Origin of the sequence: Macrococcoides bohemicum, assembly GCF_016865215.1 — a bacterium.
In the GTDB taxonomy this organism is placed as follows: Bacteria; Bacillota; Bacilli; order Staphylococcales; family Staphylococcaceae; genus Macrococcoides; species Macrococcoides bohemicum.
This window is the reverse complement of the sequence record NZ_CP054482.1, coordinates 1,672,476-1,903,161: the sequence shown is the minus strand read 5'-3', so window position 1 is coordinate 1,903,161 and position 230,686 is coordinate 1,672,476. Positions and strand designations below refer to the sequence as shown.

Annotated in this window: 229 protein-coding genes, 34 tRNA genes, 3 rRNA genes, 2 pseudogenes and 3 riboswitches (2 of these 271 only partly in view); of the genes and pseudogenes, 199 read left to right on the top strand and 69 right to left on the bottom strand. The window is 35.1% G+C overall.

Translation table 11 applies throughout. The features are described 5' to 3' along the window. A protein-coding gene (locus HT586_RS09990; RefSeq protein ID WP_203545712.1) for a hypothetical protein crosses the window boundary here: on the top strand, window positions 1-857 show its 3' portion. 7 nt of this gene lie to the left of the window's left edge; the window shows 857 of its 864 coding nt (coding positions 8-864); its start codon lies off the left edge, out of view; the stop codon is at window positions 855-857. A 26-nt stretch (window positions 858-883) separates the two neighbouring features. Here the strand turns inward: HT586_RS09990 and HT586_RS09985 are convergent, their stop codons facing one another. Beyond that, a complete protein-coding gene (locus tag HT586_RS09985; RefSeq protein WP_203545711.1) occupies window positions 884-1,876 on the bottom strand; it encodes a metal-dependent hydrolase in 993 nt (330 codons plus the stop codon). 96 nt (window positions 1,877-1,972) lie between these two features. Here HT586_RS09985 and mutY point away from each other — a divergent pair, with 96 nt between their 5' ends. The 5 genes and pseudogenes from mutY (at window position 1,973) to HT586_RS09960 (ending at window position 6,568) form a co-directional block, all read left to right on the top strand. Then, entirely contained in the window at window positions 1,973-3,016 is a 1,044-nt protein-coding gene (gene mutY, locus HT586_RS09980; RefSeq protein WP_203545710.1) for an A/G-specific adenine glycosylase, read from the top strand. Between the two features lie 72 nt (window positions 3,017-3,088). Next, window positions 3,089-3,637 (top strand): nucleoside tri-diphosphate phosphatase, encoded by a 549-nt coding sequence (gene ntdP, locus HT586_RS09975; RefSeq protein WP_096075953.1) that lies wholly within the window; start codon window positions 3,089-3,091, stop codon window positions 3,635-3,637. Window positions 3,638-3,684: 47 nt separating this feature from the next. Further along, on the top strand, window positions 3,685-5,430 hold the full coding sequence (locus HT586_RS09970; RefSeq protein ID WP_203545709.1) for an ABC transporter ATP-binding protein: 1,746 nt from the start codon (window positions 3,685-3,687) through the stop codon (window positions 5,428-5,430). 122 nt (window positions 5,431-5,552) lie between these two features. Beyond that, a pseudogene (locus HT586_RS09965) lies at window positions 5,553-5,825 on the top strand (glutamate synthase-related protein); the annotation flags it as partial. 137 nt (window positions 5,826-5,962) lie between these two features. Continuing rightward, window positions 5,963-6,568, top strand: a complete 606-nt coding sequence (locus tag HT586_RS09960; protein ID WP_133354939.1) for a DNA-3-methyladenine glycosylase — start codon at window positions 5,963-5,965, stop codon at window positions 6,566-6,568. Window positions 6,569-6,593: 25 nt separating this feature from the next. Here the strand turns inward: HT586_RS09960 and HT586_RS09955 are convergent, their stop codons facing one another. Then, window positions 6,594-7,679 (bottom strand): FUSC family protein, encoded by a 1,086-nt coding sequence (locus HT586_RS09955; RefSeq protein ID WP_111746438.1) that lies wholly within the window; start codon window positions 7,677-7,679, stop codon window positions 6,594-6,596. Between the two features lie 54 nt (window positions 7,680-7,733). Beyond that, window positions 7,734-9,032 (bottom strand): glutamate-1-semialdehyde 2,1-aminomutase, encoded by a 1,299-nt coding sequence (locus HT586_RS09950; protein WP_203545708.1) that lies wholly within the window; start codon window positions 9,030-9,032, stop codon window positions 7,734-7,736. Between the two features lie 80 nt (window positions 9,033-9,112). Between HT586_RS09950 and HT586_RS09945 the strand changes: the two genes are divergently transcribed. The 3 genes from HT586_RS09945 (at window position 9,113) to perR (ending at window position 11,120) form a co-directional block, all read left to right on the top strand. Further along, complete coding sequence (locus HT586_RS09945) at window positions 9,113-9,568, top strand: peroxiredoxin (RefSeq protein WP_203545707.1); 456 nt, start codon at window positions 9,113-9,115, stop codon at window positions 9,566-9,568. 12 nt (window positions 9,569-9,580) lie between these two features. After that, a complete protein-coding gene (locus HT586_RS09940) occupies window positions 9,581-10,531 on the top strand; it encodes an NAD(P)-dependent oxidoreductase (RefSeq protein ID WP_203545706.1) in 951 nt (316 codons plus the stop codon). Window positions 10,532-10,661: 130 nt separating this feature from the next. After that, complete coding sequence (gene perR / locus HT586_RS09935) at window positions 10,662-11,120, top strand: peroxide-responsive transcriptional repressor PerR (protein ID WP_096075961.1); 459 nt, start codon at window positions 10,662-10,664, stop codon at window positions 11,118-11,120. Window positions 11,121-11,148: 28 nt separating this feature from the next. Here the strand turns inward: perR and HT586_RS09930 are convergent, their stop codons facing one another. Beyond that, a complete protein-coding gene (locus tag HT586_RS09930; protein WP_096075962.1) occupies window positions 11,149-11,571 on the bottom strand; it encodes a YgzB family protein in 423 nt (140 codons plus the stop codon). Between the two features lie 568 nt (window positions 11,572-12,139). Between HT586_RS09930 and HT586_RS09925 the strand changes: the two genes are divergently transcribed. The 29 genes from HT586_RS09925 (at window position 12,140) to HT586_RS09785 (ending at window position 20,938) form a co-directional block, all read left to right on the top strand. Continuing rightward, window positions 12,140-13,693, top strand: a 16S ribosomal RNA gene (locus tag HT586_RS09925). A gap of 90 nt (window positions 13,694-13,783) precedes the next feature. Then, window positions 13,784-13,860 (top strand) — tRNA-Ile (locus HT586_RS09920). Window positions 13,861-13,892: 32 nt separating this feature from the next. Beyond that, window positions 13,893-13,968, top strand: a tRNA-Ala gene (locus HT586_RS09915). Between the two features lie 146 nt (window positions 13,969-14,114). Next, window positions 14,115-17,039 (top strand): 23S ribosomal RNA (locus HT586_RS09910). A 93-nt stretch (window positions 17,040-17,132) separates the two neighbouring features. Then, window positions 17,133-17,247, top strand: a 5S ribosomal RNA gene (gene rrf, locus HT586_RS09905). The 16S, 23S and 5S rRNA genes sit together here with 24 tRNA genes alongside, the layout of an rRNA operon. A 12-nt stretch (window positions 17,248-17,259) precedes the next feature. After that, window positions 17,260-17,335: transfer RNA gene (locus tag HT586_RS09900), tRNA-Val, on the top strand. A gap of 12 nt (window positions 17,336-17,347) precedes the next feature. Then, a tRNA-Thr gene (locus tag HT586_RS09895) sits at window positions 17,348-17,423 on the top strand. Between the two features lie 7 nt (window positions 17,424-17,430). Further along, window positions 17,431-17,503, top strand: a tRNA-Lys gene (locus HT586_RS09890). Window positions 17,504-17,528: 25 nt separating this feature from the next. Then, a tRNA-Leu gene (locus tag HT586_RS09885) sits at window positions 17,529-17,612 on the top strand. A gap of 4 nt (window positions 17,613-17,616) precedes the next feature. Beyond that, window positions 17,617-17,691 (top strand) — tRNA-Gly (locus HT586_RS09880). 41 nt (window positions 17,692-17,732) lie between these two features. Continuing rightward, window positions 17,733-17,821, top strand: a tRNA-Leu gene (locus HT586_RS09875). Between the two features lie 3 nt (window positions 17,822-17,824). Then, window positions 17,825-17,901: transfer RNA gene (locus HT586_RS09870), tRNA-Arg, on the top strand. A 19-nt stretch (window positions 17,902-17,920) separates the two neighbouring features. Then, window positions 17,921-17,994 (top strand) — tRNA-Pro (locus HT586_RS09865). 22 nt (window positions 17,995-18,016) lie between these two features. Beyond that, window positions 18,017-18,092, top strand: a tRNA-Ala gene (locus HT586_RS09860). A gap of 20 nt (window positions 18,093-18,112) precedes the next feature. Further along, window positions 18,113-18,186 (top strand) — tRNA-Met (locus HT586_RS09855). Window positions 18,187-18,225: 39 nt separating this feature from the next. Then, window positions 18,226-18,299, top strand: a tRNA-Ile gene (locus tag HT586_RS09850). 20 nt (window positions 18,300-18,319) lie between these two features. Continuing rightward, window positions 18,320-18,412: transfer RNA gene (locus tag HT586_RS09845), tRNA-Ser, on the top strand. 56 nt (window positions 18,413-18,468) lie between these two features. Then, window positions 18,469-18,542, top strand: a tRNA-Met gene (locus HT586_RS09840). An 8-nt stretch (window positions 18,543-18,550) separates the two neighbouring features. After that, window positions 18,551-18,626, top strand: a tRNA-Asp gene (locus HT586_RS09835). A 7-nt stretch (window positions 18,627-18,633) separates the two neighbouring features. Next, window positions 18,634-18,706, top strand: a tRNA-Phe gene (locus HT586_RS09830). Window positions 18,707-18,722: 16 nt separating this feature from the next. Next, window positions 18,723-18,798: transfer RNA gene (locus HT586_RS09825), tRNA-Thr, on the top strand. Window positions 18,799-18,802: 4 nt separating this feature from the next. Then, window positions 18,803-18,886 (top strand) — tRNA-Tyr (locus HT586_RS09820). 20 nt (window positions 18,887-18,906) lie between these two features. Next, window positions 18,907-18,980, top strand: a tRNA-Trp gene (locus HT586_RS09815). A 2-nt stretch (window positions 18,981-18,982) separates the two neighbouring features. Next, window positions 18,983-19,055 (top strand) — tRNA-His (locus HT586_RS09810). A gap of 17 nt (window positions 19,056-19,072) precedes the next feature. After that, window positions 19,073-19,144, top strand: a tRNA-Gln gene (locus HT586_RS09805). Between the two features lie 5 nt (window positions 19,145-19,149). Beyond that, a tRNA-Cys gene (locus tag HT586_RS09800) sits at window positions 19,150-19,223 on the top strand. A gap of 356 nt (window positions 19,224-19,579) precedes the next feature. Further along, window positions 19,580-19,661 (top strand) — tRNA-Leu (locus HT586_RS09795). 130 nt (window positions 19,662-19,791) lie between these two features. Further along, window positions 19,792-20,484: a GNAT family N-acetyltransferase gene (locus HT586_RS09790; protein WP_203545705.1), complete on the top strand. Its 693-nt coding sequence runs from the start codon at window positions 19,792-19,794 to the stop codon at window positions 20,482-20,484. Window positions 20,485-20,560: 76 nt separating this feature from the next. Further along, a complete protein-coding gene (locus tag HT586_RS09785) occupies window positions 20,561-20,938 on the top strand; it encodes a PH domain-containing protein (RefSeq protein ID WP_111716250.1) in 378 nt (125 codons plus the stop codon). A gap of 293 nt (window positions 20,939-21,231) precedes the next feature. Here the strand turns inward: HT586_RS09785 and HT586_RS09780 are convergent, their stop codons facing one another. Further along, complete coding sequence (locus HT586_RS09780; protein ID WP_203545704.1) at window positions 21,232-22,143, bottom strand: DMT family transporter; 912 nt, start codon at window positions 22,141-22,143, stop codon at window positions 21,232-21,234. A 179-nt stretch (window positions 22,144-22,322) separates the two neighbouring features. Here HT586_RS09780 and HT586_RS09775 point away from each other — a divergent pair, with 179 nt between their 5' ends. Together HT586_RS09775 and HT586_RS09770 are read left to right on the top strand one after the other, a co-directional pair. Further along, window positions 22,323-23,138 (top strand): coiled-coil domain-containing protein, encoded by an 816-nt coding sequence (locus tag HT586_RS09775; RefSeq protein ID WP_203545703.1) that lies wholly within the window; start codon window positions 22,323-22,325, stop codon window positions 23,136-23,138. A gap of 1 nt (window position 23,139) precedes the next feature. Then, the gene (locus HT586_RS09770) at window positions 23,140-23,532 is read left to right on the top strand and encodes an HIRAN domain-containing protein (RefSeq protein ID WP_133354641.1); all 393 of its coding nucleotides are present in this window, start codon (window positions 23,140-23,142) and stop codon (window positions 23,530-23,532) included. Between the two features lie 18 nt (window positions 23,533-23,550). Here HT586_RS09770 and HT586_RS09765 read toward each other — a convergent pair whose 3' ends face one another. After that, the gene (locus HT586_RS09765) at window positions 23,551-23,823 is read right to left on the bottom strand and encodes a YkvA family protein (protein WP_203545702.1); all 273 of its coding nucleotides are present in this window, start codon (window positions 23,821-23,823) and stop codon (window positions 23,551-23,553) included. A 135-nt stretch (window positions 23,824-23,958) separates the two neighbouring features. On the opposite strand from HT586_RS09765, the gene HT586_RS09760 reads away from it, so the two are divergent. After that, window positions 23,959-24,564 (top strand): hypothetical protein, encoded by a 606-nt coding sequence (locus HT586_RS09760; protein WP_203545701.1) that lies wholly within the window; start codon window positions 23,959-23,961, stop codon window positions 24,562-24,564. Window positions 24,565-24,582: 18 nt separating this feature from the next. Next, window positions 24,583-25,080 (top strand): P-loop NTPase family protein, encoded by a 498-nt coding sequence (locus HT586_RS09755; protein WP_203545700.1) that lies wholly within the window; start codon window positions 24,583-24,585, stop codon window positions 25,078-25,080. Window positions 25,081-25,169: 89 nt separating this feature from the next. Here the strand turns inward: HT586_RS09755 and HT586_RS09750 are convergent, their stop codons facing one another. Further along, window positions 25,170-25,724, bottom strand: coding sequence for an ATP-dependent Clp protease proteolytic subunit (locus HT586_RS09750; protein ID WP_096075971.1), 555 nt, complete (start codon window positions 25,722-25,724; stop codon window positions 25,170-25,172). 265 nt (window positions 25,725-25,989) lie between these two features. Between HT586_RS09750 and HT586_RS09745 the strand changes: the two genes are divergently transcribed. Continuing rightward, on the top strand, window positions 25,990-27,036 hold the full coding sequence (locus HT586_RS09745) for a PTS sugar transporter subunit IIC (RefSeq protein ID WP_188018710.1): 1,047 nt from the start codon (window positions 25,990-25,992) through the stop codon (window positions 27,034-27,036). A 51-nt stretch (window positions 27,037-27,087) separates the two neighbouring features. Here the strand turns inward: HT586_RS09745 and HT586_RS09740 are convergent, their stop codons facing one another. Further along, window positions 27,088-28,242: an aminotransferase class I/II-fold pyridoxal phosphate-dependent enzyme gene (locus HT586_RS09740; protein WP_203545699.1), complete on the bottom strand. Its 1,155-nt coding sequence runs from the start codon at window positions 28,240-28,242 to the stop codon at window positions 27,088-27,090. A gap of 203 nt (window positions 28,243-28,445) precedes the next feature. On the opposite strand from HT586_RS09740, the gene HT586_RS09735 reads away from it, so the two are divergent. The 10 genes from HT586_RS09735 to HT586_RS09690 all read left to right on the top strand — a co-directional run bounded on the left by HT586_RS09735 (window position 28,446) and on the right by HT586_RS09690 (window position 39,432). Beyond that, a complete protein-coding gene (locus HT586_RS09735) occupies window positions 28,446-29,852 on the top strand; it encodes an ABC transporter substrate-binding protein/permease (protein ID WP_096078059.1) in 1,407 nt (468 codons plus the stop codon). Then, the gene (locus tag HT586_RS09730) at window positions 29,845-30,567 is read left to right on the top strand and encodes an amino acid ABC transporter ATP-binding protein (RefSeq protein WP_203545698.1); all 723 of its coding nucleotides are present in this window, start codon (window positions 29,845-29,847) and stop codon (window positions 30,565-30,567) included. Before HT586_RS09735 ends, HT586_RS09730 begins: the two co-directional genes overlap by 8 nt. A gap of 150 nt (window positions 30,568-30,717) precedes the next feature. Then, window positions 30,718-31,842, top strand: a complete 1,125-nt coding sequence (gene queG / locus HT586_RS09725; protein ID WP_203545697.1) for a tRNA epoxyqueuosine(34) reductase QueG — start codon at window positions 30,718-30,720, stop codon at window positions 31,840-31,842. Next, window positions 31,843-32,316 (top strand): tRNA (uridine(34)/cytosine(34)/5-carboxymethylaminomethyluridine(34)-2'-O)-methyltransferase TrmL, encoded by a 474-nt coding sequence (trmL, locus tag HT586_RS09720; RefSeq protein ID WP_096075976.1) that lies wholly within the window; start codon window positions 31,843-31,845, stop codon window positions 32,314-32,316. 12 nt (window positions 32,317-32,328) lie between these two features. Then, window positions 32,329-33,066 (top strand): oxygen-insensitive NADPH nitroreductase, encoded by a 738-nt coding sequence (gene nfsA / locus HT586_RS09715; RefSeq protein WP_188018706.1) that lies wholly within the window; start codon window positions 32,329-32,331, stop codon window positions 33,064-33,066. Between the two features lie 330 nt (window positions 33,067-33,396). Continuing rightward, window positions 33,397-34,008 (top strand): sugar phosphate isomerase family, encoded by a 612-nt coding sequence (locus HT586_RS09710; protein ID WP_111744515.1) that lies wholly within the window; start codon window positions 33,397-33,399, stop codon window positions 34,006-34,008. 12 nt (window positions 34,009-34,020) lie between these two features. Further along, entirely contained in the window at window positions 34,021-34,164 is a 144-nt protein-coding gene (locus HT586_RS09705; protein ID WP_165958672.1) for an SAS053 family DNA gyrase inhibitor, read from the top strand. 110 nt (window positions 34,165-34,274) lie between these two features. Then, window positions 34,275-35,660 carry a class II fumarate hydratase gene (gene fumC, locus HT586_RS09700; RefSeq protein ID WP_096075979.1) on the top strand — a complete coding sequence of 462 codons (1,386 nt, stop codon included), beginning with the start codon at window positions 34,275-34,277 and terminating at the stop codon, window positions 35,658-35,660. A gap of 30 nt (window positions 35,661-35,690) precedes the next feature. Further along, complete coding sequence (gene ppx, locus HT586_RS09695; protein ID WP_096075980.1) at window positions 35,691-37,223, top strand: exopolyphosphatase; 1,533 nt, start codon at window positions 35,691-35,693, stop codon at window positions 37,221-37,223. Window positions 37,224-37,281: 58 nt separating this feature from the next. Beyond that, the gene (locus HT586_RS09690) at window positions 37,282-39,432 is read left to right on the top strand and encodes an RNA degradosome polyphosphate kinase (protein ID WP_096075981.1); all 2,151 of its coding nucleotides are present in this window, start codon (window positions 37,282-37,284) and stop codon (window positions 39,430-39,432) included. A gap of 76 nt (window positions 39,433-39,508) precedes the next feature. Here the strand turns inward: HT586_RS09690 and HT586_RS09685 are convergent, their stop codons facing one another. Next, window positions 39,509-40,120 (bottom strand): nitroreductase family protein, encoded by a 612-nt coding sequence (locus tag HT586_RS09685; RefSeq protein ID WP_096075982.1) that lies wholly within the window; start codon window positions 40,118-40,120, stop codon window positions 39,509-39,511. Between the two features lie 79 nt (window positions 40,121-40,199). Further along, a complete protein-coding gene (locus HT586_RS09680) occupies window positions 40,200-41,018 on the bottom strand; it encodes an RluA family pseudouridine synthase (RefSeq protein ID WP_203545696.1) in 819 nt (272 codons plus the stop codon). A gap of 123 nt (window positions 41,019-41,141) precedes the next feature. On the opposite strand from HT586_RS09680, the gene HT586_RS09675 reads away from it, so the two are divergent. The 3 genes from HT586_RS09675 to HT586_RS09665 are packed head-to-tail and all read left to right on the top strand — an operon-like array spanning window position 41,142 to window position 44,438. Beyond that, window positions 41,142-42,683 carry a bifunctional GNAT family N-acetyltransferase/carbon-nitrogen hydrolase family protein gene (locus HT586_RS09675; RefSeq protein WP_096075984.1) on the top strand — a complete coding sequence of 514 codons (1,542 nt, stop codon included), beginning with the start codon at window positions 41,142-41,144 and terminating at the stop codon, window positions 42,681-42,683. A 20-nt stretch (window positions 42,684-42,703) separates the two neighbouring features. Next, window positions 42,704-43,837: a GAF domain-containing sensor histidine kinase gene (locus tag HT586_RS09670; RefSeq protein ID WP_203545695.1), complete on the top strand. Its 1,134-nt coding sequence runs from the start codon at window positions 42,704-42,706 to the stop codon at window positions 43,835-43,837. After that, window positions 43,815-44,438, top strand: a complete 624-nt coding sequence (locus HT586_RS09665; RefSeq protein WP_096075986.1) for a response regulator transcription factor — start codon at window positions 43,815-43,817, stop codon at window positions 44,436-44,438. Before HT586_RS09670 ends, HT586_RS09665 begins: the two co-directional genes overlap by 23 nt. A gap of 126 nt (window positions 44,439-44,564) precedes the next feature. Here the strand turns inward: HT586_RS09665 and HT586_RS09660 are convergent, their stop codons facing one another. After that, a complete protein-coding gene (locus HT586_RS09660; RefSeq protein ID WP_188018703.1) occupies window positions 44,565-44,834 on the bottom strand; it encodes a GNAT family N-acetyltransferase in 270 nt (89 codons plus the stop codon). 140 nt (window positions 44,835-44,974) lie between these two features. Between HT586_RS09660 and HT586_RS09655 the strand changes: the two genes are divergently transcribed. Further along, entirely contained in the window at window positions 44,975-45,400 is a 426-nt protein-coding gene (locus tag HT586_RS09655; protein WP_203545694.1) for a hypothetical protein, read from the top strand. After that, on the top strand, window positions 45,387-45,827 hold the full coding sequence (locus HT586_RS09650) for a hypothetical protein (protein ID WP_203545693.1): 441 nt from the start codon (window positions 45,387-45,389) through the stop codon (window positions 45,825-45,827). The genes HT586_RS09655 and HT586_RS09650 overlap by 14 nt, the downstream gene beginning before the upstream one ends. Window positions 45,828-45,868: 41 nt before the next feature. On the opposite strand, the gene HT586_RS09645 is transcribed toward HT586_RS09650, so the two are convergent. Further along, window positions 45,869-46,744: a cation diffusion facilitator family transporter gene (locus HT586_RS09645; protein WP_203545692.1), complete on the bottom strand. Its 876-nt coding sequence runs from the start codon at window positions 46,742-46,744 to the stop codon at window positions 45,869-45,871. Window positions 46,745-46,962: 218 nt separating this feature from the next. On the opposite strand from HT586_RS09645, the gene HT586_RS09640 reads away from it, so the two are divergent. The 8 genes from HT586_RS09640 (at window position 46,963) to yhaM (ending at window position 57,261) form a co-directional block, all read left to right on the top strand. After that, window positions 46,963-48,267 (top strand): dicarboxylate/amino acid:cation symporter, encoded by a 1,305-nt coding sequence (locus HT586_RS09640; protein ID WP_096075991.1) that lies wholly within the window; start codon window positions 46,963-46,965, stop codon window positions 48,265-48,267. Between the two features lie 182 nt (window positions 48,268-48,449). Next, window positions 48,450-48,914 (top strand): XRE family transcriptional regulator XdrA, encoded by a 465-nt coding sequence (gene xdrA / locus HT586_RS09635; RefSeq protein WP_096075992.1) that lies wholly within the window; start codon window positions 48,450-48,452, stop codon window positions 48,912-48,914. A gap of 86 nt (window positions 48,915-49,000) precedes the next feature. After that, window positions 49,001-50,131 (top strand): DUF445 domain-containing protein, encoded by a 1,131-nt coding sequence (locus HT586_RS09630; RefSeq protein ID WP_096075993.1) that lies wholly within the window; start codon window positions 49,001-49,003, stop codon window positions 50,129-50,131. A gap of 67 nt (window positions 50,132-50,198) precedes the next feature. After that, window positions 50,199-50,567, top strand: a complete 369-nt coding sequence (locus tag HT586_RS09625; protein WP_165958670.1) for a YlbF/YmcA family competence regulator — start codon at window positions 50,199-50,201, stop codon at window positions 50,565-50,567. A gap of 96 nt (window positions 50,568-50,663) precedes the next feature. Beyond that, window positions 50,664-52,127 carry a coproporphyrinogen III oxidase gene (locus HT586_RS09620; RefSeq protein WP_203545691.1) on the top strand — a complete coding sequence of 488 codons (1,464 nt, stop codon included), beginning with the start codon at window positions 50,664-50,666 and terminating at the stop codon, window positions 52,125-52,127. Window positions 52,128-52,223: 96 nt separating this feature from the next. Then, window positions 52,224-53,402, top strand: coding sequence for a metallophosphoesterase family protein (locus tag HT586_RS09615; RefSeq protein WP_096075996.1), 1,179 nt, complete (start codon window positions 52,224-52,226; stop codon window positions 53,400-53,402). Then, on the top strand, window positions 53,399-56,323 hold the full coding sequence (locus HT586_RS09610; protein WP_203545690.1) for an ATP-binding protein: 2,925 nt from the start codon (window positions 53,399-53,401) through the stop codon (window positions 56,321-56,323). The genes HT586_RS09615 and HT586_RS09610 overlap by 4 nt, the downstream gene beginning before the upstream one ends. Continuing rightward, window positions 56,320-57,261: a 3'-5' exoribonuclease YhaM gene (gene yhaM / locus HT586_RS09605; protein ID WP_188018697.1), complete on the top strand. Its 942-nt coding sequence runs from the start codon at window positions 56,320-56,322 to the stop codon at window positions 57,259-57,261. The genes HT586_RS09610 and yhaM overlap by 4 nt, the downstream gene beginning before the upstream one ends. 68 nt (window positions 57,262-57,329) lie before the next feature. Here yhaM and HT586_RS09600 read toward each other — a convergent pair whose 3' ends face one another. The 5 genes from HT586_RS09600 to HT586_RS09580 all read right to left on the bottom strand — a co-directional run bounded on the left by HT586_RS09600 (window position 57,330) and on the right by HT586_RS09580 (window position 60,509). Continuing rightward, entirely contained in the window at window positions 57,330-58,256 is a 927-nt protein-coding gene (locus HT586_RS09600) for a peptidylprolyl isomerase (RefSeq protein ID WP_096075999.1), read from the bottom strand. A gap of 65 nt (window positions 58,257-58,321) precedes the next feature. Next, window positions 58,322-58,897 carry a DUF3267 domain-containing protein gene (locus HT586_RS09595; RefSeq protein WP_096076000.1) on the bottom strand — a complete coding sequence of 192 codons (576 nt, stop codon included), beginning with the start codon at window positions 58,895-58,897 and terminating at the stop codon, window positions 58,322-58,324. A gap of 33 nt (window positions 58,898-58,930) precedes the next feature. Continuing rightward, the gene (locus HT586_RS09590; protein WP_096076001.1) at window positions 58,931-59,476 is read right to left on the bottom strand and encodes an HTH-type transcriptional regulator Hpr; all 546 of its coding nucleotides are present in this window, start codon (window positions 59,474-59,476) and stop codon (window positions 58,931-58,933) included. Window positions 59,477-59,667: 191 nt separating this feature from the next. After that, window positions 59,668-60,024, bottom strand: a complete 357-nt coding sequence (locus HT586_RS09585) for a YtxH domain-containing protein (protein ID WP_096076002.1) — start codon at window positions 60,022-60,024, stop codon at window positions 59,668-59,670. Window positions 60,025-60,083: 59 nt separating this feature from the next. Further along, on the bottom strand, window positions 60,084-60,509 hold the full coding sequence (locus HT586_RS09580) for an HIT family protein (protein ID WP_096076003.1): 426 nt from the start codon (window positions 60,507-60,509) through the stop codon (window positions 60,084-60,086). A 140-nt stretch (window positions 60,510-60,649) separates the two neighbouring features. On the opposite strand from HT586_RS09580, the gene HT586_RS09575 reads away from it, so the two are divergent. Then, window positions 60,650-61,384, top strand: coding sequence for an ABC transporter ATP-binding protein (locus tag HT586_RS09575; protein WP_269152336.1), 735 nt, complete (start codon window positions 60,650-60,652; stop codon window positions 61,382-61,384). Further along, window positions 61,377-62,594: an ABC transporter permease gene (locus HT586_RS09570; protein ID WP_203545688.1), complete on the top strand. Its 1,218-nt coding sequence runs from the start codon at window positions 61,377-61,379 to the stop codon at window positions 62,592-62,594. Before HT586_RS09575 ends, HT586_RS09570 begins: the two co-directional genes overlap by 8 nt. 22 nt (window positions 62,595-62,616) lie before the next feature. Here HT586_RS09570 and HT586_RS09565 read toward each other — a convergent pair whose 3' ends face one another. Continuing rightward, window positions 62,617-63,135: a hypothetical protein gene (locus tag HT586_RS09565; RefSeq protein WP_096076005.1), complete on the bottom strand. Its 519-nt coding sequence runs from the start codon at window positions 63,133-63,135 to the stop codon at window positions 62,617-62,619. Between the two features lie 139 nt (window positions 63,136-63,274). On the opposite strand from HT586_RS09565, the gene hemE reads away from it, so the two are divergent. The 4 genes from hemE (at window position 63,275) to lplA (ending at window position 67,700) form a co-directional block, all read left to right on the top strand. Continuing rightward, complete coding sequence (hemE, locus tag HT586_RS09560) at window positions 63,275-64,315, top strand: uroporphyrinogen decarboxylase (RefSeq protein WP_096076006.1); 1,041 nt, start codon at window positions 63,275-63,277, stop codon at window positions 64,313-64,315. 18 nt (window positions 64,316-64,333) lie between these two features. After that, window positions 64,334-65,254, top strand: coding sequence for a ferrochelatase (hemH, locus tag HT586_RS09555; RefSeq protein ID WP_096076007.1), 921 nt, complete (start codon window positions 64,334-64,336; stop codon window positions 65,252-65,254). Between the two features lie 15 nt (window positions 65,255-65,269). Beyond that, window positions 65,270-66,646 (top strand): protoporphyrinogen oxidase, encoded by a 1,377-nt coding sequence (gene hemY / locus HT586_RS09550; protein WP_203545687.1) that lies wholly within the window; start codon window positions 65,270-65,272, stop codon window positions 66,644-66,646. A 67-nt stretch (window positions 66,647-66,713) separates the two neighbouring features. Next, a complete protein-coding gene (lplA, locus tag HT586_RS09545) occupies window positions 66,714-67,700 on the top strand; it encodes a lipoate--protein ligase (protein WP_096076009.1) in 987 nt (328 codons plus the stop codon). A gap of 75 nt (window positions 67,701-67,775) precedes the next feature. Here lplA and HT586_RS09540 read toward each other — a convergent pair whose 3' ends face one another. After that, window positions 67,776-67,985, bottom strand: a complete 210-nt coding sequence (locus tag HT586_RS09540) for an IDEAL domain-containing protein (RefSeq protein WP_096076010.1) — start codon at window positions 67,983-67,985, stop codon at window positions 67,776-67,778. A 244-nt stretch (window positions 67,986-68,229) separates the two neighbouring features. On the opposite strand from HT586_RS09540, the gene HT586_RS09535 reads away from it, so the two are divergent. The 14 genes from HT586_RS09535 (at window position 68,230) to HT586_RS09470 (ending at window position 72,090) form a co-directional block, all read left to right on the top strand. Further along, complete coding sequence (locus HT586_RS09535; RefSeq protein ID WP_157742155.1) at window positions 68,230-68,787, top strand: competence protein ComK; 558 nt, start codon at window positions 68,230-68,232, stop codon at window positions 68,785-68,787. 79 nt (window positions 68,788-68,866) lie between these two features. Continuing rightward, a tRNA-Asn gene (locus tag HT586_RS09530) sits at window positions 68,867-68,941 on the top strand. A gap of 1 nt (window position 68,942) precedes the next feature. Continuing rightward, window positions 68,943-69,031, top strand: a tRNA-Ser gene (locus tag HT586_RS09525). A gap of 241 nt (window positions 69,032-69,272) precedes the next feature. Continuing rightward, a complete protein-coding gene (locus HT586_RS09520; RefSeq protein ID WP_203545686.1) occupies window positions 69,273-70,193 on the top strand; it encodes a ketopantoate reductase family protein in 921 nt (306 codons plus the stop codon). Between the two features lie 232 nt (window positions 70,194-70,425). After that, window positions 70,426-70,499 (top strand) — tRNA-Met (locus HT586_RS09515). Between the two features lie 7 nt (window positions 70,500-70,506). Continuing rightward, window positions 70,507-70,582 (top strand) — tRNA-Asp (locus HT586_RS09510). Window positions 70,583-70,586: 4 nt separating this feature from the next. After that, window positions 70,587-70,659, top strand: a tRNA-Phe gene (locus HT586_RS09505). Window positions 70,660-70,681: 22 nt separating this feature from the next. Then, window positions 70,682-70,757, top strand: a tRNA-His gene (locus HT586_RS09500). A gap of 7 nt (window positions 70,758-70,764) precedes the next feature. Then, window positions 70,765-70,838: transfer RNA gene (locus HT586_RS09495), tRNA-Gly, on the top strand. Window positions 70,839-70,845: 7 nt separating this feature from the next. Then, a tRNA-Asn gene (locus HT586_RS09490) sits at window positions 70,846-70,920 on the top strand. A 4-nt stretch (window positions 70,921-70,924) separates the two neighbouring features. Further along, window positions 70,925-70,996, top strand: a tRNA-Glu gene (locus tag HT586_RS09485). A gap of 45 nt (window positions 70,997-71,041) precedes the next feature. Continuing rightward, window positions 71,042-71,130 (top strand) — tRNA-Ser (locus HT586_RS09480). Between the two features lie 216 nt (window positions 71,131-71,346). Continuing rightward, a complete protein-coding gene (locus HT586_RS09475; RefSeq protein WP_203545685.1) occupies window positions 71,347-71,814 on the top strand; it encodes a PH domain-containing protein in 468 nt (155 codons plus the stop codon). Window positions 71,815-71,829: 15 nt separating this feature from the next. Beyond that, a complete protein-coding gene (locus HT586_RS09470; RefSeq protein WP_203545684.1) occupies window positions 71,830-72,090 on the top strand; it encodes a hypothetical protein in 261 nt (86 codons plus the stop codon). 52 nt (window positions 72,091-72,142) lie between these two features. On the opposite strand, the gene HT586_RS09465 is transcribed toward HT586_RS09470, so the two are convergent. Beyond that, window positions 72,143-73,063 carry a 1,4-dihydroxy-2-naphthoate polyprenyltransferase gene (locus HT586_RS09465; protein WP_111744544.1) on the bottom strand — a complete coding sequence of 307 codons (921 nt, stop codon included), beginning with the start codon at window positions 73,061-73,063 and terminating at the stop codon, window positions 72,143-72,145. A gap of 143 nt (window positions 73,064-73,206) precedes the next feature. On the opposite strand from HT586_RS09465, the gene HT586_RS09460 reads away from it, so the two are divergent. The 7 genes from HT586_RS09460 (at window position 73,207) to HT586_RS09430 (ending at window position 81,483) form a co-directional block, all read left to right on the top strand. After that, entirely contained in the window at window positions 73,207-74,511 is a 1,305-nt protein-coding gene (locus HT586_RS09460) for an isochorismate synthase (RefSeq protein ID WP_203545683.1), read from the top strand. Next, window positions 74,498-76,171 carry a 2-succinyl-5-enolpyruvyl-6-hydroxy-3-cyclohexene-1-carboxylic-acid synthase gene (gene menD, locus HT586_RS09455; protein ID WP_203545682.1) on the top strand — a complete coding sequence of 558 codons (1,674 nt, stop codon included), beginning with the start codon at window positions 74,498-74,500 and terminating at the stop codon, window positions 76,169-76,171. Before HT586_RS09460 ends, menD begins: the two co-directional genes overlap by 14 nt. Beyond that, a complete protein-coding gene (menH, locus tag HT586_RS09450) occupies window positions 76,158-76,952 on the top strand; it encodes a 2-succinyl-6-hydroxy-2,4-cyclohexadiene-1-carboxylate synthase (protein WP_203545681.1) in 795 nt (264 codons plus the stop codon). The genes menD and menH overlap by 14 nt, the downstream gene beginning before the upstream one ends. Then, window positions 76,942-77,763 carry a 1,4-dihydroxy-2-naphthoyl-CoA synthase gene (gene menB, locus HT586_RS09445; protein WP_199798134.1) on the top strand — a complete coding sequence of 274 codons (822 nt, stop codon included), beginning with the start codon at window positions 76,942-76,944 and terminating at the stop codon, window positions 77,761-77,763. Before menH ends, menB begins: the two co-directional genes overlap by 11 nt. Window positions 77,764-77,904: 141 nt before the next feature. Continuing rightward, a complete protein-coding gene (gene menE / locus HT586_RS09440) occupies window positions 77,905-79,302 on the top strand; it encodes an o-succinylbenzoate--CoA ligase (RefSeq protein ID WP_203545680.1) in 1,398 nt (465 codons plus the stop codon). After that, window positions 79,283-80,263: an enolase C-terminal domain-like protein gene (locus HT586_RS09435; RefSeq protein ID WP_203545679.1), complete on the top strand. Its 981-nt coding sequence runs from the start codon at window positions 79,283-79,285 to the stop codon at window positions 80,261-80,263. Before menE ends, HT586_RS09435 begins: the two co-directional genes overlap by 20 nt. Before the next feature lie 170 nt (window positions 80,264-80,433). Continuing rightward, the gene (locus HT586_RS09430) at window positions 80,434-81,483 is read left to right on the top strand and encodes an acyltransferase (RefSeq protein WP_203545678.1); all 1,050 of its coding nucleotides are present in this window, start codon (window positions 80,434-80,436) and stop codon (window positions 81,481-81,483) included. Window positions 81,484-81,514: 31 nt separating this feature from the next. Here HT586_RS09430 and yidD read toward each other — a convergent pair whose 3' ends face one another. After that, entirely contained in the window at window positions 81,515-81,745 is a 231-nt protein-coding gene (yidD, locus tag HT586_RS09425) for a membrane protein insertion efficiency factor YidD (protein ID WP_188018685.1), read from the bottom strand. A gap of 9 nt (window positions 81,746-81,754) precedes the next feature. Then, complete coding sequence (locus tag HT586_RS09420; protein ID WP_203545677.1) at window positions 81,755-82,528, bottom strand: hypothetical protein; 774 nt, start codon at window positions 82,526-82,528, stop codon at window positions 81,755-81,757. Between the two features lie 44 nt (window positions 82,529-82,572). On the opposite strand from HT586_RS09420, the gene ytkD reads away from it, so the two are divergent. Continuing rightward, complete coding sequence (gene ytkD, locus HT586_RS09415; protein WP_133354580.1) at window positions 82,573-83,043, top strand: RNA deprotection pyrophosphohydrolase; 471 nt, start codon at window positions 82,573-82,575, stop codon at window positions 83,041-83,043. Continuing rightward, complete coding sequence (locus tag HT586_RS09410; protein ID WP_133354578.1) at window positions 83,027-83,776, top strand: alpha/beta hydrolase family protein; 750 nt, start codon at window positions 83,027-83,029, stop codon at window positions 83,774-83,776. Before ytkD ends, HT586_RS09410 begins: the two co-directional genes overlap by 17 nt. Window positions 83,777-83,945: 169 nt before the next feature. Here the strand turns inward: HT586_RS09410 and pckA are convergent, their stop codons facing one another. After that, entirely contained in the window at window positions 83,946-85,535 is a 1,590-nt protein-coding gene (pckA, locus tag HT586_RS09405; RefSeq protein ID WP_203545676.1) for a phosphoenolpyruvate carboxykinase (ATP), read from the bottom strand. Window positions 85,536-85,723: 188 nt separating this feature from the next. After that, window positions 85,724-85,835, top strand: a riboswitch (SAM riboswitch). A gap of 108 nt (window positions 85,836-85,943) precedes the next feature. Between pckA and metK the strand changes: the two genes are divergently transcribed. Continuing rightward, entirely contained in the window at window positions 85,944-87,134 is a 1,191-nt protein-coding gene (gene metK, locus HT586_RS09400; protein WP_096076028.1) for a methionine adenosyltransferase, read from the top strand. Between the two features lie 85 nt (window positions 87,135-87,219). Here metK and HT586_RS09395 read toward each other — a convergent pair whose 3' ends face one another. Beyond that, window positions 87,220-87,396 (bottom strand): hypothetical protein, encoded by a 177-nt coding sequence (locus tag HT586_RS09395; RefSeq protein ID WP_203546584.1) that lies wholly within the window; start codon window positions 87,394-87,396, stop codon window positions 87,220-87,222. Window positions 87,397-87,641: 245 nt separating this feature from the next. Between HT586_RS09395 and HT586_RS09390 the strand changes: the two genes are divergently transcribed. After that, window positions 87,642-88,556, top strand: a complete 915-nt coding sequence (locus HT586_RS09390; RefSeq protein WP_133354574.1) for a nuclease-related domain-containing protein — start codon at window positions 87,642-87,644, stop codon at window positions 88,554-88,556. 89 nt (window positions 88,557-88,645) lie between these two features. Here the strand turns inward: HT586_RS09390 and HT586_RS09385 are convergent, their stop codons facing one another. From HT586_RS09385 to HT586_RS09370, 4 genes are all read right to left on the bottom strand, one after another. Further along, window positions 88,646-90,910: a 5'-nucleotidase C-terminal domain-containing protein gene (locus HT586_RS09385; RefSeq protein WP_238999230.1), complete on the bottom strand. Its 2,265-nt coding sequence runs from the start codon at window positions 90,908-90,910 to the stop codon at window positions 88,646-88,648. 104 nt (window positions 90,911-91,014) lie between these two features. Then, window positions 91,015-91,338 carry a fluoride efflux transporter FluC gene (locus HT586_RS09380; protein ID WP_238999228.1) on the bottom strand — a complete coding sequence of 108 codons (324 nt, stop codon included), beginning with the start codon at window positions 91,336-91,338 and terminating at the stop codon, window positions 91,015-91,017. Then, the gene (locus HT586_RS09375; RefSeq protein ID WP_096076031.1) at window positions 91,335-91,685 is read right to left on the bottom strand and encodes a fluoride efflux transporter FluC; all 351 of its coding nucleotides are present in this window, start codon (window positions 91,683-91,685) and stop codon (window positions 91,335-91,337) included. The genes HT586_RS09380 and HT586_RS09375 overlap by 4 nt, the downstream gene beginning before the upstream one ends. 41 nt (window positions 91,686-91,726) lie before the next feature. Next, window positions 91,727-92,026, bottom strand: coding sequence for a hypothetical protein (locus HT586_RS09370; RefSeq protein ID WP_096076032.1), 300 nt, complete (start codon window positions 92,024-92,026; stop codon window positions 91,727-91,729). A 189-nt stretch (window positions 92,027-92,215) separates the two neighbouring features. On the opposite strand from HT586_RS09370, the gene HT586_RS09365 reads away from it, so the two are divergent. From HT586_RS09365 to HT586_RS09355, 3 genes are all read left to right on the top strand, one after another. Continuing rightward, window positions 92,216-92,926, top strand: coding sequence for a transaldolase (locus tag HT586_RS09365; RefSeq protein WP_111744560.1), 711 nt, complete (start codon window positions 92,216-92,218; stop codon window positions 92,924-92,926). 229 nt (window positions 92,927-93,155) lie between these two features. Further along, complete coding sequence (locus HT586_RS09360; protein WP_096076034.1) at window positions 93,156-93,518, top strand: hypothetical protein; 363 nt, start codon at window positions 93,156-93,158, stop codon at window positions 93,516-93,518. Window positions 93,519-93,639: 121 nt separating this feature from the next. Next, on the top strand, window positions 93,640-94,986 hold the full coding sequence (locus HT586_RS09355; protein WP_133354571.1) for an alanine/glycine:cation symporter family protein: 1,347 nt from the start codon (window positions 93,640-93,642) through the stop codon (window positions 94,984-94,986). 112 nt (window positions 94,987-95,098) lie between these two features. Here HT586_RS09355 and HT586_RS09350 read toward each other — a convergent pair whose 3' ends face one another. Further along, window positions 95,099-96,199: an IS30 family transposase gene (locus tag HT586_RS09350; protein WP_203546518.1), complete on the bottom strand. Its 1,101-nt coding sequence runs from the start codon at window positions 96,197-96,199 to the stop codon at window positions 95,099-95,101. 147 nt (window positions 96,200-96,346) lie between these two features. Between HT586_RS09350 and lacD the strand changes: the two genes are divergently transcribed. The 4 genes from lacD to lacG are packed head-to-tail and all read left to right on the top strand — an operon-like array spanning window position 96,347 to window position 100,824. Next, window positions 96,347-97,327, top strand: coding sequence for a tagatose-bisphosphate aldolase (lacD, locus tag HT586_RS09345; RefSeq protein ID WP_203545675.1), 981 nt, complete (start codon window positions 96,347-96,349; stop codon window positions 97,325-97,327). A gap of 21 nt (window positions 97,328-97,348) precedes the next feature. Continuing rightward, complete coding sequence (locus tag HT586_RS09340) at window positions 97,349-97,663, top strand: PTS lactose/cellobiose transporter subunit IIA (protein WP_111744572.1); 315 nt, start codon at window positions 97,349-97,351, stop codon at window positions 97,661-97,663. Window positions 97,664-97,665: 2 nt separating this feature from the next. After that, complete coding sequence (locus HT586_RS09335) at window positions 97,666-99,402, top strand: lactose-specific PTS transporter subunit EIIC (RefSeq protein ID WP_203546570.1); 1,737 nt, start codon at window positions 97,666-97,668, stop codon at window positions 99,400-99,402. An 18-nt stretch (window positions 99,403-99,420) separates the two neighbouring features. Then, window positions 99,421-100,824, top strand: a complete 1,404-nt coding sequence (gene lacG, locus HT586_RS09330; RefSeq protein ID WP_111744574.1) for a 6-phospho-beta-galactosidase — start codon at window positions 99,421-99,423, stop codon at window positions 100,822-100,824. Between the two features lie 79 nt (window positions 100,825-100,903). Here lacG and HT586_RS09325 read toward each other — a convergent pair whose 3' ends face one another. Next, on the bottom strand, window positions 100,904-101,122 hold the full coding sequence (locus HT586_RS09325; protein WP_133354547.1) for a helix-turn-helix domain-containing protein: 219 nt from the start codon (window positions 101,120-101,122) through the stop codon (window positions 100,904-100,906). A gap of 274 nt (window positions 101,123-101,396) precedes the next feature. Between HT586_RS09325 and HT586_RS09320 the strand changes: the two genes are divergently transcribed. Beyond that, entirely contained in the window at window positions 101,397-101,639 is a 243-nt protein-coding gene (locus tag HT586_RS09320; RefSeq protein WP_203545674.1) for a hypothetical protein, read from the top strand. Between the two features lie 32 nt (window positions 101,640-101,671). Here the strand turns inward: HT586_RS09320 and HT586_RS09315 are convergent, their stop codons facing one another. Beyond that, window positions 101,672-101,914 carry a hypothetical protein gene (locus HT586_RS09315; RefSeq protein WP_203545673.1) on the bottom strand — a complete coding sequence of 81 codons (243 nt, stop codon included), beginning with the start codon at window positions 101,912-101,914 and terminating at the stop codon, window positions 101,672-101,674. 73 nt (window positions 101,915-101,987) lie between these two features. Continuing rightward, a riboswitch (SAM riboswitch) is annotated at window positions 101,988-102,089 on the bottom strand. Window positions 102,090-102,260: 171 nt separating this feature from the next. Here HT586_RS09315 and HT586_RS09310 point away from each other — a divergent pair. Beyond that, window positions 102,261-102,455: a hypothetical protein gene (locus HT586_RS09310; protein ID WP_133354543.1), complete on the top strand. Its 195-nt coding sequence runs from the start codon at window positions 102,261-102,263 to the stop codon at window positions 102,453-102,455. Window positions 102,456-102,506: 51 nt separating this feature from the next. Further along, the gene (locus HT586_RS09305; protein ID WP_203545672.1) at window positions 102,507-103,031 is read left to right on the top strand and encodes a hypothetical protein; all 525 of its coding nucleotides are present in this window, start codon (window positions 102,507-102,509) and stop codon (window positions 103,029-103,031) included. A 681-nt stretch (window positions 103,032-103,712) separates the two neighbouring features. On the opposite strand, the gene HT586_RS09300 is transcribed toward HT586_RS09305, so the two are convergent. Then, entirely contained in the window at window positions 103,713-103,880 is a 168-nt protein-coding gene (locus HT586_RS09300) for a VraH family peptide resistance protein (protein WP_188017514.1), read from the bottom strand. A gap of 306 nt (window positions 103,881-104,186) precedes the next feature. On the opposite strand from HT586_RS09300, the gene HT586_RS09295 reads away from it, so the two are divergent. From HT586_RS09295 to HT586_RS09280, 4 genes are all read left to right on the top strand, one after another. Next, a complete protein-coding gene (locus tag HT586_RS09295; RefSeq protein WP_188017515.1) occupies window positions 104,187-104,396 on the top strand; it encodes a hypothetical protein in 210 nt (69 codons plus the stop codon). 66 nt (window positions 104,397-104,462) lie between these two features. Next, window positions 104,463-104,666, top strand: coding sequence for a hypothetical protein (locus HT586_RS09290; RefSeq protein WP_188017516.1), 204 nt, complete (start codon window positions 104,463-104,465; stop codon window positions 104,664-104,666). A 170-nt stretch (window positions 104,667-104,836) separates the two neighbouring features. Beyond that, a complete protein-coding gene (locus HT586_RS09285) occupies window positions 104,837-105,334 on the top strand; it encodes an RNA polymerase sigma factor (protein ID WP_188017517.1) in 498 nt (165 codons plus the stop codon). Then, window positions 105,324-105,980: an anti-sigma factor family protein gene (locus tag HT586_RS09280; RefSeq protein WP_188017518.1), complete on the top strand. Its 657-nt coding sequence runs from the start codon at window positions 105,324-105,326 to the stop codon at window positions 105,978-105,980. The genes HT586_RS09285 and HT586_RS09280 overlap by 11 nt, the downstream gene beginning before the upstream one ends. A 265-nt stretch (window positions 105,981-106,245) precedes the next feature. Here the strand turns inward: HT586_RS09280 and HT586_RS09275 are convergent, their stop codons facing one another. From HT586_RS09275 to HT586_RS09260, 4 genes are all read right to left on the bottom strand, one after another. Beyond that, entirely contained in the window at window positions 106,246-106,524 is a 279-nt protein-coding gene (locus HT586_RS09275; RefSeq protein WP_269152473.1) for a GrpB family protein, read from the bottom strand. Window positions 106,525-106,746: 222 nt separating this feature from the next. Then, complete coding sequence (locus tag HT586_RS09270; RefSeq protein ID WP_238999227.1) at window positions 106,747-107,289, bottom strand: hypothetical protein; 543 nt, start codon at window positions 107,287-107,289, stop codon at window positions 106,747-106,749. 5 nt (window positions 107,290-107,294) lie between these two features. Continuing rightward, window positions 107,295-107,876 (bottom strand): TetR/AcrR family transcriptional regulator, encoded by a 582-nt coding sequence (locus HT586_RS09265; protein WP_133354527.1) that lies wholly within the window; start codon window positions 107,874-107,876, stop codon window positions 107,295-107,297. Between the two features lie 62 nt (window positions 107,877-107,938). Beyond that, the gene (locus HT586_RS09260) at window positions 107,939-108,124 is read right to left on the bottom strand and encodes a GrpB family protein (RefSeq protein ID WP_203545670.1); all 186 of its coding nucleotides are present in this window, start codon (window positions 108,122-108,124) and stop codon (window positions 107,939-107,941) included. A 102-nt stretch (window positions 108,125-108,226) separates the two neighbouring features. Here HT586_RS09260 and HT586_RS09255 point away from each other — a divergent pair, with 102 nt between their 5' ends. The 4 genes and pseudogenes from HT586_RS09255 to HT586_RS09240 all read left to right on the top strand — a co-directional run bounded on the left by HT586_RS09255 (window position 108,227) and on the right by HT586_RS09240 (window position 111,931). Then, window positions 108,227-109,117 (top strand): helix-turn-helix domain-containing protein, encoded by an 891-nt coding sequence (locus HT586_RS09255; RefSeq protein WP_238999224.1) that lies wholly within the window; start codon window positions 108,227-108,229, stop codon window positions 109,115-109,117. Window positions 109,118-109,444: 327 nt separating this feature from the next. Next, a pseudogene (locus HT586_RS09250) lies at window positions 109,445-109,579 on the top strand (excalibur calcium-binding domain-containing protein); the annotation flags it as partial. Window positions 109,580-110,190: 611 nt separating this feature from the next. Beyond that, window positions 110,191-110,586, top strand: a complete 396-nt coding sequence (locus HT586_RS09245) for a MerR family transcriptional regulator (RefSeq protein ID WP_203545669.1) — start codon at window positions 110,191-110,193, stop codon at window positions 110,584-110,586. Window positions 110,587-110,623: 37 nt separating this feature from the next. Further along, the gene (locus HT586_RS09240; protein WP_203545668.1) at window positions 110,624-111,931 is read left to right on the top strand and encodes a hemolysin family protein; all 1,308 of its coding nucleotides are present in this window, start codon (window positions 110,624-110,626) and stop codon (window positions 111,929-111,931) included. Between the two features lie 175 nt (window positions 111,932-112,106). Here HT586_RS09240 and HT586_RS09235 read toward each other — a convergent pair whose 3' ends face one another. Then, window positions 112,107-112,319, bottom strand: a complete 213-nt coding sequence (locus tag HT586_RS09235; RefSeq protein ID WP_203545667.1) for a helix-turn-helix domain-containing protein — start codon at window positions 112,317-112,319, stop codon at window positions 112,107-112,109. Between the two features lie 9 nt (window positions 112,320-112,328). Next, window positions 112,329-112,808 (bottom strand): hypothetical protein, encoded by a 480-nt coding sequence (locus HT586_RS09230; RefSeq protein WP_203545666.1) that lies wholly within the window; start codon window positions 112,806-112,808, stop codon window positions 112,329-112,331. Window positions 112,809-112,976: 168 nt separating this feature from the next. On the opposite strand from HT586_RS09230, the gene HT586_RS09225 reads away from it, so the two are divergent. Next, window positions 112,977-113,198 (top strand): hypothetical protein, encoded by a 222-nt coding sequence (locus tag HT586_RS09225; protein ID WP_203545665.1) that lies wholly within the window; start codon window positions 112,977-112,979, stop codon window positions 113,196-113,198. Window positions 113,199-113,265: 67 nt separating this feature from the next. Here the strand turns inward: HT586_RS09225 and HT586_RS09220 are convergent, their stop codons facing one another. Continuing rightward, window positions 113,266-113,790, bottom strand: coding sequence for a GNAT family N-acetyltransferase (locus HT586_RS09220; protein ID WP_203545664.1), 525 nt, complete (start codon window positions 113,788-113,790; stop codon window positions 113,266-113,268). A gap of 119 nt (window positions 113,791-113,909) precedes the next feature. On the opposite strand from HT586_RS09220, the gene HT586_RS09215 reads away from it, so the two are divergent. The 7 genes from HT586_RS09215 (at window position 113,910) to HT586_RS09185 (ending at window position 120,635) form a co-directional block, all read left to right on the top strand. Next, window positions 113,910-114,560: an SDR family oxidoreductase gene (locus HT586_RS09215; protein WP_188017530.1), complete on the top strand. Its 651-nt coding sequence runs from the start codon at window positions 113,910-113,912 to the stop codon at window positions 114,558-114,560. 850 nt (window positions 114,561-115,410) lie between these two features. Next, on the top strand, window positions 115,411-116,553 hold the full coding sequence (locus tag HT586_RS09210) for a 5-methyltetrahydropteroyltriglutamate--homocysteine S-methyltransferase (protein ID WP_111744592.1): 1,143 nt from the start codon (window positions 115,411-115,413) through the stop codon (window positions 116,551-116,553). A gap of 101 nt (window positions 116,554-116,654) precedes the next feature. Next, a complete protein-coding gene (locus HT586_RS09205; RefSeq protein ID WP_188017532.1) occupies window positions 116,655-117,320 on the top strand; it encodes a YjjG family noncanonical pyrimidine nucleotidase in 666 nt (221 codons plus the stop codon). Between the two features lie 87 nt (window positions 117,321-117,407). After that, window positions 117,408-117,731, top strand: a complete 324-nt coding sequence (locus HT586_RS09200) for a general stress protein (protein ID WP_203545663.1) — start codon at window positions 117,408-117,410, stop codon at window positions 117,729-117,731. Beyond that, a complete protein-coding gene (locus tag HT586_RS09195) occupies window positions 117,731-117,928 on the top strand; it encodes a DUF6440 family protein (RefSeq protein ID WP_096076080.1) in 198 nt (65 codons plus the stop codon). The genes HT586_RS09200 and HT586_RS09195 overlap by 1 nt, the downstream gene beginning before the upstream one ends. Window positions 117,929-118,032: 104 nt before the next feature. Next, window positions 118,033-118,881 (top strand): N-acetylglucosaminidase, encoded by an 849-nt coding sequence (locus tag HT586_RS09190; protein WP_203545662.1) that lies wholly within the window; start codon window positions 118,033-118,035, stop codon window positions 118,879-118,881. Window positions 118,882-119,000: 119 nt separating this feature from the next. Further along, entirely contained in the window at window positions 119,001-120,635 is a 1,635-nt protein-coding gene (locus tag HT586_RS09185; protein ID WP_203545661.1) for a peptide ABC transporter substrate-binding protein, read from the top strand. A gap of 45 nt (window positions 120,636-120,680) precedes the next feature. Here HT586_RS09185 and HT586_RS09180 read toward each other — a convergent pair whose 3' ends face one another. The 5 genes from HT586_RS09180 to HT586_RS09160 all read right to left on the bottom strand — a co-directional run bounded on the left by HT586_RS09180 (window position 120,681) and on the right by HT586_RS09160 (window position 125,063). Continuing rightward, window positions 120,681-121,598, bottom strand: coding sequence for a DUF6612 family protein (locus HT586_RS09180; RefSeq protein ID WP_203545660.1), 918 nt, complete (start codon window positions 121,596-121,598; stop codon window positions 120,681-120,683). 80 nt (window positions 121,599-121,678) lie between these two features. Further along, on the bottom strand, window positions 121,679-122,365 hold the full coding sequence (locus HT586_RS09175) for an ABC transporter permease (protein WP_269152335.1): 687 nt from the start codon (window positions 122,363-122,365) through the stop codon (window positions 121,679-121,681). Window position 122,366: 1 nt separating this feature from the next. After that, window positions 122,367-123,284 carry an osmoprotectant ABC transporter substrate-binding protein gene (locus tag HT586_RS09170; protein ID WP_203545659.1) on the bottom strand — a complete coding sequence of 306 codons (918 nt, stop codon included), beginning with the start codon at window positions 123,282-123,284 and terminating at the stop codon, window positions 122,367-122,369. Between the two features lies 1 nt (window position 123,285). Continuing rightward, window positions 123,286-123,930 carry an ABC transporter permease gene (locus HT586_RS09165; RefSeq protein WP_111744599.1) on the bottom strand — a complete coding sequence of 215 codons (645 nt, stop codon included), beginning with the start codon at window positions 123,928-123,930 and terminating at the stop codon, window positions 123,286-123,288. A 2-nt stretch (window positions 123,931-123,932) separates the two neighbouring features. Continuing rightward, a complete protein-coding gene (locus HT586_RS09160) occupies window positions 123,933-125,063 on the bottom strand; it encodes a betaine/proline/choline family ABC transporter ATP-binding protein (protein ID WP_203545658.1) in 1,131 nt (376 codons plus the stop codon). A gap of 120 nt (window positions 125,064-125,183) precedes the next feature. Here HT586_RS09160 and HT586_RS09155 point away from each other — a divergent pair, with 120 nt between their 5' ends. Together HT586_RS09155 and hutG are read left to right on the top strand one after the other, a co-directional pair. Next, window positions 125,184-126,641 (top strand): FAD/NAD(P)-binding protein, encoded by a 1,458-nt coding sequence (locus HT586_RS09155; RefSeq protein ID WP_203545657.1) that lies wholly within the window; start codon window positions 125,184-125,186, stop codon window positions 126,639-126,641. A 2-nt stretch (window positions 126,642-126,643) separates the two neighbouring features. Then, on the top strand, window positions 126,644-127,612 hold the full coding sequence (gene hutG / locus HT586_RS09150; protein ID WP_203545656.1) for a formimidoylglutamase: 969 nt from the start codon (window positions 126,644-126,646) through the stop codon (window positions 127,610-127,612). On the opposite strand, the gene HT586_RS09145 is transcribed toward hutG, so the two are convergent. After that, window positions 127,572-128,456, bottom strand: coding sequence for a LysR family transcriptional regulator (locus HT586_RS09145; RefSeq protein WP_096076086.1), 885 nt, complete (start codon window positions 128,454-128,456; stop codon window positions 127,572-127,574). The two genes, hutG and HT586_RS09145, sit on opposite strands and share 41 nt — an antisense overlap. A 305-nt stretch (window positions 128,457-128,761) precedes the next feature. Here HT586_RS09145 and HT586_RS12425 point away from each other — a divergent pair, with 305 nt between their 5' ends. The 7 genes from HT586_RS12425 to ribH all read left to right on the top strand — a co-directional run bounded on the left by HT586_RS12425 (window position 128,762) and on the right by ribH (window position 135,672). Then, complete coding sequence (locus HT586_RS12425) at window positions 128,762-128,980, top strand: hypothetical protein (protein WP_238999222.1); 219 nt, start codon at window positions 128,762-128,764, stop codon at window positions 128,978-128,980. Window positions 128,981-129,000: 20 nt separating this feature from the next. After that, the gene (gene hutU / locus HT586_RS09135) at window positions 129,001-130,650 is read left to right on the top strand and encodes a urocanate hydratase (RefSeq protein ID WP_188017542.1); all 1,650 of its coding nucleotides are present in this window, start codon (window positions 129,001-129,003) and stop codon (window positions 130,648-130,650) included. A gap of 54 nt (window positions 130,651-130,704) precedes the next feature. Then, window positions 130,705-131,934: an imidazolonepropionase gene (gene hutI, locus HT586_RS09130; RefSeq protein WP_203545655.1), complete on the top strand. Its 1,230-nt coding sequence runs from the start codon at window positions 130,705-130,707 to the stop codon at window positions 131,932-131,934. 170 nt (window positions 131,935-132,104) lie between these two features. Beyond that, window positions 132,105-132,231: riboswitch (FMN riboswitch) on the top strand. 136 nt (window positions 132,232-132,367) lie between these two features. After that, complete coding sequence (ribD, locus tag HT586_RS09125) at window positions 132,368-133,417, top strand: bifunctional diaminohydroxyphosphoribosylaminopyrimidine deaminase/5-amino-6-(5-phosphoribosylamino)uracil reductase RibD (protein ID WP_203545654.1); 1,050 nt, start codon at window positions 132,368-132,370, stop codon at window positions 133,415-133,417. Beyond that, entirely contained in the window at window positions 133,398-134,021 is a 624-nt protein-coding gene (locus tag HT586_RS09120; RefSeq protein WP_203545653.1) for a riboflavin synthase, read from the top strand. The genes ribD and HT586_RS09120 overlap by 20 nt, the downstream gene beginning before the upstream one ends. Beyond that, a complete protein-coding gene (ribB, locus tag HT586_RS09115) occupies window positions 134,021-135,211 on the top strand; it encodes a 3,4-dihydroxy-2-butanone-4-phosphate synthase (RefSeq protein ID WP_203545652.1) in 1,191 nt (396 codons plus the stop codon). The genes HT586_RS09120 and ribB overlap by 1 nt, the downstream gene beginning before the upstream one ends. Continuing rightward, window positions 135,208-135,672: a 6,7-dimethyl-8-ribityllumazine synthase gene (ribH, locus tag HT586_RS09110; RefSeq protein ID WP_203545651.1), complete on the top strand. Its 465-nt coding sequence runs from the start codon at window positions 135,208-135,210 to the stop codon at window positions 135,670-135,672. Before ribB ends, ribH begins: the two co-directional genes overlap by 4 nt. Window positions 135,673-135,795: 123 nt before the next feature. Here ribH and HT586_RS09105 read toward each other — a convergent pair whose 3' ends face one another. Both HT586_RS09105 and HT586_RS12535 read right to left on the bottom strand, forming a co-directional pair. Beyond that, complete coding sequence (locus HT586_RS09105; protein WP_096076093.1) at window positions 135,796-136,785, bottom strand: proline dehydrogenase family protein; 990 nt, start codon at window positions 136,783-136,785, stop codon at window positions 135,796-135,798. 173 nt (window positions 136,786-136,958) lie between these two features. Further along, the gene (locus HT586_RS12535) at window positions 136,959-137,087 is read right to left on the bottom strand and encodes a hypothetical protein (RefSeq protein WP_269152332.1); all 129 of its coding nucleotides are present in this window, start codon (window positions 137,085-137,087) and stop codon (window positions 136,959-136,961) included. A 161-nt stretch (window positions 137,088-137,248) separates the two neighbouring features. On the opposite strand from HT586_RS12535, the gene HT586_RS09100 reads away from it, so the two are divergent. From HT586_RS09100 to HT586_RS09085, 5 genes are all read left to right on the top strand, one after another. Then, the gene (locus HT586_RS09100; RefSeq protein WP_203545650.1) at window positions 137,249-138,343 is read left to right on the top strand and encodes an AAA family ATPase; all 1,095 of its coding nucleotides are present in this window, start codon (window positions 137,249-137,251) and stop codon (window positions 138,341-138,343) included. Between the two features lie 11 nt (window positions 138,344-138,354). Then, window positions 138,355-139,080 (top strand): nicotinamide riboside transporter PnuC, encoded by a 726-nt coding sequence (gene pnuC, locus HT586_RS09095; RefSeq protein ID WP_111744608.1) that lies wholly within the window; start codon window positions 138,355-138,357, stop codon window positions 139,078-139,080. Between the two features lie 78 nt (window positions 139,081-139,158). After that, a complete protein-coding gene (locus tag HT586_RS12530) occupies window positions 139,159-139,293 on the top strand; it encodes a hypothetical protein (protein WP_269152331.1) in 135 nt (44 codons plus the stop codon). Between the two features lie 74 nt (window positions 139,294-139,367). After that, entirely contained in the window at window positions 139,368-140,033 is a 666-nt protein-coding gene (locus HT586_RS09090; RefSeq protein ID WP_407943973.1) for an NAD(P)H-dependent oxidoreductase, read from the top strand. A gap of 136 nt (window positions 140,034-140,169) precedes the next feature. Beyond that, complete coding sequence (locus HT586_RS09085) at window positions 140,170-140,502, top strand: hypothetical protein (RefSeq protein ID WP_096076097.1); 333 nt, start codon at window positions 140,170-140,172, stop codon at window positions 140,500-140,502. 35 nt (window positions 140,503-140,537) lie between these two features. Here HT586_RS09085 and HT586_RS09080 read toward each other — a convergent pair whose 3' ends face one another. Continuing rightward, window positions 140,538-141,062, bottom strand: coding sequence for a gamma carbonic anhydrase (locus HT586_RS09080; RefSeq protein WP_203545649.1), 525 nt, complete (start codon window positions 141,060-141,062; stop codon window positions 140,538-140,540). Between the two features lie 83 nt (window positions 141,063-141,145). Between HT586_RS09080 and HT586_RS09075 the strand changes: the two genes are divergently transcribed. Together HT586_RS09075 and HT586_RS09070 are read left to right on the top strand one after the other, a co-directional pair. Continuing rightward, the gene (locus HT586_RS09075; RefSeq protein WP_203545648.1) at window positions 141,146-141,967 is read left to right on the top strand and encodes an alpha/beta fold hydrolase; all 822 of its coding nucleotides are present in this window, start codon (window positions 141,146-141,148) and stop codon (window positions 141,965-141,967) included. A 29-nt stretch (window positions 141,968-141,996) separates the two neighbouring features. Next, window positions 141,997-142,404, top strand: coding sequence for a transcriptional regulator, SarA/Rot family (locus HT586_RS09070; RefSeq protein ID WP_096076100.1), 408 nt, complete (start codon window positions 141,997-141,999; stop codon window positions 142,402-142,404). 44 nt (window positions 142,405-142,448) lie between these two features. Here HT586_RS09070 and mnmM read toward each other — a convergent pair whose 3' ends face one another. Both mnmM and mnmL read right to left on the bottom strand, forming a co-directional pair. Continuing rightward, on the bottom strand, window positions 142,449-143,000 hold the full coding sequence (mnmM, locus tag HT586_RS09065) for a tRNA 5-(aminomethyl)-2-thiouridylate-methyltransferase MnmM (protein ID WP_203545647.1): 552 nt from the start codon (window positions 142,998-143,000) through the stop codon (window positions 142,449-142,451). Further along, window positions 143,001-143,948, bottom strand: a complete 948-nt coding sequence (gene mnmL / locus HT586_RS09060) for a tRNA modification radical SAM protein MnmL/YtqA (RefSeq protein WP_203545646.1) — start codon at window positions 143,946-143,948, stop codon at window positions 143,001-143,003. It lies immediately after the preceding gene. An 87-nt stretch (window positions 143,949-144,035) separates the two neighbouring features. Here mnmL and HT586_RS09055 point away from each other — a divergent pair, with 87 nt between their 5' ends. The 3 genes from HT586_RS09055 to HT586_RS09045 all read left to right on the top strand — a co-directional run bounded on the left by HT586_RS09055 (window position 144,036) and on the right by HT586_RS09045 (window position 148,261). Further along, window positions 144,036-145,205, top strand: coding sequence for an MDR family MFS transporter (locus HT586_RS09055; protein WP_203545645.1), 1,170 nt, complete (start codon window positions 144,036-144,038; stop codon window positions 145,203-145,205). Window positions 145,206-145,541: 336 nt separating this feature from the next. Next, a complete protein-coding gene (gene leuS / locus HT586_RS09050; protein WP_203545644.1) occupies window positions 145,542-147,956 on the top strand; it encodes a leucine--tRNA ligase in 2,415 nt (804 codons plus the stop codon). A gap of 8 nt (window positions 147,957-147,964) precedes the next feature. Beyond that, window positions 147,965-148,261, top strand: a complete 297-nt coding sequence (locus HT586_RS09045) for a rhodanese-like domain-containing protein (protein ID WP_203545643.1) — start codon at window positions 147,965-147,967, stop codon at window positions 148,259-148,261. An 81-nt stretch (window positions 148,262-148,342) separates the two neighbouring features. Here HT586_RS09045 and HT586_RS09040 read toward each other — a convergent pair whose 3' ends face one another. Continuing rightward, the gene (locus tag HT586_RS09040) at window positions 148,343-149,590 is read right to left on the bottom strand and encodes a BaiN/RdsA family NAD(P)/FAD-dependent oxidoreductase (protein WP_096076106.1); all 1,248 of its coding nucleotides are present in this window, start codon (window positions 149,588-149,590) and stop codon (window positions 148,343-148,345) included. Window positions 149,591-149,748: 158 nt separating this feature from the next. Here HT586_RS09040 and HT586_RS09035 point away from each other — a divergent pair, with 158 nt between their 5' ends. The 8 genes from HT586_RS09035 to HT586_RS09000 all read left to right on the top strand — a co-directional run bounded on the left by HT586_RS09035 (window position 149,749) and on the right by HT586_RS09000 (window position 157,910). Beyond that, on the top strand, window positions 149,749-151,371 hold the full coding sequence (locus HT586_RS09035) for a putative polysaccharide biosynthesis protein (protein WP_203545642.1): 1,623 nt from the start codon (window positions 149,749-149,751) through the stop codon (window positions 151,369-151,371). Beyond that, entirely contained in the window at window positions 151,368-152,078 is a 711-nt protein-coding gene (locus tag HT586_RS09030) for a pseudouridine synthase (protein ID WP_203545641.1), read from the top strand. Before HT586_RS09035 ends, HT586_RS09030 begins: the two co-directional genes overlap by 4 nt. 68 nt (window positions 152,079-152,146) lie before the next feature. Then, window positions 152,147-152,593 carry a YtxH domain-containing protein gene (locus tag HT586_RS09025; protein WP_096076108.1) on the top strand — a complete coding sequence of 149 codons (447 nt, stop codon included), beginning with the start codon at window positions 152,147-152,149 and terminating at the stop codon, window positions 152,591-152,593. Between the two features lie 122 nt (window positions 152,594-152,715). Then, a complete protein-coding gene (pepV, locus tag HT586_RS09020) occupies window positions 152,716-154,128 on the top strand; it encodes a dipeptidase PepV (protein ID WP_203545640.1) in 1,413 nt (470 codons plus the stop codon). Window position 154,129: 1 nt separating this feature from the next. Then, complete coding sequence (gene dat / locus HT586_RS09015; RefSeq protein ID WP_133353469.1) at window positions 154,130-154,969, top strand: D-amino-acid transaminase; 840 nt, start codon at window positions 154,130-154,132, stop codon at window positions 154,967-154,969. Window positions 154,970-155,155: 186 nt separating this feature from the next. Then, window positions 155,156-155,947 (top strand): phosphotransferase family protein, encoded by a 792-nt coding sequence (locus HT586_RS09010; RefSeq protein WP_096078068.1) that lies wholly within the window; start codon window positions 155,156-155,158, stop codon window positions 155,945-155,947. A gap of 13 nt (window positions 155,948-155,960) precedes the next feature. Further along, complete coding sequence (gene trmB / locus HT586_RS09005) at window positions 155,961-156,596, top strand: tRNA (guanosine(46)-N7)-methyltransferase TrmB (RefSeq protein ID WP_096076111.1); 636 nt, start codon at window positions 155,961-155,963, stop codon at window positions 156,594-156,596. A 111-nt stretch (window positions 156,597-156,707) separates the two neighbouring features. Continuing rightward, a complete protein-coding gene (locus HT586_RS09000; RefSeq protein ID WP_203545639.1) occupies window positions 156,708-157,910 on the top strand; it encodes a MalY/PatB family protein in 1,203 nt (400 codons plus the stop codon). Window positions 157,911-157,949: 39 nt separating this feature from the next. Here HT586_RS09000 and HT586_RS08995 read toward each other — a convergent pair whose 3' ends face one another. After that, the gene (locus HT586_RS08995; RefSeq protein ID WP_203545638.1) at window positions 157,950-158,234 is read right to left on the bottom strand and encodes a hypothetical protein; all 285 of its coding nucleotides are present in this window, start codon (window positions 158,232-158,234) and stop codon (window positions 157,950-157,952) included. Between the two features lie 94 nt (window positions 158,235-158,328). On the opposite strand from HT586_RS08995, the gene HT586_RS08990 reads away from it, so the two are divergent. The 14 genes from HT586_RS08990 (at window position 158,329) to ccpA (ending at window position 173,241) form a co-directional block, all read left to right on the top strand. Continuing rightward, complete coding sequence (locus HT586_RS08990; protein WP_096076114.1) at window positions 158,329-159,393, top strand: M42 family metallopeptidase; 1,065 nt, start codon at window positions 158,329-158,331, stop codon at window positions 159,391-159,393. A gap of 150 nt (window positions 159,394-159,543) precedes the next feature. Further along, the gene (locus HT586_RS08985; RefSeq protein ID WP_096076115.1) at window positions 159,544-160,308 is read left to right on the top strand and encodes an amino acid ABC transporter substrate-binding protein; all 765 of its coding nucleotides are present in this window, start codon (window positions 159,544-159,546) and stop codon (window positions 160,306-160,308) included. Beyond that, entirely contained in the window at window positions 160,292-161,011 is a 720-nt protein-coding gene (locus tag HT586_RS08980; protein WP_096076116.1) for an amino acid ABC transporter permease, read from the top strand. The genes HT586_RS08985 and HT586_RS08980 overlap by 17 nt, the downstream gene beginning before the upstream one ends. Then, the gene (locus HT586_RS08975) at window positions 161,008-161,736 is read left to right on the top strand and encodes an amino acid ABC transporter ATP-binding protein (RefSeq protein WP_096076117.1); all 729 of its coding nucleotides are present in this window, start codon (window positions 161,008-161,010) and stop codon (window positions 161,734-161,736) included. The genes HT586_RS08980 and HT586_RS08975 overlap by 4 nt, the downstream gene beginning before the upstream one ends. Window positions 161,737-161,889: 153 nt before the next feature. After that, window positions 161,890-162,888: a PTS sugar transporter subunit IIC gene (locus tag HT586_RS08970; protein ID WP_203545637.1), complete on the top strand. Its 999-nt coding sequence runs from the start codon at window positions 161,890-161,892 to the stop codon at window positions 162,886-162,888. Window positions 162,889-162,892: 4 nt separating this feature from the next. After that, window positions 162,893-163,201 (top strand): thioredoxin family protein, encoded by a 309-nt coding sequence (locus tag HT586_RS08965; protein WP_096076119.1) that lies wholly within the window; start codon window positions 162,893-162,895, stop codon window positions 163,199-163,201. Between the two features lie 77 nt (window positions 163,202-163,278). Beyond that, a complete protein-coding gene (locus HT586_RS08960) occupies window positions 163,279-164,172 on the top strand; it encodes a DUF1444 family protein (RefSeq protein WP_203545636.1) in 894 nt (297 codons plus the stop codon). Window positions 164,173-164,297: 125 nt separating this feature from the next. After that, window positions 164,298-164,894, top strand: a complete 597-nt coding sequence (ytpR, locus tag HT586_RS08955; protein ID WP_096076121.1) for a YtpR family tRNA-binding protein — start codon at window positions 164,298-164,300, stop codon at window positions 164,892-164,894. A gap of 9 nt (window positions 164,895-164,903) precedes the next feature. After that, window positions 164,904-168,440: a DNA translocase FtsK gene (locus tag HT586_RS08950; RefSeq protein WP_203545635.1), complete on the top strand. Its 3,537-nt coding sequence runs from the start codon at window positions 164,904-164,906 to the stop codon at window positions 168,438-168,440. 11 nt (window positions 168,441-168,451) lie between these two features. Next, a complete protein-coding gene (gene murC, locus HT586_RS08945; RefSeq protein WP_203545634.1) occupies window positions 168,452-169,747 on the top strand; it encodes a UDP-N-acetylmuramate--L-alanine ligase in 1,296 nt (431 codons plus the stop codon). Between the two features lie 82 nt (window positions 169,748-169,829). Next, complete coding sequence (locus tag HT586_RS08940) at window positions 169,830-170,375, top strand: DUF948 domain-containing protein (protein WP_096076124.1); 546 nt, start codon at window positions 169,830-169,832, stop codon at window positions 170,373-170,375. Between the two features lie 98 nt (window positions 170,376-170,473). Next, window positions 170,474-171,013 carry a YtxH domain-containing protein gene (locus HT586_RS08935; RefSeq protein ID WP_203545633.1) on the top strand — a complete coding sequence of 180 codons (540 nt, stop codon included), beginning with the start codon at window positions 170,474-170,476 and terminating at the stop codon, window positions 171,011-171,013. An 82-nt stretch (window positions 171,014-171,095) separates the two neighbouring features. Then, window positions 171,096-172,166, top strand: a complete 1,071-nt coding sequence (locus HT586_RS08930; protein ID WP_096076126.1) for a bifunctional 3-deoxy-7-phosphoheptulonate synthase/chorismate mutase — start codon at window positions 171,096-171,098, stop codon at window positions 172,164-172,166. 85 nt (window positions 172,167-172,251) lie between these two features. Beyond that, window positions 172,252-173,241: a catabolite control protein A gene (gene ccpA / locus HT586_RS08925; protein WP_203545632.1), complete on the top strand. Its 990-nt coding sequence runs from the start codon at window positions 172,252-172,254 to the stop codon at window positions 173,239-173,241. A gap of 42 nt (window positions 173,242-173,283) precedes the next feature. On the opposite strand, the gene HT586_RS08920 is transcribed toward ccpA, so the two are convergent. From HT586_RS08920 to HT586_RS08910, 3 genes are read right to left on the bottom strand one after another with little or no spacing between them, the layout of a single operon-like run. Beyond that, complete coding sequence (locus HT586_RS08920; RefSeq protein WP_203545631.1) at window positions 173,284-174,420, bottom strand: acetoin utilization protein AcuC; 1,137 nt, start codon at window positions 174,418-174,420, stop codon at window positions 173,284-173,286. After that, entirely contained in the window at window positions 174,417-175,055 is a 639-nt protein-coding gene (locus HT586_RS08915; RefSeq protein WP_203545630.1) for a CBS and ACT domain-containing protein, read from the bottom strand. The genes HT586_RS08920 and HT586_RS08915 overlap by 4 nt, the downstream gene beginning before the upstream one ends. A gap of 9 nt (window positions 175,056-175,064) precedes the next feature. Continuing rightward, window positions 175,065-175,697, bottom strand: a complete 633-nt coding sequence (locus HT586_RS08910) for a GNAT family N-acetyltransferase (protein WP_203545629.1) — start codon at window positions 175,695-175,697, stop codon at window positions 175,065-175,067. Between the two features lie 130 nt (window positions 175,698-175,827). Between HT586_RS08910 and acsA the strand changes: the two genes are divergently transcribed. Beyond that, window positions 175,828-177,540 carry an acetate--CoA ligase gene (gene acsA / locus HT586_RS08905; protein WP_203545628.1) on the top strand — a complete coding sequence of 571 codons (1,713 nt, stop codon included), beginning with the start codon at window positions 175,828-175,830 and terminating at the stop codon, window positions 177,538-177,540. Window positions 177,541-177,643: 103 nt separating this feature from the next. Next, on the top strand, window positions 177,644-179,311 hold the full coding sequence (locus HT586_RS08900) for a formate--tetrahydrofolate ligase (protein ID WP_203545627.1): 1,668 nt from the start codon (window positions 177,644-177,646) through the stop codon (window positions 179,309-179,311). Between the two features lie 81 nt (window positions 179,312-179,392). Here HT586_RS08900 and HT586_RS08895 read toward each other — a convergent pair whose 3' ends face one another. Beyond that, entirely contained in the window at window positions 179,393-181,795 is a 2,403-nt protein-coding gene (locus tag HT586_RS08895) for a transglycosylase domain-containing protein (RefSeq protein WP_203545626.1), read from the bottom strand. Window positions 181,796-182,183: 388 nt separating this feature from the next. On the opposite strand from HT586_RS08895, the gene tyrS reads away from it, so the two are divergent. The 3 genes from tyrS to HT586_RS12525 all read left to right on the top strand — a co-directional run bounded on the left by tyrS (window position 182,184) and on the right by HT586_RS12525 (window position 185,002). Beyond that, on the top strand, window positions 182,184-183,440 hold the full coding sequence (tyrS, locus tag HT586_RS08890) for a tyrosine--tRNA ligase (protein WP_203545625.1): 1,257 nt from the start codon (window positions 182,184-182,186) through the stop codon (window positions 183,438-183,440). Window positions 183,441-183,560: 120 nt separating this feature from the next. Beyond that, complete coding sequence (locus HT586_RS08885; RefSeq protein WP_096076135.1) at window positions 183,561-184,154, top strand: LemA family protein; 594 nt, start codon at window positions 183,561-183,563, stop codon at window positions 184,152-184,154. Next, the gene (locus HT586_RS12525; RefSeq protein ID WP_203545624.1) at window positions 184,154-185,002 is read left to right on the top strand and encodes a TPM domain-containing protein; all 849 of its coding nucleotides are present in this window, start codon (window positions 184,154-184,156) and stop codon (window positions 185,000-185,002) included. Before HT586_RS08885 ends, HT586_RS12525 begins: the two co-directional genes overlap by 1 nt. Before the next feature lie 44 nt (window positions 185,003-185,046). Here HT586_RS12525 and HT586_RS08875 read toward each other — a convergent pair whose 3' ends face one another. Then, complete coding sequence (locus HT586_RS08875) at window positions 185,047-186,303, bottom strand: S1C family serine protease (RefSeq protein ID WP_203545623.1); 1,257 nt, start codon at window positions 186,301-186,303, stop codon at window positions 185,047-185,049. Between the two features lie 255 nt (window positions 186,304-186,558). Between HT586_RS08875 and HT586_RS08870 the strand changes: the two genes are divergently transcribed. Beyond that, a complete protein-coding gene (locus HT586_RS08870) occupies window positions 186,559-187,167 on the top strand; it encodes a lysophospholipid acyltransferase family protein (protein WP_096076138.1) in 609 nt (202 codons plus the stop codon). Window positions 187,168-187,170: 3 nt separating this feature from the next. Here the strand turns inward: HT586_RS08870 and HT586_RS08865 are convergent, their stop codons facing one another. Then, a complete protein-coding gene (locus HT586_RS08865) occupies window positions 187,171-187,398 on the bottom strand; it encodes a hypothetical protein (RefSeq protein WP_111744640.1) in 228 nt (75 codons plus the stop codon). Window positions 187,399-187,662: 264 nt separating this feature from the next. On the opposite strand from HT586_RS08865, the gene HT586_RS08860 reads away from it, so the two are divergent. Then, window positions 187,663-188,082 carry a DUF1801 domain-containing protein gene (locus HT586_RS08860; protein ID WP_096076140.1) on the top strand — a complete coding sequence of 140 codons (420 nt, stop codon included), beginning with the start codon at window positions 187,663-187,665 and terminating at the stop codon, window positions 188,080-188,082. Window positions 188,083-188,099: 17 nt separating this feature from the next. Here HT586_RS08860 and HT586_RS08855 read toward each other — a convergent pair whose 3' ends face one another. Then, a complete protein-coding gene (locus HT586_RS08855) occupies window positions 188,100-188,306 on the bottom strand; it encodes a hypothetical protein (RefSeq protein ID WP_096076141.1) in 207 nt (68 codons plus the stop codon). A gap of 208 nt (window positions 188,307-188,514) precedes the next feature. On the opposite strand from HT586_RS08855, the gene nagE reads away from it, so the two are divergent. After that, on the top strand, window positions 188,515-190,005 hold the full coding sequence (nagE, locus tag HT586_RS08850) for an N-acetylglucosamine-specific PTS transporter subunit IIBC (protein WP_111744643.1): 1,491 nt from the start codon (window positions 188,515-188,517) through the stop codon (window positions 190,003-190,005). A gap of 179 nt (window positions 190,006-190,184) precedes the next feature. Further along, complete coding sequence (gene hutH, locus HT586_RS08845) at window positions 190,185-191,690, top strand: histidine ammonia-lyase (protein WP_203545622.1); 1,506 nt, start codon at window positions 190,185-190,187, stop codon at window positions 191,688-191,690. A 29-nt stretch (window positions 191,691-191,719) separates the two neighbouring features. Here hutH and HT586_RS08840 read toward each other — a convergent pair whose 3' ends face one another. Both HT586_RS08840 and HT586_RS08835 read right to left on the bottom strand, forming a co-directional pair. Further along, entirely contained in the window at window positions 191,720-193,030 is a 1,311-nt protein-coding gene (locus HT586_RS08840) for a cation:dicarboxylate symporter family transporter (RefSeq protein WP_203545621.1), read from the bottom strand. A 387-nt stretch (window positions 193,031-193,417) separates the two neighbouring features. After that, a complete protein-coding gene (locus HT586_RS08835; RefSeq protein ID WP_203545620.1) occupies window positions 193,418-193,879 on the bottom strand; it encodes an OsmC family protein in 462 nt (153 codons plus the stop codon). A gap of 229 nt (window positions 193,880-194,108) precedes the next feature. On the opposite strand from HT586_RS08835, the gene HT586_RS08830 reads away from it, so the two are divergent. After that, window positions 194,109-194,297, top strand: a complete 189-nt coding sequence (locus HT586_RS08830) for a hypothetical protein (protein ID WP_203545619.1) — start codon at window positions 194,109-194,111, stop codon at window positions 194,295-194,297. A gap of 42 nt (window positions 194,298-194,339) precedes the next feature. Here the strand turns inward: HT586_RS08830 and rpsD are convergent, their stop codons facing one another. Then, window positions 194,340-194,942 (bottom strand): 30S ribosomal protein S4, encoded by a 603-nt coding sequence (gene rpsD / locus HT586_RS08825; protein WP_096076146.1) that lies wholly within the window; start codon window positions 194,940-194,942, stop codon window positions 194,340-194,342. Between the two features lie 218 nt (window positions 194,943-195,160). Beyond that, complete coding sequence (locus tag HT586_RS08820) at window positions 195,161-195,637, bottom strand: GAF domain-containing protein (protein WP_203545618.1); 477 nt, start codon at window positions 195,635-195,637, stop codon at window positions 195,161-195,163. A 136-nt stretch (window positions 195,638-195,773) separates the two neighbouring features. On the opposite strand from HT586_RS08820, the gene ezrA reads away from it, so the two are divergent. The 4 genes from ezrA to HT586_RS08800 are packed head-to-tail and all read left to right on the top strand — an operon-like array spanning window position 195,774 to window position 200,693. Continuing rightward, entirely contained in the window at window positions 195,774-197,474 is a 1,701-nt protein-coding gene (gene ezrA, locus HT586_RS08815; RefSeq protein ID WP_203545617.1) for a septation ring formation regulator EzrA, read from the top strand. Window positions 197,475-197,529: 55 nt separating this feature from the next. Beyond that, the gene (locus tag HT586_RS08810) at window positions 197,530-198,666 is read left to right on the top strand and encodes a cysteine desulfurase family protein (protein WP_096076149.1); all 1,137 of its coding nucleotides are present in this window, start codon (window positions 197,530-197,532) and stop codon (window positions 198,664-198,666) included. Further along, on the top strand, window positions 198,663-199,874 hold the full coding sequence (gene thiI, locus HT586_RS08805) for a tRNA uracil 4-sulfurtransferase ThiI (protein WP_096076150.1): 1,212 nt from the start codon (window positions 198,663-198,665) through the stop codon (window positions 199,872-199,874). The genes HT586_RS08810 and thiI overlap by 4 nt, the downstream gene beginning before the upstream one ends. Window positions 199,875-199,886: 12 nt before the next feature. Beyond that, a complete protein-coding gene (locus HT586_RS08800) occupies window positions 199,887-200,693 on the top strand; it encodes a glycerophosphodiester phosphodiesterase (protein ID WP_096076151.1) in 807 nt (268 codons plus the stop codon). A 48-nt stretch (window positions 200,694-200,741) separates the two neighbouring features. Here HT586_RS08800 and HT586_RS08795 read toward each other — a convergent pair whose 3' ends face one another. Further along, window positions 200,742-201,524: a TrmB family transcriptional regulator gene (locus HT586_RS08795; RefSeq protein WP_096076152.1), complete on the bottom strand. Its 783-nt coding sequence runs from the start codon at window positions 201,522-201,524 to the stop codon at window positions 200,742-200,744. Between the two features lie 74 nt (window positions 201,525-201,598). On the opposite strand from HT586_RS08795, the gene HT586_RS08790 reads away from it, so the two are divergent. From HT586_RS08790 to HT586_RS08765, 6 genes are all read left to right on the top strand, one after another. Then, window positions 201,599-202,363, top strand: coding sequence for a sulfite exporter TauE/SafE family protein (locus HT586_RS08790; protein ID WP_203545616.1), 765 nt, complete (start codon window positions 201,599-201,601; stop codon window positions 202,361-202,363). A 123-nt stretch (window positions 202,364-202,486) separates the two neighbouring features. Beyond that, complete coding sequence (gene sppA, locus HT586_RS08785; RefSeq protein ID WP_096076154.1) at window positions 202,487-203,500, top strand: signal peptide peptidase SppA; 1,014 nt, start codon at window positions 202,487-202,489, stop codon at window positions 203,498-203,500. A 9-nt stretch (window positions 203,501-203,509) separates the two neighbouring features. Further along, a complete protein-coding gene (locus tag HT586_RS08780; protein WP_188017625.1) occupies window positions 203,510-204,100 on the top strand; it encodes an RDD family protein in 591 nt (196 codons plus the stop codon). A gap of 76 nt (window positions 204,101-204,176) precedes the next feature. Continuing rightward, window positions 204,177-204,674: a thiol peroxidase gene (gene tpx, locus HT586_RS08775; protein WP_096076156.1), complete on the top strand. Its 498-nt coding sequence runs from the start codon at window positions 204,177-204,179 to the stop codon at window positions 204,672-204,674. 60 nt (window positions 204,675-204,734) lie between these two features. After that, on the top strand, window positions 204,735-205,664 hold the full coding sequence (locus tag HT586_RS08770; protein WP_198337212.1) for a class I SAM-dependent methyltransferase: 930 nt from the start codon (window positions 204,735-204,737) through the stop codon (window positions 205,662-205,664). A 75-nt stretch (window positions 205,665-205,739) separates the two neighbouring features. Next, a complete protein-coding gene (locus tag HT586_RS08765; RefSeq protein WP_096076157.1) occupies window positions 205,740-206,939 on the top strand; it encodes an acetate kinase in 1,200 nt (399 codons plus the stop codon). Between the two features lie 299 nt (window positions 206,940-207,238). Here the strand turns inward: HT586_RS08765 and HT586_RS08760 are convergent, their stop codons facing one another. Beyond that, window positions 207,239-207,736, bottom strand: a complete 498-nt coding sequence (locus HT586_RS08760; RefSeq protein ID WP_203545615.1) for a universal stress protein — start codon at window positions 207,734-207,736, stop codon at window positions 207,239-207,241. Between the two features lie 208 nt (window positions 207,737-207,944). Between HT586_RS08760 and ald the strand changes: the two genes are divergently transcribed. Next, complete coding sequence (gene ald, locus HT586_RS08755) at window positions 207,945-209,060, top strand: alanine dehydrogenase (protein WP_203545614.1); 1,116 nt, start codon at window positions 207,945-207,947, stop codon at window positions 209,058-209,060. Between the two features lie 50 nt (window positions 209,061-209,110). Here the strand turns inward: ald and HT586_RS08750 are convergent, their stop codons facing one another. Both HT586_RS08750 and HT586_RS08745 read right to left on the bottom strand, forming a co-directional pair. Continuing rightward, window positions 209,111-209,743 carry a copper homeostasis protein CutC gene (locus tag HT586_RS08750; RefSeq protein WP_203545613.1) on the bottom strand — a complete coding sequence of 211 codons (633 nt, stop codon included), beginning with the start codon at window positions 209,741-209,743 and terminating at the stop codon, window positions 209,111-209,113. Beyond that, complete coding sequence (locus HT586_RS08745; protein ID WP_203545612.1) at window positions 209,740-210,810, bottom strand: M24 family metallopeptidase; 1,071 nt, start codon at window positions 210,808-210,810, stop codon at window positions 209,740-209,742. Before HT586_RS08745 ends, HT586_RS08750 begins: the two co-directional genes overlap by 4 nt. 138 nt (window positions 210,811-210,948) lie before the next feature. On the opposite strand from HT586_RS08745, the gene HT586_RS08740 reads away from it, so the two are divergent. Then, window positions 210,949-211,632 carry a metal-dependent hydrolase gene (locus HT586_RS08740; RefSeq protein ID WP_188017629.1) on the top strand — a complete coding sequence of 228 codons (684 nt, stop codon included), beginning with the start codon at window positions 210,949-210,951 and terminating at the stop codon, window positions 211,630-211,632. 31 nt (window positions 211,633-211,663) lie between these two features. Continuing rightward, entirely contained in the window at window positions 211,664-212,965 is a 1,302-nt protein-coding gene (locus HT586_RS08735; RefSeq protein WP_203545611.1) for a DRTGG domain-containing protein, read from the top strand. 48 nt (window positions 212,966-213,013) lie between these two features. Here the strand turns inward: HT586_RS08735 and HT586_RS08730 are convergent, their stop codons facing one another. After that, the gene (locus HT586_RS08730) at window positions 213,014-213,367 is read right to left on the bottom strand and encodes a YtpI family protein (RefSeq protein WP_133353443.1); all 354 of its coding nucleotides are present in this window, start codon (window positions 213,365-213,367) and stop codon (window positions 213,014-213,016) included. Window positions 213,368-213,439: 72 nt separating this feature from the next. Here HT586_RS08730 and HT586_RS08725 point away from each other — a divergent pair, with 72 nt between their 5' ends. The 7 genes from HT586_RS08725 to pyk all read left to right on the top strand — a co-directional run bounded on the left by HT586_RS08725 (window position 213,440) and on the right by pyk (window position 222,900). Further along, window positions 213,440-214,384 carry a DHH family phosphoesterase gene (locus tag HT586_RS08725; protein ID WP_111744663.1) on the top strand — a complete coding sequence of 315 codons (945 nt, stop codon included), beginning with the start codon at window positions 213,440-213,442 and terminating at the stop codon, window positions 214,382-214,384. Between the two features lie 18 nt (window positions 214,385-214,402). Further along, window positions 214,403-217,552 carry a DNA polymerase III subunit alpha gene (locus HT586_RS08720; RefSeq protein ID WP_203545610.1) on the top strand — a complete coding sequence of 1,050 codons (3,150 nt, stop codon included), beginning with the start codon at window positions 214,403-214,405 and terminating at the stop codon, window positions 217,550-217,552. An 87-nt stretch (window positions 217,553-217,639) separates the two neighbouring features. Beyond that, window positions 217,640-218,083 carry a FadR/GntR family transcriptional regulator gene (locus HT586_RS08715; protein ID WP_096076167.1) on the top strand — a complete coding sequence of 148 codons (444 nt, stop codon included), beginning with the start codon at window positions 217,640-217,642 and terminating at the stop codon, window positions 218,081-218,083. Window positions 218,084-218,088: 5 nt separating this feature from the next. Continuing rightward, window positions 218,089-218,943, top strand: coding sequence for an acetyl-CoA carboxylase, carboxyltransferase subunit beta (gene accD, locus HT586_RS08710; RefSeq protein WP_096078069.1), 855 nt, complete (start codon window positions 218,089-218,091; stop codon window positions 218,941-218,943). 2 nt (window positions 218,944-218,945) lie between these two features. Beyond that, complete coding sequence (gene accA, locus HT586_RS08705; protein WP_096076168.1) at window positions 218,946-219,890, top strand: acetyl-CoA carboxylase carboxyl transferase subunit alpha; 945 nt, start codon at window positions 218,946-218,948, stop codon at window positions 219,888-219,890. 207 nt (window positions 219,891-220,097) lie between these two features. Further along, window positions 220,098-221,057, top strand: a complete 960-nt coding sequence (gene pfkA / locus HT586_RS08700) for a 6-phosphofructokinase (protein WP_203545609.1) — start codon at window positions 220,098-220,100, stop codon at window positions 221,055-221,057. Between the two features lie 82 nt (window positions 221,058-221,139). Further along, window positions 221,140-222,900 carry a pyruvate kinase gene (pyk, locus tag HT586_RS08695; protein WP_203545608.1) on the top strand — a complete coding sequence of 587 codons (1,761 nt, stop codon included), beginning with the start codon at window positions 221,140-221,142 and terminating at the stop codon, window positions 222,898-222,900. An 80-nt stretch (window positions 222,901-222,980) separates the two neighbouring features. Here the strand turns inward: pyk and HT586_RS08690 are convergent, their stop codons facing one another. After that, complete coding sequence (locus HT586_RS08690) at window positions 222,981-224,399, bottom strand: amino acid permease (RefSeq protein ID WP_203545607.1); 1,419 nt, start codon at window positions 224,397-224,399, stop codon at window positions 222,981-222,983. Window positions 224,400-224,662: 263 nt separating this feature from the next. On the opposite strand from HT586_RS08690, the gene HT586_RS08685 reads away from it, so the two are divergent. From HT586_RS08685 to pnpS, 5 genes are all read left to right on the top strand, one after another. Then, window positions 224,663-225,781, top strand: a complete 1,119-nt coding sequence (locus HT586_RS08685) for a citrate synthase (protein WP_203545606.1) — start codon at window positions 224,663-224,665, stop codon at window positions 225,779-225,781. Between the two features lie 61 nt (window positions 225,782-225,842). Continuing rightward, window positions 225,843-227,111 carry an NADP-dependent isocitrate dehydrogenase gene (gene icd, locus HT586_RS08680; protein WP_096076173.1) on the top strand — a complete coding sequence of 423 codons (1,269 nt, stop codon included), beginning with the start codon at window positions 225,843-225,845 and terminating at the stop codon, window positions 227,109-227,111. An 89-nt stretch (window positions 227,112-227,200) separates the two neighbouring features. After that, window positions 227,201-228,142 (top strand): malate dehydrogenase, encoded by a 942-nt coding sequence (gene mdh, locus HT586_RS08675; protein ID WP_096076174.1) that lies wholly within the window; start codon window positions 227,201-227,203, stop codon window positions 228,140-228,142. A 150-nt stretch (window positions 228,143-228,292) separates the two neighbouring features. Continuing rightward, complete coding sequence (locus tag HT586_RS08670) at window positions 228,293-229,003, top strand: response regulator transcription factor (protein WP_096076175.1); 711 nt, start codon at window positions 228,293-228,295, stop codon at window positions 229,001-229,003. A 23-nt stretch (window positions 229,004-229,026) separates the two neighbouring features. Further along, window positions 229,027-230,686, top strand: partial view of a two-component system histidine kinase PnpS gene (pnpS, locus tag HT586_RS08665; protein ID WP_238999218.1) — the 5' portion only. The gene runs 29 nt beyond the window's last position; only the first 1,660 of its 1,689 coding nucleotides appear in the window; its start codon is at window positions 229,027-229,029; its stop codon lies off the right edge, out of view.

Below are 230,686 nucleotides of genomic sequence, written 5' to 3'. Positions count from 1 at the left end.
AATTATTAAACACAATCAAATATATTCCACATACAATTAAAAATGCTTTAATTGAGATTTACTATAACCAAAAGCTTTATTCTATCTGGTTATTGATTAACCTACTATTAATTGCAGCGACTTTTTTGTTACTTAATATTACCGAAAGTCTGCCGATTGAAAAATTATCTAAAGTATGGTCGCTTTCTGGTTATTTAGTATTCTTCTGGATCGCATGTTCTGTATATTTTTCAATGAAGATGTTACAGACAAGAGGGTTTATGCTAAATATTACAAATACACCGACATATGTATTAACGACGGTTCAGATTATTAATTTTTTCTTGTTGTTTATATTATCTTTATTGATGCTGTTGCTTATTTCAGCGACAAATAAATTAGAGATGGATACAAGTTTTCTGTGTATAATGTACTTTTCATTGTTAACATTTTTATTATTGATGCCAATATGTACGTTACTTGCTTTAACGTCACATTTAATTCGTAATATGCGCTGGATTATCATTGGGATTTTGGCGGTTATTTTTATTAGTGTGCCTATTTTATGGATTCCATCAGATTTACCTGAATTTGTTGTAAACATATTAAAGCTTAATCCATTTTATTTTGTAGTGAATGGTATTGAGGAGTCTGTTGTATTAGGAACAACACCTTTTCTTAATTTACCGAGTCAGATGATTTTCATCTTCGAACTTATATTAATTTACTTGTGGTTTGGCTACCTTTACAAAATTCTAAAGGATGAAATCAATGTCAATAAATCAGTGATGACTGATAATGAAGATAACATTAAGAATAAAGACAATAAACTGAACGTAAGAAAAATTAACTTCAGCAAAATAAAAAATAAAAAATAGAGTAAAAGATGCGAATACTGCATCTTTTACTCTATTATTTTTACACGGCCGCGTAATAATTTTTTTTGTAATTTATCTTCAGAGAACACCCATCCGGTATAACTATGTGTTACCTTGTAATCTTTATTTAGTACTAATATGGCTACAAAAGAATAGTGTCCTTTCTTTAAATAACGTAAATCAATAAAACGCAGTTCATAGCTAGTTTCTGTTTTTGTGACTGTCCAGCGGTAAATTGAGCTAAAATTAATGAATGCTTTAAAATTAGGATCATTCTTTGCATCCTGCATATATTTTGCTTCTGGAAAAGGTACACGTTTAAAGCGGTCATTGAAGTTAACAGAACGCTTATAACTACGACCAATGTAATCATGTGTATTTGTCTGGATGGCTACTCGCCACTCAAAGAAACGTATCGTAGGTGCAACGAAAGTTTTGATAATTCTTTCGTCTTTCGGTATCAATTTAATGGCTGCACGTTTAATCGATTGTTGAAGTATACGTCTAATGATATAGTAGATTACTAGTATAATAATTAAGCTCGTAAAGATATAAACGGGATTTCCACCAAAGTACCACAAAGTGATTGCACCAATATGCAATAAGAAAATGATGGGATCAAACGTATTGATAATGCCAATTTGAATCCATTTCTTCGTCAGCGGTCTTAGAGCCTGCGTACCATATGAATTAAAGATATCAACAAACACGTGTAGAAAGACGGCAATTTGTGCCCATAACCATATATGGAAATATTGATTTTCTTTAAAGATAAAACTCACTAAAATTGTAATGAGGATTGGCCACATCAATGTAAATGGAATTGAATGTGTAATACCTCTATGGTTATTGATATATACGGCATTATTTTTAAATTTTAGCACTGTATCAATGTCAGGAATCTGACTTCCGACTATCACTGTTGTAACGATAGCAGGGTACATTGTTGTAACTGCCGGATCAATCGTTGATAACCCTGCAAGTGCAACGCCCATAACGACATGAGTAGCTGTATCCATATGAATCATCCCTTTCATATACTATTATAAGCGAAAGTTCATAGAAACATGAACGAAATTAATCGAATTAACAATAAATTTAGAAAGTTGGTTGTTATGAAACATAAAGCAACGTTTAGTAAAGATTTATTAAAGTGGTTTGAACAGAATAAAAGACAGATGCCGTGGCGTGAGACGAAAGACCCATATAAAATATGGTTGTCTGAAGTCATGCTGCAACAAACACAAGTAAATACTGTTCGTGCCTATTACACAAGATTTATCGAGCGTTTCCCGAGTATTGATATACTTGCTGAAACACCGATTGATGATGTCGCAAAATATTGGGAAGGTTTGGGCTATTATTCACGCATTAGAAATTTCCATCAGGCAATTCGTGATGTAAAAGAACATTACAATAGTGAAGTACCGAATGACCCGACTACATTCCTCTCATTAAAAGGTGTTGGTCCATATACACAGGGCGCAGTGATGAGTATTGCATTTAATCATCCATTACCGGCAGTGGATGGCAATGTATATCGTGTATTTGCAAGACTCGATAATGATCACTTTGATATAACTAATTCAAAAGCACGACGTCATTTTGAATCGAAAGTAATGGAAGTGATGCCGGAAGCAGCAGGTGACTTCAATGAAGCGTTGATGGAACTGGGAGCAACGGTGTGCACTCCGAAAGCACCTTTATGTATGCTTTGTCCCGTTCAAAGTCACTGCGTGGCTTTTGAAGAAGGAAGTGTATTAAATTTACCAGTTAAGTTGAAAAAAGTTAAGAAAATTGTTCAGCAATATAAAGTTCTGATTATCCAAAAGGATGGACAGATCATTATTGAACAGCGACCTGAAACAGGTTTACTGGCATCGATGTGGCAGTTTCCGATGTTTGAAATGGATACACATGTAAGTGATATTGAAGAACAAATGGATATGTCATTGTTTATTGAAGACACACCAATAGTTAAGACGAAACATCAATTTACACATCTAGAATGGCAGCTTGAAGTATATATTGCACATACGAAAGATATCATACCTGAAAACTATCAACTCATTTCAGTTGAAGATAAAAATTTATATAATTTTCCGGTATCGATGACTAAAATCTTTAATTATTATATTGATAACAATCATCAAGTTTAATTTCGTTTATTGAGGCCTTTATTATGTTATAATTTAAAATGCAAATATTATAAATTATAGGTGGTGTGGAATATGGTCAAAGAATCCATACCAAATGAAGGCCAGAATGTGCAGATACAAAGTTATAAACATAATGGGAAAATTCACAGAGTCTGGTCTGAAACAACGATTTTAAAAGGGACGAATCATGTTATCATTGGGGGTAATAATCGCACACTTGTAACTGAAAGTGACGGTAGAACATGGGTTACAAGAGAACCAGCTATCGTGTATTTTCATTCAGAGTATTGGTTTAATGTCATTTGTATGTTTAGAGAAGATGGTGTGTATTATTACTGCAACTTATCATCACCATTTATTTACGATACAGAAGCCATTAAATACATTGATTATGATTTAGATATTAAAGTCTATCCTAATGGTAAGTATCACTTATTGGATGAAGATGAATATGAACAGCATATGAAACAGATGAACTATCCAAAAGAGATTGATGAGATCCTAAGGCGAAACGTTGATATTTTGCAGCAATGGATTGAGAGGAAAAAGGGACCATTTGCGCCGGATTTCATAAAGGTCTGGCAAGAGCGATTTCATTTCCAGAAAAGAATGAAAGATTAAATCAACCTATCATTAGGTTGATTTAATTTTGTTAAGGGAGTTTTAATATGATAAAACGGTATATGCAGTTTGTTAAACCTTACTGGATGTTGATTATTTTGACCATTGCCATCGGAATTCTGAAGTTTGGTATACCTTTAATGATTCCATTACTGATTAAATATGTGATCGATGATGTAATCAGTAATGGTGCCATGACAATTGAAGAGAAAAAGTCAGCATTGATGAATGTAATATTAATCTTTGGGTTTATCTTTGTTGTCATCCGTCCGCCTGTAGAATATTATAGACAATATTTAGCACAGTGGACAAGTAACAAAATATTGTATGATATTAGAAAGAAACTATATAAACATTTGCAGGCACTAAGTGTCAGATTTTATTCTAACAATAAAGTTGGAGAAGTTATTTCACGTGTAATTAACGATGTAGAGTCAACGAAAGACTTCATCGTTACTGGATTGATGAATGTCTGGCTGGATCTTGTTACAATCATCATCGCACTTGCAATTATGTTTATGATGGATGTGAAATTAACATTAATTTCATTGATCGTCTTCCCTTTCTACATGTTTAGTATCTATTACTTCTTTGGTAATCTCCGCAAATTAACACGTGCACGAAGTCAGTCTCTAGCAGAAGTACAAGGTTTCTTACATGAACGTGTGCAGGGTATGACTGTTATCAAGACCTTTGCAATTGAAGAGGAAGAGAATGAACGATTTAATAAACGCAATAAAAATTTCCTGAAGAAAGCAACTGACCATACGAAATGGAATGCGAAAAGTTTCGCAGTCATCAATACGATTACGGATATCGGTCCGCTGCTCGTTGTAGGGTTTGGTGCGTATCTCGTGATTGAAGGTGACTTAACAGTAGGTAGTTTAGCAGCATTTATCGCCTATCTCGACCGTTTATACGGACCGTTACGTCGATTAGTATCATCATCAACGACGCTGACACAAAGTTTAGCTTCGATGGACCGTATGTTCCAGCTCTTTGATGAGCCATATGATGTTAAAGATGAACCGCATGCGCGTGATATCAAAGTTCAGCACGGTGATATTACATTTAAAAATGTAGGATTTAAATATAATGAAAATGATGAAGAAGTGTTACATCATGTCAATCTAGATATCAATAGCGGTGAAACTGTAGCTTTTGTGGGTATGAGTGGTGGCGGAAAGTCAACGATGATTAGTTTAATACCAAGATTCTATGATGTGACAAGCGGTGAAATTGAAATTGATCACGTACCATTAAAGGATTATTCAATTGAAAGTTTAAGAACACAAATTGGCATGGTCATGCAGGATAATATACTGTTTTCTGAATCAATCAGAGAAAATATATTACTCGGTAAACCAAATGCGACAGAAGAAGAAATGATCTATGCAGCAAAACTTGCTAATGCTCATGATTTTATCATGAGTTTACCAGATGGTTACGACACAGAAGTTGGTGAACGTGGTGTTAAATTATCTGGTGGTCAAAAACAACGTGTAGCTATTTCACGTGTATTCCTAAAGAATCCACCGATATTAATTCTGGATGAAGCGACAAGTGCACTTGATCTTGAAAGTGAAGCGGTTATACAGGAAGCACTGGAAACGTTATCGAAAGATAGAACAACCGTGATTGTTGCACACAGACTATCTACGATTACACATGCAGATAAGATTGTCGTGATTCAGAATGGTGAGATTGTTGAAATTGGTACGCATCAGGAACTAATGAATAACCGTTCACATTATTACAATTTATATTCTATTCAGCATTTAGAAGCAGAATAGTGTGGGGTGTTTGAGCCCCCTATGTATGATATATCTATCATACATAGGGGGTATTTTTTGTAGACTTATTACAAACGATTCAATAGATTGTGGATACAATTCTTTTGATACTGATACTGATTGTTGTGATTGCACTTGGGCTTGGCGCAGACTTAGTTCAAGTTGCCCGTGCGATGATGATGAGTGTCGGATGTATTATGGCCCAACAATGTCATACGAATGACTGTCCTGTGGGAGTAGCGACAACTGTTCCAGATAAAGAGAAAGGTTTAGTTGTTGAAAGTCCTACACAAATTACAGCGAAACACTTATTATATCGTACTGAAAATGGTGAGATTATTACTGGTGAACAGTACGTGAATAGAATGTATAAACCTTTAAAAGAAGCGGTTTAAATGGTAAGCGATAAACTCAATTTGGGTTTATCGCTTTTACTTTTACTTTATTTTTTAAAATGATTTCTGAATTGTGTTTAAATTAAATTTGCATATCAAGATATTGTAAGGGTAAATGAAGTAGTGAGGTGAAGGATATGGATTTAACATTTCTTAAGGATGATACGCTTTTAGCTGCAAAAAACTTACTCGGTAAAAAAATTACTACGGAAATAGACGGCAAGCTTACAAGCGGATATATTACTGAAGTAGAAGCCTATTTAGGAGAACAGGATAAAGCAGCACACGCTTACCAGTTACGTCGTACGAAGAAGAATGAAATGATGTATCGAGAATACGGTGGTGTATATGTTTATACGATGCATGGACATCACTGCATGAATTTTATTACACGTGATGCTACAATACCAGAAGGAGTATTGATAAGAGCGATTGAACCTGAAGAAGGGATAGATACGATGATTGAGCGTCGTGGCAGAGCAGTAAATTTAACTGATGGTCCAGGGAAACTAACACAAAGTTTAGGCGTTAAGCGCGATTTACATAATGGCACACGGTTAAATGAAGGACCTATTCAGTTATCAGAAGGTAGGATGCCAGTGCAAATAATAGAAAGCAAACGTATCGGAATCGATAATAAAGAAGAAGCAGTAGAATATTTATACCGATTTACCGTAAAGGGCAATCCTTACGTTTCAAAAGACAGAGTTAAACCTGAAGAGAAAAATGGCTGGAAAGCATAAAAAAAGCAGTCATATGACTGCTTTTTTAATAATCGATATTTTCGTTTACTATCGTAATCTTTTTGTCTTCTTTATGATATTTATAGAAACTATGAGTGATGCGATCGAGATGTTCTAGACGGTCTCGATAATCAAAAATAGTCCCGATTACAATTAAAACATGTTCCTTACTATATTCAGGTAATTGTTGTTGTTCAATTTCTCTCAAGAAAGCATCAAGAATATTTTCTTTAAATGCTTCATTGATCATATAATTTTCATCAATTTTTGTTGCGGGAACTTTCTTAGTTACGCGCATTAAAATTTCTTCATGAATCGTCATTAATTCATCGAGTTCAAATTTAATCTGAACTTTTAAATCTTCTGGTAAGTTAATTACATCATTTTCATAACGGTGTAATTTACGTAAAACATCATGTGCACGTCTAGTTGCTAAAATAATTTCTTTAAAGATAATTTTTTTTCTTAAGTTACGAATACTTCCTTTTTTTGAGTAAGCACGTTCTTCTTTATATAGATTATATTGTTCCTCTACTTTTTCAATTCTGCTTCGAATATCATCGATATCACGTTTTACTGCATGAAATTCTGTAGATCCATTAATTTCAAGTCGTATCCACTTAAAAATATCGCTACTGATGTTCAGACAATTATAATACATCTTCGTTTCAAACTTAGGTGGAAAAAACAATGTATTCACCACAAAGGCACTTACCACGCCGATCATAACAAAAGTGAATCGATAAATAGCTGATAAAAAGAAAACACCATCTTGATGATCCATTATGATTAACTGTGTTACAACAGCGAGACCCGTCACATGAGATAAGTTTAATTTTTGTAATATAGAAATTAATATAATGGATGTAATACCGATAATGATAATATGGAATCCGAATAAATGCGCCATAATTACTGCTAATATTGCACCGATAATGTTTCCTTGAAACTGTTCGATGATCGTCTTAAATGATCGATAGACGTTGGGCTGCATAGCAAAAAGTGCTGAAATTCCAGCTACAATTGCACCAGGTGCATCAATTGCATGTGCAATGAATAAAGAAATGATAATAGCGATGCCGGTTTTAAAAATACGTGCGCCTAATTTCATTTGATAGCTCTACCTCATTATTTGGTTGATAGTACACTTATACATGAATTTCAATTATTTTTCAACCGTCATTGACATAAAAGCGTTTTCTACAGCTTTTAATGTATCTTGAATATCTTGTTCAGTATGTTCAGTTGTGATAAACCATGCTTCATATTTCGATGGTGCTAAGTTAATACCTTGGTTCAGCATCAATTTAAAGAACTTGGCAAACGCTTCACCGTCAGTGTTTTCTGCTTGTTCATAGTTGACAACTTTTTCATCGGTAAAGTAGATGGTCATTGCACCCATTAAACGGTTGATTGTGGCACGAATATTATATTTATCGATAAGCGCTAACATACCGTCCTCCAATATTTTACCGAGACGATCTAGTTCTTCGTAGACACCATCTTGCTTAATGACTTCAAGTAACGCGATACCTGCCTGCATACTTAATGGATTACCTGCCATCGTACCTGCCTGATATGTTGGTCCGAGTGGTGCCACATGCTCCATAATGTCCTGACGGCCACCATACGCACCGATTGGTAATCCTCCGCCGATGACTTTACCAAATGCTGTTAAGTCGGGTTTTACACCTAAAAGATCCTGAGCACCACCATACATGAAGCGGAACGCGGTAATTACTTCATCGTAAATCACTAAAGCACCATGTTCATGGGCGATATCATTTACTGCTTGTAAAAATCCTTCTTTAGGTTCAACGATTCCAAAGTTACCAACAATGGGTTCAACAAGGACGCCAGCAATCTGATCGCCAAAGTGATGGAATGCTTCTTTAAATTGTTCAATATCATTAAATGGAACAGTAATCACTTCTTGTGCCACACTTTTTGGTACACCTGCAGAATCGGGCGTTCCGAGTTGTGACGGGCCACTACCTGCAGCAACTAGTACTAAATCAGAGTGTCCATGATAACAGCCGGCGAATTTAATAATCTTATCACGCTTCGTGAATGCGCGTGCTACTCGGATTGTTGTCATTACTGCTTCAGTACCAGAGTTTACGAAACGGACCTTTTCTAAAGAAGGAATTGCTTCTTTTAGCATTTCAGCAAACACAACTTCGTGTTCAGTCGGCGTTCCATATAACACGCCATTTTCAGCTGCACGCTTAATCGCTTCAGTAATATGAGGATGCGCATGTCCTGTAATGATTGGTCCATATGCGGCTAAATAATCAATATATCTATTACCGTCAACATCATAGAAGTAAGCACCTTCACCACGAGCCATCACTACCGGAGCACCGCCGCCAACTGCTTTATATGAACGCGATGGAGAGTTAACCCCACCAAGGATCGCTTCATTTGCGCGTTTTTGTATTTTTTCAGAATTTGTAAAATTCATTTTATCAACCTCTTTTTGTTTAGTATTTTCGTCTACTAGTCTATCATAGAGTTAATAAAAATTTGATTAGGAGGATTAAAATGTTGAAAATTGGAGATAATTTACCTGCATTTGCACTGGAAAATCAAAATGGAGAAGTAGTAACGAATGAATCGTTATTAGGACAAAAGACGGTATTATATTTTTATCCGAGAGACAATACACCGACATGTACAACACAGGCGTGTGATTTTAATGATCATCTGGAAGATTTAAATGAACTGGGTGCGAAAATTTATGGTGTGAGCGGTGATAGTAAAACGAAACACACGAATTTTATTAAGAAGCACAATTTGAAATTTGATTTACTTGTTGATGATAGCTATCAGTATTCAGAAGCACTTGGTATTTATCGTTTGAAAAAATCATTTGGCAAAGAAGCGATGGGAATTGTAAGAACTACGATTATTCTGGATGAAGATAACAAAGTTATTGCATATTTTGATGGTGTTAAGGTGAAACAACAAATGGAAGATATTCAGTCGGTTTTACGATAAGGAGAGAAAGTTATGAAAGTGATTTCTACGATTAATCTAAAAGAATTGATAGACGAATTAGCAGACCAATATCCAGAACACCAATTTATCCAGCGTGAAGGATTTGATCGTTTAACAAATGAGGATATTCAAACGATGGAAGTCATCATTACTTATGATTCTAAGTTGAATGAAACAATCATCAATAAAGCGAAAAACTTAAAATGGATTGCATGGTATGCGGCAGGTGTTAATAAATTGCCATTATCACTTATCAATGACAAAGGAATTATATTGACCAATGCGCGTGGTGTGCATAAAATCCAGATTTCTGAGTACATATTCAGCTATATTATGACTGATTATAAAAATGTTATTTCTTACTATGAATTACAGCAAGAAAAAGGATATAAAACAAAGATTCGTCAAAAAGAGTTATTTGAACAGACGATTACCTTTATCGGAACAGGTGAAATCCCGCAATATGCAGCACATATCGCAAAAGCTTTCGGCATGAAAGTAATTGGTCTTAATACAGATGGTAGAGGTATCACAGGATTTGATGAAGTATATGCAATAAAAGACAGAGAAAAAGCATTTGCTCAGTCAGATATTATCGTCAATGTATTGCCTGAGACAGAGAAGACAATAGATTTACTAACGATAGAAGATTTTCAGGCGATGGGTGAGGATGCTTTATTTATAAATGTCGGAAGAGGAACAGTTACAAAAGAAGAAGTACTTATTAAAGTCTTGCAGGATAAAGTTATAAGAAAAGCTTGTTTAGATGTATATTACAATGAACCACTTGAACCGACAAATTCCCTTTATGCATTAGACAATGTTATTATGACACCGCATATTACTGGGAACAGTGTTCATTACAACCGACGAGCTACAGAAATCTTTAAGAAGAATTTGTCTGTTGGCATAGAAAACGAAGCGGATTTTGTGAATAAAGTCGATGTTTCAAAGGGATATTGAGCTCATCGATAACAGCATTAAATAAACAGGATACTTAGGACTAAAATTGCATCCCGAAATTGCCTATTTGACATTTTTGAAAAAAAGAATGTAAAATAGAATTAATATAAAGTAGGAAAGGGGTGTTATGATGTCAGCTGAATTGAATATGGAACATATGCTTGACGATGCGATTCAAAGTTTACGAAAAACTGGCGTGAGAATAACACCGCAAAGACAGGCAGTACTTAGATTTTTAATTGAATCTAATAGTCATCCTACTGCCGATGAAATATATAAAGCGTTATCTCCACAGTTTTCGAACATGAGTGTAGCAACTGTCTATAACAATTTAAAAGTTTTTAAAGACAGTGGTTTAGTTAAAGAGCTCACATATGGAGATGCAGCAAGTCGTTTTGATTTTGAAACAGATAATCACTATCACGTTATATGTAGTGAATGTGGCAAGATTACTGATTTTCACTATCCAAGACTTGATGAAGTAGAGAATATCGCTCAACATATTACTAGCTTTGCAGTGACTCATCATCGTATGGAGATTTATGGTGTATGTCCAGAATGTATGAACAAAAAAGGAAATCGCAAATAGCGATTTCCTTTTTTAAATATTTAATTTACTACAAGTTACTATCATTATTAGCTGCTTGTTTCTCTTTTTCTTCTAATGCTTTACTTTTTCTTGCATTGTTATAATCTTCATTAAATTCTTTTCCTTCTAATGCAGGATCTAACGTAAGTGGCTGATTGCAGTTTGCACAAATATCAGCACGACCTAACATTTTGGTATAGTGGTCACAGTTTGGACATCGCACCTGAATGGTCTTCGTTGAAAGCATTCCAATCCAGAAATAAACTACGAAACTAATTAAGAAAAGAATCGTTCCTAATAATAAGAACAGAGAAAAGATTAGTTGACTATGGTAAAAGTAAAAAATTGCAGAACCGATATACATTACGATCATTGCCAGGAAGATTAAGCCGAGTGCCCATGAACGGATACGGTTAATCTTACTTGTCGGTTTTTTATTGAATAATTTCAAACCATCATCTCCTATATAATACTGAAAAGCATTATATCATATTAATAAATGATTATCTCTCTTAACTGTATATTCTTTATTAAAGAACGAAAGAAACAGATAGAATAAGTACTATGATAAGATAGTATCATTAAAGGAATTACTATAGTCTACATTAAAAGACTAAATAAAGATAAAAAAAATTAATAAAAGGTATTGACGAAAGCAATCCATCTTGATAAGATATAAAAGTCGCTGAAAACAAGCGATGCACAGCTTTAAGACATTGAAAATAACAAAGTGAAAAAGTGTAAAACTTGCACTTGAAACTATGTTCATATCGATGTAATATAATAAAGCAAGAAAGATTACTACTTGAAACGAAATGAACATTCAAGTGTAAAACTTCTTAAAAATAAGTGTTGCAAAGAGTTGAGGGTTATGGTAACATTAATTCTTGTAACGCGAAAAAATGAACATTGAAAACTGAATGACAATATGTCAACGTTAATTCCAATAATTTGAGTGAACTTAGTTCACTCCCAAGAGTGATTGCCATAAGCAATCAAAGAGCATTATCAAACAAACTATTATGGAGAGTTTGATCCTGGCTCAGGATGAACGCTGGCGGCGTGCCTAATACATGCAAGTCGAGCGAATTGACAGAGGTGCTTGCACCTCTCGATTTTAGCGGCGGACGGGTGAGTAACACGTGGGTAACCTACCTATAAGACTGGGATAACTTCGGGAAACCGGAGCTAATACCGGATAATATTTAGCTTCGCATGAAGCAATAGTGAAAGACGGTTCTGCTGTCACTTATAGATGGACCTGCGGTGTATTAGCTAGTTGGTGAGGTAACGGCTCACCAAGGCAACGATACATAGCCGACCTGAGAGGGTGATCGGCCACACTGGGACTGAGACACGGCCCAGACTCCTACGGGAGGCAGCAGTAGGGAATCTTCCGCAATGGACGAAAGTCTGACGGAGCAACGCCGCGTGAGTGAAGAAGGTTTTCGGATCGTAAAACTCTGTTGTAAGGGAAGAACAAGTACGTTAGTAACTGAACGTACCTTGACGGTACCTTACCAGAAAGCCACGGCTAACTACGTGCCAGCAGCCGCGGTAATACGTAGGTGGCAAGCGTTATCCGGAATTATTGGGCGTAAAGCGCGCGTAGGCGGTCTCTTAAGTCTGATGTGAAAGCCCCCGGCTCAACCGGGGAGGGTCATTGGAAACTGGGAGACTTGAGTACAGAAGAGGAGAGTGGAATTCCATGTGTAGCGGTGAAATGCGCAGAGATATGGAGGAACACCAGTGGCGAAGGCGGCTCTCTGGTCTGTAACTGACGCTGAGGTGCGAAAGCGTGGGGATCAAACAGGATTAGATACCCTGGTAGTCCACGCCGTAAACGATGAGTGCTAAGTGTTGGGGGGTTTCCGCCCCTCAGTGCTGCAGCTAACGCATTAAGCACTCCGCCTGGGGAGTACGGTCGCAAGACTGAAACTCAAAGGAATTGACGGGGACCCGCACAAGCGGTGGAGCATGTGGTTTAATTCGAAGCAACGCGAAGAACCTTACCAAATCTTGACATCCTTTGACAACTCTAGAGATAGAGCTTTCCCCTTCGGGGGACAAAGTGACAGGTGGTGCATGGTTGTCGTCAGCTCGTGTCGTGAGATGTTGGGTTAAGTCCCGCAACGAGCGCAACCCTTATCTTTAGTTGCCATCATTAAGTTGGGCACTCTAGAGAGACTGCCGGTGACAAACCGGAGGAAGGTGGGGATGACGTCAAATCATCATGCCCCTTATGATTTGGGCTACACACGTGCTACAATGGATGGTACAAAGGGCAGCAAAACCGCGAGGTCAAGCAAATCCCATAAAACCATTCTCAGTTCGGATTGTAGTCTGCAACTCGACTACATGAAGCTGGAATCGCTAGTAATCGTAGATCAGCATGCTACGGTGAATACGTTCCCGGGTCTTGTACACACCGCCCGTCACACCACGAGAGTTTGTAACACCCGAAGCCGGTGGAGTAACCTTTTAGGAGCTAGCCGTCGAAGGTGGGACAGATGATTGGGGTGAAGTCGTAACAAGGTAGCCGTATCGGAAGGTGCGGCTGGATCACCTCCTTTCTAAGGATAATTACGGAAATCAGACTTCTAAGTCTGATAGGGATTAACATTGACATATTGTATTCAGTTTTGAATGTTTATACATTTAATGGGCCTATAGCTCAGCTGGTTAGAGCGCACGCCTGATAAGCGTGAGGTCGATGGTTCGAGTCCATTTAGGCCCACCATTATAAATATTCTTTTAAATCAATACCTTTATGGGGGCTTAGCTCAGCTGGGAGAGCGCCTGCTTTGCACGCAGGAGGTCAGCGGTTCGATCCCGCTAGTCTCCACCATTAATTTTTGAACATTGTACTTTGAAAACTAGATAAAGTAAGAAGAAATAAAAGATTTTACCAAGCAAAACCGAGTGAGTTCATTTTTGAATTCTTAAAAAAATCGCGCGTCTGCATTTATGCAGACATCACAATTATTAATAACAGATTAAGTTATTAAGGGCGCACGGTGGATGCCTTGGCACTAGAAGCCGAAGAAGGACGTTACTAACGACGATATGCTTTGGGGAGCTGTAAGTAAGCTTTGATCCAGAGATTTCCGAATGGGGAAACCCAGCATGAGTTATGTCATGTTATCCATATATGAATACATAGTATATGAGAAGGCACACCCGGAGAACTGAAACATCTAAGTACCCGGAGGAAGAGAAAGAAAACTCGATTCCCTTAGTAGCGGCGAGCGAAACGGGAAGAGCCCAAACCAGAGAGCTTGCTCTCTGGGGTTGTAGGACACTCAATACGGAGTTACAAAGGAACAGTTTAGACGAATGACTTTGGAAAAGTCAGCCATAGAAGGTAAAGGCCCTGTAGTCGAAAAGTTGTTCTCTCCTGAGTGGATCCTGAGTACGGCGGAACACGTGGAATTCCGTCGGAATCCGGGAGGACCATCTCCCAAGGCTAAATACTCTCTAGTGACCGATAGTGAACCAGTACCGTGAGGGAAAGGTGAAAAGCACCCCGGAAGGGGAGTGAAATAGAACCTGAAACCGTGTGCTTACAAGTAGTCAGAGCCCGTTAATGGGTGATGGCGTGCCTTTTGTAGAATGAACCGGCGAGTTACGATTTGATGCAAGGTTAAGCAGTATATGTGGAGCCGTAGCGAAAGCGAGTCTGAATAGGGCGAATGAGTATCAGGTCGTAGACCCGAAACCAGGTGATCTACCCATGTCCAGGTTGAAGTTCAGGTAACACTGAATGGAGGACCGAACCGACTTACGTTGAAAAGTGAGCGGATGAGGTGTGGGTAGCGGAGAAATTCCAATCGAACCTGGAGATAGCTGGTTCTCTCCGAAATAGCTTTAGGGCTAGCCTCGTGTGATGATTATTGGAGGTAGAGCACTGTTTGGACTAGGGGCCCCCCTCGGGTTACCGAATTCAGACAAACTCCGAATGCCAAATAATTTAACACGGGAGTCAGACTGCGGGTGATAAGGTCCGTAGTCGAGAGGGAAACAGCCCAGACCACCAGCTAAGGTCCCAAAATATATGTTAAGTGGAAAAGGATGTGGCGTTGCCCAGACAACTAGGATGTTGGCTTAGAAGCAGCCATCATTTAAAGAGTGCGTAATAGCTCACTAGTCGAGTGACGCTGCGCCGAAAATGTACCGGGGCTAAACATATTACCGAAGCTGTGGATTGTCCTATGGACAATGGTAGGAGAGCGTTCTAAGCAGCGTCGAAGCATGATCGCAAGGACATGTGGAGCGCTTAGAAGTGAGAATGCCGGTGTGAGTAGCGAAAGACGGGTGAGAATCCCGTCCACCGATTGACTAAGGTTTCCAGAGGAAGGCTCGTCCGCTCTGGGTTAGTCGGGACCTAAGCCGAGGCCGAATGGCGTAGGCGATGGATAACAGGTAGATATTCCTGTACCACCTAAGATTGTTTGAACGATGGGGGGACGCAGTAGGATAGGCGAAGCGTACTGTTGGTTATGTACGTCCAAGCACTGAGACTGAGTATTAGGCAAATCCGGTACTCTTAAGGTCAAGGTGTGATGGGGAGCGAAATTATAGTAGCGAAGTCGTTGATTTCACACTGCCAAGAAAAGCCTCTAGTTAGAAATTAGGTGCCCGTACCGCAAACCGACACAGGTAGTCAAGATGAGAATTCTAAGGTGAGCGAGCGAACTCTCGTTAAGGAACTCGGCAAAATGACCCCGTAACTTCGGGAGAAGGGGTGCTTTTTAGGGTGCAAGCCTTGAAGAGCCGCAGTGAATAGGCCCAAGCGACTGTTTATCAAAAACACAGGTCTCTGCAAAACCGTAAGGTGACGTATAGGGGCTGACGCCTGCCCGGTGCTGGAAGGTTAAAAGGAGTGGTTAGCATTAGCGAAGCTACGAATTGAAGCCCCAGTAAACGGCGGCCGTAACTATAACGGTCCTAAGGTAGCGAAATTCCTTGTCGGGTAAGTTCCGACCCGCACGAAAGGCGTAACGATTTGGGCACTGTCTCAACGAGAGACTCGGTGAAATCATAGTACCTGTGAAGATGCAGGTTACCCGCGACAGGACGGAAAGACCCCGTGGAGCTTTACTGCAGCCTGATATTGAAATTCGGCACAGCTTGTACAGGATAGGTAGGAGCCTTTGAAGCGTGAGCGTCAGCTTACGTGGAGGCGTTGGTGGGATACTACCCTGGCTGTGTTGACTTTCTAACCCGCACCACTTATCGTGGTGGGAGACAGTGTCAGGCGGGCAGTTTGACTGGGGCGGTCGCCTCCTAAAGAGTAACGGAGGCGCTCAAAGGTTCCCTCAGAATGGTTGGAAATCATTCGCAGAGTGTAAAGGCACAAGGGAGCTTGACTGCAAGACCTACAAGTCGAGCAGGGTCGAAAGACGGACTTAGTGATCCGGTGGTTCCGCATGGAAGGGCCATCGCTCAACGGATAAAAGCTACCCCGGGGATAACAGGCTTATCTCCCCCAAGAGTTCACATCGACGGGGAGGTTTGGCACCTCGATGTCGGCTCATCGCATCCTGGGGCTGTAGTCGGTCCCAAGGGTTGGGCTGTTCGCCCATTAAAGCGGTACGCGAGCTGGGTTCAGAACGTCGTGAGACAGTTCGGTCCCTATCCGTCGTGGGCGTAGGAAATTTGAGAGGAGCTGTCCTTAGTACGAGAGGACCGGGATGGACATACCTCTGGTGTACCAGTTGTCGCGCCAGCGGCATAGCTGGGTAGCTATGTATGGACGGGATAAGTGCTGAAAGCATCTAAGCATGAAGCCCCCCTCAAGATGAGATTTCCCAACTTCGGTTATAAGATCCCTCAAAGATGATGAGGTTAATAGGTTCGAGGTGGAAGTACAGTAATGTATGGAGCTGACGAATACTAATCGATCGAAGACTTAATCAATTTTATAGATTTTTTGCACGGTGATGTTTGGTACATCATATTTCTTCTTAAGTTTATCTAGTTTTGAAGGTACAATACCTTTAATATACTTTGTCTGGTGACGATGGCAGAGAGGTCACACCTGTTCCCATACCGAACACAGAAGTTAAGCTCTCTAGCGCCGATGGTAGTTGGTCTTACGATCCGCGAGAGTAGGACGTTGCCGGGCAATATATACCCAGGAGGATTAGCTCAGCTGGGAGAGCATCTGCCTTACAAGCAGAGGGTCGGCGGTTCGAGCCCGTCATCCTCCACCATTTATTTATTATGCCGGAATAGCTCAACTGGTAGAGCAACTGACTTGTAATCAGTAGGTTGAGGGTTCAAGTCCTTTTTCCGGCACCATTTCTTTGAGCCATTAGCTCAGTTGGTAGAGCATTTGACTTTTAATCAAAGGGTCAGAGGTTCGAATCCTCTATGGCTCATCTTTTTTAATAAATATTATTTTGCGCGGGTGTGGCGGAACTGGCAGACGCACTAGACTTAGGATCTAGCGCCTTTGGCGTGGGGGTTCGACTCCCTTCACCCGCACCATATTGCGAAAGTAGTTCAGTGGTAGAATACAACCTTGCCAAGGTTGGGGTCGCGGGTTCGAATCCCGTCTTTCGCTCCATTAATTCTATCGTAATAATTATGGCTTTTATTATTTAAAAAGCCGGGGTGGCGGAACTGGCAGACGCACAGGACTTAAAATCCTGCGGTAAGTGATTACCGTACCGGTTCGATTCCGGTCCTCGGCACCATTAGCGCCCGTAGCTCAATTGGATAGAGCGTTTGACTACGGATCAAAAGGTTAGGGGTTCGACTCCTCTCGGGCGCGCCATTATTTTAATTACTAGCTACGGGAAGTAGCTCAGCTTGGTAGAGCACTTGGTTTGGGACCAAGGGGTCGCAGGTTCGAATCCTGTCTTCCCGATTTGCTTTAAAAGCTTTAATATGGGGGCTTAGCTCAGCTGGGAGAGCGCCTGCTTTGCACGCAGGAGGTCAGCGGTTCGATCCCGCTAGTCTCCACCATATTAACTAAATATTATTTCGGCGGCGTAGCTCAGCTGGCTAGAGCGTACGGTTCATACCCGTGAGGTCGGGGGTTCGATCCCCTCTGCCGCCACTATCTTTTTTAAAACTTAATGTGTACTTTTAGGATTTAGGACCTTTAGCTCAGTTGGTTAGAGCAAACGGCTCATAACCGTTGGGTCGCAGGTTCGAGTCCTGCAAGGTCCATTTAATTATTTTTATATAATGGAGGAATACCCAAGTCCGGCTGAAGGGATCGGTCTTGAAAACCGACAGGGGCTTAACGGCTCGCGGGGGTTCGAATCCCTCTTCCTCCGCCATTATTTTTTACTTCAGCAAAATAAAATAAAAAAGATTTTCAATTATTTATTATTATCGCGGGATGGAGCAGTCTGGTAGCTCGTCGGGCTCATAACCCGAAGGTCGGTGGTTCAAATCCGCCTCCCGCAATTATTAGTGGTCCCGTGGTGTAGCGGTTAACATGCCTGCCTGTCACGCAGGAGATCGCGGGTTCGATTCCCGTCGGGACCGCCATTTGTATGGCTCAGTAGCTCAGTCGGTAGAGCAATGGATTGAAAATCCATGTGTCGGCGGTTCGATTCCGTCCTGAGCCATCTTTTTTATTATTCTGCCGGAATAGCTCAACTGGTAGAGCAACTGACTTGTAATCAGTAGGTTGAGGGTTCAAGTCCTTTTTCCGGCACCATCTTGGAGGGGTAGCGAAGTGGCTAAACGCGGCGGACTGTAAATCCGCTCCTTCGGGTTCGGCAGTTCGAATCTGCCCCCCTCCACCATTTTTTATTTGTTTATTTTTAGGGGCATAGTTCAACGGTAGAATAGAGGTCTCCAAAACCTTTGATGTGGGTTCGATTCCTACTGCCCCTGCCATGGCGATTGTGGCGAAGTGGTTAACGCATCGGATTGTGGTTCCGACACTCGTGGGTTCGATTCCCATCAGTCGCCCTTAATTTTTTTAATAATGGGCTATAGCCAAGCGGTAAGGCAACGGACTTTGACTCCGTCACTCGTTGGTTCGAATCCAGCTAGCCCAGCTTTAGGCGCCATAGCCAAGTGGTAAGGCAGAGGTCTGCAAAACCTTTATCACCGGTTCAAATCCGGTTGGCGCCTCCATTATTTTTATATATGCGGGAGTATTTCAACTCTTAGAATACGGACCTTCCTGGTTCGAGATGTAGGTGTAAGTCCTACCTTCCGCTCCATTTTTTATTAAGCTGCATGATGCATGCTTATTTTTTTCGTAGAATTTATGTGATAAATAGAGACAAAAAAAGAACTACAGAAAGGATTCTGTAGTTAAAAGTAATTAAACGAAAATGAAATTTGGTGATAATAAAGTTGACGAGACTTTATTACACGTTCATTATAACAGTTCATTTGCTATTTGTGAACAGAGATTGAAAATAGGATGAAATTCTTGACCATAATTTTTTTAAGTATTATACTTATTAAATAATAAATTTTACTAAGCCACCGTGGCGGAATTGGCAGACGCGCCGGACTCAAAATCCGGTTCCTCACGGAGTGTCGGTTCGACCCCGACCGGTGGTACTAATGTCCCTTTAACTTTTAGTTAGAGGGACTTTTTTTATTTTAGATACCTGAACAATTCCGGATACTTGGAGTATCCGGAATTGTTTAATATAATAGCAACAGACACACATATGAAAGTAGGATAAATATGAGATACAACGAATACAATCAACCAGTAGGAGATTTGATTGAAGATTACTCCCCTGGAATACTTCCTAACATACAATCAATCATAGGAAAGACTGTCACTATAGAAAAAATTAATATTAAGCACTGTGATGATCTATATGAAACATACGGTGCATCATCAGAACCAGAAAATCTTACATATATGCCGATTCAAAGATTTGAGAGTAAATTAGAATTTAAAGATTATTTAATACAGTTAATAGCTTCTGTTGATCCTTACTATTTAACGATTATTGATAATCAAACACAAAAAGCAGTAGGGATATTCTCTCTAATGCGTATAGACAATCTAAATAGAGTCATTGAAATGGGATGGATTGTGTATTCTCCATTATTAAAACGCAGCAGAGAGGCTACAGAAGCGCAATATTTAGTGATGAAGTACGTATTTGAAAACATGCAGTACCGACGCTATGAATGGAAATGTGATAGCTTAAATGAGGCATCGAATAGATCAGCAAAACGATTAGGCTTTACATATGAAGGTACGTTCCGACAATCTAACGTATATAAAGGACGTAACCGTGATACCAATTGGTTTTCAATTATCGATAAAGAATGGCCAGCCAATAAATTGAAATTAGAGTCGTGGTTAGATGATAGTAACTTTGATAACAATGAAAATCAATTAAATTCATTAAGCGAAATGTAACCGGCACATACTCATTCATATTAATACCAATTCTATTTTGTTATATTGGAACTATAAACAATAAGGAGGAATTATTATGGGATTATTTGATGAATTGATGGGTAACTCTAGTGAAAAAAATACAGAGGAAGTTCAAAATGAATTTCAGGATTATTTGCTTGAAGATGAAGTAGTTGAGGCGAGTTTTATTCTTATTCGGGATTTGTTTGTGTTTACTAATAAACGTATCTTAATCGTTGATAAACAAGGGTTCTCAGGTAAGAAGATTGAGTTTATTACAATTCCTTATAAAAATATTCGAGCATTCAGTGTTGAAAATGCAGGTCGATTTGATATCGATGCAGAATTAAAATTATTTGTGGCAGGAATTCAAATGCCTATCGTTAAATTATTTAATAAAGACACTGATATTGTGAAATTACAAAAATTAATAGCGCAAAGACTATTAAATTAAAAACAAGCCCGCAGATTATAATTATTAATCTGTGGGCTTGTTTTTTGTATCAACTTTTATTAGAGTTATTAAGCATTGTTATTAAATTTAATGATAAAAATATAATTATTATTATCTAATAATAAAGTGTAAAATTACTTGTGAATATTTTAAGAAAGTAATACATTGTATTTACATTGGAGGTGCATATATGGTTAAATCTAGCACGATTACTTTGAGATTGATAAAGAATTAAAAGAAAATACGACAATGGAACAAATGACGTATGATTATTAGAAAAACCAAACATCTCATTAATGAGATGCTTGGTTTTTTTCTTTTGTATTTAATATAGATATGAATAGCACGACACCGAGTATAATAATCATTCCAGCACATTGGATGATATCAAATGGTTGTTTCAGCCAGACAATACTGAGGATAACTGCTGTTAATGGTTCAATACATCCGAGTAGTGCAGTAAGTTGTGGATCGATATATTTTACGCTGAGTAGATATAGGAAGAAGGCTAGTGCGGTTCCAACGATGATAACGAATATGAGATAGACGTTAAACATTACACCATATGACAATGGATTTATCTGCCAATGTCTATTGAATAGACTGATAAACAAACCAGCTATAAGCATCGCCCATCCGATAATGACAAGAGGGGTATTACGGACAAAGAGTCTTCCGGCATACATTGTATAGAACGCTGCTGCGATTGCTGATAATAATCCCCAGATAATTGCTGCTGGAGGTACGACAACATTGTTAATATTACCACTCGTGAGCAATAGGAATGTTCCGAATGTGGATACGAGTATAATAATCAGATCTATTGCTCTAAACTCTGTCTTACGTGTAATAAGCAGGAAAGTCAGGATGACAATCGGCGCTAAGTATTGTAAGAGTGTAGCTACTGCTGCATTACCCGCTTCTATTGATGCTAGAAATGTATACTGAACCGCGAGCATTCCAAATAATGAGTAAATCACAAGTTGGAAAAAAGTATGTTTATCACGAAATACATTCAGGATATTTTGCTTCCGTATCATAGCCAGGCAAAGTAAAAATATGCCGCTTAAGATTAATCTAATAGTAATAAACCAGTCAAGTGGTACGCTATAGCCTTGAAAGATTTGCTGGGATACTGTTCCGCCAACACCCCAGAATATTGAGCCTAAGGTGACAAACATAATCCCTTTTAATTTATTATTCATCACTTCACTCCTTTCAAGCATTATATTGATTATAAATTTCCATATATAAGAATGTCAATATGACGTGAACGTTGTTTCTTTTATGTGGACAATTTTTGATTTACAGTATTAACTTTGTTATGCATAATAATTAATAAATATATTTGAAATGTATCGTGTATTGAAAGGAGTGATTAAATATGACTGATGAACTTAATGCGGAGAATAATATAATAATATTTCCAGATATTGATGGCATAACACAGGAAGTTAAAAAGCTTAAAATAGAGATATCGATGTTAATACTCGAGCGCGATGAACTTTTATTTGTGGAGTGTAAAAATATCGAAACAGCGTATATGATACATCTCGGATTTTTGGAATATAAAATATTTGAAAAAGAGTGTTTATATTTACGCTTAAAACGGAGGATGGAACTGATTCAGGCGAAGTTAAATCGTCAGGAGAAAGTAGATTTACCTTTAATTGATGAGCAACTGGATCAGGAGTTTATCATATACAAACATCAACTGGATGAACAGCTGAACAAATTGAATAATGCTATTGACTATCAAAAAGGTGAAGCACTGTTAGAAGAAGATTATAAAGCATTAAAAAAGATGTATCGAACAATCGTTAAGTCATTACATCCTGATTTAAATAGCGATTTAACCGAGGAGCAGTTAAAGTTATTTCAAAATGCAGTCAGTGCATATGAAAAATGTGACCTACTCACAATTGAAATGATATATTTCATTATCAATGGCACTTCAAATGATAAAAAATTGGAGAATAAGTCTGTTATTGATGAACGGGATAAATTGCGTCAAAAGTTAGAACTGATTAAGCCTGAGATTGAACAGATAAAAGCGTCATACCCATATACGATGAAGTCAATAATAACTGATCAGGATGCAATAGAGAAGAAAAAGACTGAGCTCGAACAAGTATTAATTCAGCTGGATGAAGTAATTAAAATATTTGAGCAAAAGATTGATGCATTGCGAGGTGTATAAAATGCACGAAATAGATAAACCGAATGACCATGGATTGATGCATTTAATCCATAATAAAAATTTAACGGTACCGTTGCCTTTTGCGCGCGAAATCTTTTTATTTGATACTTATATCGCCGGAACATCGCATATTGAGGGTTTAGAAGAGTTATATGCGTACCTAATGGTTGGTAGTCTATTAAATTTTTATAGAGAACCAGATAATCCTTATGATGCACAGGCTATAATGATAAAAAATGCTGATGGTGTTAAGCTAGGGTATATTCCTAAAGCAGATAATATAATATTTTCAAGGCTGATGGATGCCGGGAAGCTACTTTTTGGTAAAATTTCATCGAAAAGTATGAACGGAAATTGGGTAAAGATAAAGATAGATATATTTTTAAAAGACTAATGTATTAGAAGATAAAGATTATTTAAGTATGACTGTGCGTATTAACCATGAGACATGGGAATTATTTAGACGTTTAATGGTTAAACTAATGAATAATGGTAACAAGATAATGTCATCTAAAAATCCTAGAACTGGAATAAAATCAGGTATAAGGTCTATAGGTGACAATGCATAGATGATAGTGATAAGTGCCAATACTTTAGCGAGTATTGGTGTTTCTTTTTTATGTAATGCGATAAATATTGCTGGTACATCTATTTTTAATTGTTTTGCGCGTTGTTTTATATTCATCTTTTAACCTCGATAGTTTTTAGTCATAATATCTAATATAATAAAAAGATGCAAATTATAGATAGGACGTGATAATTTGGCTTCAGTAAGAGGGGTGTTATTTGCATTACAGGACATGCATTATGTTAGCGGTCGATGTGTATTACGACAGATGAAACAACATATATATTAATGGAACATATGAAAGGTTCGATGCTGTATGAGCAATACAGTAAATTAAAGATACTGGATAAGATAGATTTTATTAATCAATATGAATATAGTGATAACAGAGTCGGTTACATCAATGATTTAAAACCTGATTTTAAAATATTTTTAAAAGATGAGCTGGAATTAGAACGACTGGTCATCGATGATTATTTTGATTGTGAAGAATTGTTTGATGCCTTGGATACTGTAGCATTGCCAGAAGAAGCACCGAAATATGTTCATGGCGATTTCGGTTATCATAATTTTGTTATTCAAAAAGAAGTGCTATCTGTAATCGATCCAACTCCGATGCAGAATTTGATATTATATGAACTATTGTTTTTATATTGTTCAAGTCCTTATGACATCAATGAAGAAACGATGCGTGCATATTATCATTATTATTTAAAGTATAGCTGGATAGATTATAAAGATTTTTTAATATATGCAAGCATTATTATGGCTTTACGACTTTCAACGAGTACTAGACATCATCCGGAAGATACAGCACAGTATGTGACGTTGCTAAATGAATTATTTAAGACAGTTTAAGATTTTTGGGGGTTACATATGAAAAAGATAATAGTAATCGGATGTCCTGGAAGCGGAAAAAGTACGTTTTCTCGTAATCTCAGTAAATGTTTAGATATACCAGTTATTCATCTCGATCTTCTGAACTGGAATTCAGATCGAACTGTCGTAGAAAGAGAAGTATTTTTGAATCGACAAAGGGAAGCGTTAAAAGGTGAAATGTGGATTATTGACGGGAATTATGGATCAACAATTGAGATGCGCATCGCTGCATGTGACATGATTTTTTTCTTAGACTTACCGTTTGAAGTTTGTCTGGAGAGTATCGAGCAAAGAAAAGGAAAAGAAAGACCAGATATGCCTTGGATAGAGACTGGTGAAACGGATCCAGAATTTATTGCTTTCATTAAACAATATAATATTGTGTGCAGACCAAAAGTAATTGAGCTATTAGAGAAATATCCCGATAAAAAGCAGATAATTTTCCAGTCACGTGAAGCAGTGAATGGTTATATTAATGATTATTTGAAGCTTTAGCGGAATCGATTGATGGAGATAGAAGATACCGCTAAAATTGGAGTACAAAAAAATCCCAATGCATCAAAATGCGCATTGGGATTAATGATTTAGATTTCTTTTTGGTTTTCAATAATTTTATTAACGATACCGTATTCTAAAGCTTCTTGTGTGCTTAACCAGTAATCACGACCTGTATGTTGTTCAACTTCTTCTACAGATTTACCAGTTTCACGTGCGATTAATTCGTTTAATTTTTGACGTGTACGGATAATTTCTTTTGCTGTGATTTCCATGTTAGACGCTTGTCCTTGTGTACCACCACTTGGTTGGTGAATCATGAAGCGTGTATTTGGTAGTGCGTAGCGATTTTCTTTCTTACCTGATAAGTAAATTAATACGCCGGCACTAACTACCCATCCTGCACCGATAATCTTAACTTCTGATTCGATGAAATTGATCATATCGTGAATTAAATAACCTGAATCGACATGTCCACCTGGAGATGAGATGATTAATTTAATCGGCTCATGATTGATTGAATCTAATAATAATAATTGATTAACAACTTCTTTCGCTGATTTATCATCAATACCACCTGAGATTAAGATTGTACGTGATTCTATCATTTTTTCTAACATAAGATCTTTGTTTTCGTTTGTCATAATGTGCCTCCTATAAGCTTGTTATAATTATTTTATTGTTTTGGTCAATTTAAGTCAAAAAATATGGATTAATAAGATAAAATATCTTTATTTTTGTATAGCAGTCTTGCTTTATTTTTGGAGTATGTTATGAAAGAATTAATTAAAAGAAATAGCATTGAATTTTTAAAAATTCATTGCTTTTAAGCGCTAAAGTATGTTAGAAATAATACTATACATTTTTTTAACAGATATTTAAATTTACAATTATAGGGAAGGTGTACAGATGAATATTAGCGCTAAACAATTCTTCACTAATATTTTAAATGGAATGGCAGCCGGTATTGTCGTTGCTTTAGTGCCAAACGCAATGCTTGGGGAGCTTTTTAAATATTTAGCAGGTTATCATCCTGTGTTTACCAGTCTTGGACAATTATTGGTTATCTTTCAGTTCTGTTTAAGTGCGTTAGCTGGTATTACGATCAGCCAGCAATTTAAATTTAACGGTTTACAGACAGCAATACTTTCTGGAGCTTCTGTACTTGGTTCTGGTGCCGTTCAGTTTAATGGTAAAGGCTTTATGTTTGCAGGTATCGGTGACATTATAAACATGATGTTAACCGTCGCGCTTAGTGCTTTTGTTTTAATTTTACTAGGAAATAAGATGGGAAGTTTGAATATCGTCTTTTTACCTTTGTTTGCAGGAATTTTACCTGGATTTATCGGTTCTCTTACATTGCCTTTCGTAAAACAATTTACAGGTGCGATTGGGCAGGTCATTCAGCATTTTACGACTTTAAATCCACTCTTAATGTGTATTTTGATTGCGATTAGTTATAGTCTTTTGATGGCAACACCAATTTCTCTTGTTGCAATTGCAACCGTTATTAGTTTATCGGGATTAGGAAGTGGTGCAGCAAACTTAGGTATTGTTGCATGTTGTTACACATTCTTATTCGGTGCACTGCGTGTAAATGATAAAGGTACGATTATCACATTAATTATTGGCGCAGCGAAAATGATGATGCCGGTGTATTTCAAACATCCGATTATTATGGTACCGCTACTTATCAATGGTATCATAGGAGGATTATGTGCATACTTCTTTAACGTTCAAGGTACACCGATGTCTGCTGGATTTGGATATACTGGACTAGTCGGTCCTATCAACGCTTTAAAGTTTATGGAAGGCACTATAATGCAGAATGTTATCAGTTTACTGTTAGCATATGTCATCATTCCGTTACCAATAGCATTTTTGTCTCATCAATTACTAAAAAAAGTATTACCGCGATATAATGATGAAATATATCTTTATAAAGCAGAACATTAATATAAAGGAAAGTGGCCCGGTTCATTAAGAGAACCGGGCCACTTTTTAACGCTATTTATTATAATTTTTTAAAAATCGTTCTAATCTTACCATTGCCTCTTTAATTTCTTCCATACTTGATGCAAATGATAATCTAATATGTCCTTCACCGTATTTTGAGAATGCACTTCCTGGTACAACTGCCAATCTTTCTTGATCCAGTAGGTCTAAGGCAAACTGATACGAATCGCTATTGTAAGCTGATATATCCGGGAAGATATAAAACGCACCTTGTGGTTTTTCAACCGGTAATCCTAATCCGGTTAATTTTTCATATAAGAAATCTCTGCGTTCGATGTATGCTTTATTCATAATTTTTACTGTCTCTGTATCTTTGAATGCTTCTATCGCACCATATTGACTCGGTGTTGCTACACAGATTGAATTATATAGATGTACTGATGTGACGTGAGTAATGAGTTCTGCATTAGACACAACGTAACCGATACGGGCACCTGTCACTGCATGGGATTTTGATAGACCATTGATAACAAATAATTTATCTCTCAGTTCAGGAAACTCTAAGAATGAATGATGTGGTGTGTCATATACATTCTCACTGTATATTTCATCTGTCACGATAAAGATATCTTCGTCTTTTAACATATTTGCTAATCCTTGAATTTGTTCATACGATAATGTCATACCGGTAGGATTCGTCGGATAGTTGAATAGTACTGCTTTTGTTTTAGGTGTTATTGCTGCTTTAATTGCTTCTGGTGTAGGTACAAGGTGGGTCTTTGAAGTATCAACGAGCACTACTTTAGCACCGAGCAACTTGATGATAGGTTCATATCCTAAATAACATGGTGAAGGTAAGATAACTTCATCTCCAGGGTTAATGATTGTTCTAAATACATCATCGATCGCTTCTGAACCTCCGTTTGTAACTACAATCTCTGTTTCAGGATCATAACTGACATTAAATTTTTTCTGAATCGACTTTGCAATCTCATTTCTCAGCTCTATTAAACCTCTATTATGTGTATATCGTAGTTTATCATTTTCAATCGCCTCAATCATCGCAATTTTGACTGATGCAGGAGGAGCGAAATCTGACTGTCCTAACGTTAAATCGATACAATCTTCTAGTCCTGCTGCTTTATTTGCAAACTCTCGCGTTCCGGGTATTGTTACTTCATTGATGAATTCATTTAATTGCGGCATTTTATACACTTCTCTTTCAACTATTTTTGTTAATGATTATACGCTATCTCCCTTTAACAAGCAAAAGGATAAGTACAATAAACAGAAAAAAATAAAAATTCCGACTTGTATACTTATACATATAAGTGTATAATAAATTTTATTCAAAGGAGGGGAAGTCATTGTCTTTTAAAAAGTTATTAAGTTATCTAATATTGATTGTTATGATAGCTACGATTACACCATTTACGGCTCATGCAAAAACCGATCAGTTCGATACGATTAAGAAAAACGGTGTGCTGCGCGTCGGATTATCTGCCGATTATGCACCATATGAATTTGAGAAAACAGTTAACGGAAAGCGAGAATATGCAGGTATTGATATTGAACTTTCAAAAAAATTAGCGAAAGATCTGGGTGTTGAATTAAAGATAGTAAATATGCAGTTTGATAGTTTACTCGGTGCTTTAAAGACTGGGAAGATTGACGTAATTATTTCCGGTATGTCACCAACACCTGAACGTAAAAAAGAAGTGGACTTCTCTGACTATTATATGCATGTTCAGCAGCGTATGATTATACAGAAGAAAGATGCAAAAAAGTTAAAATCAATTGAAGATTTCAAAGGTAAAAACATTGGCGTTCAAAAACAAACAACACAAGAAGAGCTTGCAAAGACTGAAATTCCTGATGCGAATGTAACGTCACTGACACGTGTGCCTGAAATTATTATGTCTTTAAATACAGGTAAGATTGATGGCGTCGTATTAGAAGGTCCTGTTGGTGAAGCATATTTATCACAAAATACAAACTTAGCTTTCTCTGATATGCAGTTTGCTGATGAGAATAAAGGAACGGCAATTGCTTTGCCAAAAGATTCTCCGAAGTTACTTGATGCGCTTAATAAAACGATTAAAGAAGTCGAAGATAAAGGATTAATGAAAGGTTATAAAGATAAAGCGAATGAAGCGATGTTTGATGAAGGATCATTTTTCAGTAAATATAGTTCATTCTTTATTCAGGGTATCGGGGCTACAATCTTAATTTCATTAATCGGTGTAGTTTTAGGCTCAATCTTTGGTGGTGTTCTAGCCTTTATGAAATTGAGTAAGCATATTATCTTGAAAACATTATCATGGATCTACATTGAGTTTATTCGTGGAACACCATTACTTGTGCAAGTATTTTTGGTTTATTTTGGAACTACAGCAGTACTAGGTATCGACTTATCCGCATTTATTTGTGGTGCAATTGCATTAGTTATTAACTGTGCAGCATATATTGCCGAAATTATTCGTGCCGGTATCAATGCAGTAGATAAAGGTCAAACAGAAGCAGCGCGTTCTTTAGGTTTAAGCCATGCACAGACAATGAATAAAGTCGTCATGCCTCAAGCAATTAAGAATATCTTACCGGCTTTAGGTAATGAATTCGTAACTGTAATTAAAGAATCATCAATCGTTTCGGTTATCGGTGTTTCTGAATTAATGTTTAATGCACAAGTTGTTCAAGGTGCATCATTTGATCCGTTCACACCATTATTGATTGCTGCAGTTGTATACTTCATCCTTACATTTGCACTGAGTCGAGTGATGAATGTATTTGAAAGGAGAATGAGAGTTAGTGATTAAAGTAAATAATTTGCATAAATATTTTGGTAAAGTTGAAGTGTTAAAAGGCATTGATCTTGAAATTTCAGAAGGAGAGGTTGTTGCGATTATCGGTCCTTCCGGAAGTGGTAAATCTACGCTGTTACGTTGTTTAAATCTACTGGAAACACCGACGAGCGGTGAAATTATATTTGAAGGTAATGCACTCACTGCTAAAGGGACAGATATTAATAAACTCCGTCAGAAGATGGGCATGGTATTCCAAAGCTTTAATCTGTTTCCCCATAAGACAGCAAAAGAGAACTTAATGCTTGCCCCATCATTACTAGGTAAGGGTAAGAAAACTGAATTAGAAGCAAAAGCATTAGATTTACTAAAGAAAGTTGGATTATCTGATAGAGCAGACAATTATCCTTCACAATTATCTGGTGGTCAAAAGCAGCGTGTAGCGATTGCCAGAGCGCTCGCAATGGATCCGGATGTTATCTTATTCGACGAGCCAACGTCAGCGCTTGATCCTGAAGTAGTAGGAGATGTATTAGCTGTTATGAAGAAGCTGGCTGAAGAAGGGATGACGATGGTCGTCGTAACCCATGAGATGGGCTTTGCCAGAGAAGTTGCTGACAGAGTTGTATTTATGGATGATGGCGTCGTTCAAGAAGATGCACCACCAGAACAATTATTTAATAACCCTCAAAATGAACGTGCGAAAGCATTTTTATCGAAAGTTTTATAATGCTTCGTAAATATTAATAAGTAAAGTAAGAAAACTGCTACTATCAAATTTGATTGTAGCAGTTTTTGTTTTATTGATTTAATTATTATCTCATAAAACAGCGTATTTTATGGTAAAATAATAGTCTTATAAAGTGAGGAGGGAAGAGAAGTGTATCAGCAGTTAAAGCAGGAAATTATAGAATATAGTAAGACGATCGGCATAGATGCTATCGGTTTCACTACAGCAGATCCTTTTGAGTCACTGCGTCCAAAACTTGAAGCATATTATGCAAATAACTATGATTCCGGATTTGAAAAGGGCACGATTGAAGAACGTATCAACCCTAGGCTTTCTCTCCCTGAAGCACAGTCTATTATTGCGATTGCAGTCGGTTATCCGAATAAGCTACCTAATGCACCGAAGAGTATTCGTGGAGCAAGACGAGGTATTTTTGCGCGTGCATCATGGGGAATTGATTATCACACTTTATTAAATAAACGACTCGAACTGCTTGTCGCATTTATTAAAGAGAGAGTCCCTGAAGCAAAAATGATGAATATGGTAGATACGGGTGTGCTCAGTGATAGGGCAGTAGCTGAACGTGCTGGTCTCGGCTATGCAGCTAAAAATGGATTTATATTAAATAAAGATTTAGGCACATGGACTTATCTTGGCGAAATACTTGTATCGATTCCATTTGAGCCCGATCATCCTGTAATAGATTCATGTTTAGATTGTACAATATGTATAGATCGTTGTCCGACAGGTGCTCTACTAGGTAATGGGCAGCTTGATTCGAATAAATGCATCAGTTTCCTTACCCAGACGAAAGGATTTATGCCGGATGAATATCGGGGGAAGATTGGTAATCGTCTATATGGGTGCGACACATGTCAGCAAGTTTGTCCAAAGAATCGTGGTATCAATACAACGCATGAGGATATTGAACTGGAACCTGAGAATTTAAAGCCGTTACTCGTACCATTATTAAAGATGACGAATAAAACTTTCAAAGCAGAATTTGGTCATTTAGCTGGTGCATGGCGAGGCAAGAAACCGATTCAACGCAATGCTATATTAGCGCTTGCTCATTTCAAGGAAATCGATGCGATACCGGATCTAAAGGAAGTCGCAGAAAGTGATCCTCGACCAGAAATTAAGGGCACTGCTTATTGGGCGATTGGTCAAATTAGTCGTGATGAAATTGATTATTTAAAGGCAAGATATGAAAAAGAAATAGATAATGATGTTAAACTAGAAATATTAAAAAGTATAGAAAGTGTGGAAAAATAAATGTCATCAATTAACGTAGTATTATATCAACCTGAAATACCTGCTAACACAGGAAATATCGCTAGAAGTTGTGCAGCAACAGATACGCATCTTCATTTAATTCGTCCGCTAGGATTCTCTACTGACGATAAAATGTTACGTCGTGCCGGCTTGGATTACTGGAAATTTGTAAATATCACCTATTACGATAGTATCGAAGAATTCTTTGAAAAGAATGAAGGTCACTATTATTTACTGACGAAGTTTGGTACGAAACCTCATACGACATTCGATTATAGTAACCCTGACGAGAAACATTTCTTTATCTTTGGTCGTGAAACAACGGGCTTACCGGACTGGGTTAAAGAAAAATATATGGACACAGCACTGCGCATTCCAATGAACGACAATGTTCGTTCGCTTAATTTATCAAATACTGCAGCAATATTAATCTATGAAGCTTTACGTCAACAAAACTATCCAGGCTTAAACTAAGGAGGTCAAGTGATGAACGATATGATTCAGTTATTACAGAACCATCGATCAATTCGTAAATTTAAAGATAAAGCGCTCGATCAGGAGACGATTAAGACTTTAGTGCATTCAGCACAAAGTGCATCGACATCAAGTTATGTACAAGCATATTCAATTATCGGTATCACTGACCAGCATATTAAGCAGCAACTTAGAGAAATCAGTGGTCAATCTTACGTTGAATATAATGGTCATCTATTTGTCTTTGTGGTTGATTATCATCGTCATCATGGATTAGGTAACCACTTAAACTCAAATGTAGATGATTATTTTGGGACGACAGAATCGCTATTAGTCGGTACGGTAGATGCAGCTTTAGCTAGTCAGAATATGGCGGTCGCAGCTGAAAGTATGGGACTTGGTATTTGTTATATCGGTTCATTACGCAATAATATGCAACGTGTGATAGATTTGCTTAACTTACCGGATTACACGTATCCATTGTTTGGCATGGTCGTCGGTGTGCCGGATGATGAAGGTAGTCAGAAAGAGAGATTACCATTGAACGTCGTTTATCACGAGAATACATATCAGCCTTTTAACTATGATGATTACAAAGCTTATGATGCGCGCACGAGTGCTTACTATAAGGCACGAACTGAAGGTAAACGTAATGATAAATGGAGTGAACAGGTGATACAAATGCTTGGTGGTAAAGCGCGTCTTGATGTGGATGGTGTCGTAAAGCAACAAGGTTTTCTAAAACAATAAAAATAAGCCGAAGACAAATTTGTCTTCGGCTTATTTTGTGATTATTTGTTTAAATCTTCTTCCTTAACACCGTAGCTAGATTCTTTGCCAGCAGTTAAGATAGCTGTTAGGAAAGCGATACATACCATACCGATTAATAATGTATTCATTGGTAATCCCCCTAGATTTCATTAATAAAACTATTATAACCTATTCAAATCACTTTTAAAACCACAAATAAATGTTTGTTTTAATAATTCATTATATTCATATTTATAGTGTTATGGGCTGTCAAAATAGGGTATAGCATATATAATAAAGTATGAGTAAAGATTCTTAGGAGGAATGAACATGGCAATGAATTTTAAAATTTTTGAAGATAAATTAACCGTATCGAACTACGTTGCTGATTTATTTAGAAAGCAGATGAGTAACAATCCGACATCAATTATCGCGACTGCTTTAGGTGATGAAGCAGGTCACGTCATTGCAGAATTAAAGGCTGATATCGCTCGTAATCCAGTTGAGACGAGTCAAATTCATATCTTTGACTATGATAAATTACGTGGTGATTATGGCACTGTTGGTATCGTTGATAAACAATACCATGAAGCAACAGGTAAAGATATTATGGAATTGATTAAAGACGAAGCGAAGACTAAAGAGAACAAAGGGAAGTTGACAACGTTATTTGCTACGATTACACAAGATGGCTCTGTCGGTTATAAAGAGATTAATCAGGATAACGATAAAGGTTTACGTTCAGCACGTGAAATTATTATCGTATTAACAGGTGCAGACAAAGCTTCAATCGTTGAAAAACTATACAATACTGAAGCGGGTGGCAACTTTGAAGCAGCGAATTTAAAAACACATCGCATGGTCAATGTTATCTTAGATGATGCAGCAGCAGCTGGATTACCTCAAGATATACGTGAATACTACTTCCAAAAATTTGCGTAAAGGAATGATTATATGTCAACATCACATGATAATAAAAATGAAATGGTAACTGATTTCGACGACGTTGTAGAATTAGGTAAAGAGATGGAGCAAATCTCTGAACAAAATGCTGAAGCGCGAGAAGAAGGCCAGGAACAAGAGGATGATCCTCAATAAGTATTGAACAGTACATAATGATTTATGTACTGTATTTTTATGATTAATTAATGAATGTAAGCGTTATTTAATGTAAAATATAAGTATCAATAGATAAGGGGAGATAGTTAATGTCATTTAGAATTGAACATGATACATTTGGAGAAATCGAAGTACCATCAGATAAATATTGGGGTGCACAAACTGAACGAAGTAAACAAAACTTTCCAGTAGGTAAAGAAAAGATGCCAATCGAAGTCGTTTACGGATTTGCTCATCTTAAGAAGGCTGCAGCAATTGTCAACAAAGATTTAGGTAAATTATCAGATGAGAAGTCAGATGCTATCGTAAAAGCATGTGATGATGTGTTATCTGGCCAATTAGATGAACACTTTCCATTAGTTGTATGGCAAACTGGTTCAGGTACCCAAAGTAACATGAACGTTAATGAAGTGGTAGCATATGTTGCAAATATGTACTTGAAAGAATCAGGAAGCACAGAATCGGTTCATCCAAATGATGATGTGAATAAATCTCAATCATCGAACGATACTTACCCAACAGCAATGCACGTGGCACTTTTCCATGAAATCGAAGCGAAATTAATGCCGGCATTAAATACACTTCGCAATACTTTAAAAGAAAAAGAAGATAAGTTTGCTGATATCATTAAGATTGGTCGTACGCATTTACAGGATGCAACGCCATTAACTTTAGGACAAGAGATTTCTGGCTGGCGTTATATGCTTGATAAATGTGAAGCATTATTAAACGTATCTAAAAAAGAATTATTGAATTTAGCAATCGGAGGTACTGCGGTTGGTACTGGAATTAATGCACATCCTGAGTTTGGTGATCGCGTTGCTAAACAGATCGGTGTACAAACGGGTTATGATTTCGTATCATCACCAAATAAATTCCATGCATTAACTGCTCATGATGAAGTGACATTTGTTCATGGTGCATTAAAAGCACTTGCTGCAGATTTAATGAAGATTGCTAACGATGTACGCTGGTTATCATCTGGGCCGCGTGCAGGTCTTGGTGAATTATCAATTCCTGAAAATGAACCAGGTTCATCAATCATGCCAGGTAAAGTAAACCCTACGCAATCTGAAATGTTGACGATGGTCGCTGTTCAGGTAATGGGTAATGACGCTGCAGTTGGTATTGCAGCAAGTCAAGGTAACTTTGAACTGAATGTATTTAAACCGGTTATTATGTACAACACATTACAATCAATTTATCTTTTAGCAGATGGTATGAATTCATTTAATGATAACTGTGCGGTTGGTATCGAGCCGATTGAAGAAAATATTCACAATTATTTAAATCAATCATTAATGTTAGTAACGGCATTAAACCCTCACATCGGTTATGAAAAAGCAGCACATATCGCAAAAACTGCACATAAAGAAGGTTTAACTTTAAAAGAATCAGCAATAAACTCAGGATTCTTAACAGAAGAGCAATTTGATGAGTGGATTAAACCTGAGGAAATGATTCATCCAAAATAAAATGTTTTAATCTGAAAGGGCAGGTCAGTTATGAAAAGACTAGGTTTAGTAGATATTGGATCAAATACAATCCGTTTAGTTATTTTTGAATACTCAAAAGAAACAGGATTACAGGAATTACAGAACATTAAAACACCTGCACGATTATATCAGTTTTTAAACAATGAAAAAGTAATGTCAGAACGTGGTATTGAAGTATTATGTGACACGTTAAATAGTTTTCAGAAAGTTGCACAAAAGTTTGATGTCCATGCACTTTATCCAGTTGCAACTGCAGCTGTACGACAAGCAACAAATATCGAAGAAGTAATCGATAAAGTGAAGGAAAATACAGGCATAGAGATGCGTATTATTTCAGAAAAAGAAGAAGCATTCTTTGGGTTCTATGCGGTCATCAATACATTAGAATACTCAGATGGTGTAACAGTGGATATCGGTGGAGGTAGTACAGAAGTTACATTTTTTGAGGACAAAGAATTAAAATTTTCACATAGCTTTCCTTTCGGTGTCGTAACGCTTCAAAATATGTTTTTTGAAGGTAAGGCACATAACGATAAAGATGCGATTGAAGCGGCGGCAAAGTTTATTCAGGAACAGCTGAGAAGTCTTCGCTGGCTTGAGAAACGTCGCGTTCCAATTATAGCAATTGGTGGATCAGCCCGTAATATTGCGAGAATCCATCAGTCATTAACAGAATATCCTATTGCAGGTGTCCATGGCTATGCGATGAAAGAATCGGATCTTGATTTGGTATTTGATAACCTTACTGCAGCATCTGAAGATGATTTAGAAGATCTGGATGGATTAAGCAGAGACCGTCAGGATATTATCATCCCTTCATGTGTATTATTTAATACATTATTTGATGAAGTTGAGGCAACTGAATTTATCTTCTCACGTAAAGGGTTACGTGAAGGTGTTATCATGAGCATTCTTGAAGAGGAGTATATATTACCGTTCGATAAAGACAATGTCTTTAAAGACTCGTTAAAGAACTTAGCAACGGACTATAACATTAACCAGGAAGAAGCAAACCAACGTGTTATGATTGCTGAGACGCTTTATTATGAATTAGATAAGTTTGAACTGATTAAAGGTAACAAGCGTGACAAAGCATTTTTAAGAAATGCAGCTTATCTGTATTATTTAGGAAGTTACATCGATTCAGATGCCTCAAGTCAACATACGTATTACATTCTTTCAAACTCTAGCTTAAATGGTATTAGTCATAAAAATAGAGTGAAACTTGCATTACTTGCCAGCTTTAAAAATAAATCGTTACTAAAGTTTTATGAAGAAGAAACGAAATGGTTTAATAGCGAAGAGCGCGAAACAATTCAAATGCTTGGCAGTATACTGAAATTCGCTTATGCCTTAAATATAAGTAACACGAACATCGTTCAAGCTTTGTATTTTGAGAAAAAAGAAGAACATTTTGATTTAATGATTGAGTACTCAGGAGATGCTATCGCTGAAGAATATCAAGCAGAAAGACAGAAGAAACATATCGAAAAAATAATAAAGTCAAAACTTAATCTCATTTTTACAGAATCTTTACAATAGTTAGGTATAACTAATTTAGACTGTAAATTAATATACAATAAAAGTGGATGTGACGATAATGGAAAAATTAGATTTAAACAACAAGGCATTTTATAACAACAGAGAAGTAAGTTGGGTAGATTTTAACCGTCGTGTAATTGAGGAAGCTTTTGATAAGAAAAATCCACTACTAGAACGTCTTAAATTTTTAGCTATTGCAAGTTCAAATGCTGATGAATTTTTTATGGTGCGTATAGGTGGACTTAAAGATCAGGTCGCAATGAACTTTAATGAACCTGAAAATAAAACACAGTTAACACCAACAGAACAGTTAGTAGCAATTGATGCAGCTAATCGTGAAAACGTTAAATTACAATATGAACAATACAAAGCTTTGATTCAGGAGTTAGAAGGATATCAGGTTTTCTTTAAAGCGATTGATGAGTTATCTCCTGAAAACTATGAAATCATTGAACAAAAGTTTAACTTTGAAATTTTACCGACGTTAACGCCACTTGGTATCGACGCTTACAGACCTTTTCCTAAATTATCAAACAAGTCATTAAATATATTCGTAGATGTAGAAACAGATGCTGGCGAAAAGAAATCTGCTATCGTTCAGATTCCAGCGTTATTAAACCGCATCATTCAGCTTAAAAATGGTGAGCGTACAATCTTCGTATTATTAGAAGATGTTATTAATCATTTCATCGATAAGTTATTCTTTGGTTACAAAGTAATTCGTACGTTTACGTTCAGAATTACAAGAAACGCAGATTTAACGATACATGAAGATGGTGCAGAAGATTTATTAATTGAAATTGAAAAATTCTTAAAGAAACGTAAAAGTGGTGCTGCTGTTCGTTTAGAAATAGATACACGTCATGACACTTCTATTAACGGTTCATTCTTAATGAATGAATTAGAGATTGAAGCACGTGATATCTATAAGTTAGATGGACCACTTGATTTAACGATGTTATTCCAGTTAGCAGGTATGATAGAGAAGCAATATCCACAGCTTGCGTTTAAACCGTTTGAAGCGGCACCACCGAAATATTTAAATGGTGGTAACATTTATGAAGAAGCGCAGAAACACGATATCTTCTTCCATCATCCGTATGAGTCATTCCAGCCGATTGTTGACTTCATTAAACAAGCTTCTGAGGACCCTAATACGTTAGCAATTAAACAGACGCTATATCGTGTATCTAGTGATTCTCCTATCATTGATGCATTGAAGAATGCAGCTGAAGCCGGCAAACAAGTAACAGTACTGGTTGAGTTGAAAGCACGTTTTGATGAGGAGAATAATGTGCACTGGGCGCGTATGCTTGAAGAAGCGGGATGTCATGTAATTTATGGTATGACACACTTAAAAACGCACTCTAAAATCACTTTAGTCGTGAAAAAAGAAGGCGACGAAGTAGTGCCATTTGTCCATTTAGGTACAGGTAACTACAACGATAAGACTGCTAAAATCTATACTGATATGGGTATTATCACAACGAATAAAGAAATTGGTCAGGATGCGATGAATTTCTTTAACTATTTAAGTGGTTATTCAGAAAAACCAACATATAAGAAATTACATGTGGCACCTTTTGAAATTCGCGATGAATTTGTTGAACATATCAATCAGGAAATTGATTGTCATAAAGAATTTGGTAATGGATTAATTATTGCCAAGATGAATTCATTAACTGATAAGACAGTTATCAAGAAATTATATGAAGCAAGTCAGGCTGGCGTAAAAGTTAAGCTCATCATCCGTGGTATTTGCTGTTTACGTCCAGGTATCCCAGGTATTAGTGAAAATATTCGTGTAATTAGTATTGTTGGACGATTCCTTGAGCATTCAAGAATTTATTACTTCTATCATAACGGGGAAGAAAAGATGTATCTATCTTCTGCAGATATGATGACACGTAACATGATTAAACGTGTTGAGATTTTATTCCCAATTTTAGATCCAAAGATTGTGAACGAACTAAAAGAAATTTTAGATCTTCAGCTTAATGATAACCAAAAAGCACGTGAGCAGGATGCAAGTGGGGTATATCATTATGTACGTAATGAACAGAATGCTGTAAATTCACAGGAAGAACTTGTGAATCAGGCAGAAAATTATAAACGTACCTTGGTGAAACCTAAAGTTACTGAGCCTCAGCCAGTAATGAGCAAACGTGCTAGATTACTAGGATTTGTCAGAGATCGTTTAAAGAAATAAGAAAAAAAGCGAGCCATTTCGTATGATTTCATACGAAATGGCTCATTTTTTATTTTACATTGATATTTAGGATGATTTAAACAAACTTCGTAACACTATTAATATTGCGACGCTCACTTGTTCTAGGTTCTTTTAACGTTTTACCGATAGTAATAATCAGTGCAGGTACATATCTTTCATCGATATTAAACGCTTCTTGAATACCGGTACGATTAAATCCGCCAATTGCACATGTCCCTAAATCATTAAGCGTTGCAAAATTCATCACCTGCATTGCCGGAAATGCAGAGTTCATAATTGCTGCCTCATATGCATATGCTTCATTGTGATAGACACCGTTTACTTGACCGGCAATCGTATCTTTAATTTCCTGAGTCATCGTACCTGCTTCAATGGCAGGGTCAAATACTGTATCGATATTTTTATTCGCTTCTTTATCACCTAATATTATAATCGTTGCACTTGAATCTTTCACTTGTGCCTGGTTATATGCAAGCGGTAATAACTTTGATTTTGCTTCATCGCTATGCACAACAAGAAATTCCCAATGTTGCAGATTCCATGCTGAAGGAGCCTGATTAGCAGCTTCTAATATTTCAAGCAGTGCTTCTTCTGACATTTTATATTCAGGGTCATAAACTTTGACCGCTTTACGTGTTAATAACTTATTCTGTATTGCATTTTCCATGATGCGCCTCCTAAAAATAAATAAAGATTTATACGATTATTATCATATAAATCTTTAATATATTATGCAATTGAACTGCTTAATCAAGTATTGCAGTAATCTTTTCCTGAGTAAGTGGATGGATAAATTCCAGCTTATAACTTTCAAGCGCAAGCTGTCGCAAGTTAGAATCACTGTACAGTGGATCGCCAAGAACAGGGTAACCAATTGCAGCAAGATGTACACGAATTTGATGTGTACGACCAGTTTCTAATGTCAATTCAACTTCTGCGATACCATCGCCTAAAGCTTTTGAATCAACAATATGTGTTACTGCGCGATCACCTGTTTGTGAAACACGACGTTTATTTGGATGAAACTTATCTTTACCGATTGGTAGATCGATTGTTTGATTCTTAAGTGGAAGATGACTTTTAACTTTGGCACGATATGTGCGTGTGATTTCTCGTTCTTCAAGCATACGGTCGAGTATCTTTTTGATGAAAGGATTTTTTGCAACAAGTAGCAATCCTACTGTTTCCTGATCGAGACGGTGTACCGGTTCTACGTAATCTGAGTCTAACGTGTAGATGGCGTGGTTGAGCAGAGTATTAGATTCTGCCATATCATTAGGATGCGTTTTAACACCTTTAGGTTTTACAAGGATTGCTAAATGTTCATCTTCATATTTTACTTCACAAAGACGATAACTTGATTTATACGCACTTTTTTCTTCTGCAATCGGTAAGTATAACTGGTCACCTTCAGAAAGTTTGCTTCTTAATGTAGCAGGTTCATTATTTATTGTTATTTCCTTTGACATTCTGAATTCATGCATCGGCTTTTTAGGAATGTGTAAAGCTTTTAACATTTCTTCGATTGTTAAAGTATCCCATTCATTTCTAATATTTATAATCATAATTTTTCTCCTAAATCGTATTTAAGTCGTATAATAATAGGGTAATATTTAATATCATATTAAAATTTATATAAATCATCATTCGCTTATATACTATTATAGATGAATTAAAGGAGAATTTACATGACTGAAGAAATTAATTTAGAGAAATTTAATAAATCGATTGAAGCAAGACAAATGACGTTTGATGATATAGATGAAATTATTGCACTACAAAAAATATGTTTCCCAGGTATGGAACCGTGGGAAAGAGCACATTTAGAATCACATCTAAATCTGTTTCCACGTGGGCAGATGGTTATCGAATATGAAGAGAAAATTATCGGATCTTGCTCAAGTTTAATCATCAACTTTGATGAATATGATGATAAACATACTTGGAATGACATTACGGATTCGGGTTATATTACAAATCATAATGATAATGGACATAACTTATATGGTATTGAAGTGATGGTCCATCCAGATTATCGTGGCATGCGTGTTGGACAACGTTTATATGAAGCACGCCGTGAAATCGCTTATGAGCTTAACTTAAAATCAATCATTATCGGTGGACGCATTCCGAATTATCATCATTATCAGGATGAATTAACACCACGTGAATATGTCAATGACGTAATGAAACGTAAGATTAAGGATCCAGTACTTACATTCCAGTTTATGAACGGGTTTACATTGATGCGTATTAATCCGAACTATTTAAAAGACGATGTGAAAAGTAGTAAGTATGCAACATTAATGGAGTGGAACAACCCTGATTTCGTTGCTAAATCTAACTTACATTTCAGAACAAGTTATCCGGTACGAATCTGTACAGTTAACTACATGATGCGTAAAATTGATTCATTTGAGGAGTTTGCGAACCAAATTGAATATTTCGTTGATGTGGCATATGATGCTGGCAGTGACTTTGTTGTCTTCCCTGAATTGTTAACGACACAACTGATGAGTTTTGATGAGAAGAGAAATCCAGCAGAATCTATCCGTCAGTTAACTAAATATACGGAACAATATATTGAAATGTTCAATGACTTTGCGATGCGCTACAATATAAATATTATTGGTGGCAGTCACTTCGTTGAAGAAAATGATGATATTTATAATATTTCCTACTTATTCAGACGTGACGGATCAATAGAAAAGCAATATAAAATTCATGTTACACCAAATGAACGCAGATGGTGGGGTATTTCACCTGGTAAGAAGGTTGAAGTATTCGATACAGATTGCGGAAAAATAGCAATTCAAATCTGTTACGATAGTGAGTTTCCGGAGATGGCACGTATTGCAACTGAGAAAGGTGCTAAAATAATTTTCACACCATTCTCAACTGAAGACAGACAAAGTTATTTGCGCGTGAAATATTGCTCAATGGCACGTGCGATTGAAAACCAAATCTATACTGTTACGAGTGGTACATGTGGTAACTTGCCACAAACTGAAAATATGGATATCCAGTACTCTGCATCAGGTATCTATACACCAAGTGACTTTGGATTTGCACGTGACGGTATCGTCGGTGAAACTGGTGAAAATGACGAGATGGTTATGATCGGTGATGTTGACCTTGAAGTATTACGTCGAGGTCGAGAAGACGGTACTGTCCGTCAATTACGTGATAGAAGACATGATTTATACCGCGTTGAATACAGACGTGACTAATATAAAAGAATGGTGTGCTTATGAAGAATAGTACGTTACTTTTAAAAGAAATTGCTGAATTTTTAAATGAAGAAACAGAAGTATATTCTATGATGAATGGTGCCCTTGACCGATTGGTTAAGGGGACCAATTTTTCTACTGGATGGATATTCTTTATCGATGAAGACGGAACACATACGCTTGCATCTGAATATGGATTGCCGGATGCTTTACTCATGGATGATTGTCGTTATATGACAGAAGGACCGTGCTGGTGTGTCTCGCGTTATCATCAAAAGAAGTTAACAAAAGCAAGCAATATTATAACGTGTTCACGTATCGTAAAGGCGAATAAGCAATATAGTGATAAGACCGGTGGTATAACACATCATGCAACAGTGCCACTACAATCAGGTGATGAAAGATTTGGATTGTTAAACGTTGCGACGCCGAACACCAAAATTTATTCAGAAGAAGATCTCGCTTTATTAGAATCCGTCGCCTTCCAAATTGGGAGCGCGATTAAACGTATCTATCTTACTGAGAAAGCACGAGAGACTGCATTACAGGAAGAACGAAATAGACTGGCTCGTGATTTGCATGACTCAGTTAATCAGATGTTATTTTCATTAAAGCTCACTGCGCACGCAGCAGGGACAATGAGTAAGGACGAGAAATCTATTCAGGCATTTCAGATGATAGAGTCAACCAGCCAGGATGCTGTCAATGAAATGCGCGCATTAATCTGGCAGTTGAAACCGGTGGGATTAGAACAAGGCCTGGTTGAAGCAATAAAGAATTATGCTGAAGTGTTAGGATTAAATGTAACGATTAAAGTATCTGGTCTACTTAATCTGGAAAGTAAAGTAGAGCATACAATCTTTAGAATTATTCAGGAAGCAATGAATAACGTTAAGAAACATGCCCAAACAGATGCAGTATCCATTCATTTATCACAGCAAAGCGAACAGTTTATAATGAAGATAGAAGATAAAGGTAAAGGATTTAAAGTGAGTTCAGCTAAAACGTTACCGACCCATGGTCTAAAGAATATACTGCAACGCAGCAATGAGATAGGCGCAGAAGTTAATATGAAAAGCGAAGAAAATGTCGGAACAATGATAGAACTTTTTTATCCGAAAGGACAACAACATGAAAATAATAATCGTAGATGATCATCATATTGTGAGACAAGGATTACAATTTTTATTATCAACAGAAGCAGACTTTGACGTTGTTGCTGATTTCAGCGATGGCAGTGAAGTTGTGTCATATCTTAAAGAACATGATAAGCCGGCGTTAATTATTATGGACCTTGTAATGCCTAACATGGACGGCATAGAAACAACTAAAGCCATAAAAAGTAGCTATCCCGAAGTGAAAGTGCTTGTATTATCAAGTTTTGTTGATGAAGAACATGTAATGGGTGTGATAGATGCAGGAGCAGATGGATATGAAATGAAGGACAGTGAACCTGAGGTGTTGATTCACACGATTAAACAAGTGCTAGCTGGCGCTCAGGCATTTCATCCGAGTGTAGAAGCATATAAAGAATCCGGGCTGAATTTGCCGCATATAAAAAATCCATTATCAAAGCGAGAACTGGAAGTATTAGCTGAAATGTCGAAAGGCTTAACCAATAAAGAGATAGCAGAGCAGTTATTTGTATCAGAGAAGACAGTCAAGACGCATGTTAGCCATATCTTTGCAAAGCTTGAAGTGAAAGATCGCACGCAGGCTTCGATGTATGGTGCGAAGTATAATTTGTATAAGTAGGTATGCTTCGGGCTGGATTGTTTTCTGAATCGATGTCGATGTGTCCAATAAAGTTGAGATATCGGTCACGTTTAACATCATCAAAAAATCCAGCACGATGATAATCTTCATAGTGCTGGATTTCTTTTATAATACGTCTTGAAATTCAGGTGTTTTATCAAATACACTTTTAGCGAATGTACATAATGGGATAATCTTTTTGTTGTTTTGACGTGCGTATTTAACCGCAGCTTCTACCATCATCTTACCTGCACCTTGACCACGTAATTCATCGTTAACTTCGGTATGATCGATAATAATCTTATCTTCTCCAGTAGGCACATAAGTCATTTGCGCTTTAGGACTTGATACATCACCGATATAAAATAAATTTTCTTTATGATTTACAGCCATCATAATAATAACACTCCTCGTAGTGAATTCTGTTTAGATTAAGTATAAATGTATTAGCCGATTTAATAAAGCAATTAAGCAGATAGTAATTGAATTGATGATGGTAAAAGTATACAATAATACTTAAAATAGGAGGTTACCTGATGATAGATAAATGGTGGGCGAAGGATGAATGGTTAACATTGATTTTTATGATTAGTTATATGGCTATGAAAGACTGGTTACCAAAAATGTGGGCAGAACGTATTCTTCTCATTGTACTTGCTTTCGTTATGCTCTATTTTGTGGTTAAACTTACTGTCTATATTATAAATGAGTATCGTCATACAGAAATTACGCATATTAATTATTTCATCAATAAAGAAACTGATTATTTCATCGTCTGGTTAATACCGGTGTTATTTAAACTCGCTACATTCTACTTAGTTTATGTCGTGATGATGATTGAATGGGGTAATCTGTGGAATTATATTATGGTCTTCGGCGGCATTGTTCTAGTTCTGGTTATGTTTGATGAATATTTCGAACGTCATAGTGAGGTGCGAGAGGTATTAAATGAAAATAGATAAGTTTTTTGCGTGGTTAAATAGAAATAAAATCATAATTATAATGAATACTTTACTTGCTATTCATTTGATTTATAACAATAATTTTTCAAAAGTATTAAATATTATTGTTGTTTCAACTTTGATTTTCATCAGAGCAGTACAATTCAATAAATATTTTAAGCAAAATATCAAAAAACTTCGAAATGATACGAGTATTGATTATGATGAAGAACAATTAAGAAAAGATGGTCGCTATTTTTATGTTTTTACATATCTTTCATATCTATTTTGTTTAATATTAGTTATATGTTTGTTATTTGTTAATCAGCACACATTACTCATCTGTATCATTGCTGTCATTATCATCATAATTGGTGTATTAATCGATAATAGATTTGAAAAGAGATCGAAATTAAGAGAAATACTCGCAGAAAAGGACAAAGCATAACGTATGCTTTGTCCTCGTTTTATACATATTGTATTCATTTCCTATTCATGTGGTTCTAAGTGAACGATTGTTTCAATTGCACCATATGCTTCTTTAATATTGTGTTCTATATTTTCAGTAATATCATGGCTTTCCGCCACTGTAAGATTTGCATCTACTGTTACGGTAACATCGATAAATGTCATGACACCGTGATTTCTTCCTTTAATATCTACAACGGATAAAACATCCTCAACATTTAAGACGATTTTCTTCATCTCATCAAGTGTTTCTGCATCAAAGCCATCTGTTAATGTAATAGCTGTTTCAAAGAATATTTCTATCGCTGTTTTCATGATCAATAAACCGACTACTATTGCTGCGACGGTATCTAAGAAGGGTAGTCCCATGAATACGCCGACAATACCTACAAATGTTCCAAGCGATACAAGCGCATCGGATAGGTTATCAGCTGCGGCTGCTTTTAATGCACTGGAATCTACTTTCTTCGCTAAATTACGATTGTAGAAATAGACGAGTAGCATTGCTAACGCTGATAATATCGCTACTACTGCTGTTTCAATGGATGGCGTTGAAAAGTCCTGATTGATATAGTGTCGAATACCCTGAAGGATTACCTGAACGCTGACTGCAAACATAATGAATGCAGCAATCAGTGAACCGATATATTCAGAACGATAATGACCATAGTTATGATTATCATCTGCTGGCTTCATACTGATTGCAAGTCCTATAAGCAGAGCAACTGATGAAACAACGTCAGTCGCGTTATTTAATCCATCGGCAACAAGCGCATGTGAGCCATTCATATAACCGAATAACAATTTTAACGTAGTAAGCAATACATACATTATAATACTGACTTTTGCACCTTGCTGAGCTTTTGCGAGTTGGTCTTTTACCTGCACTTTTTTCATCCTCTCAAACCATGTCTTATTATTATCAAACAAATGGGAAGAAATATCTAGTGAATTGCAGTGAATAATATAAAAATTATTATGCTTGTAATATTAAATACGAATAAGTTTTTTATTCATAAAAATTCATAATTATGAAAATTACAATTTACATTGCAATAGAAATAATTTATAATTATTTGTAATAGTCAGAAAATTCTGTTGTTGAGGAGGATATTATGAAAATAAAAGGGAACATGACAGTCAGGATTATTATTGCATTAATTGCTGGTATTGCTATAGGTTCATTCTTTAATATATATCAGGACGCAAGCTGGGTTAAGTGGATTAATCAATATGTCTTTAATGTAATCGGTCAAATTTTCTTAAATCTTATTTTTATGCTTGTTGTACCAGTAGTATTTGTATCTATTGTTTTAGGTGTGCTTGGTGTAGGTGATCCTAAACATTTAGGTTCTATCGGTTTAAAGACGATTTCATTCTTTTTAGTAACGACTGCATTAGCTATCACCCTTGCAATGTCACTTGCTTTAGTATTTAAACCAGGTGACGGTAAAAGTGATTTGTTAAACAGTGATGAAGTAAAAACTTATGCTGAAGAACAGAAGAAAAAAGCTGCAGCAGCAGAAGAAGAAGGCACACCTGCCACCCAGACTTTTGATCAGACGTTAATCAATTTAATTCCGAAAAACCCAGTACTTGCTATGAGTGAAACAAACATGCTGCAAGTGATTACGTTTGCAATATTTATTGGTATCGGTATGATTGCACTGCGAGAGAAAGTATCAGCAGTAAAATTACTGTTTGAGCAGACAAATGAAATACTGATGTTTATCGTAACAGCGATTATGCAATATTTCGCACCAATTGGTACATTCGGTTTAGTTGCAACAGCATTTACGAATGCAGGTTTCGGTGCAATTAAACAGCTTGCAATGTATTTCTTCGTTGTATTATTAGGTTTATTCTTACATATGATTATTGTATATGGTGGTGCAGTCAGTTTCTTGGCACGCAGAAATCCTATCTGGTTCTTTAAAGGTTTCGCACCGGCAATGACCGTTGGATTTAGTTCATCAAGTTCAAATGCGACGTTACCGATTTCATTAGAATGTGCTCAGGATAATTTAGAAGTACGTAAAGAAATATCATCCTTTGTACAGCCGCTAGGTGCCACAATTAACATGGATGGTACTGCAATCATGCAAGGTGTTGCAACTATCTTTATCGCTCAAATTTCCGGTGTTGATTTAACACTTGGTCAGATGGTGACAGTTGTTGTCATAGCAGTAGTAGCTTCTATCGGTACTGCAGGAGTGCCAGGTGCTGGTCTTGTAATGCTTGCAATGGTTCTGACAGCGGTTGGTTTAAATCCTGCTGCAATCGGAATTATTTTAGGGATAGATAGACTTCTCGATATGACGCGTACAGCTGTTAACATTTCTGGAGATGCTGCTTGTGCAGTTGTCATTTCTGAACAGGAAAAGCGTTATTTAGCAAAAAAAGGCATGAAAGTTGCATAATTGTGACATTAAAAAAATAATTTTAAAAAAAGAGGAAACTTTTAAGAGTTTCCTCTTTTAATTTTTTGTAAATTATATTAAGATGGTAAAGTCACTTTAAATGAATGTGTATTTTTTCAACTTATATTTTAAGAGCATTTACTGACATAAATTTATATTTAGAGAGAAAGGTCGTATAGAAAATGGATAAACAGCAATTCACAGATTTACTTCAAACGAAATTCAAAATGGTGCGTATCGAAGCGGGATACACACAAGATACTATGGCTCAGACAATCGGCTTATCAAAGAAAACATTAGTTCAAATTGAGAAAGAACGTGTATTACCGAACTGGACAACATGTGTATCTTTATGTGCATTATTCAGAGATTCAGAAGTATTACAAAATACTTTAGGTGGAGATCCACTGGAAGTGATTCAAGTAATTTCACGTGGTGCATGTGCATATCCGGATCAGGATAACAAAAATGAATTATGGTGGACAACGATTGAATCTGATCGTGACATCGTTTTACAACAAAACAAAATTTCTAACCTTTACCGTGTATTAGATGGTTCAACACAACCATTATATGGATCAAATAAAGCGCGTGAAGCTGAAATGTTCTTTAATAAGAAGAAAAACGAAAATTTAGTAAGTTTATAATATACTAAACAAACGCTTATCCAGCGTTTGTTTTTTTTATATAGAGGTATTAAACTAATAAGTATTAAAAATAAAGAGGTGGCATATTGAACGCAGTATTAATCGTATTATTTATGGGACTCATCGGTGCACTTATCGGTGGATTTACAAATTATATCGCAATAAAGATGTTATTTAGACCGTTTGAACCAAAATTTTTATTTGGCAAACAATTACCGTTTACACCTGGACTCATTCCAAAACGTCGTAACGAACTGTCAGTTAAGATGGGCGAAATGGTAACAGAACATTTACTCACACCAGAAATCTTTAAAGAAAAGTTGATGACTCCACAAACAGAAGGTTTTATGAAAGACTTTATCGTACGTCAGATTCAGACATTAAAGACAGGACAATATTCAGTCGACGACTTTGCAAGACGCTTCAATATAGATGTAAGTGCGCTTGGCAATGAGAAATTACGTCATCAACTTTTGCAAGTCATTGATAATGCAGTTTTAACGCGTAAAGATGAACAGATAGCAAATTTATTACCAGTTGATTTACGTGGTAAGCTTGATGCCCAAGTTGAAGGTTTGCCACCAATGATCATGGAAAAATTACGTGACTATGTTAATTCTGCAAAAGGTTATGATGACATGATGCAAATGATCGATCGTTTCTTTATGGAAAAAGGTCGCGTTGTCAGCATGATTCAAATGTTTATGACGAAAGAGATGATTGCAGATCGCGTCATTAAAGAATTTAATGCATTAAGCAGAGAAGAAAAGTTAAACGATATCATCGCTACCGAAGTAAATCGTGAATATCATCAGTTGTTAACAAAACAACCGTCTAACTTTATCAGTAACCAGGAAATAGAGACGATTAAAGAAAATTTAATCGAGCAAATCATCGCGCAAGTCGACTTAAAACGCTATACGTCTACACCACTCGTCACACTTGCACCAAAAGCTTTTGAATATATGGAAAGTGAAGGTAGTGATCGATTTGTACATTATGCAATCTCTAAAACATCAGATAATATTGCAGAAATTTTAGAGAAAGTGCATATCGCTGAAATCGTCAAACAGCAGATTGATAACTTCGAATTATCGTTTTTAGAGCGACTCGTTATTGAAATATCAAACAAGGAATTAAAGATGATTACATTTTTAGGCTTCTTACTTGGTGGCATTATCGGTTTAGTACAAGGTGTAATCGCTCTCTTTGTATAATGAGCGCCATTTATGGTATATTTATTATGAACAATTAAATTATGTGTAAATTCAAAGGAGAATGATTATGTCAGTTAATATTTATGATGAAGCAAACCGTTTAGAAAGCGCATTACGTCAAAGCGACGAATACAATGCGATTAAAGAACATTACTCTGCAGTAAACAGCAACCCTGAATCAAAGAAAATCTTTGATGATTTCAGAAAGATTCAGTTAAATTTACAGGAAAAACAAATGTCTGGTCAGGAAATTACAGAAGACGATTTAAATGCAGCACAGTCAACTGCTGAATTAATCGAAAAAGACGAAAACATTTCTAAATTAATGGAAGCAGAACAAAAAATGAGCTTCATGATTCAGGAAATTAACCGTGTTATCATGAAACCTTTAGAAGAATTATACGGCGTACAAACTGAAGATACGCCTGAAGCTTAATTGCTAAAATTTAAGCTTTCAAGTACAATAATTAAATAAATTATCAAATAAACAAAAAGTGATATGCTTTTTGTTTATTTTTTTGTGAGGGATACAATGAAGTTTTATTTTAAGCATGAACAGTTCGAATCAATTCAACTCTATATTAAAAATATTATCAACCTGTATTATGAAGAAAGCTACTTATTTGAAGGTGTTGGAGATAATCAGATCAATCTTAATATTGAGCAAAAAGATGAAACAACCGTTACGACAACAATGACGATCGATGGTAAAACATATACGCAATCTGCAAAAAGAAATGGTGTTACAAAGCGCGATATGAAACAGGCGCTTGGTGAGACGTTGATCACTATATTAACTGACCATACAGGAATTGTTCAAAGCTGGGGAACACTGACTGGCATAAGACCTACAAAACTATATCATAAATATTATAGAGATGGATTAACGCATGAAGAAATTACGAAAATATTGGTACGTGATTATTTAATTTCTCCTGAGAAAATTGACTTGATGAGAGATATAGTACACACACAATTAACTGCTATTCCTGATCTTTATCAGCTTGAACGTGAAGTAAGTATTTATATCGGTATTCCTTTCTGTCCGACTAAATGTGCATATTGTACGTTCCCAGCTTATGCAATACGTGTATTTAAAGACCAGGTACCAGAATTTTTAGTGGGATTAATACATGAAATAAAGCATACTGCAGCATGGTTAAAAGATAATGATATACAAGTGACTTCTATATACTTTGGTGGTGGTACACCGACATCGATTGAACCGAAAGATCTATCATTATTGCTTGAGACAGTATACACATCATTTGACATGACGCATGTACGTGAAGTTACAGTTGAAGCAGGACGTCCCGATACGATTGATACGGAAACACTGGATGTACTTAATCATTATGATATTGACCGTATCAGTATTAACCCACAAAGCTTTACAGACGCTACTTTAAAAGCGATCGGGCGACATCATAGTGTACAGGAAACGATTGATAAGTTTCATCTATCACGAGCACACAATATGAATAATATTAATATGGACTTAATTATCGGATTACCAAATGAAACACGCGTTGAAATGGAAAACTCTTTACAGGAGACGAAAAAATTAAATCCAGAGTCATTAACAGTACATACGTTAAGCTTTAAAACAGCAAGTGAGATGACACGTAATAAAGCAAAGTATCCAGTGGCGCCAAGAGATGAAATCATTCATATGATGAACATGACAAGGCAATTTGCTATAGAAAATGATTATATTCCGTATTATTTATATCGTCAGAAAAACATACTTGGAAATCTTGAGAACATTGGTTACTCTAAACAGGACGAAGCTTCATTATATAATATTTTGATCATGGAAGAAGTCCAAAGTATTATTGGACTGGGTTGTGGTGCATCAAGCAAGCTTATAGATCCTGTTACCGGCAAGATTGAAAACTTTTTAAATCCAAAAGACCCGAAATCATATAACAATAGTTATGAAAGTTACACTGACAAGAAGATTGAAAAATTAACGCAATGTTACACAAGCATCTAATGTGATATCACTTTAGATGCTTTTTTTCGACTTGTCTAACAATTTTATATGATTTAATGTAAAATATGATGTAACAAGAAAAGTGAGGTACTGCTTATGGTAAAATTTATCCACTGTTCAGACTTATTACTAGACGAGCCATTTGATTTAAAAAGTAACTTGCCGGAACATATTATGCAGGATGTATACCGAGCAAGCTTTGAAAGTTTTAAAAATTTAGTTGATGATGCAATAGAGATGAAAGTTGATTTTATACTTATTAGTGGGAATTTATATTCGAGTAAAAATAGAAATATTAGAGCAGATAAATTTATTGAACAGCAATTTGAACGATTAAAGAAAGCACATATTTTTGTGTATTATATTGCTGGAACAGACGATAGTTTATCTCAAAAGTCTTATACAATTTATCCGGATAATGTCGTTGTATTCTCTGAAGATGTACAGTCATACGAGCTGATTACGCATAACGGACAAAGAGTGTTTATTCATGGATTTAGCTATAAAGAACATACAACATATGAAAATAAATTAGACGGTTATCCAGTGAATGAAGTGGATCAATCCATTCATATCGGAATGCTGCATGGAATACATCATAAGATTAAAGGATTCAACACGACAGAGTTTAGAATAGAGGATTTAAACGAAAAACTATATCATTACTGGGCATTAGGACATTTACCATATAAGAAACGTCTTAATGATCTGCCTGAAATCCATTATCCTGGCAAGATGCAAGGTACACGTTTCTCTGATACTGGACGAAAAGGTTATCTTTATGTTGAAGGAGATCATACAACACTTGACGTTAAATTTATACCGACAGAACATATCCGTTTTGAACATGTGACGTTAACATTAAATGAAACCGGCAAACATGCCATCTATCAGGATATTACTGATTTCAAGAATAGTATAAGAAGTTCAGGGAAAAGTATGTATCAGTTAAAGCTCGTTAATCCATTTGAAACATTAATTGACAGCCATTTAATACAAAGTATTCTCAAGCAAGTACAAATGTATGAATCAAATGAATCACAATTTGTCTGGATCGATGACATCGAGCTTGAGCAGACATTTGAAGTACATACACTAGCCAGTGAATTTAATGCAGAACATTTAGAGAATGAAGCACTATTTAATCAGGCACGTGTACCGATACAGCAATCAAGTGTTGAACGATACGCAGATGATATAAGTTTTGATGTGCATCAAACGTTACTTAATCACGGCGAATCAAGATTAAAGTTAATGATGAGGGATGAATCATGAAGATAAAATCACTTGAAATATATGGATACGGCAGATTAGAACATCGAAAATTTGATATTCATTCAGACTTTGTTCAGATTTATGGTGAGAACGAAACTGGAAAATCAACGATGCAGGCGTTTATCCATGCTTTATTATTTGGTTTCCATAGAGATGAGGAATATGAACCGAGACTTGAGCCGAGATTTTCACCGCAATACGGAGGTAAGATGACGCTTGAATTACAATCAGGCGAGATAATAACGATTGAACGTAACTACGTACATCAAAAAGAAGAAACGACAATATTGCTTGATGGCAAACAAAAAGATGTGCAATGGTTAAATCAATTATTAAACCACATTTCAAAAGAAACTTATAAAAATATTTTTTCATTTGATGTATTAGGATTACAGGAAGTGCATCGCAAACTGACTGAAGATAAATTACAGGCATATCTTTTGCAAGCAGGAGCATTTGGCAGTACTGAATTTACGCAGATGACAGAACATATTAAACAGGAAAAATCACGATTATTAAATGATGACGTTACGGGTGAAATAAATAAAGCTACTGAAGAATTACAAGTTCTAGAATCTCAAATTCGTCAAAAAGATCTTCTGTTTGAAACGTATGATACATTACTGTCTGAACAAGATAAATTAAGGCGCGAGTCCGATGAATATAAGACACATCTTAAAGAACTTAATCAAGTATTACAACGTAAACAACGTGAAATAACTTTTCACAATCAAGCGAAAGAATGGAAAGCACTCGAACACAAATTGAATATTGCACCGCCAACTTTCCCCGAGCAGGGGATTGACCGATTTGAAGCGCTAAAGAAACAACAGCATCAAGTCAATCGGGACTTACAACTGCGTCAGGAAAGACTCAACCAATTAACAGTTGAAAACAGCAGTATACAATTGCTTAAGAATCGGGTAATAGAACAATCAAATGACTTGCTTAAACAAGAACAGTCATATCGAAACTATCAGTCAGATCTTTCTCATCATTCAAAGATGATTGATCAGCTGACAAATGAACAGGCAACATTGATGAAAGATATTGGCTGGGAGAAATATCATCTTGTAGATGCAGGACCATCAGTAAATGAACAAGCAAGTTTAACAATCAATCAACTCGAAAAAGATTCACTTGAGAAGTCACAGATAGATCGAGAGATTAATTTTGTTAAAGATACGATTGCTAAAAAAGAACAGGCACTTCATGATATGGAACATGTAAAGGTGCATGATGAACGTTTCGAAAAATCTTTACAACTTGAAAAGAGTAAGACTGATTTAATAGATAAAACTAAGCTTTACGATACGATGAAGGAAGAAGCAGCAACTTTTGAAGCGAAACAGTTAAAACAATATAAACTTCAGCAATGTAGTTTGTTATTAATGATGTTATTGTTTATCGGTGGTGCCATCTATTCATTTTTAATACCTCAATATATCGTCCTGGGTGTATTTTGTGTATTAGCAGTGCTTACAATTGTTATGTTGATGATGAATAAAAAACCGGATTTGCATTTCAATCAATCTTTAGCGCAGGAAGTTACAGATCTTAATCTAAAGGTAAAAGATTTGCAGGATAACTTTGATTTATCCTTTGATCTGGAAGAACAACGATTAATCAGACAGCGTATGAATGAAGGTAATAGTGAAATAGCACGCGAAAAAAATCGATATAATCAGTTAAATCACAGTTTACAAGATATTAATAAGCGTATTGAACAATCGACTTCAACATTACAAAATATAAGAACAAAACTAAATTTACCGGAAGATTATCTGGTAACTCGACTTACACTTGCCATCAAACAAATTAATAAGATTAATACGTTGGCATTGGAATTAGAAACATTGAATGGTAAATATAAAGCTACCGAGCAACATATATTACAATTTAACGATGTATTTAATCGCTTTAAACAAACAGTACCGATTGAATTAAATATCGACAGCTTATTCCATGATTTAAAGACGATGCAGACGAAAGATGAGAAGAATAAGTTTCAGTTTAATAAGAATAATGATCAGATAGCGCTGTTAAATAAAGAGATTGCAATTATGCAGGAACAATTATTACAGTTCAATAATGAATTACAGACACTTTTCGATGAAGCTAAAGTAAGCAATGAATCAGAATATTATGCTCAGGAAAAAACATTTAACAATTATCATAGTGATTTAACTCAGTTTGATAAATTAAGTCGTTCACTTACTGAACAAGGATTCTCATATGATGATAATACGGCTTTAAGCTATGTTACAACGATTGACTTAGTGGCGCAACTGAATGCTATTGAAGCGCACATTAATCAGTTAAAGCGCGACTTAGCTCGAGTGAAAGAAAGATTAACAGGGATACACGAGCAAATGGAAACAATCGCGAGTGATGATAGTTTGTCCCGTCTAAAATATGAATTACAGATTAAGAAAAATCAATTAAATACTTTAATATATGATTTTACGGCGGTCAATTATATTGAAACATTGATTGAGGCACATATTGAAGCAGTTAAAGAAAAAAGACTACCATATGTTATCAGTGATGCAACTGAGATATTTAAGTATTTGACTGAGGATAGATATATACAAGTACTGTATAAAGATCAACATCTTGTTGTCAAAGCGAGCGATGGTCAAGTTTATCATCCGACAGAATTATCGCAATCAACGAAAGAAATACTTTATATTGCATTGAGACTAAGTTTAATACAGTCGCTTAATAAATATTATCCGTTCCCAATTATTATTGATGATGCATTTGTGCATTTTGATAGAACGAGACGTGAGCGTATATTAGAATATATGATGAAGTTAAAATCTAACCAAATTATTTATTACACTTGTAATAGATCAACTGTGGTTACAAACAAAAATACCATTACACTAGAGAGAATAAATAAGGAGGTTAAAAAATGAGAACCATTGAAACATTAAAACCTGGTGCTTCTGTTGATAACTACTTTTTAATTCACAAAGCAATTCAAGGCGTAACAGGACAAGGGAAACCTTATTTAACGTTATATCTTAAAGATAAAAGTGGAGATTTAGAAGCGAAAGTATGGACTGTCACTGAAGATGATATAAAAGCACTAACACCTGAAACTTTAGTAAGAATTAAAGGTGATGTTATAGATTATCGTGGCAGAATTCAGATGAAGGTCAATCAATTTAAAGTAGCGACACCTGAAGATGGTGTGAAGCTTGAGCACTTTTTAGAATCAGCACCACTTAGTGAAGATGATATGATGAATGAGCTGATGGACTATCTGCTTGAAATTGAGAATGCGAAGTTACAACGTGTGACACGTTTATTATTAAAGAAACATCAAAATGAATTTATGACATTCCCTGCTGCGAGTAGTAATCATCATAACTTTGTTTCAGGGTTGTTATATCACGTGCTAACGATGTTAAAGCAGGCAAAAGCATTATGTGATATTTATCCATCACTCAATAAGAGTTTATTATATTCAGGTATTATTCTGCACGATCTGGGTAAAGTTAAAGAATTATCCGGGCCAGTCGCAACAAGCTATACTGTAGAAGGAAATCTACTAGGTCACATTTCAATTATGAGTGACGAAGTAGCGAGTATCGCGCGTGAACATAATATTGATGGAGAAGAAATTATGCTGCTTCGTCATTTAATCTTAAGTCATCATGGTAAATACGAATATGGATCACCAAAATTGCCGATGGTAAAAGAAGCGGAGATATTAAACTTTATCGATAATATTGATGCACGTATGCAGATGTTTGATAAACATATGAAAAAAGTAGAGAAGGGTAACTTCTCAGAACGCATTTTCGCACTTGAGAACAGACAATTTTATAAACCCATCAATCTGGACTAATGATTGACGAATTAACTTAAAATCCCAGGATATCAATAAGGAATTATTGATATCCTGGGATTTTTAGATTATTGACTTACTTCTGGTGATTGTGCTGTTAAAATTTGCTCATCAACGATTTTCTTAATGTCTTTATCTTTGTAATCGACATCGTAGTCTTTAAGCAGCTTTTTGTATGCATCAACCATTAATTTAGGATCTTTTTGAATTTTAGTTTGACGTACTTTTTCTTTTAGACTATTCTTTTGGCTATCGAAATCATCTTGTTTGTCCGCTAAGATAATGTGGTAACCAAAGTCAGTTTTTACTAAGCCTGAAAGTTCGCCTTCTTTTAATTTAAATAACGCTTTTTCAAACGGTTCAACTGTTTGTCCTTTAACAACATAGCCTAATGATCCACCGTTTGCCTTAGAACCTGTATCACCAGATTCTTTTTTAGCGATCTTAGCGAAGTCAGCTTTGTTTTTCTTAACTTGTGCTAAGATTTTTTCTGCTTTTGCTTTCGCAGCCTTATCACTTAAACCATCTTTGTTCGAATCAGATTTCACTTGAATTAAGATGTGAGATGCTTTCTTCGCATTTTCTTTTACATCTGCATCTGTTACTTTAACTGTTTCTTCTAACAATTTTTTACGGTATTCATCATTGACACGCGTGTCTTTATATTGTTCAACAGTCATCCCTGGTTGTTGTTGTTGTAGAATTTGAAGGAATTGTTTCTCGCCACCGTATTTTTTAATTTCTTCATCTACAGACTTTTTAATTTTATCTGCATCTACTTTTTTACCGTATTTATCTTTTAAAATATCTCCGATTAAAATTTGGAACGCTGTGTTAGCTACTTCAGTTTTACCCATCTCTTTAATTACATTTGTTGTAGTAACATCTCCTGCTTTAGAAGATATTAAAGTTTCACCATTATTTCCACATGCAGATAATCCTAAAACTGATATAGATAATGCTACAGGCAGAATTACTTTTTTAAGTTTCGTCATACGTATTCTCCTTTTCAGTTACAATTTCTGTTCTAATATATCACAAAGCAATATTAGATTACAATTTATCTAATATTGCACTCGTGATAATTCATTGAAAGTTCATGTTTTGTCAGTATTTCAAAACCATATTTACGTTCTTCGATGTAAGAGCCTTTCGGTGTATTGATAATATACTTTAAGTATATAAAATCAATAAATGACATCCCGACATTAATAGAAAATATAAATAGAAAGTAATGTGCAAATTGTGGTAATGCTACTGCGCAATATAACGTGATAAAAGTTATTATGACAAACGGCAGCATCAGTGAAATACCAAATTTTATTTTGTGAATCGGATGATTGATTCTTATATTAAATAACGGAAAAAATTTAGACTTATTCGTTTTTTGTAAGATCATTGATTTCATATCATTCATAAAAGGTATCATATGACAAAATTTATGAATAGGGTATAGCAATAAACATGCTGCGATAAAAAGAAAAAAGTACTGATCAGAGAAATGTTTACCAAAAACACTTGAGAATAATTCAAAACTAACGATAAATACTAAGATTGAAATAAGTGCTGAAATAAGCAATATACGCTGTAAACCGTATGTTGCACGAAAGTTAAAGTTTTTATTACATAAGTACATGGCAATTCTCCTATCGGTCAATTTACCTAGCAATTATGCATTATCAGTTTCGTTCTCGTCAAGTAAAACTTTTAATAGGTCATTATGACTTTTATCAAGGTGTTTAATAAAGTCGTCGCCATATATTTGCGCTACGATATATTTTAATTCAGTGAAAGAAGGAAGGTCATGCATTATGTCATTAAAATTATTTGCTGCTTCGTAAATACGATCATCTGTTTCTTTATAACCATGATATGTTTCATACAGCAATTCTTTCCCTTTTTCAGTCAATTCAAGATACGTATTACGTTTATCGAATTCACTTTTAGGCATCGTTAAATATCCACGCTTTTCAAGGTTTTTAGCAAAGTTAAACACAGTTGAAACATGCATCACGCCATATTGACTCACTTGTGAAATCGTTGCCTTTTCAAGGTTTCTGATGATTATTAATATATGATGTTCATTAATATTTAAATCATAAGGTTTAATCCATTTTTGCCAGTCTTTTTCCACGGTTTTCCATAAAGCTTTACTCAACTGAGATACTTTATGTGTAAAAAGCATTTTTTCAATTACATCTTTTTCACGTTTCATAACGCTGCCATCCTTTCACTTGTATATTAAATTTATATTATTGCTATAGTTAAAATAAAAAAAAGTATGATGATAACATCATACTTTACTATAGGATAATAATATTTTAACATAATACATTTGTGAAACAAGATATTTTTCTGAATTTTTAAAAATATAAAAAGAAGATATCATATCTTCTTTTTTTATATCTATTTTTTTGATAAGTTATCCATAATTTCAGTTTTACGATTATTTAAGTTTTCGATATTGCCTTTTAAATTCTCAACATTTGGCTGAATATCAGATTTATAATGTGCAATCATATCTTTAATTTCATCTGTCATCGTTTTCATCACTTCTTGTGAAGCATCTTTTGTTTTGAAGACAGCATCTTTTACTTCATTTGCTTCAATCTTTAACTGATTCATCTGTGCTTTAGTGTCATATGCAGTTGATTGAAAGTTTTGTTGTAATTCTTTACCTGACTTCGGTGCATTTAATATTGATGTTGCTGCACCTGCAGCGATTCCTACACCAAATCCTAATAATATACGTGAAAATTTCATAAATTGATCCTCCTCAATTTGCTTGTACTAATCTATACCCATAATTTTTAATAACATGCTTATTTTATCGCATTGCTGATTGCATCTTTTAATTCATGCATTGCTGTTTCGTTGAACGCGTCCGCATGTGTTTCCCACTTGTAACCGAACCCATCTATATCATCTTCATAACGTGGAATGATATGGAAATGGATATGGAATACAGATTGATCAGCGAAAGCACGATTATTTTGAATAATGTTGATTCCAGCTGGACTAAATGCAGCATCAACTGCTTTAGCAACTTTTTGTACAGATTGAATAACTTTTGCTAAATCTTCAGGGTCTACAGATAAGATATCTTCAGCTGCATTTTTAGGGATAACGAGTGTATGGCCTTTTGATACTTGTGAGATATCTAGAAATGCATATGTATACTCATCTTCATAAACTTTATATGAAGGGATGTCACCTTTTAATATTTTTCCGAAAACTGTTTCACGCATTGAAAACGCCTCCTTAAATTATTTGCTATTTTGTTTATTATAATGTAAATAATGAAAATATTCATTCAATCACAATTCGTTATGAGAAATAATCATTATTTGATACAATAAATTTAAATTAAGATGAACGGAGAATGCATGTGACAGTTAAAGTGAGTAATTTAACAGGGGGATATGGTAATCAACCTGTTATTCATAATATAGATTTTGAATTAGCACCTGGTCAGATTATCGGACTTATCGGATTAAATGGTGCCGGAAAAAGTACGACGATTAAGAATATGTTAGGGTTGCTACGTCCGTTAGAAGGTGATATTGAAATCAATGGCTATAAACTCTCAAACGATCCATTTAAATATCGCTCAGAACTATCGTATATTCCAGAGTCACCTGTGTTATATGATGAATTAACATTAGAAGAACATATCGATATGACGGCGATGGCATATAATATTGATGCAGAGGTAGCTATGGAACGCGCGATGCCGATATTAAAGATATTTCGTTTGGAAGATAAGCTGAAACAATTTCCTGTTCATTTCTCGAAAGGGATGAAACAGAAAGTAATGATTATTTGTGCATTTATCCCGGAACCAGCGCTTCATATTATTGATGAACCATTTTTAGGACTAGATCCTTTAGGGATACAATCGATGCTTGATCTTATGGTGAAAGCGAGAGAAGCCGGACGCACTGTATTGATGAGTACCCATATTTTAACGACGGCAGAACGTTATTGCGACTCATTTTTACTGATGCATCATGGTAAACTAATCGGTAAAGGTACGCTTAATGATTTGAGGTTGCAGTTTAATATGCCGAATGCCACACTGGACGAAATTTATATTTTTGCAACAGGTGATGCGCATGAATAAGGCGGTTCAACTTTTTAATCAAAGGCGAGCGAAGAATCATAAAGAAGTAGCTTATTATAGTAAGTTTATCTTTAATGGTCATTTTGTCGTATTCTTATCAATTGCTTTTGGTGCATTGATGTTACAGTATTCACAAATGGTAAAACACTTATCACCGCACATCAATTATCATCTTATTATTGCAGTAACACTCGCTATGCTAACCATTACGAATATTAGAACTTTCGTCAGACCGGCAGATCAGATTTTTTTACTGAATTTTGAACAGCATATGAATGCCTATTTTAAATCAGCAATGATAAGAAGTGCATTGATTCGAATTGTTATTTTTGCAATTGTTGCAGCTTTATTTATTCCGCTATATTTTAATGTAGTAGATCCATCGGTGAGAGGGTTTATTTGTGCTATTATATTAGGACTCTTAATGATTATCATTGGTATACGGATCCGTTTTTTAATGATGAAGTTAGATATAGCGCAACATTTGAGCAGTCTACTGATATTTTTAATGTCATTATCTGGAATCTATACTTCACTTGAAGGCTTACCGATGACAATCTTTCCGATTATCATTTTTGGGTTTGGTCTGATTTATCTGCTTATTAAAAATACACAATACCGTACAGTAAACTGGCATGCAATGATAGATTACGAAGAACGATTGACACATCAACAAAATAAAACGATTAATATGTTTACAGATGTAAAAGGTATGAAAGATACTGTTAAACGACGTCGTGTACTAGATGTTTTATTAACTAAGAATAAAACTAAGTACAATCAGCAACATATGTTTGAGTTTTTATTTGTTAGAAATTTTCTGCGCAGTAGTGATGCATTATGGATTATCATTCGACTCATCTTAATTGCAGCTGTTGTGATGTGGATTGTGAATCAGGAAATTATTGCAATGATTATCGGCGCATTTTTAGTGTATGCGATTGTCTTACAAACATCACAATTTTATAAACAACAGGCATTTCAGTTGTGGCCACAAGTTTGGCCAGTTCCGGAAAGTTTGGTATTAATAGGTTTCAAACAGTTCATGCGTAAACTCGTATGTCTTACAACAATGATTATCGCGGTAATCTATATTATATTTTATCCTGCGCACTTCTATTATGTGGCTGTATTTTTCCTGCTTATGCTCTGGACGATGCGTAATGTAACAGAGAAAATTGAAAAACGTATGAAATTATTAAAGGATTGAGACATCTGTCTCAATCCTTTCTTTAATCTTCTGCTTCTGTTAATCCTTCGGGTTTCTCTACATATAAATATTTTGAATAATATATATTGGCCATAATATCTTCTGATTGATACATAGATAATGCTTCTTTACTGAAGTTTTCTCTAAAGAAGCTGCTCTTTCTGAAATCATCTATCTGACTCTTTCTATCAAACTGGAAAGTCGCAACATATGTTTCACCACGTTTAGGACGTAATAGACGGAAAGCCTGATATCCTTCGTAATCATTAAGTTTTTCTAAAGGGAAAGGTTTCGTATCAAAGACTTCCTGACGCGCTTCTTTCACAATAAAATAAAGTAATAAAGTCGGTTTCTCAAGAAGTTTACCATCATTAATAACATTAGTGAATGATTGTGGTGCACTAAACATCGATTTATCATCCGTTTCTTCATATAAATAAGCATTGTCTTCATTATAGAAAGATAATATTTGTCGTTTTGAATATTTCCTTTTTATTTTATCCAGGAAAAAGCTGGAACCATAAGTTATATAAGTATACATCGTTATCATCCTCTCTTTATTTATCTATACCCAAAATACAAGATTTATGTCAGTTTAATGACATTAGTTTTTTATGCTACTTTATAATAATTCTTATGATAAAATCAGACTATATACGAAAAAATTGGGGGAAGTTTGTTTGAATTCATTTAACGATACGATTTTAAAAGCAGCAAGAGGAGAAAAAGCATCCCATACACCGGTTTGGTTTATGCGTCAGGCAGGAAGAAGTCAGCCTGAATACAGAAAGATTAAAGAAACACATAGTTTATTTGAAATTACACATGATCCAGAACTTTGTGCATATGTAACAAAGTTACCGGTCGATCAATATAACACGGATGCAGCAATTCTTTATAAAGATATTATGTCTCCGCTTGGAGCAATTGGTGTTGACGTAGAGATTAAATCTGGTATTGGACCGGTTATCGATAATCCAATCCGTACGATTCAGGACGTTTCTCGTTTAGGTGAGATTCATCCGGAACAAGATGTACCGTACATTTTAGATACAATTAAATTATTAACGCAGGAACAGTTAAATGTACCATTGATCGGATTTACAGGCGCTCCGTTTACTTTAGCGAGTTATATGATTGAAGGTGGGCCATCTAAGAACTACAACAAAACAAAAGCGATGATGTATGAGCAACCCGAAGCATGGCATATGCTCATGGAGAAACTAGCTGATATGTGTATTACATATACGCACGCACAAATCGATGCTGGTTGTAAGATGATTCAAGTATTTGATTCATGGGTTGGGGCGTTAAATAAAGCGGACTATCATCAGTTTATTGCACCACATATGACAAGAATTTTTGCTGGGATAAAAGAAAAACAAGTACCAGTTATTACATTTGGTGTAGGTGCAAGTCACTTGATCGAAGAGTGGAATGCTTTACCTGTCGATGTATTAGGATTAGACTGGAGACTGCAAATAGAAGAAGCACGTGCAAAAGGCATTACAAAGACTTTGATGGGCAACCTGGATCCTGCAATCTTACTTGCACCATGGGAAGTAATTGAGCGTCATTTAGTTCGCATTTTAGATCAGGGATTACAATCGGATAGTTATATCTTTAATTTAGGACATGGTGTATTTCCGGAAGTTAAGCCGGACACTTTACGTCGTGTAAGTGCTTTTGTACATGATTATTCAGCGAAATATAAAGCTTAAAATTTGGGGGAAGAATGAATGACTAAAAAGGGATTACTCGTTATGGCTTATGGTACGCCATATAAAGAAGAGGATATTGAACCATACTATACACATATTAGACATGGTAGAAAACCATCTGAAGAAAGTTTACAAGATTTAAAAAATCGTTATAAAGCAATCGGTGGTATCTCACCGCTAGCAGGGACAACAGAACGCCAGGCAGAAGCTTTAGTGGAAGCATTAAATGAAGCTACAGGTGACGACTATCAATTATATATCGGTTTAAAGCATATCGCACCTTTTATTGAAGATGCAGTAGAAGCGATGCATAATGATGGTATTACTGAAGCGGTAACAATTGTCTTAGCACCACATTATTCTAACTTCTCAGTAGGAAGTTACAATAAACGTGCCGCAGAAGAAGCAAGTAAATATGGTATTCAACTTAAACATGTTGAATCATTCTATAATCAGGATAAATTTATTGAATTCTGGACAGATCAAGTGAACAGTACACTCGATACAATTCCAGAGACTGATTGGGAAAAGACAGTGTTGATCGTCAGCGCGCATAGTCTACCAGAGAAAATTAAAGCAGCGGGCGATCCTTATCCAGATCAATTAGAGGATACTGCAACAATGATCATGGACAATTCTAAAATTTTAAACGTTGAGACTGGATGGCAGTCAGAAGGTAATACACCAGATCCATGGTTAGGACCTGATGTACAGGATTTAACACGTAAATTACACGAAGAAGAACAGTATGAACATTTTATCTATACACCAGTAGGATTTGTCTGTGAACATTTAGAAGTTTTATATGATAATGATTATGAATGCAAAGTCGTGTGTGACGATTTAAATGTGAAATATTATCGCCCTGCGATGCCGAATACGGATGAACGTTTTATCGGTGCGATGGTGGATGAAATTCAAAGTGTATTAAATCAATAGAAATGAGTGTTTAACATGGCAAAGAAATGTGCAGTGATCGGCGCAGGTATTACAGGGTTATCAGCAGCGTACTATCTGCAAAAAGAAGATTCATCGATTGAGATTGATATATTAGAAGCGGGCGATGTACCAGGTGGTAAGATTAAAACTTATCAAAAAGATGGGTATACGATAGAATTAGGTCCAGAATCATATCTTGGACGTAAAAAGATTATGACAGAACTTGCTGAAGCAATCGGTTTAAAAGATGACATTGTGATAAATAATACCGGAAAATCATATATTTATGCCAAAAATAAACTTTATCCGATACCAGGTGGTTCAATATTAGGTATACCAACTGAGATGAAACCATTTTTATCAACACGTCTTATCTCACCAATTGGAAAATTACGCGCAGGTATGGATTATTTGATTCAACCAAAACCGATGGAACCGGATGTTTCAGTCGGTGCTTTTTTCAGACGACGCTTAGGAAATGAAACTTTAGAGAACTTAATAGAACCATTGTTATCAGGTATATATGGTGCTGATATTGATAAGTTAAGTTTAAAATCTACATTCCCAGACTTTAAGGCGACTGAAGAAAAGCACGGTGGTCTTATAAAAGGAATGCGTGCAAACAAGAAGAAAGCACCTAAAAGTAAAGGGCCGGTTCAGGGACAGTTTAGACAATTTAAAAATGGTCTGATGAGTTTTATAGAGGCACTAGTAAAAGACATAGAACAAAAAGGTGTCCATATTAAATATAATCATAAAGTTGATGCCATTGAAAAATTAGACAACGGCTATCATATTACTGTAAATGGGGAGAAAGTATACTACGATAAAGTTATTATTACTGTTCCACATACAGTATTTCGAGAATGGCTTAATGATGGACCATTAAATTATTTCGATTATATGGAGACGACAAGTGTTGCTACTGTTGTTATGGCCTTTGATGATAGTCAGGTGAACAACAAAGAAAATGGAACAGGTTTCGTTATTGCTAAGAACTCTGACACCGTCATCACTGCGTGTACGTGGACAGATAAAAAATGGTCTCATACAACGCCACCCGGAAAGACATTGTTACGTGCATATGTAGGTCGTCCAGGTAGCAATGTCGTTAAGGACAATGACGATGCAGCAATTGTTAAACTCGCACGCAATGACCTGGATAAAATGATGGAAATTAAAGGTGAACCTGAATTTACGATAGTGACGAAGTTATTTAATAGCATGCCACAATATGAAGTAGGTCATATTGATCGTATTCACTCAATTCAACATTATCTTAAGACACACTATCCTGGTTTAGTGATTACCGGTGCATCTTTTGAAGCGGTAGGACTGCCAGACTGCGTTGCTCAAGGGCAGCGCGCTGCATTACAAATTGCACATGAATAATCAAAATATTATCTATAATGAATCTACAGCATTATAATGAAATACAGACGCACTTTAGGAGGATGTTATGAAATTTATTCACAATAATAATATAACGGATCCTTCATTGAATTTAGCAATGGAAGAATACGTATTGAAACATTTACCGAAAGATGATTCCTATTTCTTATTCTATGTTAATGAACCTTCAATAATTATCGGAAAGAATCAAAATACATTTGCTGAAATTAATCAATCATATATTGATGAACAAAATATTCATGTCGTCCGCCGTATTTCTGGTGGTGGAGCAGTTTATCATGATTTAGGCAATTTAAATTTTAGCTTTGTAACAAAAGCTGATGAAGACAGTTTCCATAACTTTAAGAAATTTACGATGCCGATCGTAGAGGCACTTAATAAATTAGGTGTACAAGCTGAGATGACAGGACGTAATGATCTTCAGGTTGGCGAACGTAAAATCTCAGGAAATGCGATGTTTCAATCGGGAGATCGCATGTTCTCACACGGAACACTGATGTTAAACAGTGATATTGAAGAAGTCGTGAAGAGCTTAACAGTAAGTGAAAAGAAATTAATAACAAAAGGAATAAAATCTATTCGTTCACGTGTAGCAAATATTCAGGAATTTCTTGAAGAACCAATGTCAATGGAAGATTTTAAACAGACATTACTGAATTCAATATTCGATGGTGAGATTGAAGAATATCAACTTCAGGAAGAAGACTGGAAGAAGATAGAAGAAATCAGTGAACAGAAATATCGTAACTATGACTGGAATTACGGGAAAAATCCGAAATATAACTATGAAGTCAAACAGAAATTTCCTGGCGGTATGTTGGAACTTAAGATTAATGCCATTAAAGGCATGATTGATGATATTAAAATATTTGGTGATTTCTTCGGTGTAGGCGAAGTTACTGAGATTGAACAGAAACTTAAAGGATTACCACATAATCAAAGGGCTGTGAAGGCAGTTTTAGATACAGTAGATTTTGGACATTACTTCGGTAGAATAACGAAAGAAGAATTTTTAAGTTTAGTTGCAAAATAAAAAAAGATAAATTTTTAGCGCCAATCCTTAAAATTAATTTTTGAGGCATTGGCGCTTTATTTGAAAGTATTCAATTTAAATTTCCTCCAGAGCGTTCAATTCACTCGTATATTGAAGAAATGCTTCCTGGTTATGATTTAATAAAGACAAATCAATCTTTTCTTTTAATAATTTCTTTTGATGACTTTTAACAGCTTCGTCAATGATAAGCTCGATATATAAATTATTGAGATTAGATACGAAAGTTTCAAGACCATTTAATTGTGTTTGTTGATTATAGTTCATAAGTGTAACCTCCTAAAATGTATTAAAACGAGTATAGTATATAATATTCTAAATTGCAATAGTATTCAGAAAATTATATTAATTAACATTTATTCGTTTTGATTAATAATATATAACCATATTTTTAACTTTGTAAACATATCTTTTTCTATTGTAAACTATGTTAAATATTTGAAAAAGTTAACAAATGTTAAGTGGAATTGTGTATAATATTATCAATATATTGACAAAGGAGAAAGTTGATATGGAGAAATATATTGTTAATGAAAAGACGATGTATATTAAGGCGTATAGAGATGGTAGAAGTGTACTTTCGGAAATTGGTGAATACGGAAGAGAAACATTTATATTTAAAAAGAAGCCACTTCATATCATTGAAGACTCACTATTCTTTTATCATGCTTCCTATAAAGCGAGAAAAATATCTACGAAGATGATTGCGGAAATCTATACGAAACCACCGATTATCGTCCAGCCCGGTACACAAACATATTTCTTTCCGACGCACAGTGATCGAAGTAACGATATGGCCTGGATCAATGTTCACTACGTAAATAGATTTCACGCAGGGGAACATTATGATACTGTTGTGGAATTTGATGATCAGTCACAAGTATCTTTTCCGGTGACAACGTATACTTTTAATACACAGTATTTGCATGGGATTAAACTCGAATATTGTGTAAGAGCAAAGGCGTTAAAACAGGAAATGTATACGCAGGAAGCAGTGCATTTTGACAAATGCAGGGCAAATCTATTCGAAATGTTAGCAATGTATGCATTATTAGAGAAAAAGGTGTAAATGTTCCATAAAAATATTTACCGAAAGTATTGACCAATTTATTTCAATTGATATAATAGTATTTGTTGATTGAAATTATTCCACAGTAGCTCAGTGGTAGAGCTATCGGCTGTTAACCGATCGGTCGTAGGTTCGAGTCCTACCTGTGGAGCCATGGAGATGTACTCAAGTTGGCTGAAGAGGCGCCCCTGCTAAGGGTGTAGGTCGGGTAACCGGCGCGAGAGTTCGAATCTCTCCATCTCCGTTACAAAACACTTAGTGTATGCTAAGTGTTTTTTTTTATGTTTAAAATAAATTATTGAATAATCTGAATTTTTGAATTATCATAGATACATTATATTTTTGAAATTATGATTACGCATTGATGTATTAATTTTATCTAAATGACTATAAATTAATACATAACAAGTATGTGAATAGTTTAACAAACATACTTATTCCTGTGATAATATAATATTAGATCATTAAATGAGGAGGAAGAAAGTATGAAAATAGTTATGGCAGGCTCAGGTGCGATGGGTGGACGTGTTGGTCTTTATTTAACTGAAAGTGGACAAGATGTGGTGATGCTTGATAAATGGCAGGACCATGTTGATGCGCTGAACAGTAATGGTGTTGCTGTTCATTCTTATGGTGAAACAACCAACCACAAAGTTAAAGCAGTATTTATGGATGACTATAATGAACCGGCTGATTTGGTAATTTTATTAACAAAAGCTCTGACTGCTGAAGAAACGATCGATAATTTAATTAAACAGGGTGTCATCACAAAAGAAACGAAAGTGATGTCACTGATGAATGGTTTAGGTCATGGTGATATGCTGCTGAAGAAATTGTCTGTTGAGCAAGTTATACTGGCTGTAACAATGTGGTCAGCGGGTTTAAAAGGACCAGGTGAATTAATTTTAGAAGGAACTGGTAATATTGAATTTGGATATCCTGATGGACATGTGGATGCATTCATTGAAAAATTGAAAGTAATTTTAGATGAAGCGAAACTTAATGGTGTTATCAGTAATGATATTGTTACATCAATCTGGAATAAAGCTTTAGTGAACTGCTGCTTTAACACATACTGTTCAGTAACGGATAAACGTATCGGGGAATTTGGTGCGTATGAACAAGCAGATGCAATGTTAATCCCTTTAGTTAAGGAAATTATTGCAGTAGGGGCTACTAAAGGTGCTAAGCTGGATTTAGATGCAACAATGGAGAAATTCCATAAAATGTACTCGCCTGATGTCGTTGGTCTGCATTATCCATCTATGACTCAAGATATTCATAATGGACGTAAGACAGAAGTCGATTTCTTAACAGGTGCTGTAAGTCGATATGGTGATGAAGCAGGGATAGGAACACCATATTGTGATATTTTAACGCATTTAGTACATCAAATTGAAAAATAGAAGAATAGATTTTGATTTTTTTACCAGTCATGTAACAACATGTCTGGTTTTTTGATGGTTGCGTAAAAAGAAATAAATCACTAGCTTAACCGCAATAAAACATACTTTTATACAACATTCGGATGCAAACTGCCTCTAAAGATAAAATTTACACTTTTTTGATGTTGCGTTCACAAACTTAAAATGATATATTTTAAAAGTACTCTTTTTACGAGAGACAACATATTATTAACGCGGGATGGAGCAGTCTGGTAGCTCGTCGGGCTCATAACCCGAAGGTCGGTGGTTCAAATCCGCCTCCCGCAATTAAAGTGGTCCCGTGGTGTAGCGGTTAACATGCCTGCCTGTCACGCAGGAGATCGCGGGTTCGATTCCCGTCGGGACCGCCATTTTGGCTCAGTAGCTCAGTCGGTAGAGCAATGGATTGAAAATCCATGTGTCGGCGGTTCGATTCCGTCCTGAGCCATATTTTAATTTTATTATGCAAGGCGATTGTGGCGAAGTGGTTAACGCATCGGATTGTGGTTCCGACATTCGTGGGTTCGATTCCCATCAGTCGCCCCATTGTTAAGCGGGTGTAGTTAAATGGTATAACCTCAGCCTTCCAAGCTGATGTCGTCGGTTCGATTCCGATCACCCGCTCCATTATTAATCCACAGTAGCTCAGTGGTAGAGCTATCGGCTGTTAACCGATCGGTCGTAGGTTCGAGTCCTACCTGTGGAGCCATTTAGGCCCCTTGGTCAAGCGGTTAAGACACCGCCCTTTCACGGCGGTAACACGGGTTCGAATCCCGTAGGGGTCATATAATCAGAAGTGAAATATCGCTTCTGATTTTTTTAATTATTATGGATCGTTGTCCGAGTTGGCCGAAGGAGCACGCCTGGAAAGTGTGTAAACGTCACAAGCGTTTCGAGAGTTCGAATCTCTCACGATCCGCTAATAGAATAAAACTACTGATGATACTTCAATGTAACTTCAGTAGTTTTATTTAGTTATACCGGACATATTTTTACTTAATGTTATTTAATGATAAAAGTTGCTTCAACGTCTATTTTTTAATGTAGAAAGCAAGTATAATATACTTATTCAAATATTATACTTCTAAAGTTTATTGTGAAGTATAATACAAAATAGAAATCATAAGGTGATGAAATGAGAGATAAAGCATCGACACGTAAAGTGTTAGCAGAACTAAACTATCCAGTAAGATATAAACGCTTTTCAAAAATCTTTAAAAGAATAAAAAAATCAGAACGCCGTTTCTTTATTAAATTATTAAAAGTAATCTGCAAAGATATTAAAAACAAAGAACTTATTTATTTTGCGACCTATAGTCATATTAATTTGAATCAACATGGATTATTCATTTTATTAGATGACCGCATTGTTATGGTTCATAGCAAAATGAAATCAAAACGTATTTACTATGAAGTAATTAAATATGCGGATATAGTAAAGATTGATTTTGAGCCCGATACTGAAGGGGAATATGGAGAATTATTTTTCAAATATAAACGTAAAAAATTAAGTGAAAAGTCAGTTACACTGCGTATGATTAAAAGTAAAGACTTGCCTGAAATGGTGGAATTTATTAGAATTAAAATGTCTGAAACAATATAAAGGGGGACATATAAAATGGCGAATATCGATAAATTAGTAACATATGCAGAACTTAAATTAGGTCAGTTTGGTGTAGATTACCGTGAAAATCATGAAGAAGATAAAGTGCAGGAAATTGAACCACGCAGCTACGGAGTAAATGGAACTTCTATTGATGTGCTTTATGATGCACAAAGTTATGTAATCGATTTAACAAAATCTGGTGTGCGTGATGTGACTGAAGAAGATGCACATGCAGTTGTGGGAAGATTAAAAGAATTCTTCAATCAAAAATAATAAAAAAAATAATAAAAAAAATCGTGAGACTAGATAATAGTCTCACGATTTTTTAGATTGCAGTTAATGCTGCGAGATATAAGCCTAGTGCAAATAAGAATCCGAATAAGGTGTTGAATTGTCCGGTAACTTTCATTGCAGGCATCAGTTCGATTGGTGTGTTGCCTTTGAAGAAGCGATTTACTGCTTTAATCGGCAAGTTAAAGCTTAGCAATACAAGTAATAAAAATGGCGAACCATAAGGTTTATAGAACACTGTGTACAGTACTACTAAGAAACTGATTAAGTATAATAATGCCATCGTAATAATTGCGATTGTTTTACCAACTAAGATAACATAAGTCTTTCTACCGCTCGCTTTATCTTTAACACGGTCACGAATATTATTGGCCATATTAATCATGCCGATATTGATTGAAACTGGAATTGACATAATTGCAGGGTACCATTCTAGATGTCCTACCTGAATGTAGAACGTAATCATAATAATTACAAATCCCATAAAGAATCCGGCGAAGATTTCACCGAATGGCGTCCATGAGATTGGTATCGGCCCACCCGTATAGAAATAACCTACTGCCATACATACAATCCCAACAAGTAAGATCAACCATGACGATTGAGAACAAATATAAAGACCCAATATTGCGGCAATGATATAAAAAGCAATTGCTAAATTATATACTGACTTAGGACGCATACCATTTCTTACGATTGCACCACCGATTCCGACTGAAGTATGATCATCCAGTCCGCGCTTGTAATCGAAATATTCATTAAACATATTTGTTGCAGCTTGTATCAATAAGCAGGCAATAAGCATGATAATAAGTAAGTCGATACGGATATCAGTGAAATATTTTGCGCATGCTGTTCCGACAAGTACAGGTACGAAACTTGCTGTTAAGGTGTGTGGTCGCATTAAGTGATAATACTTTGCTATACCAGTGTGTTGTTGTAAATGTTCAGACATATTCATACCTCTTTTATTCTTAATGTATAAATTTTATATTTAATAATAGTCATCGTCAACAAATCTAGCATAATTTGTCCAATAATCATTGAATAATGTTAAAATAATAAGTATATTATTTTGAAGTGAAAGAAGTGTAGAATGTGCCGATTAATCAACAGTTTGAGTCTCATTTAACAACAAATAAAATTAATAAAATTGAACAATTTGATTTAGACTTCCAGCTAAATGTTGCATGGATCATGGATTATTTTCATGCATTTGCAGGAGAGCGTTATGTCTTTATCAATAAAGATAAATCCTTTAAGTTAATCGGTATTGGTCATCATTCAGTAGTTACAGCAGATACGATTCATCCCATTCTAATCGAACGACAGTTTAAGGCGATTGTTCAGGATGCAACATATATTGGTAATGGTTCGCAGTATGATTTAAAGCTTTTTGGTGGCTTTCAGTTTGATAATAATGAAAGTAAAAATTTTTCTGCTTATGAAAAGAGTCATTTCATCATTCCGAAAATACAGATTGTTGAAAGTAATGGACACGCTTCAATAATATTTGTTGATCAATCTTTAGACAAAGCGCAGTTAATCGAAGCATTAAGACATCATACCGGAGATAATGTACCATATAACAAAATAATATCTGCTGAAGATATTGATCTGGACTTATTTAAATCTAATGCACATAAAGCAATATCGATGATGCAGGAAGAAAAGCTGGAAAAAGTTGTGCTATCAAGAAAGAGAAAGATTACGATGGAACGAGATATCGATATTTTGCCACTCATCGATCAGGCGATGAAAAATCATGAAGTGAGTTATTTTGCTTTAATGGAGTCTGGAACACAAACATTTATTACAAAGACACCTGAACAGCTTGTTGCGGTGCAGGATGGCATACTTCATACAAATGCCATTGCCGGAACGATGGGCAAAAGTATTGCAAACGCGAAACAAAAGTTACTATATGATGAGAAGAATCTATATGAACATAAAATCGTTGTAGAAAGTATAAAGGAAGATCTCGCACCGTTTACAAATGAGATTACTTTAAAACAATCACCGGATATATTAGAAAATCAATTTTTCTATCATTTATATACACCGATTAATGCGAAGTTGAATCGTGGTGGATTATTAGAAGTAACTGAAAGTCTACATCCAACACCTGCACTGGGTGGTTTTCCGAAACGTGCGGCGATGCATTTCTTAGCGGAGGCAAATGAAGGGCGTGGATTATACGGTGCACCATTAGGTTATGTTGATTTAAATGATGAAGGTGAATTTATCGTTGCTATACGTTCGATGGTTATCCAGGATAACACTGCGATGCTCTATGCAGGATGTGGTATTGTTAAGTCGAGTGTTGTAGAGAGTGAAGTTTATGAAACAGAAATTAAATTTAAACCGATGTTAGAAATGTTAGGAGTAAATGAAGATGAATGACGCGTTAACTAAACAAGTGTTTCATTTCGTTAAATCATTATATGATTATGGTGTACATGAGATAGTGATTTCACCAGGATCACGCTCAACACCCGTTGCGATAGCATGTGAACTTCATCCAAAGATGAAGACGTATATTCATCCAGATGAACGCAGTGCAGCTTTTTATGCACTTGGACTGATGAAAGCAACGAACAAGCCGGTTGCAGTACTCTGTACATCTGGAACTGCAGCAAGTAACTATACCCCGGCAGTGTCTGAATGTTTTATCAGTCATATGCCGCTCGTTGTGATTACGAGTGACAGACCCCATGAACTGCGCAATGTCGGTGCACCACAGGCGATTAATCAGGTAGGGATGTTTAGCAATTTTGTACAATATGAACGTGACTTTCCGATTGCAGATGATACAGATGAATCGATTCAATTTATCGATGCTGTAATGATGCAGTCTAGTCGTTATTTCAGTGGACCGATGAAAGGCCCGGTACATTTCAATATACCTTTCAGAGAACCATTGATGCCGGACTTTGAGCTAGCAGAAATGATGACAATTACTCCAAAGGTTCAGGTTAGTTATCAGAAGACATTTGATGTCAATACAGTCAAACCAATCATTCGTCAGGAAAAGGGCATCATAATCGTCGGTGATTGTCAGCTGGAAGATTTAACACAGATGCTTGTCTTTTCTACAATACATAATATACCGATTATTGCAGACCCGCTTAGTCAGATTCGTGATTTAAAGCACCCGAATGTTGTGACAACAGGAGACAGTATCTTTAAAGTCATTAAAGATATTCAGCCGGGTTATATTATTCGCGTTGGTAACGCTGTTGTATCGAAAGCGATCAATCAATGGATTAAAACGCAGACAGCACCACAAATTTTAATCCAACCAAGAATTCAGCCTAATACATTTCCGAAAGTGCCGGACTTATTTATCGAAATTACTGCGAATGACTTCTTTAGACAAGTGGCAGAAGAGAAACCAGTCAACAATCAATCATGGATAAAATTCTGGCATACATTAAATGATTTAGTCATCAATCACATTATGCAGCACACACAGACAATATTCGACGAAGGTAGTGCGATGTATCAGATCTTTAAACAAATCAAGAAGAATGAAGTCATTTTCCTGGGCAACAGTATGCCGATTAGAGATTGTGATACATTCTTTACAAACTTTGAAGGTAAACCGTATTGTAATCGTGGAGCAAATGGTATTGACGGTGTAGTGAGTACGGCGCTTGGGATGTCTCGACATAAAAAGGTGACGTTGATAATTGGTGATATCTCATTCTTCCATGATATGAACGGACTTGTTATGCAGAAGATGTTATCAGAATATCACCATTCTCATATGATTAATATTGTAGTGATGAATAATAATGGTGGCGGTATCTTCAGTTATTTACCACAGTATGAAGATAAGAAGCATTTTGAACGTTTATTTGGCACACCGCTTAACCTCGATTTTGAACATACTGCAAAGTTGTATGACTTTAAATATAAGAAATTTAATGTATTTGATGAAATCACATTACCGAAAGAAAGCGGCCATATTATTGAAATCACATCTGATCGAGAAGAGAATTTGAAAGCACACAGCGCATTAATTACGACATTAAAGGCGAAACTCAATGCTGAAATATAAATATTTTAATAGTAATAATGAAAGTCTTATCGTGATGATTCATGGTTTCCTGGGTAGCAGTGAAACCTTTCTACCAGCAAAAGAAAGACTGTTGTATCATACGGATGTGTTATTAGTGGAATGTCCAGGACATGGAGCAGCTTTTAATACTAATGAAACGTGGTCATTTGATTCAATCGCAGCATCGCTTGCACAAACATTAACGCGTTATCGAAATCAATATACCGAAATCATTCTGTATGGTTATTCGATGGGTGGTCGCATAGCGCTATATACTGCACTGCATTATTCGGAACTGATCGATAAGCTCGTTATTGAAAGTGCGACGCCTGGAATTGAAGATGAGCAATTAAGAAGAGAACGTATTCAGCAAGATGAAGAACGTAGTAGATGGATAGAATTGGATTACTCAGCTTTTATAGCGCACTGGGAAAAGCTCTCTTTATTTAAAACGTATCATCCGTTAACTGATGGACAGCAAACAAGACAGCGTGATATAAGAATGCATCACGAACCAATTGGTATTGCTAAAGCTTTAAGAGAATATGGAACAGGCAGACAACCGAATCTCTGGCCGCTTTTACAAGATTTTAATAAACCAGTCCTATTGCTTACTGGAAGTTTAGATAAGAAGTTTGAATCAATCGCTAAACGTATGGTAAAAGAACTGCCCGATGCACGACATATGATAATTGAAGCTGGCCATACAATTCATGTGGAGAATTTAAAAATATTTGATACAATAATAGTATCGTTTATCAAGGAGGAAAATCATGACTAGAGTTTGGGAAACATTAAAAGAGTATAAAGAAATAAAATATGAATTTTTTGAAGGTATCGCGAAAATTACGATCAACCGTCCGGAAGTTCGTAATGCGTTTACACCGAATACAGTAATGGAAATGATCGATGCATTCTCTCGTGCACGTGATGATCAAAGAGTAGGTGCAATCATCTTAACAGGTGAAGGTGACTTAGCATTCTGTTCAGGTGGAGACCAAAAAGTACGTGGCCATGGTGGTTACGTAGGTGATGACAATATTCCACGTTTAAACGTATTAGATTTACAACGTTTAATCCGTGTTATTCCTAAACCAGTTGTAGCGATGGTTCGTGGCTATGCAATCGGTGGTGGACACGTATTACACATCGTATGTGACTTAACAATCGCTGCTGACAATGCACGTTTCGGTCAAACTGGACCAAAAGTAGGTTCATTTGATGCTGGATACGGTTCAGGTTACTTAGCAAGAATCGTTGGACATAAAAAAGCACGTGAAATATGGTACTTATGCCGTCAATATGATGCGCAGGAAGCATTAGATATGGGCTTAGTTAATACAGTAGTACCTTTAGACAAAATCGAGGATGAAACTGTACAATGGTGTAAAGAGATGTTACAACATTCTCCAACAGCATTGCGTTTCTTAAAAGCTGCGATGAACGCTGATACTGATGGACTAGCTGGTTTACAACAATTCGCTGGTGACGCTACATTGCTTTACTACACAAGTGATGAAGCGAAAGAAGGTCGTGACGCATTTAAAGAAAAACGTCAGCCGAACTTCGATCAGTTCCCTAAATTCCCATAAGAAATGATATAAATAAAAATCAGAACAACCGATTGTATTGTACAAATACATCCGGTTGTTCTTTTTTGAGAAAGAATAATATATCAGTACATTTAATATTTCTGCTATGATAATAGTAATACATATATAGGACGTGAACATATGCAGTGGTTAAAAGATGCAGCTGAAAAGTATCCTGAAAAGTTAGCAATAATCTATTCAAATCAATCGGTAACGTATCTAGATTTATTTCATAAAGCGTGTCAGGTAGCTTACAAGCTTTCTGAATTAAAATATAAAAGAATTGCACTACAAGCAGAAAATACATTAGATGATTGTTACATGATCCATGGTTCAATACTCGCCGGTATTGAACTCGTAATGATCAATAAACACTTAACTGAAAAAGAAATTCAAATACAAATGGATTCAGTAAATACTGAATTGTTAATAACAAATACTACATTTAAATCGATTCAAACGAAAACTAAATCTTTCATATTAAATAACTTAAATGAACAACCACTTTATCCTGTTGATAATCAACCAAATGATATACTTTCTATCATGTTTACTTCTGGCACGACTGGTGTTCAAAAAGCAGTACCACAACGCTTTATCAATCATTTAGCAAGTGCTGGGAATTGTAAAGCAACGTTTACGTATGACCATAATTCAATTTGGCTGGATGTTCTGCCATTGTTTCATATAAGTGGTTTGAGTATATTATTACGTGCAGTGATTGATGGCTGCACTGTCGTATTGCATGAAAAGTTTGATGCAAAGCAGATTATCGATGACATTAAAGAAAAAGAGATCACGCATCTCTCGCTTGTCCCTCAAACTTTAGAACGTCTCTTAAGCCAAGGACTTAACCAGCAATATGCCCTTCAAGCCATACTGATTGGTGGCGCTAAATTAGATGATCGTTTACTTATTCAGGCACGAAGTGCAGCTCTACCTATTTATACATCGTTTGGTATGACTGAAACATGTTCACAGATGATTACAGCAACACCTCAAGATATCGAGAAGTATCCGAAAAGTGTCGGCCAGATAAATCAAAATATCCAATTATTTAATGTAGTGAATCAGGTCGGCGAAATTGGCATACGTGGGGATAATGTGATGCACGGCTATCTCTATCCTGAAAGTGCAAATCAAGAAGCATTCATAGATGGATTTTTCTTAACAGGAGATATCGGGTATATCGAGGATGATTACCTGTATATATTAGACCGTCGTAAAGATTTAATTATTTCAGGTGGAGAAAACATATATCCTTCAGAAATTGAACAGATCATATTAAGTCATACACCGGTGCATGCAGCTTGTGTCATTGGTATTGAAGATAGCAAGTGGGGCAGTGTCCCGGTTTGTTTATATGAAGCAGATGGTAATATGGAGGCAACTATTCAAGATACATTAAATAATAATATCGCAAAATATAAGCATCCTAAACAATTTATTCGGGTTAATAATTTAAAACGAACATCGAATGGAAAAATATCACGTCATCAATGTAAGGAATGGTTTGTTCATGAATATCTCAAAGCTTAATATTTATTCATATGCTGCACCATTTAAAGCGCCGATTAAGACAAATCTTATTACTTTAAATGAGCGTGAGGTGCTTATAGCAGGTGTCGTAATTGATGGTGTGGAATATTATGCGGAAGCAAATAGTTTTGAAACACCGTGGTATCATTTTGAAACGATAGAAACGGTTTATCAATCACTCATAAGTCAGTTTGAAATATTAAAAAATAGACCATTATCTTCAATAGAAACACTCAATGCTTTACTTGATCCTGAAAAACCGAATGCATCCAGTTGTTTTGATATCATTGCGTATCAATATTTTAATCAATTACAGCCAGTGACAGTGTTGATCGGTCAAACGCTACATCATGATGCACGTGCTATTCAACCAAATGCAGCACGAGTGAAATTAAAGATGCATAACAATATTTTAGCGCAGGTACAATCCATTCGTAAGACGAGTGATATTCAAATCGTCATCGATGCAAACGGGTTAATGGATGCAAATCATTTTGACTTGATCTGTAAACTTTCTGAGTATGATATTCTTTATTTTGAAGAGCCGTTCAGTTCTATTGAAGATTATCGTTCAATACATCGCTTGAATCCAAAGATTAATCTTGCCATCGATGAAAGTGCGACTGATGCGCATACGATACAACAGTTTTATAATATAGGTGTTAATACTGCTGTTATTAAATATAGTAGATTAGGTGGCGTGACTAGTGCACTTAAGATAAAAGAAAACTTACCAGAAATGAAGCTCGTATCCGGAGGCATGTATGAATTCGGACTAAGTAAATATTTTACGGCGCTGCTCGGTGAAACATTTCAGACTGTACCGGACATTACGCCGAAAGGTACTTATTTTGCGCATGACTTTACTGAATATGATGAAATAATTAATGACAATCGACTTAACATTTCTGTGCCGGAAGTCCAGAAATCTCACTTAACATTATTAGCTTCCTATAACTAAAAGATAAAATAATATTTCTCTATACAAAATTAAGAGGAAACTTTATTTTATTATCAAAAAAATATATATTAAAGATTTATTTACCTTAATTTTTTAAAATATAATTTCAAAAATACGATTGCAAAATATGTATATATTTGTTCTAATAAGTATGTAAAGGAGCAAATATTATGAAGCAATATTATGAAGAAATCACATTTATAAGAGCTATAGCTTGTCTGCTGGTAGTTCTAACGCATGTTACGTTAATGTATCCTATCGAAGAGATGAATTTAGGATTAAAGCTAAGTTTAGTGATTAATCAGTTTGCACGTGTCGGCACACCTATTTTTTGTATAATCAGTGCATTTTTATTATTTAATGGATTTAAAGATAAAACATTGAACTATAGAAAATTTTTAATATCTCGAATAAAGAAAATTGTTATTCCTTATTTCATATGGTCTGTCTTTTATCTTGTGATAATGGATGTTACAGGTAAAAGTAATTTTGACAGCAGCAAAATATTGAAATATATTTTTTTAGGTGATAGCTATGTTCATCTGTATTTCATTGCAATTGTATTACAGTTTTATCTTTTTTATGTACTTTCACATCAAATATTTAACAAGAATAATATTGCGCAATGGACGTTATTATTAATCATATTAATGATTATCTGGTACTTAGTAAGAGATAGTATTTATGCAATAAATCATCGTGCACTATTAATTAACTGGATAGGTTTCTTTATGATGGGAGGATATCTGGCATATCATTTCGAACAGATAAAACAATGGATTATGTATCTCAAAGATTATTTGATTTACTATGTGATTATCGGTTTATTAGTGTCATTATTAGAAATGGATATTCCGAAACTATTTACTTCTGATAGGATGATGAATCTGATTATGGTACCACTAGCGATTGCATTTATCATCGTATTGTACTGGAAATCAAATCACATCACTATTTATTTATTAAGTTATATGGGCAATCGAGCCATGGGTATTTATCTTGTTCATATGCTTGTTATTGGTGTATTAGGTGAAGTTATTCCGAAGTCGTTTTGGAATCCCTACATGCTGTTATTCAACTATATTCTTGTAATAGCTGTTACATTAATTACAGTAGACGTATTAAGTTTGTTACCTAAAAGTAATTATTTATTTCCAATTGCAAAGTCGCCAGGACAAAAAGAGATGTTATGGCGTAAAATTATACATAGAGTACATTAAAAAAGGAAATTCCATTTCGGAATTTCCTTTTTTAATGATGATGATGTTCTTTTTCTGGGACTGGGTCATAGCCACCGGGATGAAATGGGTGACATTTAAGGATTCTTACTATCGTTAAATAGCTACCTTTAAGTGCACCGTGTGTTTCAATTGCTTCTAATCCATATTGGGAACATGTCGGTGTGAAGCGGCATGTGGGTGGCGTCATCGGTGAGATATAGTTTCTGTAAAACTTAATACCGGCTAATAATAGTTGTTTCATAATAATCTCCTAATCTATTTCTTCTGCTTTATACATAGCAACATTTGTCTTATTAAAGGCCTTATAATGCGTTTCCTGTGTCATTAATATCGTAACAGGTTTATTTTTAATTTTAGCATTGACTTTGATATCGAATGACAATGTTTTGGGTAGCTTCTTCACGGGTGATAATTCAACATCAAATGAACCACTTTGAATTTTAATATCTGTGAGATCATTAAATGTAGACACTTGATTCATGCTTGAGAAATCGACGCCATAATCAAATAGATGCTTTAAATTCTGAGAGTTACCTTGATATTGAATCGTGCTATCCGTCGTTTTTATATTATCAACTTCTTTTTTGACGACATTTTGAACAATATCTGTTAAATTAACCATATTTGATTGAATACTTGAAAAATACTGGATATCAGCATTGCGTGCGCGATAATTTAAATATTGAGGTTCAGGAAAAGCTTCGATATTACCATCATCCATATTGAATATAACAGACTTTACAGGATATTTCGTGTTATTCGAATCAGCTTTAATAAGTAGCGCGCTTTTATTAATCGTATCAAATTGAGATGCGGTAGCCTGTGTAAACTTTGTCGTGAACTTATCATATGAAATCGTTATCTTATTAGTAGCATCGAGTGAAATGCTATCTGTTGCTTTAATATTCTTCTGCATTCGAGCGATAATCTGGTCTTTCGTTAATGGTTTCTTTTTTTCCTGTGGTGCTGCACAACCGGTAATAATTAATGTTAAAATAATAAAAAGTACAGTTAATTTTTTCATAGTGACCTCTGGATAGATAATTTTGTGATGAATGGAGCAGATTAATGATTTTTACAGATCATGTTGGCAATAAAGTAATCCTCGAAATAAAAGATAAGACCGATATTCCAAAAAGTAAACATGTACTAATAATAACAAATTTTAAGGGTAATATGCTACTTACGAATAATAAAATTCGGGGTATTGAATTTCCAGGTGGTAAGGTTGAGTATGGTGAAACACCTATTGAGGCAATGCATCGTGAATTATATGAAGAAACTGGTGGCGTAATGCGTAATTATGAGTTTATAGGCACCTATACCGTATATGATCAGACACCATTCAGTAAAGATGTCTTCTACGTAGAAGTAGCACATATTGACAAGCTTGAAGATTATATGGAAACGGATGGTCCGGTAATTGCAAAGGCTCTGGAAGATATTCAGACAGAAGATAAAAGTTTCCTGCTAAAAGATGATTGCATTCTGTACATATTAGATACACTAAAGGAGCGTTTTGATGTTCATTACGAGTAAAGTAATTCCAGCTTCTTATCAAGGTATAAGTTTTCAGGAGATAACTTATCAGTCTGATGCATTTGAAGTTAAAGGATTATTATATGAGCCGAAACTTGTAGCGCGTATCGTTATATATCTTCGCGGTGGAAAAGGGCAGGTAGGGACGCTTAGACCAGCTGGACTGATGCGTTTTGCCTATCCGAATACACTTGTTGCAGCACCTTATTACCGTGGAACGCATCATAATGGTCAGGATGAGTTTGGTGGAAGTGACCGTGAGGATGTATATGCACTTGTGCGTATATTAAGAAAAAAGTATCCAGATGTACCATTACATTTTATAGGTTTTTCACGCGGGGGTATTCAAGGACTCGTTACTTATCAGAATAGTGACGTGACATCCTTTATTACATGGGGTGGTGTATCGAGTATTTATTACATGTATGATGAGCGATTAGACTTGCGCAGCATGTTAAAGCGCATCGTCGGTCCTATTACAGATAAAGCCGCCTATGATAAGCGCGAAGGTATTGATCTGATAAAAGCAGACAGTCCTCCAATTATGATAATTCACGGAACAGAAGATAGGCAGGTTAATATTGCGCATGGTAGGATGCTTGAAGAAAGACTGAAATTACTAGGTGTAAAGCATAAAGCGATATACTTAGAAGGTGAAGCACACGTCCTTCGACCTGATAATGAACGCATGATACTTAAAGAAATATATAGATGGATGCTAGCAGTAGAATAAAATGAAGATGTGACTTAAATTTTAGTCCTTTTATCTTTAACAGCTTAAACGGCGGAACAGAAGTTGCCCCTACGACAAAAACCGAACAAAAACTATAAATCAAAGAGCGATTTATTAGTTTTGTTCGGTTTTTGCTTGTGGCAGAACACTTCAGTTCCAGCCTCTATTATTATCCTCTAAATATAAAGCCGCCTTTTTCTTCGATTTCAGCTGACTTTTCACCGAATTTCTTAAAGTTTTCCTGGAAGCGTAATGCTAAATCTTTAGCTTTTTCATCGTAAGCATCTTGAGATACCCAAGCGTTACGAGGCATTAAGATTTCTTTTGGAACACCAGCTACTGAATTTGGTACATATAGTCCGAAGATAGGATCTTGAGTGAATTCAGAGTTTTTAATTTCGCCACTGATCGCACGACGGATCATAGAACGTGTATGTGTTAAGCTCATACGGCTACCTACACCATATTCTCCACCAGTCCATCCAGTGTTTACTAAGTATACATCTGAACCATGCTTGTCAATTAATGCACCTAACATATTCGCATATACTGTTGCGTGTAATGGTAAGAAAGGAGAACCGAAACATGTTGAGAATACTGGTTGTGGGCTAGTTACCCCGCGCTCAGTACCCGCTAATTTAGATGTAAATCCACTTAAGAAGTGGTACATTGCTTGTTCTTTCGTTAATTTAGAGATTGGAGGTAATACACCGAATGCATCTGCAGTTAAGAAGATAATTGTTTTAGCATGACCAGCAATTGAAGGTAATACGATGTTATCGATATTTTCAATTGGGTATGCTGCACGTGTATTTTCAGTTAATGATTTGTCTTCATAGTCTGGGAAACCTTTTTCATCAACTTTAACGTTTTCTAAAATCGCACCGTAACGGATCGCATCATAGATTTGTGGTTCTTTCTCACGAGAAAGGTCGATTGTCTTCGCGTAACATCCACCTTCGATATTGAATACACCATTATCGTTCCAGCCATGTTCATCATCACCGATTAATTTGCGGTGAGGGTCGGCTGATAATGTTGTTTTACCAGTTCCTGATAAACCGAAGAATAACGCAACGTCTTTATTTTCACCAACGTTTGCTGAACAGTGCATGCTCATTACACCTTGTGTTGGTAATAAGTAGTTCATTACACCGAAGATACCTTTTTTCATTTCTCCGGCATATTCAGTACCACCGATTAAGATAATTTTATGTTTGAAACTTGTAATGATAAATGTTTCAGAATTTGTACCATCGATTTTTGGATCTGCTTTAAAGTGTGGCGCAGAAATGATAGTGAAGTCTGGATCGATTAAGATACCTTCATTGAATGTTTCAGGTCGGATAAACATTGTACGTGCAAATAAGTTATGCCATGCTAACTCATTGATTACGCGTAAATTTAATTGAGTAGCAGGGTCTGCACCTGCATAACCATTGAATTCATAAACTTTATCTTTTGTTCCTAAATAGTCTAAAACGCGGTCTAATAATTTTAAGAAGATGTCTTCAGAGATAGGTTGGTTGATTGTACCCCAGTCGATTTGGTCTTTCGTTTCTTCTTCTTCAACGATAAATTTATCTTTTGGTGAACGACCTGTATATTTACCTGTTTCAGTTCTAACAGCACCTGACTCTGTTAATACACCTTCACGATTTGCTAAAATTTCGTTGATTAACTGTGTTCTTGATAATTGATTTAATACGCTATCACTCTTTAATAAGTTATCTAATTTACCAAAGATTTGTTCGCTCATTAAAAGGTCCCCCAAGTTTATATTTTCTGCTGATGTAAGCAGTTTCATGAAATAGTATAACATAAGGTCTTAAGTGTTACATTAAATATAAATAAAATTTTATAGATAAAATATTATTCAGAAAATTTGTGAATCAGTTAGATATATTGACAGTGTACAAAAAGTTTAGTATTATCTAACTGCGGATTCTCTTATCCAGAGTGGTGGAGGGACATGGACCCTTTGAAGCCCAGCAACCCTTAACTTCGTTGTTAAGTAAGGTGCCAAACCGTTTGCAGACAGCTGTCTGAACGATAAGAGTAGAATGGACTAATTGTGTACAATTAGCCTTCTCTCTTAATAGGAGAGAGGGCTATTTTTTGTTTATAGCTTGAACCGTGAAATTTAAATTAATAGGAGTGTTTATAAATGGCAGATCGTAAATTATTTACGTCAGAATCAGTAACAGAAGGACATCCAGATAAAATTGCTGACCAAATTTCAGATGCAATCCTAGATGCAATTCTTACAGGAGATCCAAAAGCACGTGTAGCGTGTGAAACATCAGTAACAACAGGTATGGCTTTAATCGCAGGTGAAATTACTACATCAACATATGTTGATATTCCTAAAGTAGTACGTGATACTGTAAAAGAAATCGGATATACACGTGCTAAATTCGGCTATGACTTCCAGACGATGGCAGTACTTACTGCAATCGATGAGCAGTCTCCTGATATTGCTCAAGGGGTAGACCGTGCATTAGAAGACCGTGGTAACTTATCTGACTCAGATATCGAATCAATCGGTGCTGGTGACCAAGGTTTAATGTTTGGATTTGCATGTAATGAAACTGAAAGCTTAATGCCTTTACCAATTTCATTATCACATGAATTAGCGCGTCGTCTGACTGCAGTGCGTAAAGATGGTACTTTAGATTACTTACGTCCAGATGGTAAGACACAAGTTACAGTAGAGTATGATGAAGCGGGTAAACCGAAACGAATCGACACTATCGTTATTTCGTCTCAACACCATGAGAAGATTGAATTAGAACAAATTCAGGCTGACATTAAAGAACACGTTATTAAACCAGTTGTTCCAGCTGAATTAATCGACGAAGAAACAAAATATTTCATCAATCCAACTGGTCGTTTCGTAATCGGTGGACCTCAAGGGGATGCTGGTCTTACTGGCCGTAAGATTATCGTAGATACTTACGGAGGATATGCACGTCACGGTGGTGGCGCGTTCTCAGGTAAAGATGCTACTAAAGTTGACCGTAGTGGTGCTTATGCAGCACGTTATGTTGCGAAGAACATCGTTGCAGCAGGTCTAGCTGACAAATGTGAAGTACAATTAGCTTATGCTATCGGTGTAGCACAACCAGTATCTATTTCAGTTGAAACTTATGGTACTTCTGAATACACTGAACAACAACTTGTTGATGCAGTTCGTAAAACATTCGATTTACGTCCAGCAGGTATCATTCAGATGTTAGATCTTCGTCGCCCAATTTACAAACAAACAGCTGCTTACGGGCACTTCGGTCGTACAGATATTGATTTACCATGGGAAGCTACAGATAAAATTGAAGATTTAAAAGCAAATTTAAAGTAATTTTTTGGGCCTAAGTATTTATTACTTAGGCCTTTTAATATGAAAAAAGACTACCTCATATGAGATAGTCAATTGATAAATTGTATTATTCTTCTTCAGTTTCTTCTTCTGTAGCAGCATCGTCTTCAGTAGTCTCTTCTTCAGTTGTTGCTGCATCTTCAGTTTTTGCGTCGTCCGCTTTTTTCTCATCATCTCCACAAGCACCTAATAATAATGCTGATGCGAAAGTACCTGCTAATAATAAACGTTTATACATTGCCATGGTATCATCCTCCGAGAAAATTTAATTTTTGTCCAAAAATATTTTTAGGACACTTAAATTATTTCATATCATTATTAATTTAGAATTTATATTTTATTAAACTTTGTTAACCTTTGTTCAGAATATTAATTTCTTATTAATATTTTTAATTAGAGTAAACTTTCACAAATTACTTTCATATTTTCGATGAAGTTCTTCTGAAATTTCATTATAATAAAGGAAATACGGTTAGAAAGGTGAATGATATGTCAGTAGAAGTAGGAAGTACTTTATTTTATGTGTTAATTGGTTTAGGTGTTTTGGCTTTATTGTTCTTCGTCTTATGGTTACTCGCATTATCGAGTAAGAAAAAATCAATTGCGCGTAAAGAAGAAGAATTTCGTAAGGCGCAGAAAGTAAGATCAGATGAGTATCACGATGAAAGTGAGAAGTCTCGTCTTCAATATAAAAAAGAATTAGCTGAACAAAAAGAAATATTACAAAAAACAATCGATGAGAAATCATCACATATTGAATCTTTAAAGATGTTCTCAAAAGACAAAGGTGAATATTTAACGGACCTTACTTTAATTCAGTTAAAAGAACAGTTCATTCGTGAAGAACGTATTCGTCCTGAAGATATGCACGTACTTGCTAATATCTATATTCCAGGTAAACGCGTGAAAAGCACTGACAAACTTGATCATGTCGTATTGACGAGAACAGGTATCTACCTGATAGATTCTAATTACTGGACAGGTCATATTTATCACGGTGTAAGTGAGATGCAGTTTGCTGGCGAACCGATGCTTGAAGGTGTCTTCAACATATTAGATCTTGATCCGAAGCTTGAACAGACAATTGTTCTGGATAAGAATAAAGACGGTAATGCTGAATTCAGAACATATAACCACTCGATTGAAGCATTGAAATTAAAAGCTGAACGTTTAGAAAAAGTATTTGAGTTACCATATCCGGTAACACCGATTGCGTACTATAATGCAGAAGGGGTAGGTAGTGAACACATCACTAACTATTCAAGAGATAATGGCGTGAAGGTGATTGTAGGAGAAGAAGAATTACAAACATTCTTCGAAAAATTTGTCTTCCATGGTAGATTCCAGTATAAAGTTGAAGAACTTGAAAATATTATGGACCAAATTGAGCATTTAAATCCGTAGCAAAGATAAACAGGCTGGGACAGAAGTGTTCTGCCGTTTAAGCTGTTAAACAGAAGAGGGCTAAGACTTATGTCTCACCCTCTTATTTGTTATGCAGATTTACGTTTCACTAAATATAATCCTAGTCCTAATAATCCGATTGCAGCAGCACCACTACCAGCGGCTTCACCAGTAATCGGTAAGTGCTCAACCGCTTCAGTAATTGCAGGTTTGTTTGTATCATCTGCAACTTGATCAGCTTGAATTGTCGTATCTAAATTTGTTTCATTTGTCTTAGCAACACTTTCAAACGGAATGACTTTATCATCTTTAGCAGCATTCGATGATTCTAATACGATAGGTTCTTCAGTAGAATCCTCTGTCTTGATGATGAAACCTTCACTACCATCTTCTTCTGTTGGTACATCAATTTGAGGTTTGATAGTTTCAGTTGTCAGTCTTTCAGTCGTTGCTTCTTCTGTTGTAACTTCTTCAGTAGTCGGTGCTTCAGTTGTAGTTTCTTCAGATACAACTGGTTTATACGCACTCGCGTTACCTGCTAAGATACGTTGTAATGCTTCATTTGTATAAGCTGTCATATTAGCAGCTTTAAAGTATTGACGTACAACTGCGTCTAATGATGGTCCTTCTTCACGAGGTCCGCCAAGCATTGTATAGCCATCGCCACCAACTGCTAAGAAATCATTTGTTACAACTTTATATGTTTTAGTATTGTTCAATGGTTCAAATTTGTTTGTCTTTTTGTTGAATACTTCAATTGCATAAACACGTTCACCAGCAGGTTTAGTCATATCATAATGAACTTTAATTGATTTAGAGATGTGTAAGAAAGCACCATTTGCATCTAATCCTGTTTTTCCGTCTTTTTCAACAACAGGCGCACTTAAAGCGTGTTCAAACATTGCTTTAACGTCAGAACCTTTCACATTGATTTGTGTGATTGTGTTTCCGAAAGGTAATACTTTAATGATATCTCCGATTGTTACATCTTTATTACCTTCGATAGACGCACGGATACCACCACCATTAGTTACAGCAAAGTCACCAGCTGCATCAAATCCGTTAACAGAATATGCTTCCATTGCATCAGCAATCGCGTTACCTAAGTTTGTCTCACGTGTACGTACGTGGTTACGTTCACCTTGAAGTTGTGCTGGATTGTAGAAGACGACTTCAGAAGTTGCCTTACCAAAGTTATCTTTTGCAGTATCAACAATAGATTTAACTTTAGCATCTTGTGTAACTTCTTTCGAATCTGCTTCTTTAATCATTGCAGCTTTCATATTACGTGCAACCTTATCCTGTAAATCAAATGTAACTTTCCCGATGTTTGCTAGAGCAGTACCCGTTTGAGCAAGAATTACCGTATTTTTTAATTCACCATTTTCAATGACAGAGTGAGAATGTCCATCTAATATGACGATTGCATTATTTTTAAAATCTTTGTTGCCGGCAATCTTAGTAGCTAAATTATCACCACGCCAAGCTTCTTTCGTTGTTGTGTCAATACCTAAGTGACTTAAGATGATGAATGCATCAACTTTTCCTTGTAGCTTTTTCATTTCTGCAGTTACAGAAGCAACTGGATCAAGGAACGATACACCGATAATGTTGTTCGGGTGCGTCTTTGTAGCAGTCTCCGGTGTTGTTACACCGATAACACCATATTTCTTACCATTTTTCTCGATAATTGCAGAAGGTGCATATACACTTTTACCATCTTTATAAACGTTTGAACTTAAAATAGGGAAGTTTAATAATTTCTTATAGTTCATTGCAGTGTCAAAGCCAAAATCAAATTCATGGTTACCAACAGTCATTGCATCATAACCAACAGCGTTCATCGCTTTTGCCATGTCAGCACCTTTTGAGAAATTAGATAATGGTAAGCCCTGGAAAGCATCGCCAGAATCAAACATTAATGTAGGTTGTTCTTTATCTTTGATTGTCTTAACTTTTGCCATACCGATAACACGGCCATCTTCAGCATCTAAACGACCATGCATATCATTTGTATGTAAGATTTTAACTGAGTTCGGTCCAGCTGGTGTTTCAGTCGTTACTTTTTCAGTCGTTGGAACCTCAGTAGTAGCTGCTTGCGTCGTAGCTTTCTCAGTTGTAGGCGCTTCAGTCATAGCTGTTTCTATTGTCGCTTTCTCAGTTGTAGGCGCTTCAGTCGTAGCTGCTTCAGTTGTAGGCGCTGCAGTTGTTGGTGCTTCTGTTGTCACTTTCGCAGTTGTTGGTGCTTCAGTCGTTGGCTGTTCTGTTGTCACATCTGCAAGTGCATAAGGACTTTGGAATAGCATTGAGATTAATAACGTTAACATTAATATGATTGATGCAATTCGTTTCACAAGTGTTCCCTCCAAAATAAATTTTAATTTCTATATTATAATAATGTATAAATGCTGTAGTTATAATAATTTTAAGAAAAAATTACGCTAAATTTACAAAAAAATTATAAATGAAATGTATATGCAAATAAGTAGAGTAAAGGACCGAATATATAGGTAATCGTTATATAGAAAATACACCAGTTTTTATTCGTTTCGTATAACTTAACAATCTCAACATTCAGCGTAGAAAATGTTGTAAATGCTCCTAAAAATCCAGTACCAAGTAATAGCATCGTTGTCATATCAAATCGTGCAACGATACCTAACAACAATGCACCTAATAAATTAATAAACAGTGTACCATATGGAAAATTTCCATTCATCTTCTGACTGATATAATAACGTAACATTGCCCCGAATGGTGCACCAATTGCAACATAGATCAATTTCTGTCACCCCATTTCAACCCGATAGCAGCACATATGATACCACCAAAGATGCTAATGCTATAATAGATGATGAGTGAAAGATAATGATGTGCTAAATAGAGATCAGCAACATCCTTACTCAGCGCAGAGAATGTTGTGAAACTTCCTAGAAATCCAGTTGTAACGCCTGTTTTTATGAGGGCTGAGCAGGATAGGCGTTTAAAGTAAGTTGTACAATATCCTAAAGCAAATGCGCCGATGAGATTCACGATAATTGTATACATCGGTGCATGAAGCAATAAACTTATACTATATCTGCATAAAGCACCGAAGACACTCATACATGCAATATAAAGATAAATCATATAAAAACCTCCATAATAAAAAAGGATTGACGAATCAATCCTTAAATAATCCCAAATCTAAACAGGATACTAACAAGTTGTAAGAGAATAACAACTAAGATGACCCATGGCCAAATTTTCGCGACCTTAAATAAACGGCTTGAAATATTTTCAGGCTGTTTCAAAGCTTTATCAATTAAGACGATACTAATAATAAGTAAGATACAGCTTACTAGTCCGGTAAACAGTATGATGGCATTGATTGAACCGAAAAGTATTGCCAGCACAGGATTATAACCGTTACAAAAGATACTTAATATCACAAAAAATATAGAGAAGTAAACATATTTGTTCGCTTTCATGATGTTCCTCCAATCATTAATCATTTTATTTTACCACATCAAATGACAACAAAATATAAATTTATATAATGATATGAAAAGAATAGTAAATATATAAAAAATAGACAGGTATACTCAATCATTAGCAATATCAGTCATAATGTGATTATAATAAGTAGAAGTCTATACATTATATGTGGAGGAATAACAATGAAAAATTTAAATGTGCAAGTATTTGCTGATGGTGCGGATATCGAACAAATGAAAACAGCTTACCAAAACCAAACAGTTGATGGATTTACGACAAACCCATCACTTATGGCTAAAGCTGGTGTAGAAGATTATAAAGCTTTTGCTGAGGCAGCAGTTAAGGCAATACCAGATGCTTCTATCTCATTTGAAGTATTCGGCGATGATATGGAAACGATGGAGAAAGAAGCGGCAATCATTCAGTCATTCGGTGAAAATGTATTTGTTAAGATTCCTGTCGTGAATACAAAAGGCGAATCTATGATTCCATTGATCAAGAAATTATCTGAACAGGATATTAAATTAAATGTTACTGCGGTTTATACAATTGAACAGGTGACAGATATCGTGAAAGCAATTAAACCAGGTGTTGAAACATACGTTTCAGTATTTGCTGGTCGTATTGCAGATACTGGTGTAGATCCTATGCCATTAATGCGTGCTGCTGTAAAAGTTTGTCACGAAAAAGAAGGCGTGAAACTTTTATGGGCATCATGCCGCGAGCTTTATAACGTGATTCAGGCAGATGAAATCGGTTGTGACATTATCACTTGCCCAGGTGATGTTGTGAAGAAGATTCCAAACATCGGTCGTGACATCGATGAATTATCAGTAGATACAGTTAAAGGATTCGCTAAAGACATTCAATCAAGTGGATTAGGCATTTTATAAGACACCTTAGACCATTACACAATTTGTGTAATGGTTTAATCAATAATATATGATTTAGACAAAGTATGTACAATCATGCTTTGTCTTTTTTGTTAAATATTTCATGGATCACATCTAATCAAGTGATTACAGAATCACTGTCTGTTATGAGCATTTTAAATTTGCACATTTTCAAGCGATTATAAAAATGATACACTAGATATGACTAAAAATTAAGGCGGGGTATAAATTGGCATTCAGATATATGAAGCTATCAGATGAACATTATCGACATGTGTTATTAAGATTTGGCGACTTCTTTGAAGATTTCAGATGTTTTGTTGAGACAAGTAAAGAGCTTACTGAAGAATTAGGAATTACGCTGGATAGAGATGATTCATATACGAGATATTTAGTAAGATTGTTTGTTATTGCTGAAGAAACGACTGGTAAGAAGATTGATGACCCGAGATGTGACGAGACAATAGAAATGATTACTGAAGTGGTAAATGATAAGAACTTCAATCGCTATAACAGTGCTGAAAGCGGTGTACCAGGTAGAATGTACGAAGCATATCAAACATTCGTTGGTGAAGGACTTACAATAGATTAACTCAAACGAGATGAACATCTCGTTTTTATTTTGACTATAATATCAGAATATTCTGATGAATTCTTGAAGATAATCCTATATTTCTGTAAACTAAGGTTGTACTATAATAAAGGAGGAAATTATGGATTATATTTTAAAGTTTTCAGAATGGCTATGGGGTTATCCGTTAATCACACTATTATTTTGTACAAGTTTATTTTTAACCATCTATCTTGGCTTTATTCAGTTCAGACACTTTCCTTATATTATTAAACAGACGTTCGGTAGTATCAATAAAGCGCCAAAAGGTGAAGGAACGATAACACCGAGACAAGCTTTAACCTCTGCATTATCTTCTACAGTAGGGGCTGCAAATATTGTGGGCGTTCCAACTGCAATCATCATGGGTGGGCCAGGAGCAGTATTCTGGATGTTATTGATTGCATTTTTGGCAATGGCATTGAAGTATAGTGAAAACGTACTTGGAATACATTACCGTGAAAAAAATAAAGCGGGCGAGTTTGTAGGTGGACCAACGTATTATATGAAGAAAGGCTTTAAAAATAAAAAGCTTGGTATGATATTTGCTGTTATCTTTGCATTTATGCTGATGATAGAACTGATACCAAGTGTTATGGTACAAGGCAATTCAGTTGCAGATTCTATGCATGACACGTTTCAGATCAATCCATGGATAACAGGCGTTATCATGTCGCTCGTTACAGGAATCGTTGTTTTTGGTGGAATCCAACGCATCGCGACAGTGACAGAGAAGCTCGTGCCTTTAATGGTAGGTTTATATCTTTTATTTGGATTTATTATTATTGGGATGAATATAACACATGTACCCAGTGTGATAATGTTAGTGCTGGAGAAAGCATTTAAGCCAGAAGCCGCTGCCGGTGGTGGATTTGGTGCAGCACTTGCGACAACAGTAAGATGGGGATTTGCGCGAGGAGTGTATTCAAATGAAGCGGGACTCGGTACCTCTCCTATTGCACATGCCGCAGCAAAGACTGATCATCCAGTAAGACAGGCATTTTGGAGTATATCTGAAATTGTTGTTGATACAGTGATTATCTGTTCGACAACAGCCTTTGTAGTACTCGTGTCAGACGTACATCTACATAAAGATGCGAAAGCAAATCCAGGAGCGTTAACAGCACGTGCTTATGAAGATGCGTTTGGCTTATTTGGAAGTGCACTTATTTCAATATCGCTGATCTTCTTTGTATTATCAACTATAATCGTCGTCGTATACTATGGATCGCGTATGGCAGAATTCCTGTTCGGTGAAACGATGGGAACGATTATGAAAATCGTATATATCATATCCATTACGATAGGCTCAGTAGGATATGGTACACAATTATGGATACTATTAGACTTAGCGTTAGCGTTTATTTTAATCCCTAACGTGATCGCAGTATTACTCCTTAGCCCACAAGTTAAACGACTGACAAATGAGTTCTTTTCAGAATACAAATAGTTATAGAAACAGTACATGAAAATGTGCTGTTTTGTTATTTTCTTAAAATAGATCTGATTATTAAATAAGATGTATCGAAAATTTCAATTGCAAGTTAGCCACAACATCCAAATTAATAGAGATAGTAACTTAATGGTTCACTTAATAATCCTTCGGATTTTAGTGACTTCAGAAACAGGTATGTAGGTGTTTCGTAATCTAGAATTTTTCTGGGATAATTGTTCATCCAGTTTTGGATACGATAAATTATCTCATCAGATACTGATCCCATACTGATTCCTTTAGGGATTATCCTTCTAATGAATTTATGGTGGTTTTCTTTAGTACCTCGTTCCCATGATGAATAAGGGTGCGTAAAGTATATTTCAGTATCAGGTAATGTCTCTGTAAGGTCACAGAACTCTGATCCGTTATCAGAAGTAATAGACTTGAATATTCGTGAAAATGAATTACCTATTTGATCTTTTAATTGACTTAATGCTAATGTGACAGCATCATTAGTTTTACTTTTAATAGGAACGATGATTTCAAATCGTGTCTGTCTTTCAACAAGTGTAAGTAACGCTTTTTCATTTTTAAGTTTAGAACCAATTACAGTATCTATTTCCCAATGACCAAAGACATCTCTAGAATTGATTTCATGACTTCTATCTTCGATAGATTTTCCTAATACTTTTTTATTTTTTCGACTAGGTCTTCTATTTGTATTTGGTTTTCGTGAAATCTTCTCTATAAGGTCGATATTAGAGGTCTTCATAATTCCTCTTTCAATCCAGTTATATAGTGTTGAAACACAAGGAATAATAGAATCACAAAAAATATTATTCTTTTTAGCATAGGCAACTACGACATCGGGAGACCATTTTTTATTCAACATCATCTTATCAGCCCAATCAATAAAAGCATGAGATAGCTGATGTTTTGGAGTCCTGTAAGAATTCATACGATTTGTTTCATATTTAAGTTGAGCAACATCAGGGAAATAGCATTCATAATCATAAAAATATTCTTTACCATTAGAAACTACGCGCTTAATTTGTTTAACAGTTCCTCTATTGATCTCATTGTTAATTGTTTGAGGTGCTCTATTCAAAATTTTAGCAATAGCACGATTTGAATAATTTTCACTCTTCAAAACCTGAATTTGATATCTTTCAAATTCAGTTAAGTGTTTTCCTTTAACATGATTAGTGGTACCATTTAGATGAGTCATTTGCATTCATTCCTTATTGTTTGTTGTGGTAACTACAATATTAACATGGATGCACATGGCTCATTTTTTATTTTTTAAAGCACACCGTAGGTGGCTAACTTGATTATAGAATTTCCCAAGCAAATAAAAATTATAGAGGTGTAAAACATGATAAATACTGAAAATAAGAAAAGATTTTTAGAAAAAGTTAGTGATGAAAATGGAATTATTTCTGCATTAGCTTTTGACCAACGTGGTGCTTTAAAAAGAATGATGTCAGCATTTCAGGAAGAAGATCCAACTGTTGAACAAATAGAAAATTTAAAATCATTAGTAGCTAAGGAACTAACTGAGTATGCCTCTTCAATTTTATTAGATCCTGAGTATGGATTACCTGCTTCTAAAGTAAAACATAAAGATGCAGGATTATTATTAGCCTATGAAAAAACTGGTTATGATGCTACAACGAAAGGAAGATTACCGGATTGTTTAGTTGAATGGTCTGCTAAACGTATTAAAGAACAAGGTGCAGATGCGGTTAAATTCCTACTTTACTACGATGTAGATGATGATAAATACATTAATGATCAAAAACAAGCTTATATTGAAAGAATAGGCTCTGAATGTGTAGCAGAGGATATTCCATTCTTCTTAGAAATATTAACATATGATGATAATATAGCTGATAACAGTAGTGTTGAGTTTGCTAAAGTTAAACCAAGAAAAGTAAATGAAGCAATGAAATTATTCTCAAAAGATCGCTTTAATGTTGATGTTCTAAAAGTAGAAGTTCCAGTAAATATGAATTTTGTGGAAGGATTTGCTGAGAATGAAGTTGTATATTCTAAAGAAGAAGCAGCTCAATACTTTAAAGAGCAAGAACAAGCAACTAACTTACCTTATATTTATTTAAGCGCAGGTGTTTCAGCTCAATTATTCCAGGAAACATTAAAGTTTGCATCTGAATCTGGTGCGAAGTTTAATGGTGTACTATGCGGTAGAGCAACATGGTCTGGTGCGGTTAAAGTTTATATTGAACAAGGTGAAGAAGCCGCTAGAAAATGGTTACAATCTGAAGGATATAATAATATTAATCAATTAAACGAAGTATTAAAATCAACTGCAGCATCTTACAAAGAAAAAATATAAAAATATTGGAGGGAAATTGATATGAACAAAGAAGAAACTACAATGCTTGGATTTGAAATTGTTGCATATGCTGGGGATGCAAGGTCAAAGTTACTCGAAGCTTTAAATGCTGCTAAAAATGGAGAATTTGATAAGGCAGAACAATTAGTTGAAGAAGCAAATCAATGTATTGTTGATGCTCATAATGCTCAAACAAGCTTACTAGCTAAAGAAGCATCTGGTGAAGATATTGCATATAGTGTCACAATGATGCATGGGCAAGATCATCTAATGACTACATTATTATTAAAAGACATGATGAAGCATATGATTGAACTTTACAAAAGAGGGAGCTGAAAATAATGGATAAATTAATTGCGCAAATAGAGAAAGCAAAACCATTATTTGAAAAGCTATCACGTAATATATATTTGAGAGCGATTCGTGATGGATTTATTTCAGCTATGCCCGTAATACTATTTTCGAGTATATTTTTATTAATTGCTTATGTACCTAACGTTTTTGGATTTACATGGAGTAAAAATGCTGAAATGATATTGATGAAACCTTATCATTACACCATGGGTGTTATAGCATTATTAGTGGCAGGTACGACAGCTAAGTCATTAACAGATTCTTATAATAGAAAGCTAGATAGTACGAATCAAATTAATTTTTTATCAACAATGTTAGCAGCGATTTGTGGATTTTTATTTCTAGCGTCAGATGCTGTTAAAGTTGGAGGATTTTCAAGCGCATTTTTAGGCACAAAGGGTTTAATGACTGCTTTCTTAGCAGCATTTGTGACAGTAATTATTTATAATTTCTGTGTAAAGAGAAATATAACAATTAAAATGCCTTCAGAAGTACCACCAAATATTTCACAAGTATTTAAAGATATTTTTCCATTTTCATTTGTTATTTTAACACTATATGGATTAGATTTACTTAGCCGCGCAATCTTAAATACAAACGTTGCTGAGTCAATTGTTAAACTCTTTGCACCACTGTTCACTGCAGCAGATGGTTACGTTGGAATAACAATTATCTTTGGAGCATTTGCTTTATTCTGGTTTATTGGGATTCATGGTCCTTCAATTGTTGAACCTGCTATTGCAGCAATAACTTATGCGAATATTGAAACAAACTATCAATTATTACAAGCAGGCGAGCATGCAGATAAAATTTTAACATCTGGAACGCAAATGTTTATTGTAACAATGGGTGGTACAGGAGCAACATTAGTTGTACCATTTATGTTTATGTGGCTGACGAAATCTAAACGTAATAAAGCGATTGGTAGAGCTTCAGCAGTACCGACATTCTTTGGTGTTAACGAACCAATATTATTTGGTGCTCCTTTAGTACTGAACCCTGTGTTCTTTATACCGTTTGTATTTGCACCAATTGCAAACGTCTGGATATTCAAGTTTTTCGTAGATGTATTAGGAATGAACAGTTTCAGTGTTAACTTGCCTTGGACAACACCTGGTCCGTTAGGGATTATAATGGGAACAGGTTTAGGTATGTGGTCATTTGTACTTGCTATCACATTAATAGTCGTGGATGTTTTAATCTACTATCCATTCCTAAAGGTTTATGACAAACAAATTTTAGAAGAAGAATTAGCTGGTGTTGATAATTCAAATAACTTAAGAGATAAAGTTAAAGAAAATTTTGATACAACAAAAGCCGATGGAATTTTAGAAAAGAATACAAATAATAAAGAAAATGTTATTAATACGGAAAATAATCTAAGTAATGATAGTGGATTAAAAGAACAAACAAATGTACTTGTATTATGTGCTGGTGGAGGGACAAGTGGTTTATTAGCAAATGCTTTAAATAAGGCTGCTCTTGAATTTGATAAACCGATTAAAGCTGCAGCAGGTAGTTATGGAGCACATATGGATATTATGAAAGAATATCAATTAGTGATTTTAGCACCACAAGTAGCATCAAATTATGAAGATATAAAAATCGATACAGATAGATTAGGTATTAAATTAGCGAAGACACAAGGTGCAGAATATATCAAATTAACTCGTGATGGTAAGGGTGCAGTTGAATTCGTTGAAGATCAATTCAAATCTTAGAGAGGAGATCTATTGTTTATGAAAAAGTTACCTGAAGATTTTATTTTTGGAGGAGCAACAGCAGCGTATCAAGCAGAAGGTGCGACAAATACTGATGGAAAAGGGAGAGTAGCTTGGGATACCTATTTGGAAGAAAATTATTGGTATACTGCTGAACCAGCAAGTGATTTTTATAATAAATATCCAATTGATTTAGAATTAAGTGAAAAATTTGGAGTAAATGGTATACGAATATCAATTGCATGGTCAAGAATTTTTCCACAAGGATACGGAGAAGTTAATGAAAAAGGCATTCAATTTTATCAAAATTTATTCGATGAGTGTTTAAAGAGAAATGTGGAACCATTTGTTACATTACATCACTTTGATACACCTGAAGTTTTGCATAAAAATGGTGATTTCCTAAATAGAGAAAATGTGAAACACTTTGTAGATTATGCTAAGTTTTGTTTCGAAACATTTACTCAAGTAAAATATTGGACTACTTTTAATGAAATAGGCCCTATTGGTGATGGACAGTATCTTGTTGGTAAGTTTCCTCCAGGCATAAAATATGATTTTGAAAAAGTATTTCAGTCACATCACAATATGATGGTAGCACATGCGAGAGCAGTTAAATTATTTAAAGATAATGGCTATGAAGGTGAGATAGGTGTCGTGCATGCCTTGCCAACAAAATATCCGTATGATCCAGAAAATCCAGAAGATGTACGTGCTGCTGAATTAGAAGATATTATTCATAATAAATTTATTCTAGATGCAACATATCTTGGTCAATATTCTGATCACACAATGGAAGGTGTCAATCACATTCTTAAAGTGAATGGTGGTAAACTAGAAATTTTAGATGAAGATTTAAAAGAACTAGATGCTGCTAAAGACTTAAATGATTTCTTAGGAATTAACTACTATATGAGTGATTGGATGAGGGGATTTGACGGCGAATCAGAAATCACTCATAATTCTAAAGGCAATAAAGGTGGATCTAAATATCAATTAAAAGGGGTAGGACAAAGAGAATTTGATATAGATGTCCCTAGAACTGATTGGGATTGGATGATTTACCCACAAGGTTTATACGATCAAATTATGCGCGTGAAAAAAGATTATCCAAACTATAAAAAAATCTATATCACTGAAAATGGATTAGGATATAAAGATGAATTTGTAGATGGAACTGTATATGATGATGCGCGAATTGATTATGTTAAAAAACATCTGGAAGTAATCGCTGATGCTATTGAAGACGGTGCTAATGTCAAAGGATATTTTATCTGGTCACTGATGGATGTATTTTCTTGGTCTAATGGATATGAAAAACGATATGGTTTATTCTATGTAGACTTTGAAACACAGGAAAGATATCCTAAAAAGAGTGCACACTGGTATAAAGAATTAGCAGATTCAAAAATGATAAAATAAAGATTCCGAAAGTTACAAATGGAGTTGTTAGGTAGGCAACTCCATTTGTCTTTTGATATATAAACATTAAACCAATAATCTATTTCCTCCTTCCTTGCTTCGTTATTATTTCGTCCATCGTCATATTAAATATTTTACTGATGTTATACAGATCAACAGCAGTAATATTACGTTCATCATTTTCTAACTTTGAGTATGTTGATAATCCGATATTTAATAGCTGTGCCATTTCTTTGGATGTATAATCTAGGTTTTCTCTATGGTATTTTATCGCTTTTGCTATGTCTGCGTTATTCAATATTTTCCACCTCTTTTTTAGGTGAAATTAACAAAGAATAAAATGAAAAAGTGGTTATTTTCCAACTCGGAAAATAACCACTTTTTTATGAAAATTTATATTATAATGTAAAGTTATTGTCTTTTGAATATTGCGTTTTGATAAGATGTGTTACTAAATTATTATAAGTTTATTTGATATTCTAAAGAACAGAATTTCCAAATTAGAAATTTTTAATTTATGTATTAATTCCCATATTATGATTAATCTATCATAATACAAAGGAGGTGACGCTGTGGATTTTGAGCTTGGTCGCATACATAAGATTTTAGTAACATTAACTGATCACCCAGATGCAGACTATTACGGTCACTTTAAAGAAGACGACATCATATTCATCCTACTTGAGATGGGCTTAGTGGAATTCAGGTTCAATGTCTTACTCGATGATAACGTGTTCGAAACTTTACTTAATGTTGAAGTAACTAAAAAGGGATTACTCTTTATGACTGCATATAACAATCAGATGAAATACTAAAAAAAGCGCCTATCGCTTGATAGGCACTTTCATTAATACTGCGGTTCTACTGTTACTTTATAACCGTTAATAACAAATTCAATTTTTCGATTTTCATTATTAATCGTTGGTTCTTCAGGTTTTGATTCAAATGTAGAATGTGCTGCATCTAATTCATTTAATTCACTTTTAAGCTGAGAAATCTTTCCCATTCTAGCCATGCTTGAACCCCAGCTATTCGGTTTCTTCATTTGTGCCTCTACGAGTTCTGCTAATACGTCTGCTCTTGTTCTCATTATAAACACTCCTTAAATCGTTTTTACAATAAAAATAAGCTCATCTTAAAGAAAGAAGAGCTTAAGTAAGAACTTCTTATCTTTCAAGACATCATCTTGTTGGAATTAGCACAGTGCATAAGCCTGTTGCCGAGGTTTCATAGGGCCAAGTCCCTCCACCTGCTCTGAATAAGATACGAGCTATTTTTTTGTAAGTTAATTATACCATACTTTTTTATTCAGAACCCTTCGAAATCATTTTGTAATATTTTTTGAGCCATATTTTTAAGGTAAGTTTAAGGTAAGTTTAAGGTAAAGTACATGGATTGAGATAGTATAATTAAAAGAAAATGAGGAGATAAAAGTAATGAAATCATGTCATAAACTTTTTATTGGTGCAGCGCTTAGTATCATTGGATTTATATTCATTGGGTTTGCTTTAATTTATGATATTAAACCAGATAGTTTTCACGGACTCATTGCAGGGTTACTGCTAACAATCGGTATGCCGATGTACTTTAAGAATTTAGCGACACATATTGAGAACGGAAGACAGTCGTAACGATCTGAAAGAATGCTGTATCTATTAATACAAAGTATAAGGAGACGAATCATGACATCAATTAAAGTTGCTGGTATCGATATTTTAAATCAAAGTGTATCACCTTTTAGGTTTGTAGAGAATGATAAACGTGTAAGGTTTTATGAATCTAGACTTACATACTTTAGTTATATGAAGTTACTAAAGAAATTCTCAAACAAATATGATTTGCTATACAATGGATTTGACATTAATGCGCAGCATTATGGGTTAGGAAAGATTATTGATATCAAAAGGTACAATGAGTATATCGTCTACAATGAAGAATTAAAGAAGGATTTTACGCATATTAGTATTAAAGGATTACCGTTAGAAGATGCGATCAATTACATGAGATATCATAAAAGGAAAGAAAAGATGCCATTTTTTAGTTATCTGTATAATGATAAAACGTTTATTCGATTAAGTCCGTTTTTCATTGATGTTATTTCTGAAGATACAGCGCTTATTGCGTGGATCAAACAGGAATTTAAATATGATTATGCGCATGACTTTGATGATGATGAGGTAATGACAGAAGCGGAGTGGCAGGGATAGTATTAAAATGTATTTTCATTGAAGAATTTATATTTATAAATCTTAAAATAGAAAGAGTATTAAAATGAACTTTAAAAGACATATAACTATATTAAGAATCGTCATGTATAGTCTAGATACGGTTATTGCGCTATCACTAATATATTATTTCGGAAGTAAGATATTTCCTTATGAATTCATCGCTCTAGGTGACCAATTCTATTATCTCAGTATTATTCTAATCCTTGAAGCCATTATCTAACTGCAGAGAAAGTCAAAGAAGACTTAGAGGATATACCTTTAGGAAAATGGAGAAGGTATCGAATATAAGTGATACCTCGGTATTAAGGGAATGAAAGTAATATCAAGTACATCACTGGCATATATACTACAATATTAAAAAAATTAATTGTGAGTGAAAAATATAATAATTTTTTATATCCAGGATATTTATCCAGCAGATGAAACATATAAAAAATAATCATTAATGAACTTATACCAATTGAGCAGTACACCCAAATACCTTCCAATTCAATGATACTATTTCCGTAAATATGAAATAACATCAAACCAATATACAATAAGTAATTTAGAATATTGAGTGTTATAACTTTCTTCTTCAAGTAAATCACCTCTACAAAAAATCAAAAATGCATAAAGTGATTGTCTTTAACGTTTTATGCATTTTCTATTTTTTCAAATTTATTCTTCATCATAGAAGAAGTAATAATAAATAATTAATCCTACTGGTAAAGCAAATATCGGTGTTACGATTACACCAGCAATACAAGCTGATAAAAATATATATAATAAATCTTCCATCGTCCATTTCTTTTCTAATAGGCGGTTTATAAATTCTTTTATCGTCATTAATAATCCTCCGTTATTAAATTTATATCATTATAAATCATATACATATTTTAGCATATATGTTTATAAATATATAAATATAAACATATATAAATATATAAAGGAATGATTATTGATTATGAATTTACTAGCTTTGCTTTATGTACTTTTACTTTTCATATTTCTTATTGCTATTTCGAAGAGACCATTTAAAAATGAAAATATAAAAAAAGGGTTGATTGGTGGTATTGTTGTCTTAATATTTGTGACTGTTGTTAACTCCTTTACGTAAATGATTATATGAAATAAGGGATAGGAGATGAATAAATGAATAGCGATGATCACTATGTTTCGAAACTTATTAAAATAATATTATTCATTGGATTGATGAATATTATTTTGTTATCTACTAATTTTGAATATAAATTTGTTTTTATGTGGATGAGCGTTGTATTTATATTAATTTATTTATTATTTAATGCACTATATCCTTGGTATGTTTCCGGGAAAAAAGTTTATAGGAATAAAGAGGAATAATTAAAAATTTTTTTGATGCTTTTATTAAAATGATATTATCAACTTGTAAAGGAGTGTTTATTAAATATGAAAACAAATAAAGATGTTGTTTACGCTGCTTTAGGAGGATGTTTCGGTGTATTGCTCGTTCAATTTTTTATGATCTATTTAACTACAGGTAATGTATGGGAATGGTCAGAGGTATCTCATAATGTTATTCCATTTTTGGTGTTTTTCTTAATAATTTTAATTGTTATTAAAGAATATAATGTTAGGAAAATTAATCGATAGAATAAAAAATTACATAATCAAGGAAATATATCTTTTACCAAAATAGCTAATAAATACTTAAACAACGCATAAAAAGTTTGTCTAGAACTTTTTATGCGTTTTGTTTTTTAAAATATATTTTTGTAACGAAAGTATTAGAAATATGAATAATATATAGAAGGAGGGTCGGGATGAATGATAATCAGATTTATATAGAATATCGTGATTTTATTTATAAGTTCTTGTTAAAGTATTTGAATAATGCAGATCTTGCTGAAGAAATAACACAGGAAACGTTTTATCAGGCGATTAAGTCGTTAGATAAATTTGATCCTGATAAGAATACCAAATTCTCATCGTGGTTATGTCAAATAGCGTTAAATCTGGCGAAACAAGCCCTACATAAGAATACTAAACAACGAAATTTAGTGGATAGATTATCGAATAATATTAACAGTACTTCAATGAACGTCGAAAAGGATTATCTATTAAAAGAACAATTAGGCGAATTGTATTATTTGATTGATCAATTAAAACCACTTGAAAAAGAAATCGTGTTACTAAGAATTGAGAAAGAACTCACATTCAATGAAATAGCGGTTGTCTTTGGTAAAACTGAAAATTGGGCTAGGGTTACTTATTTTAGAGCAAAACAAAAATTAATCGAGGTGTATCATAATGAATCATAGTTTATTTAAAGACTTGTTACCTAACTATATCGATGGTCTGACAAGTGATGAAACAAATGAATTGATGTATGACCATATGAATAAATGTGAAGCTTGCAGAGCGTTATATGAGCGTTTACAGGAAGACCAATTGAGTGAAGAAACTGATTATCAACATCAGGAAGCACGAGAATTTGATGCATTGAAGAAAGTTAAGAAGTCAAATAAAAAGAAAGTTATTTTGTCTATATTAGGAGCTTTATTATTTTCTACAGTTTTATTTGGCATTTATATTTATTTATATGCCACACAATGGGTTACTGACGCAAATAACGTGAATGTACAAAAAGAATTTAAAGCTGACACAGCAAACTTGCATATTACAGCAAAGAATAAACATCATTTTGTGTTACCAAGTCAAGAAATTTATATTAAATCAAAAAATAAAAGAATTTATCTTGTATATGAAGGACGAAAGGGCTTGAATGATCCTGCTTCATTACATAAAGGTATTGATATTCCTATAACTTTTCTAAATAAAAATACGATAATTAATTCCGATAATGAAAAAGAAAAAATAGACGAGAAAGATGTTATTGTTTTAAGATTTAAAGATAAAGAGGTTAAATATAAAATTATGGATTTGTATAAGGAAGTCGGGAAATAGTTATAAATATAAGAGTATGATTAATTTTAAATTCTTCTTCTCCATGATATATTATGTGATGAAGTACAATTTGTGATAATTTAGGAGGAAGCCCTTTTGGAATGGTATTTTTGGATCATCATTATGCTGCCTATTTTATTCTTAGTCCTATTCCCAGTCACAAATAAAAAGAAAGATAAGTAACGTAAGGCAGTCATAGCAATATGGCTGCCTTATTTTTTAAAAATTGTTAGTTTCTTAGAAAAAAAGTGATTTTTTTATATTATTATTTTTCATACCATTCAATCGCATGTTCCTCTAATTCTTTTACGAGATCATTTTTCCCTTCTATATATGCTTCTATGTCAGTGGCATTTTGTTTAACTAACGCTAGTTTCTTATCTGCATATCGATTCGCTTGTTCAGGATGTGCGATTAAATAATCCCGAAATGCAATATGTCTTGTAATATTAAAATCATACAATTCATAGATGTGCAGATGATGTGTTCTATTATCGCCACCTTTTTGAAAATATCGTCGATTAGGGATGCCGTTTTCTCCTATGGAAGTAGTATTATTGAACTTCAGTCAACAAAGGCGATAAGTGAATTAGACAAGTGTATAGATGTAACTGAATAAATAATGAATCAAGTAAGCAGAACTTTATATATGGGGGTGTAAAATATAAAGCTTTCAAAGTGTTAAAATAATGTTTTATGTAAATTTAAAAACCGGATCAAATACTTTAATAATTTGATCCGGTTATTTACTATGTTTCAATAATTATCAAGTATCTAATTTCGCTTTCTTCGGCCAAATAAAGTAGCTGATTGTGATGATAAAATCGATGATGAGGACAATCTTCCATATACGTATTACGCCCAGTAAATTATTCAGAGAAGACGGATTGTTTGCAACAAGCTGCATCAGGTAGATAAGCCCATATGCGATAAGAAATGCAATGATGTGTTTTAAAAAACTCTTTAAGTATTGCTTTGCATATTGGTTTCCGTATATTTTTTGGCGAGGTGTTTCTTTTAAGTATAATACTTTAAATTTTTCATCTGCCCAATTGATAAAGTCTTTACCAAATACAATTGAAATAGCAATGTATACAGCAGCGATACCATGTGCAATTTCTGCTGTTCCACCTTGGTATAGATTGAATGTTGTAGCGATAATTAAAAACAGGTCAACTAGTATTGTACATGATAATAATAACATACTGAATTTTTCTTTATGAAATATATATCTTGTTACTAATCCAAGAACTATGAACACCCAAAATAGAATTTCAGCTGCAATGATTAATGTTATGATGATACTCACTTTACTCACTCCATCCATGATTGAATTTCTTCCGTTATGATTTGTTCTACTAAAGTGTTTGATAATTGTTTCGGCTGATAAAGTTTATGTAACGCTAATCCATCAATTAAAGCATGCAGTTTTGTGATGGATTTTTCTTTGTCGATTGAAGGCTTTATTTTATTATTTTGATGCAAGAGTTCAAATGATTTTTGTACTAATACGTAGATTTCATCACTCATCATGTTTTCATCAATTGTGCTATTTTCTTCTTGTACCGCTAACCACACAATCATATCCGCAGTTCTTTTCTTATCGAGTGGCATTGTTAGTAATATTGCATCGACAATTCTTTTTTCAAGAGGTATGTTTCGGTCCATAAATATTGATTTGATATTTGATTCAATTGATTCAGTAAGCATATTTAGTATTTCTGAAAGTAATGCAGACTGATTTGGAAAGTAATACCTGATTTGTCCTGGTGTCATTTTCGCTGCACTGGCTATACTTCTAACAGATGTGCCTTGTTTACCGAGTTCCTGTATATTATGATAGGCAATTTCTAATATTAGTTGCTTTTTAGCTTCATGATTTACTATTTTCGGCATCGTCAATCTCCTTTTTAACACACATGTACTAAATAATATAATCTTATTTTAATACATGTGTGTTAAAAAAGAAAATAATATGATATGGAGTTCAGTTGAATTATGTTTTTAAGAGTAGGTATTGAAGTACTTCCAATGTGATGGATATTAATCACTTCATCGTTCAGAATTTGAGCTAATGCGATTCTTTCATTTTGGAACATATTTGACCATTCAGAATTATACGGGACAACCTCTAGTTTGCGCATTGGAGACCTCCAACTTAAAATTGATTTTAATATTATAATACAGCAACATTTATCAAAAACAAATCGCAGGTAACAGTTACAATATTTATGAGGTGATACATATTGAGTCAGGATAATATCAATCAGATTATTGAACTTGTTGAGGAAAACTTACTAGAAAATTATACGTTAGAAGATTATGTAAAGCGCACAGGTTATTCAAAGTTCCATTTGATGAGGATGTTCAAGAGAGCGACAGGCTATACATTTTATGACTATATTTTAAGTAGGCGTATTGCTTATGCTTCACAATATTTATTGTATACCGATATTAGCATTATCGATCTGGCATTTGTACTGAACTTTCAATCACAAGAAGCATTCTCGCGAAGATTTAAATCAGTGTACGGCTTACCACCAGGTAAATATCGAAAATTGATGAGTGGATTAACAAATGATAACAAGGAGGACGAAGTGATGACTTCAGAAAATATTAAGGGATGGATTATGACTGGGACGGCGCCTCATCTTTACGAGACAAAATTGGATGCAAAAGTATTTCATAGTGGTCAAAAATCAGCTTTATTATATTCAATAAATGATAATGCAACATTTAATGAGAATACTTTTGGGACATTAATGCAAAGTATCTCTGCAAAATCTTTTATTAATAAGCGTGTGAAATTCTCAGCATTTATTAAGACAGAAGCGGTTGATAAATGTGGCGTCTGGGCTAGAATTGATGATGCAAAATACGATATACTGCAGTTTGATAATATGATGGATAGAGCAATTATCGGTACAAATGAATGGAATTATTATTCTGTCATACTGGACGTTAGTGAAAGTGCAGCATCAATGCATTTTGGTGTAATGCTATTAGGTAAAGGCAAAGTATGGATCGATCAGTTTAAGGTAGAAGAAGTAGATTTATCTATACCTAATACAGACACATTAACTAAGCCACAAGATTTGCCTTCATTACCAATAAATCTGGATTTTGAGGAGAGTTAATATGATTAGAAGCTTTGAATTAAAATTAATCAATTTTTGTATTGGTTTAATATATTTAATTCTACTTTCAAAGTTTATATATTGGTTAGGTCACTATATATTTGATTATGACTTGAAACTTTTTGAAGTGATAAATTTGCCCTATGCTAATACATTTATTACGGTAAGTTTAGTTGGACTTGTTATTTTTCTCGAGATTTATGGAGAAACAATTGAAAGTAAAAAATAAATATAAATGATTCTCATAAAGTAAAATAAGCTACAAAGGCTGGATACCCAACTTCTAAATATAAAAAAGGTGCACCTTTAAAGTTCGGTAAATGTAAAGATTTGAATAAATATTATCCATATGGTGTGACATACAATCATAAATCATACCGTCCAGGGTTAGATCGTGATAAAGACAAAATGGCATGCGAAGCAAAAGATATGGTATTTAAAGCTTGGATGGCAAAAAACTAATATTAAGTCCTGCAAATGCAGGGCTTATTTATTTTTAATAAATTTTAGATAAGTAGTAACAATAATAAAGAGCATTAAGAATAATCCGATTTTAATCCAGTAATTAAAATAGATGCTCAGAATGGTTACGCATATAACACTATAGATTATATGGATGAAAATATAGTTATAGTAATCTTTTGATAATAAAGTTTGTTTTTTCTTTTCGTCAGAGAACAGACGTGCTGAAAGCAGATTACTCATAAACAAAAGGACCATAATATCGGATCCGTTTTCTTTTATGAAAAAACCAAGGAATAAGTTTAAGGATAATATTAAAAAGAGATAAAATGGATTCATTATTACCACCTCATAGTGTTGTTATATTTTCATTGTGATGATAAAAAATAGATTTGTAAAGTTTATATACAATCAATATATTCAAGGTTAGAGTAGAATTTGATGGCAATAAGATAGGCTTATACTAGTACATTAATTATTGCATCCTACAAAGGGTATTATTTATTTATGTCGAAAATGTTCACAATTTTAACTATATTTTGCACATAAATATACATATTTATTGTGGTCCGAATAAAAAGTCTATAATATATAAACTATCACGTGATGGTTTGGATGGAGGAGAGCTAATTGGGAAGGACGTATTAAAAATAGGCGAACTTGCTAAATTAGCAGGTGTAACCAATAGAACAGTAGATTATTACACCAATCTTGGATTATTAGAATTTAATAGAAGTGAATCGAACTATAGATATTATTCAAGGGACATGGTGGATAGGATTAAAGAAATTGAACGGCTTAAGCAAGAAGGTATGCATTTAAATGAAATTAAAAATAAATTTACATCACATGAAGTCATAGACATTCAAGATTTAAGATTAAAGATGAATCAATTAGAACATGATATTAAGCATATTGCACAATCAGAAGATATTACTGAAGCAAGATCTTTAGCCAAGAAAGATTTAGCTTTGATTAAAGCATTACTATTATTTATACAAAATTAATGGAGGTGAATATTCTGTCATTTGACAGAATATATTATTGGAAACAACTATAAATTTAATTATATTTACGATACTAATCATTTTAACCGCATTTTTCGTCGCAACAGAATTCGCAATCATCAAGGTAAGACATTCAAGATTAAATCAGCTTGTTAATGAAGGCAAGCCAGGCGCTTTATCTGCTAGTAAAGTAGTAAATCATTTAGATGAATATTTAAGTGCTTGTCAATTAGGGATTACAATTACAGCATTAGGTATAGGTATGGTTGGGGAAAAGACTTTTGAATTTATCCTTCATCCTATGTTTGAGATGATTGGTATACCAACTGATTTAATTCATATTTTTACTTTAGTTGCTGCATTCATTATCGCTACTTTTTTACATGTAGTTGTGGGTGAGTTAGCTCCGAAAACAATTGCGATACAGAAAGCAGAAGCAGTGACATTAGCGTTTAGTAAACCGATAATGTTCTTTTATAGAATACTTTATCCGTTTATTTGGTTATTAAATGGTTCAGCAAGATTATTATTGAAAGTAATCGGTATTAAACCAGTAGGAGAACATGAATTAACACATACGGAAGAAGAATTACGTATGTTACTTGCAGATAGTTATCAATCTGGTGAAATCAATATCAATGAGCTTAAAGTAATTAATAACGCATTTGAGTTTGATGATAAAGTTGCTCGAGAAGTAATGACACCAAGAAATGAAATTATTGCGATTGATATAAATGATAATATTATTGACGTCATAGAAATGATACAGCACGAACGTTATACAAGATATCCAGTATATGAAATTGATAAGGACAATATTGTAGGTTATGTTCATATAAAAGATTTTATTGATTTAACATTACAAGATATTAAGATTATACAAGAGAAGCAATTAACTGATTATATCCATCCAGTTATGAGAGAAATTGAAACAGTAGCTTTAACTAAACTTCTGCATAAGATGAAAGCAAATCGAGTACACTTAGCAATTCTAATGGATGAATATGGTGGTACAAGTGGATTGGTTACTATAGAAGATATCATCGAAGAGCTTGTCGGAGAAATCCGTGACGAATTTGATGCTGATGAGAAAGAAAAGATAATTAGAATGGATGATAATCATTATAAGATGCATTCTAGTGTATTGATTAGTGATGCAGAAAAACTTTTAGGTGTTCAATTTGATGTAGATAATGTCGACACTATCGGTGGCTGGATGTTATCATTTATCAGTGAAAATAAAGATGAGATTTATCATGATAACTATCTATTTAAAATTATTAAAAGAGATGGTAATCATATAGAGGAAATTGAAGTTTTTAAATCAGATGAACCAATAGAATAGTAGTAAATTAACGGTACTTATTTTTAAGTACTGTTTTTTTAGAAATATTTACCCCAATTACAAATAAATCATATCAACCCAAGTTTGATCGTTATAAAGATAGAATGGGTTGTGAAGCGTCAGGTATTAAGTATCAAAGCTGGATGGCAAATAACTAGAAAGAAGGTATCTGAAATTATTCAGATACCTTCTTTTCATTAATGATAATATCACCAGGCTGACATTCAAGATAATCACATATTGCTTCTAAAGTACTGAAACGCACTGCTTTTGCTTTTCCGGTCTTTAAGATTGAAAGATTTGCAATGGTAATATCAACTGCATTTGATAACTCTGTTAAAGAAACATTACGTTCTTTTAAAACTTCATCTAACTTTATTTTGATCATCGTGTACACCTATATCGTTAAGTCATGTTCTTCTTTAATTTTACTTGATGCTTCATAGATAAATAATGAGGTAATAATGACGATACCTAAGATAAATAATAACAGATTTGTTTCTACCGTAGTATCTAATAATATTAAATATTCTACCGGTGCGTTCAGGTATTTCTTAACCAAATTAAATGCACCAAATGATATTGTTAATGTCGCAATAAGGAATAACTTATCATGATTGATCGTATTAAAATAATCTGCAACGTCAACTTTTTTCATAAGCTGGTATGTATTTATTAATATTGTTAATAACATTATACATTGAATAATATAGACCAAAAAGTAGTATAAACCACGATTTGTAAAGGTCCATAGATCAGTACTAATGGGGCTTGATAAGATATCTGTAATTGTCAGAAATGTTGTTAGAAGTGTGATAATAATTGTGAATAGAACGAAATACTTTGTAAATTTTAATGATGCAATGCTTTTATTCATATCAATCTCTCCTTTATCGTTTTACAATAAAAATATAACATTAAATTTATCGAATAACAATAAAAATTATCGTTTTTCGATAAATGATATTTACATTTTATGTTTTAATCTCTTTTTATGGTATAATATATTTGAGAGATATATCTTATTTGTAATGGAGAATGTGTTATGACTGAGAAGAATAATAACTGGCCACGGAAACATCATGGTGAACACAATTCTGCAGGTCGCACATGCAATACGAATTTTGATACACCAGGCTTAAAAGGTAGAGAAGATGATACTTATGCAAAAGCTGCCTTTGGTGGAGCGGACTTTAATAACGATATATTCGGCAGAATCGCAAATATATTCATCAATAGAGATGAAGTTAGAAATTCGAAAAAATAGAAAAAGAAGAATCACCGTTCGATTATGTGGGATTCCTCTATTTTTATGTCTAAATTAAAAGTGAAAATTAAATATCTATCCAGAAACGTTCAACATCAATATCATCATATTCATCATGAACAACGGATTCAAATTTCCCGCCGTTCGCGAGTATCGTATTCCTGCTACCAATATTATCGACATCACATGTAATTAACGCACGCTCAACTTCTTTTTCAGCTAAGAACTTTAGACTTTCTTTAAGCATCCATTTTGCGATACCTTTTCTTCTTTCATCTGGTCGGACAGAATAACCGACATGCCCACCAATTTGTAATAAATATTCATTGAGGTAGTGTCGGATATTTACCATGCCGACTATTTTATTATCTTCATTTATACATAAGAATTGTGTTGCAGGTACCATGCCATGAGGAATACGTTCGAGGTTATCACTGTTTTGTACTTTATTAAACCACTCGTCGAAATCGTTAAACTTGTGGAGTGACGACGAACCGTGAATCACTTCTTTTGTTGCATTAAATTCTTGCTGATATTTTAAGATATCTTCTTTATATTGTAGTGTAGGTCGAACGAGTTTGAGTTTAGACAAGATGATAATCTCCTTTTATTATTTATGATACAGAAGATAATTAGAAATATAAACAGATAAATTGAATTTTGTATTGTGTGCTGTACAATGGGGGTACAAATTCGAAAGGGTGATTTTTAGTGAACACATTAATTATCGGAGCAAATGGACAGGTAGGTAAACAACTTGTTGAGAAGTTAGCGAGAAATAGTGATGTAACACCTATCGCGGTCATTCGTAAAGAGGAACAAAAGCCATATTTTGATGGTTTAAATGTCGAAACGAGAATATTAGATTTAGAAGATGATCTTCCGGTATATGAAAGAGTATTTAAAGATGTCGACAGCGTAATATTTACAGCAGGTTCTGGTGGAAGTACAGGTGCTGATAAAACAATGCTGATAGATCTTGATGCCGCTGTTAAAACGATAGATACAGCTAAGAAAGTTGGCGTCAAACGATTTGTAATGGTAAGCTCGTTTGATACAACACGTAAAGCAATTCAAGAAGCTGATTCTGATTTCAGACCCTATGTTGTTGCAAAGCATTATGCAGATAACGTATTAAGAGATGCTGGTTTAGATTATACAATTGTACATCCGGGTATCTTATCCGACGATGTTGAAACTGGTAATGTTAAAGTTGCGGAAACAGTAGAAGTGGCTAAGATTACAAGAGCAGACGTTGCCGAAGTCTTGAAGACGGTTATTGAGAATGACAATACAATCGGTAAAGAGTTTCAAGTGGTTAATGGTGATACAGCGATTGCGGATGCGATTGCTAGATTATAAGGTGATAGCAATTCTGTGGTAAATATAGTAAATTATTGCCCACTTCGTTTTGGAGGTGGGCATTAATTGTATAAAAAAGTAAATAGGTGCCCACTTCGTTTTGGAGGTGGGCATTAATTGTATAAAAAAGTAAATAGGTGCCCACTTCGTTTTGGAGGTGGGCACTAATTGTATAAAAAAGTAAATCGCTGCCCACTTCATTTTAGAGGTGCCCACTTCATTTTGGAGGTGGGCACTAATTGTATAAAAAAGTAAACAGGTGCCCACTTCATTTTGGAGGTGGGCACTAATTGTATAAAAAAGTAAACAACTCCATACAATCTCGCGCATCAAAAGTAAGAATCTAACAAAATTTGCGCGGACCAAACCGAACGCGCGCAGTAAAAGTAATAAACTACCATCCAGTCAATCAATAACACAAAACCAACTAAAAAATAAGAATTTTCAGAATTGTTGTTGACAAATAAAACTATCGTTCTTATAATGTGTATTAATTCAATATTTACAAAACGTACAGAGGAAAGTAAACTTACGAATTTCTACAGCGAGCTTCAGGTGGTGAGATGGAGTGTTTGAACTAAGTTGAAAATGGCCTCTTTAGTTGCATGCTGAACGTATTCTAGTAGGTTATGTCCGAGGATTGGCGCTCGTTATCAACGTCAGAGTATTATTTGTACTCATTGAGGTATCGTCAGTGATGGCGATATGAATAAAGGTGGTACCGTGGGAAACCCCTCACCCTTTACTAAAGTGTAAAGGAGTGTGGGGTTTTTTATTATGGCTGATAGTGATATGTACGACATACAAGTATATATAAACAAAAAATTAAACTTACCGGAGGATGATCAATATGACAAATACAATCAAACAACCAAAATTCGATTACGTAGGGAGTTTCTTAAGACCTGAAGCATTAAAAGTGGCGCGTGAAAAATTTAAAAATAACGAAATTACGCAAGATGAACTGACAAAAGTTGAAAATGAAGAAATCATAAAGTTAATTCAAAAAATAGATGAGTTAGGTTATGAAACAGTGACGGATGGTGAGTTTAGACGTAGCTACTGGCATCTGGATTTCTTCTTTGGATTCAATGGCATCGAACAACAGATTCTAGATCATGGTTATCAGTTTAACAATATAGAAACACGTAGTGATTCAGTAAAGTTCATTGATAAAATTAACGGTAAAGATCATCCGTTCGTTGAGCATTTTAAATTTGTAAGAGATAACGCACCCAGTCATTTAACGGTAAAGCAAACGATTCCTGCACCTGCGCAATTACTCGTTGAATTAACAAGACCTGGTGTAAAAGAGACAGTAGATGCTGTCTATCCAGACAAAAAAGAGCTATATGATGATATCGTTTCAACATATAAACAGGTAATCGATGACTTACATAAAGAAGGATTAAAAGTTCTACAGCTGGATGACTGTTCCTGGGGCATTCATATTTCAAAAGAAATCCGTGACAAAATTCATGGACAAGGTGGTGGTACGGATAAATCTAGCGAAGCGTTGATTCAGGAAATTTTAGAGATTAATAACCGCGTCATAGCCAATGGTCCCGATGATTTAATCATAAATACACACGTCTGTCGTGGTAATTATAAATCTGATTATGCATCAAGTGGACCATATACAGCAGTAGCTGAAGAACTATTTGGTAAAGAAAATGTCGATGGCTATTATTTAGAGTACGATACAGAACGAGCAGGTGGATTTGAGCCGTTAAATAAAGTAAGTGGAGAAAAGAAAGTGGTATTAGGTCTTATTACTTCGAAATTTCCAGAGCTTGAAGATAAAGAAGTAATTAAAGAAAGAATTAAGGAAGCAACGAAATATATCCCTCTTAAACGTTTAAGTTTAAGCCCTCAATGTGGTTTCGCTTCTACAGAGGAAGGTAATCTTCTTACAGAAGAAGATCAATGGAAGAAACTGCAGCTGATAAAAGAGATTAGTGAAGAGGTATTTGCTGATTCTTTGGTTAAATAGACATACACCATAACCTAAGCCTATGCTTAGGTTATTATTATGGCGATAGATATTATTGACAACTATAATATAATAGAAGAAAAAACAAAGAAGGTTTAGCAATGTACAAATATATTCTATTTGATATAGATAATACGTTACTTGATTTCAGCAAAGGTGAAAGAGAAGCGATTCGTGCTGTGTTTCAATCTGAAGGCATTGAAGATAGTGAGGAAAACTTTAAACGTTATTCAGAGATTAACAAATCGATGTGGGGGTTACTTGAAGAGGGTAAGCTTGTAAAGCAGGAGGTACTGACGAAACGTTTTGAAGTGTTCTTTAGTGAGAAAGGGATTAAAGTAAATCCTCAGGAGAAAGAGGATATTTTTAGAATCGGTATCAATGAAAATCATCAGCTTGTACCACATGCAGTTGAAATTCTTGAGTACGTAAAGTCGAGAGGTTATGCGATTTGTTCAGCAACAAACGGTGTGTTACATACTCAGATGCGTCGCATGACGGATGCAAATATTATTTCATACTTCGACCATCAATTTATCTCTGAAGCAGTAGGATACGAGAAACCACAAAAAGCGTTTTTCGATGTGATTATAGCATCATTAAATATTACAGATTTATCAGAAGTGCTTATGATAGGTGATACTGAAACTTCAGATATTAATGGTGCCATCAATGCTAGTATTGATGCCTGTTATTTCGGTCCGAATAAAGATAGTAAGGCAAAATATAGTATCCAGAATTTATTAGAGCTTAAAAATATTATTTAAATCATCTTAGGTGTGCTTACAAATTTTGTTTCATAATAAGTTGTTATGGGAATAGTAAGTTAACACAATGCTTGGGAGGAGATTAATGTGAAATTTGTAGATGCTTTCACGAGTGAACAACCTTTACATGGCAAGATTGAACAGTTAAGAGAAGAAGGCATTGATACGCGTGATTTATTTATCGTTTCTAAAAGTAAGATAGACGGGCTGGCATTAATTGATCAGGATGTTAACTATATTAGTGCTGATGGTAATATGCCGGACAAGATTAAAGCATTTTTTACAGGTAAGGATGTTTCCAGTCATCACTATGAAACAGAAAATTTATCTAATATCTCAAAGATTGATTACAAAAGAGCACTCGATGCAGGACAGATGTTACTATTTATTAAATCACTGGGGGAAAAATAATGTCTCGTGAGGATAAACGATTTTCAAATGTTAAAGATGGTTCAGATAAAGGTTCAAAAATGATGAGTACTTATATCATTACGGATGAACAAACAGGTGTGCAGTATTTGTACGCTGCAATGGGTTATGGTGCCGGTTTAACACCGATATTGGATAGTGAAGGTAAACCTGTACTTGCGCCTGGCTATCCAAAATAGATAGTGGATGAGACTTAAGTCTCGTCTTTTTTTATATGTGTTTAATTTCACAAAAAGAGTTATAGTATAATAAATAATTAAATAGAATACATTAGGAGTGCGCGATGGCGAAAATTACTAAACGACAGGAAAAAAGAAATAAAATGATATTGTTATTGATACTTTGCAGCATTGCATTTATCATTTATTTAATGATAGGTTATTCGATTAAACAATATGAAAAAAAGATGATGAATTATAAAGTTGAAATGCCACATTCATATCAATTTGCATTGAATCAACAGATGAAAAGTGCAGCTCAGTTCTCTAATGGCGTCGTGTGGAAAAATGCGACGAAAAAACAGATTGATTATTATTTAAATCCTAAAAAATACTATCACCATCCTGAACAGCGTTACCAGTTCTTAAATCTAGGCATGAGTCAGAAAGTGTCTGCTGCTAAATTAAATACCTTACTTAAAGGGAAAGGAACTTTAGATGGCCTGGGTACAACATTTGCTAAAGCGAGTCGTATTGAAGATATCAATGAAATATATCTGGTTAATCATGCGTTACTTGAAACGGGTAAAGGTAAAAGTGAGCTAGCTCGTGGTGTTAAAGTCGATGATAAAGGACGCGTTGGTAAAGGGGATAAAAAATATTATAATTTCTTCGGTATTGGCGCGTATGATCATGATCCGGTAAATGAAGCGGCAAAATTTGCTTTTAAAGAAGGATGGGATACACCTGAGAAAGCTGTGATGGGTGGTACTAAATTCATTAAGGATGAATTTATATCTAAAGAGCATCAAAATACTTTATACGGCATGCGTTTCAATCCATTACATCCTGGTGAACACCAGTATGCAACAGATGTACGCTGGGCACATCATAACGCACGTGGTATCGCAAAGGACTATCAAAGATTAAAATTAGAAGGCAAATATTTTACACGTTATTATTACAAACAGTAAGCTTAAGCTTTCTGTTTTTTTATGCATAAAAATTTATTTTAATAAAAGATTGAATTATCAGAATTTTTAATATAAAATAAGTTTAAAGTTAGTACTTCATTCATTTAGGGGGAGAAAGCATGAGGAAGAATTATTTATGGTTAATTGCATTTGTATTAGTATTATCAAGTGTTCTCGCTGCATGTAGTGGGGGCAGCGGCGAGAAAGATAGTAAGGGGAAACAAGTATTAAATTTAGTATTATCATCTGATATTCCATCGATGAACTCAGCACTGGCTACTGATCTGGTAAGTTTCGAGATGTATGAGAACGTTATGGAAGGATTATATCGTTTAGATAAAGATACTAAGCCAGTTCCAGCATTAGCTGAAGGAGATCCAAAAGAAACTGATGGTGGTAAGACATGGACAATTAAATTACGTAAAGATGCAAAATGGTCGAATGGAGATCCTGTTACAGCGAACGACTTCGTCTACGCATGGAGAAACGTTGTAGATCCTAAGACTGCTTCAGAATATGCTTTTATTATGTATGATATTGAGAATGCTCAGGAAATTAATAAAGGTGAGAAGAAGCCTGAAGAACTTGGTGTTAAAGCAATCGATGATAACACACTTGAGATTAAACTGAAAAATAATCAGCCATATTTCAAAGGATTACTAGCATTCGGAACTTATAAGCCTAAAAATGAAAAGTTTGCTAAAAAATTAGGGGATAAATATGGTATCGATGCAAAATCAACGTTATACAACGGTCCATTTAAAATAGCAGAGTGGAAAACAGAAGAAAGCGTAAAACTCGTTAAGAACGATAAATACTGGGATAAAGATAAAGTGAAGTTAGATGAAATCAACTATAAAGTGATTAAAGATGCGCAAACTGGATTAAACTTATATGAAACAGGTAAAGTGGATTCAGTTGGTGTATCTGCTGAAAACGTAGAGAAATATAAATCAAATAAAGACTTTAAAACTGAATTATCTGCTGCACAATCATTCTTCAGAATTTCATATAAAGGTGATCGTAAGAAAGAATTATCGAATAAAGATTTACGTTTAGCATTAGCGAAATCTATTGATAAAGATAAGTACGTGAAGAACAATTTAAATAACGGTTCTGTAGCGTCTAATCAATTAACGCCAAAAGATGTCTATAAAGGACCAGACGGCAGTGACTTCTCTGAAATTGCTGGTGGAGAAAACTTAAAATTTGATAGAGAAAGTGCTAAAGAAAACTGGAAGAAAGCAAAAGCTGCTTTAGGAGTCGATAAATTAGAATTAGAATTATTAACTGTAGATATCGATACAGCGAAGAGAGATGCTGAATATTTTAAAGAACAATTAGAATCAAACCTGGATGGATTAACTATCAAGATTAAACAACAACCATTTAAACAAAAGTTAGACTTAGAGAGAAAAGGCCAGTATGATATTTCTTACGGTAACTGGTTCCCGGATTACGCAGATCCAATGACATTCCTGGATTTATTCTTATCAACTGAAACAAATACTGGATATAATAATCCAGCTTACGATAAGTTAATTGAAGATGCAAAAGGTCCGTTACTGAAAGATCCTGAAGCGCGCTGGAAAGCATTAGGTGAAGCAAGTACGATGTTACTGGATGACGCAGCTCTAATTCCAGTAATTCAACGTGGATCAGCATATATGGATAAACCCTATGTAAAAGGCGTTGTCGTAAACAGCTCTGAAATTAACAGCTATAAAGAAGCTTACATTGAAGGCAAGAAATAAGTAAAACTACCTTGAGGGAAAACCTCAAGGTAGTTTTTTTGTGTATTATTTTGCTTCAGTTGATGTTTCAGTAGAAGAACTGTTCATTTTGTCCTGCATTTCTTTTTGAACCTCTTCTAGTGGTTTTGCTGACTTTGCAGCAGTTGGCACTGTAATTGCTGGAACTTTATCATAGTTATCATAATTTGCTTTCGTTTCAGTTGCAATTTTCTTATCTTTAATCGTCATATCAACTTTTGTTTCAGTCGTCTTCATCATATAATCTTTATCAAAGTTAATGACTGCTTCACCTTTCACGTCTTCAACTTGCTTTTCAATCGATGAAATTAATTTCTGAGAACCCGTTTGTTCAGCAATCTTTTTATATTCAGCTAAATTTTTAAACTTCTTAGTTAAGCTGTAACCATCTGCAGTTTCTTTAAATTCAGCATCCTTATATCCATCTAATGAATTTAAAGCAGTCGCATAATCTAATTGTTCTAGCTGCTTTTGAACACGTGCGCCCATTGCTTTCGTAACATCCATAAATGTTTTACTATCAGGTGACATTACAACCTTTTTATCAAAGATATACATATCCATCTTTTGACCCATAGACTCAGTTGTGATTTGAGTTGTCCCTTTATCATCAACATTCATGTCCATGTTTACAGTTGTATCTTTACCGTCTGCTGTCATTGTCGTATCTAATACAGCATGGTAACTTTTCGTATCTTTACCTGCATCTTTTGCTTTTTCAATTAAGTCTACAGCATCTTTGTTTTCTTTAGTAGTTTCTGTTGTGTCAGAGGTAGTTTCTTTACTTTCAGTTGTTTTAGCTTCTTCAGTTGCTTGATTATCAGTATTAGATTTTGTTTCTTCAGTCTTAGGTTTATCTTCAGTTTTATCTGCAGAATCATTGCCACACGCTGCAAAAATTAAAGTCGTGCTAAGTAATGCTGATAATAAATGTTTTGATTTCATAGAAAAATCCTCCTTAAGTCATTAAATAAATCATAGCACAAAACTTTAATTTATTAAAATAAGACTTAAGAAGGATATTATTATCTGTCTTGTGGTGCTTGTTTCAACTCTTTATTACGTTTAATCGGATCGAGACGTCGCTCTATAAATCCTAAAATGATATCAGCTAATACAGCCATAATAGCAGTAGGTAATGCACCAGCTAGTATGATTGAAGTACCATTTGTTGCATTCGTACCACGGATGATGATATCACCAAGACTCGGTGCACCGATAAATGAACCGATTGCTGTTACACCGATTGCGATAACGAGTGCGATACGAATACCTGCAATAATAACAGATAGACTTAATGGCAGTTCGACCATTGTCAGTAACTGACGTTTTGTCATACCCATCCCTTTACCTGCATCAATTAAATGTGTATCAACAGATTTAATACCTGTGTACGTATTCTTGATGATAGGAAGTAGTGAGTATAGGAATACAGTTGTAATGACAGTCGTCTTACCTAACCCTAACGCTAACATCAACAAGGCGAGTAGGGCGATTGCTGGAACGGTCTGTATAATGTTTGCGATAGCAATAACGGGAGCTACTAAACGTTTATGACGAGCAATCCATATACCGATCGGAACACCAACAAGTGCGCCAAGTAATACACCATAAATACTTATTAAGAAATGATCGATAAACAATTGAAATACATAACCAGCATTATCCTGGAAGTAATGGATGAGTTGTTCGAATGCATTCATTTTTTCCATCTTATTTACCTCCTTCAAAGTAGTTATGCTTTTTCAGATACGCTTCAGCGACAAGAGCAGGTTCTTTTAAGTTGTTATCTACTTCGTAGTTTAGCTTCTGCATTTCTTCTGTTGAGATTTTATTTTTCATTGATTCTAATATTGATTTGATTTCAGGATGTTTCCTTAATAATGCATTACTAGCTACAGGATTAGCGTCGTAAGGTGGGAAGAAATGAAGATCATCTTCTAAGATTTGAAGATCATAACTTTGAATTCGGCCGTCAGTTGTATAACCCAATACAACGTCCATCTTGTTTGCATTAACTGCTTCGTATACGAGACCGATTTGCATCGGCTTAGTATCCTGAAAGTCAAAGCCATATTTCTTTTTAAATCCTTCGTAACCGTCACCTTTACGTTTCATCCATGAAGAATCGACACCAGCTTTAAGCTTAGAAGCCACATTCTTTAAATCACTGACTTTTTTAAGATGATACTTTTTAGCTGTTTCTTTCGTTACCATAAATGCGTACGTATTTTCAAAACCATATGAATCAAAGTAGTGCTGATCAAAGTCTTTCTCAAAAGCTTCTGTTACGACTTCTCTTGCTTTCGTGGGATCAGTGATAGGGTCTTTACCTAAAGCACCAGTTAAATCTGTACCTGTATATCGTCCTGCTGATACGTTCGCATCTCCACGAACCATCGCTTGATGTACAACAGTACCAGAGCCTAGATTATTGATGATTTCTACAGGAAGATCTGTATCTTTTTCTACAAGTTTCTTTATCATATGTGCTAATATTTGATTTTCCGTTGTATAAACTGAAGCAATTTTAACTTTGTCTGTATCATTTTTATTAGAACAAGCTGTGAGTGCAATAATAAGTACCATTGCACTTAAAATCAATCCGATATTTTTAAACTTTAATTTCATATTATAAATCCCCCTTTGATACTTTTAAGCCTTTTGGGGTCGTGTAGTTTTCAATTACTGCAAGAATTAAATCTGTTACTAGCGCTAACAACGTTACCAGGACAGCTCCGGCAATAATTAATTTTGGCTGGAATAAGTTCAACCCATTAAAGATAAAGTCTCCAAGTCCACCTGCACCGATATATGATGCGAGTGTTGCCCAACTGATCGCGTAGACTGCTGATAACCTGATACCACTCATAATGACTGGTACTGCAAGCGGTAATTCTACCATTCTGAGAATTTGGTTAGATGTCATTCCCATCGCACGTCCAGCTTCTTTCGCATCTTTCTTTACAGATTGAATACCTAAATATGTGTTATTTAAGATAGGTAGTAATACATATAGGAACAACGCGATTACTGCGGGTAATGTTCCGATACCGAAGAATGGAATCATCATTGCAAGTATCGCAAGTGATGGTACTGTCTGTAATACACTTGTGATAGAGAGTACAACTTTCGCTAATTTATCAGACTTCGTAAGTAAGATGCCAAGTGGTACGGCAACGATTATTGCTGCGAGTAGGCTCAGTAATGATATTGAGATATGTTCGATCGTCTTTGTAAAGAGTTCGGCTTGATTTTCCTTTAAAAATTCAATCATGTTTATGCCTCCTCTTCCTCGTCACCCCAGATTGTGTCATAAACGATATCTACTAGGTTGGCACGTGTAATGACACCTAATAATTTATCTTGTTTATCCAGTACAGGGATGACGCGTATGTTTCTTTTCAGTATCGTTCGAACAGTATCCTGAAGGTAAACCCCGGTACGTACGAAATATACATTGTGGTTCATAATGCGCGATAAACTTAAATGTTTTTTATGTGCTTCTGATAAGTCTTCAATATCAACATAACCGACAAGCACATTTTGTTCATCTACAATAAACAGTGTATCTACACGTTTTGTTCTCATAAGATTAATCGCTTCACCTATTGATTTTTCTGGTGTGATTGATATTGGCTTATTCATTGCTTGATCAACGGTTTTAATATTTGGTGTTGTTTGGATTAATCTATTTTCTCCGATGAAATCTTTTACGAAATCATTTGCCGGATTGCGTAATATATTATTTGGCGTATCAATCTGAATGACTTCACCATGGCTCATTATAACGATTCTATCCGCAAGTTTAATCGCTTCGTCCATATCATGCGTTACCATAATAAATGTCTTATTAAATTTGACTTGCAGTTCTTTTACTAAATCCTGAAGGGTATCTCGGGTAATAGGGTCTAATGCGCCAAAAGGTTCATCCATTAAAATGATTTCCTGATCTGCAGCGAGTGCGCGGATTACACCGATACGTTGTTGTTGTCCACCTGACAGTTGTGATGGATACATATCGAGATAAGATACGGGGAGGTCTACAAGTTGAATCAGTTCTTCTGCTTTTTTATTTTTGTCTTCTTCTGACCATTTGAGAAGTTTTGGAACAAGGGTAATATTTTCACGGATAGTCATATGAGGGAGTAAACCAATTTGCTGAATAACATAACCGATATTTCTGCGTAATTGTACCGGGTTCATATCTTTAATGTTCTTTCCGTTCAATACAATTGAACCACTTGTCGGTTCAATCATGCGGTTAATCATACGCATTGCGGTTGTTTTACCAGAACCAGAAGTCCCGATAAAAGCGATAAATTCACCTTTCTCGATCGTCATGTTTAGTTTGTTGACTGCTTTCTTTCCGCCTCGATACACTTTCGAGACATTGTTGATTTCTAACATAATGTCACCTCTAATTGTTGTTTTTTTCAAGATAAATATATTTGATTATGATTAAATCCCGCTCATTAAGTTTGTATACCCTATTTTTTGATAATATATATATAAAAGGAGGAACTTTTTATGAAAATTGCTATAGTTGGTACAGGCGTGGCAGGTGTAAATGTTCTGAAATACTTATCAAAAAGTAAACTGGATGACTTTAAAGTGATTTGTTTCGATGATCAGAAGTATTTAGGAAGCGGCCGTGCATTTCAATATGACGATCCGGAGTTACTCATGAATTATCCAGGTAATTTAATTAGCATGAAACCGAACAAACCGGATGATTTTGTGAAGTGGATTGCCAAAAATGAAGATGTGATTCAGTTAGAGGTACATAAAGAAGATAATGAAAATGTATCTCAGAACCAATATTATTCAAGACAGTTATTCGGTAAATATATGACAGATCATTTCGAGAAATTTGCTAAGAAGAAGCATGTCAAGATTGTCAGTAATCATGTAAGAAATATTGAGCAGATTGATAACGGTTATCTCGTATCAACACAGGATGAAACATATGAAGTCGATGCTGTGTTCTTATCACCAGGTCAGTTCGGACCGATGGATCCGTATCAATTGATGGATACACCGAATTATTTCAAATGGCCGTATCCGTTAAATCGCATAGAGATTGAACCGGAAAAAGATTACGCTGTAATCGGTTCAGGATTATCTGCTGTTGATATAGTTCGATATTTCACTCCGGAATTAAAAACGAAGCTTTATCTGATGAGTAGAGATGGTAAAGTACAATCTGTACGCGGTGAAATGGCAGATATAAAATTTAAATATATAACCTTATCTAAATTAGAAAAGATAAAATCAAAGCATAATGGATTTCTGCCTTTAACAGAATTAAAAGCTTTATTTGACAAAGAAGTTGAACATCTTGGGATTAACTCAGATAAATTATTTAATGTAAGTCGCGTAAATCCTTTGCGTGCGATGACATTTGATTTAGCAAATCCAAAAGAAGTCGGGTATTTACAATCATTCGTCTTAGAATTAACAAGAACAGCGCCTTTAATCTGGCCGTTTATGACAAAGTCGGACAAACAATATTATAAGGATCATTACGCTGATGTGATTACTGCATATTCTAATCCGATGCCTGAAGCAACCGCAGAAGCGATGATTGAGGGCATCAACAACAATAGGATTGAAATATTAAGTGATATGACTTCAGTTGAATATAAATATAATAAATACAGGATTTATACGAAGAAAGAAGAAATTCGTGTACATTATGTGATTAATGCAACAGGACCAGCGAAAAATTATAAAGATGCGATTGAACCTAATCCTTTAATTGAAAATCTTGTCGATCAAAACTTGCTGATTACGCATCCTGATGGTGGTTTTTATGTGACACCAGTCAATAATGAAGTGATAAGTGCCAAAGGTAAGTTAGAACATTTCTACTTACTGGGTCAAAAATCAGGCGGTGTCAATATTTATAACAACGGTATCATTGAACTTGCTGAAGAAGCGAAACGTGTTGTTCAAGGCTTTGTTCAGCAATCAAAGGGGGAATAATAATGTACACAAAGGGCGATGAAAATTTATGGACCGGCAGAATTGATGATACTGAAAATAGCGCGCATTTTAGAAATTTTCAGGTTGTGGATGTCGTTAATCTTGAAGAAATAGATGATAATCGTGAAAATGAACAAATAGAAGATCATACATCTCAATATGATGTCGGTATACTTGGATATGCGGTTGACCGTGGCGTGTACTTAAATCAAGGTCGCATTGGAGCAAAGCAGGGGCCGGATGCAATAAGAGGGAAATTTGGCAATTTGGCTTTGATGAACGATATAACTATTGGTGACTTCGGTAATATATCAACAGATGAAAACGATGTTGAAAATGTACAAAATGAATATGCCGATATGATAGAGAAAACGCATCCTCTTGCGAAGTTTCATATGTTATTAGGTGGCGGTCATGATATTTCGTATGCACATTACAAAGGATTGAGACAGCTCTATCCGCATCAATCCATTGGTGTGATTAATATTGATGCGCACTTCGATTTACGTGATGCAAACCAGGCTACAAGTGGCACAGGGTTTAAGCAAATTATTGATGAAGATCCTGATGCAGGCTATCTCGTTCTTGGTATACAACAAGCAGGAAACACACAGCATCTGTTTAATATTGCTAAAGAGCGCGGAGTGGAATATGTGCTCGCCGAACATATTGATCAGGACAGTACAAACGAAAGCATCGCATCATTTATTGATAAATATGATGTCATTATGCTTACGTTATGTCTCGATGTGATTGATAGCGCCTATGCACCAGGCGTCAGTGCACCTTGTAGCTTTGGATTAAGTCCTAAGCAAGTTTTACGTTTAATATTAGAAGTATTAAAGCATGATAAAACACAACATATAAGTATCGCAGAAATGAATCCGGAATATGATATTGACGGACGTACAGCAAAAATGGTCGGCCACATTATGTTTCGTATGCTGCATCGAAATTCCAATATTGAATAAACCTATCAATTAAAGAAAGTACTCTGGATGAGTGCTTTCTTTTTTTGTGATAGTTGATGTAAATCGTACGATTAATTGTAGGCGCTATTTTATGTGTAGTAAGTTGATTAGTATTAAACGATTGATAATATATTTTAGGGACAACTGCATATCCTAAACCGTCATGAACAAAATTTGAAGCTGTTTCAAAGCGATCGACTTCCATTACAATATTTGGTCGTATTGCATGACGATTAAAATAATCGTTTAAATGTTGTCTGACCTGAAATGATTCATTCGGTAATATTAACGGCAGGTGGTCTAATGTGACTACTTTACTGGCCTGATTTTTTATATTTCCTAAAATAATATATTCCTCAGTGTATAGTGGCATGGATTCGATCGCCTCGTCATTTATCAACTCATTTGTAATTGCAATATCCACATCATAGTTCATCAGTGCGATTAAAGAATCTTTGACTGAAAGGATTTCTTTTATTTGATAACGCTGAGATTCAAATTGATTTGCGTGATTTTTGACGACTTGTGACACCCAACGATTTGTTGATTCTAATATAGCGATCTTTATTTTAGGGAAATCACTCTCGTTCAAATCATACATCTTCTCAACAGTATGGTGATAAGCTTTGACAATTTCTTTGGAATATTGATAAAACAATATCCCTTTTTCGGTAATTTTTATTTCTTTTGTCGAACGTGTAAGGAGCGCATATCCTAATTCATGCTCTAATTTTTTGATGGCGGTAGTTAGTGATGGCTGAGCAATATGAAGATATTCAGCTGCACGAGTGAAACTATTGTGCTCTACAACAGCGATAAAATATTCAAAATGCAGGATTTTCATATAATCTCCTTTTATTAATAGATTGAAACTATTAATTATTAGTTTATTGATATTAGATATCTATATGATAACAAATTATAATGAAAATGTAGATAGAATATTCAGAAAATGAGGGGATGTAGATGTGGCGGTTTTATATTTATAGCATCATAGGAATTTTTTTTCTGGAGTGCATTGGTTATCACTTTTATAGTGACTGCAATCACTGTACATATTCCGCCGATAAGATTTGAATCGAACAAGACATATAATGATATTCCTTATAAAGATAAAGATGAGATTAGTAAAGGGATGCCTTTATTGAAATGTTATTACCGGCAGCAATATCACAGGATGCAGATTTGATAACGAGATTTACAACAGGTGTTATGAGTATTTCGGCAATAATTTTCTTCTCAAGTGTAGTACCAGTTATCGTTTCTACTGATATTAAGATTCCAATTTGGAAACTGGTAGTTATCTGGTTTGAAAGAGTAGTTTTAACTTTATTAATCACAATTCCATTCGCATTATTTATTTTTTAATATAACAGGAGGATTTAAAAATGAGAAATATTAGAGCAAAGAAAGGTTTAGAGATTGAATGTAAAGGATGGGAGCAGGAAGCTGTTCTTCGTATGTTATATAATAATTTAGATCCAGAAGTAGCAGAACATCCAGAGAATTTAGTTGTATACGGTGGTATCGGTAAAGCGGCACGTAACTGGGAAAGTTTTGACGCAATCGTTGAAAGCTTACGCAACTTAGAAAAGGATGAAACATTACTTGTGCAGTCTGGTAAACCTGTCGCAGTGTTTAAAACACACGATCAGGCACCACGTGTCCTGTTATCAAACTCAGTATTAGTACCTAAATGGGCAAATTGGGAACATTTCAATGAATTGGATAAGAAAGGTTTAATGATGTACGGTCAGATGACTGCAGGTAGCTGGATTTACATTGGTTCTCAAGGGATTGTTCAAGGAACTTATGAAACGTTTGGTGAACTTGCAAACCAGCATTTTAATGGTGATTTAAAAGGTACGATCACATTAACAGCAGGTCTTGGTGGTATGGGTGGTGCGCAACCTTTATCAGTAACGATGAACGGTGGTGTTGTTATCGGTATCGATGTGGATGAATCACGTATCGATAAGCGTATCGAAACACGTTACTGTGATGTTAAGACACATGACATAGATGAAGCTATTCGTTTAGCGAATGAAGCGAAAGAAAAAGGGGAAGCGTTATCTATCGGTTTAGTAGGAAACGCTGTTGATGTATATAAAGCATTACTCGAAAAAGATTTCAAAGTTGATATTGTAACTGACCAAACGTCAGCACATGATCCATTAAATGGTTACGTGCCTGTTGAATATTCACTGGAAGAAACAATTGAGTTACGTAAGACAAATCCTGAAGAAATTGTGCGTTTAGCGAAGAAATCGATGGCGAAACACGTGGAATACATGCTTGAATACAAAAATCGTGGTGCGGTAACATTCGATTATGGAAACAATATTCGACAAGTTGCTTTTGATGAAGGAGTTAAAGATGCATTCAGCTTCCCTGGATTCGTTCCTGCTTATATTCGCCCGCTATTCTGTGAAGGTAAAGGACCTTTCCGTTTCGCAGCATTAAGTGGTGATCCTAAAGATATTGAGCGTGCAGATGAAGAGATGCGAAAATTATTCCCGGATAATAAGAAATTGATGCGCTGGTTAGATTTAGCTAGTGAGAAGATTGCGTTCCAGGGATTACCTTCTCGTATCGCTTGGCTTGGCTATGGTGAACGCGCTAAAATGGGCTTAGCATTAAATAAACTTGTTGAGACAGGTGAAATTTCTGCACCAATCGTAATCGGTCGTGACCATTTAGATGCAGGTAGTGTTGCAAGTCCAAACCGTGAAACTGAAAGCATGCAGGATGGTAGTGATGCAGTTGGTGACTGGGCAGTATTGAACGCATTAATTAACACTGCAGCAGGTGGATCATGGATTTCATTCCATCATGGTGGGGGTGTTGGTATGGGTTATTCATTACATGCAGGAATGGTTGTCGTTGCAGATGGTACGAAGAATGCTGAAGAAAGATTACAACGTGTGTTAACAACTGATCCAGGTATGGGTGTAGTGAGACACGTTGATGCAGGATACGATATTGCGATTGAAGTTGCTAAAGAAAAAGGTATCAACGTACCGATGTTAGAAAAATAAAATAGTACAATACAGATATTAAGATATCAATATATATTTGAAAGGATGTAGAAAATGAACGATATTATCATTCAGAATATTAGTGAACTGATCTTACCGAAGAAAACAGAAAAGCCACTTAAAGGTGCTGAACTTGCAGAACTGAATGTGATAGAAAATGGTACGGTTGTGATAAAGGATGGCAAGATTGTATACGCCGGTGAATTTAGTGAAGACTTTGAGGCTAATGAGACGATCGATGGAACGAATAAAACTGTATCTCCTGCACTTGTTGATGCGCATACACATTTAGTACACGGTGGTTCTCGTGAACATGAGATGAGTTTAAAGCGTCAAGGTGTTTCATATCTTGAAATTTTAGAACAAGGTGGCGGTATTCATTCAACTGTGAAAGCTACGCGTGAAGCATCTGAAGAAGAACTGTTCGAGAAAGCTGAGCATGAATTACTCCGAATGATTCATCACGGTGTATTAAGTGTAGAAAGCAAGAGTGGATATGGCTTATCTTTAGAACATGAGTTAAAGCAACTGCGTGTATCTAAACGTCTTCAGGAGAAATACGGCATCAATATGAAACATACATATCTTGGGCCGCACGCAGTACCAAAAGATAAAGATAGTGAAACATTTATTGATGAATGTATTAAAGATTTACAGGAAGTTAAGGATATTGCAGATTTTGCTGATATTTTCTGTGAGACAGGTGTATTTACAATAGATCAGTCTCGTAAATATATGCAGGCAGCAAAATCGGCTGGTTTACCTGTTAAAATTCATGCAGATGAAATCGACCCATTAGGTGGATTAGAGTTAGCAATAGAAGAAGAAGCAATTAGTGCTGATCACCTTGTTGCAGCGAGCGAAAAAGGTAAGCAGATGTTAGCAGACAGTGATACAGTAGCTGTATTATTACCAGGAACAACTTTTTATTTAAATAAAGAAGAATACGCAGATGCTCGAGGCATGTTAGACAACAATGGAGCAATTGCGATTGCAACGGATTATAATCCGGGAAGTTGCGTAACTAGTAATTTACAGATGGTAATGAGTATAGCAGCACTTAAGTTGAAGTTATCACCGAAAGAAATCTGGAATGCAGTAACTGTTAATGCGGCGAAAGCAATGGGTGTTGACGCAGGTACGATAGATACTGGTGACGCAGCTAATCTAGTCATCTGGCATGCAAAGAATCATGAATATATCCCTTATCATTATGGTGTGAACCATGCAGAAAAAGTAATCCATAACGGTAAAGTGATTGTGAATAATCAATTTAAATTATAATACCAGAGACTGGGGCAGAAGTGTTCTGCCGTTTAAGCTGTTAAACAGAAGAGCGCTAAGACTTATGTCTCACCCTCTATACAATTTTAAATGAAATATATTATTTGCATTGATTTTTTATACAATCTTCGCTATGATGAAATTGTCTTAATTGACAGACAAGTTAATAACTATTCTTTCGGGGCAGGGTGAAATTCCCAACCGGCGGTGATAGTCCGTGAGCTGATAATATATATTTGATGCTGATTCTGTGAAACTCAGAAACCGACAGTATAGTCTGGATGGGAGAAAGAATAAGGTGCCATTGTGATGGTTTATTTGTTGATGTATAAATTCTGCAAATACTATTATCATGGTCTTATTTATTGAACCTAAAATACAAATGCCCAAATCTTTTGATTTGGGCATTTTTTTATAGGAGATGAATAATAACTTGTATTTAGATAAAGCATTTGAACTTGTTAAATGGACGGATGGTCAGACAGGCAGTAATCCTGCTGTAGGTTGTATTGTAGTGAAAGATAATAGAATTGTAGGTATTGGTGCACATCTTACGGAAGGTGAAGCACACGCAGAAGTGAATGCACTGAATATGGCAGGACGACATGCAATTGGAGCCACGCTTTACTGTACGCTCGAACCCTGCAGTCATTTTGGTAAGACGCCACCATGCACACAAAAGATTATCGATAGTGGTATAAAGCGAGTGGTATATGCTGTGCAAGATAAATCGCTGCATTCAGGTATTGATGCTATGAAAGCGCACGGAATCGTTGTAGACCAACTGTATATCAGTGAAATCGATGACTATTATCAGCCGTTCTTTAAAGCAAAGCTACGTAAGTTACCTTATACGATACTGAAAATGGGTGTGACACTCGACGGTAAGACAGCAGATGATGATGACGTTAGTAAGTGGATTACTAATGAAGCATCAAGAAATCATGCACACTGTGTGCGTTATACCAGTGATGCCATACTTGTAGGCTACAATACATATAAACATGACCAGCCAACACTTGATAGTAGAAATTATAGAGATAAATGGATCAGGAAAGTCGTTATTTCTAATGGATTATTCGAAATAAATGACAAAGATAATAATGATTATGACAAATCACGTTTAATCGTTGTGACGACAACTGAACAGTCGATTGATGGTGTTACCGTAATCGTACTCACTGATCTACATCCTGAAACCATTTTAGAAGCCTTATATAAACATAAAATTAACCGCATAATTATAGAAGGCGGTATGCAGACGATGCGTGCGTTTGTATCTGCCAGAACTTTTGATGAAATACACCAGTATATTGCCCCGAAAATTTTAGGTGGATCCTCAAAGCATCAGTTTTTAACAACTGATCAACCTTCACAAATGTCAGAAATTACTGACCTTTCTCTTGTCTCTGTTAAGACTTTCGACCAGGATGTATTACTGATTTACAGAAAGGATGATGTTGATGTTTACAGGCATCATTGAAGAAGTTGGTGTCATAGCTCAACTGAAAAAGCAGGGAGATACTACCTTTATGACGATAGATTGTAATCGTATTATTGAAGACATGCACATTGGTGATTCTATCAGTGTGAACGGTGTATGTCTTACAGTCACTGCCTTTAATCATTCGAGCTTCAATGTGGATATATTAGAAGATACGAGTGCTATTACGTTGTTTCGAAATATGAAGCAAGGTACGAAAGTAAATTTAGAACGTGCATTATTACCGACAACAAGGCTTGGCGGTCACTTTGTAACTGGCCATGTCGATACGAGTCTCATTGTAGAAAGCGTTAATCACAGGGAAAAGACAATGCAGTTAAAGCTCAGACTTCCAAATGAATTTCGCAAATTTGTTATTCCGAAAGGCTCGATTGCAGTTAACGGTATATCTTTAACGATTTTTAAATTAGATCATAGCGTTGAGCTGAATATCATACCTGAAACGGTAAGAAGCACGATGCTTTCAGAACTTAAACCAGGTGATAAAGTACATATTGAATTCGATATGTTAGGAAAATATATATTGAACAGTAAACAAGAAGAAAGTGGTCTTTCTTTATCGAAATTGGAGATGATGTTGTAATGTTTGATACTCTTAAAAGTGCATTAGAAGATTTAAAGGCAGGTAAGCCAATTATCGTGGTTGACAATGAAAATCGTGAAAATGAAGGCGACCTTGTAGCGATAACAGACTTTATAACTGAAGATACGATAAACTTTATGATTACACATGCACGTGGATTGGTTTGCGCGCCTATATCTACAGCGTTAAATGAACGCTTGAATTTGCAGCCGATGACGCATAATAATCAGGATCCAAATAAAACCGCATTTACCATCAGTATCGACCATGCTTCAACAACTACAGGAATCAGTGCATTTGAAAGATATTGTACGGTGAAAGCATTGACGGACACAAACGTTACATTGAGTGACTTCAATCAACCGGGACATGTATTCCCGTTAATTGCTAAACCAAACGGGGTGCTTGAACGTGTTGGGCATACAGAAGCATGTGTAGATTTAGCGAAACTATGCGGTGCAAGTGAGACAGGTGTTATCTGTGAAATAATTAAAGATGACGGAACGATGGCACGCAGAGACGATTTAGTGAAATATAAAGCAGAGCATCGATTGAAGATGATTACTATTGCCGATCTAGTTGAGTATATAAAATGCGAAAAGCCTCTCGTAACACGCGAAGCTAAAGTGAATATGCCAACTGAATTTGGTGAATTTACGATGTATGGGTTTAGTGAACTTTATAGCGATAAAGAACATGTTGTGTATGTTAAAGACTATAAAGGTATTCCAGATATTCGAATACATTCAGAATGTCTGACAGGAGATGTATTTCATAGTAAACGATGTGACTGTGGGATACAACTAGAAAAAGGCATGCAGCATATTGAAGAAAATGGCGGTATTTTAATCTATTTACGACAAGAAGGCCGCGGCATCGGACTGATCAATAAACTAAAAGCATACGAAAAGATTGAACAAGGACTTGATACAGTTGAAGCAAACCATGCATTAGGATTTGATAGTGATATGCGGGATTATGCTGTGGCTGCTTCAATATTAAAGGATTTAGGTGTAAGTAAAGTCAACCTGATGTCAAATAATCCAGGAAAGATTAACGGATTAAAGCAATACGGCATAGAAGTTGAAACAAGAATTCCACATCAATTTCAAAGCAATGCAATAAATAAACATTATCTTGAAACGAAAAAAGAAAAATTAGGACATTTACTGGAGGAGAAATTAATATGAACTATAGTGCACAATTAACAGGACAAGGCTTAAAGATTGCAGTTGTTACATCAAGATTTAATCATTTTATAACAGACCGATTAACAGAAGGTGCAGTTGATACGTTAGAAAGACATGGCGTAGAAAGTGAGAGAATTGATACTTTCTTAGTACCAGGCGCGTTTGAATTACCATTTATCGCAAGTAAACTCGCACAAAAGAAAAAGTATGATGCTATTATTACTTTAGGTTGTGTGATAAGAGGTGCGACAACACACTATGATTACGTATGTAATGAAGCAGCAAAAGGTATTGCTAAAGCAGGAGAATATGGTACCCCAGTAATTTTTGGTGTAGTTACAACAGAAACAATCGAACAGGCAATTGAAAGAGCTGGTACTAAAGCAGGAAATAAAGGTGGAGAAGCGGCAATCGGTGCTATAGAGATGGCAAATCTTAATAAGATGGTTGAATCTATCTAGTGTGAAATTGGTGAAACCCCAATTTCACGACCGAAATCTCGCCCGAAATTGGTGAAACCCCAATTTCAAAATAACAAAAACAAAAAAGACCGTGAACACAATTTGTTCACGGTCTTCAAACTATTATTTCTTTAATAATTTTCTTAAAACTACAAGTCCAGCTAAAGCTGATCCAGCAACAATCGCACCACGCTCTACCTGAGGTGTAACGATTGATTTATAAACTAATTGTAAGTTTTGTGGGCGTTCAGCTAAACGTCTCATAAAGTAACCGTACCAGTCTTCACCATAAGGAACATAAGTACAGAAGTTGTAACCAGAGTTTGCGATTTCAACTTGTAACTCAGAACGGAATCCATATAACATCTGGAATTCGATTAAGTCATTGTTTAAGTTATGTTGCGCGATAAACTTCTTCACGTGATCGATAATGTTATGATCGTGTGTTGCAATTGAAGTCATTGCTTTAGCGTTTAATAAACGTTGTTCGATAATTTTGATGTAGTTTGCATCAATATCTTCTTTAGATTGGTAAGCAACAGATGCATCTTCTTTATAAGCACCTTTTACTAAACGTAAACGTACATCTTTATATTTCTCGATTTCTTCAGTAGCACGGAATAAGTAAGCTTGAATTACTGTACCAACATTTTTAAATTCACCTTTTAAACGATCTAACATTTCAAAAGTTTGAACTGTATGATTGTAGTCTTCAGTATCCATATTGATATGCATGTTGCCACACTCATGGGCTTTTAAAAGAATTTCGCGTAAATTTTCGTAACAGAATTCTGGATCAACGTCTAATCCAATTTGTGTCAGCTTGATAGACATATGTGCATCTACACCAGCATCAAATAATGCCTGAATCATCGTTAAAATGTTGTTTTTTGCTGCAGTTGCTTCTTCTTTAGAGAAAACAAATTCACCTAAATTATCAACAGTTGCAGAAATGTTTTGAGCATTTAATGCACGAATTGATTCGATTGTTGTTTCAACATCAGTTCCAGCAACAACCTTGTTAGCACCTAATGCTAAACCATACTTTTTTGCAGCTTCATTTAAAGTTGCGTTCTCACTTAAAGCAATAAAAAAATCTCTTGATAATCCCATCTATTGTTCCTCCTTAATTATAGTAATCATCTGATTACAATCCCCTAATAGAATAATCATAATGAAAACGCTTTTAAAGGTCAAAGGAAAATTTAAATATTTATAAAAATTAAAGTATCATTTAACACAAAATTCACAAAAAATTCACTTTTTAATCAAAGAAAAAAGCTTAGTCAATTGACTGAGCTTTCTTCATATCTGCTACTAATTTTTTTTTCGATAGGTTCGTTACTAATTTCTATAAAATGGGGTAAAGCTAAAAAGATTGATAATACGATAATTAATTTTTTTATAAATTTCATAACGCGCCTCCTTCATATTTAAATTCAGTTTAAACTTTGAATATGAAGAACCAGTGAATTATATGTAAATTGTTTATATAGAAATTGTAAATAATAATATGATAGATAATTATCGTATAATTGTTATAATGATATTAATTTACATAAAAGGGGTAAGGCAGATGAGAGATTTAGGAATTTATTTCGGGACGTTCGCACCGTGTCATGTCGGACATCTGGAACAGATTATTAGGGCGAAACGTGAAAATGCGCATGCGTTAGTAATTGTTTCTGGGTATGATGGTGATCGTGGTGATTTAGCTGGTATGAGTTTAACAAACCGTGTCAAAGCAATGCGTGAATTATTAAAGGATGACACGAATGTTACTGTGTTAACATTGGATGAAACTAATATTCCGCGTTATCCTGACGGTTGGAAACCATGGCTTACTTTACTTCAGGAAAAGATTGAAACTGCAGCAACAGAAAATAACTATGCGATGCAATCCGTAACATTTTATGTTGGCGAAGAAGAGTATATTCAGCCGCTTGATGAATATTTTAAAGGTGTGTTCAAATCTAGCGACGTTCAGATTACGAAAGTGGATCGTCGTATCACTGGTATAAGTGGAACTTCTATTCGCGAGAATCCAATATTAAACTGGGATTTTGTAACGCGCCCGTTTAGACGTTTCTTTGTACAGAATATATTGATTATCGGAACGGCAAGTACTGGAAAAACAACACTCGTACGAGATTTAGCACGCCGTTATTCAACATCGTATTCATTAGAATATTCGAGAGAATATCAGACAATACGTCAAGTACGTGATGATGAACTCGACATTAAAGACTTACATGCAATTGGAATTGGTCAGTTTGAACTGAATCGTAAACATATTCATTCGCCAGGTACACGTAAAGTATTCTTTGCGGATACTGACGTGATGACAACTAAACTTTATACAAAATTATATGCACCACCAGAAGATTACGAGAAAATTGCACCGGTCTTTGATTATTATATTTCTTTACAGACGTGGGCATTAATCATCGTATTACCTCCTACGACGCAATATGTCGATGATGGTTTCCGTGATATGAGTATGGCAGATCAGAAAGCACGTCTTGATATGCACCAGATGTTCCTGGATGAAATTAAATATCAAGGACTGGAAGATAAGATGGTTGTACTTAAAGGGCATAGCTTCCAGGAAAAATATGAAGAGGCACATCGTCTGGTAGATGAAATTTTAGCAGACGGCAAAGATAACTAAGGAGATGAGATATGTTTTTAATAAAAGATTTTAGAGGATTTACGAAATATGAAAAAGTATTCTTTGGATTATTTTTATTAGCGCAAGTTGCTATTCTTGTATATTTCTTTATCAAAACGAAGGAAATTGACTGGATTAACGTTATTGCAAGTATTTCTGGTATCCTGTGTGTGATTATGAGCGCAAAAGGTCGTTTAAGTACGTTCCTCTATGGTTTAATTCAGGTGATTACATATGGCTGGATCAGTTATCAGGCAAATTTAATGGGTGAAGTATACTTACAAGTTGTATTTGGTGTATTCCAGTTTATCGGTTTATATGCATGGATTCGCAATATGCACACGTTAAGCACACCTAAAGTTGAAGTTCAGGAAGTTGATACGAAAGGTTTAACAGCCATACAATGGGCGATTACTTTATTGCTTGGCGGAGCTTTTTACTTCGCATTTGCAAAATATCTTGAAAGTATTAAATCAGGGCAACCATTTCTTGATGCATTAAATGTCAGTTTAAATTTAACAGGTCAAGTATTGATGTCACTTCGATTTAAAGAGCAATGGTTCTTCTGGATTGTTGTTAATATCGTATCTATCACGCTATGGGTTAGAAAAATGATGCATACTGGTGCTATTGATGCGACAGGTGTTACAATGGTAGTGATGTGGATTGGATTCTTAATCAACAGTGTCTATGGATACTACTACTGGAAGAAACTTCAGATTGAAACACAACAATAATTTTTTAATCTCTCTTATATTTATAAGAGAGATTTCTTTATGTATGATTTATAATTGAGAAAAAAGAGGGAGAAACAGATGAAATTACAAAATGTGATGCTTTATGCTAACGATCAGGCGCAGGCGGTTAAGTTCTGGACCGAAGTGATGCAGTTTGAAATCAACTTCTCAGATTTTGAAGGTAACTATTTTGCATTAACACAAAAGCATTAAATGAAAAGACTCAGTTGAGTCTTTTTATTTTGATTTTATATATAGGTGTTGTATATATAATGTTAGAGGTGACAATGATGGAAAAATCAATAATCAAGGAAGAAATATTAAAAGCACATCATTTTAGACATGCTACTAGACAATATAATGAAGTGAAAATTCCTAAAGAGGATATGGATTTTATTCTGGATGTGGCAAGACTTAGCCCATCTTCAGTGGGATTAGAGCCGTGGAGATTTGTTGTATTGGAGAATGAAGAAATAAAGAATAAGATTAGCGATGTAGCCTGGGGTGCAAAGAAACAACTGGCGACCGCAAGTCATTTCGTATTAATCTTAGCACGAAAGGATGTACGTTATGATTCGGATTATTTTATTGAGCATTTTAAACAACGTCAACCGGATGAAGATAAATTAAAGCGTATGCTATCGATCTATAAAGAATTTCAGACAGAACATATCGAAGTGGTAGATTCAGAGCGTGCACTATTTGACTGGTCAAGTAAACAGACATATATTGCGCTTGGGAACATGATGACTGCTGCAGCACAAATAGGTATTGATTCATGTCCGATAGAAGGATTTGATTATCATAAGGTAAATGCTATTTTAGTAGAAGCGGGTATCATCGATGATCAGCATGAAAGTATTTCTGTTATGGTTTCGTTTGGTTATCGAAAGTTTGACCCCCGACAGGAAAAATCTAGAAGGTCTGTTGACGAAGTAATTACGTGGTTCTAAAACAACGTAACAAGCCATTTGTAAATTCTTTGTAAATGTATTCAAGCAATCTTTAAATAATCTTAATATTGAGAGCACCTTTTCAGTGATAGAATAAAAAGTGAATTATAAAGTATATCAATGAAGAGGTGTCTATATGTTTAAAGATATGGCGTATTATATTTTCGGTGGATTAGATCCATTTTTCCAATTATTCGTTTTTGAACCGATTGTTATTACAATTATCGCTGTAATTGTTGCAATGGTAACGAAAAAAGCGTGGTTAATGGGAATTGTAATTATTTTATTAAACTTAGTCGATAGTGCAATTGATGCAAACTTTGCTTTTGCTGCTGAAGGTATGGGTGCTGTAATTAGTCATACATTCACATATTTCTTTGCTAATTTCTTCTCAATGTTCTATGAGTTCGTATTTAGTTATATCATCGCTGGATTACCATTCATGCATAAAAAATTTGGAATTGCATAAACTATAAAAAGGTGAAGCCATCAAGCTTCACCTTTTTATGGTTTATGAGTTTTATGCATCGCTTTATATACTTTTGCTTTATCAGCATACTCCTGCTGGATGCGTGCCATATCTTGTTTATCTTCTTCTGTTAAAGCTCTTACTACTTTTGCTGGTCTGCCCATAGCTAGCATACCTGGTGGAATCTTTTTACCTTGAGTGAGCAATGAACCTGCTCCTAAAAATGCACCCTCACCAATTTCTGCTCCATCGAGTACTGTAGAATCCATTCCTACTAATGCACCTGTGCGAATAATACTTGAATGTAGCGTGACGCGATGTCCGACTGTTACATTATCTTCGATGATAAGCGGTGCATCCGGTGATTGATGGAGACAGCATAAATCCTGTACATTTGAATGTTCTCCAATAATGACTGGACTGACATCTCCTCGAATAACTGTACCGTACCAGATTGAAGCATCTTTTGCGATTTTTACATCGCCAGTTATCACTGCATTCGGTGCGATAAATGCACTGTCATCAATTTCAGGATACATACCATCATATTCATATAACATATTGTAACCACCTTTCATAAGTTTTGATATAATAATAATATCATTAAAAAGACGGATAAAGAAATTATTAAAGGAGTATCATTATGTGGAAATGGGAAACTGAAAAGGCACCAAAAGGAATAGTTGTAATTGTACATAATATATTAGAGCATCATGGTAGATATGCATGGTTTATCACACATTTAAGACATGATGGCTATCATGTAATTATGGGAGATTTACCGGGGCAAGGACAAACTTCCCGTGTAAATAGAGGACATATCGAAAATTTCCATGAATATCGTGAGAAAGTATTGGAATGGATTGAGGTTGCTGAAGAATATCATCTTCCGGTATTTTTATTAGGTGTTGGATTAGGTGGCTTAATCGCTGTCAATTTACTTGAAAAGGTAAATATAAAACTAGAAGGTGTGATACTTATTTCACCTTTATTTGGATTTCAGAACACTGTTACTACACGTAAAAATTTCCTCGCATCAAGTTTAAGTTCTATTTCAAAGGATGCGAAGTTTGATATGAATATTCCTTTAGAAGATTTCTCACGTGATATAGAAATTATCGCTGAAATGAAAAGTGATCCTTTGATGCTCCAAAAAGTAAGTTTTAATTGGTACAAGTCAATTATTGAAAGCATGAAGGAAACGATGGAGAATATTCATAAAATCAATGATATCCCGGTACTAATAATGTATTCAGAACAAGACCGTATTGCAGATGTCAATCAGATCAAATTATTTTCACAGGAAATTAAGTCTTCTGAAATATATATTAAAAACTGGCGTACGTTGTTTCATGAACTTCACAATGAGCCTGAAAAGGACAATGTTTTATACTATATCGAATCATTTATGAACAATAGAATGAATTATATTGGATTGATTACAGAGGAAGTGGGTATAGAATAAAATATTGCAAATTTAGAGGGTGAGAATGAATGTCAAAAGATAAACATGAAGTCAGTGATATGGTTCTATTGAATGACTTACAGAAAGAAATAGATGAAATTTTTGAAATGATATCTTCAGAATTTAACTTAACGAAAGAAGAATATATTGTTATGGTGGCCCTTTGGGACAAAGGACCGATGCCGATGAAAGAATTAGATAAATTTCTAGATATTAAGCCATATAAAAGAACGCGTTTCTACAATAATTTAGTAGCAAATGGCTGGATTAAGAAAGTTCGTCCGGCAGATGATGAACGTACTGTTATGATTTATTACAACGAGGATCGTCTACCTGAAAAAGAAAAGATAGTAGATGCAGCTTGTTCTTGTTTAAAAGGTAAAAAAGATAAGTTGAAGCGTCAATTTGATGATATACTTGAAATTTGTGGTTTATAACAAAAATAAAGCAAGTGGTTGTTCAAAAACAACCACTTGCTTTTTTATCTTTTTTCAATCCCTACGACAAATGGTGGATTATTCTTCTGATTAATAAATTCATATTTAAAGATATGTGCCTTATTTTGATTTATTTGTTTAAGATATTCTAAGACAGCATCTTTTTCAACCTGCCCTTCAGGATGTCCTGGATAGATGACGAGTATTATGATGCCTCCAACTTCAAGTAATGAATATATATTGTCGATGGCCTGAATCGTTGTCTTTGGTATCGTTACAATGCTTTTATCGCCTTTCGGTAAATAACCAAGATTAAAAATAGCAAGTTTTACAGTTTGGTTTAACACATCCAGCACATTTTCATGACCTGTCTGATGATAACTGATATTATGGTAACCCATAGTTTTTTCTTTAGCATTGTTAATTGCCTGTGACTGAATATCGAATGCGTGTATATGACCTGTATTATTCAAAAGTTGTGCTAAAAATAAAGTATCGTTTCCATTGCCACACGTTGCATCGATAACGATATCGCCTGATTCAATATAATTTGTTATAAGTGCACGTGCAAAGGGGAGTATACCTAAAGCTTTCATTTATACTGTTTCCTTCTTATAAAATTTACCTTGATAACTATTGCGTTTTTTGAGTTCAGCATCAATACCGTTTAATACTTCCCATTTATTGACACTCCACATCGGTCCAATCATTAAGTCAATTGGTCCGTCACCTGTGATACGATGTATGATCATCTCTTCCGGTAAAACTTCTAACTGATCGGCAACGAGTTTCACATAATCTTCCTGACTCATAAATTCGACCATACCCTTTTCGTATTGTTTTACCATTGGTGTGCCTTTTAATAGATGAAGTAAATGAATCTTAATGCCTTGTACATCCATTTGTGCAACAGTCTGCGCGGTTTCCATCATCATGTCGTAATCCTCTAACGGTAATCCGTTAATAATATGCGTACAAATATTAATATTATGTTTACGCAGTTTCGCAACACCATCATAATAGCACTGCATATCATGTGCACGATTGATAATGTTAGAAGTTTTTTCATGAACGGTTTGTAGTCCAAGTTCAACCCAGAGATATGTTCTTTTATTTAATTCTGCTAAATATTCAACGACGTCATCTGGCAGACAGTCAGGACGTGTTGCAATAGATAATCCGACAACGCCAGGTTGAGCTAATGCGGCTTCATATTTTTCTTTTAGTACTTCGAGTGGTGCATGTGTATTCGTATAAGCCTGAAAATAGGCGATATATTTACCGTCATGCCATTTTTCGTGCATTTTATTTTTTATTTTTTCGAATTGGACAGGGATAGGGTCTACACGTTCACCTGCAAAGTCACCGCTTCCCGCAGCAGAACAGAACGTACAACCGCCAAACGCTACAGTGCCGTCTCGGTTGGGGCAATCGAATCCGCCTTCTAAAGCGACTTTAAATATTTTTGTACCGAATTTTTGTCTTAAATGATAATTCCATGTATGATAAAGTTTTGAATCTAATGCATATTTAAATTGTGTCATTATGTCTCCCTCTTTCTTAACATATGGATTTTAACATATAATAGAGAAAATCGGAAAAAAATAATTTTAAGAAAGGTAGATGATTCTATGAAAATGCCAAAACTCGTATGGCTACTTGTCATCGGAATGGCAGTTAACGTCACAGGTGCCAGTTTAGTGTGGCCGCTTAATACCATCTATTTACATAATGAACTTGGGAAAAGTTTAAGTTTAGCAGGATTAGTATTGATGCTTAATTCAGGTGCTTCTGTGCTTGGCAACTTGTTAGGTGGGTCAATGTTCGATAAATACGGTGGATACCGTTCGATACTTATTGGTATCGTTATTTCCATGCTTAGTTTAATCGGTATTTTATTCTTACATGGGTGGCCATGGTATGCCGTGTGGCTCGTCATTTTAGGTTTTGGGTCAGGTATCGTATTTCCTTCTATTTATGCGATGGCTGGTACAGCATGGCCACAAGGAGGACGTAAAACATTTAATGCCATCTATTTATCCCAAAATATAGGGGTGGCATTAGGGGCAGCACTTGGTGGCTTTATCGCTGAACTAAGCTTCGATTATATTTTTATGCTAAATCTATTGTTGTATGTCGTATTTTTCTTTATCGCATTCTTTGGGTACCGAACAGCTGGTGTTGTCCAAACGGGTGGTAATGTAATGAAAGATGTCAGCAATATTAAAGATAAGGATCGCTTTACAGCACTCATACTCATTTGTGTTACATATTGTGTATGCTGGATTGGCTATGTACAATGGCAGTCTACGATTTCAAGTTATACGCAAGACCTTGGCATATCACTTAAACAATATAGCTTGTTATGGGCCATCAATGGCTTATTAATCATAGCAGGTCAGCCACTGATTAAACCGGTGATTAATTTTATGAGTGAAAAGATAAAGATGCAGATAGCGACAGGTTTGATTATTTTTATTATTTCATATATCGTAACGAGTTTTGCACAGGATTTCTCTATGTTTATTATTGGAATGGTTATATTGACAATCGGAGAAATGTTTGTCTGGCCAGCAGTTCCTACCATTGCCAATGATCTGGCACCACAAGGGAGAACTGGTGTATATCAAGGAATAGTTAATTCCACAGCAACATTAGGTAGAGCGATAGGACCAGTTTTAGGTGGCGTTATCGTTGATCTTTACAATATGCATATGATGTTCTATACGATGATCGGATTTGTCTTAATCGGATTTATATTCCTGTCAATATTCGATAAAAATATAAAACAGACTACATGAACGATGAAGTTTTAATTTTACACTAAAAATTTAAAATATTTGCATAATTCAAATTAATTGATTGAGATGTATTTTATTTTTAGTAAAAAGACTTGAAAAAGATTTAAAGCTACTTTATAGTATATGTATCTAGAGTAGTAATAAGCGAACATTTTTTTAGAAAACCAGTGGTTGATGTGAACTGGTATTTGTTACTTATGAACTTGCTAGTGTTGAATTGTATATATAAAGCTGCACTTTAAAGTGAATTGCGGGTGGTACCGCGGTTGTCATAGATGACAGTCGTCCCTTTTATTGAGGGATGACTGTCTTTTTTAATTAAAAGGAGGAATAAGTATGAGTTATCAGCATGAAACGATAGAAAAGAAATGGCAAAAATACTGGCAGGAAAATAAAACTTTTAAAACTTTAGAAACATCGGACAAACCGAAATTTTACGCATTAGATATGTTCCCTTATCCATCAGGAGCTGGACTTCACGTAGGTCATCCAGAAGGTTATACAGCAACAGATATCGTGTCGAGATTCAAACGTATGCAAGGCTACAATGTATTGCATCCAATGGGATGGGACGCATTTGGATTACCTGCTGAGCAATATGCGATTGATACAGGTAATGATCCTGCTGAATTTACAAAGAAAAATATCGAAACATTTAAACGTCAAATTCAGGAATTAGGTTTCAGTTATGACTGGGATCGTGAAGTAAATACGACAGATCCTGAGTATTATAAATGGACGCAGTGGATCTTTATCCAGCTGTATAAAAAAGGATTAGCTTATGTCGATGAAGTTGCTGTGAACTGGTGTCCTGCATTAGGAACAGTACTTTCTAATGAAGAAGTGATTGATGGTGTGTCGGAACGCGGTGGACATCCTGTTATCCGTAAACCGATGCGTCAATGGGTACTTAAGATTACTGAATATGCAGATCGTTTACTAGAAGATTTAGACATTCTTGATTGGCCGGAATCTTTAAAAGATATGCAACGAAACTGGATTGGTAAATCTGAAGGTGCAGAAGTTGAATTTAAAGTAGACCGGAAAGATGCTTCATTTAAAGTGTTTACGACACGTCCAGATACTATTTTTGGTGCAACTTATGCTGTATTATCACCAGAACACACACTTGTAGAATCAATCACTACTGATGAACAACGCGTGGCGATTCAGGCATATCAGGAGCAGGCAAGCCGTAAATCGGATTTAGAACGAACAGACTTAGCGAAAGATAAGACTGGTGTATTTACAGGAGGCTATGCGATTAATCCATTTACGAATGAACCGATGCCGATCTGGATATCTGATTACGTATTAGCATCATACGGAACAGGTGCGATCATGGCAGTACCCGCACACGATGAACGAGACTATGAATTTGCGAAACAATTCGGATTAACAATTAAACCGGTACTTGAAGGTGGAGATATCGACAAAGAAGCATTCACTGGTGACGGTGTACATATCAATTCTGGTGAATTAGATGGCTTAAATAAAGAAGAAGCTATCACTCGTGTGATAGAAATGCTCGAAGAAAAACAAATCGGTGAGAAGAAAGTTTCTTATAAATTACGTGACTGGTTATTCTCACGTCAACGTTACTGGGGTGAGCCGATTCCAGTAATCATCTGGGAAGACGGTTCTATGACGACTGTGCCAGAAGATGAGTTACCGTTAATGTTACCGAAGACGGATAAGATTATGCCATCAGGTACAGGTGAATCTCCGCTTGCAAATATTGATGAATTTATTAATGTGGTAGATCCTGTAACAGGCATGAAAGGTCGACGCGAAACAAATACGATGCCGCAATGGGCAGGCTCTTGCTGGTACTACTTACGTTACATCGATCCACATAACAGTGAAGCGTTAGCTGACCCTGAAAAATTAAAATACTGGTTACCAGTTGATTTATATATTGGTGGGGCAGAGCATGCTGTACTTCACTTATTATATGCGCGCTTCTGGCATAAAGTGTTATATGACTTAGGCGTAGTCCCAACGAAAGAACCATTCCAGAAGTTATTTAACCAAGGGATGATTCTAGGTGAGGGTAACGAAAAAATGAGTAAATCTAAAGGAAACGTCGTAAACCCTGATGATGTTGTTGAAAGTCACGGTGCAGATACATTAAGACTTTACGAAATGTTTATGGGACCACTTGATGCATCAATAGCATGGAGTACGAATGGATTAGACGGTGCTCGCCGATTCTTAGACCGTGTATATCGTGCGTTTATTACCGAAGAGGGTACTTTAGCTGCTAAAGTTGTAGATACTGCAACACCAGCATTAGAAAAAGTTTATCACCAAACAGTGAAGAAAGTAACGGATGATTATAATACTTTAGGATTTAATACAGCAATTTCTCAAATGATGGTATTTATCAATGAAGTTAATAAACAAGATGCTGTAAGTCGTGAATACGTTGAAGGATTTGTAAAGCTATTATCACCAATTGCTCCGCATATTGCAGAAGAAATCTGGTCAATTTTAGGTCACGATGGAACAATTACGTATGAAGCTTGGCCAACGTATGATGACAGTAAACTTGTCGACGACGAAGTAGAAATTGTTATCCAGGTAAACGGTAAAGTGAAACTTAAAGCGAAAGTTGCAAAAGATACTGACAAAGAAGCATTAGAAGCATTTGCACTTGAGCAGGATGCTATAAAAACACAAATTGAAGGTAAGACGATTCGCAAAGTTATCGCAGTACCAAATAAATTAGTCAATATTGTGGCGAACTAGGAGTTATAATGGATATTTCAACTGAAGCATTTGTAGCAAAGATTAAAGCAAATGAAACGATGAACATTATTGATGTGCGCGAACAATTTGAAGTAGAGCGAGGTATGATCAAAGGTGCGATGCATATTCCGATGAATGATATTCCTGAAGCGATGGAGAATTTAGATCGTGAAAAAGAATATTATATCGTTTGTGCACATGCAGTAAGAAGTGCGAATGTTACTCAATATTTATTAGCAAATGACTATAAAGCTGTGAATGTAGAAGGTGGCATGGCAGTTATTGAACCAATGTTAAGTGAATAAATGTTGAGCTCCATTTAATAATATGTAAAACAACAATGCCGGATACTCTATGTATCCGGCATTGTTTCATTATATTTAGTTTTATCTGCAGCTCATTCCGGCAACATAACCAGTGACAAGTGCACTCGTTATATTATAGCCTCCCGTATAGCCATGTATGTCTAACACTTCACCACAAAAATACAGATTATCATGTATTTTCGACTGCATCGTTGCTGGTACGATTTCTTTTATGGTTACACCACCACCGGTAACAAATGCTTTATCAATCGATAATGTACCGTTAACAGTAAAGGTAAATCCTTTTAACAGCGCTATAAATGTCTTAAGACTGTCTTTTTTTATATGATGACCATTTTCATCAAGATTAATTTCTGCACGTTCCAGTAGAAAATGCAAATAACGCTCCTGCACCAATCCCTTTAAACTATTCTTAAGCGCTTTATCTTTATTATCATTGATAATTTTTTCGATATGCTGTGTAAGTTGACCGATAGTCATGTCTGGAAAAACATCAATCATCATCGGTATCTCTTGTTTCTTCTGACTTTTTTGCTCGTGATAGATAAATTGTGAACAGCGCAGTGCTGCTGGCCCTGAAATTCCGAAATGCGTAAATAACATATCCATTTGATGGGTAATGCGTGGTTTACCATTTTTACGCAGTACACTTAACCCGACATTTTGCAGACTAAGTCCTTGTAGTATCTTTGATTTTATAAATGATTCACTTGAAGTAATCGGTACTTCGGTAGGAAATAGCTCGGTAATCGTATGTCCTGCTTGCTGTGCAAATACGTATCCATCACCTGTTGAACCGGTATGCGGTACAGATTTGCCACCTGTTGCTATAATTACATTTTCTGAATAAACAGGTATGTTATCTGATAGCATCACACCTTTAATCTTACCTTCTTCTGTTATTAATGATTCAACTTTAGTCGTTGTTCTCACTTCAACCTTATTGTTAATAAGTTGTTGTTTAAGTACATTAACGACATCTTTTGCGTTATTGGATACAGGGAACATACGACCATGATCTTCTTCTTTTAACGCGACACCAAGATTTTCGAAATATTCGATGATGGCATAATTATCGAACGTATTAAATGCACTATATAAAAACTTACCGTTACCAGGCAGATGTTTAATCAGTTCTTCATGAGTGACGTTATTTGTAACATTACAACGTCCACCACCGGATATTTGTAATTTACGACCTAGCTGATCTTTTTTATCGATAAGTAAGACTTTGTTATTGTTTTCGCTCGCACTGATTGCAGCCATCAATCCACTAGGGCCACCACCTATGACAATTGTCTGATACATATTTGATACCTCCATTTTCAATTATTATACATTTTATTTATAGTAAAATATATGAATTCAGTAGTTAAAAATTTATAATGGTGGTATGATAATCTACATTGAAAATGGGTTTAATCATTTATGAAGTTTTTATTTTAAAAAAAGATAGGGATGAAGTTATGTCACAGAAAGATTCACTTGTCAGAAGTACTTTCTTATTAACGGCAAGTATTTTTATTACAAAAATTTTAGGGATACTTTATATTATTCCGTTCTATGCCATTATCGGTGGTGAAGAAAATTTAGCACCTTATAATATGGCATATCCACCATATGTAGTTATGCTTACTGTTGCTGCAGGTGGTATACCTTTAGCGGTAGCTAAATATGTTTCGAAGTATAATGCGATTGGTGCCTATAAAGTCAGCTATAAACTGTATAAGTCATCATTGTTAGTAATGGGTATCACCGGTTTCCTAGGCTTTGTTATTCTTTACTTTTTAAGTCCGATGATTGCTGAGGCATCATTAGCTGGTTCTGAAGGTAAATGGACTGTTGAAGATATTACTGAGATTATTCGCATCATCTCATTTGCAGTGTTATTTATTCCATTCTTAGCGACATGGCGCGGGATATTTCAAGGTTATGATTCAATGGGGCCAACGGCAGTGTCACAAGTTATTGAACAGATTGCACGTATACTATTTCTACTTGGCGGGACGTATCTGGTCCTTAACATTATGAATAAATCAATGTTACTGGCCAATGAGATTGCTGTATTTGCAGCAGCAATCGGAGCAGTTGCTGCAATTCTAACACTCTGGTATTACTGGAGAAAACGTAAGCCATTTATCGATAAGATGGTTGCGTCTGATGATTCCAATACTGATGTAAGTTACGGAAGTATGTATAAAGAAATATTAAAGTATAGTATTCCTTTTGTTATCGTTAGTTTATGTGTGCCGCTTTATACAACGATTGATCAGTTTACACATAACTATGCATTAGGTTTAGCAGGTGTGCCCGGAAAAATGAATGATATGCTCCTTACAATATTAAATACGACATCTAATAAACTTGTTATGATTCCAACATCACTTGCAGGAGGATTTGCAATCAGTCTTGTACCGTCAATTACAAGAACACATGCTTCAGGTAAGATTAAAGAAATGCATCATCAGATTAAAACAACATTTGGTTTACTGATGTTCCTTACAGTGCCAGCTTCACTTGGTATTATGGTATTAGCTGCGCCACTTTATACGGTTTTCTATAGCTATAATCCAATTGCGAATAATATTTTATTTTATTATGCACCTGTGGGAATTTTACTTGCACTTGTTTCTGTAACTGCAGCAATAATGCAGGGTATTGATAAACAAAATTTAACGGTTTATATCGTACTTGCTGCTTTACTTGTTAAATTAGTGATTAATATCCCGTTAATTATGGCATTCCATACAGTAGGAGCAGTCCTTGCGACTGCGATTGCTATGACATTTAATATTGTTTGTAACCTATATGTGATTAAGAAATATGCCAGATTCCAGTATCGAACGACTGCCCGTCAAATGTTGATGATTACGTTATACAGCTTAATTATGGTACTAGTTGTACAAATCGTTTATGTTATTTTAATGCAGTTCCTTTCAGTATCAAATAAACTGGATGCACTTATCATTTTAGTCATTGGAGCAGTAGTCGGTGCATTAGTTTATGCTTCATTATCGATGAAATCTCGTTTAGCTGATCAATTCTTCGGTGCACGTATCCAATCTTTAAGAAATAGGTTGACGCGATGAGACTTGATAAATTTTTAAGCAACCATGGTATAGGTTCACGGAAAGTTGTTAAAGCGTTACTCAAGAAAAAAGTGATTACGGTTAACGAGGAAGTTATCACGAAATCAGATGTTAAGATTAATCCAAAAAAAGATATAGTAAAGGTTCAAGGTGAGACGATTCACTTTGAACCCTTTATCTATCTTATGCTTAATAAACCAGCTGGCGTAGTTTCAAGTACACATGATAAAGATAAGACTGTCATTGACCTTATTACAGGGCTGGATCATTATGACTTGCATCCGGTTGGTAGACTGGATAAAGATACAGAAGGATTGCTCATCATAACCAATGATGGTCAATTCTCACATGATGTTCTGAGTCCGAAGAAACATGTGAATAAAACCTATTATGCTAAAATTGACGGCATTGTCACTGAACAGACGGTGGAACAATTTGCTCAAGGCATAACTTTAGATGATGGCTATCATACAATGCCTGGTGATTTAACTTGTCTATCAGTTGATCCGGAAAAAGATACAAGTGAAATAGAGCTTGTAATTCAGGAAGGTAAGTTCCATCAAGTGAAAAGAATGTTTGAAGCAATAAGCATGAAAGTAACTTATCTTAAACGTATTAAGATGGGTGATTTATCTTTAGACAATCGTTTAAAACCTGGTGAATATAAGAAATTAATGCAGAATGAACTTAATTTAGTAAGAAAATGATTTTAAATGTTTAGACCTTTACACCTTGGGTATAATTACAGTACAAATCAAAAGAAGAGGTGTTTAACATGGCTAACAACAATCAAACAGGTTTATTAAAAGCAGCATTAGTTATTGGTGGTACTGCAGTAGCAGCATTCCTTTCAAAAAAAGAAAACAGAGATAAAGTATTAGAAGAATACAACAAAGCGAAACAAGATCCTAAAGGTTATGCAGATGGCGCTAAAGGAAAAGCTGCTAACTTACAACAAGTTGCTAAAGAAGAAATTAACAAAGCGAAAGAAGATCCAAATGCTTATAAAGCAAACTTAACTTCAAAAGTTGGAGAAAAAGTTGCTCCATTAAAAGAAAAAGCAGCACCCTTAGCTGATAAATTAAATAAAAAAGACGTTTCTGTTGAAGAAGAAAAACAAAACTTCGACGATGAAGGTGGAGCAAACAATATCCACGTTGTAACAGATAAAGAAGTTGCAGAAAAAAATCCTAATGCAGTTTCTAAAGAAGAATTAAAATAATTATGCTTTATCAAAGTCAGCATATGCTGGCTTTTTTATTTTGATAAATTTTACGATTATTATTTTGAATTCCTTTATGTATCATGTAATATAGGATTATACAAGCAATAGGAGGAATCATTATGTGGAGAGAAAAAGTTGCACAATATGAAGATATAATTATCGAAGACCTTACAGGTTTATTAAATATAGAAAGTGTACGTGATGACAGTTTAGCTGATAGTGAAAACCCAGTTGGACCAGGTCCACGTAAGGCTTTAGATTTTATGTATGATATAGCACAACGTGATGGGTACGAGACGGTTGATATTGATCATATCGCTGGACGTATCGAAGCAGGGAAAGGTGATGATATTTTCGGAATATTATGTCATGTTGACGTAGTACCTGCAGGAAGTGGCTGGGATACTAATCCATTTGAAGCTGTAGTAACTGAAGATAAAATTATTGCACGTGGTACTTTAGATGACAAAGGACCAACAATTGCTGCATACTACGCAATAAAAATTTTAGACGACATGAAAGTAGACTGGAAGAAACGCATCCACATTATTATTGGTACAGATGAAGAATCAGGATGGAAATGTACAGACCGTTATTTTGAAACTGAACCGATGCCGGATTTAGGGATTGCACCGGATGCTGATTTCCCATTAATTCATGGTGAAAAAGGTATCACAACATTTGATATTATTCAAAACAGTGATGAGGAAAGCGAAACAGCACCGGAAGTGGAATTAAAAGCATTTAAAGCTGGCGAAAGATACAATATGGTCCCGGATTTTGCAGAAGCAAAAATCGAAGTTAAAGAAAAGATGGATGCAGTTATTCAAGCTTTCGAAGGATATTTATTAAACAACAAATTAACTGGGAAACAATTTGTAGAGAATGGTCAGATTTCACTTCAAATTGAAGGTAAGTCAGTGCACGGTATGGAACCGTTTAAAGGTGTGAACGCTGGTCTATATCTTGTTAATTTCTTAAATACGTTAGATTTGGATAAGAAAGCAAAGTCATTCGTTAATTTTGGTGATACATATTTATTTGACTCTCACTTTGGTGAGAAGCTAGGTATGACTTATGAAACTGAAGAAATGGGTCAGTTAACTACAAACTACGGTGTGATTAGTTATACGGACGTTGATGGCGGACATTACGGGGTAAACTTACGCTATCCAAACGGTTTTGATTTTGACACTGAAATTAAGAAATTTGAAGAACAGATTGCTAAAGATGGCTTTGAAATTGAAATTGAAAAGCACCAGGTTCCTCACTATGTCGATAAAAATGATCCATTTGTTCAAAAGTTATTAACAGCTTACCGTAACCAAACAGGGGATATGACTGAACCGTATACTATCGGTGGTGGTACGTATGCCCGTAACTTAGAAAAGGGTGTAGCATTTGGTGCGATGTTTAAGGATTCAGAAGATTTAATGCACCAAAAAAATGAATATATCAGCAAGAAACAATTATTTGATGCGACAGCAATTTATTTAGAAGCAATTCACTCTTTATGTGTAGAAGGTGAGTAAAATGGTAGTTTTTATTAACGGAAGTTATGTGTCTGATGACACGAAAATAAGTTATAACGATCGTGGCATCCAGTTTGGTGATGGTGTATATGAAGTCGTGCGCGTATACCACGGTACTTTATTTACAGCCACTGAACATTTCGAAAGACTCATGCGTAGTGCAAATGAAATAGAAATTACAAGTCCCTATACAGTTGAGGAATATATCGAAATTTGTAATCAGCTTATTACTGAAAACGAAATTGATAACGGTACAATTTATATTCAGTTAACAAGAGGAGATGCAGTTAGAAACCATTGGTACCCAACAGACACTCAACCGAATATATTGTTATATACAAATACTGCAGAACGACCGATGCAGGATCTTCAGCAAGGTGTGAAAGCAATTACAACTGAAGATATACGCTGGTTACGCTGTGATATTAAAAGTTTGAATCTGCTTGGTAACATTATGAATAAACAAAAAGCGGTAACCAATGGTGCAAAAGAGGCGATCCAAATACGTAACGGTATTGTTACAGAAGGCGCATCGAGTAATATATTCATCGTTAAGGATGATAAAATCATTACGCACCCTGCAAATAATTTCATCTTAAACGGTATTACACGTCGTGTCATTAAACAAATTGCAGATGCTGAAGGTATTGCTTTTGAAGAGTTTACATTTGATGAGAAAGCATTAAAAGATGCGGATGAAGTCTTCTTAACGAGTACGACACAGGAAGTGATGCCGATTACTGAGATAGACGGTGAAAATGTTAATCAAGGTCAGGTTGGTCCGATTACGAAGCAGCTGCAAAGCAAGTTTGATGAGCATATTATCACGAATCACGTCTAAATGGCATCATATTACACATTGAATTACATTTGAATATATATTCAGTGCGCTTAAAAAAGTTTGACTTGAATATTTTTATAAAAGGTTATAAAATTTAAATAAGTCGTTAAAACGTTCGAACTAAAAATAAGGCAAGAGATTATTTCTCATTGCCTTTTCTTTTTTCTACTGTGGGAGGTGAACATGTTGGAACATTTCTATCAGCTTGGTTGGACATTAGATTCCGCTGGTGGCGCTTCTGGAGAGGCATATATGGCAGAGCAGGATGGTCGCAAATTATTTCTTAAACGAAATTCTTCGCCATTCTTGGCAGCGTTATCTGCTGAGGGTATCGTACCTAAGCTCGTATGGACAAAACGTATTGAAACGGGTGAGGTAGTTACCGCTCAACATTGGAAGAACGGAAGATCATTGACACACGAAGAAATGGGTTCCAAGCGTGTTGCGAAACTCCTCAGAAAAATTCATCGTTCTAAACCTTTACTTAACATGTTAAAACGTTTAGAAATGAAACCGATGCATCCTCACATATTACTTAAGAAAATTAATAGTTCTCTTTCACGCAATGTATTAGCACATCATACGGTTAGAAAAGCTTTAATTTACTTAGAAGAACATATGCCTAATTTAGATAGTCAGTTTTATACTGTCTGTCATGGCGATGTGAATCATAATAACTGGTTACTTTCAGATCAGGATGAACTGTTTATTGTTGACTGGGAAGGTGCGATGATTGCAGATCCTGCGATTGATATCGGTATGATTTTATATACGTATAGTAAAGAAGTTGACTGGGAAGCGTGGCTTGCTGATTACGGTATTAACTATACAATCGATTTAGAGAAACGTATGAAATGGTATACGATTATACAGGCGATTGCGATGGTACAGTGGTATGAGGAGAAGAGTCGTTACCACGATATGAACGAATGGTTGAAGTTTTTAGATGAAGTTTTAACACAGAATAGATTTATTTAAAGGAGCAACATACATGAGAATGCGTAATAAACCGTGGGCAGAGGATTATATGCTTGAACATCGTGATATTGTAAGTATCGACTTGTCACAAAAAGACAATATCACATCATGGTTTGAAAAAGTTCAGCCGATTCATATAGAAGTCGGAAGCGGTATGGGTCGATTTATTACTGAGATGGCAAAATCAAATCCAGCAATCAATTATATCGGTATTGAACGTGATAAGAATGTAATGATTCGTATTGTAGAAAAAGCGATAGAGCAGGATATTAAAAACTTACGATTATTGACGGTTGATGCTGAGAAGCTGACTGAAATATTTAATCCTGGAGAAATTGACCGCGTCTATTTAAACTTTTCGGATCCATGGCCGAAGACACGACATGCCAAACGTCGTTTAACGCATGCTAATTTCTTATCGGTATATAAGACTATCCTGAAAGATGAGGGAGAAATTCACTTCAAGACAGATAATCAAGGACTGTTTGAATTTTCTATTGAAAGTATGAGTCAGTTTGGGATGAAACTTAAAAATATCAATTTAAATCTGCATGACAATGAACCTGCTGATAATATTAAGACAGAGTATGAAGAGAAATTTTCTGCTAAAGGCTTTAGAATCAACCGACTTGAAGCAAGTTTTAAATAACATTTGAAGAATTATTAAATGGTGAGACATTATAAGTGTCTCATCTTTTTTTTATGCTTTATTTAGTGTAGACTAGATATATTGAGAGAATTTTCTGAACTGGAGGAAACTATGTATAACTTTAATGAAAATGTTAACCGTTTAAATACAAATGCAGTTCAAACTGAAATGATTCCATTAATCTATCAGCGTAGAGATTTAATGCCATTCTGGATAGCAGATATGGATATTAAAACGCCGGAAAAGATTACAAAGTCTATCGCTAATCGTCTGGAACACGGAATTTTCGGATACACGAGCTGGAAGAATGATGCTTTCTATACGCCGATTAAACAATGGTATAGTAACCGATTTAATACAAACATTCTTAAACAAGATCTCTTCTATTCACCATCAGTGCTTTTTACTGTGACAGAAGCAATACGTATCCTGACTAATGAAGGTGAAGGTGTTATCCTTAATACGCCCTCCTATAACAACTTTATCAATCTGATTAACGGTAATAAACGTATGATCGTAGAAAGTGAACTTTACTTTGATGGCTACGAATACACGATGGACTTTGTACAATTTGAATATCTTTGTCAGATGCCTCAAAATAAAGTGTTCTTATTATGCAATCCACATAACCCAACAGGTAAAGTGTTTTCTGAGCAGGAACTTTTAAAGATTATTGAAATCTGTAAGAAATATAATGTGTATATCATTGCTGATGAAATTCATATGGATTTTGTGCGTCGTGGTCAACATGAAACACTTGCAAAATACATGCAGGATTATGAGCAGATGTTAGTGACGACATGTTTAGGTAAGACATTTAATGTTTCTGGTATTCCGCATGCATACTTTATAACAAAAGATAAATATATACGCGAGACAATTAATACGAAAGTGATGTCTGTTTATGGTTTAGCGGCAGTAAATTTAGTAGCACTAACTGTAATCCAGACCGCTTACTTAGATTGTGGCGACTGGGTAGATGCGCTTAATCAGCATATCGATAATAATATGACACTCGTAGAAGACTACATTGCAGATCATCTGTCTGATTGTCTATTTTTCCAGAAGCCGGATGCTACATTTTTAGCCTGGATTGATTTCGAGAAGAGTGGATTTAGTGAAATGGAAGTACAGGATGCCTTACAGCATGTCGGTAAGATTGCGACGGGTATCGGTAATACTTACGAACTATCTACAAGTACACATTTTAGATTTAATGTAGCGTGTAGTGAAGATAAATTATTAGAAGGCCTTGACCGCATAAAAAAATCATTCGATTACTTAAAAACAACAAAAGAAAAAGAAGCACAATAAATTTTGTGCCTCAAATACATAACAGATTTTAAAATTAGATTATATTTCTATAATGTCGATGAGTTCACCGGTATAAGCATCGACAGTAAATTCGTAATCTTTATCCTGCGTATTAATGATACCGCGATAAATGTGAGAGATCTGACCAAACTTTTCTTGTTTTTCTGGTTCATATACGATAGCTGAACCTGTGACGTGATCGAAATTTGTCAGCACTTGTTGTAGCAGAGTTTCAGGGTGCTGCATCGTCATATGATGACGTAGTTGATAAGCGATAATACCAGTGACTACAATAACGGGAATGATGATTTGATATTTTTTCATAGTTAAAAGTCCTCTCATCAATAAATTTGGATGCATTGCGTATAACTTTTAGGTTAACGATTTGATTATATTCTACCATAAGGAGCAAAAAAACATGACAGAACAACTATTAGATACGATAAAAACATTAACTGAACTACATGGTGCCCCAGGACACGAACGTCTCGTACGTGATTATCTGATAAAAAGACTATCGCCACTAGCGGACGAAGTATTACAAGATGGTTTAGGTGGCGTCTTCTTCGTAAAGAAATCAAAACAGGACAATGCTAAACGCATCATGATTGCGGCACATATGGATGAAGTTGGATTCATGGTAACAGATATTACAGAAAAAGGATTACTTAAATTCACAGAAATCGGTGGGTGGCCAGCTGATGTCCTGCAAGCCCAAAAAATGAAAGTATTAACGCGTGACAGCAAAGAATATAGTGGTGTAATTGGCAGTGTGCCAGCACATTTTAGAACAGGTAAGGAAGCAACACCGCAAATTAAAGATATGCTGCTTGATGTGGGAGCTGAAAGTAAAGAACAGGTATTAGCAATGGGCATCCAAATCGGTGATTCAATCGTTCCGGCAGTTGATTTTGAACAATTGACTGAGAACAGATTCCTATGTAAAGCATGGGACAATCGTTATGGATGCACAATCATCGTTGACTTATTTGAACAACTGAAAGATACAGATTTACCATTTGATCTATATGTTGGTGCTAACGTGCAGGAAGAGGTTGGACTGCGTGGTGCAGGGCCATCTGCAAATATGATCAAACCCGACTTAGCATTTGTCGTTGATTGTTCACCAGCAAATGATACTGCAGGAAGTAATGCGAATGGTAAACTAGGTGAAGGAACACTTGTTAGAATAATTGATAGAACGATGATTTTGAAGCCGTCATTTAAACAATGGCTGGAAGAAATCTATGAAACAAATGATATTAAACATCAGTTTTATACTTCGCCAGGTGGTACGGATGGTGGCGTTATCCACACAGCATTACATGGTATACCGACAGCAGTAATCGGTGTGCCAGCACGTTATATTCATTCAAATCACACGATTTTTGATATTCGCGACTATTATGCAGCTCGTAATGGACTGCTTGCATTACTTAAAGATGTCAATGATAAAAAAATTGAATATTTAAAGATGAATTAATAGTTTGCTTTTTATAGAGATGAAGCGATAATATTTGCTTCATCCTATTTTTATTATCTAATCTTGAGTATCTTTTTATTGACTTAAAATTAAAATGCTTTAAAATAAAATCTATTCCGAGTAAATTGATAAGAATAGGAGAATGGAAAATTGAAAAAATTATTAGCATTATTGTTTACAGCATTATTTATTTTAGCGGCATGTGGTAGCAATGACTCAGATAAAAAAGACAGCAAGCAAGAAATTACGATTGGAACAGAAGGTACTTATGCACCATTTACTTTCCATGATAAGAACAATAAATTAACAGGTTTTGATGTGGAAGTAGCAGAAGCAGTAGCGAAAAAAGCAGGATACAAAGTGAAATTCGTAGAAACACAATGGGATTCAATGTTCTCAGGACTTAACTCAGGTCGTTTCGATACGATTGCAAACCAGGTAGGTATGGATGCAGACCGTAAGAAGAAATATAACTTCTCTAAACCTTACACATATACACAAGGTGTATTGGTGACACGTAAAAATTCAGATATTAAATCATTTGATGACGTTAAAGGCCGTGCATTAGCACAAACTTTAACTTCAAACTACGGTAAATTAGCGAAAGAAAAAGGCGCTAAAGTAACTTCAGTTGAAGGATTTAACCAGGCGATGGAAATGGTATTATCTAATCGTGTGGAAGCAACTTTTAACGATAAAATTTCAGTATTAGATTACTTAAAACAAAAGAAAAATGCTGATATCAAAATTGTTGAAGGTAACGCTGAGAAAACACAATCAGGATTTGTATTTAATAAGAAAACAGATGAGAAAATCATTAAAGACTTCGATAAAGCATTAGATGCATTACAAAAAGACGGTACAATGAAAAAAATCAGTGAAAAATGGTTCGGTGAAGATGTCACTCGTCCTTAATGAAGAAATGTCCCATGCCCTGAATGCAGCGGCTCAAGCTTTTGAGCCAATGCTTTGGGGTTTAGTCAAATATTCGATTCCGATTGCGATTGTTACGTTTATATTAGGATTTATTATTGCGATATTTACAGCACTTGCGCGTATTTCTAACAGTAAATTATTACGCATTCCAGCACGTGTATACGTATCAATCTTTCGAGGTACACCGATGCTTGTTCAGATGTTTATCATCTTCTTCGGGATTCCTGAAATCGGCCGTCTGGTTACAGGAGACCCCGATCAGGCATTTAAACTCGGTTCACTTACAGCAGCAATTATTTCGTTAAGTTTAAATGTTGGTGCTTATGGATCTGAAATAATTCGTGGTGGTATATTATCTGTACCACACGGACAAACTGAAGCGGCTTATTCAATTGGGATGAGCCCCAAAAAAACGATGCAACGTATTATATTACCACAAGCAATTCGTACAGCAACACCAGCTTTAGGGAATACATTTTTAAGCTTAATTAAAGATACTTCATTATTAGGTTATATATTAGTAGCTGAAATGTTCCGTAACGCACAACAAGTTGCATCGACGACATATGAATTCTTATCGATCTATACATTAGTGGCGATCATGTACTGGGTTGTTTGTTTCATCGTTTCAATCATTCAAAGTATTTATGAAGCACGTGTTGAAAGGAAGTATCAGCGATGATTTCAATACAAAATTTAGTTAAAAAATTTGGTGAAAAAACTGTACTGAAAGATATTGATCTTGAAGTAGCGAACGGTGAAGTTGTAGTACTGATTGGTCGTAGTGGGTCAGGAAAGACGACGTTACTGCGAACAATGAATGCATTAGAAATTCCAACATCAGGAACTGTGACTGTTGATGGTGTATCTTACACAGCAAACGACAAAAAATCACAAATTGCAGTGCGTAAGAAAACAGGTATGGTATTCCAGAACTTTCAGCTGTTTCCGCATATGACTGCACTTGAAAACGTAATGGAAGGATTAATTCAAGTGAAAGGCATGAGTAAAGTCGAAGCGGAAAAAATCGCCGTAAACTTACTTGAAAAAGTTGATCTATTACATGTAAAAGATCAGTATCCAATTTCTCTTTCTGGTGGACAGCAACAGCGTGTAGGGATTGCAAGAGCGCTTGCGATGAATCCGAAAGTAATGCTGTTCGATGAGCCAACATCAGCACTTGATCCGGAACTTGTTCAAGACGTATTAAAAGTGATTAAAGGATTAAGAGATGAAGGCATGACGATGGTGATTGTTACGCATGAAATGGCATTCGCAAGAAGTGTTGCCGATAAAGTGGCGTTTATCCATGATGGACGTATTGAAGAAATGGATCATCCAGAACAAATCTTCACAAATCCAAAGTCTGAACATTTACAGCGTTTCTTAAACATTATATCGATTTAATTGAATCGTTCATTTGCATATGCAGATGAATGATTTTTTTATGTGATTAAAGAAAAAGTGTATATCTTTATCTCAATAGAATCAATTAACATATGTTATTATTAAATACATTTGTGCTATGATAATGAAAATGATATTAAAGGAGCTGGCAGTTTGAAAGCATTACTTAAACGTTGGTTTGTTGATGGAATGAGCTTTATGGCATTAGGTTTATTCTGTTCGTTGATTATCGGTCTTATATTAGAAACTGTAGGAACAGAATTAAAGCCATTTCTCGACACTTCATTATTGATAGAAATCGGTAAACTGGCAAAACTTTATACCGGTGCAGCAGTAGGTGTTGCCGTTGCATTTGGTTTAGGTGCAAAGCCAATGGTCATATTTGCGAGTGCTGTAACTGGTATGTATGGCTATGAGCAAGGTGGGGCTGCTGGAACGTATGTGGTCAGTCTTGCAACAGCTGAGCTAGGTAGATTTTATAGCGGTAAAACAAAGATTGATATTATATTGACACCGCTCTTAACATTAGTAATCGGAGCAATCATTGCCAAGCTTGTAGGATCATTTATTCAGGCATTTATGTTGTCACTAGGTGAATTTATTTCATTTGCCACAGACCAACAGCCGTTACTTATGGGAATTCTTGTTTCTCTTATTTTTGGACTTACTTTATCTAGTCCAATCTCGAGTGCAGCTTTAGCCCTGATGTTAGGTATTAACGGAACAGCAGCAGCGGCTGCTACAATCGGCTGCTGTTGTCATATGATCGGTTTTGCGATGACAAGTTTTAAAGATAACGGTATACAAGGTTTGATTGCTCATGGTATTGGAACGAGTAAGATTCAAATTCCAAACTACATGTTACATCCATTTATTTTAGTGCCGCCTGTAATCGCCAGTATTATTGTAGCGCCTATCATGACGATGCTTTGGCCGATGAAAAATGTGGCTGCAGGTGCTGGGATGGGGACGAGTGGTTTCGTAGGACAGATTATGACAATCAAAACGATGGGTAGTAGTTTAACAACATGGATGCAGATCGGACTGTTTCATTTCCTTTTACCCGGTGTTATCAGTTATATTGTATATATAACGATGAGCCGAGCTAATATTATCAAAGCCGGCGAACAAAAGATTAACACAGGAGGTTAACTTAATGAAAAAGATAGAGCATGTTGAAGCATTTAGAGAGGCGATTACACAACCAACGATAGCAATGTTTACTGCAACGTGGTGTCCGGATTGTCATTTTATTGATCCGTTAATGCCTGAAATTGAAGCAGAAAATCCAGAGTACCAGTTTATTTCTATCGACAGAGATGAATTTATTGATTTAGCGGTAGAATATGAAGTGATGGGTATTCCGAGCTTTATCGCATTTAAAGATTCTGAAGTGATCGGACGCTTTGTATCGAAAGATAGAAAAACAAAAGATCAAGTAAACGAATTTATTCAAAGTTTATAAAATATACTAACCACTACGCGTTGCTTTAAACGGTAGTGGTTTTATTGTACAATGAAAGTTATGTGAGGAGTGAGAATATGAATGTTTTTGAAATAAGAGATCGATTGACTGAATCATTAGATAAATCAATCGTTTCAACAAAGTTTGACCGTAAAGAAGAAACATTACGCGTAGAGCGTCTTGATAACAATAAAGGTTTAACAATAAAGCTTGCACCTGTTGCAGCTAAATATAAAGAGAAGAAAGAAAGCATTATTGAAGAAGTATTATATTATATCAACGAGACAATTCAGGCGATGGGAAATACGACTTTACCGGAAGGTGCGAAGATCATGCCTGTTATTCGTTCGACGAGTTTTCCTAAAGCACAAAATGATGTGCCGTTTTTAATTACAGAACATACGGCAGAAACAAATATTTATTACGCAATAGATTTAGGCAAGACTTATCGCTTAATAGATGCTGAGATTCAAAAAGAATTAAGCATAGATGAAACACACATTAAAGAACAAGCTTTATTTAATGTGAAAGGGTTAAAAACGACTTATAAAACAGATGTTGTCTCTGGCAATACATATTATTTCTTTAATGCCAATGATGGTTATGATGCAAGTCGCATATTAAACAAGAAGCTGTTAAAAGATTTTGAAGCACGCATCACCGGAGAAATGTTAGTTGCTACACCTCATGCAGATGTTTTGATAATCGCTGATATTCAAAATGAAACGGGATATGACGTACTTGCACAAATGATGATGACTTTCTTTGCGAATGGACTCGTACCGATTACATCTTTATCTTTCCAGTATAAAGACGATGTGTTAACACCTGTATTTATATTAGGCAAGAATAATGCAAAGCGCGATCAGGAAGCAATTAAGCGTATAGAAAGTAACCGTCAGAAGTTTATGGCAGAGCAAGCACAACAAAAACAACAAAAACAACAAACACAACATAAAGACAAAAAATGATGCTATCATTATATTATATTGAGTGTAATATTTCTGTTATTTTTAATTGATTTTTTTAAGAAAAACGATTGAATAAAGCATATAATAGATAAAGAATAATAATACAAACCTTAAGGAGCAATCATATGAATATTTTTTATAACAAAGTCGTTGGAGATTATTTATTTATTACATTAGAACCAGTAGATGGACCATTTGAATATGTAACGAACGGTGACATCATCACGATAAAAAAAGATGGCAGAGTCGTAGGGTATAACGTTAGTGGTGTTGAATCATTAGGATTAGATACAAATGGACAAGTGAAGTTAGATGAAAATTTAATGTCTAAAATTAATGACCTATTATTACAAAAAGGATTAGACGCACCATTAGAAGTAGATTTATCACCTAAGTTTGTTGTAGGTTATGTTGAAACATGTGAGAAACATCCTGATGCTGATAAATTAAATGTTACAACAGTTGATGTTGGCACTGAAAAATTACAGATTGTTTGTGGAGCAAAAAATATCGCACAAGGTCAGAAAGTTGTTGTCGCTAAAGTTGGTGCTGTAATGCCTAGCGGTATGCAGATTAAAGATGCTGAGCTACGTGGCGTACCTTCAAAAGGTATGATTTGTTCGGAACGTGAATTAGGATTAACAGATTCTGAAGAGAAAAAAGGTATTTTAGTTCTAGATGATTCGCGTGAGATTGGCGAAGACTTCTTTAAAGCAGAATAGGGTGATAACATGAGTTGGTTTGATAAACTATTTGGAGAATCATCAGAGAAAACAGAAGATACGCACGATCAAACACATGAAGAAGATGTCTATCACAGACCACGAGGGAAATTCAGATTTCCACTTAATGTAGAAAATATTAAAACAGCAGAACATCATCGTACACTAGATAATGTTAATGAGACAAAGATTACAGATCATAAGCATGAATATATTGAACCGGTTCAACCTCGTCGTGAAACATATATTGCTCAAAATGAAAGTGTTAACACAGAAGAAATTAGAGCATCATTTTCCTCTGATTACGTTCCAAGACGTGAAAGAAGAAGAGGTAGAAATAGCGAACAGCAATCATTTCATACAGACCGCACTGAATCATTAAGTAATAATGAAGTTATTGATCGTTATCAGCCTAAGACAAGATTAAACGATGCACCAAAGTATACTTCTTATCAACCGAAGAATAACCGAAGTAGTATTCATAAAACTGACAGTGCCCAGACATTCAGTGAGAAACAATATAGTGTGCATCAGCCTAAATTTAAAGCATCTGTAGTACCTTCAGCTGTCTATGGTACGAAGCCAAGAAAAGATCCGTCATCTTTAAAGCAACCGATTCAACCGATACAGGGTAAGAAAACTGTAGCATCAAGACCTGCAAATCCGACACATCGCAAAGAAGATAATACTGTCAATATTGAGAATATCTATGCCTCTCAAATTGTAGCTGAAATTAGGCGAGAACGTGAGAAAAAGTTACAGCGTAAAAAAGCGTTTGAACAAGAACGTGAACTCAAGAAACTTCAGGAATTAGAAATATCATCGATGATGCGTGAAGATAAAAGTGATGTTGAATATGTTCATGCTGAACCGGAAACAACTGAATTTGACGAACGTGTAACGATTATAGAGGAAGATGTTGTAGCACACGAACCCGTTATCAATCATATTGATTTAACTGAAGACAGTGAAGAAGATATCATGGCAATAGATGTCAGTGAAATAGAAGAAAGTATTGATGAAACAGAAGCCATCACTATTTCTGAAGGTGAAAGATATACCTATTCTACAAAGACACCATTCAATCCTGCTAATGCTGAGCATTTAACAATTATTGAAGCAGCAGAAGATGAAACTGCTGAAGATGGTAAAGAAGAAATTGCTGAAGTGAAAGAAGTAACACTTTTAGAGAGTGACGTTGAATCATTGGAACAGACATCAACAGAAGATGAATTTTTAGATGAGAATGTGACTTTCGAACCCGTAGAAGAGCAACTGATTGAAATCGATGATGTTTCTTATGAGATGATTGATGAAGATTTAGAATATAAAGAAGATGAATCAGAAGAAGTAACTATCGAAACAACATATGAACATACAGCACACTCAAAATCTTTAGAACCGATACTTGAACCGGATTTCAAACAAACGTCAGAGGTCGATGAAGTAATTTCTGAGACTGAAGCAGTTGATGAAGGTTCTTTAGAACCCGTTATTCCGTTTATTGAAACAGAAGAAGATACCGAAGCATTCGTTGAATTAGATTCTACTGAAGAAACAGACGTAATTGTTGAATTGGATACTACAAAAGCGCATGCATCATTTGAACCTGTTCTTATTCCTGAAAATACAGAAGAAGTGACTCAACCTGAGTTAACAATTGATGATAGTGATCAATTAGATGAAACAAATGAAGCAGAACAAAGCGTTGTAACAGGTAATATCAATCAGCATTTATCTTCTGGACAATACGTTCAAGTTGAAAATAATGAGATTAAAGCAAACATTCGTGATCATCAGCCGCAAGCCGTTATCTCATCAGCACAACAACCTAAAAAGAAAGTGTCACCATTCAATGTCGTCATGACACCAAGCGATAAACGTCGTTTACTGGATAAAAAACGACAAGCTGAATATTCTCCTGCAGTTGATATTCAGCAGTCATTTGAACAGCAGGGTACGACAGAGGAAAATATCGTTCAGGAAGATCATAACCTAGTCGAAGAAGTAAAAGAAATAGAAGAAGTAGATAAAGATATTGAAACAGTAAAAGAAGAAGATATATCAACTCCTGCAATTGCATCACAACCTCAATCTAACCACATTGTGAGCAACAACGGATACCCGGTGAAAAAAGAACCGACGAAACGTATCGGTCCAAAATATTTGTTACCACCGGTTTCTCTATTAAATCCTGAAGATAAGGTAGAACGCGATGAAATGTGGGTAGAAGAACATAAAGCACAGCTGGATGATGCTTTCTATCACTTTAATGTTCCGGCAAAGGTTGAAAATGTTGTCGTCGGTCCATCCGTTACACGTTTTGAACTGTCAGTTGAAAAAGGTGTGAAAGTTTCTCGCATTACAAATTTACAGGATGATATTAAGATGGCACTTGCTGCTAAAGATATTCGTATTGAAGCACCGATTCCAGGCACTTCACTTGTAGGTGTAGAAGTACCTAACGTTGAAACGCGTAATGTAAATTTAAGCGAAGTTTTATTCAGTAAGAAGATGAAATTTGCGGAGAGCAAACTTACAGTAGCACTTGGTGCTCGTATTAATAACGAGCCTATGATTATGGATCTTGCTAAGATGCCGCACGGGTTAATCGCTGGTGCTACAGGTTCTGGTAAATCTGTCTGTATCAATTCGATATTAGTTTCGTTATTATATAGAAATAATCCGAACGAGCTTAAATTGTTATTGATCGATCCGAAGATGGTAGAACTTGCGCCGTATAATGATTTACCACACTTAATTGCTCCTGTTATAACAGATGTGAAGGCAGCGACAGAAAGTTTAAAATGGGTCGTTGAAGAGATGGAACGTCGCTACAAAATATTTGCAGATATTCATGTTCGTAATATTACTGCTTATAATCAGAAGGTAAGTTATTTAGAGCGTTTACCGAAGATTGTCATCGTAATCGATGAGTTAGCGGATTTAATGATGATGTCTCCGCAAGATGTAGAGCATGCTATCGCACGTATTGCACAGAAAGCACGTGCTGCGGGTATTCATATGATTCTAGCAACACAACGCCCTTCAGTAAATGTAATAACAGGACTGATTAAAGCAAATGTTCCTACGCGAATTGCCTTTATGGTTTCTTCAGCAGTCGACTCAAGAACGATAATTGATAGTGGCGGAGCCGAAAAGCTTTTAGGAAACGGTGATATGTTGTATCTTGGTAATGGAATGAATAAACCAATTCGAATTCAAGGTAACTTTGTTTCAGATGAAGAGATTGATGCGGTTGTTCAATATGTCAAGACGCAAGGTGAACCGAATTATTTATTTCAGGAAAAAGAATTGCTGAAGAAAGTTTCGGAAGCACCTAAAGATGAATTATTTAATGAAATTTGTGATTTTATGATTGATGAAGGTCATATTTCAACATCTCAAATTCAACGTAGATTCCAGATTGGTTATAATCGTGCTGCACGTATTATTGATCAGCTAGAAGAAATGGGCTACGTCAGTGGCCAGAACGGCTCTAAACCAAGAGCAGTATTAATAACGGAAAAACAAGCAGAATATTAGGAGATGAGCACATGACTTTATATCATTTCGTTGGTATTAAAGGTTCAGGAATGAGTGCATTAGCACATATCTTATTCGATATGGGTGAACAGGTTCAAGGTTCAGATATTGAAAAGGAATTTTTTACTGAGATTGGTTTGCGTGATAAAGGGATTACAATCCTTCCATTCAATGCAGATAATATTAAAGAAGGTATGACAGTAATTGCCGGGAATGCATTTCCTGACAACCACGAAGAAATTGTTCGTGCTAATGACTTAGGTTTAGAGGTCATCCGTTACCATAAATTTTTAGGTGACTTTATGAGCCGTTACATTTCTGTGGCAGTTACAGGTGCCCATGGAAAGACGAGTACAACAGGTCTTTTATCGCATGTGATGAATGGAGATAAAAAAACATCATTCTTAATTGGTGATGGTACTGGTATGGGTATGCCAGACAGTGAATACTTTGCTTTTGAAGCTTGTGAGTATCGTCGTCACTTCTTAAGTTATTCACCTGACTATGCGATAATTACGAATGTAGATTTCGATCATCCGGATTACTTTAAATCTTTAGAAGACGTGTTCAGTGCGTTCCAGGAAATGTCTTATAAAGTGAAGAAAGCGATTGTGGCATGTGGAGATGATGAAAATCTTAAAGGATTAAAAGCAGATGTTCCAATTTATTATTATGGATTAGCTGAGGGTAACAAAGTCACTGCTAAAAATGTAGAATCTGTTGATAATGGAACAACATTTGATGTGTATATCGATGGTGAGTTTATTGATCGTTTCAAAACGCCGATGTTTGGTAATCATCAAGTGCTAAATGCCTTGGCAGTAATTACAATTTGTTATCTTGAAGCTTTAGATATGGCTGCAATTAAAGATGCATTAGCTACTTTTGGCGGTGTGAAACGTCGTTTTAGTGAAAAGAAATTTGGGGCACAAATCTTAATTGATGACTATGCGCATCATCCAACTGAAATTAAAGCAACATTAGAATCTGCATCAAAAAAGTATCCGAATAAAGAGATTGTAGCAGTTTTCCAACCGCATACATTTTCAAGAACGAGTGCGTTCTTGCAGGAATTTGCCGATAGTTTAAAAGTAGCTGATAAGACTTATTTATGTGATATATTCGGTTCTGCCAGAGAATCATCTGGAGAACTTTCAATTAAGGATTTGCAAACTTTAATTCCTGATGCTGAACTCATTAGTGAAGCGTCAGTTTCTCAATTGAAAGCGCATGAAAATAGCGTTATTATATTTATGGGTGCTGGCGATATTCAAAAAGTTCAGAAATCTTATGAAAATCTTATATAACGTTACACAAAGTATGTTTAAGCTTTATTCAGCAGGGTATTTGACTAAATAACAAGAGTTATAAATATTAGGAGGCGTTTTTATGGAATGGATTTTACCAATCGCAGGATTAATCGCTGCAATTGCATTTTTAGTATTATGTATCTTCTTAGGATTGACTTTAATGTCAGTTAAGAAGAATTTAGACCATGTTGCTAAAACACTTGACGGTGTTGAGGGACAAATTCAAGGTATTACACGTGAATCAACAGATTTATTACACAAAACAAATCGTTTAGCTGAAGATGTTCAGTTTAAAGCTCAAAAATTAAATACAGTTGTTGATGCAGTAACTGGTATTGGTTCAACTGTTCAAAACTTAAACAGTTCAGTGGATAATGTGACTTCTTCAATTACTCACAATATCTCACAAAACGAAGACAAAATTTCTCAAGTTGTTCAATGGTCAAACGTAGCAATGGAAGTAGCTGACAAATGGCAAATGAGAAAACAACGTCGTAATTCAGTAAACTTTGCTGATACAACAACTCCGAATTACGAGAACCATGTAAACCAGAACAATTTTAATGAAACACATACAAAAGGTGATCATTTAGACCAAGATAAAATCAATGCTGGTTTAAAATAATCAATAATTGGGAATGTACTTATTGTACATTCCTTTATTTTTTGAATAAAATAAGGATTAAAGCATCAATAAACAATATACTAACGGAGGCGTTAAAATTGGCAAATACTTATAATAGAGACTTACATACACATACAGTAAAAGAATATAAAGTTCAAAATGATACAACAGCACGTGACTTTTCAATCGGATTAACTGCGGGATTAGTTGTCGGCTCGTTTCTTGGTTTACTTGTAGCACCGAAAGCAGGTAAAGATTTACAACAGGATTTAAGTCAAAAGTCAGAAAGTTTAAAAGCGAAATCAGTAGATCATTACAATAAACAAATTGAAAATGCACAAGGTTTCAAAGAAAAATCAAATGCATTTGCTGCAAAGTTAACAGAAAAAACGGCAGCATTAAAAGAGAAAGCGGCTCAAAAATTAAATAATGGTGATAAAGATAATCATGTGACGTTTAATGAATTAGAGCGACAAAAACAAGCGATTAAATCGGAAGTAAATGATGATTCATTAGCACAACCGATTGCAATTGTAGATAAAGAATTAGATACACCGATTAAAGATGAAGCTTTAGCAGAACGTGAACAAACAATAAAAACAGCTAAAGATGCTGACAATAAAGTAAGAAACAAATAATATACAATTTTTTTCGGATTATGATAAAATAGTAGGCTGACGGTCTACTATTTTTTGAATTTATATAAAAGAGGTTATAGCGATGAATGAATTGAATCATTTACGAGACAGAATAGAAGCAATTAATATTGAAATCTTAAAGTTACTGAGCGAACGCGGTGAAATTGCTAAACAAATAGGTGAAGAAAAGCGTAAACAAGGAACTGCAATTTATGATCCTGAACGTGAAAAAGAAATGATTAACATGTTGCTGGATAAAAACGATGGACCATTTGATGATAATGTGATCAAGCAGTTGTTTAAAGAAATCTTTAAAGCATCGACAGAATTACAAAAATCAAATAGTGAAAAGCATCTTTTGGTATCACGTAAATTAAAACCAGAAGATACGATTGTTTCTTTTGATAATGGGGCGATTATTGGTGACGGTAATAAGTCATTTGTATTTGGTCCATGTTCAGTAGAATCTATTGAACAGGTGGATGCAGTTGCGAAAAATTTACATCAAAAAGGTGAGAAATTTATTAGAGGCGGTGCATTTAAACCAAGAACTTCTCCTTATGACTTCCAGGGACTAGGTGTTGAAGGTCTAAAGGTATTAGGTGAAATGAAAAAACGCTATGACTTAAATGTTGTAAGTGAAATTGTTAATCCAAACCATTTTGATCTTGCTGATCCATATGTGGATGTATTTCAGATTGGTGCACGTAATATGCAGAATTTCGAATTATTAAAAGAAGCGGGAAAAACAAATAAACCGATTCTTTTAAAACGAGGATTAAGTGCTACAATTGAGGAGTTTATCTATGCTGCTGAATATATTTATGCCAATGGGAATAATAAGATAGTACTTTGTGAACGAGGTATTAGAACGTACGAGAAAGCTACACGTAATACACTAGATATATCTGCTGTACCAATTCTTAAACAAGGTACGCATCTGCCTGTATTGGTAGATGTGACGCATTCAACGGGCCGTAAAGATATTATGTTACCAGTCGCACGTGCAGCTTTAGCAGTTGGAGCAGATGGTGTGATGGCAGAAGTACACCCTGATCCATCTGTTGCCTTAAGTGATGCAGGTCAACAAATGGACCTTAACGAATTTGAAACTTTCTATCAGGAAATTACAAAGGCAGCACGAAATTATTAACAATTTTTGAATTTGCTAACTTGAAAAATGAAAAAGTTATGAAAACGTGTTAGAATAATAAATAAAACGGTTACAGGAGGATAAAATGACAGTTACAATATATGATGTTGCTCGCGAAGCAAAAGTTTCGATGGCAACTGTCTCTCGTGTGGTGAATGGCAATCCAAACGTGAAACCAGCGACAAGAGATAGAGTCAATGAAGTAATTAAAAGATTAAACTATAGACCGAATGCAGTTGCACGTGGTCTGGCAAGTAAAAAAACTACAACAGTTGGTGTTATCATTCCTGATATTTCAAATGTTTATTATTCTGAATTAGCACGTGGATTAGAAGATATTGCAACGATGTATAAATATCAGACAATCATTTCAAACTCAGATAACGATGCACAAAAAGAACAGGAAATCTTCAACAATTTATTATCTAAACAAGTTGATGGTATTATTTTCTTAGGCGGTACTTTATCTAAAGAAACGACAAATATTATTAAAACATCTTCTGTACCAGTCGTTGTATCAGGTACACATGACCTGGATGCAAGTTTACCGGCAGTAAATATAGATTATATTAATGCAAGTAAGGAAATTACTGAGAAGTTCGTTCAAGATGGTGTGAAGAAGTTTGCTTTCGTAGGTGGAGGTTACTCAGAGAAAGCGCAAATCGATATATTAGAAGGTATGAAGTCTGTACTTTCAGCAAATAATATTAAGCTTGACGATGCATCTATTTACATCGGACAAGAACAATATTTAGATGGCGAGAAGGCGTATGAAGCAATTAAATCTCAAAACCCTGAAGTAATCATGTGTATCAGTGATGAACAGGCAATCGGCATTGTTCATGCAGTACAAGATGATGGTAAAGATATACCAAATGAATTACAGGTGATTAGTTTCAACAATACACGTTTAGTTAAGATGGTACGTCCAAAATTATCAAGTGTGATGCAACCACTCTATGATATCGGTGCTGTTGGCATGCGACTACTTACTAAATATATGAACGATGAACAAATTGAAGAATCAAAAGTAACATTACCTTACAGTATCGTCTATAGAGGTACTACAAAATAGAAATAAGCGATTAAACTGATTCAGTTTAATCGCTTATTTTGTTTAATAATGCATTAAAGTTCTCTGAAGTGTCTGTTCATTTTTTTCTTCAATATCCAACCTCCTGGGGATTGATTCGTAATTTTCCAGATCCTCATTCCATGTCTTCGGTAATTTAATTTTTGATTTTGGCTGCCACATATCGATCCAGGATTTTGGTATCTCTCCTTCTAGCGATGGGTTTCCTAACATTGCATTATAAACCTGTGCCCAGGCGAGTGGTGCCACTTGAAAGATATTATACCCGCCACCACCGATTGCGATCCACTTGCCGTCTGTATACTGTTCTGCACACTGATGTACGATTTGAGGAATTGTCTGGTATGTTCTATGTGTGACAGATAAATGTGTCAATGGGTCAAGGTAATGAGCATCTGCACCATTTTGACTCAGTATAATATCAGGTTTAAAGAATTCACATGCTTTAATCAGACTTTCTCGGAAGACGTGAAGAAAAGAGTCATCTTCAGTATAGGCATCTACAGGTAAGTTCATGCTATATAAATAACCGTTACCGTCTCCTTTTTCGTGGATTGTTCCTGTACCCGGAAATAAATATCTTCCTGTTTCATGGATAGAATATGTGAAGACATCGTTATCATTATAAAATGAAAACTGAACGCCGTCCCCATGATGGGCATCTGTATCGATATAAAGCACACGTTTATTATACTTTTGTCTCATATATTCAATCGCAACAGTGGAATCATTATAGATACAAAATCCGGAAGCACGACCTCGGAATCCATGATGTAATCCACCACCAAAGTTGCAAGCTGTTTTTGTCTGTCCGGTCATGACAGCATATACAGCTGTTAACGTTGCTCCTACGAGTGTCGCACATTTATCATGCATGCCTTCAAAGTTTGGTGTATCATTTGAATTCAGACCAAACTTTTCACAATCTGATGCGCTTAAAATCTGCTGACCTGCATCTTTAACAGCCTGAATATACTCTGGTTGATGACCGAGTAATAACTCTTCGTCTGTTGCAATACGAGGTTTAATGATTTTATCTTCAGGAAGTAACTGTAAAGCTTCTAGCAATGTTTTTGTTAACAGTAATCGCATTTGATTGAAAGGGTGATCGTTACTGAAACGGTATGCGAGTAATGCATCATCATATACAAATAACGTCATAGGCTGTTTTCCATTGGATTGTATACTTGAAATCCTTTTGCTTCGAGTTCAGCAATGATTGTTTGAGGATGCATTGACATCATACGTACGCTAACGATTTTTTTGCCTGGATTTTTTTTATCACGAAATACGAGGACACTTTCTATTCCGGTCTTAAATCTATGGAAGACTTCAGTCACTTCGTGAAGATTGCCCGGAATATCCGGTATTTGAATTTGAATTGTTGTTCCTGGTGTTACGACTCCTGTCAGTTCGATAAAAGTATTCAGCATGTCTTTAGCAGTGACGATACCGACAACTTTGTCTCGTTTCACGACAGGGATACTACCGATATTTTCATTGTAGAAGTCTAGCGCAATTTCTTCTACAAAATCGAGTGGATGACATGTAATAACGTTTTTCGCCATAATCTTTGTTATCGGTACATTTAAATCCAGAACAAGGCGGTCTTGTAAGTTTGATGGTAAAGCCTGTTTAATATCTCGGTCGCTAATAATGCCGAGCAGTCTATTTTCATCATCAACAATTGGGACATGATGGATATTTTTTTCATGCATTAAAGTGATGATTTCTTCTATTGTGCCCTCTGCATTGAATGTAATGCAGGGACTTGTCATTATTCGTTCAACTAACATAGTATCCTCCTATAAGAAAAATCTGTTTTGAAACCTTAAATTATCAAACGCCTGAATCTGTTCATTATTAATACGTTTGCCGATTCGTGCCATTAGTGAATTGGCAGGATGACTCGTAATTTCCGGATCATTGGTTGAAAATACTTTCATACCACAGCTGCCCATCATTTTTTGCATAATCTCTTTGTACTGAAACACATCGAGACCGCTATTCTTTAAATCCCAGTGCCAGTAATATTCTGTTGTAATAACGATAAAATCTTCCATCGCATCATCCATCATAGCAACTCTCAGCATTTCACTTCCTAATCCTAATGCACGGTAATCTTTACTGATTTCAATTGCACCAAGTTCTAAAATAAATTCAAGATTACCATTGGACCACCGTTCCATCGGATCTGGATATAAGTAGGTGGTATACCCAATGATGTTAATACCGTCGCGACAAATAATGATACGTCCTTCTTCGAGATCAGCAATTTCTATGATTGCTTCAAATTGTTCATCCGGTCGTCGAAAAGCTACGAGTCCTTTATCAAAGGTATATTTTTGAAGCGTATGACCATCAACAGGGCCTTCTATTATTAATTGGCGGTCATTAAATGTATACGTCGATTTGTGATAGGTTTTGATATGTTTCATGCATCCTCCTTGTAGTGTTAATGAAATATATTATTAAATACATAAAAATTTGCATATTTTTTGAATTATCAGTTAAATTTATTATATAATAAAAAAGAAATATTGAAAACGTTTACAAGGGGGATTTATTGTGAAGACAGAAATATTTAAGGCAACAGGAGGTAATCATAATTTAAAGGATTATGATAAAACGTATGAGAACTTTGACTGGAATGAGATTGAGAAGCATTTCTCATGGTCTGAAACAGGAAAAGTAAATATGGCATATGAATGTATCGATAAACATGTCGAAGATGGATATGGTGATAAAGTTGCATTACTCTATAAAGATGCAAACAGAAATGAAAGCTATACATTTAAAGAAATGATGGAGAATTCTAATAAAGCTGCGAATGTATTGGTGAAAGAAGCAGGCGTGAAAAAAGGGGATCGCGTCTTTATCTTTATGCCACGTTCACCTGAACTTTATTTTGCATTACTCGGTACGCTTAAGATTGGTGCTATCGTTGGTCCTTTATTTGAAGCGTTTATGGAGAAAGCAGTTAAAGACCGTCTGCAAAATAGTGAAGCAAGTGTCATCATTACGACAAATAGCTTACTTGGACGCATTCCACAAAGTGAATTACCGCAATTACAACATATCGTCGTAATCGATGATAATGTCGAAGATAAATACATAGATTTTAATCATCATTTTAAAGCTGCATCAACTGAGTTTGATGTAGAATGGTTAACGCGTGACGACGGATTGATTCTGCATTACACGTCTGGCTCAACTGGACAACCTAAAGGTGTATTACATGCACAGAATGCAATGATTCAGCATTATATTTCAGGTCTTTACGTATTAGACTTAAAAGAAGATGATGTATATTGGTGTACAGCAGATCCAGGCTGGGTAACTGGAACAAGTTACGGTATATTCGCACCATGGTTAAACCGTGCAACAAATGTCATCGCTGGGGGAAGATTCTCACCTGAAGGATGGTATGGTATTCTGGAACAATTTAAAGTGACTGTCTGGTATTCAGCACCAACAGCTTTCCGTATGTTAATGGGAACAGGTGATGAACTAGTTGAAAAGTATGATTTATCACATTTAAGACATATCCTATCAGTTGGTGAACCATTAAACCCTGAAGTTGTAAAATGGGGATATAAAGTATTTAAACTTCGCATTCATGATACTTGGTGGATGACTGAAACGGGTGCACATATGATTGTGAATATACCAGATATGGATATTAAATCAGGCTCTATGGGTAAACCATTGCCAGGTGTTCAGGCAGCTATCGTAGATGATTTAGGTAATGAGTTACCACCAAACAGAATGGGGAATTTAGCGATGAAAGCTGGTTGGCCATCTATGATGAAGACAATCTGGAATAATGAACCAAAGTATCAATCTTACTTCTTACCAGGTGATTGGTATATTTCAGGTGATAGTGCTTATATGGATGAAGATGGATATTTCTGGTTCCAGGGCCGAGTCGATGATGTAATTATGACGGCAGGAGAACGTGTTGGACCTTTTGAAGTTGAATCAAAGCTTGTTGAGCATCCTGCCGTTCAGGAAGCAGGGGTCATCGGTAAGCCGGATCCAATTCGCGGTGAAATCATTAAAGCATTTATTGCTTTACGTGAAGGTTATAAAGAAAGTGACGAGCTTAAAGAAGAAATCAGAGTGTTTGTAAAAGAAGGTCTTGCAGCACATGCAGCACCGCGAGAAATTGAATTTAAAGATAAGTTGCCGAAGACACGTTCAGGTAAAATTATGCGACGTGTACTTAAAGCATGGGAACTAGACTTACCAACTGGTGATTTATCAACGATGGAAGATTAAATGTAAATTTTACTTAAAATTTCTGTAAAATTAGTCGACATCTTGAAAGCGTTATCTTATTATGGAATAGTAAAGCCACTTTTAAGATTAGGAGAATGTGAAAATGACTAAATATTTATCAGATTTAGAAATCGCTAACCAAGCGACAGTTCGACCTATTTTAGAAATTGCACAAGAAGCGGCAATCCCTGCTGATGCAGTTGAGCCTTATGGCCACTTTAAAGCAAAGATTGATACTTCTAAAGTGACAACAAACAAAGAAGGTAAGATTGTCCTTGTTACTGCGATGAGCCCAACACCAGCTGGTGAAGGTAAATCAACAGTAACTGTTGGTATTTCAGATGCATTTAAAGCGTTAGGTAAAAGTGTTATGGTTGCATTACGTGAACCAAGTTTAGGACCTGTATTCGGTATGAAAGGTGGCGCTACTGGTGGTGGTCGTGCACAAGTATTACCGATGGAAGAAATCAACTTACATTTCAACGGCGACTTACATGCCATCACGACTGCAAATAATGCGTTAGCTGCATTCATCGATAACCATATTTATCAAGGTAACCAATTAAACATTGATCCACGACGTGTTGAGTGGAAACGTGTTATTGACATGAACGATCGTACATTACGTCAAGTCGTTGTTGGTCTTGGTGGACCTTTCAAAGGTGTACCACGTGAAGATGGTTTCGATATTACTGTTGCTTCTGAAATCATGGCAGTATTCTGTCTATCAAATAACATCACTGACTTAAAAGAAAACTTAGGTAAGATGACAATTGGTTATACGTATGATCGTAAACCAGTTACAGTTAAAGATTTAGGTGTAGAAGGAGCGTTAACTTTAATCCTTAAAGATGCGTTAAAACCAAACTTAGTGCAAACTATCGAAGGCACACCAGCCTTAATCCACGGTGGACCATTTGCAAATATCGCACACGGTTGTAACTCTATTATCGCAACGAAGACTGCACGTAAACTAGCTGATATCGTTGTTACTGAATCAGGATTTGGTTCTGACTTAGGTGCTGAGAAATTCATGGATATCAAATCACGTAAAGCTGAAATCCAACCAGATGCTATCGTTGTTGTAGCAACTATTCGTGCATTAAAAATGCACGGTGGCGTAGCAAAAACAGATTTAGCTAATGAAAACGTAGAAGCTTTAAAATCAGGTATTGCTAACCTTGCAAAACATATTGAAAACTTAAAGTTATTCGGTGTAGAACCAGTAATCGCATTAAACAACTTCGTAACAGATACAGATGCTGAACGTGAATTTGTTCAAAACTGGGCAAAAGAACAAGGTGTTAAATTAGCATTAACTGAAGTTTGGGAACATGGTGGAAAAGGCGGCGTTGAGCTAGCTAAATTAGTACTTGAAGTACTGGAAACACCACAAAACTTCAAACCTTTATATGAATTAACTTTACCAGTTGAAGAAAAAATTCGTACAATCGTTCAAAAAATCTACGGGGCTGATGATGTAGTATTTGAAGAAAAAGCGAAAAAACAATTAAAAACAATTGTTGAAAATGGTTGGAATGAATATCCTGTTTGTATGGCGAAAACACAATACTCATTCTCAGATGATCCTAAAAAATTAGGTCGTCCAACAGGATTTAATGTAACAATTCGCGAGTTAATTCCTAAAACAGGTGCAGGATTTATCGTAGCATTAACTGGAGACATCATGACAATGCCAGGTCTTCCAAAAGAACCAGCAGCGTTAAAAATGGATGTTGACGCAGATGGCAATGCAGTAGGGTTATTCTAATCCATATAAAAAACTCACTAAAATTATTTTTAGTGAGTTTTCTTATTATAGCCTCCATGAATTATATCGTGGAGGCTTATTTTATTGTGCAGTTTGATTATCTTTCTTCTTATCATTCGTTGGCTTTGCATTTTGATTTGCTTTTGATAAAGTATCAGATGCACTTTGTTTAGATGAGATTTTCTTTTTCGTTTCAGGATCTAGTTTCTCACCTAAACGAGATAATATTCTATAATCATCTAATTTCTTTTGTGAGGTATCTGTCTTACTCCATACTAAGCTTTGTTTCAGAGGTTCACCGCCATCACATGATCCTTTTTGAGACATTGAATATTGACATATTTCAATCTTTTTAACATCATCAGGCTGATTAAATCTTTCACCTACACCCATCTGTAGCTGATCCTGAGTGGTAATCTGATTGATTATATCTCGCCATAATCGTAACTGGTAATGATTTTCTTCATCAAATGAAGTAGGGACGTCATATCCCATCCAGATGCCCATCGTTACTTTTGGATTATAGCCGATAAATAAGCTATCTTTACCTTCTTGCGCTGTACCTGTTTTTCCTGCCCAATCCTGGTTATACATAAATGATCCTTTTAACTGATAGCCACTACCTGTATCTAATACACCACGCAGCATGTCTGTTGTAATATATGCAGTTTCTGGACTGTAAATGCGAACAGGACGCGCTTTATGCTGATAGATGACCTTACCGTCACGCGTTTTAATCGACTCAATCATATAGCTTTCCTGATAGTTCCCTTTATTTGCTAAAGTAGAAAACCCATCGACATTGTTTTCTAACGTAATATCAGTGGCACCAAGCGTTAATGATAAGTTCTCTTGTTCTGACTTCGGTATGTTAAAGTTCATCTTCTGCAATAATTCCCATGGCTTTCTATCTTGAATGCCAGAGTATAAACGTAATGTACTTAAGTTAAGTGAGTTCTCTAATGCATAACGCGTTGTTACAACGTTATATTCCATTCTTGCATAGTTCTCTGGAGAGTATCCATTATAATTAAATCGTTTATCAAGTAATGCTGCTTCTGGTGCAGTGACACCATATTCGATTGCTGGCGCATATGTTAGTAAAGGTTTAATTGTTGATCCTGGAGAACGTTTCGTTTTAGTCGCATGGTTATTTTGAGAATCATTATGATTACGTCCACCGATGAATGACAGAATTTTACCAGAGTCATTTTCTTTTAAAAGGACACCGACTTCCATATTGATTGGTTTTGTTTTACCATTTACATTTGCATTTCTGGCATAAGAATAGTAATTTGGGTTATCTTTAATCTGATTCATCGTATCAAAAATTTTCTTGTGAATTGTCGTGTCGATGATGTAACCATTATTTCGAATAGCACGATTTGCTATGCCGACATATTTTTCTTCTAATACTGGTGTTTCATCTAATTCCTGGCGAGAAACATTATCTTTTTCAGCGAATATATATTTTAGAATATCAATTGCGCGTGATTCAACTTCCTGAGTTAAGAATGGATATTTTTCGTTAGGAACTTCGAAATCTTTTGTAAATGATTTTTTTAGATTAAATTTTTTAGCCTGTTCATATTGCGCTTTCGTAATTTTTTTCTCTTGATACATACGCATTAGCACGTATTGTTGGCGTTCAAAACCGAACTTCAAGTCTTTATCTTTCTTAATCTTACCTGTCTGTAAGAATGGTGTGTATGTATAAGGATTTTGAGGCATACCGGCAATATAAGCTGCTTGAGCGATATTTAATTTATTTGCATCAACGCCAAATATACCTTGTGCAGCAGCCTGAACTCCGGCAATATTTTGACCATTTGTATTTCGACCAAAGCTGACAACATTTAAATAAGCTTCAATAATTTCTTTTTTAGAGAGTGATTTCTCAACTTTAAACGAAAGCATCATTTCTTTTGCTTTACGTTTAAAAGACGTTTCGTTTGTTAGCAGCTGATTCTTAATTAGTTGTTGTGTTAGCGTACTACCCCCACTTGTTACGCCCATATTTAAAAACTCTTGTGCAGTTGCACGGATAAATGCTTTAGGTACAATACCATTATGTTTATAGAAATTTTCGTCTTCTGTAGCAATTAATGCATCGATGACGTGGGGACTCATTTTATTATACTTAATCACTTCACGTTGTACGTCAGCATTAAGTGTACCAAGAGATTCACCGGTACCGAAATAAACTGTAGTACTTTGTGTCATTTCGTATAATGATTTTTTAAGTGCAGTATTATTTTTTACCGGTTCATCTTTAACAAGTGCTAAAAAATACCCTGTACCTAGTCCTAAAAGTAATGTACCGATGAGTAATCCAGTTACTAACAGGAACAGAAAGGTACGTGTAAGCGTTTCGTAAATACCGTGAAACCATACGTAAGGGGTAAATTCTATAGACTTAAAAGTTGATTTTATATTATCTTTCGTTTGTTTAGGTTTGAATATTTGACGTTGTTTTTTCGGCATACAAATTTCCTCCTGAATATTTTTTTAGTATATCATAATTTCAGGGACTTGACGTTATAGAATCTATTGTTTACACTAGTATCATAATTTAAATTGAACTGAATATAAAGGTTTTTAGGACAAGTAGTATGACTTATTGAATGAAGAGACTTAGTGGTTGGTGCAAACTAAGCAATGAACATATGAATACACCTAAACTTTCTGCCTTAAGGATAATGACCTTTTTCATTAATAAGTGATGATTTAATCATAAGTATGGTGGTACCGTGCATGAGCACCCTTACATTTTTTGTAGGGGTGTTTTTTATTTTATTATAAATCATTTATTGATATTAAAGTCTCATCCATATCAGCAATTTAAACAATAATTTTTAGAGGAGGAACAAAGATGGCAAATGCATTATTAGAAGATTTAAGATGGAGAGGTCTCATCTATCAGGAAACGCATCCAGAAGAAATTGAAGCTTTACTGAATAAGGAGAGTATCAGTATATATTGCGGAACCGATCCTACTGCAGACAGCTTGCATATTGGTCACTTGTTACCTTTCATGACATTGAAACGATTCCAGCAACATGGTCATCGTCCAGTTGTATTAATTGGTGGTGCTACAGGAATGATTGGGGATCCATCAGGTCGTACAGACGAGCGTACTTTACAAACAATAGAACAAGTTCAACGCAATGTTGATGGTATTTCAGCGCAAATGGAACAATTATTTGATTTCGGCGGTGATACGGGCGCGATGCATGTTGATAATAAAGACTGGTTAGGTAAAATTGATCTATTAACATTCTTACGTGACTACGGGAAACACGTTGGTGTGAATTACTTATTAAACAAGGATAGTATTGCATCACGTTTAGAGACAGGTATCTCATTTACTGAGTTTACTTATACAATTTTGCAGGCAATAGACTTCGGTCATTTAAACAAAGAACATAACGTTAAACTTCAAATTGGTGGTAGTGACCAATGGGGGAACATTACGAGTGGTTTAGAATTAATGCGTCGTATGTATGGTGAAGTTGAAGCATTCGGTATGACAGTACCATTAGTTGTGAAATCGGACGGTAAGAAGTTCGGTAAATCTGAAGGCGGCGCGATTTGGTTAGATCGTACGAAGACAAGTCCGTACGAGTTCTACCAATTCTGGATCAACACACCGGATAGCGATGTAATTAAATTCTTAAAATACTTTACATTCTTAAGTAAAGAAGAAATTGATGCGTTAGAAAGGTCAGTTGAGACAGAACCTCATTTACGTTTAGCTCAGAAGAAATTGGCTGAAGAAGTTACAAAATATGTACATGACGAAGCTGCATTAGAAGAAGCAATCAATATTACTGATTCTTTATTTAAAGGTGATTTAAAAGCCTTAACAGCAGACCAGTTACGTACGAGCTTTAAAGACGTACCACAGAAAGCTGTAGAAAATACGAATCTTGTTGAAGTATTAATCGAAGCAGGTATTGCACCAAGTAAACGTCAGGCACGTGAAGATATTACGAACGGTGCGATTTCGTTGAACGGTGAAAAAGTTACAGATACAAGTCATGAAATTACTTCAGCAGATAAAATTGAAGAAGAATTTACAATAATTCGCCGTGGTAAGAAAAAGTACTTTATGATCACATATAAATAAATGATTAAATGTTAAAGAGATGAAGCATTATGCTTCATCTCTTTAACATTTCTTTATTGAAGGCGTTTAGAAGCCAATTTAGAGGGTAAAAATAAATACTTAATTAAAAGGAGAAATGATATGAAAAAATTATTAATACCTATTATCGGATTAGTTGTTTTATTATTAATTATTGGTAGTATGTTAATCGGTCCTTACAATAAACTTGTCGGACTAGATGCTGATGTGCAAAATGCGGAAGCAAAGGTTGATACACAGTTACAAAGACGTCTGGATTTAATTCCAAACTTAGTTGAAACTGTAAAAGGTTATGCAAAACACGAAGAAAAAGTATTTAAAGATGTTTCTGATGCACGTGCGAAATTAGCAGGTGCAAAAGAAAACGGTTCAATGGAAGATAAAGCAAATGCCAATGCGGAATTAAACTCAGCATTGAGTCGTTTAATTGCAATTCAGGAGAATTACCCGAATCTAAAAGCTGATACGCAGTTTACAGGTTTACGTGATGAATTAGCTGGTACAGAAAATCGTATCGCTGTAGCGCGTAATGATTACAATGAAGTTGTTACAACTTACAATAAAGCGGTAAGAAGTTTCCCTGCAGCCTTATATGCTGGCATGCTTGGATTTGAAAAGAAAGAATTCTTTAAAGCCGATGAAGCTGCAAATAAAGCACCAAGTATCGATTTTAATGCTGATGGAGAAAGTAAATAATGTATAAGAAAAAGTTCGCGATTTTTATCGCGCTCTTTTTAATCTTCACGATTACTTTACCGGCGAATGCAGCTGAGCCATTGCCAAAGCTTGAACAACCTATATTTGTTCAGGACCATCTCGGCATATTCAAACAAAATGAAAAAGATTTTCTCAATCAGCGTGGTGAAACGTTACAAAAAGGTACTACCGCTGAAATCTTAATCATGACGATGCCGTCGATAGGGCAAGAAGTAAGAGGAGATTATGCACTTCGCGTTGGACGTGAATATGGCGTCGGAGATAAAGAGAAAAACAACGGGATAGTGATTTTGTTTAATTTAGATAACGGTAATGAATTTAGAAATAGAGGTATTGAAGTACAAGTTGGTTATGGCTTGGAAGGTGTCTTAAATGATGCGAAGGTCGGAGCTATGATTGATAAATATGCGATGCCTGATGTACAAAAAGCACTTGCAGCTGATCCAAAAGGTGAAACTGCTGAGAGTAAGGCACTTTATGCTCAAGGGCTTGGAAAACTTTATAATGCAATATTTGATGAAGTAAGTAAAAGTTATGGATTTGATGGTGAAAAATATACGAGAGATACACCGATGGTCGATGATAGTTCAGAAGGTATTAGTGTATTCGAAATATTAATTGGATTATTCTTATTATACTTAGTCATCTCTATCTTTATGGGAGGTGGCCGAGGTGGCGGCGGTGGTGGACGTAGACGTTCATCAGGACCTGTCATCTTCTTCCCAACCGGTGGAGGCTTCGGCGGCGGATTCTCTTCAGGCGGATTCGGCGGCGGCGGATTTGGCGGCGGAGACTTTGGTGGCGGTGGCGCTGGCAGAGGATTCTAAAATTAAAGGACTAACGACACAACAATGTTGTTAGTCCTATTTTATTATTTATCTTCAGTGCTTCTTAATGTCAGTTCAACGTCTTTTTTATTACCATCACGGATAATTGTAAACTTTACATTATCTCCAGCTTTTTTGTTCTTGTATATATAGTTGCGAACGTTGCCATCTGTTTTAACATCCTGTCCTTCAATTTGAGTAATGACATCGCCTTCTCTAAATACTTTACCGGCTTTTTCATCAGTGCCTGCAACAAGTGCTCCTGTGTTAGCCGATACATTCATTTTCTCTAAATAATTAGCAGGTACATTTTCAATACTAACCAATGCAAGGCCCATGAATGGGCGAACCACTTTACCATCTTTTACAAGTTGATCTATGATGACTTTCGTATCGTTTGAAGGAATTGCAAAGCCTAAACCTTCGACAGTGTCTGCTGATATCTTCAAAGTATTGATACCGATCAACTGCCCTTGATTATTAATTAACGCTCCACCTGAGTTACCAGGATTGATTGCAGCATCAGTCTGAATTGCTTTTACTGACGATTCTCCAGCTGAAGTATCGACCTTCATTGTTCTTTCTTTTGCACTAATAATACCTTCAGTAACACTACCTGATAATTCAACACCTAATGGATTTCCGATTGCATAAACAGTGTCGCCGATACGAATTTTTGAAGAATCTGCAAACGGAATAGGCTTAATATTATATTGACCAGAGATTTTTAATACTGCAATATCTGTTAAAGCATCGGTTCCTATTAAAGTACCATCCACAGTTTCCCCTGTAGATAAACGTACTTTTAAATCTTTAGCGCCTTCTACAACGTGGTTGTTAGTTACGATGTATGCTTCATTATCATTCGACTGATAGATAACTCCAGACCCAGTGCCTGCAGGTGTCTCTTCACTACTACCACTATCTCCACGTAAAATATCAAAGATGCTACTATTTGCCTGTTGCATATTGATGACACCGACGACTGCAGGTGAAACCTGCTCTAACATATCAGCAAGTTCTGTATTATTACCGGCAGTTTTCTGGTCAACCTGAATCGGTGTAGCATTAGGATTAGAACCTGTACCTGGAGATACTAAATTAGGTAGATGCGATGCACCAATCGTCAGACCTGAACCGAGGACGGCAGCTAACAATAATTTAAAAAAGCCAGGTCCATTATTCTTTTTATATGTACGCGGCTCATCATTACGAATATATTGAACGTTTTCATTAGCATCATATGATTCATTATTATGTATTAATCTTTTTTCATTATCATGTTGATTATATCTTTCCATTAAATTTCCCCCTAAATATAGTTGATATAATAAAATAAGATACCATTTATATCTGAAAATTTCATATATTAAACCTTCAGTTCACGAAATCGACAAATCAACAAAGTATATTCATATGCATTTAAATTGTGCTAAAATAAAATAGAGTTAAAATTATGAAGCATATTAAAAAACAAATATATAATTCAAAGAACAAAACAAAGAATAAAACATAGAATAAAAAAATGTTATATCAAACAACAAGGAGCACATAACATGTACAAATTTTTGGCAACGCTTATTTACTTTGTAACAAATATTCTATTACGTAAAGTTAAAATAATAGGTAAAGAAAATGTCCCTAAAAATGAAGCGTTTATCGTTACATGTAATCATAGAAGTATGGTTGAAATTATTATACTTGCAATGGCACTATACCCAAGAGAAGTGCACTATATGGCGAAACAGGAATTGTTTAAAGGAAAGTTACTTGATAAGTTCTTTAGATCTGTGAATGCATTCCCTGTAAACAGAGAGAATCCAGGACCATCAACAATAAAGACGCCAGTAAAGTTAATTAAAGAGCATAAGATTGTTGGGATATTTCCAAGTGGACAACGCGCAGATAATGCACCGATGAAAAAAGGGGCAGCCACTATTTCTGTAATGAGTAAATCTAAACTATTACCAGCAGCTTACGAAGGACCGATTAAGTTTAAAGATGTAATATTTGGAAAAGAAAAATGTTATATTATGTTTGGTGAACCAATTGATAGTCAGACTTTTACTGCACAATATAAGAAAAATGAGGCAATTGAAGAGATTACACAAACATTAGAAAGTAAAACAAATACATTAATAACTAAATTAAAACACGAAGCGTAATTATTACGCTTCGTGTTTTAATGTTTTGTAGAGATACGTCTCTTTGTCCTCTGGGTAAATAAATTCAAGTTTTATGATTTGAGGTTGGTTTGTTTTACTAGCGATAGCCTGTGTTTTTTCTTTGATTTTACTAATATATGATACTTTCTCAACTTCATTTTGAATTAATTTGTATTCTGTTTTTTCATCAGATGAGTAAGGATAAGACGTTTTTAGTACGATGATACTCATAAGTCTTCACCCACTTCCAAATTTTTATATTTAAGTTATAATACTATTTCCCCGTATACTGCTACTTTAAACGCATAACGTATAAAAAATTTATATCAAATAAAACTAAAACCATCGTTAATGATCCCCCTATATAATATGAACGAAGTATTATTATTAATAGAGTAAAATATAGCATGTAAAATTATTAATAAATTCAAAATCAATATATTAAATATTCAGAATATATAGTATAATTTATTAAAAGTAACATGGGGGTGCATCATGACGATACATAGGATGAAAAAAGAAGATTCAGTAATAGAATTTATTGAAACGATAGAAGATGAAAGACGTAGGAAAGACTGTATTAAATTATTGGAAATCTTTGAAGAAAGCTCTGGATTTATCGGAAAGATGTGGGGCCCTAATATTATAGGGTTTGGAAAATATCATTATAAGTTAAACGATCAAATAGAAGGAGATGCACCGCTCATCGCATTTGGTCTGAAGAAAAGTAAAATAAGTTTGTACTTTGCTCAGGATAATATTAATCGTGATCGTTATCTAAAGGAGTTGGGGAAACATACACTAGGGAAGACGTGTGTATATATAAGTGATATAGAACAAATTGATGTTAAAGTATTAAAACATCTTATTGTAGATTCAATGAAATATCTTCAAAATCAGTATGATAATACATAAAAAAATAATGAATCAAGTTATGCACTTGTTTCATTATTTTTAATTTCTGTAGGAAAGAGACTGCGCTCTAAATTTTTAAGTTTTGTATAAGTATCATCATCTAAAGATTCAATTTTCTGTTCATCTGTAAACAGTGATTCAATTAATTCAATATCAATATCTGTAGCAGTAGATATTTGATATGCAGTTAATCTACCTTTAAATAGAAATGGAAGACCTTTCATTCAATCACCCTTAAATTAGTTATTAGTTTATTATAGCGAACAAACCATATAATTAAAAGTCTTTTTTTCAATATATAATATTATTGCATATATATTTTAGGTTGTACAATAAATGTATATATGCTTAACAAAAAATATATTGTATCCGTTGAGTTTAAATAATAGAATAAAGTGTAGTGTAAAATTTTATTTCATAGGAGGTAAGAATATGTATTCTTTCTTACAAAGATTAGGTAGAAGTCTGATGTTACCTGTAGCTGTATTACCAGCAGCAGCACTGTTATTGGGTATAGGTTACTGGATTGATCCAACAGGATGGGGTGCAAATAACCCTATTGCTGGATTTTTAATTAAGTCTGGAGGAGCAATTCTTGATAATTTAGGTTTACTTTTTGCGATTGGTGTTGCTCTTGGGATGTCTAAATCTAGAGATGGAGCTGTAGCATTAGCAGCAGTAGTGGGATTTTTAGTTGTTACAACTGTTTTATCACAAGCTTCCGTAGCAAACTTACTGCATATCAAACCTGAAAAAGTTGATATGAGTTTTGGAAAGATCAATAACGTATTTATTGGTTTACTTGTTGGTTTCATTTCTTCTTGGACTTTTAACAAATTTCATCAAACTGAATTGCCAACAGCATTTGCATTTTTTAGTGGTAGACGATTAGTGCCAATCTTAACATCTGTCTTTGCAATGATTTTGTCAGTTATTTTATTATTTGTGTGGCCATTCTTCTTCGGATTACTTGTTTCTTTCGGTGAATGGATGATTGGATTAGGAGCAGTCGGAGCAGGTCTATTTGGATTCTTCAATCGTTTATTAATTCCAACTGGATTACACCATGCACTTAATGCTGTTTTCTGGTTTGATGTTGCTGGTATTAATGATATTGGAAAATTCCAAAGTAAAGACGCTGTTAAGGGAGTAACTGGTATGTATCAAGCGGGATTCTTCCCGGTGATGATGTTCGGTATTCCTGGAGCTGCGTTAGCAATGTATCATTCAGCAAAAACTGAACGTAAAAAAGCGGTAGCAGGTATTTTCTTAGCAGGTGCCGTAGCAGCATTTGTTACAGGTGTTACTGAACCTGTAGAGTTCTTATTTTTATTTATTGCACCAAGTTTATATTTAATTCATGCATTATTGACGGGTATTTCAATGTTTATTGCGGCAAGTATGCATTGGACGGCTGGTTTTGGTTTTAGTGCAGGAGCAATTGACTTTTTGCTTTCAACTAAAAATCCGAATGCTAATAACCCATTTATGCTCTTAGTATTAGGACTAGTTTATTTTGTATTATACTATGTAATTTTTAGAGCAATTATTAAACTACAAGATATTAAAACTCCAGGTCGTGAATCTGACGAAGATATCGCTAAGATGATTGCGCAAGAAGATGCAGATATGGGTCATACATCATCAGAAAATGTTGTCGTTAGCACATCTCAACCTGGAAAATACGATAAACTTGCACAATCTGTAATTTCAGGTGTAGGCGGTAAAGAGAATATTGAAAGTGTAACAAACTGTGCGACGCGTTTACGTTTTGAACTAAAGGATAATTCAATTGTGGATGAGAACTTGATTAAACGTGCTGGTGCAGCTGGTGTAATGAAGGTTGGGCGTAAGAATGCTCAAGTTATCATCGGCACACATGTCCAACAAGTAGCAGATGTTGTAGATGAATATTTAAAGTAATTCAATGATGATTTAAAACAGCCTTTTGGCTGTTTTTTTTATTTTATCTAAACTTTACTTCATTAATGTGATAACACAATACCATAATACAATTTTTGGATATTCCATTGTTTTGTAATCGTTTTCATTCTATAATGATATTGTCTGAAAAATTAGAATAATTAAAAAGGGGAATGAAAATGACTTTATTATTAACAGGTGATAATTTAACAATCGATGCAATTAGAAAATTCTTAAATGACAATGATGTTGTCGCTATATCTGATGAAGCTTTAAGCAGGGTGAAAAGAAGTAGAAAAACTGTAGAAAAGATCATAGAAAATAAAGAAACGATTTATGGTATTACAACTGGTTTTGGATTGTTTTGTGATGTTTTAATTGACCAGGATAAATGCAATGATTTACAAGTACATCTTATTCGTTCACATGCTTGTGGGGTGGGGCAACCATTTCATTCAAAAGTATCACTTGTTATGATGATTTTACGTCTTAATACGATGTTAAAAGGGCACTCAGGGGTAACAGAAGCATTGGTCGATCAATTAGTATTCTTTATTAACGAACGAGTTATTCCGGTTATTCCTGGACAAGGTTCATTAGGAGCATCTGGAGATTTAGCACCATTATCACATTTGGCGTTGGCTTTAATCGGAGAAGGTGATGTTGAATATCAAGGCAAAGTTGAAAATAGTAAAGATGTACTTGAACGTTTAGGAAGAAGTCATTTAGTGCTACAGGAAAAAGAGGGGCTGGCATTAATTAATGGTACACAGGCAATGACTGCTCAAGGTGTCATCAATTACATTGAAGCTATCGATATTGCATATCAGGCTGAATGGATCGCCTCACTTACGCATCAATCATTGAATGGTATAACAGATGCATATAACGAAAATATTCATATTGTGCGTAATAATGATGCTCAAGTTGGTGTGGCTAAACGTATGCTAGATTGGCTAGAGGGGTCTCAATTAACAACGAGACAAGGTGAAGTTCGTGTTCAGGATGCATATTCACTAAGATGTATCCCTCAAATTCACGGAGCAAGTTTCCAGGTATTCGAGTATGTTAAAGAAAAATTAGAAGCGGAAATGAACGCAGCTAATGATAATCCTCTTATTTTTGATCAGGGTGAAGAAACGTTAGTCATTTCAGGTGGGAATTTCCATGGTCAACCAGTTGCTTTTGCTTTAGACTTTTTGAAGATAGGGTTGAGTGAATTAGCGAATGTATCGGAGCGTAGAATTGAACGTCTCGTCAATCCACAGTTAAATGGTGGACTACCAGCATTTTTATCACCAGAACCAGGTTTACAAAGTGGTGCTATGATTATGCAATATGCAGCAGCTAGTTTAGTATCAGAAAATAAGACGCTTGCTCATCCAGCAAGTGTCGACTCTATTCCTTCAAGTGCTAACCAGGAAGATCATGTGTCAATGGGAACAATTGCTGCTCGTCATGGGTATCAAATATTAGAGAATGTGAGAAACGTAATTGCAATTGAATGTATTATTGCATTGCAGGCAGCTGAAATCAAAGGTGCAGAAAAATTATCTGAGAAAACAAAAGCTAAATATGATGAATATCGTCAGATTGTTCCTAGTATTGTAGAAGACAGACCATTTCATAAAGATATTAAAACAGTGTCTGACTTTTTAAGACAACAGGCATATAATGAGAAATAATGAAGAAAAAAACCACCAATGGTGGTTTTTTATTTCTTCTTAAAAGTTTCGTAATATCTACGACCTTTTTCGTAATCCAGACGGCCTTCCCAACGCGCGATAACTAAAGTAGATAATGAGTTACCAACGACGTTAACAACTGTACGCATCATATCTAAAATACGGTCGATACCGATGATTAATGCTAAACCTTCTGGGTGAATGTTCATTGCAGTAAGTGTTGTTATCAATACTACAATAGAAGTCCCTGGTACAGCTGCCATACCTTTAGATGTTAACATTAATGTTACTAATAATACTAACTGTTCTGTTACTGATAACTGTACCCCATACATTTGAGCGATAGTCAGTGCTGCAATTGATTGGTACAATGCTGAACCATCTAAGTTAAATGTATATCCTGTAGGTACAACGAATGATACGATTTCTTTCGGTGCACCGAATTTCTCCATTTTCTCCATAATCTTTGGTAATACTGTTTCAGAACTTGAAGTAGAGAATGCTAAGATTAATTCTTCTTTTAAGATAACAAGTAAATGGAAGATATTAATCTTACAAAGTGCTGCTACACCACCAAGTACTACGATGATGAAGAAAATCATTGATCCAGCTACTACTAATGCTAATTTACCAAGTGGGATTAAAGCACCTAATCCTAAGTTGATAATTGTAACTGCCATAAACGCAAATACACCAATCGGTGCGTATTTCATAATTTGATTTGTCATCCAGAAGATTACGTCTAAGAATCCATCGAAGAACACTTTAACAGGTTCACCTTTTTTACCGATTGCCGCTAACCCTAATCCAAAAAATACTGAGAAGAAGATTACCGGTAATAATTGACCTTGAGCCATTGAATCGATAATATTTGTTGGAATAATATTAACGATTGTATCTATCATGTGGTTACCATATGTAGATTCTGCAGCTGCTTCAGCATTTGTTGTATATTTCGTAACGTCCCCTTTAGGTAATAGATTCTTATCGATACCTGAACCTGGCTTAAACACGTTAGCAAATATGATACCTAATCCGATTGCTATTGTTGTAATAATTTCAAAGTATAATAACGTTTTCCAGCCATAACGACCAACAGTTTTCATATCTCCAGTTCCTGCAATCGAAATTACAAGTGAACAAAATACGATTGGTACTACGATCATTTTAATTAAATGTAAGAAAATATCACCTAGTGGTTGAAAGTAGTTAACATACTCAGTTTTTCCGTTAAGCATGGCTCCTACAACAACACCAAGAACTAATGCTAATAATATCTGCATAGGTAAGCTTATAAATTTTTTCTTTTTTGGTTTTTTTATCTCTGTTACTGAACTCATTTTTCCATCCCTCTTTTCTTCCGTACTTGACTATTTTATTGTTAAAGCTTTAAGATGTCAATTTAATTTTAATGCAGTAGTCTGAAAATTCAGTAGTTATTAAGTTATAATAATATTGTAATAATTTACACTTTATATGATTTTTTGTATGAATTTTCATATAATTTATCTATTAACATTGATTCCAACTGAGTTAAAGTGTAAACCCCACCACAACTGAGATAATGTTAATAAACAATCACAATTGTTTTATTATTATAGTTGTAGAATGCATCGATGTATTAAAATTTTTAATCTGAAATTTCTAGCTATTAGTATATAAAAATAATAATTAAATAAGTGAAGCCTGATAGCACTCAAATTTATACGAGTGCTATCAGGCTTTTGTTATATTATATAGCTATTATCTAACAGGATACTTTCAATACTAACTACTACGTTTCCTTTCAATGCTTTTGTAATCATACAGTTATTTTCAGCTTTTTCAATGATTCTCTTTAATTTAGGAATATTTACTTCCTGGTCATTATCTTCAACAGATTTTAAGTGAACTTGATATGAAATACTTTCATATGTTTGAAGACCTTTGTCCACTGATATTGTAGCAGTAGCATCTACGTGATCAACCTCTGTGTAAAGATTATTCTTCTCAAAATAAGAGCTTAAGGTGATGGTAAAACAAGTTGCTGCAGCAGACATCAACATTTCATCAGGATTTGTACCAATATCAGGTCCATTCATTTCCTCTGGAATTGAGATTTGAGATTTTAAATGTTTATTTTCTATCGTACCGACACCATTATATCCACCGGTAAATTTTGCAGTGCATTTAAATGTATGTTTAACCATATTTTTTATCCCCTTTTTGAAGTAATTGATGTATTGTTTAATATATTTACTTGAAATTAATATTTAAAGCATTAAATGAAAAGTTATTATACATTGCTATAGCTTTAAACAAGATAATAATATCATTCAAATATAGGAATGCGAAAAATTTAGATTTTGTTTTTCGTTAAATTTTTTTATGAGAATTTTGAAATATACATAACTCTTTAACATTTTTAACGAGAACTCAATGATTATTAAAGATGACTTAATATCCTCTTGTTATGATATGTATATCCTAACAAAGGAGAGTGACGATGAAAAAGCCCTTTGGATTGTTTTTAACAATAATCATTATTTTATGAAAACTTATGATCAGGAGAATGTTGTTCGGAATCAAGCTGAAATTGAAAGTAATAATAATGTTTCTGTATATTAAAAAAACACCAATCGAAAGATTGGTGTTTTTTGTGAACAAATATTATCTTGAGTAGTACTCAACGATTAATTGTTCGTTAATTTCAGCTGATAATTCGCTACGTTCTGGAACGCGTACGAAAGTACCTTCTAATTTTTCTGCATCGAAAGTTAAGTATTCAGGAACATGGTTAGATAATTCAACTGACTCAACAATGATGTTTAATTTTTGTGATTTTTCACGAACTGAAATCACTTGACCAGGTTTTAATTGGTATGATGGGATGTCTACGCGAGCGCCATCTACCATGATGTGACCGTGGTTAACTAATTGACGTGCTTGACGACGTGTACGTGCTAAACCTAATTGGTATACTACTGCATCTAAACGAGATGCTAAAAGTGCCATGAAGTTAGCACCGTGAATACCTTTCATTTTACCAGCACGGTCAAAGATTGTGCGGAATTGACGTTCGTTGATTCCGTACATGTAACGTAATTTTTGTTTCTCTTGTAATTGTAAACCATACTCAGATAATTTTTTACGTTGGTTAGGACCGTGTTGTCCTGGAGCGTAAGGGCGTCTTTCTAATTCTTTACCAGTGCCGCTTAAAGAAATTCCTAAACGACGAGATTTTTTCCAAGTTGAACCTGTAAAACGAGCCATAATGTGACTCCTCCTCTTTTTTGTTTTTTATGTAAAAAACAAAAATATGATAAATGCTTAAGTCGATATGGTGTCATTCCGTGTCTTCGCCTTATAGCTTCAGTTACACAACACGCCAACATAGGGGACACTATAGAGCGCCTCAATATTTATCTGCTATCTTCGTTTATTCACATAGATGTTATTATAACATGTTGATATGTATTGTCAATAACGAATTACACTAATTTTGATAAGTGGTTCTTCAGCACCGATACGAAATTTTCTAAGCCTTCCTGATCTTCAGCAGTAAAGCGATCTTTAATTGGCGCATCGATATCCAGCACGCCAAATACACTATCGTTGATGATTATTGGTACAACGATTTCAGATTGACTTGCCGCATCACATGCGATATGACCAGGAAATGCATGGACATCTTCGATACGCATCGTTTTTTGTTCACTTACTGCAGTACCACAAACACCTTTTCCGACAGGGATTGTTACACATGCTGGTTTGCCCTGGAATGGTCCAAGTTGTAATTGATTATTTTTCATCGTGTAGAATCCAACCCAGTTTACGTCAGTAAGAAATTCATTGAGCAGTGCACTCGCATTTGCGAGAAGACTTACAATATCATCTTCTCCTTCAAGCAAAGCATCAAGCATTTGATTGAGTGTCTTATAATCTTTAATATGGCTAGTTTCAAACATAATATCACTCCATTTTGTAAATTCTAATGATTAGTATTCATTAGTGTAACGAATTTGAGAACTTTTCACAATTAATTGTTTTTGTAATACATATTTTACGTTATAATAGGTAAGAGTACTTTGGAAGGAATGAAAATTGATGATATATGCCATAGTTGGAATAATCGTTTTAATACTAATTATTATTGGTATTATGTTTTATTTAAGAAATCAAAAAAGAGCAAGTGTTGAGCGTGTTGAAGCAAGAAAAAATGCAATCAAAAATTTACCGTTCCAGGATGAACTCGTAAAAGTTAAAGTTTTAAATTTATCAGGTCAAGCAAATAGCCGTTTTGATAAATGGAAAAAAGAATGGCAGACTGTTTTGAATGAAGATATTAAAGCTTGTGAGTTAACTATAAATGATGCTGATGAAGCGCTGGATAAATATAAGTTTAAAGAAAGTGAAGAGAAGGTTGCAGAAAGTCATCATTTACTTGATCAGATTGAAAAGAAATATCAGCATTTTACTAAAGAGATTAATAATTATTTATCGTCAACGAAAGAAGATGATAGAAAATATGATGCTTGTAAAATTATTTATAGAGAAGCTAAGCGTGATGTGTTAGCGAACCGTCATCAATTTGGAGAAGCTGCTGATCCGCTGGAAGCTCAAATTGAAACGTATGCACCAAAAATTGAAGTATATGAAGGTTTAGTTGCAGCTGGAAATTATGATGATGCCCATGATCATATTACTGCTCTACATAATGAAATGACACGTTTAAAAGAAGATATGGAAGATATTCCATTACTTATTCGTGATGTTCAAAAAGAATTGCCAGGACAGTTCCAGGATATTCGTTTCGGATGTCGTGATCTGAAGATTGAAGGTTACAATTTAGAACATGTTAAAGTGGATAGTAATCTACAAACATTAAAAGGTAAGCTTAATTTAGTAGAACCGTTAATTGCGAGATTACAGTTAAATGAAGCAGAGGCGATTATTAATGAAATCAATGACTCACTTGATGAAATGTTAGAGTTAATCGAATATGAAGTGAAGGCTAAGAATAAAGTAGAGACAACGAAAGAAAGCATTACCGATCAGTTATTCCATGCAAAAGATATGAACTATACATTACGTACTGAAATTGAATACGTAAAAGAAAGCTACTATATCAATGAAGAAGATATTCAAAAAGTTCGTCAGTATGATAATGAGATACAGAGTTTAATTACAGTTTATGATGAAATCTTAACTGAAACAGCTAAATCAAGTATTCGCTATACTGAAGTTGAAGATAATCTAAGATATATTGATGACCATGTGAAAGTCATCAATGATAACCAGGATAAGATACAGCAGCATTTAACAAATTTACGTGAAGATGAGCAGGAAGCGCAAAAGAATATATTAAAGATTCAAGCTAAGAAAGAAGATATTTATCGCCGATTACTTGCATCTAACTTATCAAGCGTACCTGAACGGTTTATTATCATGAAGAATGAAATTGATATTGAAACACGTGAAGTGCACCAACTATTCAATAAACGTCCGATGAATGTGACGCAAGTTCGTGATAAAGTAAACAAAGTATTAATTACGATGAATACATTTGAAGCCGAAGCGGTTGACGTATTAGAAAATGCCAAGTATGCTGAGAAATTGATACAGTATGGTAATCGATATAGAAAAGAAAGGCCAGATGTAAACAAAGATTTAAACGAAGCAGAACGATTATTTAGTAACAACAGATATAAGCGTGCGGTCGAGATTGCAGAAGCTGCAATTGAGCGTGTTGAACCTGGTGTTACGGAAAAGATTGAAGCAAGTGTATTAAATCAAAGACAATAATAAAGCATTAAAAGACTTGAATTCGTTCAAGTCTTTTATTCATTGAGGTGAATTTATGAATTATTTAGATAATTGTGCAACAACAAAACCAGACCCTGAAGTATTAAATACTTTTAATACTGTCAATACGAAATACTTCTTTAACCCGAGCAGTCCTCACGGCAAAGGTTTAGAAGCAAATAAATTACTTGAATCCGCTCGAGATCAGATTAAATCATTGTTGGGGTTAACCCATCAATCAGTTATTTTTACGAGTGGTGCAACAGAATCAAATAATCTAGTGATTACTGGAATGGCACGCAGTAAGAAACCGTTTGGAAAGACAATCATCACTTCTAAACTTGAACATCCATCGGTGTTAGAAACAGTCAGAGCACTGGAAGATGAAGGCTTTAATATTAAATATGTTCAGTTTAATGAAGATGCCACGCTTGATCTCGCACATTTTAAATCTATACTTGATCAGGATGTCATCATGGTTTGTTTAATGCATGTTAATAACGTGATGGGTGCAATTCTACCGATTAAAGAGATACATGATATTATTCAGGAATATCCAAAGATTCATTTTCATGTAGACTGTGTACAATCCTTTGGTAAACTACCGATTGATGCTAAGATGATGGATAGTTTTGTATTAAGTGGCCATAAATTCAATGGTCTAAAAGGACAAGGGATACTTGTGTTTGATCAACTAGTTACCATTACGCATACTTTATTTGGTGGAGGACAAGAATATGGCTTTAGAAGTGGCACAGTTAATGTTGCGAGTGACGTATCTTTGGCAAAAGCGATGCGTATAACTTTAAATGAACAAGAAGATAGTATCAAGCGTATGAACCAGTATAAAAAGACGATAGAATCTAAGGTGAGTCAGTATCCTGGTGTTCGTGTAAATTCAGTAAAAGACGGTGCGCCGCATGTTGTAAATATTTCATTTGTCGGGGTAAAAGGTGAAGTTATCGTCAATAGTTTTTCTAAACATGGTATTATGATATCTACAACGAGTGCCTGTTCATCAAAGCGAGCAAAGTTAAATGAAACATTAACTGCACTCCATGTACCAGAAGATGCGATTACTGGAAGTGTACGTATTTCTTTTGATAAATATACGACTGATGCACATATTGAAGCTTTTATTAAAGCATTTGAATTGATCTATGAAGAGATGAAGGAGCTATTAAAACGATGAAATTTGATCATATATTAGTGAGATACGGCGAACTGACATTAAAATCAGGAAACCGTAACACATTTGTTAACCAGTTAAAACGTAATATTAAATACGCTTTAATCCCTTTAGAAGGATATAAAGTATTAGCGAATAGAGATAGAATGTACGTTGAAGTTACAGAAGATGCGGATGTTGAAGAGATTATGCGTCGTATCTCTAAAGTATTTGGTGTACATTCAGTAAGTCCTGTTGTTAAAGTAGAAAAAGATATCGAAGCAATTAAAGAAGCAGCTGTTGTATTAGCTAAAGACATTGATGAACCAGGCAAAACGTTTAAAGTAGATGCGAAACGATCTGATAAAGGCTTTCCTTATGAAACATTTGATTTACAGCAAATACTTGGTGGAGAGATATTAAATCATATCGAGCATCTAACTGTTAAAGTAAAAGATCCTGACTACAAGTTATTAGTTGAAATTCGTCGCGACGCAGCATATCTTTACTCACGCGTTATTAAAGGCGCAGGTGGATTACCGGTTGGTACAGGTGGAAAGACATTGTTAATGTTATCTGGTGGTATTGATTCTCCGGTTGCAGGAATTGAAGTGATGCGTCGTGGTGTTACAATTGAAGCGATACATTTTCATTCCCCACCATTTACAAGTGAAGAAGCGAAACAGAAGGTTATTGATTTAACTCAGATAATGGCTGAAACTGCCGGAGAAATTAAACTTCACCTCGTGCCTTTTACTGATATTCAGAAGATGATTCATAAGACAGTACCAGAAAATTTAACGATGACTTCAACGCGTCGTATGATGATGCGTATCGCCGATCAATTTGCTCGTCAAATCGATGCGAAAGCACTTGTCAACGGAGAAAATTTAGGTCAGGTAGCTTCTCAAACGTTAGGCAGTATGTATGCCATTAACGCGGTCACAAACTTACCGATTCTACGCCCTTTATTAACGTATGATAAAGAAGAGATCGTAATTAAAGCGAAAGAAATTGGTACATATGAAACGTCTATCTTACCGTTTGAAGATTGCTGTACAATATTTACACCGAAAAATCCTAAAACTAATCCTAGACTAGATAAAGTAGAAAGCTTTGAAAGTAAAGTTGATTTTGATGCCATGATCGAGAAAGCGATTGAAGGTATAGAGACAATTACACTTTCAAAAAATAATCAAAAAGCGGAAAACGACTTCTCTGACCTTTTATAAGGAGATGGTATAATGTTAGATAAAAATGTGGTAATTGCTCATCGTGGTGCTAGTGCCTATGCACCCGAACATAGTTATGCATCTTATGATTTAAGTCACTTTGATATGCACGCAGACTATATTGAACTTGACGTACAGATGACCCTGGACGGAGAAATTATCGTGATGCATGATGAAACGATTGAACGCACAGGACTCACGCAAGGTACAATCAAAGCAATGACGCTTGAAGAGGTAAAACGTATACATATTGGTCAGTGGTTTAATGATAAGTTTCCCGAACTTGCACATGATTATTATGCTGAGCAGACCGTTCCGACTTTACGAGAAGTGTTTATGCGTTACGGACAAGCGAATTATTATATAGAAACGAAAGCACCGGATATTTATCCAGGTATGGAAGAACAATTGACGATGATTCTAGAAGATTTTAATTTGTTAACTGACGAGAGAATGGCGAATTATCAAACTGTAATTCAGTCGTTTAGTTTAGAAAGTTTGATTAAGATGAATCAGTTAAAGCAAGGCATTCCATTACTATTGTTATGCAAGAAAGGCATGTTACGTAATATGACCGATGATGATTTAGAGAAAATTCATCAGTTTGTTTATGCGGTAGGTCCTAACTATAAAGATTTAGATCAGGCATTAATTGAACGTATACATCATATCGGCTTTCTTGTCTTCCCATATACTTTAAATGATGAAACAGATATGGAGCGACTTATCAATGAAGGAATTGATGGTGCTTTTACGAATTATCCGGATTTACTTAGAAAGCAATTTCGAATGGATAATGGAGAAATATTTGAAAGTTAATTTTAAAAAGCTAGCGACAATTATTCGTCGCTAGCTTTTTTGCCATATTTAAGTAAAGAATACTTGTCTCTTGAGTTCTATCCATTCATCAGCTTCGGGGTTCTGTTCGACAAGCTGATTTACAAGTATGTCATGCCAGATAAAGTTCTGCATTAAATAAATTTGTTGTGGATCAATTGAGTAATAAGCTTGTGACTGAATATTAAGATCACTCCCATAAATCATCTCGCCTTGATCATTGATAATAATAAACCATTGTTTATCTTCGATTGTGTCTGTATAACGTGTGGGTCTATGGATAAAAAGTTGGTTGTTTTTGTGATTTAAGGATTGATTATTTTTGAAGATAATACCTTTTAAAGCTATGTCTCTTTCTTTTAATATATCTTCAATATTGCTTAGTGTACCTGGCCATAAAGAAACATAAAGTGTTTCTTTTGTATTGTTTATAATCTCTTTTACTTTCTGGATAATATCTTCTTTTGTTTGATATGTCTTTATAATAATATCTTCTGGTGTAACTGTATTAATATTGTTTAAATTAGTCTGTAAGTCATTCATCGTATTTTCATATTCCATTCGTTTACGATCAATAAAAGTTTGATATGGGAGTGCTACATAATAGATTTGTTCTGCTTCATCAATTTTTGTTACGAGTTCTTTTTCAATTAATTTATCAAGCGTATCGTATATTCTGGCACGTGGTACTGCAGAAAGTTTACTGATTTGATAACCGTTTGCTTTACCTAATTTGATACAGGCTAAGTAGCATTTTGCTTCATAGCTACTTAATCCAAGATGCATCATTTGTTTAATAATATCTTGTTCCAAAAAAACACCTCTTTACGTAATTTCAATTTTGTTTTATAGTTACTATTATAGTAGTAACTAAAGGAGCATTCAATGTGGATATTCAAATTTTACTCATTTTAATTATTTTCGGATTTTTAGCTGCATTTATCGATTCCGTGGTAGGTGGCGGGGGACTGATTAGTATTCCTGCATTACTCGCCACAGGTATGCCGCCATCTATGGCATTAGGAACTAATAAACTAGCATCATCATTTGGATCATTTACGTCTGCGATTTCATTTATCCGTTCCCGTAAAGTAAATTTTAATATCGTTGCAAAACTGTTTCCGTTATCATTTATTTTATCTATTATTGGTGCATTTGTTGCAACAAAGCTGCCGCCAGAATATTTAAAGCCACTTGCAATTATTATGTTATCACTCGTATTAATTTACACATTATTTAAAAAAGATTGGGGCGATATTTCAACGTATCAGAAACTTACAAAGAAAAAACTGATATTATTTATTATAATCATTGGTTTAATTGGATTTTATGATGGTTTTTTAGGCGGGGGAACTGGTAGTTTCCTGCTGTTTGTCTTTTTGATTATCGGATTTGACTTTTTAAGTGCTGCAGGAAACGCGAAGGTCTTAAACTTTGCGAGTAACTTAGGTGCGTTATTATTATTTATTGTATTAGGGCAAGTCAATTTTACATATGGACTAAGCATGGGCACTGCGATGATTGCTGGTAGTTATGTTGGTAGCCAGTTTGCCATTAGAAAAGGTGTATCATATGTTAAAGTACTATTTGTATGTGTGACTGTATTATTAATCGGTAAAAATATATTTGATTACATTAAGGAATATCTATAGGAAACGATTAGATATTTCTTTTTTTGTAAAGAATCTTAAAATTACCTTAAAAGCGCATGGATATTCTTCTTCGATATCAATAATCTGTTATGATTAAGTAGAATAAAAATATTGGAGGATGAATTGATGAGTAAAAGAGTTATTGCAATGATTATTGCGGCAGTTTTATTTATTTTAGGAACGTCTGTAAGTTTTTTTACAAGTGCTGTAACAACGAATTTTTCGAAATCATTTGAAGAAGCTACAAATATGAAAAATGATGAACTAAGTACTACGGTACTTGAAGGTACAGATGGAGCTAACCAAATTGCACGTGTTGAAGTAGACGGTGTAATCCAGGATACTGGAGTTCCAGGATTATTTGATGAAGCAGGATACAACCATACGAAGACATTACAGACTTTAGAACAAATTAAAGACGATGACAATATTAAAGGTCTGATGCTTGTAGTGAACTCTCCAGGTGGTGGGGTATATGAAAGCGCTGAAATTCATGATGCTATCAAAGCAATAAAAAAATCTGGTAAAAAAGTATATGTAACGATGAAAAATATGGCTGCTTCTGGTGGATATTATATTTCTGCACCAGCTGATAAAATTTATGCTTCAAGTGAAACCATTACAGGATCTCTTGGTGTAATCATGCAATCTATGAATTATAAAGAATTAGCTGATAAATATGGTGTTAAATTTAATACGATTAAAAGTGGGCCGCATAAAGATATTATGAGTCCGACAAAAGAGATGGATGAAGAAGAGCGCAAGATTTTACAGAGCTTTGTAGATGAAAGCTATAATGCATTCGTAAAAGTGATCAGTGAGGGGCGTCATATTGATACAGCACAAGTGAAAAAAATAGCTGATGGCCGTATTTACTCAGGATTACAAGCTAAGAAACTAAATTTAATTGATGAAATTGGTATGGAAAAAGATGCATTAAAAGCGATGAAAGAAGATTTGAAAGCAAAGAATGCTGAAGTGATCGAGTTTAATGCGGATGATTCATTTTTCGGTAAAGATTTCTTTGCAGCGAATACATTCGTTAAACAACTGATGGGACAAAGTGATGTTGATCGTGTTCAACAAATTCTGTCAAAACGTCAAGGTTTAGAGCCAATGTATCTATATGGGGAGTAGGTGAGAAAAATGACAGAACATTTTAACGAAAGTAATACAGTCCGTCAATATTCTCCAATCGATAATGGTCAATATGTAAGCGAAAGAGCTAGCGGTACATATAGTCATAAGCGTAAACTTGAAGATGAAATTTTAGCGTTGACCCATGCAGGGTTCGGCATTCGTTTAATTGCGTATATTATTGATCTTATTCTCATTTCTTGTATTAAAGGGATTATCATTGGACCAATCGTTGGATTAGGTGGGTTACATGATACTTATTTTGGTATAAGACTGTTCTCAGTGGAAAATATTTTAAGTGCGATCATTTATTTCAGCTATTTTATATTGATGACTTATTGCTTTAGAGCAACTTTAGGTAAGATGATACTACGTCTTAAAGTGTTAAGTTTGAAGGAGGAAAAACTTTCGATCGGTACAGTGCTTACAAGAGAATTATTCGGTCGTTATATTAGTAATTTCTTTTGGTCACTGCTTTATCTTGTTGTATTATTCAATCCTAAAAAACGTGGAATACACGATATACTGAGTGATACATTTGTTGTAAGAGAAGACAAGGATCCAATCAGACAATTTATATTAAATGAAGGCATCCATTAAAATAATGCTTATAGTTTTATAATTTGTGCTGTTCATGGTAAATTATTAAGTGAATAACACTTAAGGAGGAAGACAAATGACTCAAGTAACTTTTAAAAATAACCCGGTAACATTATTAGGTGAGCAAGTAACTGTAGGTACAGCAGCACCTGATTTTTCAGTATTAGATACAGATTTAAATGTTAAGACATTAGCTGACTTTGAAGGAAAGAAAAAATTAATTTCAGTTATCCCTTCGATTGATACTGGTGTATGTGAACAACAAACACGTAAATTCAATGAAGAAGCAAGTAGCATTGATAATGCAGTTGTAATCACTATCTCAGCTGACTTACCATTTGCACAAAAAAAATGGTGTGCAGCTAACGGTTTAGATAACGTTGTTACTTTAAGTGACCATAAAGATTTATCATTCGGTACAAACTACGGTGTAGTAATGGAAGAATTACGTTTATTAGCTCGCTCTGTGTTCGTACTAAACGATGTTAATGAAGTAGTTTACACTGAAATCGTTTCAGAAGGAACAAATCATCCGGATTATGATAAAGCTATCGAAGCTTTAAAATCAATCTAATTTACAATAATAATGCATAAATGCTGCCCCGAGTGGGCAGTTTTTATTTGAAAGGAAATAATGATGATAGAAGAATTATTTAAACTTGTAGACGATAAAGCTAAAGCATTTCAGAAAGAAAATGGACACAGTTTCATTGAGAATTTAGGTCTGGCACTTGAAGATATTTATATGAATGAACGTGATACTTTAGAACGTAGTACGGTAATAGACCGCCGTAAAGCATTTCAGTTCAGCTATTTAAGCATGTTAAAAGAAGAGATGATTCAACCAAATCATCAGATGACACCAGACAGTATCGGTTATTTGGTGGCATATGTGATTCGATTATTTATGCAGGATAGTAAAGAAATTAAGATGCTTGATCTGACAAGTGGTACTGGACACCTATCAGCCACAATACATGAACAAAATCCTGAAACGACATTTGATCACGTATTAGTAGAAGTAGATCCAGTATTATCTAGATTAAGTGTACACTTAGCGAACTTTTTAGAAGTGCCGATGGATGTTTTCCCGCAAGATGCCATCATGCCTTTACCAGAAGGTGATTTCGATATAGCAGTAGGAGATTTTCCAATTGGTTATTACCCGGTTGATGAACGTAGTCACGAAATGAAGCTTGGCTTTAAAGAAGGACATAGTTATAGCCACCATCTTCTAATTGAACAAGCGATTGCTTCATTAAAACCAGGGGGTCTTGCATTTTTAATCGTTCCGAGCATGTTATTTGAAGGAGATAAAGTAGGACAGCTCCAAAAATTCATTGCTACAGAAACAGTTATGCAGGCATTTTTAAATTTTCCTACTAGTCTATTTAAATCAGAAAATTTGCGCAAAAGTCTGTTAGTACTAGAGAATAAAAAGGTAACAGATTCAAAGCCGGTAGAAGTTTTGTTGGCTAATATTCCTGATTTTAAAGATGAAAGAAAAATGAAAGCCTTTTTAGACGAACTTGATACATGGTATTCAGAAAATCGTAATAAATAATTGCTGTATTATTGTTGCTTTAAACCTGTATTAATGATTAAATAAAAGTGTTAAAATTTATTTAGGAGGATTTTCATGAAGAAAATTATGGCAATCAATGCCGGTAGCTCGTCTTTAAAATTCCAATTATTCGAAATGCCATCAGAAAAAGTATTAACTAAAGGTTTAGTAGAAAGAATCGGATTGAAAAATTCAGTATTCACATTGACAGTTGATGGTGAAAAACGTACAAGAACTTTAGATATTAAAGACCATGAAGAAGCGGTTGATATGATGTTAGCACGCATGATTCATTACGGTATTATTAAAAGTGTTGATGAATTAGATGGAACAGGACATCGTGTTGTTCAAGGTGGAGATTTATTTCCAACTTCAGCATTAGTGAATCGTGACGTTGAAGAAAAAATCGCAAAGTTAATCGAACTTGCGCCACTACACAATGCAGCTAACTTAATGGGTATTCAGGCTTTCAGAAGAATGTTACCGGATATTCCACACGTTGCAGTATTTGATACTTCTTTCCACTCAACAATGCCTGAAACAGCATTCTTATATAGCTTGCCATACCAGTATTATAAAGCACATAAAGTACGTAAATATGGTGCGCATGGTACAAGTCATAAATATGTAGCACAACGTGCAGCAGAAATGATGGATAGAAACCATGAAGAAGGTTTAAAGATTATCTCTTGTCATATTGGTAATGGTGGATCAATTACAGCAGTAAAAGATGGTAAATCTGTAGATACTTCTATGGGCTTCACACCACTTGCTGGTATTACGATGGGTACACGTACAGGTGATATTGACGTTGCTACCATTCCTTATTTAATGGAAAAATTGCATAAATCTGCTGAAGAATTATTGAATGTATATAATAAAGAGTCAGGTGTATTAGGTATTACAGGTATTTCAAGTGATATGCGTGATATTGAAATCGCAGCTGAGAATAACGAAGGACGCGCTCAACTTGCATTGGATATCTATGTCGATAGAATTCAAAAATATATCGGTCAATATGCAGCAGTAATGGGTGGAGTTGACGGTATCTTATTTACAGCAGGTGTAGGTGAGAACTCTGATACAATCCGTGCAGCAGTATGTGAAAAATTAGAATTCTTAGGTGTTAAAGTAGACCCTGAGAAAAATAATGGATTACGTGGTAAAGAAGCAATTATCTCAACAGATGATTCTCGTGTAACTGTAATGGTTATTCCTACAGATGAAGAAGTAATGATCGCTCGTGACGTTATGGAATTCGGGGATTTAGGATAATAAATTCATGATGCTACCTATTCATATTGAATAGGTAGTTTTTTTATTGTGGAAGAGTTAGCTGTACGGTAAGCGGTAGTAAATTAAAAATACAACCGTTTCCGTACATCCGTTTATCATATACCCCAACAAAAATAGAGCTAAAATGACGATGATCATTTTAGCTCTATTTATTAAGGAGAATAGTTATCAGAGTTTCTTGTATTTTCTCTGTAAATCAACGATTGCACAATAGAAGCAAGTTGCAATTCCTAAAATAATTGCAATTTCCTTTTTACACACCTCCGCATTGATCTATTTTATTTGTTCTGATCCATAAATTCCTTCGTAGCTACTTCAGGTTCAAAATTATCCGGCATTGTTTCAGTTCTTACAACTAACACATCACATTCAGCATGACGCACAATTGCTTCTGAAACTGATCCGATGATGAATCGTTCAACTGCATTTAATCCTGTTGAACCACACATGATAAGGTCAGCATTTAATTTCTGAGCAATTTTCTTAGGAATAATCGTTTTTGGAGATCCGTACTCAATTAAAGTTTCAACGTTGTTTACACCGCGAGACTCGGCAACTTTCTTGTAACCATCTAATAATGATTCAGCAAACTGTGTTGCACGTTCCGAAATAGAACGGTCGTATGCTTCAACACTCGCATAACTTCTAGTATCGATCACATTGATGATGTGAAGCGTGGCATCATTACGTTTAGCAACTTCTACTGCTTTATTAAATGCCCATTCAGCTTCGCTTGATCCGTCGACTGCAATTAAGATATTTTTATATACTAACATGATTTTCCCTCCATTTTTTATATATTGCGAATCTTTTCTATACTTTAATTATATCACTAATTATGGAAAAAGTATGTGACACGGTCGTTAAAAAATCATTTATATTGATTTAAATATAATTTAAAACAAAAGGGTTTGCGTTTTAGCATCAAAGTGCTAATATGGTGATGTAAGCGTTATTATCTATAAATTAAGGGGATGAATTTTAATGATTATCGGAATTCCAAAAGAGATTAAAAACAACGAGAACCGTGTAGGTTTAACACCAGCTGGGGTACATGCTTTAGTTGAGAATGGACATACTGTACGCGTTGAAGCAAGTGCTGGTATGGGGTCTTATTTCACTGACGAGGATTATAAAGAAGCGGGTGCTGAAATCGTTTCTGTTGAGCAAGCATGGGATACAGATATGGTGATTAAGGTAAAAGAACCATTATCAGCAGAGTTTGGATATTTTAAAGAAGGATTAATCTTATTTACTTACTTACATTTAGCACCTGAAGTCGAACTGACAAAAGCGTTATTAGAGAAGAAAGTGGTTGGTATTGCTTATGAGACAGTACAATTACCTACAGGTGGACTTCCATTATTATCTCCAATGAGTGAAGTTGCTGGACGTATGGCGACTCAAATTGGTGCGCAATTCCTACAAAAAACAAATGGTGGAAAAGGGATTTTATTAGCAGGTGTTCCTGGTGTTGAAAAAGGTAAAGTGACTATCATTGGTGGTGGACAAGCTGGAACTAATGCAGCGAAAATGGCTGTAGGTTTAGGAGCAGATGTTACAATCCTGGATTTATCTCCAGTAAGATTACAACAATTAGATGATCTATTTGGTAGTCAGGTTCAAACATTAATGTCTACACCTTTAAATATTGCAGAATCAGTTAAAAACAGTGATTTAGTTATCGGTGCTGTATTAATTCCTGGTGCTAAAGCGCCTAAATTAGTAACTGAAGAAATGATTAAATCAATGAGCCCAGGTTCAGTAGTCATTGATATTGCGATTGACCAAGGTGGAATCTTTGAAACTTCAGATCGTATTACGACACATGATGACCCAACGTTTATTAAACACGATGTTGTTCATTACTCAGTAGCAAATATGCCTGGAGCAGTACCTCGTACTTCAACGATGGCGTTATCGAATGCTACGATTCCTTATGCATTACAAATTGCAAATAAAGGCTATAAACAAGCAGCTTTAGATAATGAAGCAATCTTAAAAGGTTTCAATACTTTAGATGGTAATGTTACATTCAGAGCTGTAGCTGATGATCAAGGTTTAGAATATGTTGATGCAAAATCGTTATTAGAGAATTAATTTAATGGTGTAAGTAGAAGAGGAGTGCGTCATCGCACTCCTCTTAATTTTTATACAATTTTTGTACCATGGACTTCCTGAAATGGAATAAGTTCAAGTAAATCATTTAAATTATCTTTATGTAATCCGCCACCAGGCATGATTTCTATATTTCCTTTTGAATGTCTTAATAGTCGTCCTAATTGATTAACATTATCAAGTATTGGCGATGATTTATCTTCGCTACCATGTGTTAATATACGTTTGAAATTCATATGAATTAAAGCATCCATTGCTTTTAATTGTTGTCTTAATGGAATCTGATCAAATGCCATATGCATTACACAAGGTACATTCAGCGCTGCCTTTCTTAAATCATGCATTGTAAGTGTATCCAGAGCATCATCATTTGTTAATGCACCAAAGACGAATGCATCAACGTTAAATGATTGTAATGCAATAATATCTTCTCGCATTACTTCTTTTTCAAATAAGTTATAGGTATAATCACCACCACGTGGACGTATCATTACTGCTACTTCAATATTTAGTGGATGACAATATTCTATAGCGAGCTTTACAAGTCCGAAACTAGGTGTTGTACCACCGACAAACAGATTATCACAAAGTTCAATGCGATTTGCACCATGGTTGGCCGCATAGATAATTTCGTCAAATGTTTCTACGACCGCTTCTTTAATCATTTTTCATACCTAGTCAATACTTCATAACCATCTTCAGTCACTAAAATATCATCTTCCACACGTGCGCCTATCTCACCATGTAAATAAATACCAGGTTCAATTGTAAAACACATCCCTGGTTTCAATGTATCATCATTTGCAGAAGAAATATCTGGAAATTCATGCACAGTAATACCTAAGCCATGCCCTAAACGATGAGGGAACGCGTCGCCATATCCTTTTTCGGTAATATAGTCGCGTGCGAGTGCATCGATTTCACTAATTTTAACACCAGGTTTAACACCTTCTATTGCACGTTGATTTGCTTCAGTAACAATCGCATGAATCTCCTGGTGAAATGCGGGTGGATTTCCAAAAGCAATTGTTCTTGTAATATCTGAGCAGTAACCATTATAAATAACACCTAAATCAAATAGTACATACTCATCATTTTTTAGCTCACGTTTACCTGGTGTACCGTGAGGACTTGCTGCGTGGTCGCCGAAAAGTACAGTCGTATTGAAACTCATACCGCTGATTCCTTCAATTTTTAAAATTTCTGATTCTAAATGTTGTGCCACTTCTTTTTCTGTAATACCTTCTTTTAAATGTAAAACGCCGATTTGCAATGCTTTATCAGCAAATTGTGCAGCACTTTTTAGAATTTCAATTTCATCTGCTGTTTTAATATTACGCATATCTTTGATGATTTGATCTATTGCAATTAATTGCGCAGCTTTAAAATTCTGAAATAAAGCTTTTTCACGCTTAACTGTAACATGTTCTTCTTCAATATATAGCTTTGCGTTATCCGGGAAGTTAGTATTTTGCTTCGCCACTAAAAATGCATCTTCAGTATCAGAGTAACCATATGCAGTAAGATTTGATGCTTTCTGAGCGTCTTCGACTTCCATATTTGGAACAACAAGTAGAGCATTGTCCTGAGTTACATATAAAGCAGTAAGGCGTTCATGTGGATCTGATAAGAATCCACTGAAGTAATTAATGTTATCTGGTGTCGTAATCCATGCATATTCAATAGATTGTGAATGCATCATTTGCTGTAAATTTTTTAATGTTTGTTTCATAATTATGCTCCTTCTGTTTTGAATACCTCTAGTTTATGAAAGATAAGGAAAATATTCAATCAATAGCGTCTTACAATCTTTTTAAAACATTCACTAATAATGTATAATGAACTTAATAAATAGGGAGAGGTGCTAAATATGGATGTATATTTTCATGGACAATCTTGTGTTGCTTTTGAAAGTAATGGAAAAAAGGTTTTAGTAGATCCTTTTATTACAGGTAATAAATTATCAGATTTAGATGCTTCAACTGTTCAGGCAGATTATATTTTATTAACACATGGTCATGGTGATCACATTGGTGATACTGTTGAGATTGCTAAAAGAACAAATGCAACAGTCGTTGCAACACCAGAAATTGTTTCTTATCTAGGTGGGCAAGGGATTGAAAATGCACATCCGATGAATATCGGTGGAAAATGGAAATTTGATTTCGGTACTGTAAAGTATGTACAAGCATTTCACAGTAATTCATTATACGATGACGAAGGAAATATTATTTATTTCGGTATGCCATGCGGACTTATCATTGAAGTAGAAGGCAAGACGATTTATCATGCAGGAGATACTGGATTATTCTCAGATATGAAACTTATCGCAGAACGCCATCCCGTAGACTTATGCTTTATACCGATTGGTGATAACTTTACGATGGGTATCGATGATGCAGCGTATGCGATCAACACATTTATAAATCCGAAATTAACTGTGCCAATTCATTACAACACATTCCCTTACATTGAAGTGGATCCAAATGAGTTTAGAGCACAGGTTAAAAGTCCAGTAGAAATTCTTGACGCAGGACAATCAGTAACACTTTAAGCATTAAAAGTTATGGAAACTAGGTGGCAAATTGACAAAACATGAACAAATCATCGAACATATATCAGGTCTTGCAGTAGGAAGTAAAATTTCGGTTAGACAGATTGCAAAAGATCTTAATGTGTCAGAAGGTACAGCATATCGCGCAATAAAAGAAGCTGAGAATAATGGAATCGTTTCAACGATAGAACGTGTTGGAACTGTTCGAATCGAAAAGAAAACGAGAAACTCAATTGACCGGCTGACTTTTGCTGAAATTGTTAATATTATAGATGGACAAGTACTAGGTGGCAGAAGTGGTCTGCACAAATCGCTGACGAAATTTGCAATCGGTGCAATGGAAGTTGAAGAAGTCAGTAAGTATATCGGAGAAAATACACTGCTAATTGTAGGTAATCGAATCGAAGTTCAGAAGCTCGCGTTAAGCAAAGGCTCAGCAGTTTTAATTACAGGCGGTTTCGATACTGCTGAAGAAGTTAAGAATTTATCTGATCAATTAGGGCTACCGATCATTTCTTCTAATTTTGATACATTTGCGGTCGCCAATATGATTAACCGTGCGATTTATGATCAATTGATCAAGAAAGAAGTGCTGACTGCACAAGATATTTTAATTAAATTAGCTGAAACACGTTACTTAAAGGAAAATGATTCAATCAGCGATTGGCATGCATTATCAGAAAGCTCTAAACATACGCGTTTTCCAGTGTTAGATGCAAACAATAAATTAAGCGGTATGGTGACAAGTAAAGATATCTTTAATCAAAATCCTTCTGAAAAGATTAAGAAGGTTATGACTAAGTCACCGGCTACTGTTAACTTGAATACGACTGTCGCAAGTTGTGCACATATTATGATCTGGGAAAGTATCGAATTGTTGCCAGTTGTATCGCGTTATAATAACTTAATCGGTGTTGTTTCTAGAGAAGATGTGTTAAAAGCAATGCAATCAGCAGACAGACAGCCACATATGGGCGATACATTTAATGATCAGATATTAAAGAAGATGAAGTTTAATAATGATCAAATTTCAATACAGATTACTCCTCAAATGTCTAATCAGTATGGTAGTTTAAGTAAATCTGTTTTTCTTGCAATTATTGAGGAATCAGTTAAATTTCATATGAAAAAGTTAATTCGTGGAGATGTACTGATTGATAGTATCAATATCTTTTTCATTCGTACAGTCCAGATAGATTCCATTCTGGATGTTGAAGTTAAGTTGCTGGATATTGGACGTAAGTTTGCAAAGATTGAAATTGCTATTATGCAGAATAATAATGCGGTTGCAAAAGCAATGACAATTCTTCAGGTGATTGAACATTATTACTAATCAAAAAAGATTGAGGCACAAGCCTCAATCTCTTTTTAATCATGATGATTATCTTCTGTTTTGCTGTTTTTTACGCAATGCTTCCCATGCTGCATCTTCTTCACCAAAGTGACTTTCAAAATATTTTTTAGCCTTTATTGCATATTGATAATTATAAATTGCATAAGCAATAAGTAATGCGCAGATGATATAAGTAAATGTATTTGGGAATAGTAATATTTGATTACATGCAAAAGCAAACATGAAGATTGAAAAACATTGACGTGCACGTGCTCTATACCAGGCACGACGTACATCTTTTACTTCTCTAAAATATTTCGCGATATTATACACCGTGAAAATAAAAGAGAAGATCATCACTGTAACAGTGATCATGATAATATAAGGGAAAATTGTTTCCATCTTTAAACCTCCAGTCTTAAAGATTATAGCATATCTTTAACACCTGTAAATCTATCAAACAAAGGAGAAATTATGAATAAAAATGAAATAGGTGCATTGATTGAAAAAATTAATGCTTACGACACGATAATAATATTTAGACATGTACGTCCAGATCCAGATGCATTAGGTTCTCAACTAGGATTTAAATATGCAATACAGAAGCTATTTCCGAATAAACATGTGTATGCAGTAGGAAGTTCAGTTGACAATTTAAGCTTTATTGGTGAAATGGACGAAATAAATGACGAGATATTTACCGACGCACTTGGTTTAGTGTTAGATACGGCAAATGCACCACGCATTGATGACGAGCGCTATAAAATGTGTAAATCAATCATAAAGATAGATCACCATCCGCCGGTTGACCAATATGGGGAAATAAATGTCGTTAATACGGATAGTTCGTCTACAAGCGAAATAATCTATGAAATTCTGTTAAATATCGGTTACGGTACAGATTTAATTACGCGAGAAATTGCGCGCTGTCTTTATATCGGTATCGTAGGTGATACAGGTCGTTTCTTATTTAATAATACGACGAGCAAAACAATGGCTATTGCTTCAGAACTATTGAAATACGATATTGATCATACGCAGATGATTAATCAAATGCAGCAACGCGATTTAACTTCAATTCGATTTCAGGGATATGTGTTGCAACATTTTAAATTTGAGGATGGCGTAGGGTATATATTCATTACGAAGGAAATTTTAGAACAATTTAATATATCTGCCAGTGCAGCATCTTTATTTGTTAATAGTCTTGCAGACACACAAGGCATTAAAGCATGGGCGTTTGCTATTGATGAAACAAGTGAAATACGTGTTCGTCTTCGCAGTAAAGATGTAGTTATTAACACACTTGCAGCAGAATATAATGGTGGTGGTCATCCATTGGCGAGTGGCGCATCAGTATATAGTGTTGAGGAATTAGAAAGATTAATAGCGCAATTAAAAGCATTGGTGAATGCTTAATAAAATGAGGTGAATAACTTGGTTGTACATTTAAATATCCATACATCATATGATCTGCTACATTCAACGGTAAAAATTAATGATTTGATTGATAGTGTCAAGTCACATGGACAAAACGCAGTTGCAATTACTGACTTAAATGTATTATTTGGTGTACAGTCATTTTATTCTGCTTGCAAAGATGCCGGTATTAAACCGATTATTGGTATGGAAATTATCCTGACGGACGGAATTGAAGATTGTTATACAGTTTTATTAGCCAAAAATAATGAGGGTTTCAAAAACCTGATGCAGTTGTCTTCACGTATTCAACTGAAAAAACTACAAAAAATATCAACTGATGTACTGCGTCAATATACTGACCAGTTAATTGTTATCTATAAACAATTAGATGCCAATCAGCAACATTTTGTCATTGATGAAGCCGATTATTATGTCAGTCACGATAGTACAATTGAAGCTAGACGTGTATATATCGATGATGTGCGATACTTATCGCCAGAGGGTATTGTAGATTTAAGCATCTTAAACGCAATTGATGATAATAAAAAGATACCGCTAGAGACAATTCAATTAAAGTCTGGAACACAATATATTAAATCAGATGAAATATTATTAGATTTTGGTATTTCTGAAAATGACATCCAGGCGACAGAGCAAATCGCTAAATCATGTAATGTTATACTAGAAAAGTCGACACATCTGCCAAAATATCCAGTACCAAATGATTTAACAAGTGATGCATATCTATTTGAACTTTTACAAAAGCAAAAAGTAAAGTTTCCACAGTTTGATAATATTTATGAAGAACGATTAATGTATGAATATAAAGTCATTCAAAGCATGGGATTTTCTGATTACTTTTTAATTGTTAGTGATCTCATACATTTTGCGAAGACACATGACATATTGGTAGGCCCAGGTCGTGGATCATCGAGTGGTTCGCTTGTTAGTTATGTGCTTGGTATCACTACAATTGATCCGATAGAGCATGATTTACTTTTTGAGCGTTTTTTAAATCCGGAACGTGTAACGATGCCGGATATTGATATTGACTTTGAAGATAAAGAGCGCGATAAAGTAATTGAATACGTCATTAAGAAATATGGTGCATTCAATGTAAGTGGTATCGTGACATTTGGTCATCTGTCTATGAAAGCAGTGATGCGTGACGTTGGACGCATACTGCAGTTTTCAGAAAGTGAGTTAAAAGAAGCAAGTTCAATATTAAGTAATAAAAGCTTTAATAATTTAATCGATGCATATGAAGATGATGCATTCTCAAGCTTTATTGATTACAATGACCGACGCAAAAAATGGTATCAGATTGCAAGGTCGCTGGAAGGTTTACCACGTCATACATCGACACATGCTGCAGGTATTATCATTCATGACCAGTTACTTACAGATTATGTACCTTTATTGATGGGTGAAGAATACCCACTAACCCAATGGAATATGACAGAAGTAGAAGCGGTTGGATTACTTAAAATCGATTTTCTTGGTTTACGTAATTTAACGATTATACATAATATACTACGTTCTATTAAAGCACAATATGGTAAGACGATAAATATTGAACAAATCCCGATGGATGATATAAAAGTTTACGAGCAGTTATCCAGTGGAGATTCAATGGGAATATTCCAATTAGAATCAGACGGAATACGGAATGTGTTAAAACGATTAAAACCAGAAAATTTCAATGACATTGTTGCAGTTTTAAGTCTTTATCGTCCTGGTCCGATGGAACAAATACCGTTATATATTGAAAGACGTCATAATCAGCAAACAGTTCACTTACCTCATGGTGATTTAGAGGATATTCTATCACCTACTTATGGTGTAATCATCTATCAGGAGCAAATTATGCAGATTGCAAATCGATTTGCTGGATTCAGTTTAGGTGAGGCGGATATTTTAAGACGTGCTATGAGTAAGAAGAACCATCAGACATTACTGGCTGAACAGGAGCATTTTGTATCAGGTAGCATGAAGAATGGTTATTCAAAACAAGATGCGATGGCGATTTATGAATTAATCTTAAAGTTTGCTAATTATGGATTCAATAAAGCACATGCTGTCGCGTATGCAAAAATATCATATATTATGATGTATTTTAAAGTGCATTTCCCAAATATATTTTATGCCGCGACACTCAGTAATCAAATTGGTGTTGAGCATAAAACAAAAGAAATTATCGCTGAAGTAAAATCAAGAATGATCAATATATATCCCGCTGATATTAATCAGGCTGGTTGGTATTACAAAGCGCAAAAGACAGGTATTATGATGTCACTCGGTATGATTAAGGGAGTAGGATACAGAAGTGTGGTTGAAATTGTTGAAGAAAGAAAAAAAGGACCGTTTAAAGATATATATGACTTTTGTGCCAGAATTCCGAAACGCGTTAAATCTAAAGCATTGCTGGAAGCATTGATACATGTTGGTGCTTTTGATCGATTTGAGCAAAATCGTGCAACTTTGCTTGCTTCACTTGATGCGATTCTTGATGTTGAGAAAGAAGCTTTTGGTGAAATGAACTTTCTTGAGTCTTTAGGACTCAATAAGAAGAAAATCTATCATTATCATGAAGAGATGTCGGATGATCAAAAGGCTAGTTATGAGCTTGAGTATCTTGGTTTCTTTATTTCCAGACATCCAATCGAAGCATTGTTTAATGAACTACAGTTTTTACCCCTATATCGTATGAGTCAGAAGGTAAATGACCAATATATCTTACTCTGGATTGAAGGATTAAGAAGAATTAGAACAAAAAAAGGTCAACCAATGGCATTTGTACAAGCGATGGATGGTATTCAGCAGATGAATCTTGTCGTTTTTCCCACAGCATTCCATCAATACGAGACATTGATTCAAACCAATAAGCCACTTATTGTAAAAGGGAAATTTGATGATAAGAAAGATAATCAAATCATTGTAAACGAAGTAATTAAAGTCGATGAATTTATTAAAAATATTCACTTGAATGCGAAGCAATTATATGTGAGAGTCCCTGTTCAAAATACAGAACAAATCAATAAACAAGGTGATATTGAAGTGATTCAATTTGAACAGAACGAAATGCAACCGATAGGTTTTATTCAAAGAGACAAACTAGATGACTTTATGTCTCGATACGATAAAGCAGATATTCGTTTAATTTAACATTTCAAATCATTTTAATATATGGTATAGTATTCCTTAGTGGTCTGACCACTAAGGTTTTTTTATTGATGAGAAGGGGGAAAAACCTTGAATCCAATACCAAACAAAGGATTTAATGCAGTAATTACTGCAATTAATGAAATTATAAAAACTAAAAATTTAACTGCTGGCGATAAACTACCTTCTGAACGTTATTTGAGTGAAAATCTTAATATTAGCAGGTCAAGTGTTCGTGAAGCACTCCGAGCTTTAGAAATGCTTGGCGTGATTGAAACAAGACGCGGTGAAGGTACTTATTTAACAGAAATGGATAATAATCAATTTATTGAAATGATAGCAGGCTATGTTGTTACAACTGAAACACAGCAAGATGAAATTACTGATTTTATACATATGATAGAATCAATCGTGAATGTTGACAGTACAAATGTACAGCATTTAAAAGATGCGATTGAAACGCGTAATACTATCATGTTTCGTGTTTGGAAATTATTGAAGCAGTTTGAAAAGACATATGATGTAGAGGGGTAATGGATATGTTCAAAGATATATTTAAGCGCAATAAGAAAAAAAAATATGTAGCTGTACAGAACATGAAAGATACAGAAGTTCCTGAAGGTATCATGGTCAAGTGTCCTAAATGTAAGAAGATTATGTATACAAAAGAATTAAGTACAAATCTAAATGTTTGTTTTCATTGTGATCATCACATGGCATTAAGTGCATATGAACGCATTGAAGCCGTTACTGATAAGGATAGTTTTGAAGAATTTGATGCCGTGATTGCTTCTCAAAATCCTCTTTCATTTCCAAATTATGCTGAGAAGTTAGAAAGCGATAAAGAAAAGACTGGTTTAAATGAAGCGGTTGTAACCGGTGTCGGTAAAATAGATGGAAATCAATTCGGTATCTGTGTGATGGATTCCAGATTTAGAATGGGGTCTATGGGGACAGTAGTCGGCGAAAAAATAAGCAGAGTAATCGACTACTGCACTGATCATGAACTTCCATTTGTTATCTTTACTGCTAGCGGAGGTGCACGTATGCAGGAAGGGATTCTATCTCTGATGCAAATGGCTAAAACAAGTGTAGCGATAGAAAGACATAGCGAAAAAGGACTCTTGTTTATTTCTTATATGACACATCCGACAACTGGCGGAGTTTCTGCTAGCTTTGCTTCTGTAGGAGATATTAATTTAGCTGAACCAGAAGCGTTAATTGGCTTTGCAGGTAGACGTATTATTGAACAGACAATCAATGAGAAACTACCAGACGACTTTCAAACAGCTGAGTTCCTGCTTGAACATGGACAACTGGATAAAGTAGTACATCGTAAAGCAATGAAAGAAACGTTAAGTAAACTCATCGCGATGCATACGAAAGGAGTATAACTATGGCGCTTGAATTTGAAAAACCGTTAATCGAACTTGATAGAAAAATTGAAGAATTAAAGAAATATATGGCTTCAGAAGGTGTAGACTTAAGTGATGAAGTTAAAACATTACAGATTTCTAGGGAAGAAAAATTTAATGAAATCTATGATAACCTTACACCATGGCAGCGTGTTCAAATTGCACGACTTACAGAACGTCCAACAACACTGGACTACATTCATTATTTGTTCGAAGATTTTATTGAATTGCATGGTGACCGCAACTTTAGAGATGATCCGGCAATCATTGGTGGTGTAGCACGATATAAAGGGAAACCTGTCACAGTAATAGGACATCAACGCGGCAAAGATACAAAAGATAATATATATAGAAATTTTGGAATGGCACATCCGGAAGGTTATCGTAAAGCGCTGAGATTAATGAAGCAGGCTGATAAATTTAATCGCCCTATAATATTATTTATTGATACGAAAGGTGCTTATCCTGGTAAAGCTGCAGAAGAACGAGGGCAAAGTGAATCGATTGCCAGAAACTTAGTTGAAATGGCGGGTCTTTCAGTACCGGTTATCTCGATTGTTATTGGAGAAGGCGGTAGTGGCGGTGCTTTAGGTTTAGGGATATGTAATCGATTATTAATGCTTGAAAACTCAACGTATTCTGTTATCTCGCCAGAAGGTGCTGCAGCATTGTTATGGAAGGATAGTAGTTTAGCACAGCTCGCTGCAGAAAGTATGAGAATTACGGGACCAGACTTACTGGAACTTAATATTGTAGATGAACTGATTACAGAAGTTAAAGGTGGCGCACATTTAAATATAGCTGCTCAAAGTGAACATATTGATATTTCTATTGAAAAACATTTAAATGAGTTAATGCAATTAGATAAACAGGCATTAAAAAATCAGCGTTATGATAAATTCAGAAAAATTGGTAGTGCAATGTAAATTTACATGTCAGTAAATGATGCGATGTAAATAATTAAAAAACAATGAGAACGCTTAAAAAGAAACCCCTAGATGATTATTCTAACGGGTTTTTAATTTGTTAAAGATAAAACGTTTACATCTGTTATAATACATGATTTTAATGGATATAAATATTGGATTGTGTTAATTTAAAGGTATCAATAGACAAAAGGTGAGGATAATACTATGAAAAAGATAGCAGTATTAACAAGTGGTGGGGATGCACCAGGTATGAACGCTGCTGTGCGTGCAGTTGTACGTAAAGCGATGTACCATGATATTGAAGTTTATGGGGTTTATCAAGGGTATCAAGGTTTAGTGAATAATAATATACATAAGATGGAACGTGGTACTGTAGGAGATAAAATTCAACGTGGTGGTACGTTCTTGCAGTCAGCGCGTTGCCCTGAGTTTAAAGATCCAGAAGTGCGAAAAAAGGGTATTGATAATTTAAAACAGCTAGGTATTGAAGGATTAGTTGTGGTTGGGGGAGATGGTAGTTATCGAGGTGCGCAACGTCTGAATGAAGAAGGTATTAAGACGATTGGTATCCCGGGTACAATCGATAATGATATCAATGGTACTGATTTTACAATCGGTTTCGATACAGCATTAAATACAATTATAGAAGCAATTGATAAGATTCGTGACACTGCGTCAAGTCATGAACGTACATTCATTGTTGAAGTAATGGGACGAGACGCAGGAGACCTTGCTTTATGGTCAGGACTTGCTGGTGGAGCTGAGACAGTATTAGTTCCAGAACATAAGAAAGATATTAAAGAAATTGCAGATAAAATACAACAAGGTATTGAACGTGGTAAGAAACACTCGATCATTGTTGTTGCTGAGGGTGTAATGAGTGGTCACGAATGTGGTGAACAGCTTAAGAAGTATATTAATGTTGATACGCGTATTTCTGTATTAGGACATATGCAACGAGGTGGATCTCCATCAGGATTAGATAGAGTATTAGCAAGCAGACTAGGTGGCTATGCTGTAGAATTATTAATGAATGATGAAACAGGGTTAGCTGTTGGTATTCTGAATAATAAATTATCAAAGACGTCATTTGATGATTTATTCTCTGCAACGCATACTTTAGATGAACAAATGTATGCACTATCAAATGAATTATCAATTTAATATAATTGTTGAATGAATACTGAATAGAATTAACTTTCTTAATTGAATAGTATAAAAAAAAAGTTACCGGAGGCTCATAAACATGAGAAAAACTAAAATTGTATGTACGATAGGACCAGCATCAGAATCGCCAGAAATGTTAGAGAAATTAATGAATGCTGGAATGAACGTAGCACGTTTAAACTTCTCACATGGTAGTCATGAAGAACATAAAGCACGCATTGATACGATTCGTAAAGTGGCTAAAAAATTAGATAAAACTGTAGCGATTCTTTTAGATACTAAAGGCCCTGAAATTCGTACACATAACATGGAAAATGATAAGATTGAATTAGTTAAAGGTTCTACAGTATCAATTAATATGAAAGAAGTATTAGGAACGCCAGCAGAATTTTCTGTGACATATGAAGATCTAATTAACGATATTCATGTTGGTTCAACGATTCTTTTGGACGATGGGTTAATCGAACTAACAGTTAAAGATATTAAGCATGAAGAAGGCAGAATTATCTGTGATGTTATCAATGCGGGGGAATTAAAGAATAAAAAAGGTGTTAATTTGCCGGGTGTTAAAGTGAATTTACCAGGTATTACGGATAAAGATGCGCAGGATATCATATTCGGTATCGAACAACGTGTTGACTTTATCGCAGCATCTTTCGTTCGTCGTGCAAGTGACGTTTTAGAAATACGTAAAATTTTAGAGGATAGAAATTGCGATTTCATTAATATCATTCCTAAAATTGAGAATGAAGAAGGTATTGAAAATATTGATCAGATTTTAGAAGTTTCAGATGGATTAATGGTTGCTCGTGGAGATATGGGTGTTGAAATTCCGGCAGAAGAAGTACCATTAGTGCAAAAAGATTTGATTCAAAAATGTAACATTATGGGTAAACCAGTAATTACAGCGACGCAAATGTTGGATTCAATGCAACGTAACCCACGTTGTACACGTGCAGAAGCAAGTGACGTGGCAAACGCGATTTATGACGGAACAGATGCTGTCATGTTATCAGGAGAGACTGCTGCGGGCTTATATCCTGAAGAGTCAGTTAAAACGATGCATAATATTGCATTTGCAGCTGAAGAAGCTCAGGATTATAAGCGTTTATTATCTGACAGAACGAAATTAAATCAAGCGTCAATGGTTAATGCTATTGGTGTTTCTGTTGCACATACTGCTTTAAATTTAGATGTTCAAACAATTGTTGCTGCAACTGAAAGTGGAACGACAGCACAAACAATTTCAAAATATCGTCCACATTCTAACATTATTGCTGTAACACCTTATGAAGAAACTGCGCGTCATATGGCACTTGTTTGGGGTGTTATTCCAATGATTAAGAAAGGAAAATCAACGACAGACGGATTATTAGATAAAGCGGTTCAGGCAGCAATAGAAGTAGGAACTGTTGAAAATGGTGATTTAATTATTATCACTGCTGGTATCCCTACTGGTGAAGCTGGTACAACGAACTTAATGAAGATCCATTTAATTGGAGACGTCATTGCAGCAGGACAAGGTATTGGACGTAATGCTACAGTTGGTAAAGTATTAGCTGTTAGATCTGCAGAAGAATTAGCAGATAAAGACTTATCTGATAAAGTCATTGTAGCACCATCTACAGATGCTGACATGGTTCCTTACATTGAAAAAGCTTTAGCGATTGTAACTGAAGAAGGTGGCTTAACGTCTCATGCAGCAGTTGTTGGATTAACGTTAGGGAAACCAACGATTGTGGGCGTTGCAGACGTAATGGAAAAACTAGAAACTGGTACATTAGTAACTGTAGATGCAGAGCACAACAAAGTTTATGTTGGACATGCAAAAGTAAATTAATTGCTATATATAGATGAATTTGATTATAAAAACAAGAAGCACAGGATTAATGTCCTGTGCTTCTTGTTATTTATTATTTATTATTTATTATCATAATTATGTGGATCAAAACTTCCTTTTTTAAATCCACCTTGTGCAGCATACATAATTGCTAACAATACAAACCACAATGGTGATACGAATAATCCCATTCTTGTATCTTCAGCCATAAACAATAGAGCGAACATAAATACGAAGAATAAAAGAATTGCGATAGCAGAAATTTTACCGCCTGGTAATTTGTAAAGACTTGACTGATGTAACTGTGGTCTACGTTTTAAGTAAACAAGATATGCTGAAAGAATGATAGACCATACAACGATAAAGAATACTGTTGCAACAGTCGTTACTAATGTAAATACTGCGTTTGCATTAGGCATAAAGTAATTCAGTAATACTGATAATAATAACAACACACTTGAGAGTACTACTGCGTTGGCTGGTACACCGGCTTTATTCGTACGTTGGAAGAAACTATCGTTTCCTTTTGAATAGTTCTTACTTAAACCGAATAACATACGACTGTTAGAGAAGATACCACTGTTACAAGACGATGCAGCAGAAGTAATCACTACAAAGTTGATTAAGCTCGCTGCAAATCCAATGCCAATTAACCCGAAGAACTTAACGAAAGGACTTTCGTTTGGATCGATTTTATCCCAGGGCGTGATACTCATTATGATGATTAAAGAACCGATATAGAATAACACGATACGCATCGGCACACTGTTAATTGCTCTTGGTAATGTTTTTTCAGGATCTTGTGCTTCACCAGCTGTTACACCGATTAACTCAATCCCTACAAAACTGAATATTGCCATCTGGAAGCTTAATAAGAATCCGTTTGTTCCATTTGGGAAGAATCCACCATGTGACCAAAGATTTGTTATCGTTGCTACTCCAAAGTTTGTTTTAAATCCGATGACTATAAGTACGATTCCTGTAATGATTAATGCAACGATTGTAATAACTTTAATCAATGCAAACCAGAATTCTAATTCTCCAAATAGTTTAGCTGTCAGTAAGTTTAAGAACATTAATACAAGGATACATAAAAGTGATGATAACCATGTCGGAAAGTCCGGCCACCAGAACTGCACATACTTAGCGATGGCTGTTACTTCAGCCATCCCTGTAACTACCCAGCAGAACCAATATGTCCAACCGGTAATATAACCTACAAAGTCTCCTAGATAATCACGTGCAATATCAGTAAACGAATGATAGTTTGTATTAGATAATAATAATTCTCCTAGTGCTCTCATAAACAAGAATAAAAAGAGTCCGATAATTAAATAAGTAAATAAGATTGATGGACCCGCCAGATTGATTGATTTCCCTGCTCCTAAGAAGAGTCCGGTACCAATTGCGCCCCCAATCGCAATCAGTTGAATGTGTCGATTTGACAACGAACGTTGTAAATCGTTTCGTTCCTCGATATTATGCTGATGATTTGCCATACTAATCCCCATTTCATTTTTAGTATCTATATTATCTTATTAAAAACTGAAAATCACAAACATTTTTTAAACTATTCTTAATGTTTTTAAGAATTAATTAAATGATAAAATAAAAATTTAAATATAAGTAAAAGTTATCACGTAAGATAAAAATTTTCTAAGTTCCTAATTCATTCACAAATGTGAGGACATTAGATATAATTGAGTTGTGAAAGCCATTACATTTGGCATAACAAAAATTATGATGCAAAGGGGAGTCAAAAATGGCAGAATTAGTGAAGGGCCTTGAAGGTATTGTTGCTTCAAACACTAAAGTAAGTTCAATTATCGGTGATCAACTTACTTATGCAGGATATGAAATAGATGATTTAACAGAAAATGCACAATTTGAAGAAGTTGTCTTCTTATTATGGAACTTCCGTTTACCGAATGCGGAAGAATTGGCTGATTTTAGGAAGCAATTATTTGAAAATATGACTTTACACCCAAGAATGTACAGTCATTTTGAAGATTATGCAGCAGATCATGTTCATCCTATGACAGGATTACGCACTTCTTTATCTTATTTAGCACATTTTGATCCACGTGCTGACGAATTTAATGAAGATGCTCATATGAACAAAGCGATTCGTATTCAGGCTAAAGTAGCGTCACTTGTAGCAGCATTCGCTCGTGTTCGTCAAGGGAAAGAAGTAGTGAAACCGAAAGAAGACTTAAGTTATGCAGCTAACTTCTTGTATATGTTGTTTGGTGAAGAACCAACAGCTGTACAAGAAGAAGGTTTCAATAAAGCGTTAATTCTTCATGCAGATCATGAATTAAACGCATCTACATTCACTGCACGTGTTGCTGTTTCTACATTATCTGATATGTATTCTGGTGTAGTCGCTGCAGCTGGCGCATTAAAAGGGCCATTACACGGTGGTGCTAATGAACAGGTTATGAAAATGTTGAATGAAATTGGTTCATTGGATAATGTGGATAGCTATGTAGCAGATAAGATTGCTAAAAAAGAGAAAATTATGGGCTTTGGTCACCGTGTCTACAAAAATGGAGATCCACGTGCTAAATACTTAAAAGAAATGTCTAGAAGAATTACTGATGAGACTGGTCAAAAAGAATTATTTGATATGTCTGTGCGTATTGCGGATATTTTAAAAGAAGAAAAAGGTTTATTACCGAATGTTGATTTTTATTCAGCAACAGTTTATCACTCAATGGGTATTGAACATGATTTATTTACACCAATCTTTGCAGTATCTCGTACTTCTGGCTGGATTGCGCATATTTTAGAGCAATATAGTGATAACAGAATTATTCGTCCACGTGCAACTTATGTTGGTGAAGTTGGTCGAAAATATGTTCCAGTTGAAGAAAGATAATATGATTAAAAATTTTAATATAAGGTAAACTAAAGTTAGAAATACTAATAATGGAGGCATAATAAAAATGGCTGAAAAAATTACGAATAATAATGGTGTTTTAAACGTTCCAAATAATCCAATCGTTCCTTTTATAATCGGAGATGGAACAGGGCCGGATATTTGGAATGCTGCTGTTCGCGTGTTAGATGCTGCTGTAGAAAAAGCATATAATGGTGAGAAAAAAATCGAGTGGAAAGAAGTTTTAGCAGGACAAAAAGCATTCGATAACACAGGAGAATGGTTGCCACAAGAAACTTTAGATACAATAGAAGAATACTTAATAGCGATAAAAGGACCATTAACTACACCTATCGGTGGAGGTATCCGTTCTTTAAACGTAGCTTTACGTCAGGAATTAGATTTATTCGTATGTCTTCGTCCAGTCCGTTACTTTGACGGAGTTCCTTCACCAGTTAAGCGTCCTGAAGATACTGATATGGTTATCTTCCGTGAAAATACTGAAGATATTTATGCAGGTATTGAGTATAAAGAAGGATCAGACGAGGTTAAGAAGGTTATTGAATTCTTGCAAAATGAAATGGGTGCTAAAAATATCCGTTTCCCGGAAACTTCAGGTATTGGTATTAAACCAGTTTCTAAAGAGGGTACTGAACGTTTAGTACGAGCAGCATTAAACTATGCGCTAGAGCAAGGTCGTAAGTCATTAACATTAGTACACAAAGGGAATATCATGAAATTTACTGAAGGTGCCTTCAAACAATGGGGTTATGATTTAGCTGAACGTGAATTTGGTGATAAAGTATTTACATGGAATCAATACGACAAAATTAAAGCTGAACAAGGTGCAGAAGCTGCAGATAAAGCTCAAAATGAAGCGATTGCCGCCGGAAAATTATTGGTGAAAGATTCAATCGCTGATATATTCTTACAGCAAATTTTAACGCGTCCTGCTGAGTTTGATGTTGTTGCAACAATGAACTTAAACGGTGATTATATTAGTGATGCATTAGCAGCACAAGTAGGTGGTATCGGGATTGCACCAGGTGCAAACATCAACTACGAAACAGGACACGCAATCTTTGAAGCAACACACGGCACTGCACCAAAATATGCTGGATTAGATAAAGTAAATCCGTCTTCTGTTATTTTAAGTGGTGTATTAATGTTAGATCATTTAGGATGGAAAGAAGCTGGAGAATTAATCACAAAAGCGATGGAAAAATCAATAGCTTCTAAAGTCGTAACATATGATTTTGCACGTTTAATGGATGGTGCAACTGAAGTGAAATGTTCTGAGTTTGCTGACGAATTAATCAAAAATATGTAATTAGAAAAGTAGTCTAACTTTTAAGGATAGTATTATGAATGAAATTCATAGTTACTATCCTTTTTTTAAATTAATAAGGGGGATTTATCATGACAAAGAAAAAGATTTCAATCGTAGGAAGTGGTTTTACTGGCTCTACAGCGGCTTTTATTGCTGCAAGTAAAGGATTAGCAGATATTGTACTTGTTGATACTTATGGTAGTTTAGATCCTACAACAGGAAAAGCACTAGATATTATGCAGGCGATGCCGATATTACATCAAAACGTCGACATTAAAGCAAGTAATGATTACGCCGATACGAAAGATTCTGATGTTGTAATGATTACATCAGGTATCGCTCGTAAACCAGGTATGACGCGTGATGATCTAGTACAGACCAATCAAGGTATTGTAGAAGCTGCAACGAAAGAAATTGTTAAATACTCACCGAATTGTATTATCATTGTACTCACTAATCCGGTTGATGCAATGACATATGCTGTGTATAAAGCATCTGGTTTTGAGCCGAATCGTGTCATCGGTCAATCAGGCGTGCTGGATACTGCTCGATTTAGAACGTTTGTAGCACAAGCATTAAATGTGGCAGTAACTGATGTTACTGGATTTGTATTAGGAGGACATGGTGATACGATGGTACCTTTAATTCGTTATTCATCGGTAAGTGGCGTACCTATAGCTGATCTAATGGATGAAGCAACAATTGATACCATTATTGAAAGAACGCGTAATGGTGGCGCTGAAATTGTAAACTTATTAGGCACTGGATCTGCTTATTATGCACCAGCTGCGGCGATGGTTGATATGGCAGAATCAATTATCAATGATAGTAATCGTGTATTGCCAGCGATTGCTTATTTAAACGGTGAATTTAAACAGGAAGGTATTTATATCGGAGTACCAGTAAAGTTAAATAAAGATGGTGTTGAAAGCATCGTTGAATTGCAACTTACTGATGAAGAACAACAAGCATTTAATAAGTCTGCTGAGGCAGTGAAAGCTACGATTCAATCTTTAAAGTCTTCAAATTAATATGAATTTTTTAAACGATAGATTGATAATCCTTCTAATTGTAAAGAGAATGTAAATTATTCTGTTATAGCTTGAAGAATGTTGATTTGTTGTAGCATTTCAATATTCTTTTAATATATAATGAATATGATAATTGTTTGGAGGGATTGGATGAGTCAGAAGGTTCTGGTAGTAGACGATGAACAATCTATCGTAACTTTACTACAATATAATTTGCAACAATCAGGATTTGAAGTTGTAACAGCTTATGATGGTGAAGAAGGTCTAGAAAAGATTTTCAGTGAAAAACCAGATATCGTAGTATTAGATTTAATGTTACCTAAAATGGACGGCGTAGAAGTATGTAAATCTGTTAGAAATGAGAAAAATCAAGTACCTATCTTAATGTTAACGGCAAAAGATGATGAATTTGATAAAGTACTTGGATTAGAATTAGGTGCAGATGATTATATGACTAAACCGTTTTCTCCAAGAGAAGTTATTGCGCGAATAAAAGCAATTCTTCGTCGCACAAATACGATTAAGACAGTTGAAGATGAGAAAGATAATAAAGAAATTATTATCGGGAAGATCAAAGTATTGCCTGAACATTTTGAAGCATATCGTAATGATGAATTGCTCGATTTAACACCAAAAGAATTTGAGCTATTAATTTATTTGATTGAACGTCAAGGGCGGGTCATTACACGTGAGCATATGTTAAATTCGGTATGGAACTATGAGTTTGCCGGTGATTCTCGTATCGTTGATGTGCATATTAGTCACTTACGTGAAAAGTTAGAAGATAATCCGAAACAGCCACAATATATTAAGACTGTTCGAGGTCTTGGATATAAATTAGAAAGTCCGAAACGCGAATGATCAGTTTTAAAAGGAATTTGTTATTGATACTTACAACAGTTATTGTTGTAAGTTTTCTTTTACTAGGAACACTATTGTATCTTGCGCTTGCGAAGCAATTTATTGACGGAGATAAAGCAGGATTAACAAAAGATGCAAAAATCTTTGAATCGTATGTAAGTGGCGACAAACGAGTTGAAGATTTAATACGTGATTATGAAAAATCATACCATTCATCAATTCTTATTCTCGATAAAGATCAACATGTGATTTATAAGACAGCAGGTACATCGAAGAAGGAATTTAATCAGTTTATTACAAAATATACTTTAGAAAACAACGATAAAGTGAATTATCGTTATGATGGTTCAAAAGAAAAAAGTTTACTACGTTATAAAAATAATCAAACGGTTTATATTTTAAGTGAGATAAAGGCGATTAACATCGTACAAAAAATGATTATTAAATATTTTTCTATCGGATTGTTATGTATGTTCCCGATAATATTTATCATTGTACGTTATATCAATAAAAGCTATATCCAGCCGATTAAAGAAGTGACATATGCTTCAAAGTTATTATCTGACGGTAATTATAAAGTGCGAGTACCTGAAAGTAGTGTAACGGAGACGAAAGATTTATTTAGGTCTACAAACATACTTGCAAGAACACTTCAGGATCTGAATAATGAGCAGAAATTACAACGCAATCGATTAGAGACAACATTACAGAATATACCAAGTGCAACAATGCTCGTAAACAATAACGGGGAAGTGGCAATTGCGAACGAAACCTATATTAATCTTTTTAATAAACGACAACCGATAGAGCATGGGCATTATGAAACAGTAATTAAAAATCAATCAATTAAACAGATGATTAAAGAAGCAATAGCGATAGAAAAACCAGTCAACGATACCCTGAGTATTATAGTCAACGTCCACAAAAAATATTTTGATGTCGCAGTAGTGCCTGTGCTATCAAAGAAACGAAAGAAAATAGAAGGTATCGTTATCGTATTGCATGACATTACACAACTTAAGTCTTTAGAACAGATGCGTAAAGACTTCGTGGCAAATGTATCTCATGAATTAAAGACACCGATTACAAGTATAAAGGGGTTTACAGAAACATTAATCGATGGTGCTAAAAATGATCCTGAAACACTTGATATGTTTTTAGAGATTATTTTGAAAGAGTCTAATCGTATTCAGGTGCTTGTAAGTGAATTACTTGAATTATCTAAAATTGAACAGGCGAATCATTTTGAAATGACGAAGGTCAATTTACCTCAAAAAGTATTTAACAGCGTTGAAGTAGTACATCCTCTAGCAGAGAAGAAAAATATTAAATTTAATCTGGATTTCGAAAAAGATTTATATGTGTTAGCTGAACCAAGTAAATTAAAACAAGTCGTAATAAATCTATTGTCGAATGCGATTAATTATTCATACGAAGACGCAACGATTACGGTAAAAGTGTATCATAAAGATCGGAACTGTATATTAGAGATAACGGACGAAGGTATCGGTATTGCACCAGAAGAACAACTTCGTATCTTTGAAAGATTCTATCGCGTTGATAAGGCACGCAGCCGTGATTCAGGTGGCACAGGATTAGGACTTGCGATTGTAAAGCATATTGTAGAAGTCTTTAAAGGAGAAATTGAGGTGGAAAGTAAAGAAGGTGTCGGTACTACTTTTA

What these genes read in the sequence shown, in the direction of transcription:
- pepV (WP_203545640.1), top strand. Translation starts at nt 152,716, where the DNA reads ATGTGGAGAGAAAAAGTTGCACAATATGAAGATATAATTATCGAAGAC.
- HT586_RS09030 (WP_203545641.1), top strand. Translation starts at nt 151,368, where the DNA reads ATGAGACTTGATAAATTTTTAAGCAACCATGGTATAGGTTCACGGAAA.
- HT586_RS09070 (WP_096076100.1), top strand. Translation starts at nt 141,997, where the DNA reads ATGTCAAAAGATAAACATGAAGTCAGTGATATGGTTCTATTGAATGAC.
- HT586_RS08860 (WP_096076140.1), top strand. Translation starts at nt 187,663, where the DNA reads ATGACGATACATAGGATGAAAAAAGAAGATTCAGTAATAGAATTTATT.
- HT586_RS09045 (WP_203545643.1), top strand. Translation starts at nt 147,965, where the DNA reads ATGGATATTTCAACTGAAGCATTTGTAGCAAAGATTAAAGCAAATGAA.
- HT586_RS09145 (WP_096076086.1), bottom strand. Translation starts at nt 128,456, where the DNA reads ATGAAAATCCTGCATTTTGAATATTTTATCGCTGTTGTAGAGCACAAT.
- HT586_RS09950 (WP_203545708.1), bottom strand. Translation starts at nt 9,032, where the DNA reads ATGAATTTTACAAATTCTGAAAAAATACAAAAACGCGCAAATGAAGCG.
- HT586_RS09710 (WP_111744515.1), top strand. Translation starts at nt 33,397, where the DNA reads ATGGCAATGAATTTTAAAATTTTTGAAGATAAATTAACCGTATCGAAC.
- HT586_RS08965 (WP_096076119.1), top strand. Translation starts at nt 162,893, where the DNA reads ATGAAAAAGATAGAGCATGTTGAAGCATTTAGAGAGGCGATTACACAA.
- HT586_RS09370 (WP_096076032.1), bottom strand. Translation starts at nt 92,026, where the DNA reads ATGAAAGCGAACAAATATGTTTACTTCTCTATATTTTTTGTGATATTA.
- HT586_RS09395 (WP_203546584.1), bottom strand. Translation starts at nt 87,396, where the DNA reads ATGGCAATGTATAAACGTTTATTATTAGCAGGTACTTTCGCATCAGCA.
- HT586_RS09305 (WP_203545672.1), top strand. Translation starts at nt 102,507, where the DNA reads ATGACATCAATTAAAGTTGCTGGTATCGATATTTTAAATCAAAGTGTA.
- ppx (WP_096075980.1), top strand. Translation starts at nt 35,691, where the DNA reads ATGAAAAGACTAGGTTTAGTAGATATTGGATCAAATACAATCCGTTTA.
- HT586_RS09620 (WP_203545691.1), top strand. Translation starts at nt 50,664, where the DNA reads ATGAAGTTTTATTTTAAGCATGAACAGTTCGAATCAATTCAACTCTAT.
- HT586_RS08950 (WP_203545635.1), top strand. Translation starts at nt 164,904, where the DNA reads ATGAGTTGGTTTGATAAACTATTTGGAGAATCATCAGAGAAAACAGAA.
- thiI (WP_096076150.1), top strand. Translation starts at nt 198,663, where the DNA reads ATGAAATTTGATCATATATTAGTGAGATACGGCGAACTGACATTAAAA.
- hemY (WP_203545687.1), top strand. Translation starts at nt 65,270, where the DNA reads ATGGCAAAGAAATGTGCAGTGATCGGCGCAGGTATTACAGGGTTATCA.
- HT586_RS12425 (WP_238999222.1), top strand. Translation starts at nt 128,762, where the DNA reads ATGTTATTACCGGCAGCAATATCACAGGATGCAGATTTGATAACGAGA.
- HT586_RS09350 (WP_203546518.1), bottom strand. Translation starts at nt 96,199, where the DNA reads ATGACTCATCTAAATGGTACCACTAATCATGTTAAAGGAAAACACTTA.
- HT586_RS09085 (WP_096076097.1), top strand. Translation starts at nt 140,170, where the DNA reads ATGTTTAAAGATATGGCGTATTATATTTTCGGTGGATTAGATCCATTT.
- HT586_RS09540 (WP_096076010.1), bottom strand. Translation starts at nt 67,985, where the DNA reads ATGAACTATAATCAACAAACACAATTAAATGGTCTTGAAACTTTCGTA.
- ytpR (WP_096076121.1), top strand. Translation starts at nt 164,298, where the DNA reads ATGAATATTTTTTATAACAAAGTCGTTGGAGATTATTTATTTATTACA.
- HT586_RS08830 (WP_203545619.1), top strand. Translation starts at nt 194,109, where the DNA reads ATGATTATTAAAGATGACTTAATATCCTCTTGTTATGATATGTATATC.
- HT586_RS09040 (WP_096076106.1), bottom strand. Translation starts at nt 149,590, where the DNA reads ATGTATCAGACAATTGTCATAGGTGGTGGCCCTAGTGGATTGATGGCT.
- HT586_RS09210 (WP_111744592.1), top strand. Translation starts at nt 115,411, where the DNA reads ATGACAAATACAATCAAACAACCAAAATTCGATTACGTAGGGAGTTTC.
- HT586_RS08670 (WP_096076175.1), top strand. Translation starts at nt 228,293, where the DNA reads ATGAGTCAGAAGGTTCTGGTAGTAGACGATGAACAATCTATCGTAACT.
- pfkA (WP_203545609.1), top strand. Translation starts at nt 220,098, where the DNA reads ATGAAAAAGATAGCAGTATTAACAAGTGGTGGGGATGCACCAGGTATG.
- HT586_RS09585 (WP_096076002.1), bottom strand. Translation starts at nt 60,024, where the DNA reads ATGAAATTTTCACGTATATTATTAGGATTTGGTGTAGGAATCGCTGCA.
- pyk (WP_203545608.1), top strand. Translation starts at nt 221,140, where the DNA reads ATGAGAAAAACTAAAATTGTATGTACGATAGGACCAGCATCAGAATCG.
- HT586_RS08690 (WP_203545607.1), bottom strand. Translation starts at nt 224,399, where the DNA reads ATGGCAAATCATCAGCATAATATCGAGGAACGAAACGATTTACAACGT.
- HT586_RS08740 (WP_188017629.1), top strand. Translation starts at nt 210,949, where the DNA reads ATGGATGTATATTTTCATGGACAATCTTGTGTTGCTTTTGAAAGTAAT.
- mnmL (WP_203545646.1), bottom strand. Translation starts at nt 143,948, where the DNA reads ATGACACAATTTAAATATGCATTAGATTCAAAACTTTATCATACATGG.
- HT586_RS09775 (WP_203545703.1), top strand. Translation starts at nt 22,323, where the DNA reads ATGACTGATGAACTTAATGCGGAGAATAATATAATAATATTTCCAGAT.
- HT586_RS09105 (WP_096076093.1), bottom strand. Translation starts at nt 136,785, where the DNA reads ATGGGATTATCAAGAGATTTTTTTATTGCTTTAAGTGAGAACGCAACT.
- HT586_RS09645 (WP_203545692.1), bottom strand. Translation starts at nt 46,744, where the DNA reads ATGAAAAAAGTGCAGGTAAAAGACCAACTCGCAAAAGCTCAGCAAGGT.
- HT586_RS09280 (WP_188017518.1), top strand. Translation starts at nt 105,324, where the DNA reads ATGAATCATAGTTTATTTAAAGACTTGTTACCTAACTATATCGATGGT.
- HT586_RS09120 (WP_203545653.1), top strand. Translation starts at nt 133,398, where the DNA reads ATGTTTACAGGCATCATTGAAGAAGTTGGTGTCATAGCTCAACTGAAA.
- HT586_RS09590 (WP_096076001.1), bottom strand. Translation starts at nt 59,476, where the DNA reads ATGAAACGTGAAAAAGATGTAATTGAAAAAATGCTTTTTACACATAAA.
- HT586_RS09785 (WP_111716250.1), top strand. Translation starts at nt 20,561, where the DNA reads ATGGGATTATTTGATGAATTGATGGGTAACTCTAGTGAAAAAAATACA.
- HT586_RS09670 (WP_203545695.1), top strand. Translation starts at nt 42,704, where the DNA reads ATGAAGAATAGTACGTTACTTTTAAAAGAAATTGCTGAATTTTTAAAT.
- HT586_RS09420 (WP_203545677.1), bottom strand. Translation starts at nt 82,528, where the DNA reads ATGAAAAAATTAACTGTACTTTTTATTATTTTAACATTAATTATTACC.
- HT586_RS08810 (WP_096076149.1), top strand. Translation starts at nt 197,530, where the DNA reads ATGAATTATTTAGATAATTGTGCAACAACAAAACCAGACCCTGAAGTA.
- HT586_RS08765 (WP_096076157.1), top strand. Translation starts at nt 205,740, where the DNA reads ATGAAGAAAATTATGGCAATCAATGCCGGTAGCTCGTCTTTAAAATTC.
- HT586_RS09985 (WP_203545711.1), bottom strand. Translation starts at nt 1,876, where the DNA reads ATGGATACAGCTACTCATGTCGTTATGGGCGTTGCACTTGCAGGGTTA.
- HT586_RS08980 (WP_096076116.1), top strand. Translation starts at nt 160,292, where the DNA reads ATGTCACTCGTCCTTAATGAAGAAATGTCCCATGCCCTGAATGCAGCG.
- HT586_RS09165 (WP_111744599.1), bottom strand. Translation starts at nt 123,930, where the DNA reads ATGATTGAATTTTTAAAGGAAAATCAAGCCGAACTCTTTACAAAGACG.
- HT586_RS09295 (WP_188017515.1), top strand. Translation starts at nt 104,187, where the DNA reads ATGAATAGCGATGATCACTATGTTTCGAAACTTATTAAAATAATATTA.
- pnuC (WP_111744608.1), top strand. Translation starts at nt 138,355, where the DNA reads ATGTTTTTAATAAAAGATTTTAGAGGATTTACGAAATATGAAAAAGTA.
- HT586_RS09755 (WP_203545700.1), top strand. Translation starts at nt 24,583, where the DNA reads ATGAAAAAGATAATAGTAATCGGATGTCCTGGAAGCGGAAAAAGTACG.
- ytkD (WP_133354580.1), top strand. Translation starts at nt 82,573, where the DNA reads ATGATTTTTACAGATCATGTTGGCAATAAAGTAATCCTCGAAATAAAA.
- yhaM (WP_188018697.1), top strand. Translation starts at nt 56,320, where the DNA reads ATGAGAACCATTGAAACATTAAAACCTGGTGCTTCTGTTGATAACTAC.
- pckA (WP_203545676.1), bottom strand. Translation starts at nt 85,535, where the DNA reads ATGAGCGAACAAATCTTTGGTAAATTAGATAACTTATTAAAGAGTGAT.
- HT586_RS08870 (WP_096076138.1), top strand. Translation starts at nt 186,559, where the DNA reads ATGTACAAATTTTTGGCAACGCTTATTTACTTTGTAACAAATATTCTA.
- nfsA (WP_188018706.1), top strand. Translation starts at nt 32,329, where the DNA reads ATGAACGATATGATTCAGTTATTACAGAACCATCGATCAATTCGTAAA.
- HT586_RS08855 (WP_096076141.1), bottom strand. Translation starts at nt 188,306, where the DNA reads ATGAAAGGTCTTCCATTTCTATTTAAAGGTAGATTAACTGCATATCAA.
- HT586_RS09260 (WP_203545670.1), bottom strand. Translation starts at nt 108,124, where the DNA reads ATGCGCAAACTAGAGGTTGTCCCGTATAATTCTGAATGGTCAAATATG.
- menH (WP_203545681.1), top strand. Translation starts at nt 76,158, where the DNA reads ATGCTGAAATATAAATATTTTAATAGTAATAATGAAAGTCTTATCGTG.
- HT586_RS08820 (WP_203545618.1), bottom strand. Translation starts at nt 195,637, where the DNA reads ATGTTTGAAACTAGCCATATTAAAGATTATAAGACACTCAATCAAATG.
- HT586_RS09705 (WP_165958672.1), top strand. Translation starts at nt 34,021, where the DNA reads ATGTCAACATCACATGATAATAAAAATGAAATGGTAACTGATTTCGAC.
- HT586_RS08745 (WP_203545612.1), bottom strand. Translation starts at nt 210,810, where the DNA reads ATGAAACAAACATTAAAAAATTTACAGCAAATGATGCATTCACAATCT.
- HT586_RS09780 (WP_203545704.1), bottom strand. Translation starts at nt 22,143, where the DNA reads ATGAATAATAAATTAAAAGGGATTATGTTTGTCACCTTAGGCTCAATA.
- HT586_RS08800 (WP_096076151.1), top strand. Translation starts at nt 199,887, where the DNA reads ATGTTAGATAAAAATGTGGTAATTGCTCATCGTGGTGCTAGTGCCTAT.
- tpx (WP_096076156.1), top strand. Translation starts at nt 204,177, where the DNA reads ATGACTCAAGTAACTTTTAAAAATAACCCGGTAACATTATTAGGTGAG.
- nagE (WP_111744643.1), top strand. Translation starts at nt 188,515, where the DNA reads ATGTATTCTTTCTTACAAAGATTAGGTAGAAGTCTGATGTTACCTGTA.
- HT586_RS08915 (WP_203545630.1), bottom strand. Translation starts at nt 175,055, where the DNA reads ATGTTAGTTGAACGAATAATGACAAGTCCCTGCATTACATTCAATGCA.
- HT586_RS09690 (WP_096075981.1), top strand. Translation starts at nt 37,282, where the DNA reads ATGGAAAAATTAGATTTAAACAACAAGGCATTTTATAACAACAGAGAA.
- HT586_RS09080 (WP_203545649.1), bottom strand. Translation starts at nt 141,062, where the DNA reads ATGTTATATGAATATGATGGTATGTATCCTGAAATTGATGACAGTGCA.
- HT586_RS09315 (WP_203545673.1), bottom strand. Translation starts at nt 101,914, where the DNA reads ATGAGAACAAGAGCAGACGTATTAGCAGAACTCGTAGAGGCACAAATG.
- HT586_RS09365 (WP_111744560.1), top strand. Translation starts at nt 92,216, where the DNA reads ATGAAAAATTTAAATGTGCAAGTATTTGCTGATGGTGCGGATATCGAA.
- HT586_RS08760 (WP_203545615.1), bottom strand. Translation starts at nt 207,736, where the DNA reads ATGTTAGTATATAAAAATATCTTAATTGCAGTCGACGGATCAAGCGAA.
- HT586_RS09475 (WP_203545685.1), top strand. Translation starts at nt 71,347, where the DNA reads ATGAGAGATAAAGCATCGACACGTAAAGTGTTAGCAGAACTAAACTAT.
- leuS (WP_203545644.1), top strand. Translation starts at nt 145,542, where the DNA reads ATGAGTTATCAGCATGAAACGATAGAAAAGAAATGGCAAAAATACTGG.
- ntdP (WP_096075953.1), top strand. Translation starts at nt 3,089, where the DNA reads ATGGTCAAAGAATCCATACCAAATGAAGGCCAGAATGTGCAGATACAA.
- HT586_RS12535 (WP_269152332.1), bottom strand. Translation starts at nt 137,087, where the DNA reads ATGAAATTTATAAAAAAATTAATTATCGTATTATCAATCTTTTTAGCT.
- HT586_RS08930 (WP_096076126.1), top strand. Translation starts at nt 171,096, where the DNA reads ATGAATGAATTGAATCATTTACGAGACAGAATAGAAGCAATTAATATT.
- tyrS (WP_203545625.1), top strand. Translation starts at nt 182,184, where the DNA reads ATGGCAAATGCATTATTAGAAGATTTAAGATGGAGAGGTCTCATCTAT.
- HT586_RS08910 (WP_203545629.1), bottom strand. Translation starts at nt 175,697, where the DNA reads ATGAAACATATCAAAACCTATCACAAATCGACGTATACATTTAATGAC.
- HT586_RS09100 (WP_203545650.1), top strand. Translation starts at nt 137,249, where the DNA reads ATGAGAGATTTAGGAATTTATTTCGGGACGTTCGCACCGTGTCATGTC.
- ccpA (WP_203545632.1), top strand. Translation starts at nt 172,252, where the DNA reads ATGACAGTTACAATATATGATGTTGCTCGCGAAGCAAAAGTTTCGATG.
- HT586_RS09265 (WP_133354527.1), bottom strand. Translation starts at nt 107,876, where the DNA reads ATGCCGAAAATAGTAAATCATGAAGCTAAAAAGCAACTAATATTAGAA.
- HT586_RS09225 (WP_203545665.1), top strand. Translation starts at nt 112,977, where the DNA reads ATGACTGAGAAGAATAATAACTGGCCACGGAAACATCATGGTGAACAC.
- HT586_RS09000 (WP_203545639.1), top strand. Translation starts at nt 156,708, where the DNA reads ATGTATAACTTTAATGAAAATGTTAACCGTTTAAATACAAATGCAGTT.
- HT586_RS09565 (WP_096076005.1), bottom strand. Translation starts at nt 63,135, where the DNA reads ATGTATACTTATATAACTTATGGTTCCAGCTTTTTCCTGGATAAAATA.
- HT586_RS08685 (WP_203545606.1), top strand. Translation starts at nt 224,663, where the DNA reads ATGGCAGAATTAGTGAAGGGCCTTGAAGGTATTGTTGCTTCAAACACT.
- HT586_RS09195 (WP_096076080.1), top strand. Translation starts at nt 117,731, where the DNA reads ATGTCTCGTGAGGATAAACGATTTTCAAATGTTAAAGATGGTTCAGAT.
- HT586_RS08940 (WP_096076124.1), top strand. Translation starts at nt 169,830, where the DNA reads ATGGAATGGATTTTACCAATCGCAGGATTAATCGCTGCAATTGCATTT.
- HT586_RS08780 (WP_188017625.1), top strand. Translation starts at nt 203,510, where the DNA reads ATGACAGAACATTTTAACGAAAGTAATACAGTCCGTCAATATTCTCCA.
- fumC (WP_096075979.1), top strand. Translation starts at nt 34,275, where the DNA reads ATGTCATTTAGAATTGAACATGATACATTTGGAGAAATCGAAGTACCA.
- lacG (WP_111744574.1), top strand. Translation starts at nt 99,421, where the DNA reads ATGAAAAAGTTACCTGAAGATTTTATTTTTGGAGGAGCAACAGCAGCG.
- HT586_RS09185 (WP_203545661.1), top strand. Translation starts at nt 119,001, where the DNA reads ATGAGGAAGAATTATTTATGGTTAATTGCATTTGTATTAGTATTATCA.
- HT586_RS09770 (WP_133354641.1), top strand. Translation starts at nt 23,140, where the DNA reads ATGCACGAAATAGATAAACCGAATGACCATGGATTGATGCATTTAATC.
- HT586_RS09735 (WP_096078059.1), top strand. Translation starts at nt 28,446, where the DNA reads ATGATAGCTACGATTACACCATTTACGGCTCATGCAAAAACCGATCAG.
- HT586_RS09610 (WP_203545690.1), top strand. Translation starts at nt 53,399, where the DNA reads ATGAAGATAAAATCACTTGAAATATATGGATACGGCAGATTAGAACAT.
- HT586_RS09160 (WP_203545658.1), bottom strand. Translation starts at nt 125,063, where the DNA reads ATGTTAGAAATCAACAATGTCTCGAAAGTGTATCGAGGCGGAAAGAAA.
- hutU (WP_188017542.1), top strand. Translation starts at nt 129,001, where the DNA reads ATGAGAAATATTAGAGCAAAGAAAGGTTTAGAGATTGAATGTAAAGGA.
- dat (WP_133353469.1), top strand. Translation starts at nt 154,130, where the DNA reads ATGGTAGTTTTTATTAACGGAAGTTATGTGTCTGATGACACGAAAATA.
- HT586_RS08975 (WP_096076117.1), top strand. Translation starts at nt 161,008, where the DNA reads ATGATTTCAATACAAAATTTAGTTAAAAAATTTGGTGAAAAAACTGTA.
- HT586_RS09235 (WP_203545667.1), bottom strand. Translation starts at nt 112,319, where the DNA reads ATGATCAAAATAAAGTTAGATGAAGTTTTAAAAGAACGTAATGTTTCT.
- HT586_RS09025 (WP_096076108.1), top strand. Translation starts at nt 152,147, where the DNA reads ATGGCTAACAACAATCAAACAGGTTTATTAAAAGCAGCATTAGTTATT.
- HT586_RS09410 (WP_133354578.1), top strand. Translation starts at nt 83,027, where the DNA reads ATGTTCATTACGAGTAAAGTAATTCCAGCTTCTTATCAAGGTATAAGT.
- accA (WP_096076168.1), top strand. Translation starts at nt 218,946, where the DNA reads ATGGCGCTTGAATTTGAAAAACCGTTAATCGAACTTGATAGAAAAATT.
- HT586_RS09035 (WP_203545642.1), top strand. Translation starts at nt 149,749, where the DNA reads ATGTCACAGAAAGATTCACTTGTCAGAAGTACTTTCTTATTAACGGCA.
- lacD (WP_203545675.1), top strand. Translation starts at nt 96,347, where the DNA reads ATGATAAATACTGAAAATAAGAAAAGATTTTTAGAAAAAGTTAGTGAT.
- HT586_RS09660 (WP_188018703.1), bottom strand. Translation starts at nt 44,834, where the DNA reads ATGATGGCTGTAAATCATAAAGAAAATTTATTTTATATCGGTGATGTA.
- HT586_RS09945 (WP_203545707.1), top strand. Translation starts at nt 9,113, where the DNA reads ATGTTGAAAATTGGAGATAATTTACCTGCATTTGCACTGGAAAATCAA.
- lplA (WP_096076009.1), top strand. Translation starts at nt 66,714, where the DNA reads ATGAAATTTATTCACAATAATAATATAACGGATCCTTCATTGAATTTA.
- HT586_RS08840 (WP_203545621.1), bottom strand. Translation starts at nt 193,030, where the DNA reads ATGAGTTCAGTAACAGAGATAAAAAAACCAAAAAAGAAAAAATTTATA.
- HT586_RS09760 (WP_203545701.1), top strand. Translation starts at nt 23,959, where the DNA reads ATGTGTATTACGACAGATGAAACAACATATATATTAATGGAACATATG.
- HT586_RS08920 (WP_203545631.1), bottom strand. Translation starts at nt 174,420, where the DNA reads ATGACGTTATTTGTATATGATGATGCATTACTCGCATACCGTTTCAGT.
- HT586_RS09090 (WP_407943973.1), top strand. Translation starts at nt 139,368, where the DNA reads ATGATGGAAAAATCAATAATCAAGGAAGAAATATTAAAAGCACATCAT.
- HT586_RS09680 (WP_203545696.1), bottom strand. Translation starts at nt 41,018, where the DNA reads ATGATTATAAATATTAGAAATGAATGGGATACTTTAACAATCGAAGAA.
- hutG (WP_203545656.1), top strand. Translation starts at nt 126,644, where the DNA reads ATGTACACAAAGGGCGATGAAAATTTATGGACCGGCAGAATTGATGAT.
- HT586_RS09650 (WP_203545693.1), top strand. Translation starts at nt 45,387, where the DNA reads ATGAAAATAGATAAGTTTTTTGCGTGGTTAAATAGAAATAAAATCATA.
- HT586_RS09960 (WP_133354939.1), top strand. Translation starts at nt 5,963, where the DNA reads ATGGATTTAACATTTCTTAAGGATGATACGCTTTTAGCTGCAAAAAAC.
- metK (WP_096076028.1), top strand. Translation starts at nt 85,944, where the DNA reads ATGGCAGATCGTAAATTATTTACGTCAGAATCAGTAACAGAAGGACAT.
- HT586_RS09155 (WP_203545657.1), top strand. Translation starts at nt 125,184, where the DNA reads ATGAAAATTGCTATAGTTGGTACAGGCGTGGCAGGTGTAAATGTTCTG.
- HT586_RS08750 (WP_203545613.1), bottom strand. Translation starts at nt 209,743, where the DNA reads ATGATTAAAGAAGCGGTCGTAGAAACATTTGACGAAATTATCTATGCG.
- HT586_RS09300 (WP_188017514.1), bottom strand. Translation starts at nt 103,880, where the DNA reads ATGACGATAAAAGAATTTATAAACCGCCTATTAGAAAAGAAATGGACG.
- yidD (WP_188018685.1), bottom strand. Translation starts at nt 81,745, where the DNA reads ATGAAACAACTATTATTAGCCGGTATTAAGTTTTACAGAAACTATATC.
- HT586_RS09170 (WP_203545659.1), bottom strand. Translation starts at nt 123,284, where the DNA reads ATGAAATTAAAGTTTAAAAATATCGGATTGATTTTAAGTGCAATGGTA.
- HT586_RS09570 (WP_203545688.1), top strand. Translation starts at nt 61,377, where the DNA reads ATGAATAAGGCGGTTCAACTTTTTAATCAAAGGCGAGCGAAGAATCAT.
- HT586_RS09340 (WP_111744572.1), top strand. Translation starts at nt 97,349, where the DNA reads ATGAACAAAGAAGAAACTACAATGCTTGGATTTGAAATTGTTGCATAT.
- HT586_RS09055 (WP_203545645.1), top strand. Translation starts at nt 144,036, where the DNA reads ATGAAAATGCCAAAACTCGTATGGCTACTTGTCATCGGAATGGCAGTT.
- mutY (WP_203545710.1), top strand. Translation starts at nt 1,973, where the DNA reads ATGAAACATAAAGCAACGTTTAGTAAAGATTTATTAAAGTGGTTTGAA.
- HT586_RS08730 (WP_133353443.1), bottom strand. Translation starts at nt 213,367, where the DNA reads ATGGAAACAATTTTCCCTTATATTATCATGATCACTGTTACAGTGATG.
- mdh (WP_096076174.1), top strand. Translation starts at nt 227,201, where the DNA reads ATGACAAAGAAAAAGATTTCAATCGTAGGAAGTGGTTTTACTGGCTCT.
- perR (WP_096075961.1), top strand. Translation starts at nt 10,662, where the DNA reads ATGTCAGCTGAATTGAATATGGAACATATGCTTGACGATGCGATTCAA.
- HT586_RS09745 (WP_188018710.1), top strand. Translation starts at nt 25,990, where the DNA reads ATGAATATTAGCGCTAAACAATTCTTCACTAATATTTTAAATGGAATG.
- HT586_RS09765 (WP_203545702.1), bottom strand. Translation starts at nt 23,823, where the DNA reads ATGAATATAAAACAACGCGCAAAACAATTAAAAATAGATGTACCAGCA.
- HT586_RS09190 (WP_203545662.1), top strand. Translation starts at nt 118,033, where the DNA reads ATGGCGAAAATTACTAAACGACAGGAAAAAAGAAATAAAATGATATTG.
- HT586_RS09615 (WP_096075996.1), top strand. Translation starts at nt 52,224, where the DNA reads ATGGTAAAATTTATCCACTGTTCAGACTTATTACTAGACGAGCCATTT.
- murC (WP_203545634.1), top strand. Translation starts at nt 168,452, where the DNA reads ATGACTTTATATCATTTCGTTGGTATTAAAGGTTCAGGAATGAGTGCA.
- HT586_RS08725 (WP_111744663.1), top strand. Translation starts at nt 213,440, where the DNA reads ATGAATAAAAATGAAATAGGTGCATTGATTGAAAAAATTAATGCTTAC.
- HT586_RS09310 (WP_133354543.1), top strand. Translation starts at nt 102,261, where the DNA reads ATGAAATCATGTCATAAACTTTTTATTGGTGCAGCGCTTAGTATCATT.
- HT586_RS08960 (WP_203545636.1), top strand. Translation starts at nt 163,279, where the DNA reads ATGAATGTTTTTGAAATAAGAGATCGATTGACTGAATCATTAGATAAA.
- HT586_RS12530 (WP_269152331.1), top strand. Translation starts at nt 139,159, where the DNA reads ATGAAATTACAAAATGTGATGCTTTATGCTAACGATCAGGCGCAGGCG.
- HT586_RS09955 (WP_111746438.1), bottom strand. Translation starts at nt 7,679, where the DNA reads ATGAAATTAGGCGCACGTATTTTTAAAACCGGCATCGCTATTATCATT.
- xdrA (WP_096075992.1), top strand. Translation starts at nt 48,450, where the DNA reads ATGGATAAACAGCAATTCACAGATTTACTTCAAACGAAATTCAAAATG.
- HT586_RS09470 (WP_203545684.1), top strand. Translation starts at nt 71,830, where the DNA reads ATGGCGAATATCGATAAATTAGTAACATATGCAGAACTTAAATTAGGT.
- hemH (WP_096076007.1), top strand. Translation starts at nt 64,334, where the DNA reads ATGACTAAAAAGGGATTACTCGTTATGGCTTATGGTACGCCATATAAA.
- menE (WP_203545680.1), top strand. Translation starts at nt 77,905, where the DNA reads ATGCAGTGGTTAAAAGATGCAGCTGAAAAGTATCCTGAAAAGTTAGCA.
- HT586_RS08895 (WP_203545626.1), bottom strand. Translation starts at nt 181,795, where the DNA reads ATGCCGAAAAAACAACGTCAAATATTCAAACCTAAACAAACGAAAGAT.
- HT586_RS09790 (WP_203545705.1), top strand. Translation starts at nt 19,792, where the DNA reads ATGAGATACAACGAATACAATCAACCAGTAGGAGATTTGATTGAAGAT.
- HT586_RS09520 (WP_203545686.1), top strand. Translation starts at nt 69,273, where the DNA reads ATGAAAATAGTTATGGCAGGCTCAGGTGCGATGGGTGGACGTGTTGGT.
- trmL (WP_096075976.1), top strand. Translation starts at nt 31,843, where the DNA reads ATGTCATCAATTAACGTAGTATTATATCAACCTGAAATACCTGCTAAC.
- HT586_RS08885 (WP_096076135.1), top strand. Translation starts at nt 183,561, where the DNA reads ATGAAAAAATTATTAATACCTATTATCGGATTAGTTGTTTTATTATTA.
- HT586_RS09180 (WP_203545660.1), bottom strand. Translation starts at nt 121,598, where the DNA reads ATGAAATCAAAACATTTATTATCAGCATTACTTAGCACGACTTTAATT.
- ald (WP_203545614.1), top strand. Translation starts at nt 207,945, where the DNA reads ATGATTATCGGAATTCCAAAAGAGATTAAAAACAACGAGAACCGTGTA.
- HT586_RS09230 (WP_203545666.1), bottom strand. Translation starts at nt 112,808, where the DNA reads ATGAATAAAAGCATTGCATCATTAAAATTTACAAAGTATTTCGTTCTA.
- HT586_RS09285 (WP_188017517.1), top strand. Translation starts at nt 104,837, where the DNA reads ATGAATGATAATCAGATTTATATAGAATATCGTGATTTTATTTATAAG.
- HT586_RS09075 (WP_203545648.1), top strand. Translation starts at nt 141,146, where the DNA reads ATGTGGAAATGGGAAACTGAAAAGGCACCAAAAGGAATAGTTGTAATT.
- HT586_RS09685 (WP_096075982.1), bottom strand. Translation starts at nt 40,120, where the DNA reads ATGGAAAATGCAATACAGAATAAGTTATTAACACGTAAAGCGGTCAAA.
- menD (WP_203545682.1), top strand. Translation starts at nt 74,498, where the DNA reads ATGAAGATGAATGACGCGTTAACTAAACAAGTGTTTCATTTCGTTAAA.
- HT586_RS09375 (WP_096076031.1), bottom strand. Translation starts at nt 91,685, where the DNA reads ATGATTTATCTTTATATTGCATGTATGAGTGTCTTCGGTGCTTTATGC.
- HT586_RS09435 (WP_203545679.1), top strand. Translation starts at nt 79,283, where the DNA reads ATGAATATCTCAAAGCTTAATATTTATTCATATGCTGCACCATTTAAA.
- HT586_RS09465 (WP_111744544.1), bottom strand. Translation starts at nt 73,063, where the DNA reads ATGTCTGAACATTTACAACAACACACTGGTATAGCAAAGTATTATCAC.
- HT586_RS09535 (WP_157742155.1), top strand. Translation starts at nt 68,230, where the DNA reads ATGGAGAAATATATTGTTAATGAAAAGACGATGTATATTAAGGCGTAT.
- HT586_RS09740 (WP_203545699.1), bottom strand. Translation starts at nt 28,242, where the DNA reads ATGCCGCAATTAAATGAATTCATCAATGAAGTAACAATACCCGGAACG.
- HT586_RS08865 (WP_111744640.1), bottom strand. Translation starts at nt 187,398, where the DNA reads ATGAGTATCATCGTACTAAAAACGTCTTATCCTTACTCATCTGATGAA.
- HT586_RS12525 (WP_203545624.1), top strand. Translation starts at nt 184,154, where the DNA reads ATGTATAAGAAAAAGTTCGCGATTTTTATCGCGCTCTTTTTAATCTTC.
- HT586_RS09595 (WP_096076000.1), bottom strand. Translation starts at nt 58,897, where the DNA reads ATGTACTTATGTAATAAAAACTTTAACTTTCGTGCAACATACGGTTTA.
- hutI (WP_203545655.1), top strand. Translation starts at nt 130,705, where the DNA reads ATGAACGATATTATCATTCAGAATATTAGTGAACTGATCTTACCGAAG.
- HT586_RS09175 (WP_269152335.1), bottom strand. Translation starts at nt 122,365, where the DNA reads ATGGAAAAAATGAATGCATTCGAACAACTCATCCATTACTTCCAGGAT.
- HT586_RS09640 (WP_096075991.1), top strand. Translation starts at nt 46,963, where the DNA reads ATGAAAATAAAAGGGAACATGACAGTCAGGATTATTATTGCATTAATT.
- mnmM (WP_203545647.1), bottom strand. Translation starts at nt 143,000, where the DNA reads ATGAAAGCTTTAGGTATACTCCCCTTTGCACGTGCACTTATAACAAAT.
- ribB (WP_203545652.1), top strand. Translation starts at nt 134,021, where the DNA reads ATGTTTGATACTCTTAAAAGTGCATTAGAAGATTTAAAGGCAGGTAAG.
- HT586_RS09430 (WP_203545678.1), top strand. Translation starts at nt 80,434, where the DNA reads ATGAAGCAATATTATGAAGAAATCACATTTATAAGAGCTATAGCTTGT.
- HT586_RS08770 (WP_198337212.1), top strand. Translation starts at nt 204,735, where the DNA reads ATGATGATAGAAGAATTATTTAAACTTGTAGACGATAAAGCTAAAGCA.
- HT586_RS09205 (WP_188017532.1), top strand. Translation starts at nt 116,655, where the DNA reads ATGTACAAATATATTCTATTTGATATAGATAATACGTTACTTGATTTC.
- HT586_RS08990 (WP_096076114.1), top strand. Translation starts at nt 158,329, where the DNA reads ATGACAGAACAACTATTAGATACGATAAAAACATTAACTGAACTACAT.
- rpsD (WP_096076146.1), bottom strand. Translation starts at nt 194,942, where the DNA reads ATGGCTCGTTTTACAGGTTCAACTTGGAAAAAATCTCGTCGTTTAGGA.
- HT586_RS09655 (WP_203545694.1), top strand. Translation starts at nt 44,975, where the DNA reads ATGATAGATAAATGGTGGGCGAAGGATGAATGGTTAACATTGATTTTT.
- HT586_RS08900 (WP_203545627.1), top strand. Translation starts at nt 177,644, where the DNA reads ATGACTAAATATTTATCAGATTTAGAAATCGCTAACCAAGCGACAGTT.
- accD (WP_096078069.1), top strand. Translation starts at nt 218,089, where the DNA reads ATGTTCAAAGATATATTTAAGCGCAATAAGAAAAAAAAATATGTAGCT.
- trmB (WP_096076111.1), top strand. Translation starts at nt 155,961, where the DNA reads ATGAGAATGCGTAATAAACCGTGGGCAGAGGATTATATGCTTGAACAT.
- HT586_RS09290 (WP_188017516.1), top strand. Translation starts at nt 104,463, where the DNA reads ATGAAAACAAATAAAGATGTTGTTTACGCTGCTTTAGGAGGATGTTTC.
- HT586_RS09750 (WP_096075971.1), bottom strand. Translation starts at nt 25,724, where the DNA reads ATGACAAACGAAAACAAAGATCTTATGTTAGAAAAAATGATAGAATCA.
- hutH (WP_203545622.1), top strand. Translation starts at nt 190,185, where the DNA reads ATGACTTTATTATTAACAGGTGATAATTTAACAATCGATGCAATTAGA.
- HT586_RS09675 (WP_096075984.1), top strand. Translation starts at nt 41,142, where the DNA reads ATGACTGAAGAAATTAATTTAGAGAAATTTAATAAATCGATTGAAGCA.
- HT586_RS08835 (WP_203545620.1), bottom strand. Translation starts at nt 193,879, where the DNA reads ATGGTTAAACATACATTTAAATGCACTGCAAAATTTACCGGTGGATAT.
- ribH (WP_203545651.1), top strand. Translation starts at nt 135,208, where the DNA reads ATGAACTATAGTGCACAATTAACAGGACAAGGCTTAAAGATTGCAGTT.
- HT586_RS09970 (WP_203545709.1), top strand. Translation starts at nt 3,685, where the DNA reads ATGATAAAACGGTATATGCAGTTTGTTAAACCTTACTGGATGTTGATT.
- HT586_RS09940 (WP_203545706.1), top strand. Translation starts at nt 9,581, where the DNA reads ATGAAAGTGATTTCTACGATTAATCTAAAAGAATTGATAGACGAATTA.
- HT586_RS08875 (WP_203545623.1), bottom strand. Translation starts at nt 186,303, where the DNA reads ATGGAAAGATATAATCAACATGATAATGAAAAAAGATTAATACATAAT.
- HT586_RS09665 (WP_096075986.1), top strand. Translation starts at nt 43,815, where the DNA reads ATGAAAATAATAATCGTAGATGATCATCATATTGTGAGACAAGGATTA.
- HT586_RS09625 (WP_165958670.1), top strand. Translation starts at nt 50,199, where the DNA reads ATGTCAGTTAATATTTATGATGAAGCAAACCGTTTAGAAAGCGCATTA.
- HT586_RS08995 (WP_203545638.1), bottom strand. Translation starts at nt 158,234, where the DNA reads ATGAAAAAATATCAAATCATCATTCCCGTTATTGTAGTCACTGGTATT.
- HT586_RS09580 (WP_096076003.1), bottom strand. Translation starts at nt 60,509, where the DNA reads ATGCGTGAAACAGTTTTCGGAAAAATATTAAAAGGTGACATCCCTTCA.
- HT586_RS09390 (WP_133354574.1), top strand. Translation starts at nt 87,642, where the DNA reads ATGTCAGTAGAAGTAGGAAGTACTTTATTTTATGTGTTAATTGGTTTA.
- HT586_RS09355 (WP_133354571.1), top strand. Translation starts at nt 93,640, where the DNA reads ATGGATTATATTTTAAAGTTTTCAGAATGGCTATGGGGTTATCCGTTA.
- HT586_RS09600 (WP_096075999.1), bottom strand. Translation starts at nt 58,256, where the DNA reads ATGACGAAACTTAAAAAAGTAATTCTGCCTGTAGCATTATCTATATCA.